177 protein-coding genes and 4 tRNA genes are annotated in these 205235 nt (G+C 64.4%); 132 read left to right on the plus strand and 49 right to left on the minus strand.

What is annotated here, in order from left to right; translation table 11 throughout:
* Positions 1–110: 110 nt before the first annotated feature.
* Entirely contained in the window at positions 111–671 is a 561-nt protein-coding gene (locus JWQ90_RS06755; protein ID WP_299691123.1) for a KUP/HAK/KT family potassium transporter, read from the plus strand.
* Positions 672–760: 89 nt separating this feature from the next.
* Here JWQ90_RS06755 and prpF read toward each other — a convergent pair whose 3' ends face one another.
* From prpF to prpB, 5 genes are all read right to left on the minus strand, one after another.
* Positions 761–1948 carry a 2-methylaconitate cis-trans isomerase PrpF gene (gene prpF, locus JWQ90_RS06760; protein ID WP_299691126.1) on the minus strand — a complete coding sequence of 396 codons (1188 nt, stop codon included), beginning with the start codon at positions 1946–1948 and terminating at the stop codon, positions 761–763.
* Positions 1949–2081: 133 nt separating this feature from the next.
* Positions 2082–2369: a GIY-YIG nuclease family protein gene (locus tag JWQ90_RS06765; protein ID WP_299691129.1), complete on the minus strand. Its 288-nt coding sequence runs from the start codon at positions 2367–2369 to the stop codon at positions 2082–2084.
* A gap of 147 nt (positions 2370–2516) precedes the next feature.
* A complete protein-coding gene (gene acnD / locus JWQ90_RS06770; RefSeq protein WP_299691132.1) occupies positions 2517–5126 on the minus strand; it encodes a Fe/S-dependent 2-methylisocitrate dehydratase AcnD in 2610 nt (869 codons plus the stop codon).
* 112 nt (positions 5127–5238) lie between these two features.
* Entirely contained in the window at positions 5239–6402 is a 1164-nt protein-coding gene (gene prpC / locus JWQ90_RS06775; RefSeq protein WP_299691135.1) for a 2-methylcitrate synthase, read from the minus strand.
* A 148-nt stretch (positions 6403–6550) separates the two neighbouring features.
* Complete coding sequence (prpB, locus tag JWQ90_RS06780; protein WP_299691138.1) at positions 6551–7432, minus strand: methylisocitrate lyase; 882 nt, start codon at positions 7430–7432, stop codon at positions 6551–6553.
* Between the two features lie 260 nt (positions 7433–7692).
* Between prpB and prpR the strand changes: the two genes are divergently transcribed.
* On the plus strand, positions 7693–9297 hold the full coding sequence (prpR, locus tag JWQ90_RS06785) for a propionate catabolism operon regulatory protein PrpR (RefSeq protein ID WP_299691141.1): 1605 nt from the start codon (positions 7693–7695) through the stop codon (positions 9295–9297).
* A gap of 76 nt (positions 9298–9373) precedes the next feature.
* Here the strand turns inward: prpR and JWQ90_RS06790 are convergent, their stop codons facing one another.
* Complete coding sequence (locus JWQ90_RS06790; protein WP_299691144.1) at positions 9374–9865, minus strand: methylated-DNA--[protein]-cysteine S-methyltransferase; 492 nt, start codon at positions 9863–9865, stop codon at positions 9374–9376.
* 204 nt (positions 9866–10069) lie between these two features.
* Here JWQ90_RS06790 and JWQ90_RS06795 point away from each other — a divergent pair, with 204 nt between their 5' ends.
* The 5 genes from JWQ90_RS06795 to JWQ90_RS06815 all read left to right on the plus strand — a co-directional run bounded on the left by JWQ90_RS06795 (position 10070) and on the right by JWQ90_RS06815 (position 24570).
* Positions 10070–14521 carry a DEAD/DEAH box helicase gene (locus tag JWQ90_RS06795; protein WP_299691147.1) on the plus strand — a complete coding sequence of 1484 codons (4452 nt, stop codon included), beginning with the start codon at positions 10070–10072 and terminating at the stop codon, positions 14519–14521.
* A 160-nt stretch (positions 14522–14681) separates the two neighbouring features.
* Entirely contained in the window at positions 14682–17897 is a 3216-nt protein-coding gene (gene recC / locus JWQ90_RS06800; RefSeq protein WP_299691150.1) for an exodeoxyribonuclease V subunit gamma, read from the plus strand.
* A 259-nt stretch (positions 17898–18156) separates the two neighbouring features.
* Positions 18157–21729 (plus strand): exodeoxyribonuclease V subunit beta, encoded by a 3573-nt coding sequence (recB, locus tag JWQ90_RS06805; RefSeq protein WP_299691153.1) that lies wholly within the window; start codon positions 18157–18159, stop codon positions 21727–21729.
* Between the two features lie 2 nt (positions 21730–21731).
* Positions 21732–23519: an exodeoxyribonuclease V subunit alpha gene (gene recD, locus JWQ90_RS06810; protein ID WP_299691156.1), complete on the plus strand. Its 1788-nt coding sequence runs from the start codon at positions 21732–21734 to the stop codon at positions 23517–23519.
* Positions 23520–23637: 118 nt separating this feature from the next.
* Positions 23638–24570 (plus strand): hypothetical protein, encoded by a 933-nt coding sequence (locus JWQ90_RS06815; protein WP_299691158.1) that lies wholly within the window; start codon positions 23638–23640, stop codon positions 24568–24570.
* A 16-nt stretch (positions 24571–24586) separates the two neighbouring features.
* Here the strand turns inward: JWQ90_RS06815 and JWQ90_RS06820 are convergent, their stop codons facing one another.
* The gene (locus JWQ90_RS06820) at positions 24587–24844 is read right to left on the minus strand and encodes a type II toxin-antitoxin system Phd/YefM family antitoxin (protein WP_299691160.1); all 258 of its coding nucleotides are present in this window, start codon (positions 24842–24844) and stop codon (positions 24587–24589) included.
* 102 nt (positions 24845–24946) lie between these two features.
* On the opposite strand from JWQ90_RS06820, the gene JWQ90_RS06825 reads away from it, so the two are divergent.
* From JWQ90_RS06825 to JWQ90_RS06845, 5 genes are all read left to right on the plus strand, one after another.
* The gene (locus JWQ90_RS06825; RefSeq protein ID WP_299691163.1) at positions 24947–25504 is read left to right on the plus strand and encodes a hypothetical protein; all 558 of its coding nucleotides are present in this window, start codon (positions 24947–24949) and stop codon (positions 25502–25504) included.
* 27 nt (positions 25505–25531) lie between these two features.
* Entirely contained in the window at positions 25532–25975 is a 444-nt protein-coding gene (locus JWQ90_RS06830; RefSeq protein WP_299691166.1) for a hypothetical protein, read from the plus strand.
* A 78-nt stretch (positions 25976–26053) separates the two neighbouring features.
* Entirely contained in the window at positions 26054–27349 is a 1296-nt protein-coding gene (locus JWQ90_RS06835; protein ID WP_299691169.1) for a TolC family protein, read from the plus strand.
* Between the two features lie 8 nt (positions 27350–27357).
* Positions 27358–28587, plus strand: coding sequence for an efflux RND transporter periplasmic adaptor subunit (locus tag JWQ90_RS06840; RefSeq protein WP_299691172.1), 1230 nt, complete (start codon positions 27358–27360; stop codon positions 28585–28587).
* Entirely contained in the window at positions 28580–31729 is a 3150-nt protein-coding gene (locus JWQ90_RS06845) for a CusA/CzcA family heavy metal efflux RND transporter (protein WP_299691622.1), read from the plus strand. Before JWQ90_RS06840 ends, JWQ90_RS06845 begins: the two co-directional genes overlap by 8 nt.
* A gap of 77 nt (positions 31730–31806) precedes the next feature.
* Here JWQ90_RS06845 and cadR read toward each other — a convergent pair whose 3' ends face one another.
* Positions 31807–32232, minus strand: coding sequence for a Cd(II)/Pb(II)-responsive transcriptional regulator (gene cadR, locus JWQ90_RS06850; RefSeq protein ID WP_299691175.1), 426 nt, complete (start codon positions 32230–32232; stop codon positions 31807–31809).
* A gap of 77 nt (positions 32233–32309) precedes the next feature.
* On the opposite strand from cadR, the gene JWQ90_RS06855 reads away from it, so the two are divergent.
* From JWQ90_RS06855 to JWQ90_RS06865, 3 genes are all read left to right on the plus strand, one after another.
* The gene (locus JWQ90_RS06855) at positions 32310–32963 is read left to right on the plus strand and encodes a cation transporter (RefSeq protein WP_299691178.1); all 654 of its coding nucleotides are present in this window, start codon (positions 32310–32312) and stop codon (positions 32961–32963) included.
* Between the two features lie 163 nt (positions 32964–33126).
* Positions 33127–33693: a hypothetical protein gene (locus tag JWQ90_RS06860; protein ID WP_299691181.1), complete on the plus strand. Its 567-nt coding sequence runs from the start codon at positions 33127–33129 to the stop codon at positions 33691–33693.
* Between the two features lie 198 nt (positions 33694–33891).
* Entirely contained in the window at positions 33892–36318 is a 2427-nt protein-coding gene (locus JWQ90_RS06865) for a type I restriction enzyme HsdR N-terminal domain-containing protein (protein WP_299691183.1), read from the plus strand.
* Positions 36319–36614: 296 nt separating this feature from the next.
* Here the strand turns inward: JWQ90_RS06865 and JWQ90_RS06870 are convergent.
* Positions 36615–36690 (minus strand) — tRNA-Glu (locus tag JWQ90_RS06870).
* A 111-nt stretch (positions 36691–36801) separates the two neighbouring features.
* Between JWQ90_RS06870 and pcnB the strand changes: the two genes are divergently transcribed.
* The 10 genes from pcnB to JWQ90_RS06920 all read left to right on the plus strand — a co-directional run bounded on the left by pcnB (position 36802) and on the right by JWQ90_RS06920 (position 45617).
* A complete protein-coding gene (pcnB, locus tag JWQ90_RS06875) occupies positions 36802–38166 on the plus strand; it encodes a polynucleotide adenylyltransferase PcnB (protein ID WP_299691186.1) in 1365 nt (454 codons plus the stop codon).
* A gap of 37 nt (positions 38167–38203) precedes the next feature.
* A complete protein-coding gene (folK, locus tag JWQ90_RS06880) occupies positions 38204–38707 on the plus strand; it encodes a 2-amino-4-hydroxy-6-hydroxymethyldihydropteridine diphosphokinase (RefSeq protein WP_299691189.1) in 504 nt (167 codons plus the stop codon).
* A gap of 17 nt (positions 38708–38724) precedes the next feature.
* Complete coding sequence (locus tag JWQ90_RS06885) at positions 38725–39351, plus strand: deoxynucleoside kinase (protein ID WP_299691192.1); 627 nt, start codon at positions 38725–38727, stop codon at positions 39349–39351.
* Positions 39352–39390: 39 nt separating this feature from the next.
* A complete protein-coding gene (gene panB, locus JWQ90_RS06890) occupies positions 39391–40215 on the plus strand; it encodes a 3-methyl-2-oxobutanoate hydroxymethyltransferase (protein WP_299691195.1) in 825 nt (274 codons plus the stop codon).
* A gap of 15 nt (positions 40216–40230) precedes the next feature.
* Positions 40231–41079 carry a pantoate--beta-alanine ligase gene (gene panC, locus JWQ90_RS06895; RefSeq protein ID WP_299691198.1) on the plus strand — a complete coding sequence of 283 codons (849 nt, stop codon included), beginning with the start codon at positions 40231–40233 and terminating at the stop codon, positions 41077–41079.
* Between the two features lie 243 nt (positions 41080–41322).
* Complete coding sequence (gene panD / locus JWQ90_RS06900) at positions 41323–41703, plus strand: aspartate 1-decarboxylase (RefSeq protein ID WP_299691201.1); 381 nt, start codon at positions 41323–41325, stop codon at positions 41701–41703.
* Positions 41700–42347 carry a TIGR02466 family protein gene (locus JWQ90_RS06905; protein WP_299691204.1) on the plus strand — a complete coding sequence of 216 codons (648 nt, stop codon included), beginning with the start codon at positions 41700–41702 and terminating at the stop codon, positions 42345–42347. Before panD ends, JWQ90_RS06905 begins: the two co-directional genes overlap by 4 nt.
* Positions 42348–42519: 172 nt before the next feature.
* The gene (pgi, locus tag JWQ90_RS06910; RefSeq protein WP_299691207.1) at positions 42520–44142 is read left to right on the plus strand and encodes a glucose-6-phosphate isomerase; all 1623 of its coding nucleotides are present in this window, start codon (positions 42520–42522) and stop codon (positions 44140–44142) included.
* An 85-nt stretch (positions 44143–44227) separates the two neighbouring features.
* A complete protein-coding gene (locus JWQ90_RS06915; RefSeq protein ID WP_299691210.1) occupies positions 44228–44614 on the plus strand; it encodes a PA2779 family protein in 387 nt (128 codons plus the stop codon).
* A 34-nt stretch (positions 44615–44648) separates the two neighbouring features.
* On the plus strand, positions 44649–45617 hold the full coding sequence (locus JWQ90_RS06920; protein WP_299691212.1) for a PA2778 family cysteine peptidase: 969 nt from the start codon (positions 44649–44651) through the stop codon (positions 45615–45617).
* Between the two features lie 63 nt (positions 45618–45680).
* Here the strand turns inward: JWQ90_RS06920 and queG are convergent, their stop codons facing one another.
* Positions 45681–46754 (minus strand): tRNA epoxyqueuosine(34) reductase QueG, encoded by a 1074-nt coding sequence (gene queG, locus JWQ90_RS06925; RefSeq protein WP_299691215.1) that lies wholly within the window; start codon positions 46752–46754, stop codon positions 45681–45683.
* 37 nt (positions 46755–46791) lie between these two features.
* Here queG and JWQ90_RS06930 point away from each other — a divergent pair, with 37 nt between their 5' ends.
* The 14 genes from JWQ90_RS06930 (at position 46792) to JWQ90_RS06995 (ending at position 62175) form a co-directional block, all read left to right on the plus strand.
* Positions 46792–48270, plus strand: a complete 1479-nt coding sequence (locus tag JWQ90_RS06930) for an NAD(P)H-hydrate dehydratase (protein ID WP_299691218.1) — start codon at positions 46792–46794, stop codon at positions 48268–48270.
* Positions 48267–48743 (plus strand): tRNA (adenosine(37)-N6)-threonylcarbamoyltransferase complex ATPase subunit type 1 TsaE, encoded by a 477-nt coding sequence (gene tsaE / locus JWQ90_RS06935; protein WP_299691221.1) that lies wholly within the window; start codon positions 48267–48269, stop codon positions 48741–48743. Before JWQ90_RS06930 ends, tsaE begins: the two co-directional genes overlap by 4 nt.
* 97 nt (positions 48744–48840) lie before the next feature.
* Positions 48841–50187, plus strand: a complete 1347-nt coding sequence (locus JWQ90_RS06940) for an N-acetylmuramoyl-L-alanine amidase (protein ID WP_299691224.1) — start codon at positions 48841–48843, stop codon at positions 50185–50187.
* A 115-nt stretch (positions 50188–50302) separates the two neighbouring features.
* Complete coding sequence (gene mutL / locus JWQ90_RS06945) at positions 50303–52126, plus strand: DNA mismatch repair endonuclease MutL (RefSeq protein WP_299691227.1); 1824 nt, start codon at positions 50303–50305, stop codon at positions 52124–52126.
* A gap of 90 nt (positions 52127–52216) precedes the next feature.
* Positions 52217–53401: a YjgN family protein gene (locus JWQ90_RS06950; RefSeq protein WP_299691230.1), complete on the plus strand. Its 1185-nt coding sequence runs from the start codon at positions 52217–52219 to the stop codon at positions 53399–53401.
* A 7-nt stretch (positions 53402–53408) separates the two neighbouring features.
* A complete protein-coding gene (locus JWQ90_RS06955) occupies positions 53409–54497 on the plus strand; it encodes a M48 family metallopeptidase (RefSeq protein ID WP_299691233.1) in 1089 nt (362 codons plus the stop codon).
* On the plus strand, positions 54494–55423 hold the full coding sequence (gene miaA, locus JWQ90_RS06960) for a tRNA (adenosine(37)-N6)-dimethylallyltransferase MiaA (RefSeq protein WP_299691236.1): 930 nt from the start codon (positions 54494–54496) through the stop codon (positions 55421–55423). The genes JWQ90_RS06955 and miaA overlap by 4 nt, the downstream gene beginning before the upstream one ends.
* A gap of 85 nt (positions 55424–55508) precedes the next feature.
* Positions 55509–55775, plus strand: a complete 267-nt coding sequence (gene hfq, locus JWQ90_RS06965) for an RNA chaperone Hfq (RefSeq protein WP_299691239.1) — start codon at positions 55509–55511, stop codon at positions 55773–55775.
* Between the two features lie 88 nt (positions 55776–55863).
* Positions 55864–57162 carry a ribosome rescue GTPase HflX gene (hflX, locus tag JWQ90_RS06970; protein WP_366919456.1) on the plus strand — a complete coding sequence of 433 codons (1299 nt, stop codon included), beginning with the start codon at positions 55864–55866 and terminating at the stop codon, positions 57160–57162.
* Between the two features lie 108 nt (positions 57163–57270).
* The gene (gene hflK / locus JWQ90_RS06975) at positions 57271–58425 is read left to right on the plus strand and encodes an FtsH protease activity modulator HflK (RefSeq protein WP_299691245.1); all 1155 of its coding nucleotides are present in this window, start codon (positions 57271–57273) and stop codon (positions 58423–58425) included.
* Positions 58426–59295, plus strand: coding sequence for a protease modulator HflC (gene hflC / locus JWQ90_RS06980; protein ID WP_299691248.1), 870 nt, complete (start codon positions 58426–58428; stop codon positions 59293–59295). It begins immediately after the preceding gene.
* Between the two features lie 16 nt (positions 59296–59311).
* Entirely contained in the window at positions 59312–59506 is a 195-nt protein-coding gene (locus JWQ90_RS06985) for a DUF2065 domain-containing protein (protein ID WP_299691251.1), read from the plus strand.
* Between the two features lie 129 nt (positions 59507–59635).
* Positions 59636–60613, plus strand: a complete 978-nt coding sequence (locus JWQ90_RS06990; RefSeq protein ID WP_299691253.1) for an ATP phosphoribosyltransferase regulatory subunit — start codon at positions 59636–59638, stop codon at positions 60611–60613.
* Between the two features lie 269 nt (positions 60614–60882).
* Entirely contained in the window at positions 60883–62175 is a 1293-nt protein-coding gene (locus tag JWQ90_RS06995) for an adenylosuccinate synthase (protein ID WP_299691255.1), read from the plus strand.
* Between the two features lie 216 nt (positions 62176–62391).
* Here JWQ90_RS06995 and JWQ90_RS07000 read toward each other — a convergent pair.
* Positions 62392–62476, minus strand: a tRNA-Leu gene (locus tag JWQ90_RS07000).
* A gap of 72 nt (positions 62477–62548) precedes the next feature.
* On the opposite strand from JWQ90_RS07000, the gene rnr reads away from it, so the two are divergent.
* From rnr to JWQ90_RS07050, 10 genes are all read left to right on the plus strand, one after another.
* Positions 62549–64876 (plus strand): ribonuclease R, encoded by a 2328-nt coding sequence (gene rnr / locus JWQ90_RS07005; RefSeq protein ID WP_299691258.1) that lies wholly within the window; start codon positions 62549–62551, stop codon positions 64874–64876.
* The gene (locus JWQ90_RS07010) at positions 64873–65565 is read left to right on the plus strand and encodes an OmpA family protein (protein WP_299691261.1); all 693 of its coding nucleotides are present in this window, start codon (positions 64873–64875) and stop codon (positions 65563–65565) included. Before rnr ends, JWQ90_RS07010 begins: the two co-directional genes overlap by 4 nt.
* A 123-nt stretch (positions 65566–65688) precedes the next feature.
* The gene (gene rlmB, locus JWQ90_RS07015; protein ID WP_299691264.1) at positions 65689–66432 is read left to right on the plus strand and encodes a 23S rRNA (guanosine(2251)-2'-O)-methyltransferase RlmB; all 744 of its coding nucleotides are present in this window, start codon (positions 65689–65691) and stop codon (positions 66430–66432) included.
* Entirely contained in the window at positions 66429–67373 is a 945-nt protein-coding gene (locus JWQ90_RS07020) for a hypothetical protein (protein WP_299691267.1), read from the plus strand. The genes rlmB and JWQ90_RS07020 overlap by 4 nt, the downstream gene beginning before the upstream one ends.
* Before the next feature lie 182 nt (positions 67374–67555).
* A complete protein-coding gene (gene rpsF, locus JWQ90_RS07025) occupies positions 67556–67975 on the plus strand; it encodes a 30S ribosomal protein S6 (protein WP_299691270.1) in 420 nt (139 codons plus the stop codon).
* Positions 67975–68250 carry a 30S ribosomal protein S18 gene (rpsR, locus tag JWQ90_RS07030; RefSeq protein WP_299691273.1) on the plus strand — a complete coding sequence of 92 codons (276 nt, stop codon included), beginning with the start codon at positions 67975–67977 and terminating at the stop codon, positions 68248–68250. Before rpsF ends, rpsR begins: the two co-directional genes overlap by 1 nt.
* A gap of 18 nt (positions 68251–68268) precedes the next feature.
* Entirely contained in the window at positions 68269–68724 is a 456-nt protein-coding gene (gene rplI / locus JWQ90_RS07035) for a 50S ribosomal protein L9 (RefSeq protein ID WP_299691275.1), read from the plus strand.
* Positions 68725–68845: 121 nt separating this feature from the next.
* The gene (dnaB, locus tag JWQ90_RS07040; RefSeq protein WP_299691278.1) at positions 68846–70198 is read left to right on the plus strand and encodes a replicative DNA helicase; all 1353 of its coding nucleotides are present in this window, start codon (positions 68846–68848) and stop codon (positions 70196–70198) included.
* On the plus strand, positions 70195–71283 hold the full coding sequence (gene alr, locus JWQ90_RS07045; RefSeq protein WP_299691281.1) for an alanine racemase: 1089 nt from the start codon (positions 70195–70197) through the stop codon (positions 71281–71283). Before dnaB ends, alr begins: the two co-directional genes overlap by 4 nt.
* A 269-nt stretch (positions 71284–71552) precedes the next feature.
* Positions 71553–72278: a sugar transferase gene (locus JWQ90_RS07050; RefSeq protein WP_299691283.1), complete on the plus strand. Its 726-nt coding sequence runs from the start codon at positions 71553–71555 to the stop codon at positions 72276–72278.
* A gap of 22 nt (positions 72279–72300) precedes the next feature.
* On the opposite strand, the gene JWQ90_RS07055 is transcribed toward JWQ90_RS07050, so the two are convergent.
* Complete coding sequence (locus JWQ90_RS07055; RefSeq protein ID WP_299691286.1) at positions 72301–73104, minus strand: Stp1/IreP family PP2C-type Ser/Thr phosphatase; 804 nt, start codon at positions 73102–73104, stop codon at positions 72301–72303.
* A 119-nt stretch (positions 73105–73223) separates the two neighbouring features.
* On the opposite strand from JWQ90_RS07055, the gene radA reads away from it, so the two are divergent.
* Positions 73224–74591, plus strand: a complete 1368-nt coding sequence (gene radA / locus JWQ90_RS07060) for a DNA repair protein RadA (RefSeq protein WP_299691289.1) — start codon at positions 73224–73226, stop codon at positions 74589–74591.
* A gap of 71 nt (positions 74592–74662) precedes the next feature.
* Here the strand turns inward: radA and JWQ90_RS07065 are convergent, their stop codons facing one another.
* The 4 genes from JWQ90_RS07065 to JWQ90_RS07080 all read right to left on the minus strand — a co-directional run bounded on the left by JWQ90_RS07065 (position 74663) and on the right by JWQ90_RS07080 (position 77538).
* The gene (locus JWQ90_RS07065; RefSeq protein ID WP_299691293.1) at positions 74663–74992 is read right to left on the minus strand and encodes a hypothetical protein; all 330 of its coding nucleotides are present in this window, start codon (positions 74990–74992) and stop codon (positions 74663–74665) included.
* A gap of 12 nt (positions 74993–75004) precedes the next feature.
* Positions 75005–76390, minus strand: coding sequence for a PhoH family protein (locus tag JWQ90_RS07070; protein WP_366919457.1), 1386 nt, complete (start codon positions 76388–76390; stop codon positions 75005–75007).
* A 107-nt stretch (positions 76391–76497) separates the two neighbouring features.
* The gene (locus JWQ90_RS07075; RefSeq protein WP_299691299.1) at positions 76498–76965 is read right to left on the minus strand and encodes a peroxiredoxin; all 468 of its coding nucleotides are present in this window, start codon (positions 76963–76965) and stop codon (positions 76498–76500) included.
* A gap of 33 nt (positions 76966–76998) precedes the next feature.
* The gene (locus JWQ90_RS07080) at positions 76999–77538 is read right to left on the minus strand and encodes an ACT domain-containing protein (RefSeq protein ID WP_299691302.1); all 540 of its coding nucleotides are present in this window, start codon (positions 77536–77538) and stop codon (positions 76999–77001) included.
* A gap of 222 nt (positions 77539–77760) precedes the next feature.
* On the opposite strand from JWQ90_RS07080, the gene dapA reads away from it, so the two are divergent.
* From dapA to JWQ90_RS07095, 3 genes are all read left to right on the plus strand, one after another.
* Positions 77761–78642 (plus strand): 4-hydroxy-tetrahydrodipicolinate synthase, encoded by an 882-nt coding sequence (gene dapA / locus JWQ90_RS07085; protein WP_299691305.1) that lies wholly within the window; start codon positions 77761–77763, stop codon positions 78640–78642.
* On the plus strand, positions 78639–78938 hold the full coding sequence (locus JWQ90_RS07090) for a hypothetical protein (RefSeq protein WP_299691308.1): 300 nt from the start codon (positions 78639–78641) through the stop codon (positions 78936–78938). The genes dapA and JWQ90_RS07090 overlap by 4 nt, the downstream gene beginning before the upstream one ends.
* An 86-nt stretch (positions 78939–79024) precedes the next feature.
* A tRNA-Ser gene (locus tag JWQ90_RS07095) sits at positions 79025–79116 on the plus strand.
* Between the two features lie 96 nt (positions 79117–79212).
* On the opposite strand, the gene JWQ90_RS07100 is transcribed toward JWQ90_RS07095, so the two are convergent.
* Positions 79213–79289, minus strand: a tRNA-Arg gene (locus JWQ90_RS07100).
* A 281-nt stretch (positions 79290–79570) separates the two neighbouring features.
* Between JWQ90_RS07100 and JWQ90_RS07105 the strand changes: the two genes are divergently transcribed.
* From JWQ90_RS07105 to JWQ90_RS07115, 3 genes are all read left to right on the plus strand, one after another.
* Positions 79571–79840, plus strand: coding sequence for a hypothetical protein (locus tag JWQ90_RS07105; RefSeq protein ID WP_299691311.1), 270 nt, complete (start codon positions 79571–79573; stop codon positions 79838–79840).
* 275 nt (positions 79841–80115) lie between these two features.
* Positions 80116–82863 (plus strand): SLBB domain-containing protein, encoded by a 2748-nt coding sequence (locus JWQ90_RS07110; RefSeq protein WP_299691314.1) that lies wholly within the window; start codon positions 80116–80118, stop codon positions 82861–82863.
* Positions 82864–82866: 3 nt separating this feature from the next.
* Entirely contained in the window at positions 82867–85005 is a 2139-nt protein-coding gene (locus JWQ90_RS07115; RefSeq protein WP_299691316.1) for a YjbH domain-containing protein, read from the plus strand.
* 56 nt (positions 85006–85061) lie between these two features.
* Here JWQ90_RS07115 and JWQ90_RS07120 read toward each other — a convergent pair whose 3' ends face one another.
* On the minus strand, positions 85062–85742 hold the full coding sequence (locus JWQ90_RS07120; protein ID WP_299691319.1) for a YjbF family lipoprotein: 681 nt from the start codon (positions 85740–85742) through the stop codon (positions 85062–85064).
* A gap of 190 nt (positions 85743–85932) precedes the next feature.
* Between JWQ90_RS07120 and JWQ90_RS07125 the strand changes: the two genes are divergently transcribed.
* The 3 genes from JWQ90_RS07125 to JWQ90_RS07135 all read left to right on the plus strand — a co-directional run bounded on the left by JWQ90_RS07125 (position 85933) and on the right by JWQ90_RS07135 (position 88761).
* The gene (locus JWQ90_RS07125; RefSeq protein ID WP_299691322.1) at positions 85933–86949 is read left to right on the plus strand and encodes a class I fructose-bisphosphate aldolase; all 1017 of its coding nucleotides are present in this window, start codon (positions 85933–85935) and stop codon (positions 86947–86949) included.
* A gap of 104 nt (positions 86950–87053) precedes the next feature.
* On the plus strand, positions 87054–87842 hold the full coding sequence (locus tag JWQ90_RS07130; RefSeq protein WP_299691325.1) for an SDR family oxidoreductase: 789 nt from the start codon (positions 87054–87056) through the stop codon (positions 87840–87842).
* Positions 87843–87846: 4 nt separating this feature from the next.
* Positions 87847–88761 carry a 5'-nucleotidase gene (locus JWQ90_RS07135; RefSeq protein ID WP_299691328.1) on the plus strand — a complete coding sequence of 305 codons (915 nt, stop codon included), beginning with the start codon at positions 87847–87849 and terminating at the stop codon, positions 88759–88761.
* Here JWQ90_RS07135 and JWQ90_RS07140 read toward each other — a convergent pair.
* The 6 genes from JWQ90_RS07140 to map form a co-directional block, all read right to left on the minus strand.
* Positions 88758–89756: an alpha/beta fold hydrolase gene (locus tag JWQ90_RS07140; protein ID WP_299691331.1), complete on the minus strand. Its 999-nt coding sequence runs from the start codon at positions 89754–89756 to the stop codon at positions 88758–88760. The genes JWQ90_RS07135 and JWQ90_RS07140 overlap by 4 nt on opposite strands.
* A gap of 115 nt (positions 89757–89871) precedes the next feature.
* On the minus strand, positions 89872–91128 hold the full coding sequence (locus tag JWQ90_RS07145; RefSeq protein WP_299691334.1) for an esterase-like activity of phytase family protein: 1257 nt from the start codon (positions 91126–91128) through the stop codon (positions 89872–89874).
* Positions 91129–91194: 66 nt separating this feature from the next.
* Positions 91195–92340 carry a succinyl-diaminopimelate desuccinylase gene (dapE, locus tag JWQ90_RS07150; RefSeq protein ID WP_299691337.1) on the minus strand — a complete coding sequence of 382 codons (1146 nt, stop codon included), beginning with the start codon at positions 92338–92340 and terminating at the stop codon, positions 91195–91197.
* Between the two features lie 3 nt (positions 92341–92343).
* Positions 92344–93159 carry a 2,3,4,5-tetrahydropyridine-2,6-dicarboxylate N-succinyltransferase gene (gene dapD, locus JWQ90_RS07155; protein WP_366919458.1) on the minus strand — a complete coding sequence of 272 codons (816 nt, stop codon included), beginning with the start codon at positions 93157–93159 and terminating at the stop codon, positions 92344–92346.
* A gap of 29 nt (positions 93160–93188) precedes the next feature.
* Positions 93189–95882, minus strand: coding sequence for a [protein-PII] uridylyltransferase (glnD, locus tag JWQ90_RS07160; RefSeq protein WP_299691343.1), 2694 nt, complete (start codon positions 95880–95882; stop codon positions 93189–93191).
* An 89-nt stretch (positions 95883–95971) separates the two neighbouring features.
* A complete protein-coding gene (map, locus tag JWQ90_RS07165) occupies positions 95972–96784 on the minus strand; it encodes a type I methionyl aminopeptidase (RefSeq protein ID WP_299691346.1) in 813 nt (270 codons plus the stop codon).
* Between the two features lie 201 nt (positions 96785–96985).
* Here map and rpsB point away from each other — a divergent pair, with 201 nt between their 5' ends.
* The 23 genes from rpsB to JWQ90_RS07280 all read left to right on the plus strand — a co-directional run bounded on the left by rpsB (position 96986) and on the right by JWQ90_RS07280 (position 124201).
* A complete protein-coding gene (gene rpsB / locus JWQ90_RS07170; protein ID WP_299691349.1) occupies positions 96986–97789 on the plus strand; it encodes a 30S ribosomal protein S2 in 804 nt (267 codons plus the stop codon).
* Between the two features lie 108 nt (positions 97790–97897).
* The gene (gene tsf / locus JWQ90_RS07175) at positions 97898–98812 is read left to right on the plus strand and encodes a translation elongation factor Ts (RefSeq protein WP_299691352.1); all 915 of its coding nucleotides are present in this window, start codon (positions 97898–97900) and stop codon (positions 98810–98812) included.
* A gap of 114 nt (positions 98813–98926) precedes the next feature.
* Positions 98927–99649: a UMP kinase gene (pyrH, locus tag JWQ90_RS07180; protein ID WP_299691355.1), complete on the plus strand. Its 723-nt coding sequence runs from the start codon at positions 98927–98929 to the stop codon at positions 99647–99649.
* 39 nt (positions 99650–99688) lie between these two features.
* Positions 99689–100246: a ribosome recycling factor gene (frr, locus tag JWQ90_RS07185; protein WP_299691358.1), complete on the plus strand. Its 558-nt coding sequence runs from the start codon at positions 99689–99691 to the stop codon at positions 100244–100246.
* Positions 100247–100555: 309 nt separating this feature from the next.
* A complete protein-coding gene (uppS, locus tag JWQ90_RS07190) occupies positions 100556–101275 on the plus strand; it encodes a polyprenyl diphosphate synthase (protein ID WP_299691360.1) in 720 nt (239 codons plus the stop codon).
* A 49-nt stretch (positions 101276–101324) separates the two neighbouring features.
* Complete coding sequence (locus tag JWQ90_RS07195; RefSeq protein WP_299691363.1) at positions 101325–102164, plus strand: phosphatidate cytidylyltransferase; 840 nt, start codon at positions 101325–101327, stop codon at positions 102162–102164.
* Positions 102164–103393, plus strand: a complete 1230-nt coding sequence (locus JWQ90_RS07200) for a 1-deoxy-D-xylulose-5-phosphate reductoisomerase (RefSeq protein WP_299691366.1) — start codon at positions 102164–102166, stop codon at positions 103391–103393. The genes JWQ90_RS07195 and JWQ90_RS07200 overlap by 1 nt, the downstream gene beginning before the upstream one ends.
* Complete coding sequence (gene rseP / locus JWQ90_RS07205; protein ID WP_299691369.1) at positions 103386–104738, plus strand: RIP metalloprotease RseP; 1353 nt, start codon at positions 103386–103388, stop codon at positions 104736–104738. Before JWQ90_RS07200 ends, rseP begins: the two co-directional genes overlap by 8 nt.
* Before the next feature lie 40 nt (positions 104739–104778).
* A complete protein-coding gene (gene bamA, locus JWQ90_RS07210; protein WP_299691372.1) occupies positions 104779–107091 on the plus strand; it encodes an outer membrane protein assembly factor BamA in 2313 nt (770 codons plus the stop codon).
* A 75-nt stretch (positions 107092–107166) separates the two neighbouring features.
* The gene (locus JWQ90_RS07215; RefSeq protein ID WP_299691375.1) at positions 107167–107688 is read left to right on the plus strand and encodes an OmpH family outer membrane protein; all 522 of its coding nucleotides are present in this window, start codon (positions 107167–107169) and stop codon (positions 107686–107688) included.
* A gap of 25 nt (positions 107689–107713) precedes the next feature.
* A complete protein-coding gene (gene lpxD / locus JWQ90_RS07220; RefSeq protein ID WP_299691378.1) occupies positions 107714–108769 on the plus strand; it encodes a UDP-3-O-(3-hydroxymyristoyl)glucosamine N-acyltransferase in 1056 nt (351 codons plus the stop codon).
* On the plus strand, positions 108750–109226 hold the full coding sequence (fabZ, locus tag JWQ90_RS07225) for a 3-hydroxyacyl-ACP dehydratase FabZ (protein ID WP_366919459.1): 477 nt from the start codon (positions 108750–108752) through the stop codon (positions 109224–109226). The genes lpxD and fabZ overlap by 20 nt, the downstream gene beginning before the upstream one ends.
* A complete protein-coding gene (gene lpxA, locus JWQ90_RS07230; RefSeq protein ID WP_299691384.1) occupies positions 109223–110023 on the plus strand; it encodes an acyl-ACP--UDP-N-acetylglucosamine O-acyltransferase in 801 nt (266 codons plus the stop codon). Before fabZ ends, lpxA begins: the two co-directional genes overlap by 4 nt.
* A gap of 7 nt (positions 110024–110030) precedes the next feature.
* Positions 110031–111269, plus strand: coding sequence for a lipid-A-disaccharide synthase (lpxB, locus tag JWQ90_RS07235; protein ID WP_299691387.1), 1239 nt, complete (start codon positions 110031–110033; stop codon positions 111267–111269).
* Positions 111270–111450: 181 nt separating this feature from the next.
* Positions 111451–112065, plus strand: coding sequence for a ribonuclease HII (locus JWQ90_RS07240; protein ID WP_299691390.1), 615 nt, complete (start codon positions 111451–111453; stop codon positions 112063–112065).
* Positions 112062–115655, plus strand: a complete 3594-nt coding sequence (gene dnaE, locus JWQ90_RS07245; RefSeq protein ID WP_299691393.1) for a DNA polymerase III subunit alpha — start codon at positions 112062–112064, stop codon at positions 115653–115655. The genes JWQ90_RS07240 and dnaE overlap by 4 nt, the downstream gene beginning before the upstream one ends.
* 94 nt (positions 115656–115749) lie before the next feature.
* The gene (locus tag JWQ90_RS07250; RefSeq protein WP_299691396.1) at positions 115750–116676 is read left to right on the plus strand and encodes a LysR substrate-binding domain-containing protein; all 927 of its coding nucleotides are present in this window, start codon (positions 115750–115752) and stop codon (positions 116674–116676) included.
* Positions 116677–116821: 145 nt separating this feature from the next.
* A complete protein-coding gene (locus tag JWQ90_RS07255) occupies positions 116822–119143 on the plus strand; it encodes a TonB-dependent receptor (RefSeq protein ID WP_299691399.1) in 2322 nt (773 codons plus the stop codon).
* 3 nt (positions 119144–119146) lie between these two features.
* Entirely contained in the window at positions 119147–119962 is an 816-nt protein-coding gene (locus JWQ90_RS07260) for a metallophosphoesterase (RefSeq protein WP_299691402.1), read from the plus strand.
* 50 nt (positions 119963–120012) lie between these two features.
* Positions 120013–121368: an MFS transporter gene (locus JWQ90_RS07265; protein WP_299691405.1), complete on the plus strand. Its 1356-nt coding sequence runs from the start codon at positions 120013–120015 to the stop codon at positions 121366–121368.
* A complete protein-coding gene (locus JWQ90_RS07270) occupies positions 121368–121955 on the plus strand; it encodes a histidine phosphatase family protein (protein ID WP_299691408.1) in 588 nt (195 codons plus the stop codon). Before JWQ90_RS07265 ends, JWQ90_RS07270 begins: the two co-directional genes overlap by 1 nt.
* A 67-nt stretch (positions 121956–122022) precedes the next feature.
* Positions 122023–122985, plus strand: coding sequence for an acetyl-CoA carboxylase carboxyltransferase subunit alpha (locus JWQ90_RS07275; RefSeq protein WP_299691411.1), 963 nt, complete (start codon positions 122023–122025; stop codon positions 122983–122985).
* A 136-nt stretch (positions 122986–123121) separates the two neighbouring features.
* Positions 123122–124201, plus strand: coding sequence for a polysaccharide lyase family 7 protein (locus JWQ90_RS07280; RefSeq protein WP_299691414.1), 1080 nt, complete (start codon positions 123122–123124; stop codon positions 124199–124201).
* 17 nt (positions 124202–124218) lie between these two features.
* Here JWQ90_RS07280 and JWQ90_RS07285 read toward each other — a convergent pair whose 3' ends face one another.
* A complete protein-coding gene (locus tag JWQ90_RS07285) occupies positions 124219–124638 on the minus strand; it encodes a thioredoxin domain-containing protein (protein ID WP_299691418.1) in 420 nt (139 codons plus the stop codon).
* Positions 124639–124738: 100 nt separating this feature from the next.
* Between JWQ90_RS07285 and tilS the strand changes: the two genes are divergently transcribed.
* The 5 genes from tilS (at position 124739) to kdsA (ending at position 131168) form a co-directional block, all read left to right on the plus strand.
* Positions 124739–126025 carry a tRNA lysidine(34) synthetase TilS gene (tilS, locus tag JWQ90_RS07290; protein WP_299691421.1) on the plus strand — a complete coding sequence of 429 codons (1287 nt, stop codon included), beginning with the start codon at positions 124739–124741 and terminating at the stop codon, positions 126023–126025.
* A gap of 51 nt (positions 126026–126076) precedes the next feature.
* Positions 126077–127708, plus strand: a complete 1632-nt coding sequence (locus tag JWQ90_RS07295; protein WP_299691424.1) for a 3-(methylthio)propionyl-CoA ligase — start codon at positions 126077–126079, stop codon at positions 127706–127708.
* 161 nt (positions 127709–127869) lie between these two features.
* Complete coding sequence (locus JWQ90_RS07300) at positions 127870–129528, plus strand: CTP synthase (protein WP_299691427.1); 1659 nt, start codon at positions 127870–127872, stop codon at positions 129526–129528.
* 31 nt (positions 129529–129559) lie between these two features.
* Positions 129560–130225: a TetR/AcrR family transcriptional regulator gene (locus JWQ90_RS07305; protein ID WP_299691430.1), complete on the plus strand. Its 666-nt coding sequence runs from the start codon at positions 129560–129562 to the stop codon at positions 130223–130225.
* 106 nt (positions 130226–130331) lie between these two features.
* Complete coding sequence (gene kdsA, locus JWQ90_RS07310; protein ID WP_299691433.1) at positions 130332–131168, plus strand: 3-deoxy-8-phosphooctulonate synthase; 837 nt, start codon at positions 130332–130334, stop codon at positions 131166–131168.
* A 78-nt stretch (positions 131169–131246) separates the two neighbouring features.
* On the opposite strand, the gene JWQ90_RS07315 is transcribed toward kdsA, so the two are convergent.
* Positions 131247–134060 carry a M4 family metallopeptidase gene (locus JWQ90_RS07315; RefSeq protein WP_299691436.1) on the minus strand — a complete coding sequence of 938 codons (2814 nt, stop codon included), beginning with the start codon at positions 134058–134060 and terminating at the stop codon, positions 131247–131249.
* A 233-nt stretch (positions 134061–134293) separates the two neighbouring features.
* On the opposite strand from JWQ90_RS07315, the gene eno reads away from it, so the two are divergent.
* From eno to JWQ90_RS07340, 5 genes are all read left to right on the plus strand, one after another.
* Positions 134294–135580: a phosphopyruvate hydratase gene (gene eno / locus JWQ90_RS07320; protein WP_299691439.1), complete on the plus strand. Its 1287-nt coding sequence runs from the start codon at positions 134294–134296 to the stop codon at positions 135578–135580.
* A 2-nt stretch (positions 135581–135582) separates the two neighbouring features.
* On the plus strand, positions 135583–135861 hold the full coding sequence (locus JWQ90_RS07325) for a septum formation initiator family protein (RefSeq protein ID WP_299691442.1): 279 nt from the start codon (positions 135583–135585) through the stop codon (positions 135859–135861).
* A 51-nt stretch (positions 135862–135912) separates the two neighbouring features.
* Entirely contained in the window at positions 135913–136647 is a 735-nt protein-coding gene (gene ispD, locus JWQ90_RS07330) for a 2-C-methyl-D-erythritol 4-phosphate cytidylyltransferase (RefSeq protein WP_299691445.1), read from the plus strand.
* A 5-nt stretch (positions 136648–136652) separates the two neighbouring features.
* Positions 136653–137150 carry a 2-C-methyl-D-erythritol 2,4-cyclodiphosphate synthase gene (gene ispF, locus JWQ90_RS07335; protein WP_366919460.1) on the plus strand — a complete coding sequence of 166 codons (498 nt, stop codon included), beginning with the start codon at positions 136653–136655 and terminating at the stop codon, positions 137148–137150.
* Positions 137151–137212: 62 nt separating this feature from the next.
* Positions 137213–137854 (plus strand): TetR/AcrR family transcriptional regulator, encoded by a 642-nt coding sequence (locus JWQ90_RS07340; RefSeq protein WP_299691451.1) that lies wholly within the window; start codon positions 137213–137215, stop codon positions 137852–137854.
* A gap of 325 nt (positions 137855–138179) precedes the next feature.
* On the opposite strand, the gene JWQ90_RS07345 is transcribed toward JWQ90_RS07340, so the two are convergent.
* Positions 138180–138761, minus strand: a complete 582-nt coding sequence (locus tag JWQ90_RS07345; RefSeq protein ID WP_299691453.1) for a Smr/MutS family protein — start codon at positions 138759–138761, stop codon at positions 138180–138182.
* A gap of 56 nt (positions 138762–138817) precedes the next feature.
* On the opposite strand from JWQ90_RS07345, the gene surE reads away from it, so the two are divergent.
* The 10 genes from surE (at position 138818) to murI (ending at position 151907) form a co-directional block, all read left to right on the plus strand.
* Positions 138818–139564 (plus strand): 5'/3'-nucleotidase SurE, encoded by a 747-nt coding sequence (surE, locus tag JWQ90_RS07350; RefSeq protein WP_299691456.1) that lies wholly within the window; start codon positions 138818–138820, stop codon positions 139562–139564.
* Positions 139565–139582: 18 nt separating this feature from the next.
* Positions 139583–140257, plus strand: coding sequence for a protein-L-isoaspartate(D-aspartate) O-methyltransferase (locus JWQ90_RS07355; protein WP_299691458.1), 675 nt, complete (start codon positions 139583–139585; stop codon positions 140255–140257).
* The gene (locus tag JWQ90_RS07360) at positions 140257–140859 is read left to right on the plus strand and encodes a DedA family protein (RefSeq protein WP_299691461.1); all 603 of its coding nucleotides are present in this window, start codon (positions 140257–140259) and stop codon (positions 140857–140859) included. The genes JWQ90_RS07355 and JWQ90_RS07360 overlap by 1 nt, the downstream gene beginning before the upstream one ends.
* Complete coding sequence (locus JWQ90_RS07365; protein WP_299691464.1) at positions 140856–141752, plus strand: peptidoglycan DD-metalloendopeptidase family protein; 897 nt, start codon at positions 140856–140858, stop codon at positions 141750–141752. The genes JWQ90_RS07360 and JWQ90_RS07365 overlap by 4 nt, the downstream gene beginning before the upstream one ends.
* Positions 141753–142473: 721 nt before the next feature.
* Positions 142474–143082 carry a hypothetical protein gene (locus JWQ90_RS07370; protein ID WP_299691467.1) on the plus strand — a complete coding sequence of 203 codons (609 nt, stop codon included), beginning with the start codon at positions 142474–142476 and terminating at the stop codon, positions 143080–143082.
* Positions 143083–143272: 190 nt separating this feature from the next.
* Positions 143273–147523, plus strand: coding sequence for an RHS repeat-associated core domain-containing protein (locus tag JWQ90_RS07375; protein ID WP_299691470.1), 4251 nt, complete (start codon positions 143273–143275; stop codon positions 147521–147523).
* Complete coding sequence (locus JWQ90_RS07380) at positions 147520–147825, plus strand: hypothetical protein (protein ID WP_299691473.1); 306 nt, start codon at positions 147520–147522, stop codon at positions 147823–147825. The genes JWQ90_RS07375 and JWQ90_RS07380 overlap by 4 nt, the downstream gene beginning before the upstream one ends.
* A 485-nt stretch (positions 147826–148310) precedes the next feature.
* Positions 148311–148676, plus strand: coding sequence for a hypothetical protein (locus tag JWQ90_RS07385; protein ID WP_299691475.1), 366 nt, complete (start codon positions 148311–148313; stop codon positions 148674–148676).
* 548 nt (positions 148677–149224) lie between these two features.
* On the plus strand, positions 149225–151114 hold the full coding sequence (gene sppA / locus JWQ90_RS07390; RefSeq protein WP_299691477.1) for a signal peptide peptidase SppA: 1890 nt from the start codon (positions 149225–149227) through the stop codon (positions 151112–151114).
* 25 nt (positions 151115–151139) lie between these two features.
* The gene (murI, locus tag JWQ90_RS07395; protein ID WP_299691480.1) at positions 151140–151907 is read left to right on the plus strand and encodes a glutamate racemase; all 768 of its coding nucleotides are present in this window, start codon (positions 151140–151142) and stop codon (positions 151905–151907) included.
* Between the two features lie 84 nt (positions 151908–151991).
* Here murI and nadC read toward each other — a convergent pair whose 3' ends face one another.
* From nadC to JWQ90_RS07410, 3 genes are all read right to left on the minus strand, one after another.
* Entirely contained in the window at positions 151992–152852 is an 861-nt protein-coding gene (gene nadC, locus JWQ90_RS07400; RefSeq protein ID WP_299691481.1) for a carboxylating nicotinate-nucleotide diphosphorylase, read from the minus strand.
* A gap of 11 nt (positions 152853–152863) precedes the next feature.
* Positions 152864–153760, minus strand: coding sequence for an ornithine carbamoyltransferase (argF, locus tag JWQ90_RS07405; protein ID WP_299691483.1), 897 nt, complete (start codon positions 153758–153760; stop codon positions 152864–152866).
* A gap of 106 nt (positions 153761–153866) precedes the next feature.
* The gene (locus JWQ90_RS07410; protein WP_299691485.1) at positions 153867–154442 is read right to left on the minus strand and encodes a Fe-Mn family superoxide dismutase; all 576 of its coding nucleotides are present in this window, start codon (positions 154440–154442) and stop codon (positions 153867–153869) included.
* Positions 154443–154736: 294 nt separating this feature from the next.
* Between JWQ90_RS07410 and grxD the strand changes: the two genes are divergently transcribed.
* The 3 genes from grxD to JWQ90_RS07430 all read left to right on the plus strand — a co-directional run bounded on the left by grxD (position 154737) and on the right by JWQ90_RS07430 (position 157807).
* Positions 154737–155063: a Grx4 family monothiol glutaredoxin gene (gene grxD / locus JWQ90_RS07415; protein WP_299691488.1), complete on the plus strand. Its 327-nt coding sequence runs from the start codon at positions 154737–154739 to the stop codon at positions 155061–155063.
* A gap of 210 nt (positions 155064–155273) precedes the next feature.
* Positions 155274–157043, plus strand: a complete 1770-nt coding sequence (gene icd, locus JWQ90_RS07420) for an isocitrate dehydrogenase (NADP(+)) (protein WP_366919455.1) — start codon at positions 155274–155276, stop codon at positions 157041–157043.
* Entirely contained in the window at positions 157040–157807 is a 768-nt protein-coding gene (locus JWQ90_RS07430; protein ID WP_299691490.1) for a molybdopterin-binding protein, read from the plus strand. Before icd ends, JWQ90_RS07430 begins: the two co-directional genes overlap by 4 nt.
* A gap of 83 nt (positions 157808–157890) precedes the next feature.
* On the opposite strand, the gene JWQ90_RS07435 is transcribed toward JWQ90_RS07430, so the two are convergent.
* Positions 157891–158757, minus strand: coding sequence for a DMT family transporter (locus tag JWQ90_RS07435; RefSeq protein WP_299691493.1), 867 nt, complete (start codon positions 158755–158757; stop codon positions 157891–157893).
* 156 nt (positions 158758–158913) lie between these two features.
* Between JWQ90_RS07435 and JWQ90_RS07440 the strand changes: the two genes are divergently transcribed.
* The 4 genes from JWQ90_RS07440 to yjgA all read left to right on the plus strand — a co-directional run bounded on the left by JWQ90_RS07440 (position 158914) and on the right by yjgA (position 163319).
* Complete coding sequence (locus JWQ90_RS07440; RefSeq protein WP_299691496.1) at positions 158914–159372, plus strand: response regulator; 459 nt, start codon at positions 158914–158916, stop codon at positions 159370–159372.
* Positions 159369–161153 (plus strand): diguanylate cyclase, encoded by a 1785-nt coding sequence (locus JWQ90_RS07445; RefSeq protein WP_299691499.1) that lies wholly within the window; start codon positions 159369–159371, stop codon positions 161151–161153. Before JWQ90_RS07440 ends, JWQ90_RS07445 begins: the two co-directional genes overlap by 4 nt.
* A 43-nt stretch (positions 161154–161196) precedes the next feature.
* On the plus strand, positions 161197–162387 hold the full coding sequence (locus JWQ90_RS07450; protein WP_299691502.1) for an ATP-binding protein: 1191 nt from the start codon (positions 161197–161199) through the stop codon (positions 162385–162387).
* Positions 162388–162734: 347 nt separating this feature from the next.
* A complete protein-coding gene (gene yjgA / locus JWQ90_RS07455; RefSeq protein ID WP_299691504.1) occupies positions 162735–163319 on the plus strand; it encodes a ribosome biogenesis factor YjgA in 585 nt (194 codons plus the stop codon).
* 235 nt (positions 163320–163554) lie between these two features.
* Here the strand turns inward: yjgA and JWQ90_RS07460 are convergent, their stop codons facing one another.
* The gene (locus JWQ90_RS07460) at positions 163555–164367 is read right to left on the minus strand and encodes a crotonase/enoyl-CoA hydratase family protein (RefSeq protein WP_299691507.1); all 813 of its coding nucleotides are present in this window, start codon (positions 164365–164367) and stop codon (positions 163555–163557) included.
* 208 nt (positions 164368–164575) lie between these two features.
* The gene (ppsA, locus tag JWQ90_RS07465; RefSeq protein WP_366919461.1) at positions 164576–166966 is read right to left on the minus strand and encodes a phosphoenolpyruvate synthase; all 2391 of its coding nucleotides are present in this window, start codon (positions 166964–166966) and stop codon (positions 164576–164578) included.
* Positions 166967–167109: 143 nt separating this feature from the next.
* Between ppsA and JWQ90_RS07470 the strand changes: the two genes are divergently transcribed.
* On the plus strand, positions 167110–167931 hold the full coding sequence (locus JWQ90_RS07470; protein WP_299691512.1) for a pyruvate, water dikinase regulatory protein: 822 nt from the start codon (positions 167110–167112) through the stop codon (positions 167929–167931).
* A 101-nt stretch (positions 167932–168032) separates the two neighbouring features.
* Here the strand turns inward: JWQ90_RS07470 and JWQ90_RS07475 are convergent, their stop codons facing one another.
* From JWQ90_RS07475 to ispZ, 3 genes are read right to left on the minus strand one after another with little or no spacing between them, the layout of a single operon-like run.
* Positions 168033–168311 (minus strand): BolA family protein, encoded by a 279-nt coding sequence (locus JWQ90_RS07475; RefSeq protein ID WP_299691515.1) that lies wholly within the window; start codon positions 168309–168311, stop codon positions 168033–168035.
* The gene (locus JWQ90_RS07480) at positions 168308–168607 is read right to left on the minus strand and encodes a YciI family protein (RefSeq protein ID WP_299691517.1); all 300 of its coding nucleotides are present in this window, start codon (positions 168605–168607) and stop codon (positions 168308–168310) included. The genes JWQ90_RS07475 and JWQ90_RS07480 overlap by 4 nt, the downstream gene beginning before the upstream one ends.
* 9 nt (positions 168608–168616) lie before the next feature.
* Positions 168617–169159 (minus strand): septation protein IspZ, encoded by a 543-nt coding sequence (gene ispZ / locus JWQ90_RS07485; protein ID WP_299691520.1) that lies wholly within the window; start codon positions 169157–169159, stop codon positions 168617–168619.
* 112 nt (positions 169160–169271) lie between these two features.
* Between ispZ and JWQ90_RS07490 the strand changes: the two genes are divergently transcribed.
* From JWQ90_RS07490 to JWQ90_RS07515, 6 genes are all read left to right on the plus strand, one after another.
* Positions 169272–169898 carry an L-threonylcarbamoyladenylate synthase gene (locus JWQ90_RS07490; RefSeq protein ID WP_299691522.1) on the plus strand — a complete coding sequence of 209 codons (627 nt, stop codon included), beginning with the start codon at positions 169272–169274 and terminating at the stop codon, positions 169896–169898.
* A 15-nt stretch (positions 169899–169913) separates the two neighbouring features.
* Positions 169914–170585 carry a site-2 protease family protein gene (locus JWQ90_RS07495; protein WP_299691526.1) on the plus strand — a complete coding sequence of 224 codons (672 nt, stop codon included), beginning with the start codon at positions 169914–169916 and terminating at the stop codon, positions 170583–170585.
* A gap of 14 nt (positions 170586–170599) precedes the next feature.
* Positions 170600–171604, plus strand: coding sequence for a tryptophan--tRNA ligase (gene trpS / locus JWQ90_RS07500; RefSeq protein WP_299691529.1), 1005 nt, complete (start codon positions 170600–170602; stop codon positions 171602–171604).
* Between the two features lie 89 nt (positions 171605–171693).
* Complete coding sequence (locus JWQ90_RS07505; RefSeq protein ID WP_366919462.1) at positions 171694–172458, plus strand: segregation/condensation protein A; 765 nt, start codon at positions 171694–171696, stop codon at positions 172456–172458.
* Positions 172451–173203, plus strand: a complete 753-nt coding sequence (scpB, locus tag JWQ90_RS07510; RefSeq protein ID WP_299691535.1) for an SMC-Scp complex subunit ScpB — start codon at positions 172451–172453, stop codon at positions 173201–173203. Before JWQ90_RS07505 ends, scpB begins: the two co-directional genes overlap by 8 nt.
* Positions 173204–173351: 148 nt before the next feature.
* The gene (locus tag JWQ90_RS07515) at positions 173352–174677 is read left to right on the plus strand and encodes a pseudouridine synthase (RefSeq protein ID WP_299691538.1); all 1326 of its coding nucleotides are present in this window, start codon (positions 173352–173354) and stop codon (positions 174675–174677) included.
* Between the two features lie 34 nt (positions 174678–174711).
* Here JWQ90_RS07515 and JWQ90_RS07520 read toward each other — a convergent pair whose 3' ends face one another.
* The gene (locus JWQ90_RS07520) at positions 174712–174942 is read right to left on the minus strand and encodes an energy transducer TonB (protein ID WP_299691541.1); all 231 of its coding nucleotides are present in this window, start codon (positions 174940–174942) and stop codon (positions 174712–174714) included.
* Here JWQ90_RS07520 and JWQ90_RS07525 point away from each other — a divergent pair.
* On the plus strand, positions 174935–175513 hold the full coding sequence (locus JWQ90_RS07525) for a hypothetical protein (protein WP_299691543.1): 579 nt from the start codon (positions 174935–174937) through the stop codon (positions 175511–175513). The two genes, JWQ90_RS07520 and JWQ90_RS07525, sit on opposite strands and share 8 nt — an antisense overlap.
* A 184-nt stretch (positions 175514–175697) precedes the next feature.
* Here the strand turns inward: JWQ90_RS07525 and JWQ90_RS07530 are convergent, their stop codons facing one another.
* The 4 genes from JWQ90_RS07530 to JWQ90_RS07545 form a co-directional block, all read right to left on the minus strand.
* Positions 175698–176474, minus strand: coding sequence for an SDR family NAD(P)-dependent oxidoreductase (locus JWQ90_RS07530; RefSeq protein WP_299691547.1), 777 nt, complete (start codon positions 176472–176474; stop codon positions 175698–175700).
* A gap of 139 nt (positions 176475–176613) precedes the next feature.
* Entirely contained in the window at positions 176614–177276 is a 663-nt protein-coding gene (locus JWQ90_RS07535) for an HAD-IA family hydrolase (RefSeq protein ID WP_299691550.1), read from the minus strand.
* Positions 177273–177977 carry a bifunctional 2-polyprenyl-6-hydroxyphenol methylase/3-demethylubiquinol 3-O-methyltransferase UbiG gene (gene ubiG, locus JWQ90_RS07540; RefSeq protein ID WP_299691553.1) on the minus strand — a complete coding sequence of 235 codons (705 nt, stop codon included), beginning with the start codon at positions 177975–177977 and terminating at the stop codon, positions 177273–177275. The genes JWQ90_RS07535 and ubiG overlap by 4 nt, the downstream gene beginning before the upstream one ends.
* On the minus strand, positions 177977–179314 hold the full coding sequence (locus JWQ90_RS07545) for a TRZ/ATZ family hydrolase (protein WP_299691556.1): 1338 nt from the start codon (positions 179312–179314) through the stop codon (positions 177977–177979). The genes ubiG and JWQ90_RS07545 overlap by 1 nt, the downstream gene beginning before the upstream one ends.
* Positions 179315–179402: 88 nt before the next feature.
* Here JWQ90_RS07545 and mtnA point away from each other — a divergent pair, with 88 nt between their 5' ends.
* Positions 179403–180401, plus strand: coding sequence for an S-methyl-5-thioribose-1-phosphate isomerase (gene mtnA, locus JWQ90_RS07550; protein WP_299691559.1), 999 nt, complete (start codon positions 179403–179405; stop codon positions 180399–180401).
* Between the two features lie 393 nt (positions 180402–180794).
* Here mtnA and JWQ90_RS07555 read toward each other — a convergent pair whose 3' ends face one another.
* From JWQ90_RS07555 to JWQ90_RS07575, 5 genes are all read right to left on the minus strand, one after another.
* Positions 180795–182345, minus strand: coding sequence for a M48 family metalloprotease (locus JWQ90_RS07555; protein ID WP_299691561.1), 1551 nt, complete (start codon positions 182343–182345; stop codon positions 180795–180797).
* Positions 182346–182481: 136 nt separating this feature from the next.
* On the minus strand, positions 182482–182970 hold the full coding sequence (locus JWQ90_RS07560; protein ID WP_299691563.1) for a GNAT family N-acetyltransferase: 489 nt from the start codon (positions 182968–182970) through the stop codon (positions 182482–182484).
* The gene (gene asd, locus JWQ90_RS07565; RefSeq protein WP_299691565.1) at positions 182967–183875 is read right to left on the minus strand and encodes an archaetidylserine decarboxylase; all 909 of its coding nucleotides are present in this window, start codon (positions 183873–183875) and stop codon (positions 182967–182969) included. The genes JWQ90_RS07560 and asd overlap by 4 nt, the downstream gene beginning before the upstream one ends.
* Before the next feature lie 4 nt (positions 183876–183879).
* Positions 183880–184308: a copper chaperone PCu(A)C gene (locus tag JWQ90_RS07570; protein ID WP_299691568.1), complete on the minus strand. Its 429-nt coding sequence runs from the start codon at positions 184306–184308 to the stop codon at positions 183880–183882.
* Complete coding sequence (locus JWQ90_RS07575) at positions 184308–184928, minus strand: SCO family protein (protein WP_299691570.1); 621 nt, start codon at positions 184926–184928, stop codon at positions 184308–184310. The genes JWQ90_RS07570 and JWQ90_RS07575 overlap by 1 nt, the downstream gene beginning before the upstream one ends.
* A 97-nt stretch (positions 184929–185025) precedes the next feature.
* Here JWQ90_RS07575 and prmB point away from each other — a divergent pair, with 97 nt between their 5' ends.
* From prmB to JWQ90_RS07590, 3 genes are all read left to right on the plus strand, one after another.
* Entirely contained in the window at positions 185026–185934 is a 909-nt protein-coding gene (gene prmB, locus JWQ90_RS07580; RefSeq protein WP_299691573.1) for a 50S ribosomal protein L3 N(5)-glutamine methyltransferase, read from the plus strand.
* A 151-nt stretch (positions 185935–186085) separates the two neighbouring features.
* Positions 186086–187174, plus strand: coding sequence for a chorismate synthase (gene aroC, locus JWQ90_RS07585; RefSeq protein ID WP_299691576.1), 1089 nt, complete (start codon positions 186086–186088; stop codon positions 187172–187174).
* Between the two features lie 215 nt (positions 187175–187389).
* Complete coding sequence (locus JWQ90_RS07590; RefSeq protein WP_299691579.1) at positions 187390–189363, plus strand: LTA synthase family protein; 1974 nt, start codon at positions 187390–187392, stop codon at positions 189361–189363.
* Here JWQ90_RS07590 and JWQ90_RS07595 read toward each other — a convergent pair.
* Both JWQ90_RS07595 and JWQ90_RS07600 read right to left on the minus strand, forming a co-directional pair.
* Positions 189354–190736, minus strand: coding sequence for a HAMP domain-containing sensor histidine kinase (locus tag JWQ90_RS07595; protein WP_299691582.1), 1383 nt, complete (start codon positions 190734–190736; stop codon positions 189354–189356). The two genes, JWQ90_RS07590 and JWQ90_RS07595, sit on opposite strands and share 10 nt — an antisense overlap.
* 2 nt (positions 190737–190738) lie before the next feature.
* Positions 190739–191434, minus strand: coding sequence for a response regulator transcription factor (locus JWQ90_RS07600; protein ID WP_299691585.1), 696 nt, complete (start codon positions 191432–191434; stop codon positions 190739–190741).
* A gap of 202 nt (positions 191435–191636) precedes the next feature.
* On the opposite strand from JWQ90_RS07600, the gene hutU reads away from it, so the two are divergent.
* From hutU to hutG, 6 genes are all read left to right on the plus strand, one after another.
* Positions 191637–193322, plus strand: coding sequence for a urocanate hydratase (gene hutU, locus JWQ90_RS07605; protein ID WP_299691588.1), 1686 nt, complete (start codon positions 191637–191639; stop codon positions 193320–193322).
* A gap of 130 nt (positions 193323–193452) precedes the next feature.
* Positions 193453–194985, plus strand: coding sequence for a histidine ammonia-lyase (hutH, locus tag JWQ90_RS07610; RefSeq protein WP_299691591.1), 1533 nt, complete (start codon positions 193453–193455; stop codon positions 194983–194985).
* A gap of 10 nt (positions 194986–194995) precedes the next feature.
* A complete protein-coding gene (locus tag JWQ90_RS07615) occupies positions 194996–195466 on the plus strand; it encodes a thioesterase family protein (RefSeq protein WP_299691594.1) in 471 nt (156 codons plus the stop codon).
* Positions 195463–196836: a formimidoylglutamate deiminase gene (locus JWQ90_RS07620; RefSeq protein WP_299691597.1), complete on the plus strand. Its 1374-nt coding sequence runs from the start codon at positions 195463–195465 to the stop codon at positions 196834–196836. The genes JWQ90_RS07615 and JWQ90_RS07620 overlap by 4 nt, the downstream gene beginning before the upstream one ends.
* Positions 196837–197116: 280 nt before the next feature.
* The gene (gene hutI / locus JWQ90_RS07625) at positions 197117–198328 is read left to right on the plus strand and encodes an imidazolonepropionase (RefSeq protein ID WP_299691600.1); all 1212 of its coding nucleotides are present in this window, start codon (positions 197117–197119) and stop codon (positions 198326–198328) included.
* 85 nt (positions 198329–198413) lie between these two features.
* Positions 198414–199292 (plus strand): N-formylglutamate deformylase, encoded by an 879-nt coding sequence (gene hutG, locus JWQ90_RS07630; RefSeq protein WP_299691603.1) that lies wholly within the window; start codon positions 198414–198416, stop codon positions 199290–199292.
* Here the strand turns inward: hutG and JWQ90_RS07635 are convergent.
* Complete coding sequence (locus JWQ90_RS07635) at positions 199230–201689, minus strand: DUF349 domain-containing protein (protein ID WP_299691605.1); 2460 nt, start codon at positions 201687–201689, stop codon at positions 199230–199232. The two genes, hutG and JWQ90_RS07635, sit on opposite strands and share 63 nt — an antisense overlap.
* A 160-nt stretch (positions 201690–201849) precedes the next feature.
* On the opposite strand from JWQ90_RS07635, the gene JWQ90_RS07640 reads away from it, so the two are divergent.
* The 5 genes from JWQ90_RS07640 (at position 201850) to JWQ90_RS07660 (ending at position 205065) form a co-directional block, all read left to right on the plus strand.
* Positions 201850–202269, plus strand: coding sequence for a VOC family protein (locus JWQ90_RS07640; RefSeq protein ID WP_299691608.1), 420 nt, complete (start codon positions 201850–201852; stop codon positions 202267–202269).
* Positions 202270–202598: 329 nt separating this feature from the next.
* Entirely contained in the window at positions 202599–203486 is an 888-nt protein-coding gene (locus tag JWQ90_RS07645; protein ID WP_299691610.1) for a hypothetical protein, read from the plus strand.
* Positions 203483–203755: a hypothetical protein gene (locus JWQ90_RS07650; protein WP_299691613.1), complete on the plus strand. Its 273-nt coding sequence runs from the start codon at positions 203483–203485 to the stop codon at positions 203753–203755. The genes JWQ90_RS07645 and JWQ90_RS07650 overlap by 4 nt, the downstream gene beginning before the upstream one ends.
* A gap of 147 nt (positions 203756–203902) precedes the next feature.
* Positions 203903–204709 (plus strand): hypothetical protein, encoded by an 807-nt coding sequence (locus JWQ90_RS07655; protein WP_299691616.1) that lies wholly within the window; start codon positions 203903–203905, stop codon positions 204707–204709.
* The gene (locus tag JWQ90_RS07660) at positions 204706–205065 is read left to right on the plus strand and encodes a hypothetical protein (RefSeq protein ID WP_299691619.1); all 360 of its coding nucleotides are present in this window, start codon (positions 204706–204708) and stop codon (positions 205063–205065) included. The genes JWQ90_RS07655 and JWQ90_RS07660 overlap by 4 nt, the downstream gene beginning before the upstream one ends.
* Positions 205066–205235: the final 170 nt, after the last annotated feature.

Raw genomic sequence — 205235 nt, forward strand, 5'->3', positions numbered from 1 at the left:
GCCCAGGCCCGTGTCGGCACTGGGCATCGCTCACGCGACCGCCAACCATCCCCCGTTCTGTCCAGCCTGGATTGGACTCGCTGACTTCTCGCCGCCAGATTTACGCGGATTTGAACCGCCGTTCACAGCTGGTCCTTGCGAACTCCGCCGAGCCCGGTACCGGGCTGCAGGCCTATATCGACGGCCTGCCATCGCAGCGGATCACGCGAGTGCAGGGCACCGCCGTGTTCCTGGTGGCGACGCCCGATCGCGTGCCGCAATCACTGATCAGCAACCTGCGCCACAACCGGGTGCTGCACGAGCGCAACATCATCCTGCACCTGGCCTTCCATCAGACACCGTGGGTCGGCATGTCCGGACGCACGCATATTGAACAGCTCGGCAACGGCTTCTGGCGCGTGACGCTGAACTTCGGTTTCATGAACGTGCCCGACGTCCCCAAGGCGCTCAGGCTGTGCAGCAACCGTCAGGGGCTGCAGTTCGGTGACGAGGCCGGCGAGCTGACCTATTTCCTGAGCCGCCTGACCGCGGTGCCGACACCGGGTCGTGGCATGGCACTGTGGCGCGAGCGCCTGTTCGCGGCGATGAGCAACCGCTCCAGCAACGCCGCGGAATTCTTCTGCCTGCCGGATGATGCGGTGGTGCTGCTGAGTACGCGGGTGCCGATCTGAAGTAGGTTGGGGTGAGCGCAGCGAACCCCAACATTCGTCCGCGCTGAAGTTGGGGTTCGCTGCGCTCACCCCAACCTACGGCTATTCCCTCAGAATGCGTCGCCCGGCACGCGTACCCAGCCTTCCATCAGCACTCGCGCGCTGCGGCTCATGATCGCCTTCTTCACGACCCACTGGCCGTTTTCCTGCACGGCCTTGGCACCGACGCGCAGCGTGCCGGACGGGTGGCCGAAGCGCACCGCCTCGCGCTCGACGCCGCCGGCCGCGAGGTTCACCAGCGTGCCCGGAATCGCCGCGGCGGTGCCGATGGCGACGGCCGCTGTGCCCATCATCGCGTGGTGCAGCTTGCCCATCGACAGCGCGCGCACGTTCAGATCTATGTCGGAGGCGGACACCTCCTTGCCGCTCGACGAGACGTAGTCGGCCGGCTTGGCGACGAACGCGACTTTCGGCGTGTGCTGGCGCCTGGCGGCTTCGCTGACATCCTTGATCAGGCCCATGCGCAGCGCGCCGTAGGCGCGGATGGTCTCGAACTTCGCCAGCGCTGCGGGATTGGTGTTGATCGCTTCGCGCAGCTCGGTGCCGGTGTAGCCGATCTCGTCGGCGTTGATGAAAATGGTCGGGATGCCGGCGTTGATCATCGTCGCCTTGAGCGTGCCGATGCCGGGCACTTCGAGATCGTCGACGAGATTGCCCGTCGGGAACATCGAACCGCCCTCGTCGCCATCTTCGGCCGGATCGAGGAATTCGATCTGGACTTCGGCCGCCGGGAAGGTAACACCGTCGAGCTCGAAGTCGCCGGTTTCCTGCACCTGGCCGTTGGTGATCGGCACGTGGGCGATGATGGTCTTGTTGATCTGCGTCTGCCAGATGCGCACGATGCAGACGCCGTTCTGCGGAACGCGCGAGGCATCGACGAGGCCGTTGCTGATCGCGAACGAGCCCACGGCGGCGGTGAGGTTGCCGCAGTTCCCAGACCAGTCTACGAAGGCTTTGTCGATCGATACCTGCCCGAACATGTAATCAACGTCGTGATCGGCCTTGCTGCTCTTGGCCAGGATCACGGTCTTGGACGTGGACGAGGTCGCGCCGCCCATGCCGTCGATCTGCGCGCCATACGGATCGGGGCTGCCGATCACGCGCAGCAGCAGCTTGTCACGGGCTTCGCCCGGCACCTGGCAGCGCTCGGGGAGATCGCTGAGCTTGAAGAAGACGCCTTTGCTGGTGCCGCCGCGGATGTAGGTGGCGGGGATTTTGATTTGGGGGGTGTGGGCCATGTGCGACTCCCGATTGAAAGATGTCGATGTCATTCCCGCGAAGGCGGGAATCCAGTCCTTGAATGTCGAGTGTCCGTTGGGACTTCCCTGGATGCCCGCCTACGCGGGCATGACGTGCGTTTGAGGAGTTTTGTCATCGAATCAGCTCGTCATACAAATCAGCCCAGTCGGGATTCGATGCTTCGATCAGCTTCAGTTTCCATGCCCGGTTCCACTTCTTGATCTGCTTCTCTCGCGTGATCGCTGCGGTGACATCGTCGGCCTGTTCAAACCAGACGAGGTGATGGACGCGGTACTTCTTGGTGAAGCCTTCAACAACATCGTTCCTGTGTTCCCACACTCGTCTGATTAGATCGTTGGTGACGCCGACATACAGCGTTCCATTGCGATCACTGGCGAGCAGGTAGACGTAGTAGCTCACGCATCACCGCCAATGCCACCGACGTCATTCCCGCGCAGGCGGGAATCCAGTGCTTCGGAACCGAGCCGCAGTTCCAATCGGCACTGGATTCCCGCCTTCGCGGGAATGACAGCTTGTGGCGGGAATGACAAGCCTGTGCGTGTCGTTTTACGCCGCCTTCGTCTGCGCCAAAAAGTCCACCGCAAACCGCTGCAGCACACCACCTGCCTCGTACACCGACACTTCCTCGTCCGAATCCAGGCGGCAGGTCACCGGAATCTCCACTTTCTCGCCGTTCTTGCGCGTGAACACCACGGTCAGATCGGCGCGCGGTGTGAGCCTGCCGACCACGTCGTAGGTCTCGGTGCCGTCGATGCCGAAGGTCATGCGGTTCTGGCCGGGTTTGAACTCCAGCGGCAGCACGCCCATGCCGATCAGGTTGGTGCGATGGATGCGCTCGAAGCCTTCGGCGACGATCGCTTCCACGCCCGCCAGACGCACACCCTTGGCGGCCCAGTCACGCGAGCTGCCCTGGCCGTAGTCGGCGCCGGCGATGATGATCAGCGGCTGGGCGCGATCCATGTAGGTTTCGATCGCTTCCCACATGCGCATGAGCTTGCCTTCCGGCTCCACGCGCGCCAGCGAACCCTTCTTCACCTTGCCGTCGACCACGGCCATCTCGTTGACCAACTGCGGGTTGGCGAAGGTCGCGCGCTGCGCGGTGAGGTGGTCGCCGCGATGCGTGGCGTAAGAGTTGAAGTCCTCTTCCGGCACACCCATTTTGTGCAGGTAGGCGCCGGCGGCGCTGTCCATCATGATCGCGTTCGACGGCGACAGGTGGTCGGTGGTGATGTTGTCCGGCAGCACGGCCAGCGGGCGCATGCCCTTGAGCGTGCGCGGACGCGCGGCGAGCGCGCCCTGGCCCTCTTTGTCCCAGTACGGCGGACGGCGGATGTAGGTGCTCATCGGGCGCCAGGCATACAGCGGGCTGACCTTGTCGGTCAGCACCTTGAACGTGAACATCGGATCGTAGATCTGGCGGAAGAACTCGGGCTTCACGCTCTTGGCGATGACCGCATCGATTTCTTCGTCCTTCGGCCAGATGTCGATCAGGCGGACTTCCTTGCCATCCTTGTCGATGCCGAGTACGTCCTTCTCGATGTCGAAGCGCACGGTGCCGGCGATGGCATAAGCCACGACCAGTGGCGGGCTGGCGAGGAAGGCCTGTTTCGCATACGGATGGATGCGGCCGTCGAAGTTGCGGTTGCCGGAGAGCACGGCCGTCGCGTACAGATCGCGGTCGATGATTTCCTGCTGGATCACCGGATCGAGTGCGCCGCTCATGCCGTTGCAGGTGGTGCAGGCGAAGGCGACGATGCCGAAGCCGAGCTGTTCGAGTTCCGGCAGCAGCTTTGCTTCTTCCAGGTACAGCTGCACGGCTTTGGAGCCAGGCGCGAGTGAAGATTTGACCCAGGGCTTGCGCGTGAGGCCGCGCGCATTCGCGTTGCGCGCGATCAGGCCGGCCGCGATAACGTTGCGCGGATTGCTCGTGTTCGTGCAGCTGGTGATGGCGGCGATGATCACCGCGCCGTCCGGCATCTTGCCGTCGGCCGGCAATTCCCAGGGCGCCGCAATCCCGCGCTCGGCGAGCGCCGACGTCGGCAGACGCTTGTGCGGGTTGCTCGGGCCGGCCATGTTGCGCACGACGCTCGACAGATCGAACTTCAGCACGCGCTCGTATTCGGCGGTCTTCAGTGCATCCGCCCACAGTCCGGTGTGCTTGGCGTAGGTTTCGACCAGCTTGATCTGCGACTCTTCACGGCCGGTGAGGCGCAGGTAGTCCAGCGTGTTCTGATCGATGAAGAACATCGCCGCGGTGGCGCCGTATTCCGGTGCCATATTGGAGATGGTGGCGCGGTCGCCCAGCGTCAGCGCGGCAGCACCTTCACCGTAGAACTCAAGATAGGCGCCGACGACTTTTTCCTTGCGCAGGAACTCGGTCAGTGCCAGCACCACGTCGGTGGCGGTGATGCCCGGCTGCGGCTTGCCGCTGAGTTCGACGCCGGTGATTTCCGGCAGACGCATCCACGACGCGCGGCCCAGCATCACGTTCTCGGCTTCCAGGCCGCCGACGCCGATCGCGATCACGCCCAGCGCATCCACGTGCGGCGTATGCGAGTCCGTGCCAACGCAAGTGTCGGGGAACGCGACGCCGTCCTTGGTGTAGATGACCGGAGACATCCGCTCCAGATTGATCTGATGCATGATCCCGTTGCCCGAGGGGATCACTTCCATGTTCTTGAACGCGGCCTTGGTCCAGTCGATGAAGTGGAAGCGGTCTTCGTTGCGGCGATCTTCCACCGCGCGGTTCTTCGCGAACGCATCCTTGTCGAAGCCGCCGAACTCAACAGCGAGCGAGTGGTCGACGATCAGCTGCACCGGCACCACCGGATTCACCTGCGCCGGATCGCCGCCCATGTCGGCGATGGCGTCGCGCAGGCCGGCGAGATCCACTAGCGCGGTCTGGCCGAGAATGTCGTGGCAGACCACGCGCACCGGGAACCAGGGGAAATCGAGATCGCGCTTGCGCTCGATCAGCTGGCCGAGATAGGCGTTGAGCATTTTGGGCTCGGCCTTGCGGACGAGGTTTTCGGCTTTCACGCGCGAGGTATAGGGCAGCTTGTCGTAGGCGCCGGGCTTGATGGCGTCGACGGCGGCGCGGGCGTCGAAGTAGTCGAGCGTCGTGCCGGGGAGGGGTTTGCGGTAGGCGGTGTTCATATGGCTCACGGCGGTGAAGTGATGACGACACCTGTAGGAGCGGCCCATGGCCGCGATTGTGCCGGCGGGGCCTCAATCGCGGCCATGGGCCGCTCCTACAGTCGGATGCGTATTATTTGCGATCCTTGAGCGGTACAAATTTGAGGTCTTCCGGCCCGACGTAGTTTGCGCTCGGGCGGATGATCTTGCCGTCGATGCGCTGCTCGATCACGTGCGCGCTCCAGCCGCTGGTGCGCGCGATCACGAATAGCGGCGTGAACATGTCGGTCGGCACGCCCATGACGTTGTAGCTGACGGCGCTGAACCAATCCAGGTTCGGGAACATTTTCTTGATGTCCCACATCACCGTTTCCAGGCGCTCGGCGATGTCGAACATCTTGGTGCTGCCGGCCTCCTTGGACAGATCCTTCGCAACTTCCTTGATCACCTTGTTGCGCGGATCGGCGATCGTGTACACCGGGTGGCCGAAGCCGATGACGACTTCCTTCTTCTCGACGCGGGCCTTGATGTCGGCTTCGGCTTCATCGGGCGTGTCGTAGCGCTTCTGGATTTCGAAAGCGACTTCGTTGGCGCCGCCGTGCTTCGGGCCGCGCAGCGCGCCGATGCCGCCGGCGATGCAGCTGTACATATCCGAGCCGGTGCCGGCGATCACGCGCGAGGTGAAGGTCGAGGCATTGAACTCGTGTTCGGCATACAGCACCAGCGAAGTGTGCATCGCCTTGACCCAGGATTCTTTCGGTTTTTCCTGGTGCAGAAGGTGCAGGAAGTGGCCGCCGATCGAATCCTCGTCGGACTCGACTTCGATCATGTTGCCGTTGTAGGCGAAGTGGTACCAGTACAACAGCATCGAGCCGAGACAGGCCATCAGCTTGTCGGCGATGTCGCGCGCGCCGGCGTGATTGTGGTCGTCCTTCTCCGGCTTGACGCAGCCGAGCACCGAGACGCCGGTGCGCATCACGTCCATCGGGTGCGAGGACGGCGGCAGCTGTTCGAGCGCGGTCTTCACCGCGGCCGGGATGCCGCGCAGGCTTTTCAGCTTGGTCTTGTACGCTTTCAGTTCGGCGGCGGTCGGCAGCTTGCCGTGAACCAGCAGATGCGCGATCTCTTCGAACTCGCACTGCGCGGCGACATCCAGGATGTCGTAGCCGCGATAGTGCAGGTCGTTGCCGCTACGGCCGACCGTACACAGCGCGGTGTTGCCCGCGGTGGTGCCGGACAGCGCGACGGATTTCTTCGGTTTGAATGCGCCGGCGGCGGGTGCTGGGGTCTCGCTCATCTTGATCTCCGTTGGATTGTGTCGTTACGGCGAAAGCGGAAAATTGTTTCGTTGCTGTCATTCCCGCGTAGGCGGGAATCCAGCCCCGAAGTTCAACGCTACTCTTCAAGAACTGGATCCCCGCCTACGCGGGGATGACGCTATTGCCTCACTTCTTCGTGGTGGCGAACAAGGCGTCGAGCTTGTTCTCGTAAGCGTGGTATCCGAGGTATTTGTACAGATCAGCACGCGACTGCATGATCTCCACAACATTCTTCTGTGTGCCTTCGCGACGAGTCGTCTCGTAAAATTTCAGTGCTGCGGCGTTCATGGCGCGATACGCGCCGCAGCAGTACAGCGCAATGTCGACATTCGCGCTGCGTAGTTCATCCACAGTGAAAAACGGAGTTGAGCCGAACTCGGTTAGGTTGGCGAGAATCGGCACTTTCACGGCCGCCTTGAAGCGGCGATAGTCGTCGAGCGTTTGCATCGCCTCGGGGAAAATCATATCGGCGCCGGCTTCTACATAGGCGATGGCCCGTTCAATCGCAGAGTCGATGCCTTCGACAGCCGCAGCGTCAGTGCGCGCCATGACGACGAACTCCGAATCGGTCTTTGCGTCAACGGCTGCCTTAACGCGGTCAACCATTTCCTCTTTCGACACCACTTCTTTGCCCGGACGATGCCCGCAGCGCTTCTGGCCCACCTGGTCCTCGATATGCACCGCCGCGACACCGGCGTTGATGCAAGACTTGATCGTGCGCGCGATGCTGAAGGCTCCGCCCCAACCTGTATCGATGTCAATCAACAACGGCAACGAGCAGGCGTTCGTAATACGACTGGCATCGGTGAGCACATCTTCCATTGTGCTGATGCCGAGATCGGGAACGCCGAGCGAGTTGGCTGCGACACCGCCACCGGATAGATACACAGCCTCGAAGCCAGTGGCTTGGGCCATCATCGCGGCGTAGGCGGTAATCGCACCAGCGACCTGCAAGGGTTTTTCGGCAGCGAGAGCGGCGCGGAAACGGGCGCCGGCGGAAGCGATCATGGTCTGCTCCTGTTGTGAGGCGAAACGGCCGGCGGGACGGTGCCGCGGCATGCTCTGGCGGCGCGGTCCGGTCGGTAGACCTTGGCCTAGTCTCAAGCTCCGTGCCACGGCTGCGGGCCGATGTTCGAGGCTCGCAAGCTATTAAATAAGTTGGGGAAAGTAAGGGTTCCCAGTGTTGGCGTCGGCGTCGCGTTGCAGTGGCGACGTTTCATATTCGTTCAATGAAACACCAGATTTAAAACTGCGACATAATCTGAAACGTGAGCACTCAAGACACCGTCATCCCGACCATCTGGACCGTCAGCGTCACGCGCCTGTCCAGCCTGCTGCGCGACATGACGCCGGAGTTCGACGGCCGCGCGGTCATCGACACCATCAACCTGGGCTTCGAGGAGGCCGTGACGCTGATCCGCGAGCGTCTGCGCAGCGAGGACTGCGACGTGCTGCTGTCGGCGGGCTCCAACGGCGAATACCTGCGCAACCGCGTCGACAAGCCGGTGGTGCTGATCCAGCCGGACGGCTTCGACCTGATGCAGGCGCTGGCGCGCGCGCGCCGGCAATCGGGCCGCATCGGCGTGGTCAGCTACGCGGTCGAAATGCCCGAGTTCGTCGAGTTCAAGCAGCAGTTCGGATTGCAGATCGAGCAGCGCTCCTATCGCAACGCGGAAGAGGCGCGCGATCGTGTCGCCGAGCTGATCGCGCTCGGCTGTGGCGCCATCGTCGGCCCCGGGCTGATTGCCGAACTGGCGGATCGCGCCGGGGTCTCCGGCATCCTGATGTACTCGGCCGAATCGATCCGCCAGGCCTTCGAGCAGGCGATCGACCTGGCGCGCATGCTGTCGGTGGCGCGCAGCGGCTCCAGCGGCCTGGTCAAGCCGGCCGACTCCAAGTTCAGCCTGCGCCGGCTGATAGGCAACAGCGAATCGGTGATGGCGCTGCGCGAACAGGTGCGGCTCTACGGCGCCAGTGATCGCACCGTGCTGATCACCGGCGCCACCGGCACCGGCAAAGAGCTGGTGGCCCAGGCCCTGCACGGCGCCAGCCCGCGGCGCTCGGCGCCGTTCGTCGCTGTCAATTGCGGCGCTATCGCCGAGTCGCTGCTCGAATCCGAGTTGTTTGGCTACGAAGATGGCGCGTTCACCGGTTCGCGCCGAGGCGGCCGCGTCGGCCTGATCGAGGCGGCCAACAAGGGCACGCTGTTTCTCGACGAGATCGGTGAGATGCCTCTGGCGCTGCAGACGCGGTTGCTGCGGGTGCTCGAAGAACGCGAGGTTCTGCGGGTCGGCAGTCATCGGCCGACGCCGGTCGATATCCGCGTGATCGCTGCAACGCATAGTGAGCTCGACGCTCTGGCCGCCAATGGCGGTTTTCGCCGCGATCTCTACTACCGGCTCAACGTATTGCGCATCACGCTCGCGCCGCTGCGCGAACGCAGTGATGACATTCCGCTGCTGCTGATGACCTTCCTACGCGCGGCCGGTGGCGGCGCGATGGTGCTCGACGGCCCGGCGCAGGCCCTGCTGCAGCAGCACTCCTGGCCCGGTAACGTCCGCGAGCTGCGCAACCTGGCCGAGCGCCTGGCGGTGCTGGCGCACGCAGAGTCGCCGCTGTCGGCGATCACCCGGCCGCTGCTACTGCGCTGCGCGCCGGAGCTGTTCGGCGACGCGGTGACCGAAAATCAGCACGCGCCGACGCTGCCGGCACCGGCGCGCGAAATGGCGCGCATCGCGCGCCCCGACGACGCCAGCCTGCAGCGCGGCCTGCGCGAAGCCGGTGGCCAGCGCGAACGCCTGGCCCAGCGCCTGGGCGTATCCCGCACCACGCTGTGGCGCTGGCTGCGCGAGATGGAAAACCCGCCGCCGTAGGTTGGGGTGAGCCTGCGAACCCCAACATCGATCCGCGCCAATGTTGGGGTTCGCAAAGCTCACCCCAACCTACAAGCTAGAGCAAGCGGAACGGCCCGGCCTCGTGATCCAGCAGCCAGCGCTTGCGTTCCAGGCCGCCGCCGTAGCCGGTCAGATCGCCGCTGGCGCCGATCACGCGGTGGCAGGGCACGATGATCGCGATCGGATTCTTGCCATTGGCCAGCCCGACCGCGCGTGAGGCCTTCACGTCGCCGAGGCGTCGCGCCAGCTCGCCGTAGCTGATCGTTTCGCCGTAAGGAATTTGCATCAGCGCGTCCCAGACCTTGCGCTGGAACGGCGTGCCGACCGGCGCAAGCGGCAGATCGAACTCGCGCAGTTCGCCGGTGAAATAGGCCGCGAGCTGGTCCTTCGCAACACGAAAGCGCAGCTCGTCCGAGCGCCACGCCTGCTCGGCCGGCGGATGCCGGCGGTATTCCATATGCACACCGGTCAGTCCGGTCTCGTCGGCCAGCAGTGTCAGCTCGCCGATCGGGCTCTCCATAGTCGAATGGAACCAGGCTGCGGCCATCGTCTGCGCTTCCAATTAACGTGCATCTCGCGCAGCGAGTCCAATGTCCCTCGCCCACGAAGTGAGAGAGGGGAGGACCGCCCGCGTAGCGGGTGGTGGGGTGAGGGCGGCCATGCCTAGCGCAAGATTCATGGTTCGGGCTTACCTTGGATGGCATGGCCGTTGGGGCCAGTACCGCGGCCCGGGGAATGCGATAATAAACCCATGCAATTCCGTCTCGATCTCGCCGGCCGCTCGACGGCTGAGAGCAGGGAAGGGCCGTTCCACCCGGCGGTGTCCGGCTGGCTGAAAGCCCGCTTCGGCCAGGCTACCGAAGTCCAGCAGCGCGCCTGGACGGTGACCTCGCAGCACCGGCATGCGCTGATCGCCGCGCCGACCGGTTCGGGTAAAACACTCGCCGCGTTCCTGGCCGCGATCAACGACCTGGTCGAAGAGGGCCTGGAAGCGCCGTTGGCGGACCGCGTCTACGTGCTCTACGTGTCGCCGCTGAAGGCGCTTAGCAACGACATCCAGAAAAATCTGCAGGAGCCGCTGGCCGGCATCCGCGAACAGCTCGCCGCGATGGGCCTGCCCGAGGTCGGTATCCGCGACGCGGTGCGTACCGGCGACACGCCGGTGTTCGAACGCGAGCGGATGAAGAAAAACCCGCCGCATATCCTGGTGACGACGCCGGAGTCGCTGTTCATCCTGATGACCTCGAACGCTGGCCGCAGCATGCTCGGCGGTGTGAAGACGGTGATCGTCGACGAACTGCATGCGGTCGCCGGCGGCAAGCGCGGCGCGCATCTGATGCTGACGCTGGAACGTCTCGATGCACTGTGCGCGGCGCCTCCGGTGCGCATCGGTCTGTCGGCGACGGTGAAGCCGCTGGACGCAATGGCTCGGTATCTAATCGGTGTGCGCGACGAGCCGGTGCACGTCGTCGACACCGGCCACATTCGCGAGCGCGACATCGCGCTAGAAGTGCCGCGTTCGTCGTTGACGCCGGTGATGGCCGGCGAAGTCTGGGACGAGACTTACGATCGGCTCGCCGAACTGATCGAGCAGCACAAGACCACGCTGATCTTCGTCAACCAGCGCCGCATCGCCGAGCGCACCGCGCGCCATCTGGCCGAGCGCATCGGCGAGGAGCATGTGACCTCGCATCACGGCAGCCTGTCGCGCGAGCATCGGCTGAACGCCGAGCAGCGGCTCAAGAGCGGCACGCTGAAAGTGCTGGTGGCAACCAGTTCGCTGGAACTCGGCATCGACATCGGTGACATCGACCTGGTCTGCCAGCTGGGCTCGCCGCGCGCGATCAACGCCTTCCTGCAGAGGGTCGGCCGCGCCGGCCACGCGATCGGTGCGATCCCGAAAGGCCGGCTGTTTCCGCTGACCACCGACGACCTGCTCGAATGCACTGCGCTGCTGCATGCGGTGCAGCGCGGCGAACTCGACAGGATTCGTCTGCCGCGGCGTCCGCTGGACGTGCTGGCGCAGCAGATCGTCGCCGAGATCGGCTGCGGCGAATGGGGCATCGATGATTTATATGCGCGCTTCCGCCGCGCCGATCCGTATCGCGAGCTGACGCTGCCGGAATTCGAGCAGGTCGTGCAAATGTTGAGTGACGGCTACACCACGCGGCGCGGACGTCGCGGCGCCTACTTGCACTTAGACGCGGTCAATCGCCGCTTGCGCGCGCGGCCCGGCGCCAAGCTGACCGCGGTGATGAACGCCGGCACGATTCCGGACCAGTTCGATTATGAAGTCGTGCTGCAGCCCGAAGGCCATCGCGTCGGCACGCTCAACGAGGACTTCGCGTTCGAGAGCATGGTGGGCGACATCTTCCAGCTCGGCAACACCTCGTACCGGATGCTGAAGATCGAGACTTCGCGCGTGCTGGTTGAAGACGCCAAGGGCCAGCCGCCGACGATTCCGTTCTGGTTCGGCGAAGTGCCGGGGCGTACCGACGAACTCAGCGCTGCGGTCTCCGATCTGAGCGAACACGCTCAGCAGAAACTCGCTGAGGGCCTTGATGCCTGCACGCGCTGGCTGGTCGACGAACTTGGGCTGCCCGAATCGGCCGCGCAGCAGCTGAGCCAATACTGGGGCGCCGCGCTGGCGATGATCGGCGTGCTGCCGAGCGCGAAGACCGTGGTGTTCGAGCGCTTCTTCGACGAGGTCGGCGACACCCATCTGGTGATCCATTCGCCGTTCGGTTCGCGGGTGAACCGCGCCTGGGGATTGGCGCTGCGCAAGCGCTTCTGCCGCGCTTTCAATTTCGAGCTGCAGGCCAGCGCGCTGGAAGACAGCATCGTGCTGTCGCTGGGCCCGACGCACAGTTTTCCGCTGGACACGGTCCAGCATTATCTGAAGTCGGCAAGCGCGCGCCAGGTCTTGATTCAAGCGCTGCTGGACGCGCCGATGTTCGGCACGCGCTGGCGCTGGAACGCGAGCGTCGCGCTGGCGATTCGCCGCATGAACGCCGGCAAGCGCGTGCCGCCGCAGTTCCAGCGTTCGGACTCCGAAGACCTGCTAACCCTGGTGTTCCCGGACCAGGTCGCTTGCGCCGAGAACCTGGTCGGCGAGCGCGAGATTCCGAATCACCCGCTGGTGCAGCAGACGCTGAGCGATTGCCTGCACGAGACCATGGATGTGGAAGGTTTCGAACGCGTGTTGGCGCGCATGGAGTCCGGCGAGATCAAGGTGGTCTGCTGCGATCTGGCGGCGCCTTCGCCGCTGTCGCAGGCGGTGCTGAACGCGCGGCCGTATGCCTTTCTCGACGATGGTGCTGCCGAGGAACGCCGCACGCGTGCGCTGGCGATGCAGCCGATGCTGGACGTGCAGACGGCGGCGAATCTGGGCCGCCTCGATCTGGCCGCGATCGAGCGTGTGCGCGCCGAGGCGTGGCCGGAATTTCGCAGTGCTGATGAACTGCACGATGCGTTGTGCGTGCATGCGTTTCTGACAGAGAACGAGTTGGCGGCGGCGATGCAATGGCTGGACGAACTCGTCGTTCAACGACGCGTAACCCGCTTGCAGTTGACCCCTGTAGGAGCGGACCTTGTCCGCGATGAAGTTCGCGCGGCACTGGAAGATTCGCGGACAAGGTCCGCTCCTACCGTTGGGAAATCGGACGGCGATGGTTTATGGGTCGCTGCAGAGCGTCTGCATGAATTCCGTGCCGCGCTTCCGCGCAGCGAAGCGCAGCCACCGATCCGTGCGGTCAGCGTCATCGAGCCCGTAGCCGAAGACGCCTTGCGCGAAATCCTGCGCAGCCGGCTCGAACTGCTGGGCCCTGTGACGGCCGAAGCACTGGCCGCGCCGCTGCAAGACCTGCCTGGTACGCGAGCCGCACTGCTGCAGCTCGAAGCCGAAGGCGCCGTAATCAGCGGCAGCTTTACCGCGCCCGGCGCTCACGAGTGGTGCGATCGCCGGCTGCTGGCGCGCATCCATCGCTACACCCGCGATCGCCAGCGCGCCGAGGCGCAGCCGGTCGCGCCCGCGCAGTTCATGCGCTTCCTGTTCGGCTGGCACCGCATCGCCGGCAGCAACGCCGAGGCGCGCCATCAGGGAGACGGCGGCCTGGTCGCGGCGCTGCAGCAGCTCGAAGGTTTTGCGGCACCTGCCGGATCGTGGGAAGACGATCTGCTGCCGTCGCGCGTCGACGCCTATGCGCCGGCGATGCTCGACCGAGTCTGCAGCAGCGGCCGCGTAGTCTGGCAGCGGCCTGTCGTCGAGACGCCGGAAGGCACGCGCCGCCGCGGCGGGCCGGTGCGGACCACGCCGATCGTGCTGTGCGAGCGCGAATTTCTGGCGCACTGGTCGCAGCGCCGCGACGCCGAACCCAGCAGCGATGAAGAGCGGCCGCTGTCCTCGCGCGCCGATCGTCTGCTCGATGCGCTGAAAGCCAACGGCGCCAGTTTCTACGACGAACTCGCGCAGGACAGCGGCCTGCTCAGCGCCGAACTCGGCGACGCGCTAGGTGAACTGGTCAGCGCCGGCTTGGTGACTTGCGATTCCTTCGCCGGCCTGCGCGCGCTGACGATGAGTTCGGACAAGCGCGACCGTCTGCGCCGCCGTTTCGGCCGCGGCGACATCGCCTTCGACGACGCCGGCCGCTGGTCGCTGACGCGGCCGCGCCGCGTGATTGAGGAATCCACGAGCGCTCTGGCCGATCCGCGCGTCGAGCATATCGCGCGCGTGCTGCTGCGCCGCTATGGCGTGGTGTTCCGCAAGCTGCTGGAACGCGAGGCCGATCTGCCGCCGTGGCGCGAGCTGCATTACGTCTATCGGCGTCTGGAAGCGCGCGGCGAAATCCGCGGCGGCCGATTCGTCAGCGGATTTTCAGGCGAGCAGTTCGCGCTGATCGAAGCCGCCGGCGCGCTGAAGCGCTACGCCGATACTCAGCAGAAAAAAGGCGTGATCGAGCGCGTCTGCATCGGCGCCGGCGACCCGCTGAACCTGGTCGGCATCCTGGTACCGGGCGACAAGCTCGCGCGGCTGCCGGGCAATCGCGTCGTGTTCGAGGACGGCGTGCCGGTGGCGGTGCAGAGCAGCGGCGAGACCCGCTATCTGCGCGAGACCGATCTCGCCGAGCAATGGGAAATCCGCAATTTGATGATCCGCAAGCAAAGCGCGATCAGCTACCTGCAGCCGCCGAGCCGGCCGCAGTGAGGCCGCGGCGTTTCCGTGAATTCGCCGAACCCGTAGGGCGGGTCGTGACCCGCCGGCTTGTTCTCGCCGCTACAACCGTGGATCGCTACGCGATCGGCGGGTCACGACCCGCCCTACGCCTCTCCCACACGTGGGAGAGTGGAAAAATACTCGACTTTCAATGCTGAAAATCATCCACGGCAACCGCCTGGAGCCGCTCGCCGGCGAGCTGATGCGCAGCCTGCTGCAGGCGCCGGCGTCGCCGTTCGAGCGCGAGATCATCGTCGTGCCCAGCCTCGGCGTTGCGCGCTGGCTGCAGTACCGCATCGCCGACGTGCTGTCGGTGTGCGCGCGCGTGGAGTTCCCGTATCCGGCGCAGTTCATCTGGCAGAGCTTCGCGCGGGTGCTGGCCGATGCGCCGGAGCGCTCGCCGTTCGACGCCGACGTGATGACGCTGCGGCTGTTCGCGCTGCTGGGCCGCTTGCCGCAGAGCGAGGACTACGCGCCGCTCGCAAGCTATCTGGTGCGCACCGGCGAACGCGGGCGGCTCGATCTGGCGCAGGCGCTGGCACGGACCTTCGATCAATACCTGGTCTATCGCCCGGACTGGCTCGCGGCCTGGACCGCGAACCGGACTTGCGCCTTGCAGCCGCTGATCACCGAGCGCTGGCAGCAGCGCCTGTGGCGGCGGCTGATCGGTGAGGCTGGCCTGGCCGAGCTGCAGCACCCGGCCGACGCGGCATTCGCGCGGCTGGACGCCGAGCCGGCGCTGGCGGCGCAGCTGCTGCCGCAGCGCCTGCGCGTGTTCGGCGTGACCAGCCTGCCGCCGCAGTACGCGGCGGTGCTGGCACGGCTCGGCCGCCATGTCGAGGTCGAATGGTATGTGCCCAATCCCTGCCGGCTGTACTGGGCCGACATCGTCTCGGAGCGCGCGCAGGCGCAACTGGCGCTGAACTTCGACGACACCGAACAGCGCGACGTCGGCCATCCGCTGCTCGCGTCCTGGGGCGGGCAGGCGCGCGATCATCTGGCGACGGTGATGGATCAGCTGGACCGCCATCCGGCCGTCGAAGAGACTCCGTACTTCGTCGAACCGGAGGGCGAACATCTGCTGGCGCGGCTGCAGCGCAGCCTGCTGAATCTGGCGCCGCTCGCGGAAGCCGCGCTGCCACTCGACTTGGCCGACAACTCGATCCAGCTGCTCGCCTGCCACAGCCTGACGCGCCAGCTGGAGGTGCTGCACGACCGCCTGCTGGGGCGCTTCGACGCCGACGCGACGCTGCGCCCGGCCGACATCGTGGTGATGCTGCCGGACCCGGAGAGCGCCGCGGCGACGGTCGACGCGGTGTTCGGCGCGGCGCCGTTCGAGCGCTTGATCGCCTACACCATCACCGGCAGCGCGGCGCCGGATGCCGCGCCGCTGCTGCGCGCATTCGCGGCCTTGATCGATCTGCCGCGTTCGCGCTTCGTTGCCGCCGAGGTGTTCGATTTTCTGCAGCTGCCGGCGGTCGCCGCGCGCTACGAACTCGACGAGCCCGAACTCGAACAGCTGCATCTGTGGCTGGCCGAGACCGGCGTGCGCTGGGCGCTCGACGGCGCGCATCGCGGCGAACTCGGCCTGCCGGCCGAGCCGCGCAACACCTGGCTCGACGGCCTGCTGCGGCTGCTGCTCGGTTATGCAATGCCGACTTCGGGCGAAGCGCTGTTCGCCGGCGTGCTGCCTTACGAGGACATCGAGGGCTCGCAGTCGATCACGCTCGGCAAGCTCGCGCGCGTGCTTGCCGATCTGGTGGCGCTGCGCGACGAACTCTCGCGGCCGCGCACGCTGAGCGCCTGGTGCGACCGTCTGCTGCAGGCGATCGGCCGCTGCCTGTCACCGACATCCGAGGACGAGTCCGACGAACGCCGTCTGCGGCTGGCGATCGGCAGCCTGCGCGAAGACGCGCGCAGCGCCGCGCTGGACGAGGCCGTGGAACTCGACGTCGCGCGCCGTCTGATCGATGCGCGCCTGTCGGCCAGCAGCCCCGGCGGCGTGCCGGGCGGCGGCGTCACCTTCACCGGCATCGGCCCGCTGCGCGGCCTGCCGTATCGCATCGTCGTGCTGCTGGGCCTCGACGGCGGCGCGTTCCCGCGCAATCCGGCCGCGACGGAATTCGACCTGATGGCCGCACATCCGCGGCGCGGCGACCGCGCGCGCCGCGTCGATGATCGCGGCGCCTTTCTCGACGCGCTGCTGGCGGCTCGCGACGCGCTGTGGATCGGCTTTCAAGGCCGCAGCCTGCGCGACAACGCGCTGCTGCCGCCGTCGGTGCTGGTGTCCGAGCTGATCGACTATGTCGGCCGCTTCGTAATTGGTGGTCGTGACGCGGTGGCCAAGGCGCTGATTGCCGAGCATGCGCTGCAGCCTTTTGACGCGCGCTATTTCCGCCGCGGGCCGCAGCAAAGCTATGCGCGCGAATACCTGGCCGCGGCCGACGCGATGCAGCGCGGCCCGGCACTGCCGGACGAATCCGCAGAAGCGCTGTTCGACGGCAGCGCGCTGCCGGCGCTGCCGGACGCGGAATGGAAGCAGCTGACGCTGGACCGGCTGGCGATGTTTCTGCGCAATCCACTGCGCTTCCTGCTGCGCGAGCGTGTCGGCGTGCGCATCGACGAGGCCGATGAAGAACTGCCTGGCGAGGAGCCGCTGGATCTGCCGGAAGCCAAATGGACGCTGCGCGATCGCCTGCTGCGTCATGCGCTGGCCGGCGACAGCGAATCCGCGATCGTCGATCTGCTAGGTGCCTCGCCGGAGATTCCGCATGGCCGCTGGGGCCGGCGCCTGCTGGAGCGCGAAGTGCGGCCGGCGATGGGCTTCGCGCGCCAGGCGCTGACGCTGCGCGGCGAGTTGCTGCCGCCGCTGAATTTCGAACTGGCGATCGGCGAGTACCGCTTGAGCGGCGTGCTCGACGGACTCACCGCGCAGGGCCTGTTCGCGGCCAGCTACCGCGACATCGGCGCACTCGACTGGCTGGACGCCTGGCCGCGACATCTGCTGCTGCAACTGCTGGCGCCGGCCGGCGTCGCGCGCACCACGCGCATCCTGGCGAAGAACGGCGTCCACGCGCTGCAGCCGGTGGAGGATGCCGAAGCGCATCTGGCCGATCTGCTGGCGCTGTATTGGCAGGGCCTGCATCTGCCACTGTCCTTTCTGCCGAAGACCGCGTACGAATTATTGGAAAAAGATCAGCGCCGCGCCACCGACGTCTGGCTCGGCAACGCGCACAGCCGCGGCGAAAGCCGCGAGCCGTATTCGCAGCTGCGCTACCGCGACAGCCGCCGCGTTTTGCCGGAGGGTTTCGACGCCGAAGCGCGGCGCATGCTGGCACCGCTGCTCGCGGCCAGGGGCGCGCAATGAATAACGATGAACCGTTCCGGCTGCGATCGGGTCGGGCCGTGACCCGCGCGAGCTTGAACCCCTTGTGGGTCGGGCTTCAGCCCGACGCTGTTGGATGTCGGGCTGAAGCCCGACCCACAACAGAAGCTCGATTATGGCGGCAAGCCCGCGTAGGGCGGGTCGTGACCCGCCGTTTGTTCGTCACCAAAAGCGGCGGGTCAAGACCCGCCCTACGCGGGTTCACTGCCCACGAACGCGGTACCAAGGCCGGCGTATGACGATGCCGGTCGCTTTAACGGCGCCGCTGGACGGGCTGCGGCTGATCGAGGCCAGTGCCGGCACCGGCAAGACCTGGACGCTGTCCGGCCTGTATCTGCGGCTGGTGGTCGAGCGCGGCATCGGCGTCGACAAGATCCTCGCGGTCACTTTCACCAAGGCCGCGACCGCGGAGCTGCGCGACCGTATCCGCGCGCGGCTGCGGCAGATGCTCGATCACCTCGAAGGCAGCATCGAAGGCCGTGACAGCAGCGACGAATTCTGCGAGCAGCTGCTGGCGCGCCTGGACGATCGTGCGCTGGCAGCGCGGCGGCTGCAGGCGGCGCTGCGCAGCGTCGACGAGGCGGCGATCTATACGATTCACGGCTTCTGCCAGCGCGTGCTCGGCGACCGCGCATTCTCCACCGGCGTCGCCTTCGACAACGAGATCGCGCCGGATCAGAGCGAGCTGCGCCGCGAGGTGGTGCTGGATTTCTGGCGCCGTCGCATCGCCCACGACGACCCCGCGGAGAGCGACTCCCGCGATCTGTTCGTCGCCTGGCTGCAGAACGAAAAAGTCTCGGCCGGCGAGCTGACGCGCTGGGTTTCCGGGCTGATCGGCAAGCCTGATCTGCAGATCGTCGCCGCCGAACCGCCGCCGCCGGTCGAGGATCGCTGCCGCAGTTACCGCGTGTTGCGCGAACAGGCGGCAGCATTGTGGCAGCAACAGCGCGAGGCGCTGTGTCGCCAGTTGAACGAGCACAAGGGTCTCAACCGACAGAGCTACAACCTCAAGCATCTGCCGAAGCGCTTCGTCGAACTCGAAGCCTGGCTGGCCGCGACCGACGAGATCGCGATGCCGTCGGCGGTCGAGTGCTTCCGCGCCAGCGTGCTCGCCGGCAAGAACAAGGGTGAGGCGCTACGCGAGGAGTTCTATCAGTTGCTCGATCAGCTGCACGACGCCGCTGCGACGCTGGCCGCCGCGTTCGAGCAGCGCTGGCGTGCATTGCGGCTGGAACTGCTGGATTACGCACGCACGCAGCTGCCGGCACGTCTGCGCGCGCAGCGTCTGCTGTCCTACGACGACCTGCTGCTGGAGCTGCACACGGGCCTGCAGGGCGAGGGCGGCGAGACTCTGGCGGCCGATCTGCGGCGTCGCTACCCGGCCGCGCTGATCGACGAGTTCCAGGACACCGATCCTCTGCAATGGGGCATCGTCAAGCGCATCTACGCCGACGGGCTGCAGGCCGGCGAGATGCTGACTGCGTTTCTGGTCGGCGATCCCAAGCAGTCGATCTACAGCTTCCGCGGCGCGGACATCTATTCCTACCTGGCGGCGAAATCGCTGTGCAGCGAGCATCACGAACTGAGCGAGAACCAGCGCTCGGTGCCGGGCTATGTGCAGGCGCTGAACACGCTGTACGCGCGCGTCGCCTCGCCGTTCCAGAACGACGAGATCCGCTATCAGACTGTGGTCGCATCGCCGCGCGACAAGCCCGCGCTGATCGAGCACGGCGAGATCGACCCGGCACCGCTGCGGCTGCTGTTCATGCCGGAGAGCGATGGCGCCGCCAAGACTCATGGCGAAGCCTGGGCGGCGCAGGCCTGCGCGATCGAGATCGCCGGCCTGCTGGCGGACGCACAGGCCGGCGGCATCGAATACAAGAACCGCTCGCTCGCCTCGGGTGACATCGCGGTGCTGGTCAACAATCACTACCAGGCCAGCGCGCTGCGCGCCGAACTCGGGCGTCGAGGCATCGCCTGCGCGGTGCAGTCCACCGAGAGCGTGTTCGATACCGCCGAGGCCGAGCAGCTGGAACGCTTGCTGCTAGCGGTCGCGGCACCGCATCGCGCGGCGACGCTGAAGGCCGCGTTGCTGTCCGAGCTGATCGGCTTCAGCGTTCAGCAGTTGCAGGCACTCGAGAGCGACGAGCGCGAATGGGAGCAGCTGCTGTCGGCTTTCGAGCGTTACCACGAGCTGTGGCGCACGCGCGGCTTCATGCGCATGTTCCGCGAGCTGGCGCGCGAGCAGCGGATCGTGCAGCGCCTGGCCGGCGAGCCCAACGGCGAACGCCGGCTGACCAATCTGTTCCACCTGGCCGAGCTGGCGCACGCCGAGCAGCGCCGCCTGCAGGGCATGGAATCGCTGCTCGCCTGGCTGCGCGGCCAGCGCGGCGAGAAAGCGGCGGACGAGTCCCAGCTGCGGCTGGAGAGCGACGCGGCGCTGGTGCAGATCGTCACGATTCATGCGAGCAAGGGCCTGGAATATCCGGTGGTGTTCCTGCCGTTTCTGTGGAACGCGAAGAGCTTTATCGGCGACGACGCCGACCTGATCGTGCATCACGACGAGCAGCCGCCGCATGCGCTGCGGCTGGACGGCCGCGCGCAGGATCTGCCACAGGCTTTGCGGCTGGCGCGCGAAGAGGAATTGTCCGAGCGGCTGCGCCTGGCCTACGTCGCGCTGACGCGCGCGAAGAATCGCTGCTATCTGTTCAGCGGTCCGTTCAAGGAGCTGGCGATGTCGCCGCTGGGCGTGCTGCTGCACGGCCTGCGCGGCGCCGATGCGCAGACCGAGGTGCCGGTCGCCGCGCGCTTGCTGGAACAGCTGCGGCTGTTGGCGGCAGCATCCGGAGGCAGCATTCGCGTGATTCAGACCGACGACAGCGCGGCTGAGATCGTGCTGCGCCGCGTGGCTGAATCGGCCGAGCCGCTGTCGGCGCGGCTGCCGCAGCGGACGCCGCCGCCAGGCTTCAGCGTTAGCAGCTATACACGGCTGCTGCAGGACGCCGAGGGACTCGCGTCCGAGCACGCGGTCGAAGTGCTGCCCGACCACGACCAGCGCGCAGAACCTGCAGCGGTGCCGGCATTGGCGCCCGGCGGCGGGCGCTTCGCGTTTCCACGCGGCGCGGCGGCCGGCACCTGCCTGCATGCGATCTTCGAGCACATCGATGCAAGTACAGCGCCGGCGAGTTGGCGACGCGCGGTGGCGGCGCAGCTGCGCATCGCCGGCTTTCCGGTGGACTGGGCGCCGGCGCTGATCGACTGGCTCGCGGAGATCGTCGCGACGCCGATGATCTGCCCGGCGAGCGCGGCGCCGGTGCAGCTGGCGCAGTTGCCGCCGACGCGAGTGATCGCGGAGCTGGCCTTTCATCTGCCGCTGCCCGGCGTGCTGCCGGCGCAGATCGCGGAACTCGCGAATGCGCATGGCCTGCCGATATCGCCGCTGTCGCCGCGGCGTTTGCAGGGCTATCTGCGCGGCTTCATCGATCTGTGCTTCGAGCACCGCGGACGCTGGTACATCGCCGACTACAAGTCGAACTGGCTGGGCACGCGCTTCGACGACTACGCCGTGGATTCGCTGAACCAGGCGATGGCCGAGGGCGACTATCACCTGCAATACCTGCTGTACACGCTGGCACTGCACCGCTGGCTGACCTGGCGCGTGCCGGGCTACGACTACGAGCAGCACTTCGGCGGCGTGTTCTATCTGTTTCTGCGCGGCATGGATGCCGAGGGGCGCGGCGTTTACACAAGCCGTCCGCCGCTGGCGCTGATCGAGGCGCTGGACGCGCTGTGCCGCAGCGAGGTGGCGGCGTGAGCTTGGCTGATCTTCGTTTGCCGTTGGCGGCGGCCGGCATCGACGAGCCCGACGCGGCGTTCGCGTCGCTGTTCGCGGCCGCGCTCGGTGATTTGCATCGCGAACAGGGCGGGGACGCCGCCGATACTGCGGCTGTAATCGCCGCAGCAAACCTCGCCAGCATGGCGGTGCAGCAGGGCCACGCCTGTGCGGATCTGGCGATCGATGAGAGCCTCGATGTCGATATTGACATCGACGCGCTGCGCCGCAGCCCCATGGTCGGCAACGGCACCGCGCCGACGCCGCTGGTGCTGGCCGGCACGCGGCTGTACCTGTATCGCTACTGGCGCTATGAGCGCCAGCTGGCGGCGAGGCTGATCGAACTGAACCGGCCGGTTCAAGATCTCGATATCGAGGCGGCCGCGGCCATCATCACGCAGCTGTTCCCGGCCAGCGGCGATGCGCAGCCGGACTGGCAGAAGATCGCCGCGGCGACCGCGATGTCCCGCCATCTGTGCATCGTCTCCGGCGGCCCGGGCACCGGCAAGACCACAACCGTGGTGCGCATCCTCGCCGCGCTGCTGCGGCTGCAGCCGAACCTGCGCATCGCCATCGCCGCACCGACCGGCAAGGCCGCGGCGCGGCTGAAATCCTCGATCACCTCGCAGCTCGACGCGCTGGATCTGCCCGATGCGCTGCGCGCACAGCTGCCGGCCGAGGCGCATACGCTGCATCGCCTGCTCGGCTACCGGCCCAACCGCGCCGGCTTTCGCCACGACGCCAGCCAGCCGCTGCCGTATCAGCTGGTGGTGGTCGACGAAGCCTCGATGCTCGACCTTGCGCTGGCGGCGAAGCTGGTCGCGGCGCTGCCGGCGGATGCGCGGCTGATTCTGCTCGGCGACAAGGATCAGCTGGCCTCGGTGGAAGCCGGCGCGGTCTATGCGGAGCTGTCATCGCGCTCGCTGCTCGACGCCGCCGGCCGCGCCACGCTGCAGCGCATCGCCGGCGATCTGCCTGCAGTGCCCATCGACGCAAGCGGCTACGCGATGGCCAACGCCGTGGTCTGGCTCAACCGCGCCTGGCGCTTCGCCGACGACGGCGGCATCTCGCGCCTGGCGACCGCGATCAACGCCGGCCAGCCGCAGGCGGTGCGCGAAGTGCTGGCCGCCGGGTCGGCGAGCCTGGCCTGGCGCTCGGCGCTACCGTCGCCGCCGCTGCTCGCCGCCACGCTGGCGCAAGGATATGAGCCCTTCATCCACGCAGTGCGCAGCGCTGCCTCGCCGGCTGAAGTGCTGAGCAGTTTCGAGCGCTACCGCGTGCTGTGTTCGACGCGCGCCGGCGCCTACGGCAGCGAATCGCTGAACCGGCATCTGACCGCGCAGTTGCAGCGCCGTCTCGGCGGCATGGCCGGCGGCGCGCGCTGGTATGCCGGCCGCGCGGTGATGGTCGCCGGCAACGACTACGCGCTGCGCCTGTTCAACGGCGACATCGGCGTCGCGCTGCCGGACACCGAGGGCCGGCTACTGGTGTATTTCGCCGGCGACGACGGCCTGCGCGCGTTCGCGCCCGGGCGCCTGGCGAACGTCGCGACCGCGTTCGCGCTGACCGTGCACAAGGCCCAGGGCTCGGAGTTCGCGCGCATCGACCTGGTGATCGAGCCGACACTGGCGCGCGGCCTGACGCGCGAACTGCTGTACACCGCCGTCACCCGCGCCCGCGAGCACATCGGCCTGTGGTGCGGCGAGGAGCTGTTCGACACGATGGTCGCGACACGCCTGCGGCGGCGCTCATCGATCATCGGTGCAACGTAGCCCCGATACCGTTCAGTCAACGCCGAATTGTAGGGCCGGAGCATCCATCCCGCCTTTCGCGCCAAAACGGCGGGATACGCTGCGCTTCTCCCGCCCTACGCGACCAAAGGCGCCGTGCGTGGCATTCTTCGTTCGAACGCGACCCGCTGATGTCATCGGAAACTTCATCATGTCTTTGTTTCGAGCAATGGCTGCCGCGGTCTGTCTGATGCTGGCCTGGACATGTGGGGCGCATGCCTCCGATTCTGCGCGCGACGGCTGGTCAACGGAGGAGGTTTCCTTTCGGTCTGCCGACGGCGTTGGGCTGTCGGGTTCGCTTATCGTCCCAAGGGATGGACCTGCGCTTGCGGTCGTCGTTCTCGGACAGGGATCCGGACCAGTGGAGCGATACACCGCGTTGGCATCCCTGATGGCGCTTCATGCGATCGCTGTCCTGACATACGACAAGCGCGGTGTAGGGCAGTCGGGCGGCAGCTACCAACGCACCGATGACATCAGTGCCGCCAATCTGGCGCTGTTGGCATCCGACGCGGCTGCAGCGATGCAGTGGGTTTCCAACAGTTCACGGGTGCGCTCACTCCCAGGCGGGTTCGTCGCCATCAGCCAGTCCGGCTGGGTCGTCCCGATGGCGCTGGCGAAGTCACCCGCGGTCGACTTCATCGGATTCTGGAGCGGGCCGACCTGCACGACGAGCGAACAGTTGCAATTCCAGCACTTTTCGGCAGAGCACGAGTCCGACCGATCCCGCATGACGGACAGTGAGATCAGCGTGGCGATGCGCCACGTCGACTATCGGCCTGACGATATCGACCCTCTGAGCCAACTAACGGCGGTGTCGATTCCGGGACTCTGGTTGTTTGGAGGGCAGGACCCCTACCTACCCATCGAGTTGTCCACCCGGCGACTGCAGAAGCTGATTGACAACGGCCGTAGCAATTTCGAGTACCGGGTATTCACCGAGGAAGGGCATAACCTCGCGGATTCGCCGAAGCAGGCATCGTTCATCGCCATGATCGACTGGATCGAACGAATCGCGGCTTCCCGGCGCTGATGTTTGGCTTGACGGTTCAGCCAGCCGCTGCAGGTGTGCGGCGACGCTGGCCGCCGCGCGCCGGAATCTCAAGATTCCCCCGGCCTTGTTTTGCCAGTAACAGCGCCTTGAAGTTGGGTGTTGCCTGCTGCCGCAGATGGCGCCATTCCTGGACGGGAACCAGCACGGCAGTCTCGACTCCGCGCAAGGTGACCACCTGTGGCCCCTCGGTGAGACTCGCTTTCAGGAGTTCGCTGAACCGTGCCCGCGCATCCTGTACCGGCCAGTGTTTCATCGCATTCCCTCTAAGATTGAATCTAGTCAGACACCGCGCTGTTTCCAATCGAAGCCATGGCAGCCAGCTGTTAGAGTAAACCGAGTCAAGGGGAGTTTCTCGATGCGAAACCGGCAGCGTCTATCCGCAATGGCGGCAATCCTGTTGCTGTCCGCTTCGGCACAGGCCGAAGTGGTCGAATCGCAAGCTGGCGGCCTGAACCTGCAGTACGCCGTCACTGTCGCCGCGGCTCCCGAGAAGGTCTATGCGGCCTTTGTGGATATCGGTAAATGGTGGGACCCGGCGCACACTTATTCCGGCGATGCGGCGAACCTGAGCCTGGTCGACAAGCCCGGCGGCTGCTTCTGCGAGAAGCTGCCGCAAGGCGGCGGTGTCGTGCATCTGACGGTGCTGTATGCCGCGCTCGGCCGGCAGCTGACGCTCGGCGGCGCGCTCGGCCCGCTGCAGACGGCCGGCGTCTCCGGCGCGATGGCCGTGCAGATGTCGGCCAAGGACGCGGGCACACAGCTCGCGCTGGTCTACCGGGTCGGCGGCTACTATCCGGGTGGCTTGAACACGATCGCTGCCGGCGTCGATGGAGTGCTCGGCTCGCAGCTGGCGCGTCTGAAGCGCTTTGTCGAAACCGGATCACCGGCGGAGTCGGGCGCGGCCAAGCGCTGATCGGCGCTTGCCGGTTACACTCGGGCCATGCGCTTTTCGCGACTCATCGTGTTGTGGCTGATCGTCTCGCTCGCCGTGATCCGGGTGATGGGCGTGCATGTCCATGCGCATACGCATGCGCTCGGCGATGACCGCGTGGCGGTGACCGCCGATGTGCATGCCACATTCGACGCCGGCATTCATGGCGAGCATCACGCGGCGGGCCACGACGTCTACGACAGCACTTCGGTGCATGCGGCTGATCATCAGGAAGCGCATCTCGATCACGGCGACCGTGATGTCAGCGGCCCCGGCGAAGTCGCCAAGTGGCCGAAGTTCGGCTGGAACCTCGCGCTGCTGCTGGTTTCGCTGGCGCTGCTGTGGCGGGTCCCGCCGCAGATCGTCCGCATCGTGGTCGCGCCGATCGTGCGTCGGCCGCAGCGGCCGGCGTATTTCATCCCACCGGCTCAAGCACCGCCTCTCCCGGCCTGAAATCGCTTTTTAAAGCCATTTCGCGGCGCCCGTTCTTGCTTTTTTTGTTCTGGGCCCGCATGCCGATGAGAGGTCTCCATGTTTTCCCCCTTGGCGCGCGCCGTGCTTGCGGCCGCCCTGCTATGCCCGGGCTCGCTGTGCGCGAGTCCCGATGAGCCCGCGTCTGCGGGCGCTGCGCCACCGCCGCTGACGCTCGAACAGGCACTGGCCCGCACTGAGCGCCAGCACCCGATCTTCGCCTCGCAGCAGGCGGCGCTGCGCAGGGCCGGCGCGCGGATCACGCAGGCCGGCGTCGGCCCCGCTCCGGAACTCGGCCTGGAGGTCGAGAATGTGCTGGGCAGCGGCGAGCTGCACGCTGCGCGCGCAGCCGAAACCACGCTGTCCTTCAGCCAGCTGATCGAACGCGGCGGCCTGCGCGATCGCCGCGTCGAAACCGCCGAGGCCGAATACGCGAGTCACGAAGTCGAGGCCCAGGCCGCCCGCATGGACGTGCGCGCCGAAGTCGCGCGGCGCTTCGTGCATGTGCTCTCGGACCAGGTGCAGCTCGGCATCACCCGCGAGGCCAGCGTGCTGGCCGCGGCGACCGCGGCGGATGTCGAACGTCGCGTGCGCGCCGCGCGCAGTCCGCTGGCGGAGCGCTTTCGCGCCGAGGTCACGCTGGAACGCGCGCGGCTCGAAGAAGAGCACGCCGAGCATGAGTTGCGCAGCTCGCGTCGTCATCTGGCCGCGGCCACCGGAGCGGCCGATGCGAACTTCGGCGAGGCGGCCGGCGATCTGGGCTCGCTGCCTGCAGTCTCTGACTTCGACTCGCTGCTGGCGCGCGTGCGATCGACACCGGAGTTCCTGCGCTTTGCCAGCCTGGCGCGCGTACGCGATTCCGAACTGCGCCTGGCGCAGGCGCGTGCGATCACCGGTGTCACGCTCGGCGCTGGTCTGCGCCGTCAGGAGCGGACCGATGATATTGGCCTGGTGTTCTCGGCCTCGATTCCGCTGTTCGCGCCCTCGCGCGAGCGCGGCCGTATCGCCGAGGCCGAGGCGCAGCGGGACCAGGTCGCCGCCGACGAAGCAGTGGCTTACCTGAAGGCGCAGGCCCAGCTGTTCGAGCTGTATCAGGAGCTGAATCACGCGCGCGTCGAGTTCGAGTCGCAGCGTGATCGGATCATCCCGGCGACAGAGCGTGCGCTGGAGCAGACGCGCTACGCCTATGAGCGCGGCCGCTATTCGCTGATGGAGCTGCGCGACGCGCAAGCGGAATGGGCCGCGCAGCGCCGACGAATGATCGAAGCCGCGGCCAGTTACCACGTCACGCTGATCGAAATGCAGAGGCTGAGCGGACAGGCTGCGAGCAACGCGCCGTCGGCAGGTCATCAATGAGAACCCCAATGAACCCGACGATACGAATCCTGGCTGCGTTGTTTTTCTGCGCGCTTGCTGTCGCCTGCACGAAACCCGCGAGCGAGCCGGCCGGCGAGCACGACGCTGCCGAAGCGGAAGTCGCCAAGGGTCCGCACGGCGGCCGCCTGCTGGTCGACGGCCCGTTCGCGGTCGAGTTGCTGATCTTCGAGCAGGGCATGGAGCCGCAGTACCGCGCCTGGGCGACGTCGGCGCAGAAGCTGGTGCCGGCGAATCTGAGTGTCGAGCTGACGCGGCTGGATGGCGAGAAGAACCGGTTCCTCTTTGCACCCGAGGGTGACTATCTGAAAGGCGACGGCATCGTTCACGAGCCGCATTCGTTCTCGGTGGTGGTCGCCGCCGAGCATCAAGGCCAGGCGTATCGCTGGAGCTACGACAGTTTCGAGGGCCGCACCCGTATCGATGCCGAGATCGCCAAAGCCTCCGGCATTGTCGTGGACATGGCGGGCCCGGCGACGATCGTCGATGCGATCGAACTCAGCGGCCGCATCGTTCCGGATGCCGAGAGCGTGCGCAGCGTCGCGGCGCGTTTTCCGGGTACGATCCGCTCGCTCGCAAAATCCCTCGGCGACGAGGTTCGCGCCGGCGAGGTGCTGGCGCGCGTCGAGAGCAACGACAGCCTGCAGGTCTACGCGGTGACGTCGCCGATCGCCGGCGTGATCACCGAGCGCCACGCCAATGCCGGCGAGCAGGCTGGCAGCGATCCGCTATTCGTCGTCAGCCGTTTCGACAAGGTCTGGGCCGAGTTGGCTGTGTTCCCGCGCGATCTTTCGCGCATCCGCCCCGGCCAGCGCGTGCGTGTGCGCGCGGCCGATGGCGAGCTGGCGGGCGAGGGCGAGGTGACGCGCGTGGCGCCGGTCGGCGACAGCGCCAATCAGGCGCATACGGTCCGCGTGTCGCTGGACAATGCTCAGCGTGCCTGGACGCCGGGCCTGTTCGTCAATGCGCAGCTGCAGGTCGGCGCTGCCGATGTGCCGCTGGCGGTCAAGGAAGCCGGTCTGCAGCGCTTCCGCGATTTCACCGTGGTGTTCGAGCAGGTCGGCGATCAGTACGAAGTGCGGATGTTGCAGCTGGGCCGTCGCGACGGCGAAGTCGTTGAAGTGTTGTCGGGCTTGAAGACTGGCGCGCGCTACGTGTCCGGCAACAGCTATCTGATCAAGGCCGACATCGAGAAATCCGGAGCCAGCCATGATCATTGAGGCGATGCTGCGCTTCGCGATCCGGCGGCGCGTGTTGATGTTGTTGCTGGTACTGGCCTGCTCGGCGATCGGTGTCTGGAGTTATCAGCGCCTGCCGATCGACGCCGTGCCCGACATCACCAACGTGCAGGTGCAGATCAATACCGCGGTGCCGGGCTACACGCCGCTGGAGGCCGAGCAGCGCGTCAGCTACGCGGTCGAAACCGCGATGGCCGGGCTGCCGCGGCTGGCCTATACGCGCTCGCTGTCGCGTTACGGCCTGTCGCAGGTCACGGTGGTGTTTGCCGATGGCACCGACATTTACTTCGCGCGGCAGCAGGTCACTGAGCGCCTGCAGGCGGTCCGCTCCGAACTGCCCGCCGGCCTGGAGCCGCAACTCGGGCCGATCGCGACCGGCCTGGGTGAGATCTTCATGTACACGGTCGATGCCCGGCCGAACGCGAAGAATCCCGACGGCTCGCCGGTCACCGCGATGGATCTGGAAAGCGCGCAGGACTGGATCGTGCGGCCGCAGCTGTTGCGCGTGCCCGGCGTGGTCGAGGTCAATTCAATCGGCGGCTACGAGCGCGCGTTCGTGATTCAGCCGGAACCGGCGAAGCTGCTGGCTTACGGCCTGAGCCTGCAGCAGCTGGTCGATGCGGTGCTGGCGAACAACGGCAACCGCGGCGCCGGCTATGTCGAGAAGAACGGCCAGCAGCAGCTGATCCGCGTGCCGGGGCAGGCTGGCGGCATCTCCGATCTGCAGCGCATCGTGGTCGGTGTGCATCACGGCGTAGCAGTGCGCGTTGCCGATGTCGCGCAGGTCGAGCTGGGCTCGGATCTGCGCACCGGCGCGGCGACGATGAACGGCCACGAAGTCGTGCTCGGCACGGTGTTCATGCTGATGGGCGAGAACAGCCGCACGGTCGCCAGGGCCGCGGCGCAGAAGCTGGTGGATATCAACGCCTCGCTGCCGGCGGGAATCGAGGCCAGCGCGGTCTACGACCGCACGCGACTGGTCGACCGGACGCTGGAGACCGTGACCAAGAATCTGGCGGAAGGCGCGCTGCTGGTCGTCGTCGTGCTGTTTCTGCTGCTCGGCAATATTCGTGCGGCGCTGCTGACCGCGGCGGTCATTCCGCTGGCGATGCTGCTGACGCTGAGCGGCATGGTGCAGCAGGGCGTGTCGGCGAACCTGATGTCGCTGGGTGCGCTGGACTTCGGCCTGATCGTCGACGGCGCGGTGATCATCGTCGAGAACTGCCTGCGCCATCTGGCGCTGGCCGCGCACGGCGGCCGCAGGCTGAGCCGGGACGAGCGCCTGAACCTGGTGTTCGCCGCGACCAACGAGGTGATACGCCCGAGCCTGTTCGGCGTCGGCATCATCGCCGCGGTTTACTTGCCGATTTTTGCGCTGACCGGTGTCGAAGGGAAGATGTTCCACCCGATGGCGATCACCGTGGTGATGGCGTTGAGCGCGGCGCTGTTGCTGTCGCTGACGTTCGTGCCGGCGAGTATTGCGCTGCTGTTCCGCGGCCCGGTCGCCGAGCGCGAAGTCTGGCTGATGCGTGCGGCGCGGCGCGTCTACGAGCCGCTGCTGACGCAGGCGCTGCGCTGGCGTGTGGCGGTGTTCGCGATCGCGGCCGGGCTGCTCGTGTTCTGCGGCGTGCTGGCGACGCGCATGGGCTCGGAGTTCATCCCCAACCTCGATGAAGGTGACATCGCGATGCATGCGCTGCGCATTCCCGGCACCAGCCTGACGCAGGCGATCACGATGCAACGCCAGCTCGAGAACGCGGTGATGCAGCAGCCCGAGGTCGAGCGCATCTTCGCCAAGCTCGGCACCGCCGAAGTCGCCAACGACCCAATGCCGCCTTCGGTGGCCGACAACTTCGTGATGCTGAAACCGCGCGCGCAGTGGCCGGACCCGCGCAAGCCCAAGAGCGTGCTCGTCGACGAACTTCAGCAGCGTGTTGCGCGGATTCCGGGCAACAACTACGAGTTCACGCAGCCGATCCAGATGCGCTTCAACGAGCTGATCTCCGGCGTGCGCACCGACGTCGCGGTCAAGGTCTATGGCGACGATCTGCATGTATTGAATCAAGTCGCCGGCGAGATCCGGCAAACCCTGGGAGCCATCACCGGTGCGCACGATGTGGAGGTCGAGCAGACCACCGGTCTGCCGATCTTCACGGTCGAGCCGAAGCGAGAGCTGCTCGCGCGCTACGGCCTGAACATCGCCGACCTGCAGCAGCTGGTGGCCACCGCCTACGGCGGCGACGAGGCCGGCACTATTTTCGAAGGCGACCGGCGCAGCCCGATTCTGGTCCGTCTGCCGGAGAGCTTGCGCACCGATCTCGCCGCGATGGGCGCGCTGCCGGTGCCGCTGGCAAACGGCAGCTTCGTACCGCTGGCCGAAGTCGCGACGCTGTCGCTGGGCGAGGGACCCAACCAGATCAATCGCGAGCAGGGCAAGCGCCGCGTCGTCGTCACCGCCAACGTCCGCGAACGCGACCTGGGCTCCTTCGTCGCCGAGGCGCGCTCCAAAGTCGCGTCGGAGGTCACGGTGCCGGCCGGCTACTGGCTGGAATACGGCGGCACGTTTCAACAGCTGGAATCGGCCAGCCGCCGGCTCGCGATCGTCGTGCCGCTGACGCTGGCGCTCATCGTCGGCCTGCTGTGGCTGGCCTTCGGCTCGCTGCGCGAGGCGCTGGTGATTTTCTCCGGCGTGCCGCTGGCGCTGACCGGCGGCGTGCTGGCGCTGTGGCTGCGCGACATCCCCTTGTCGATCTCGGCCGGCGTCGGCTTCATCGCGCTGTCCGGCGTCGCCGTGCTCAATGGCCTGGTCATGGTCAGCTTCATCCGGCAACTGCGGCAGAACGAACGCATGGCGATCGACGATGCGGTCGTGCAGGGCGCGCTGACGCGCCTGCGGCCGGTGCTGATGACGGCCCTGGTCGCCGGCCTGGGCTTCGTGCCGATGGCCTTCAACACCGGCATCGGCGCCGAGGTCCAGCGCCCGCTGGCGACGGTGGTGATCGGCGGCATCGTTTCGTCGACGCTGCTGACCTTGCTGGTGCTGCCGGGGCTTTACCGGATGGCGCTGGGCCGGCGCCGACGTGCAAGGATTGGAACTGTAGGAGCGGCCCTTGGCCGCGATTGAGGCTTCACCGGCACAATCGCGGCCAAGGGCCGCTCCTACAGTTCATCGATCAGGCGACACCCGCAACAGCGCCGCCTTCATGCCGCGGACAGAATCAGCCCTCTGCGCCCGACGGTCACCAGCGCGTTCCTGGCGCCGGCAACTGGGTTGGCGGCGGTGCCGCGCAGCTGCCGCAGCTCATCCTTCAGTCGGTGCAGCTCGGCGAGGCGTTCGCCGACATGCCCGATATGCTCGTCCAGCAGCTGATTCACGCCGCCGCATTCCTGCTCCGGCGCGTCGCGCAGCTGCAACAGCTTGCGGACCTCGTCCAGCGTCATGTCGAACGCGCGGCAGTTGCGGATGAAGGCCAGCCGTTCCACCTGCGCCGGATCGTACAGGCGGTAGTTGCCCTCGGTGCGCCGCGCTTGCGGCAGCAGATGCTCGCGCTCGTAATAGCGGATCGTTTCGACCGGAATCTTCAGGCGTGTGGCCAGCTCGCCGATCTTCAGGCCTGCCGAGGTCATGATCTTTGCCGTAAATAAGTCTTGACCCTGAAGTTACTACAGGGCGCTCAATGCGCGCAGCCCCACAGGAGTCGACCATGTCCGCCCACTGCCACGATTGTGGTTCCGCTCGGCAAGCCCAGCCCGTTTCCCCGCGTTACCGGCGCGTCCTGTGGCTGGCCCTGGTGATCAACCTGACGATGTTCGGAGTCGAACTGGTCGCCGGTTGGGGCGCAGGATCGGTGTCGCTGCTGGCCGACGCGGTCGATTTCTTCGGCGACGCCGCCAACTACGGCCTGTCGCTGCTGGCCTTGTCGCTGCTGCCGGTGTGGCGGTCGCGGACCGCGCTGATCAAGGCTGTGTCCATGGGGCTTTATGGCGGGTTCGTCCTGGCGCAGGCGCTGCGGGCGGGCATGGCCGGCGTGGTGCCGTCCGCGGCGACCATGGGGATCGTCGCCGCTGTCGCATTGCTGGCGAACTTCAGCGTGGCCGCGATGCTCTATGCGTTCCGCGACGGCGACGCCAACATGCGCGCGGTGTGGTTGTGCTCGCGCAACGATGCGCTCGGCAATGTGGCGGTGTTGGTCGCGGCGTTCGGCGTATTCGGTACGTCGACCGGCTATCCGGATACTGCAGTTGCCGTCGTGATGGCCGTGCTGGGGCTGAGCGCGGCTGTCAGCGTGAGCCGCCAGGCGCTTGCGGAATTGCGCATGCAGAAGCCGCAAGCCCGGCCCCGTCTGCGTGTGGATTGATGCTGGCGCATGGCTTTCATCCTGCAGGGCCGTAGTGCTGATGTGTGCTCGGTCCGGGCCGGGTTCGTGCTATGCGCGACGCCGCGACGCCATGCATAGTTGGCGGCTACGGAAATCCTTGGGGGTTCAAATGGCGGTAAAGAGTTCGAGACTCGGTACGAGCTTGGCGGCGGCGATGCTCGGTTGCTGCCTTGCGGGTGCGCTGTCGCTGGCGATGAGTGTCGCGGCCGTTGCCGCGACGGCTCCGTCTCAGCAGAAGAAGCCGGCCGCTGCGAAAGCGGCTCCCAAGCCTGCCGCCGCGAAAGCGCCGACCCCGCCGCAGGCCACGGCTGCGGCGATTCAGAACGTCAGGCTGATCGCAGACCCGGCGGAGACCGAGCGCTTGAGAGACCGGGAGTTTGCGTTGGACAGGCAACACGCCCAGATGCTGATGGCGGTGTCGATGGCGAATGACGCGGCCCAGCGTGCGGCCGCTTCCACCGAGCGGCTGCTGCTGCCGCTGTGGATTTTTGCGGTGGGTTCGATCGCTGCATGCCTGTTGCTGCTCTGGAATCTGATCGAGAGCAGAAAAACCACGAGATCGGCACGGGAAAGCGTGAAGGAGCTGACGCGGCTGGACAAGGAGGCCAGGTTCTCGTTCCAGAAATCCCCGGCAGCGGCCAAGGCGCAAAAACTGGCACCGACGCTCGACCGGCCCGAGGCTGGTGACGCACCGGTCGCGGTTGAATAGATCAGTTACTTGGGGCGCGCGGAGGCTGGGCAGTGAAGACATGAAGCAGGTGCAACAGCCTGTAACGTATTCCTCCTAGCGGTACTTGCACGCCGATCTGACTCTAAATAGTGGCCAGCGCGCTCGCGATTCAATACTGTTTGACCTAGGGCGCAGCTTTTGCACGCGCGGGCATAGAAGCTTTTCCGGTGAGTACCCATGTTCGCTATTGACAAAAGCTTATATATAACAGAAAGCGATGTTGAACAGAAGTTTATATATCCGCTTCTTACCGATCTCCTCGACTTCACCGACGGCGAGATACTGACCAAATCTTATCTATCTCCCAGCGAAATCGATAAGGGCGCCGGTAAGCGGTTGGGTTACTACCCAGACTACCTCCTATATCTGGGCGGGCAGCCGGTGCTTGTGGTCGAGGCGAAAGAACCCGGCACGATCGCCACGATTGGATACCGAGAAGCTCGACTTTACGCAGCGGAGATAAATAAAGGGTATCCAACAGGCATCAACCCCGTCAGCGTCGTCCTGTCAACGAACGGTCGTACACTTATTTGTGGCCCATCCGACTCAGAGTTGGATTTGTTAAAGTTTGATCTCGACGAATTGCGTCCAGGAACAGCTGCACTTGAATCCCTGAGAAATATGCTTAAGCGGGATGTGCTTCTAACTGGAGTTCAAAAAGTCAAACGGCTTCTCGCGCCTATAAATCGATTTAGACCAATAGCTTTGTTAGGCGGATCAACTAGGCAAAATGAAGAAATTGTCGGAAACACATTTTCTGCACAACTTTATCCTCTCCTGCGTCGTTACTTTGATCCCGACGTAACGCAATACTCGGACGAAGTACTGCATAAGGGCTACGTTTCTTCAGATGAAATAACAAAATACGAGGCAGACTTAGAAGCATTGCTCAAAGACCGTGTGCCTTCCCAAGTGAATGTATCCGCAATCGAAACTACAAAGACGCGTGCCCCAGCCGTAGACAGTGCTTTACAGAAAGTGTGGGAAGACAGAAAAGGCGTACCAGATCCATTGATTATCCTGCTCGGCGGTGTTGGCGCCGGAAAATCAATGTTCATTCAAAGATACTTTTCATTTCTGATGAATGATCAGCTGAAGCAGAGATTGCGGACAGTAACGCTGAACTTCAATACTGCGTCTGATTCACTCGATGATGTGGAGAACTGGATATCCGCTGAGTTAGTAAATGAACTTGAAAAACAGGAAGGTGAGACATTTCTTCACTATCCAAATCTTCTAAAATTTTTTGGTCCCGATATCGCAAAAGTTTCGGCACAAAGCCTTTCGGTTGTTAAGAAGCAAAATAAGAAAGAATATGATCTAAAAATTGCCGAGCTTGTTGGACAGTGGACGGACGATCCGCAAAAGCTCTGCGCTGGAATAGTTCGTTTTTTTGTGAAGGACAAGAGCCTTCCACTTATTGTGGTCTTCGATAATGTTGATCGACGGAGCCGTGACCAGCAGCTGAAAATCTTTCAATCGGCTCAATGGTTTCGGCATCGAAATCCTTGCATAGTGATTCTCACTCTGAGAGATGAGACATATGACGCATACAGAAATCAGCCACCTCTCGATGCTTTTTTAAAGCAATTTACCTTCCGCATTTCGCCGCCGCGCTTTGTCAATGTTGTGAAAAAGCGTCTCGAACTGGCAATAGCTCACTTGAGTAGGGAGGCTCAGTCCAAACAGAAGTATGTTTTGGACAACGGAATGCATATTGAATACCCAACAACATTAGTTGGTGAATACCTTTTCTCAATTTACCTTTCGCTTTTTCATCCCGATCGCCAAAGTCGGCTTGTGCTTGAAGCCTTATCCGGTAAGAACATTCGAAATGCCTTGGAGATGTTCTCTAGCTTTCTCATGTCAGGTTATTTATCTGATAGTCGAATATTTAACATGACGGTTGGCAAAGATACATATATTCCAGAATGGCTAGTCTTCCGTGTATTGATGCGCACAAAATATAAATTCTACCTTCCAAGTCATGGTTACGTATTCAATATTTTCGCAATCCCAGAGAACTCAGTAACTTGCAATATTTTTCTCATTCCTGAACTACTGAAATTCTTATCGGGCTTACGCAAAACAAAAGGTTCGTTGCGCTTGGAAGGATATGTGCACGTTCCGGAAGTTGTGCGGCACCTCAATCTTCTAGGATACACAACCGAAGATGTCATGTGGGCTGCTGAAACTCTGCAAAGAGATGCGTTAATCGTTGCCGATCATCAGAAAAACAAAGGGCTATCATCTGATGATTACGTGAAAGTAACGGCATCTGGACTATTCCATTTGCGGGTGCTACCGACGAACTCGGAGTATCTGGGAAATGTAATTTTTGATGTCCCAATTAATGATAGGAAGCTTGCTGAGGAGGTTTGCCTTTCAATACAGGATAGCGCAGCGGAAAGCCGGCACAGGATCCAGTTGCTTCGACTTGCAATTCGCAAGGAACTATACGATTGCGAGCAGTTAATCTCAGATTTTTCTCAACGTGTTCAGACACCACGTTTTTTTGAGCAGTGCATAAGCCGAACTCTTGCGGTGCATGCTCGGGATCGTGACGCCCCCATTAGAGTTCCGTTGGATTTGGAAGATGACTAGAGGGTTGCCGCCTTTACGATTCTGATTCGCGGCTGAGCTTTGGCGCGCCGAGCGCGAGTACGTGCAGCGTCCGACCGAGCTTTTCCGACATTTGCAGGGAGATGATTGCGGCGGTGCCGAAGCGCTTCAGCAACTGCCTGAACTGCTTCGAGCCGGAAGGCGCGAAGGCAGCCCCCGCAGACTCTTGTGGCGAAAGTTGTCCTCGATCCGAAGGCGGCGAGTTGCCAGATTCGCTACGAAGATCCCGATCGGCCCGGTGGCCGAAACCGGTCGGCCGGACAAATACAGGACATGTTTGGCGCTCCTACCGGGATTCGAACCCGGGTTTAGGCCTTGAGAGGGCCCCGTCCTAGGCCTCTAGACGATAGGAGCACAGCTGCGAGTCGCGTATTATACGGAAGCGTCGCCGCCAGACAATGCGGTCCGCGCCAAAAAATCAAAGTAAGCAAAGTCAACCCGCGCGGCACCAGACGGAAGTTTTTTTTGACCTCACTCAGACGCATTCCCCGCGCCGAGCACCATGTTTCCCGTTCGATGATCTCGAGCGGCACGCTCAAGACGCTCTACACCCTGAAAGACGCCGGCTACGAGGCCTACATGGTTGGCGGCGGCGTGCGCGATCTGCTGGCGGGGCTCGAGCCCAAGGATTTCGACGTCGCGACCAACGCGCACCCGGAGCAGGTCAAGCCGCTGTTCCGCTCCTGCCGCCTGGTCGGGCGGCGGTTCGTGATCTGCCACGTGCGGTTTGGCGACGAGATCGTCGAGACTACGACCTTCCGCGGCGCGATCACCGATCTGCACAAGCGTGATGAGACCGGGCGCATCCTGTCCGACAACGTCTACGGCACGCTGGAGGAGGACGCGATCCGGCGCGACTTCACCGTCAACGCGCTGTATTACGACATCCGCGACTATTCGATCGTCGATTTCACCACCGGCATCGAGGACATGAAGTCCGGCGTGATCCGGCTGATCGGCGACCCGGAGCTGCGCTACCGCGAAGACCCGGTGCGCATGCTGCGGGCGATCCGTATCGCCAACAAGCTGCACTTTCGCATCGACGAAGCCACCGCCGCGCCGATCGCGCGGCTGGCACCGCTGCTGCGCGAGATCCCGGCGGCGAGGCTGTTCGACGAAGTGCTGAAGCTGCTGTTGTCGAAGGAAGCCGAAGACAATTTGTACGGCATGCGCGTCTACGGCCTGTTCCGCCAGCTGTTCCCGGTGCTCGATCCGCACCTGGCCAGGCCGGAGAACCTGGCGTTCGTGAATGCCGCCTTGCGCAGCACCGCGCAACGTATGCAGAGCGGTCTGCCGGTCAGCCCGGCCTTCTTATATGCGTCCCTGCTGTGGCCGGCGGTGGAGGCGCGCGCCGCGCAGTTGCGCGTCGAGCAGGGCTGCGAGCCCTTGCCGGCGATGCAGCAGGCCGGCGAAGAAGTGATCGCGCGGACCATCGCCTGCGTCGCGATCCCGAAGCGGTTCTCGTTGCCGATGCGCGACATCTGGGATTTGCAGCCGCGCTTCGAGCAGACCGCCGCGACGCGCGCGCGCCGCCTGATGACGCACCCGAAATTCCGCGCCGCCTACGACTTTCTTCTGGTGCGCGGCGAGAGTTCCGGCAACCCGGCGCTGGCCGAACTGGCCGCCTGGTGGACCGAGGCGCAGAAGGGCGGCGACCTGCCGGAGCCGCCGGATCTCTCCCCGGACGATCTGCTGGTTGAGGCGGGCACGTCCGAGGCGGCTCCGCCGCGCAAGCGTCGCCGCCGTCGCGGCGGCCGCAACCGCCGGGGCCCGGATGCGGCGGGCGACTCCGAAGCCGACGGCCCCGAGACCGCGACCGATCCGTCATAAGCTATTGCCCGACGTGGTTTCAGGTGGTGTGACGACGATGCCCCAGCCGGCTGTGGTGCCGACGGCCTATGTCGGGCTCGGCAGCAATCTCGACGATCCCGCGCAGCAGATCCGCGATGCGCTGCAGGCGATCGGCCGGATTGCGGGCCTGCGCCTGCTCGCGGTGTCGAGCCTGTATCGTTCGCCGCCGATGGGGCCGCCGGAACAGCCCGAATACTGCAACGCCGTGTGCGCGGTCGAGTGTGGCATCGAGCCGGCGAGCCTGATGAGCCAGCTGCTGGAGATCGAGCGCCAGGCCGGCCGCGTGCGCGGCGGCGAACACTGGGGCCCGCGGCGCATCGATCTGGATCTGCTGCATATCGAGGGCGTGCGTTCGGCCACCGCGGGTTTGCGCCTGCCGCATCCGGGCATCGCCAGGCGTAATTTCGTGGTGGCGCCGCTGGCCGAGATCGCACCGCTGCTCGAGATTCCTGGCGTCGGCCGGGTTGCCGAACTCGCGGCGCGCATCCCGCGCGACGACCTGTCGATGTGGCTTACCTGAGGTCCGCGGGTATCGCGATGTATGTAGCGATCGAAGGGCCGATCGGTGCCGGCAAGACTTCGCTGGCGCAACGGCTTTCGCGGAGTCTCGATGCGCGCCTGCTGCTGGAAAAGCCTGAGGCGAACCCGTTTCTGCCGCGCTTTTATCGCGATCCCGCGCGCGTTGCGCTGCCGACCCAGCTGACGTTCCTGATGCAGCGGGCAGGGCAGGCCGAGGAGCTGCAACAGGGCGATCTGTTCTCGCACAATTGGGTTGCCGATTTCACCTTCGACAAGGACCGGCTGTTTGCCGAGCTGACTTTGTCGCGCGTCGATTTCGAGCTGTATTCGAGAGTCTTCGAGCGCCTGGCGATGGACGTGCCGGCGCCGGACTGCATCATCCACCTGCAGGCACCGCTGAGCACGCTGCTGCAGCGGATCGAGAAGCGCGGCCGCGGCTACGAGGCCGGTATCGACCCGGAATATCTGGCCCGGCTTGCCGATGCCTATGGCCGCTGGTTCATCACAGCGCGCGCCGCGCGGCTGATCGAGGTCGATACCGGGAGTCTTGATCTGCTCGGCGACGATGCGCACTATCAATTGCTGCTCGACGCGCTGGCCGGCGATGCGCCGCGCCAGCGGTTGCCGGCGATGTCTTTGGTATAGTCGCGCCGCCTTCATCCCCCCGGCCTCGAGTGCGATCCCATGGAGCCTGAAAAAAACCTCAAGCCGGTGAACATCGTCGAGCTGCGCGCGATGCGCAGCCGCGGCGAAAAGATCGCCAGCCTGACCTGCTACGACGCGAGCTTCGCGCTGGTGCAGGACCGCGCCGGTGTCGACTTCATCCTGATCGGCGATTCACTGGGCATGGTGCTCCACGGCGGCAATACGACGACGCCGGTCACGGTCTCGGACATCGTCTATCACGCGCGCTGTGTCGCGCCGCATCTGAAGCGGGCGTTCCTGGTTGCCGACCTGCCTTTCCTGTCGTACGCGACCCTGGATCGGGCGCTGGATTCGTCGCAGCGGCTGATGCAGGAAGGCGGCGCCAAGATGGTCAAGCTCGAGGGTGGACGCGAGCAGGCGAGCATCGTGGAATACCTGGCGGTGCGCGGCGTCCCGGTCTGCGCGCACCTCGGCCTGCAGCCGCAGTTCGTGCACAAGATGGGGGCCTTCAAAGTGCAGGGCCGCGACGAGGCCGCCGCCGAGGCGATGCTGCACGACGCGCACGTGCTGGTCGAGGCCGGTGCCGACCTGCTGCTGCTGGAATGCATCCCGTCCGAACTCGGCAGGCGCATCACCGAAGCCAGCCCGGTGCCGGTGATCGGCATCGGCGCGGGGCCTGCGGTCGACGGCCAGATTCTGGTGATGCACGACATCCTGCATATCTCGCCGATGGTCACGCTCGGCCGTACGCCGCGCTTCGTCAAGAACTTCATGGCGGGCGCGCTGGACATCGAATCTGCGTTCCGCGCCTACGTTGCCGAGGTGAAGTCGGGCGCCTATCCGGCTCCGGCTCACTGTTTCTGAGCGAGTAGTAGCCGCATGCGTCTGGTGCACACGGTGGCCGAAGTGCGGCGCGAAATCGCCGCCTGGCGTGCGAACGGCGAATCGGTCGGTTTTGTCGCGACCATGGGCAACCTGCATGCGGGGCATCTGGACCTGGTCGCTGAAGCCAAGGCCAAGACCGACCGGGTCGTCGCCAGCATCTTCGTCAATCCGCTGCAGTTCGGGCCGAACGAGGATTTCGACCGGTATCCGCGCACCTTGCCGGACGACTGCGCGCGGCTCGATCCGGCCGGCTGCGACCTGGTGTTCGCGCCCAGTGTCGACGAGATGTACCCCCGCGGCCGCTCGAACATCGCCCAGGTTTCGGTGCCGGGGATATCAGGGCTGCTGGAAGGCGAGTTCCGCCCCGGTTTCTTCGAAGGTGTCGCCACGGTTGTCAGTATTCTGTTCCACATCGTGCAGCCGGATTTCGCGATGTTCGGCCGCAAGGACTATCAGCAGTTCATGGTGATCCGGAGGATGGTCGCCGAGTTGCATATGCCGCTGCAGGTCGTCGGCGTGGCGACGCGCCGCGAGCCGGACGGCCTGGCGATGTCGTCGCGCAACCAGTATCTGAACCAGAGCGAGCGCCCGGTGGCGCCGGGCCTGTTCCGTGCGCTGTCGGCGGTGGCGCAGCGTCTGCGCACCGGTTCGCGGGATTTCCAGGCCCTGGAAGACGAGGCCAAAAAGCTGCTCGAGCACCAGGGCTTCAAGCCGCAATACCTGGCAATCCGGGATCCCGACGACCTCGGCGCTCCCCGGGCCGGCGGCCGCGGTTGGGTGCTGCTGGTGGCCGCTCATCTGGGCCGCACGCGGCTGATCGACAACCTCGAAGTGGCGGCCTGAACCGGAGGTCGGTTGCCGCCGTTCCGGGGGCTGTCTTTACTTATTACAAAATGGTTGCCGCTCACCATACGTGCGGATACACTCGCGGCCGGTTCCGGCACCTACACGATTCTGACCGATCATGTTGTGACCGTCGCCCGGGTGCATGTCTTTTTGGGCCGCCCGCTTCCGCCGCAAACTTGATCTCCGGGTGCATGTCTTGGTGGGCCACCCAGGAATCGCAAGCCAGTTGGACTAAAACCCATGCAACTGACGATGCTCAAGTGCAAGCTCCATCGTGCGCGCGTCACGCACGCCGAGCTCGACTACGACGGATCCTGCGCGATTGATTCCCGCCTGCTGGACCTGGCGGGACTGCTCGAATTCGAGCAGATCCAGATCTATAACATCAACAATGGCGAGCGCTTTACGACCTATGCGATCCGAGCCGAGGCGGGCTCCGGCATCATCTCGGTGAACGGCGCCGCGGCCCACAAGGCCCGCGTCGGTGATCGCGTGATCATCTGCGCTTACGGCGAGATGGAAGAGGGCGCGGCTCGCGTCTTCAAGCCGCGCCTGGTCTATTGCGACGAGACCAACCGCGTCGTGCGCACAACGAACACGATCCCGGTCCAGGCGGCTTGAGTCGCCGCTCCGGGCGTGGCGATAGCCGCGTCCAGGCCTGGTTTCCGACGCTGATCTACCAGGCGCCGCTTTCCTCTGGAAGCGCCGCCCTGGCCTTGAACCGTGAGCTGCTGCGGGAAGCGGTGCAGCTGCGCGACTTCGACCGCGCCGGCCGCAACTGGTCGCAGGCCAACTATCACGGCGGCTATACCAGTTATGGCTCGATGGACCGCCTGCACCAGTTCTCGTCGACCTTCGATCAACTGCGCCGCAAGCTCGACACGCATGTGCGCCGCTACGCGAAATCCCTGCACTGGGAACTCGGCGGCCGCAGCCTGGAGATGACCGACTGCTGGCTCAACATCATGCCGCAGGGGAGCGCGCATTCCTTCCATCTGCATCCGCAGTCGGCGGTCAGCGGCACTTACTACGTGAAGACGCCGCGCGGCTGCCCGGGTTTGAAGTTCGAAGATCCGCGCCTGTCGCAGATGATGGCGGCACCGCCGCGCAGCGCCGATACGGTGCCCGAGCAGCGCCCGCACATCGTTTATCCGGCCAAGGCCGGTGAGCTGATCCTGTTCGAAAGCTGGCTGCGCCACGAAGTGCCGCCGAACCCGGTCGCGGCCGAGCGCATCAGCATCAGCTTCAATTATCACTGGATGTAAGTCGAGCGCCACGAGCCCGTAGGTCGGCAATCCTTTGCCGACGTGAGACGGTGATTGCGCATCGGAGCGCGCACGTCGGCAAAGGATTGCCGACCTACATTTTTTTGAGCGTGGCGGTCGGTATTCAAGAAAACCCGGCTAAGCTTGGGGCGACGAACCTAAAGTCCCTCCCATGTCGCTGACTCAGACTTCCGCCTGGCAGAACCTGGCCGCACTGGCCGTAGCCTTTCGCAAAAAAACCCTGGTCGAGTTGTTCGACGCCGATCCGGGGCGGGCGACGAGGTTCGCGGCCGAGGCCTGCGGGGTCTACCTGGACTATTCCAAGCAGCGTATCGACGCCGAGGTGCTGGCGGCGCTGCAGCGGCTGGCGCAGCAGCAGGATCTGAGCGGCCGCGTCGCGGCGATGATGTCGGGCGAGCGCATCAACCCGACCGAACACCGCGCGGTGCTGCACACCGCTCTGCGCGCGCCCAAGGGCTACGGCAAGGTCGTCGTCGATGGCCAGGACGTCAACGTCAACGTGCACCGCGTGCTCGACCGGATGGCGGAGTTCGCGAGCCGCGTTCGCGACGGGCGGCATCGCAGTGCCACCGGCGAGCTGTTTAGCCATGTCGTCAACATCGGCATCGGTGGATCGGACCTCGGCCCGCGCATGGTCAACGAGGCCCTGATCGATTTCTGCGACGGCCCGCGCACGCATTACGTGGCCAATGTCGACGGCGCGCAGCTGGCCGCCGTGCTGGCCGATCTCGAGCCGGCCAGCACGCTGTTCATCGTCACCTCCAAGACTTTCACCACGTTGGAGACGATGGCCAACGCCGGCGCCGCGCGGCGCTGGCTGGTGCGCGCGCTTGGCGAGAGCGCGGTGTCGCAGCACTTCATCGCGGTATCGACCAACGCCGCCGAGGTCCGGCGTTTCGGCATCGATCCCGCCAGGATGTTCGAATTCTGGGACTGGGTCGGCGGCCGCTATTCGGTCTGGTCGGCGGTCGGCCTGTCGCTGATGCTGGCGCTGGGTCCGCAGCGCTTTCGCGAGTGGCTGGACGGCGCGCATGCAATGGACCGGCATTTCTGCGAGACCGTTCCGGCGTCCAATCTGCCGGTGCTGATGGCATTGCTGGCGGTGTGGAACCGCAACTTTCTCGACTCGCCGACCCAGGTCGTCGCGCCGTATGCGCAGAACCTCGAGCACTTCGTGCACTGGCTGCAGCAGCTGGAGATGGAATCCAACGGCAAGCGCGTGCATCGAGATGGATCTCCGCTTGCGGTATCGACGACGCCGGCGCTCTGGGGCGATGTCGGCACCAACGGCCAGCACGCGTTCTTCCAGATGCTGCACCAGGGCAGTGACGTACACCCGGTCGACTTCATCCTGCCGGTGCGCGCAACCCATCCCTGGCCCGAGCAGCAGCAGATGCTGATCGCGAATTGCCTGGCGCAGAGCGCCGCGCTGATGCGGGGCAAGTCCGCCGACGAGGTGCGTGCCGAGTTATCCGTCAAGCTGTCGGGCAGCGAACTGGAGCAGGCGATTCCGCACCGGGTTTTCCCTGGCAACCGGCCCAGCAGCACGCTGCTGGTACAGCGGCTCGATCCCTATCACCTTGGCGCCTTGATGGCCTTGTACGAGCACCGCACGTTCGTACTGTCGCTGCTGTGGGACATCAACGCCTTCGACCAATGGGGCGTCGAGCTCGGCAAGAGCCTGGCGCAAACCGTGCTCAAGGCCATGAACGGAGAAGAAGTTTTGCTGGACGCCTCCACGCGCGAGTTGCTGAACAAGAGCTTAACCTACTGATATAAAACAAATAGTTGTACTTCATGAAAAATAGAGGCTAGGATTTCCTTGACATTTACAGCCACGATTTTGAAGGGAGTGTTCTATGGGCAATAAACGGAGTTTGATCAGCGGCGTCGTCATTGCGGCGATGCTCGCAGTGTCCTCGTGGGTGCCGGCGAATGCGGCAATGGTCTCCACCGAGCAACTGGTCAACGCGGATGCAGGTCACGTTCGCGAAGCGCGTGTTGCGCAGATCCAGGGTTTCCTGGCCCGGGCCGACGTCAAGCAGCAGCTGGTTGCCTGGGGCGTTGCTCCCGATGTGGCCGACGCCCGCGTCGCCAAGCTCAGTGACTCCGAACTCGAGCAGCTGGCGATGAACATCGATCAGCAGCCGGCCGGCGCCGGTTTGATCTGGGTCGTAGGCCTGGTGTTCATCATCCTGATCGTGCTCGAACTGGTGGGCGTGACTCACATCTTCTCGCGCTTCTGAAAAGGAGTTTTTGAAGATCGGATCAAAGCGGTCGATGAACCAACGGCGAGCCTTCGGGCTCGCCGTTTTGTTTGCCTGCGTGCTGGGTGCGACGGGTTGTGCACTGAGCCCGCAACTTGGCAAGCTTCCCTTGGGTCCGGTGACCGCTCAGCCGAAGCTCGAGCTGACGGAAACCCCATTTTTCCCGCAGGAAATCCATCAATGCGGTCCTGCCGCATTGGCGACCGTACTGAATGCCGATCATGTTCCGGTGACGCCTGATGCGCTCGCCAGCGAGATTTATATTCCCGGCCGCGAAGGTGCGCTGCAGGCGGAACTGCTGGCTGCGGTGCGCACGCACCAGCGCGTCGCGGTGCGGCTTGCGCCGCGGTTGGAGGCGCTGCTGTCGCCGCTAAGCGAACAGCGTCCGGTGCTGTTGCTGCAGAATCTCGGTTTGAAAAGCCTGCCGGCTTGGCATTACGCGGTCATCGTCGGCTGGGACGCCAGTGCCAACGAAATCATTCTGCGTTCTGGCTCGAAGAAACGTGAACGCCTGTCGCTCGCGCGCTTTCTGCAGACCTGGGATCTCGGCGAGCGCTGGGCCGTCGTGATCGCCGACCCGACGGCACCGCCGCCGATCGCCGTGACCGCACACGACTGGATCGCGGCGGTCGCGCCGCTGGAAGCCCTGAAGCAGAACGATCGTGCGCTGACGGCCTACGAATCGGCGGCGCAGCGCTGGCCGGGCGACGCGCTGGTCTGGCAGGCGCTCGCGAATGCGCGATATGCACAGCGTGATTTATCCGGCGCCGAAAAAGCGCTCGATGCAGCGGTGGCGATCGACGCCGATCCAGCGGCCTTGAACAATCTGGCTCAGGTGAGGATCGAGCGCGGCTGTCGTGCGGATGCGCTGGCGGCGCTGGACCAGATTGCCGAAGTGCCGCCGACGTTGGCGGCAACAATTGCCGACACACGTACGGCGGCGGTGGCATTGCCGGCGGGTAGCGACGCGGTTTGCCGGTAGGTAGGTTGGGGTGAGCATCGCGAACCCCAACATCGGCGCGGAACCCGTTGGGGTTCGCTGCGCTCACCCCAACCTACATGTCTGCCGCTCCAAAGCCCAGGCCACATGCTCGCGCACGAACTCGTCATCGAAGTCCGCGCGTGACTGTAGGGCTGAAACTGTCGCCGCGCTATGCGGTGCATTGCCCAGCGCGACTGCGATGTTCCTGAGCCAGCGCGGATAGCCCGCGCGGCGTAGCGCCATGCCTTCAGTTTTGGCGAGCCATTGGTCTTCGGTCCACGAAAATAGTCCGATCAGCGTCGCTGAATCCAGGCTGTGGCGCGGCGCGAAGTCCGGCTCTTCGCTGAGCCGCGCGTAACGATTCCATGGGCATACCAGCTGGCAGTCATCGCAGCCGAAAATGCGATTGCCGATCAGCGGGCGCAGTTCTTCTGGAATTGCACCGTGATGCTCGATGGTCAGGTAGGAAATGCAGCGGCGCGCATCGAGCCGGTACGGCGCGGTGAAAGCCTGGGTCGGGCAGATGTCCAGGCAGGCGCTGCAGCTGCCGCAGAGATCGGCGACCGCTTCGCTGGCCGACGGCGGCAACATCAGGTCGGTATAGATTTCGCCTAGGAAAAACAGCGAGCCGGCCTGACGGTTCAGCAGCAGTGTGTTTTTGCCGATCCAGCCGAGCCGGGCGTTGCGCGCCAGCGCTTTTTCCAGCGCCGGCGCGCTGTCGGTGAGCACGCGATAGCCGTGCTCTCCAATGGCGGCATCGAGCCGCTTGCCGAGCTTGAGCAGGCGGCCTCGCATCGTGCGGTGATAGTCGCGGCCCAGCGCATAGCGCGCGATGTAGGCCGCGTTACCATCGGCCAGCTGATCTCGCGCCGCTTCGAGCGAGCCGGCGCGATAGTCCATGCGCAGGCTGATCACGCTCAGCGTGCCCGGACGCAGTAGCCGTGGGTCGGCGCGCTGCGCCGGATCGCGCGCCATGTAGTCCATGCCGCCGTGATCGCCGCGTTCCAGCCAGTGGTGCAGATGCGCCAGATCCTCGCCCAGATCCAGATGCGCCACGCCGGCGTCGGCAAAGCCCAGTTCGCGTGCCCACAGTCGAATGTCTTCGACCAGGGAGGGCAGGGAATCCGCGGCTATCATGTTGGGCGAGAATCGGGCATCACAGAGGATGGCTGCCGTGAGCGAGGGTCGAGAACAGAACCGGAACCAGCGCCGATTGTATTCGGCGGCGCAGGTGCGCGAGATCGATCGTGTCGCGATCGATGGCCGCACCGATGCCGGTTACGCGCTGATGCAGCGCGCAGCGGCCGCGGCCTGGCGGGCGCTGTGCGAGCGCAAGCCGGATGCGTCGCGGATCGACATCGTCTGCGGGCCAGGCAACAACGGCGGAGACGGGTACGAGATCGCGACGCTGGCGAAGCACGCCGGCTGCGAGGTGCGCGTATGGGCGATCGGCGAACCTGCCCCGGGCACCGAGGCCGCACTGGCCCGCGCCGCCTGGCGCCTGCTCGGCACGGTGCATCCGTATGCGCCGGGCGCGCTCGTTGGTGCGAGCCTGATCGTCGACGCGCTCTACGGCACCGGCCTGTCGCGGCCGCCGGTGCATGCGGCGGCTGCGGCGATCGCCGAGATCCGCGCCAGTGGCGCCTGGGTGCTCGCGGTCGATGTGCCCAGCGGGCTCGCCGCCGACACCGGCCAGCCCTTGGGGCAGGCGGTCCGGGCGGATCTGACGGTCAGCTTCATCGGCCGCAAGTTCGGGCTGTATACCGGGCAGGGGCCGGAGCACGCGGGCGAACGCGGGTTCGACGATCTGGGTGTCGTTCCCGACCCAGGCATTGCGTCGCTGGCGCAGCTGCTTGACGCCGGCGATCTGCACGCGGCGCTGCCGAGGCGCCCCCGCGGCGCGCACAAGGGCAGCAATGGTTTCGCGCTGCTGATCGGCGGCGATACCGGTTTTGCCGGTGCGATCCTGCTCGCGGCGCGCGCCGCCCTGCGCACCGGCGCGGGCCTGGTCGCAGTCGCGACTCGCACCGAACAGGCCGGCACGCTCGCAGCTGCGCAGCCCGAAGCGATGTTCCGCGGTGTCGCCGATGCCGGCGAATTGAAGCCTCTGCTGGAAAAAGCCGGCGTCATCGCGATCGGCCCCGGCCTCGGCCAAAATCAATGGGGCCGCGATCTGTGGCAGGCGGTGCTGCAGACCGATCTGCCGCTGGTGGTGGACGCGGACGCGCTGAACCTGCTGGCGGAGGCGCCGAGCCGGCGCGGCAACTGGGTGTTGACGCCGCATCCTGGGGAAGCAGCGCGCCTGCTCGGCTGCGACGTGAAGACAATCGAGGCCGACCGCCTCGCCGCGACCCGCGCGCTGGTCGCGCGCTACGGCGGCTGCGTCATTCTGAAGGGTGCCGGCAGCCTCATCGGTGGTCGCGAAATGGCGGTCTGCCCCTACGGCAATCCAGGTATGGCCAGCGGCGGCATGGGCGATACCCTGACCGGGATCGTTGCCGCCCTGCTCGCGCAGGGGCTGCCGCTGGAAGACGCGGCGCGTATTGGTGTGCTGGTGCACGCACGCGCCGGCGACCTGGCGGCCCGTGGCGGAGAACGCGGGCTTTTGCCGAGCGATCTGATCGAAGCCCTGCGTGATGTGGTCAATCCATGAGCCTGGCCTCGATCCGATCCGGAGAGCGTTTTCTGGCCGATGCCGAGGCCACCGCCGCATTCGGCCGCGAGTTGGCGGTAGCGCTGCGCGAACAGCGCGGCGCGGTGATTCATCTGCGCGGCACGCTCGGCGCCGGCAAGACCACGCTGGCCCGCGAACTGCTGCGCGCGCTTGGTGTGACCGGCACGATCCGCAGTCCGACCTACACGCTGATGGAGCCTTACGAGCTGCCGGACCGGCGTGTGCTGCACATGGATCTTTACCGAATCGAGGCCTCCGACCTGGACCAGCTCGGCCTGGACGACTATCCGCCGGAAGAGACGCTGTGGCTGGTGGAATGGCCGGAAAAAGGCGGTGCCGGCGTGCCACGGGCGGACCTCGACCTGCTGCTGGAGCCGGCGGGCGAGGGGCGTAAATTGCAGATTTCGACCCGCTCGCCACCGGCTTCTGGCAATTCACCAGACTTCACATGAGGTATTGACGCTATCTCACTGTGAATAAAGAAAGATAGTTCTTGCTTCAGGTAAATTATCAAGCTATCTTGGCCGCGTTCCGACTGTGGGAGCGGTCATGCGCTCGATTGTTTTTTTGCTGCTGGTCCTGGTGCTGCCGTTGGCGACGGCGGCAGAACTGCGCGACCTGCGCGTTTGGGACGGCCCCGAGAGCACCCGCGTGGTGTTCGACCTGAGCGCCGCGGCCGAGCACAAGCTGTTCACGCTCTCCAATCCCGATCGCATCGTCATCGACATCTCGGGCCTGAGTAAGGCCAGCGCCGCGATCGTGGCGCGCGCCGACGCCAAGGGCCTGGTGCGCAAGCTGCGCGCCGGGCCGCGCGACGACGGCTCGCTGCGCGTGGTGCTCGATGTCAGCGGTTCGGTCATGCCCAAGAGCTTCGAGATGCCGGCGAGCGCGCAGTACGGCAGCCGGCTGATCGTCGAGCTGTACGGGCCGACGCCGACACTCGACCAAATCAGCGCGAAATCCGATGCCGCAAGCAGCGTGGCGACGCCGACGCTCAAGTCCGACCTGTCGCAGCTGCCGGCCGTTGTCGCGGACAATACCCCTGTATTGCCGGCGCGCTCCAAGCTGCCGCCGGCCGAAGACATCCGGCTCGCACCCAGCATTTCGTTCGCCGAGAAGCCGATCGTGATCGCGGTCGACGCCGGCCACGGCGGCGAAGATCCGGGCGCGATCGGCCGCGGCGGCCTGCAGGAAAAGAACGCGTCGCTGGCGATGGCGCGCCGTCTGGCCAATTTGATCAACCAGCAGCCCGGCATGAAGGCCGTGCTGACGCGTGACGGCGACTATTTCATCGATCTGCGCGAGCGCACCGTCCGCGCGCGCAAGGCGCAGGCCGACATGTTCGTTTCGATCCACTGCAATGCGTACAAGGACCGCAGCCTGCGCGGCAGCGCGGTTTACGTGCTGTCCGATCGCGGCGCGACCAACGAGCAGGCGCGCTGGCTGGCGCACAAGGAAAATTCCGCCGACCTGGTCGGCGGCCTCGACCTCGGCGCCAAGGACAACGAACTCGCCGCGGTGCTGATCGATCTGTCGCAGGCCTCGTCGATGGAGGCGAGCTTCGACGTCGGCAGCCGCGTGCTGCAGTCCTTGAGCCGGGTCAATCCTCTGCAGAAGCCGATCGTGCAGCAGGCCGGCTTCATGGTGCTGAAGTCGCCGGACATCCCCTCGCTGCTGGTCGAGACCGCGTTCATCACCAACGACCAGGATGAGAAACTGCTGGGCGATGCGAGCTACCACGACAAGATCGCGCGCTCGGTGCTGGATGGCATCCAGGGCTATTTCAAGAGCTATCGTCCGCACCAGCAACAGCAGTTGGCCGAAGACCGGCCACGGCTGCAGAAGGTGTCTTCGACGAGCAAGACCGCGAGCCGGTCCCGCGGGCTCACCGACTGAGTCCTGCCGGCTGTTAACGGCAATCCAGCATTTTACAGGTCAAAACGCCCCGCCAGCCGGGGCGTTTTGACCTGTGCTGTATCCTTGCGGCGCACCTTTTTTCGAGCCGTAATCCGTGCCGATCCGCCTGCTCCCCGATACGCTGGTCAACCAGATCAAGGCTGGTGAAGTTGTCGAACGTCCGGCGGCCGTGATCAAGGAGCTGGTCGAGAACGCGCTCGACGCCGGTGCCACGCGCATCGAGGTCGAGGCAGAGCAGGGCGGCCTGGGCCTGATCCGGGTCCGCGACGACGGCCATGGCATCGCGCGCGACGAGCTCGCTCTGGCGCTGGAGCGCCACGCCACCAGCAAGATCCAGAGCCTCGACGATCTCGAAGGTGTCGCCAGCCTGGGTTTTCGTGGCGAGGCGCTGCCGAGCATCCTGTCGGTGTCGCGGCTGAGCTTGAGTTCGCGCCGCGCCGAGGATGCGCACGGCTGGCTGGTGAAGGGCGAGGGCGTCCTGCGTGATCGCGAACCGCAGCCCGCGCCGCTGGCCGGCGGCACCGTCGTCGAAGTGCAGGATCTGTTCTTCAACACGCCGGCGCGGCGCAAGTTCCTGAAGAGCGAGAGCACCGAGTTCCGGCATATCGATGTGGCGCTGAGGCGCCTGGCGCTGGCGCGTCGCGATGTCGCTTTCAGCTGGAAGAACAATGGTAAACGCGTGCACGACCTGCGAGCGCTGGGCGTGCAGACCAGCGGTGAAGAGCGCGTGCGCGAAGTCTGCGGCGCCGATTTCATCACCAACGCGCTGTACATCGACGAAGAACGCGGCGGCATGCGGCTGCATGGCTGGGTCGGGCTGCCGAGCTTTTCGCGCTCGCAGGCCGATTTGCAGTACCTGTACGTCAACGGCCGCGCGGTACGCGATCGTCTGCTTGGCGCTGCGCTGCGCCGTGCGTTTGCCGACGTGCTGCATTCGACGCGATATCCGGCTTTCGTGCTGTATCTGGAAATCGACCCGCGCGGTGTCGACGTCAACGTGCATCCACAGAAAACCGAGGTGCGCTTCCGCGATTCCGCGCGAGTGCACGAGCTGCTGTTCGGCGCCGTGCATCGCGCGCTGCGCGAAGTGCGGCCCGATCCGGATCAGCATCACCGCATCGGCAGCGCCGATTTCGGCGGCTCATCGCCGAGCGGGCTGACGACACAGTCGCGCCTGGACTACACGATGGCGCCGTCGTCGCGACCCTGGCATGTCGCCGAACCCGGCGGCGCGCGGAGTATCGCCGACACCGGCTGGCCCTTGCTGACGACTCCAGCTGCGGCGACATCGGAGTTGCCTCAGCCGCACCACGGCGTCGCCGACTTCGTACGCGGCGAAGGCCCGCTCGGCCAGGCGATTGCGCAGCTTCACGGCATCTTCATCGTCGCGCAGAACGAGCGCGGCATGATCCTGGTCGATGCGCATGCGGCGCACGAGCGCGTGCTCTACGAGCGTCTGAAGCGCCAGCTCGCCGAAGGCAGTATTCCGTCGCAGCAACTGCTGGTGCCAACGATGCTGAAGCTGGCCGATGACCAGGTGGAGGCACTGGAGTCGCGGCGCGAAGCGCTGCGCCAGTTCGGTCTTGAGTTCGATCGCATCGGCCCGAACTCGGTCGCGCTGCGCGCCGTGCCGCCGCTGCTGGCCGGAGGCGATCTGGAGGCCCTGTTGCGCAGCCTGCTCGACGACGAGAGCGAGGCCCATGTCGACGAGGTGCTGAACGCTCAGGAGCGCGTGCTCGCGGAGATGGCGTGCAAGGCCGCGATCAAGGCGCACCGCGTGCTCAACCTGCATGAAATGAATGCGCTGCTGCGCGACATGGAGCGCACCGAATTCGCCAACCAGTGCAACCACGGCCGCCCGACCTGGGTGCAGCTCGAGATGCACGAGCTGGATCGGCTGTTCCTTCGCGGGCGTTAGCCCGCCCAGAGGAATTGAGACCCAGCGCATAGCGCCCGTTTTTTTCCTCGTTAGACTCGTGAAACATTGAAAGCCGGGGGGCTTGCTCTAATGGAATCCGAAACGCTGCCGACATCACTGTCCGAACCCGTCATCGCGCTGGCGCCGCCGCCCGCGCCGGAGCGGTTCCGCTTTACCGGCGACGGTGGTGAGTACTTTCGAATCTGGATCGTCAACATCGCGCTGACGATCCTGACACTCGGCATCTATTCCGCCTGGGCCAAGGTCCGTCGCCTGCAGTATTTCTATCGGCACACCGAAGTCGCGGGCTCGAGCTTCGACTATCACGGCAAGCCCTTGGCTATCCTTTACGGGCGGATCGTCGCGCTGGCGATGCTGCTGATCTACCAGGCCTGCAACCACATATCGATGGTCACCGCCTTCATCGGCTTGATCGTGCTGTGCGCGGTGCTGCCGTGGCTGCTGCGTAACTCGTTCCGCTTCCGCATGCGCTATTCGAGCTATCGTGGGCTGCGTTTTTCGTTCCGCGCCTCGAACGCCGATGCCTATGCGACGTTTCTGCCGTTCGGGCTGTTCGCGCTGATATTCCTGGGTCTCGGCGCCTGGGCTTTCAACGGCGAAATAGCACGCGACCCTGATGCGATGGACAAGAGCAAGGCCATCGCTTTCGCGGCCGGTGCGGGCTTCATCAGCCTGATCTATGCCTTGCTGATACCGCTGCTGTATCAGCGGCTTAAGCAGTTCCAGCACGGCAAGGCCTGGTTCGGGCAGACGCCGTTCTCGTTCTCGGCGACGCCGCGACCGTTCTACGCGATCTACGGTCGCGCGGCACTGGCGATGGTGGGCATCGTCGTGCTGATTTTCGCGCTGATGATAGGCGGATCGATGCTGGGCAAGGCGATGGGGCAGAGTGTCGGGGTATTCGTGTTGATCGTACCGGTCTACCTGCTGGCGTTCGCGGCCCTGGCCGCGTATGTCGCGGCGCGGCTGGGCAACCTGGTATGGAACTCGACCATGCTCGGCGAGCATCGCTTGGAGAGTACGCTGGCCGTCAAACCCCTGATGTGGATCCAGATCAGCAACTTGCTGCTGGTGCTGGTGACGGTGGGTTTCTACCTGCCCTGGGCGATGGTCAGGCTCGCGCGCTATCGCGCGGAAAATCTGTCGCTGGTTCCCGCAGCGCCGCTGGAAGATTTTCTCGCGAGCAGTGAAGGCGATGTCGGAGCCGTCGGCGAAGAAACCATGGACATGTTCGACTTCGACATCGGACTGTGAGCGCCGCATGAGCCTGCAGGCCGACTACTACGACGGCAAGAGTGCGCGCCGGATTCCAGTGGTGCTGGCGCCGCTGGCCGATACGGTCGTGCTGTCGGGCGAGGGTTTCGAGCGCTCCGTGCCCTTGTCGCAAGTGCGGATTTCCGAGCGCCTCGGCAGCGCGCCAAGACTGATCTCTTTTGCCGACGGCGCGCATGCCGAAGTGCGCGACCATGCCGGCTTCGAGCTGTGGCTCGCGGCCGTCGGACATCGCGAACGGCCCGTCGACCTGCTGCAGCGCAGCTGGATCGCCGCAGGCCTCAGCATGTTGCTGGTCGCGATCGCGGTATTCGTCGGCTATCTATGGGGCCTGCCGCTGATGGCGGAGAAAATCTCCGCGCACATGCCGGACATCGTCGTCCAGCGTATGTCCGATCACGTGCTCGATTTGCTGGACGGGCATGTTTTCAAGGACAGCGAACTGCCCGCGGACCGGCAGCAGAAGATCAGCGAAGCGTTTGCTGCGCTGGCCGGTGAGCAGTACGGTGAGCAATACGTGGATAGGCCGGTCGAGCTGTTGTTCCGCGCGTCGCCGAGACTGGGTGCCAATGCGCTGGCCTTGCCCGATGGTCGCATCGTGCTGCTCGACGAGTTGGTCAATCTCGCCGACAACGACGAGCAGATTCTGGCGGTGCTCGGTCATGAACTTGGCCATGTGCGTTACCGGCACAACCTGCACGCGCTGGTGCAGGGCGCGGCGATCAGCGCGGTGCTCGCCTGGTGGATCGGCGATTTCAGTTCGGTGATCGCCGCCGCGCCCGCCGCCGTGATGCAGGCGCGCTATTCGCAGGCCCTGGAATCCGAGGCCGACGCCTTCGCCGCGTCGTTGCTGAAGTCGCATGGCCTGTCGCCGGAATTGCTGGCGCAGATGCTCGAAAAATTGCAGGCGAGCGCCAACGAGCGGAAGGTCGAGCATGCAGAGGTGTCGGTGCCCGCGCCAAAAGTGGACGACAAAGACCAGCGACAAAAACCCGACGACAACGATTACTGGACGCCGTACCTGTCGACGCATCCGGCGACCCAGGAGCGCATTCGCGCCTTGCGCGAGGCCGGATGAGTCCATCGCTGCCGCCGGTATTGATCATGGGCGCGACCGCGTCCGGCAAGACCGGGCTGTCGCTGGCGCTGGCCGAGCGCTATGACTGCGAGATCATCAGCGTCGACTCGGCGCAGGTGTATCGCGGCATGGACATCGGCTCTGCCAAGCCGGATCTCGAAACGCGTGCGCGCGTGCCGCATCACCTGATCGATATTCTCGATCCGCTGCAAGCCTATTCCGCGGCGCGTTTCGCCAGGGATGCTCTGCGCCTGATCGCCGAGATCCGGGCGCGCGGACGGATGCCGCTGCTGGTCGGCGGCACGATGCTGTACTTCCGGGCACTGACGCGCGGCCTGTCCGATCTGCCGACGGCCGATCCGGCGATGCGCGCGCAACTCGAAGCCGAAGCTTTGGGCGTCGGCTGGCCGGCGATGCACGCGCGCTTGCGCGAACTCGATCCGGATACCGCGGCGCGCCTGCATCCGAACGATCAGCAGCGTGTCCAGCGCGCACTCGAAGTCGTCGCGCTCAGCGGCCGCACCATGGGCGAGCATTTTGCGACACGCTCCGAAGTGCTCGCGCCGCCGTACCTGAGCGTGCTGCTCGAATCGCCGGATCGCGCGCGGCTGCATCAGCGCATCGAACAGCGCTTTGGCCAAATGATGGACGCGGGTTTTCTCGACGAAGTGCGCAGGCTGCGTGATCGCGGCGATCTGCACCTTGAACTCCCGTCGCTGCGCGCGGTCGGATACCGCCAGCTGTGGTTGCATCTCGAAGGGCAGTCCACATATTCCGAGGCTGTGGCGCAGGGCATTGCCGCCACCCGGCAATTTGCAAAGCGTCAGCTCACCTGGCTGCGAAATGAAACGGCCGATCGCTACGATCCGGACGATCCACGGCTGTTGGATAAAGTCTTGCATCAAATGCTTGCTTGCCGCTGTTGAACGCGTGTTAGACTTTTGTCAAGTCCCGCTGCTGGGCCTGGTATTCGGGCGCTGTCGGGATGGATAACTATTAAAGGAAGCAACGATGTCCAAAGGTCATACCTTACAAGAACCGTTTCTCAACGCTCTCCGCAAGGAGCGCATTCCGGTTTCGATCTACCTGGTCAACGGCATCAAGCTGCAGGGCCAGATCGAATCCTTCGACTCATTTGTCGTGCTGTTGAAGAACAGCGTCAGCCAGATGGTCTACAAGCACGCGATCTCGACGATCGTGCCGGCGCGTCCGGTGCGGGTGTACGACCCCAGCGAGGGCGAACCTGTCGAAGAAATGCCGGGCAACACCAACAAATAAGCAAGCGAGCACATTGGCTTCAACCACAACGTTCGACAGGTCGCCGCAGAAGCAGAAGGCCATCCTGGTTCATCTCGACATCCACAGCATGGGTGGCAGTTCGGGTAGTCAGTCGGCCACCGGCCATGCCGGTGCGTCCGATTACGACAGTGATCAACGCGAGTTCGAGGATCTGGCGCGTTCGGCCGGAGCCGACGTGTGCGCGATCATCGGCGGATCGCGTCAGCGGCCCGACGCCGGCCTGTTCGTCGGCAGCGGCAAGGCCATTGAGGTCGCCGCGGCGGTCGTGGCCGACGAGGCCGACCTGGCGATCTTCAATCACGATCTGTCGCCGAGCCAGGAACGCAATCTCGAAAAGATCCTGAAATGCCGGGTGCTGGATCGCGCCGGGCTGATTCTGGACATCTTCGCGTCGCGCGCGCGGTCTCATGAAGGCAAGCTGCAGGTCGAGCTGGCGCAGCTGCATCACCTGCGCACCCGGCTGGTGCGCGGCTGGACTCACCTTGAGCGGCAGAAAGGCGGCATCGGCATGCGCGGCCCGGGTGAATCCCAGCTCGAGACCGATCGCCGGCTGGTCAGCGAGCGCATCGACACGCTGAAGCGACGGCTGGAAGAAGTGCGGGGTCGCCGCGCGCAGAACCGCGCCGGGCGCCGCCGCAGCGAGATCCCGACGGTGTCGCTGGTCGGCTATACCAACGCTGGAAAGTCGAGCCTGTTCAATGCACTGACCGGCGACGACTCGTTCGCGTCGAATCAGTTGTTTGCGACGCTGGATACCACGGTGCGGCGGATTGATCTGCCCGAAGGCGAGCCGGCGGTGCTGGCCGACACGGTCGGCTTCATCCGCGATCTCCCGCACGACCTGATTGCCGCGTTCCGCGCGACGCTGGAGGAATCACGCGAAGCGGCGCTGCTGCTACACGTGATCGACGCCGGCGACGGCGAGCGCATGGCGCGCATCGAGCAGGTCAACCGGGTACTGGCGGAAATCGAAGCCGACGGCGTGCCGCTGCTGCAGGTGTTCAACAAGATCGACCTGCGCACCGAGGAAACCCCGCGCATCGAGCGCGACGACGCCGGCGTCGCGGTGCGCGTCTACGTGTCGGCGCGCGATCGCCTCGGCCTCGATCTGCTGAAAACCGCGATCGGCGAGCGCCTGCGTCCCGGCGTCCCCGATTTCGAGATCGTGGTGCCGGCGCGTGCTGCCCGTCTGCGTGCTCAATTGTTCGAGCTGCGCGCGGTGCGCGGCGAGACGGTCGACGACGAAGGCGCGGCGCATCTGAGAATCAGCCTGCCGTATGAAAGGCTGCGTGGGCTGTGTGTGGCGGCGGGTATTGCGCCGCCTGCGGAGCCGCGCGTGTTTGAGGAATGGGAAACCGCAACCTAGAATCGCGGTCCCCGAACGGTGCGGCCAATCGAGCCGGCCGGGCCTTGCGGCCTGCATAGACAACCCCATCTATCTGATTCATCAAGCATCACACCGACTGGAGCATCAATGGCTTGGAATGAGCCTGGGCCGAATCGCGACCCGTGGAATCAAGGGCCTGGAGGCGGCAAGCGCGGAGGCGACGGCCCGCCCGATCTGGACGAGCTTCTGCGCCGCCTGAAGGCGCGTCTCGGCGGCAAGGGGCCGCGCCCACCTTCCGGCGGCGCCAGTTCCGGCTTGCCCAAGGGCCTGATCGGCCTGGGGATCGTGGTGATTGCGGTGCTATGGCTGCTCACCGGTTTTTACGTGGTGGACGAGCAGGAACGCGGCGTGGTGATGCGCTTCGGTGCCTATAGCCGCACGACGCCCCCGGGCTGGGGTTGGCATGCGCCATGGCCGATCGAGACCAAGGAACTGGTCAACGTGACCCAGGTTCGCCAGGTCAACGACCGCGCGACGATGCTGACCAAGGACGAGAACATCGTCGATGTCGAACTGACCGTGCAGTACCGCGTCTCTTCCGCCGAGCAGTATCTGTTCTCGGTGGACGATCCCGACATGACCCTGCGCCAGGCGACCAAGTCGGCGGTGCGCGAAACCGTCGGCCGCAGCGAGATGGACTTCATCCTGACCGAAGGCCGCCAGGCCGTCGCCGACCGCACCAAACAGCTGCTGCAGGACCGGCTCGACGCCTACAAGTGCGGGCTGATCGTGACCGAGGTGAACTTGCAGCAGGCGCAGCCGCCGGAAGCGGTGCAGTCCGCATTCGCCGATGCGATCAAGGCGCGCGAGGATCAGCAGCGCGTCAAGAACGAGGCCGAGGCTTACGCAAACGACCGGCTGCCGCGCGCACGCGGCGCCGCGGCCCGCCAGCTCGAAGAAGCCCAGGCGTATCGCGACCAGGTCGTCGCGCGTGCCGAAGGCGACGCCTCGCGCTTCAGCCAGCTGGTGACCGAGTACCGCAAGGCGCCGAAGGTGACGCGTGATCGCATGTATCTGGACACGATGACCACGGTGTTGTCGGGTACCAGTAAAGTGCTGATCGATACCAAGCCGGGTAGTAACCAGATGCTGTATCTGCCGCTGGAACAATTGATGAAAGCGGTGCCGAAAACCGACGAGGCGCCGGATTATTCGATGCCGCAAGGTATGGCCGGACGCAATGGCACATCTCAGCAGCTGCTGCCGCCCGATCCGGCGCGCACACGCGACCGGGGGCGCTAAATGAAGAACTCACAGATGTTGGGTGTCGCGGTCGCGGCGGCGGTTCTGCTCGGACTGTTCAGCTCGTTCTTCGTCGTCGATCAGCGTGAGCGAGTCGTGCTGTTCCAGTTCGGTGAGATCCAGGGCACCGATTATCCGGCCGGTCTGCATTTCAAAGTCCCTTTCATCCAGAACGTGTTGCGCTTCGACGGCCGCGTGCTGACGCTCGACAACCAGACCGAGAATTTCCTGACGGTCGAGAAGAAGAACGTCGAGGTCGATTACTACGTCAAGTGGCGCATCGCCGACACCACCGCGTACTACCGTTCGACCGGCGGCCAGGACATCGTCGCCACCGATCGCTTGTCGGCGATCATCAACCGCGGGCTGCGCGACCAGTTCGGCTCGCGCACCGTGCAACAGGTGGTGTCCGGCGAGCGTGACGAGATTCTGCAGTCACTGCAGAAGAACGCCGCCGACGCGGTGGGCGATCTCGGTATCCAGCTGGTCGACGTGCGCGTCAAGCGTGTCGATCTGCCCAAGGACGTCAGCGACTCGGTTTACGAGCGCATGCGCGCCGAACGTACCCGAGTTGCCTCGGATCTGCGCGCCCGCGGGGCGGAAGAGGCCGAGAAGATCCGCGCCGAAGCCGATCGCGAAGCACAGACCTCGCTGGCCAATGCCTATCGCGACGCCGAAAAGCTGCGCGGTGAAGGCGATGCCAAGGCCTCGGAGATCTATGCGGCCGCCTATGGCCAGGACCAGGAGTTCTACAACTTCTACCGTTCGCTGGGTGTATACCGCGATGCGTTCGGCAAGAACAAGGACATCATGGTGCTGCAGCCCGAAGGCGAGCTGTTCAAGTACTTCAAGAAAGACGCAGCTCCATAAAAGCGGACGGACAGCCGTGTGGCAAGAGATCGTTCGGGCGGTGGCGCTGCTGCTGGTGATCGAGGGCGCGATGCCTTTTCTGTCACCACGGCGGTTCCGCAAGTCCCTGCTCAATTTCGCCAGTCTCGAGGACCGCTGGATGCGGCTGCTGGGCCTGATCAGCATGGTCGCCGGGCTGGCGTTCCTGCAGCTGATCCTGCCGTCGCCCTGAGCGGTGGCGCGCGGCGCCGGTGTGTCGTCGCCCGGTAACTGGCAATGGCCGGCGCGGGCGACGACAATAGCGCCCGCCGCCGGGCCGCTACCGTGCCCGCACTCCACTATTCTCAGCAACGAACCGATCATGGCCATCAAACGCTGGATGCTGCCCGATGGCATGGAAGAGGCACTGCCGCCGGTGTCCTGGCAACTCGAGGACCTGCGCCGCAAGCTACTCGACCACTATCGCGCGGCCCGCTACGAGCTGATCTTCCCGCCGATGATCGAGCATCTGGATGCCTTGCTGACCGGCGCCGGCAGCGACCTCGAGCAGCAGATATTCAAATTCACTGATCCCAGCAGCGGCCGGCTGCTCGGCCTGCGCGCCGACATGACGCCGCAGGCCGCGCGCATCGCCGCGCGCCGCTACGCAGACGAGGCCTCGGTGCGCCTGTGCTACATGGGCACGGTGCTGCGCGTGTCACCCGAGAGCCAGGGCGGCGCGCGTTCGCCGCGCCAGGTCGGCTGCGAGCTGTTCGGCGAGCCCGGCATCGAGGCGGATTTCGAAATTCTGGGCCTGATGCTGGACACGATCCAGCTTGCCGGCGTGCCCGACGTGCACCTGGATCTGGGCCACGTCGGCATCTACCGCTCGCTGGCCTCGAAGCTGGCTCTCGACGAGGACGAGGAAGCCGCGCTGTTCGACATCCTGCAGCGCAAATCGCACCCGGATCTGGCCGAGTTCGCCGCCAGCAGCACGCGTCTCGACGGCCTGGCCGAAACCTTTTCGGCGCTGATCGACCTGAATGGCGACATCGGCGTGCTGGAGCGCGCGCGTCAGACTCTGGCGGGCGAGGGCATGGCCGAAGCCCTGGCGACGCTTGAGCAGACCGCTGCCGAGTTGCAGCGCCGCTTCCCGGATGTGCCGGTGCATGTGGATCTGGCCGAGCTGCGCGGGCTGCAATATCACACCGGCCTGGTGTTCGCGGCTTTCGTGCCCGGCCACGGTCGCGAAATCGCCCGTGGCGGGCGCTACGATGGCGTCGGCCACGAGTTCGGCCGGCCGCGTCCGGCGACCGGTTTTTCGGCGGACATGAACGAGTTGATCCGACTCGGTGCCTGAAGGCGCCGATTCCTGCGCCGCCGTGGCGCCGTAACAAAACGATGGTAGACAGACAGCATGGGCGAATCAGTAGGTGATGCAGTCGTAGTACGCGGTGCGCAGAGGCCGCGTCTTGACGCGGCCGTAAAACAACGCGAGCTTCGCCCCATTGAGCGCCAGGAGCTGAACCATGGATAAGTCAGTGGTGGTGATTGGCGCTCCAAGGCCGCGTCTTGATGCGGCCGCCAGACAACGCGGGGCTTGCCCCATTGAGCGCCAGGAGCTGAACCATGGGTAAGTCAGTGGTGGTGATTGGCGCTCAATGGGGTGACGAAGGCAAGGGCAAGGTCGTCGACCTGCTGACCGATCGCGCCCAGGCCGTCGTGCGTTTCCAGGGCGGCCACAACGCTGGCCATACGCTGGTCATCAACGGCGTCAAGACTGCGCTGAACCTGATTCCCAGCGGCATCATGCGGCCCGACGTCGAATGCCTGATCGGCAACGGCGTGGTGCTGTCGCTGCCCGACCTGATCAAGGAGATCGAGAAGGTCGAGGCCACGGGTGCCTCAGTGCGCGGCCGCCTGAAAATCTCCGAGGCGACGCCGCTGGTGCTGCCGGTGCACGCCAAGCTCGACAAGGCGCGCGAGATCGCGCGCGGCGAGAACAAGATCGGTACCACCGGCAAGGGCATCGGTCCGGCTTACGAAGACAAGGTCGCGCGCCGCGCCGTGCGCGTCGGCGACCTGTTCCATCGCGACCAGCTTGCGGCCAAGCTCGGCGAGCTGCTGGCGTATCACAACTTCGTGCTGGTGAATTACTACAAGGACGAGCCGGTCGATTTCCAGTCCACGCTCGACGATCTGCTGCGCTATGCCGAAGTCATCCGGCCGATGGTCGCAGACGTCACTGAACTGCTACGCCTGCATATAAAGCGCGGCGACAACGTGCTGTTCGAAGGCGCGCAGGGCGCGCTGCTCGACGTCGATCACGGCACCTATCCGTATGTGACTTCGAGCAACACCACCGCCGGTGGCGCTGCCACCGGCTCCGGCGTCGGCCCGCGCAACCTCGACTACGTGCTCGGCATCGTCAAGGCCTATGCGACGCGCGTCGGCAGCGGCCCGTTCCCGACCGAGCAGGAAAACGACATCGGCCAGCACATCCGCGACAAGGGCCAGGAATACGGCACCGTCACCAAGCGCCCGCGACGCTGCGGCTGGTTCGACGCGGTTGCCGCGCGCCGTTCGATCTTCAACAACAGCGTCACCGGCCTGTGCGTCACCAAGCTCGACGTGCTCGACGAGCTCGACGTGATCCGCATCTGCATCGGCTACCAGGCCGACGGCAAGCCGGTGGAAGTGCCGCCGATCGGTGCCGAGGGTTTCTCGAACATCGAGCCGATTTACGAGGAACTGCCCGGCTGGAAGACCAGCACGTACGGAATCACCCGTTACCAGGATTTGCCGGAAACCGCGCGCAAATACTTGGAGCGCGTCCGCGAAGTCACCGAAACCGAAATCGCGATCATCTCCACCGGCCCCGACCGCGAGCACACCATCGTGCTGCACAACCCCTTCGATTGAGCCGCTGCAAAAGCCCTTCTGCCGTCGCAGTACGACACACTCTCCGTCGGGCGGGAGAGGGAAAATGCAGCGGCAATTCAGTCGTGATGGAGGCCCCCTTGAGTCAAGGGGGCCGGCTCGCGACAGCGAGCGGGGGTTCTGGAAGCAATGCGTGCCGCAGCGCGCAGCGCTGCAAGAGGCACCAACAAAAAAACCGGCATAAGCCGGTTGTTTTGTTGGTGCCGAGAAGAGGACTCGAACCTCCACGGTTTTACCCGCTAGTACCTGAAACTAGTGCGTCTACCAATTCCGCCATCTCGGCACTATTGCCCCGCTGCAGGCATTTGCCGAGCAGCGAGGGCGCGAATTGTGGCGATGAGCGTATGCTTTGTCAATGAAACGAAAGAACGACTCTCAAAACTCACGTAACAACTCTTCCGCGACTCCCGACTGGCAGGCTCGCGATCCGAACTACCACGCCGAACAGGGGCGCTACGAGGACCCGGTTCCGTCGCGCGCCTTGATCCTGCAAACCCTGGTCGATCACGAAGGGCCGTTGAATGTCGACGACCTGATCGGCCACTTCAAGCTGACCAAGCTCAACCAGCAATCGGCGCTGGAGAAGCGCCTCGGCGCGATGATCCGCGATGGCCAGGTGGTGCAGAACCGCCGGGGTGCCTTCGGGCCGGTCGCGCAGATGAACGCGATCGCCGGTGTCGTGCAGGCGCATCGCGATGGCTTCGGCTTCCTGTGCCGCGATGAGGGTGGCCCGGATATTTTCCTGCCGCCGCGGCAGATGCGCTCGCTGATGAATGGCGACCGCGTGCTGGTGCGCATTACCGGAACCGATTTCAAGGGTCGCCCCGAAGGCTCGCTGGTCGAGGTGCTGGAGCGCGGCTCGCGCGAAGTCGTCGGCCGTATGCATGTCGATCAGGGCATCGCCTACGTGATTCCGGATAACCCGCGCGTGCAGCAGGATCTGCTGATTCCGCAAGACGCCAGCATGGGCGCCAAGCACGGCCAGATGGTGGTCGCCGAAATCGTCGCGCCGCCGGGCAACCGCACCTTGCCGGTCGGCAAGGTGCTGGAGATTCTCGGCGACCATCTGGCGCCGGGCATGGAGATTGAGGCGGCGGTGCGCGCGCACAGCCTGCCCAACGAATTCCCCGACAACGTGCTGCGAGAAGCCGAAAGAATTCCCGACACCGTTCAACCGCAGCAGATCAAGGGCCGGGTCGATCTGCGCGATCTGCCGCTGATGACCATCGATGGTGCCGATTCGCGCGACTTCGACGACGCGGTCTACGCCAAGACCATGCGCAAGGGCCCGTTCGGCACCGGCGGAGGCTGGACGCTGTGGGTCGCGATCGCCGACGTCGCCGCCTATGTCACGCCGGATTCCGAGCTCGATCACGAAGCGGCGGCACGCGGCAACTCGGTGTACTTCCCGCAGCGCGCGATCCCGATGTTGCCGGAGAAGCTGTCGAACGGCCTGTGCTCGCTGAACCCGAACGTCGACCGTTTGTGCATGGTCTGCGAGATGCGCGTGAAGCCCGATGGCGAAGTCGCCAAGTCGACCTTCTTTGAGGCCGTGATGAATTCGAAGGCGCGCCTGGTCTACGAAGACGTCGCGGCGATTCTGGAGAACCCGAACGGGCCCGAAGCAGCCAAGGTGCCGCATGCGGTGCCGCATCTGCAGGTGCTGAAGGATCTGTTCGAGGCGTTTTACAAGGCGCGCGAAAAGCGCGGCGCGATCGACTTCGAAACCACCGAGACCAAGATCGTGTTCGGCGACGAGCGCAAGATCGATCGCATCGTGCCGGTGAAGCGCAACATCGCCCACCGGCTGATCGAGGAATGCATGGTCGCGGCCAACGTCGAGTCGGCCAAGCGTGTCGCCAAGATGAAGATCGCAGCGCCGTATCGCGTGCATGAAAAGCCCGACGCGATGAAGGTGCAGGCGCTGCGCGAATTCCTGACCGAGCGCGGCCTCAAACTCGGCGGCAGCGATCGCCCCGAGACCCAGGACTACGCGGCGATGCTGGCGCGGACCAAGGGCCGGCCGGATCAGCCGCTGATTCAGACGGTGATGCTGCGATCCCTGATGCAGGCGCGTTACAGCGCCGAGAATCTCGGCCACTTCGGCCTCGCGCTGACCCACTACTCGCACTTCACGTCGCCGATCCGCCGCTATCCCGACCTGCTGCTGCATCGCGCGCTGAAGCACCTGATCCACAAGAAGACGCCGAAGGACTTTGCCTACTCGGTCGATGCGATCGAGAAGAACGGCGCGCATTGCTCGATGACCGAGCGCCGCGCCGACGAGGCGACGCGCGACGTCACCACCTGGCTCAAGTGCGAGTACATGAGCCATCACGTCGGCGAAGAGCACGACGGCCTGGTGTCCGGCATCGCGCCGTTCGGCCTGTTCATCGAACTGGCCGGCTTGTACGTCGAAGGCCTGGTCCACGTCAGCCAGCTGAAGAACGACTATTACAAGTTCGAGGCACGGCATCACCGGCTGATCGGCGAGCGTAGCGGTACGGCCTACAATCTCGGTGATACGGTCAAGGTCAAGGTCGTGCGTGTGAACCTCGACGAACGTAAAATCGATCTCGAGTTGATCCAGTCCAAGGCGCCCGGGCAGCGTTCATCCGTAGTTAAGGACGCGTCCACAGAATCGCGCCCATTTCCCAGCAAGAAGAAGCGGAGATCACGATGAAATTCGTCAAAACGGCCTTGGTTGCGGCGGTGGTGCTCAGTCTCGCGGCCTGTGCCGACGATCCCAATCGCGATGCCAAGCGCGGCGGCGGTATCGGCGCCGTGCTCGGCGGCGTGATCGGCAACAATGTCAGCCATGCCAAGGGCGCGCCGATCGTCGGCGCCGTGGTCGGTGCGCTGGCTGGTGCCGCGGTCGGCAACTACATGGACAAGCAGCGCAAGGAAGTCGAGCAGCAGATGGCGCCGGAAATCCAGCGCGGCGAGCTCAGCACCACCACGCTGTCCGACGGCTCTCTGAAAGTCGCGATCGCCAGCGATGTCAGTTTCGATCTGGGCAGCGCAACGCTGCGCCCGGATGCGATGGATGCCTACGGCCGTATCGCCGCGATCCTGAAGAATTACGACAAGACCGTGATCCACGTCGTCGGCCATACCGACACCAGCGGCACTTCCGACTACAACCAGGGCCTGTCTGAGCGCCGCGCCGCTGCGGTCGGCAGCTTCCTGGCGTCGCAGGGCGTGCCCGGCGCGCGTCTGCGCGAAGAAGGCCGCGGTGAGCGTGAGCCGATCGTGCGCACCGGCGACAACGTCAAGGAAGCCCGCAATCGCCGCGTCGATATCGTGATCAAGCCGGTGGTCGAAGGCAACGAGCAGTCGGCGTGGACCCCACCCCCGTACCTCGGCGGCTAAGCACCAAAGCGTAGGTCGGCAATCCCTTGCCGACGTGTACGCGCGATGCGCAATCGCCGCGTCATGTCGTCAAAGGATTGCCGACCTACGACTTTTGCAGGGCCGGTCCTTTAAACTCCGGCGATGAGTGAACACTACATTGGCGGCTTCCACGCGGTGATGGCCGCGCTCGAAGATGGCGCCGTCAAGCCTTTTGAAATCCTGCTCTCCGATTCCCGCCAGGACGAGCGCGCGCGCCGTATGCTCGCGCTCGCTCACGCCGTCTCGGTGCCGGTGCGCCAGGTCAGCAAGAGCGAGCTGGATATGCGCGCACCCGGCCTGCGTCACCAGGGCGTGCTGGCGCAGATTCCGGAGCGCGAGTTGCTCGGCGAGGACGCGCTGGAAGCGCCGGCAACACCGGACCGCCTGTTTCTGGCGCTGGACGGCGTGCAGGACCCGCATAACCTCGGCGCCTGCCTGCGCACTGCCGAAGCAGTCGGCGCGACGGCGGTGATCATTCCCAAGGATCGCGCGGCGAGCCTGACGGCGGTCGCGATGAAGGCCGCTGCCGGTTCGGCCGAGCGCGTGCCGGTGATCTCGGTCACCAACCTGACGCGCACCCTGGAGTTGATGAAGGAGCGCGGCTACTGGCTGACCGGCCTCGCCGGCGAAGCCGAGCAGACGCTGTACGAAGTGGACCTGACCGGCCCGCTGGTGCTGGTGATGGGCGCAGAAGGGGCCGGCATGCGCCGGCTGACCCGCGAGACCTGCGACCGTCTGGTCAAGATCCCGATGCTGGGCAAGACCGAGAGCCTCAACGTGTCGGTCGCTGCGGCGGTGTGTCTGTACGAAGCGTTCCGGCAGAGGCAGCCGGGCAAGCGGCGGTGAGTCGCGGCCGCATCGCGTTGCTGCTGGGCGCGCTGCTGTCGGTTATGGCGGCGAGTTGGTGGCTGACTCGGAGCCCGCCGAATTCGGATGCGCCAACGGTGGCGGTCGAGGAGCCGAGTCTGCTCCCGCCGGCGGCCGAGCCCGCCGGCGAGCCGGAGAAGCGCGGGACGATCGTGATCGACGCAGTAACCAAGGACGGCATCGCGCTGCACATCGTCAAACCGCTGCCCTTGCCGCGGCCGAGCGCGCCCTATGGGCCGGCCTACGAGGCGCTGCTGCCCCCGGCTGAATCCGGCGATCTGCCGGCGCAATACCAACTCGGCCTGCTGCTGTACGAATGCCGCGATGCCCCGGCCGACGAGGCCAGTCTCGAGCGAGAAGTCGAGAAGATCCATCAGACCCGTCGCCGCGGCGCCTGGGATGTCAGCGACCCTGAAGTCGAGGCCAAGGAACTGCGCCAGCAGGTAGCGGATTGCGCAGGCGTACCGCTGGAAGCGCGCGGCAAGTATCGCGACTGGCTGCGATCGGCGGCCGACGCCGGGCTGCTCGAGGCGCAGCTGGACATGATGTACCACCTGCCGCAGCGCGAATTCTGCCAATACCTGTATCAGTGCACGCCGCAGCAGCGCGTCGAGCAGGCGGCGCTGCAGGCCGAGTCCCTGCATTACGTGACGCTGGCGCGCGACGCCGGATCGGTGTCGGCGCTGTGGACCTTCGGCGCCTGGTACCAGAGCGACGAGGTACTGCCGGTCAACGACATCGAGGCCTACGCGCACTATGACGCGCTGGATCAAATCCAGGCCGCGGCCGGTGTCGAGCGGCGCTTCGGGCCGATGATCGCGTCGATCCGGCTCAAGTTGCGGCCGGTGGACCTGGCACAGGCCGAGGCGCGCTCGGCCGAGCTGCTGTCGAATCCGCGCTGCTGCGTGCTGTCGCCCTGATCGGCGCCGCCCGCTCCGGCGTTGATCCGGCAGCGGCAATCCCTTAAGATGCGCGCCCCTTGCGGCCGGCTTCGGTCGCCAGGCGCTGTCCCACCGCCCCAGAGTTGGTTTTTCGAGCGGGGGACTGTCCCGGCCAGGCTCATATATGTGAACCGGCCGACATCCACAGACAGGAGTTATCCATGCGTCACTACGAAATCGTAGTCATGGTGCACCCGGACCAGAGCGATCAGGTCCCGGCCATGACGGACCGTTACAAGGCAATGGTGGAAGGCGACGGTGGCAAGATCCATCGGTTAGAGGACTGGGGCCGCCGCCAGCTCGCTTACCCGATTGCCAAGCTGCACAAGGCGCACTACGTGCTGCTGAACGTCGAATGCACCGACAAGGCCCTGGCCGAACTCGAGGGCGCGTTCAAGTTCAACGACGCCGTGATCCGCAAGCTGGTGATCCGCAAGGACGCCCCGGAGAGCGTGCAGTCGCCGCTGTTCAAGGCGCCGGAAGAAGACAAGAAGCCGGAATACAAGTCGCGCCGTGACGACGCCGCCGCAGTCGACGCCGATGCGGATTCCGAAGAAGAGACCGCCGAGGAGAACGTCTGATGGCTTTCGAACGCAAAGAGGGTGGCGGCGGCGGTGGCGGTGGTTCCGGCGGCCGGTTCTTCCGTCGCAAGAAGTCGTGCAAGTTCAGCGCCGACAATGCGGCGCCGATCGACTACAAGGATCTGGCGATGCTGAAGGGCTACATCGGCGAGAACGGCAAGATCGTTCCGGCGCGCATCACCGGTACGCGCACGCGTTACCAGCGCCAGCTGGCGGTTGCGATCAAGCAGGCCCGTTTCCTGGCCCTGCTGCCGTACACCGACAAGCACGAATAAGCCCAGGAGATCGCAAACATGAACGTGATTCTGCTGGAACGAGTCAAAAACCTCGGCGACCTCGGCGACACCGTTAGAGTTGCTCCGGGCTACGGCCGCAACTATCTGCTGCCGAAGGGCATTGCACTGCCGGCGACCGATAGCAACCGCAAAGTTTTCGAAACCCGCAAGGCCGAGCTGATCAAGAAGTCGTCGGCGAGCTTCAACGCCGCCAAGCTGCGCGCCGAGAAGATCGGCGGCAAGTCGGTGACGGTGAAGGCGCTGGCTGCCGAAGAAGGCAAGCTGTATGGCTCGGTCGGCCCGGCCGAGATCGTGCGCGCTGCCGAAGCCGCCGGTATCGACGTCGCCAAGGCCGAGCTGGACATGGTCGACGGTCCGATCCGCGCGATCGGCACCTACGACGTCATCGTGCGCCTGCACGGTGAAGTCGAGACCAGCCTGAGCGTCATCGTTGTCGAAGAGAAGGCCGCCTGAGGGCAGCCTTCGGATAGTCTTTATCGAGAGGTCCTCCAGCCTTCTCGGCTAGACTTGACGGCCCGCAGCGATGCGGGCCGTTTTTCGTTTTGGCGCTCTTTTGCGCCGCTCTGTGAGTGCCATGCCGGACCCGAAACAACCGCCGTATTCGATCGAGGCCGAGCAGTCCGTGCTCGGCGGTCTGCTGCTCGACAACCGCGCCTGGAACGAGTTGGCCGACCGCCTCGCCGAGACCGATTTCTACCGCGCCGATCACGGCCTGATCTACCGCGCGATCTGCGATCTGATCGGCGTCAATCGGCCCTGCGATTTCGTCACGCTGTCCGAGCATCTGCGTTCTCAGAACAAGCTGGAAGAGGCGGGCGGACTGGCCTATCTGGGCACGCTGGCCGCGGATACGCCCAGCGCCGCGAACATCGTCGCCTACGCCGATATCGTTCGCGAGCGCTCGATCCTGCGCAGCCTGATTGCGGCCGGGCAGGACATCAGCGATCTGGGCTTTCGGGCCGATGGCCGCGAACCTCAGGTATTGATCGATCTCGCCGAACAGAAGGTGTTCGGCATCCGCGAGCGCGGCATGCGCAGCCAAAGCGGCTATGCGGGAATGCAGCAGATCATGGCGGCGGTATTCGAGCGGATTTCGGAAGTGCGCGACAACCCGGGCGGCTCAGCGGGCCTGGCAACCGGATTCACCGAGTTCGACAACAAGACCAGCGGGCTGGGCGAGGGCGATCTGATGATCCTCGCGGCGCGTCCGTCTATGGGCAAGACCACGCTCGCGGTCAACATCGCCGAGTACGTCGCCTTCGAACGCAAAGAGGCGGTCGCGGTCTTCAGCATGGAAATGTCGGCCGAACAGATCGGCTATCGCGTGATCTCCTCGCGTGGCGGCATCCCGATGCAGAAGCTGCGCAGCGGCGACCTGTCCGACCAGGAAATGGACCAGCTGACGTGGACCATCAACCGTCTGCGCGAGGCGCCGCTGTTCATCGACGAAACCGGTGCCTTGTCGCCGAACGATCTGCGCGCGCGCGCGCGGCGTCTGGCGCAGAAAGAAAAGATCAAGCTGATCGTCGTCGACTACATCCAGCTGATGCAGGTGCCCGGCACCAAGGACAACCGCACCAGCGAAATCAGCGAGATATCGCGTAGTCTGAAAGCCTTGGCCAAGGAACTGAAGCTGCCGATCATCGCGCTGTCGCAGCTGAACCGCGGCGTCGAGCAGCGCGACAATAAGCGTCCGCGCATGTCGGACCTGCGCGAATCCGGCGGCATCGAGCAGGACGCCGATCTGGTGGTCTTCATCTATCGCGACTGGGTCTACAACAAGGCCAGCGACGAGACCCAGGCCGAGATCATCATCGCCAAGCAGCGTAACGGCCCGCTGGGTTCGGTGAACCTGGAATTCCACGGCCAGTACACCCGCTTCGAGAATGCGCGCTCGCCCTACAGCGGTGGCGAGTACCAGGAATGAGTGACCGCGTCATTGCGACCGTCGATCTGGCGGCGATCCGCCACAACCTGCAGCAGGTACGGCGCTTCGCTCCCGGGTCCAGGGTCATGGCGGCCGTCAAGGCGGATGCCTACGGTCATGGTGCGGTGCCGGTCGCGCGTACGCTCGAGGCCGCCGGCGTTGACGCGTTGGCGGTCGCCTGCATCGAAGAGGCGCTGGAGTTGCGCGAAGCGCATGTGCGTGCGCCGATCGCGCTGCTGGAAGGTGTGCTCAGCGCCGAAGAAGCGACGCTGGCTGCTTATGAGCGCCTGCAGATCGTGCTGAACGATTTCTGGCAGATTGATCTGCTCGAGTCGATGCCGCCAAGCGCCAGCCTGCAGATCTGGTTCAAGCTCGACAGCGGCATGCACCGGCTGGGCTTTCCGTTGTCCGCGGTGCCGCGGCTGCAGGCGGTGCTGGAGCGCAACCGTGGCTGGCGCTTCTGCGGCTGGATGACCCATCTGGCCTGCGCCGATGAGCCCGACAGCCCGATGACGCTGAACCAGATCGGGGCCTTTGACGCGGCGCTGGTTGATCGGTCTGGCGCGCGGTCCATCGGCAATTCGGCCGGTATTCTGGGGTGGCCGCAGGCGCGTCGCGAATGGGTGCGGCCCGGCTTGGTCCTGTACGGAGCCAGCCCCTTGCCCGGCCGTGTAGGACCTCAACTCGGCCTGAAGCCCGCGCTGACATTGACCAGCCGGCTGATCGCGCGTCGCGACTATCCGGAGGGAAGCAGCATCGGCTATGGCGGCGGCTATGCGTGCCCGGAGGCAATGCCGATCGGCGTCGCGGCGGTGGGCTATGCAGACGGAATCCATCGCAGCCTGGCGTGCGGCGCGCCGGTCCTGATCGGAGGCCGTCGCGCGCCGTTGGCAGGCCGGGTTTCGATGGACATGATCACGCTGGATCTGCGGCCGGCGCCGGAAGCCCGGGTCGGAGACGAGGTCTTGCTTTGGGGGGAGGGCTTGCCGGCCGAAGAGGTCGCTGCGCACGCCGGTACTCTTGCCTACGAGCTTTTCTGTGGTCTGACCAACCGGGTCAGATTCCGGTACATAAACGTTACATAAACGGTTTTGTCAGGGCTTAGACATTTCGATGAATTTGATCGTTAAGGTGACGCACAGCTCATTTCTGCTGATGTATCGCCTCTTCACAAGTTCCATTACCTACTGAAAACGTTTATAAAGACCTTGTCACATTCTTTTGCTGCAATGCAGTGCCGATTTGATCGACGAGCGACCCGCTAATTGGGTTCGGGCGCGATTGTTGTTGGTGGCATCGCTTAAAAATGCGTCGCGACTAGCGATGCCCTATTCCGAGCAAGGGTATTTCAAGAATGGCAGAAGCCGACTTTGACGGCGAGCTGGCCCTCCCATTGGCAGCTGCGTCTGATGAAGCCTGGATTCACGATGCCCGCGAATGGGGACGGACTGACCGTCTGCCATCACGCGGGCTGCACGACCGGTTCAAGCGCAGCTTCGATTGGCTCGGATCTCTGATCCTGGCGCTGGTTTTTGCGCCGATCATCCTATGCATCGTGCTGGCAGTGCGTCGCAGCGGTGGGCCGGTGTTTTTCCCACATGAGCGCGTCGGCCTCAATGGCCGCAGCTTTCGTTGCTACAAGTTCCGGACGATGGTCCCGAACGCCGATGAGCGGCTCGAAGAGCTTTTGAATTCGGACGACGCCCTGGCGGCGGAATGGCAAGAGATTCGCAAGCTCCGCAACGATCCGCGTGTCACCCCGATCGGGCGCTTCCTTCGGAAGACCAGTCTGGACGAGTTGCCACAGATCTGGAACGTACTGCGCGGGGATATGAGCCTGGTGGGGCCGCGCCCGATCGTGCGTGACGAATTGCGTCTCTACGGCCGCAATCTGGGTATCTATCTTGGTTCAAAACCCGGTCTGACTGGCCTGTGGCAGGTGACCGGTCGCAGCGACGCCTGCTACCGTCGCCGGGTAGCAATGGACGTCTACTACTCGCGCAACAAGAGCCTTTTGCTGGATTTTTCCATTCTGTTGAAGACGGTCAAAGTAGTGCTGACCGGCAGCGGCGCTTACTGACCGACCGCTGCGGTTTTTCGGTCTAGCCCGCCTGCCACCATTTGCGCAGGCGGCCGCTCCAACTTCCGGAACCTTCTATCTGATCGACGCGGGCCAGTGCGACCGACACGTTGTCGCGGCCGCCGGCGGTCAGAGCGGCTTCGATCAGGGCTCTTGCGATCGACTGCAACTCGACCCTGGGCGAGCCCAGAATCACGGCAATGGCCGAGTCGTCCAGCATGTCGGTCAAACCGTCGGAACACAGCAGCAGCAGGTCTCCTATTTCGAGTCGATCGTCGATCAGATCGACGCTGATGTCTTCCTCGACTCCCAGTGCCCGCGTGACGATGTTCTTGCGTACGAGCCGATTGGCGTCCTCGCGCGTGTAGTGTCCGCGGGCGATTAGTTCCTCCAGCAATGAATGGTCCTGCGTCAGCTGGTTCAGCGCCCGCTGGCGCCAGCGGTATACCCGCGAGTCGCCGACATGAGCGATCGCCAGCTGATCTCTATTCAACACGCAGGCGATCGCGGTCGTGCCCATGCCGGCGCATTCGGGATCGGCCGCTGCCCGTGCGCGAATGCGTTCGTGCGCCGTCTGCACGGCTGACTTCAGTAGATTCGCGACCTCTGCCGGATTCTCTGTGCCGTTCCAATCGCGTCTGACGATCTCGACAACGGTCGTCGTCGCGATCGCGCTGGCGACTTCGCCGGCGTTGTAACCACCCATTCCATCGGCCAGCACTAGCAGGCCCAGCTCGCGATCTTCGGCCAGGGAGTCCTCGTTGTTGGTCCTGACCCGGCCGACATTGGTGGCGAGGCAGGTGGCCACCTTATTGTGCAATCCCATGCGGGGAGTCTATTAGCAGCGCGCGCGTAGCGACAGGGGAGCGCCTGTATCAACCAGGACTCGACTCACAGTCACTGCTTCTCGAGCATCGCTGACGGCGAGCCTTCATACTGCTGCGCATGGCAAAACTAGCAAATAAACGGCTGATTCGTTACGTCTGCCAGACCTGTGGCGCAGAGGCGCCGAAATGGGCGGGCCAGTGCGCCGACTGCGGCGCCTGGAACACTTTGGTCGAGACTGTGGGCGACCATGCGACGCCGGACCGGCGCGCCGCGATTGCCGGCGAAACCCGGATCGAGCGGCTGCACGAAGTCGAGACCGAAGACGCGCCGCGCGTCGCCTCCGGGCTGCCGGAAATGGATCGCGTACTCGGCGGCGGCATCGTCCCCGGCGCCGTGATTCTGATCGGCGGCGATCCGGGTATCGGCAAATCCACGTTGCTGTTGCAGGTGCTCGCCGCGCTCGAAGGGCGGCTCGACACGCTGTATGTGACCGGCGAAGAATCCTTGTCGCAGGTGCGCCTGCGCGCCAGCCGGCTCGGCTTGCCTCGCCTGGATCTGCCGGTACTGGCCGAAACCGGCGTCGAACGCATCCTGGATCAGCTGACTCGTCACAAACCCGGGCTGGTGGTGATCGATTCGATCCAGACGCTGTATACCGATGCGCTGGATTCGGCGCCGGGTTCGGTATCCCAGCTGCGCGAATGCGCGGCGCGCCTGGTGCGGCATGCCAAGGCCAGCGGCACTGCGGTGATCCTGGTCGGCCATGTGACCAAGGAGGGCGCGATCGCGGGCCCCCGTGTGCTCGAGCACATGGTCGATACGGTGTTGTATTTCGAGCACGACGCCGGCAGCCGGTTCCGGATCGTGCGCGCGGTGAAAAATCGCTTCGGCGCGGTCAACGAGCTCGGTGTGTTCGCGATGACCGACGCAGGCCTCAAGGAGGTCAGCAATCCCTCGGCGCTGTTCCTGTCGCGGCACGATCAGCCGGTTCCCGGCAGCGTGATCACGGTGACGCGCCAGGGCAGCCGGCCGCTGCTGGTCGAAGTACAGGCGCTGGTTGATGCCAGCCTTGGCGGCAGTCCGCGGCGAGTCACCCTGGGTCTGGAGAGCAATCGGCTCAATATGCTGCTGGCGGTGCTGCATCGCCATGGCGGCATCTCGCTGGCGGATCAGGATGTTTTCGCCAACGTCGTCGGCGGCATGCGCATCCAGGAGCCGGCAGCGGATCTGCCGCTGCTGCTCGCGGCGCTGTCGAGTTTCCGCGGCAAGCCGGTCGCAAACAACACGGTGGTGTTCGGTGAAGTCGGGCTGGCGGGCGAAATCCGGCCGGTGCAGAACGGCGAGGAGCGCTTGCAGGAAGCGGCCAAGCATGGTTTCAAGCGCGCGATCATTCCGGAATCCAACCGGCCGCGCAAAGCGGCCAAGCTCGACATCGAGATCGTCGCGGTCGCGCGTATCGATCAGGCCTTGATCGAGGCACTGTAGGACCGATCGCGAACCGCGCCATTGGCATCAGCAAAAACGCGGCGACATCGCAGCCGCCGCGTTTCATCACCTCAAAGCAGGCCGGCGACCGCCGCAGGCAGCTTGAACTGCTTGTCTGCCAGCCGATGATTCAAGGCAACGCCGATCCATTCACGCGTGCACGAGAACGACTTCAAGCGAATGAAGCGCTCGTCGCCGACGCGCTCCAGTTCGTAGCGCTCCACGGCGAGATCGATCGGCTCTTTCTCGCCCTTGAGCATCACCCTGAGTTGCACCCGGCTGTTGGCGGTGTCGACCTGGCATTCCTGCACTTCGCCGAACTTCGACAGACGTTCATTGACGAAGCTCTTCAGGAATAGCGCGATCGCGCCGTCCTTCATGCCCTTGAGTTTGCTCAGCATGCCAGTGCCGGCTCAGAGCACTTCGGATGCATACGCCGCCAGGCGCGAACGCTCGCCGCGAGCCAGCGTGACATGGCCGCCGTGCGCCCAGCCGCGGAAGCGGTCGACGACATAGGTCAGGCCCGATGTGGTTTCGGACAGGTAGGGCGTATCGATCTGGCCAAGGTTCCCCAGGCAGATCATTTTCGACCCCGGGCCGCAGCGCGTGATCAGTGTCTTCATCTGCTTGCTGGTCAGGTTCTGCGCCTCGTCGATGATGATCAGGCGATTCAGGAAGGTGCGGCCGCGCATGAAGTTGATCGAGCGCACCTTGATGCGCTTCGACAACAGGTCATTGGTCGCCGCGCGCTCCCAGTCGCCGGCGCTGCTGGTCTGGGTCAGCACTTCGAGATTGTCCATCAGCGCGCCCATCCAGGGCGTCATCTTTTCTTCCTCGGTGCCGGGCAGGAAGCCGATGTCGTCGCCCAGCGGTACGGTCACCCGGGTCATGATGATCTCGCGGTAGCGCGACTCGTCCAGTACCTGTGCCAGGCCGGCTGCGAGCGTCAGCAGAGTCTTGCCGGTGCCGGCAGTGCCGAGCAGCGTGACGAAATCGATCTCCGGGTCGAGCAGCAGATTGAGCGCGAAATTCTGCTCGCGATTCTTCGCGTGGATGCCCCATACCGGCGTTTTGCCACTGCGGTAATCACGTATCACGCGCAGCTTGGCGGTATCGCCCTCGATGGCTTGCACCATCAGCTCGAGGCCGCGCTCGTTCTCGTCGGGCATGAACAGGAACTGGTTGATGTGCCAGTCCTTGACCCCAGGCCCCCGCAGCTTGTAGCAGGCGCGGCCACGCTCGTCCTGCCAGCTCTCCATCTTGTCGCCATGCGTCTGCCAGAAATCATCCGACAACTGCGTGTAGCCGCTCGGTAACAGATCCAGATCGTCGAGGACCTGGTCGTTGTGATAATCCTCGGTGTGGACGCCGACGATCGCGGCTTTCAGCCGCAGATTGATGTCCTTGCTGACCAGCGTGACCTTGCGGCCGGGTTGCTGACCCTGAAGCGACAGTGCCGTCAGCAGGATGCTGTTGTCGGGTTTGTTGCCGGGAAGAATGCCGGGCAGCGAGGTCGCCGTCGGCTGCGTCTGGAAAAACAATTTGCCGCTGGCGGGTTCGCCGTGGCGGCCGCCGTTGGGGCCGTTGTGCCTTTGGATGCCGGTCGGGATCGACAGGCCTCTCTCGATTTGCGCGTGGTCCTTGTCGGCGACCAGGGTGTCCAGCAGGCGGCTGACCTGGCGAGCGGTGCGGGCCGTATCGGTCGTGCCTTTTTTCAAGCCATCCAGTTCTTCCAGTACCACCATCGGTATGAACAGGTCGTGTTCCTCGAAGCGGAACAGGCTGCTCGGGTCGTGCATCAGCACGTTGGTATCGAGAACGAAGATTTTTTTCTTCACGGGGTCCTATAGGAGGATGGAGAACTGCGGCGGCGGACCGCCGGAAGTACCGCGCGACACGGGTTGCCTCAGACTGCTTTCACCGCTTCAAGCACCATTTCCGCATGGCCCTTGACCTTGACGCTACGCCACTGGTTCACCAGCTTGCCCTTGGCATCGAACAGCCAGGTGCTGCGATCGATGCCCATATACTTGCGGCCGTAGAGTGTCTTCTCGACGATGGTGCCGAACGCCGTGCACAGCGCCTCGTCGGTATCCGCGATCAGCGCGAACGGGAAGCCGAATTTGGCGCAGAAATTATCGTGCGAACGCACGCTGTCTTTGGAAACGCCGACGATGTCGGCGCCCGCTTTCGTGAACTCGGGATAGAGCCGCGCAAAGTCCTGGCCCTCGAGCGTACAGCCTGGCGTGTTGTCCTTGGGATAGAAGTACACGACGAGCTTTTTGCCCTTGAACTCCTTTTTGATGCTGATGGTGCGGCCGCCGTTGGCGGGCAGATTCAGGTCGGGAAGGGAGTCGCCGGGGCTGATGCTCATTGGCTGTTTGTTTTTAACTCTTCAGATCTAGGATCAGGTTTTGATCGGGTCCAGCATGCCGTCGGCGTTGAGGTCGTCGCACAGGTCCATGAACGACTCGCGCAGCGCCTGCGGGTGCTGATTCACCGGCACGTGTAGCACCATCTGGACGCTGCACATCTCGGCGCCGGTGTAGTTGGAGGCGTATTTCTGCGTCGAGATCTCGGCGACCTCGACGTCCTGGCTGTTGAAGAACTCCAGCAGATGCACCAGCAGATCGGGCTGCTGAGGCGCGATCACGTCGGCGGCATAGGGCCGGAATTCCGGATTCTGTTCGCGCGGCCCGCAGCGCTCGAAGCGCACCTGGAGGTCGAGTTTCTGGGCAATGCCGGGGAGCGCGGTTTCCAGTCGTCCGAGTGCGCTCCAGTTGCCGGAAACCACCAGGTTGGCGGCCAGCCGGTCGCCGATCGGCGCGATGCGGCAATCTTCGACCTCACAGCCCCGTTCACGGATGGCGCGGAACAGCTCGAGCGGGATATTGGCGCGGGCCCGGGCGAGAACGGAAATGGAAAGCAGGCTGTCTTGGGCGGACATCGTGTCGCTATCAGAATGGATGAACGAGTTTAGGCAGCGGACCCATAAAAGTCGAACCGGTAGTCGAACCTGTTTTAGTGGCCGTGGTCACAGTTGCCATACGGGTCCGGGAGGGCGCGGCTGCTGGTTCGCCAGGACGCGTCTACGGGTATACTCGCGCGCTTTTCCGGGCCCGTTCCGGCCCGCTGTTTCCTCCCACCTAACCGACATCCGCGCTTTCCCATGATCAAGGGCAGTCTTGTTGCATTGGTGACGCCGATGGATGCGTCCGGCGCTGTCGACTTCGTGAGTCTGGACGCGCTAGTCGACTGGCATATTGCCGAAGGCACCGACGCGATCGTGGCCGTCGGCACCACCGGGGAGTCGGCGACGCTGGACGTCGACGAACATATAGGCGTGATCCGCCGGGTCGTCGCGCGCGCCGCTGGCCGCGTCCCGGTCATCGCCGGCACCGGCGCCAACTCCACGACCGAGGCGATCGAGCTGACTACGGCCGCCAAGGCCGGCGGCGCCGATGGCGCGCTACTGGTCACGCCGTACTACAACAAGCCGCCCCAGGAGGGCCTGTACCGCCATTACCGCAAGATCGCGGAGACCGTCGACCTGCCGCTGATCCTGTACAACGTGCCCGGCCGTACCGGCTGCGACATGCTGCCGGCGACCGTTGCCCGCTTGTCCGGAGTTCCCGGCATCGTCGGCCTGAAGGAAGCCAAGGGCGACATGGCGCGGACGCGTGATCTGCTCGCGCTGAAGCTGCCGGCAGGCTTTGCACTGTATTCGGGTGACGACGCCACGGCTTGCGAATCGATCCTGCTCGGCTTTCACGGCGACATCTCGGTCACCGCGAACGTCGCACCCGGCCTGATGCACGAACTGTGTATCGCGGCACTGGCCGGCGATGCCGCCCGCGCGACCGAGATCGATGCGCGGCTGGCGCCACTGCATCGCGATCTGTTCGTCGAACCCAACCCCATTCCCGTCAAGTGGGCGCTGCAGCAGATGGGCCGCATTCCGGCCGGTATCCGTCTGCCGCTGGTGCCGCTCGATGCATCCTTCCACGATATTGTCGGAGCCGCCTTGACTGCGGCTGGAGTCCATACATGAGGTCCTTTCCCGCCCTGCTGATCCTTGCAGCGGCCTCGATGCTGGGCGGCTGCGCCGCGAATCATTACTGCCTGGCCGATCAGAAGTACGAGCACGCCGAAAATCGCCCGCCGCTGACGCCGGTCGAAGGGCTCAGCCTGCCGGACTCGGCCACCGCGCTGCGAATTCCGCCGCCGCCGGTTGCAACCGTCCCGTTTGGTGTCCGCAACGAAGCTGGTGAAGGGGTTTGCCTGGACAAGCCGCCACCGATGCCGGCACCGGCAGCGGCGCCTGCGGCCGCGCCTTCGAAGACCTGAGCAGAAGCTGAAAATAACAAGCCAGATGACTCAAGGGGCCGGTATAATCCCGGCCCTCGCGGTAATGCCTGTCTCGTTTTGCCTGCGGAGAGATGTCCGAGTGGTTTAAGGAGCACGCCTGGAAAGCGTGTATACGGGTCAAACCGTATCGAGGGTTCGAATCCCTCTCTCTCCGCCAATTTCCAGTGTGCCTGCCAGCCTGATGGCCTCGCACAGCCTGATTTCCCCCGGGTCGATCGCGCTCGTACCGGTCGTTCTCACGGCGATTTTACTCTGGCGCGCCCGGCAGGATTCGAACCTGCGACCACTCGCTTAGAAGGCGAGTGCTCTATCCAACTGAGCTACGGGCGCGTGGCGCAATGTTAAGGCAAACGGCGTCGATCAGCCCCCTGCTGGAAGTGCCAGCGTAGAAAAAGCTCGGATTGTCGATGGCGCAACGATTATAGAGTGCCGGACCGCGAATTTTTCCTGCGGGCACACTCTGCAAGCCGATTGTGTTCAGCCTGGCCTAAGCATAGGAAGTCGTTACTTCTGTTCAGGAAACAAGGGTTGGCAATTGGTCCTGCTTTGAGTAGAGTGCTTCAAGGATCAACCTGATTTGCGCGCGACCGTTCGAAATATTGGAGATTGGCATGAAGAAGTTTTTGGCTATTGCGGTACTGGGAATGCTCGCCAATGGAACGGCGTTCGCGGCTGAGCAGGGCACCACCGGTTCTCCCGGCGGCGGCGCTGAAGACGGCACCAATGTTGGCCTGACCGTCGGTATCGCGGCCGCTACGGCGGCGGTGATTGGGGTTGTGGTCAACGCGGCAGCTGGCGACGACGCGTCGGATTCGTCGACCTCTACTTCCACCAGCACCTCTACCAGTACGTCTACCAGCACCGCAACCGCTACCCACTAAGAGCGGACACGGGGCTTATAGCTCCGAGCTGATTAAAAAAGGCCAGCGTTATGCTGGCCTTTTTTCTGTTTTAGAATCGCGCGGATCTCGTTCGGGCACCTGTACAAGCTTGCCGGATACTGACGACCCGCCGAAATCTACGTTCGTTGTTGCTTAGCTCCGGGGATTACCGCATGAGAGCTGTTGTTCGCTCGCTCTGTCGCCTGCACTGCGTCTTGCTGTTCGTGACTGTCAGCAACGCATGGGCACAAAGTTCACTGATCGATCCTTCTGTTTTGTCGCAACTCAGCCCGGAAGATAAACAGCAGCTGCTCAATGGCCTCGGCAATGGCGCTTCCAGCAGCACCAACAACCAGGACCAGACGCTGCAGAATCCGCAGATCCTGCGCTCGAATTCGAGCCGAGACGAGGCCTATCCGTCTGGCGATCAAAACGGCTACGACGTCTACGACTATCCCTTGAGCGGTAACGACAGGCGTCGTGGATCGCAGTATCAGAGCCGCGATACCAACGATCAGGACCAGGACGGTACCTTCGCCAATCCGCGAAAGCAGTCAGACTTGGACGGTCGCTCAACAAACTCCCGGAATCAGAGGCAGCAGGATTCGCGGGCGGATCGTCTGGATGGGTCCGGGAAGGGTGAGCCGGAGCGATCGTTCAATCAGCGCCAGACCGGAGCGCCGTACAAGAAGGCGCGCCCGTTCGGCTACGAGTTGTTCTCCGGTGTGCCGAATACTTTCGCTCCGGCTACGGACATCCCGGTACCCGGCGACTACGTGATCGGCCCGGGAGACAACATCCGGATCCAGCTGTTCGGGAACCAGAACGAGACCTTTACACTGCTGGTTTCACGCGACGGTACCGTCAATTTCCCGAAACTCGGGCCGATCAGCACCAACGGGCTGCGCTTCGACGAACTGCAGGCTTTGCTCGAAGGTCGGGTCAGCAAGGAAATGATAGGTACTACGGCGAGCGTCACGCTGGGTCGCCTTCGCTCGATGCGTGTTTTCGTGCTCGGCGACGTGAAGCGTCCCGGTTCTTACACAGTGTCTTCGCTGTCGACGATGACTCACGCCTTGTTTGTCAGTGGCGGCGTCAGCCCGGTGGGTTCGCTGCGTCGGGTTCAGCTCAAGCGGGCGGGGCAGGTCGTACAGACGCTCGATCTCTATCGCTTTTTGCTGGGCGGTGATTCCAGCAATGATGTTCGTCTTCAACCAGGCGACGTGGTTTTCGTGCCGCCGGTTGCAGCCAGGGTCACCGTGGAAGGTGAAGTAAAACGCCCCGCGATCTATGAATTGAGTGGCGAGCGCTCGCTGGCCGATGTCGTGGCGCTGGCGGGCGGGCGGCTGGCTTCCAGCGATCAGACTTCGGTCGAGGTCGAGCGCGTAACGCCGTCCGCCGAACGCCAGATGCTGAACTTTGACATTGCCAAGGCCTCGGATCTGGCGGCTCCGATTCACGACGGCGACGTCGTGCGGGTACGCAAGATCGCCAGGCAGATTTCCAACGAGATTCGGGTTACCGGCTACGTCAAGTATCCTGGCAGCTATCCGTGGACCGAGAGCCGTAACCTCGGTTCGGTGCTCGAACTCGCTGGAGTGCGGGAATCGGATATCCAGGCCGAGGTTTATCTCCCGCTGGGCGCCATCGAGCGCACCAACAAGCAAACCGGTATCCGCGAGTTCGTTTCGTTCAATGTGTCGAATGTAATGAATTCGACCGGTACGCCGGTGGTTCTCGAGCCGAACGACGTCGTCATCGTGTTCGGGCGCGAGGACATCGCGTATCTGAGTTCGCGTGACGTCGAATCCACGCTGGAGGGCAAACCGGTCGCTGCCGCAAAAACCTGTGCAGGCCTGGTGGAGTTGCAGCGGATCGTCAACAGCCAGAGGGCGGTGCGCTTCCTTCGCGCGCTGTCATCCGAAAGTCTGCGTCTGCGAAAAATGGCACGCGCTCGTGTCGAGTGCCCGGAAATTTTCGAGGAAGTGCCTCGGGCGCTGCCGTATCTGCTGGACAAGAGCGTCGGTGTCTATGGCGAAGTGACACGCCCCGGCGTCTATCCGGTTGCAGATGGAACCAACTTCGAATTGCTGATGCAGGCGGTTGCCGGCCCGACCAGCGAGAGCGATCCGCGGAACGTGGAATACGTTTCGTACACGGATGCACTGTCCAATGGCAAGGCCAGATACGAAACACTCGATTTGGCGCAGGCATCGACAGCGCAGCATGTAATCGCAGCGGGCGACGTTTTCAACTTTCGCGCGGTCTATCTCGACCAGGAAATCGGCTCCGTGCGCCTGATCGGCGAAGTACGCTTCCCTGGGACTTACAGCGTCATGCGCGGCGAAACCATGTCGCAGATCGTCGCGCGGGCGGGCGGCTTGACCGACAACGCCTATCCTTACGGCGCGGTTTTCACGCGCGAAAGCGCGCGCAACGCCGAAGAGGCTTCCTACAAGCGAGCGGCAAACGAGTTGCAGGAAGCGGTGGTCACCGTGGTCACCAGTGGCACCTTGAACGGTGATGTCTCATCGACCGCCGCTTTTCTCGACGGCGTCATCAAGCGGTTGCAGAGCGCCAAGGCGGCAGGACGTGTGGTCGTACAGGCCGACCCGGCCGTGCTCCGTCTGCGGCCGGAGCAGGATGTGCTGATGGAGGCGGGTGACGCGCTGTTGATTCCGAAGCGACCGTCTTCGGTCAGTGTTGCCGGGCAGGTTTTGAATCCGGGTTCGCAGATCTTCGTGCCCGGCAACGCGGCCCAGGATTACATCGAGCACGCTGGCGGTATCGGCCAGGCCGCGGACAGGAAGCGCGCCTTCATCGTGTTCCCGAACGGCGAGGCCAAACCGCTCAAGCTCAGTGCCTGGAACTTTGAAAAGCAGGACGTACCACCGGGCAGCCTGATCATCGTTCCGCGTAATGCGGCGCCCTTGAACCGGCTGTTGCTGTCCGAGCGCCTGCTCAGCATCTTCTCCAGCCTTGCGATTTCAGCGGCCGCCCTGGTCACGATCGGAAACAACTAGCCCTTGAAGATTTCCAAATGGGCTGGGTTGCTGATGGTCGGCACTTTGGTGGTCTGGGCGGTCAGCTCGGACGCCACTGAAGACTATTCGTCGAGTGATTTCGGCACGGTCGGTCTGTTGCAGACGCCGACCGCGCGGATGTCGGACGATGGGGAGTTCAAGGCAGGAATATCGCTGGTTTCGCCGTACAACCAGCTTTTGCTCGGTGTGCAGCTATTGCCATGGCTCGAAACGCAGCTGCGTTACGTAGAGATCAGCAATCGGCTATATGGACCGGAAGACTTCAGCGGCGATCAGACCTACAAAGATCGCGGCGTGGATTTCAAGCTCCGGCTGATAGAGGAGGGTGAGTATCTACCCGCCATTTCGCTCGGCATAGTTGATATTGGCGGCACCGGGCTTTTCTCGAGTGAATATCTGGTCGCAAGCCGCCGATACCACAACCTCGATTTCAGTTTTGGACTTGGCTGGGGCCGTCTGGGCTCACGTGGGGGCTTGCACAATCCGTTTCGATTGCTATCCGGTAGGTTCGAAGATCGTCCGAACGACGGAGCCGGTGGTATCTCCGTCAACCGTTTTTTCAGCGGTGCCGAGATATCACCGTTTGGAGGAATCCAATGGCAGACGCCGATCGACGGTGTCAGCTTGAAGCTGGAATATGATGGTAACGATTATCAGTCTGAAGTCTTCAACAACCGCCAGGATGTGCACTTTCCTCTGAACGCGGCCGTCAACTGGCGAGTCTGGGACTCGGTTGATTTATCCGCCGGCGTCGAGCGTGGCGATACGGCCATGCTGCGCCTGTCGGCCTTCACCAACTTTGTCCGCAATCGCGGCCCCGCGAAGGTATTCGATCCTCCTCCAACCCCGGCGTATCTGGGGGAAGCGAAAGCCAAGGGCGAGCCGATCCAGAAGGCGGCGGTGATCGATACCGCAACGGTCGAGAGCATCCGCTCGGAGTTGAAGCGCCAGCAGATCAACTTGGTCGCGCTCGATGCCGATCCGGCGAAAGCGGATATCACGGTGTGGATGACGCAGTCCTTCGCGCGCGATCCGCATCGGGTCATCGGCCGGGTCGGGCAGACTCTGGCGACGATGGCGCCAGACGAATATCAATCCTTTACCGTCGTCAACGTCTCCGGCAAGGATGAGACCTACCGGGTGACGCTGCTGCGCAAGCAGTTGCAGGACTTCGTCGATTTCAAAGGCAGTGCGGAAGAGGTGCGCGCCAGCGCGCTGCTCGACCTGCCACGCGAGGACGCCTATCAAGACGCACAGTACAAGGACTTGGTGCCGTACCCGAACTTTTCCTGGGGCATGGGTCCTGCGCTCAGGCAGCACGTCGGCGGTCCGGACGACTTCTACTTCGGCCAGCTGTGGTGGCGTACCAATGCATCGCTCGCGCTGTCGGAGCAGTGGTCGTTTGCAAGTTCGGTCGGCGTCAATATCTACAACAACTTCGATGGACTGAAGGTTCGCGACACCAGTTCGCTGCCGCATGTCCGCAGCGACATCGTCCAGTACCTGAAACAAGGCGAGAACAATTTGGTGAAGCTGGAGACCAACTATATCTGGTCGCCGGCGACCGATTGGAAGGCGCGGTTTTCGGCTGGCATTTTTGAAGAAATGTACGGTGGCGTCGCGGGTGAAATTCTGTACAGCAAGCCGTATTCGCCGTGGGCGATCGGCCTGGACGCGAACTGGGTGCGCAAGCGCGATTTCGATCAGCGCTTCGGCTTCCAGGATTACAGCGTGGTCACCGGCCATTTGACGGGTTACTTCGATTTGCCGTTCTACGATCTGCATCTGAATGTCAGCGTCGGCCGTTATCTGGCGCGTGATGTCGGCAGCACCGTCGAATTGTCCAGGCAGTTTGCCAGCGGTGTCGTGGTCGGTGCGTTTGCGACCAGGACCGACGTTTCGGCAGCAGATTTTGGAGAAGGCAAGTTCGATAAGGGTTTCTTCCTCTACCTGCCGCTGGATATCTTCTTCCCACGTTCGACCCGGCGCGGGGCCAGCCTGGCTTTCCGTCCGCTGACGCGCGACGGTGGCCAGAAAGTCCGGGATGGTGTCAGTCTCTACGGGCTCAACGAAGCCGGGCGTTTCGACCCCGATTCGGAATGGTTCGACGTATTGAAGTGAGCTTTGCTCGTCTCGGCCGGCATCAGGTTTTCGCAATCAAGGCCGGTTCGTTGTGTTCAAGCCGGCCGCTTCAATACTTCGAGCTCGATCGGGGCCATGTCCGGCGAGATGTGTTGCAGGCTGCGCCACGCCATCGGGCTGCGTTTGCTCAGCCAGTAGCGATTCGGATGCCGCCATTTGCGGTCGCTCGATTCCATGTCTTCGCGGATGCGCAGCGTGTCGAAAGACTGATCGAGAATGCTGATGCTCTCGTCGCCCTCGACGGTGAATTTCGATTGCACCGGAATACCGAACGCCGCACCGATGTCGATGCTGCGACGGAGCATCCCGCTGGGCGCTGCCGGCGCCGCGAAATTGTATTGTTCGAGCAGATCCGGTCCGAACAGTACGCAGCCCGAAAGATCGGTCGGCAGGCCGACGGTCTTGACGATGCGCCCGTGACGGGTCACGAGCATGATCCGGTTGGCGGAGAGCCACTGCAGGTCATCGCCGCTCTTTTCTGCCAGGACCATGATGCCCCGCGAGCCATTCCCGATGCGGACTCCCAGTTGGGCATAGGGCGCCGCTTCGACTTGCGCCCGGCTGCGTGGGTACGCCGAGCCTGATGGGCCGACCAGCGAGAAACTGTCCTTGACCAGTTGCAGGCTCGGCGTCTGACTGCATCCGGCCACGGCGGCGGTGCCCGCCGCGACAAGAAAACTCCGCCGCGTCAACGGGGACGATCGGGTGATCTCCATGAAGGGATGTGATCCTCAATTTTATGCGCAATGCGATTGCGGGCTCAGCAAGTGTGTGCGGCGGCCCCCACAGCATCGCTTGTTTACGTTCTAGACGAATAGTAGCCGGGTCTGGCCAAGCCTCCATCGCCCTCGCTACAATCCGCAAGCAGATATTGGGTCTAATCCGCTGCTTTCCACGGAGTTTTGAGTGAACGAGAAGATTTTGAACGAAACCGCGCTCGGCATGGTGGCGCCGGGCCGTGGCATCCTGGCCGCCGACGAGTCGACCGGTACCATCAAAAAGCGCTTCGACAAGATCGGTATCGAAAACGTCGAGGCCAATCGCCAGGCGTATCGCGACATGTTGTTCACCACCCCGGATTTCGAGAAGCACACCTCGGGCGTGATCCTGTTCGAGGAAACCCTGTTTCAGAAGAGCATGGCCGGCGTTCCGTTCCCGGAACTGCTCGCGTCCAAGGGCGTGATCCCGGGCATCAAGGTCGATCAGGGAGCCAAGCCGCTGTTCGGGGCCGGCCTCGATGAAACCATCACCGAAGGCCTCGACGGCCTGCGCCAGCGGCTGCAGAAGTACAAGGCTGCCGGCGCCCGCTTTGCCAAATGGCGCGGGGTGATCGTGATCGGCGACGGTACGCCGAGCGACTACGCGATCCACACCAACGCGCATGCGCTCGCCCGTTACGCGGTGCTGTGCCAGGAAGCGGACATTGTGCCGATTGTCGAGCCGGAAGTGCTGATGGACGCCGACAACAGCGTCGAGGTCTGCGAGTCGGTCACCGATCGCGTGCTCGAAGCCGTGTTCCATGAGCTGTACCTGCAGAGGGTGCTGCTGGAGGGCATGATCCTGAAACCGAACATGGTCGTGTCCGGCATCAAGTGCCCGGTTCAGGCCGGCGTGCAGGAAGTGGCCGAGCGCACCCTCAAGCTGCTGAAGCGCCGCGTGCCGATCGCCGTCCCGGGCGTCGCGTTCCTGTCCGGTGGCCAGAGCGACGAACTCGCCACGGCGCATCTGGACGCAATGAACAAGATCGGCGGCTTTACCTGGGGCCTGACCTTCAGTTACGGCCGCGCGCTGCAGGCCGCAGCGCTGAAAGCCTGGGGCGGCAAGAATGCCGACGCTGGCAAGGCGGCGCACCTGCACCGGGCCAAGATGAATGGCCTGGCGGCGCTCGGCAAGTGGGACAAGTCGCTGGAAAAGGCCGCCTGATCGCAGCACGATCGCCAGCACGAGCGTAGTAATACAATCGCCCCCGGTCGGCTGCGACGCTGTCGCGCCGACCGGGGGCGATGTTTTTTGGGAAAGGACGCAACATGACCGATATCGCGGGTAAGGTCGTATGGATTACCGGCGCCTCCAGCGGCATCGGCGAAGCGCTGGCGCTGGAGGCTGGCAAACAGAATGCGAAGCTGATTCTGTCGGCGCGGCGCGAGGCCGAACTCGAGCGCGTACGCGCGGCTTGCCCGAATCTGAAAAATGTCGCGGTGCTGCCTATCGATCTGACCGACTTCGATCCCGCCGCGGCGCTGGTGCGGGCCGAAGCGCTCTTCGGGCCGATCGACGTGCTGGTCAACAATGCCGGCATCTCGCAGCGCAGTTCGGTGCTGCAGACGTCGATGGATGTCTACCGCCGCATCTTCGAGCTGGACTTCTTCGCGCCGATCGCGCTGACCAAGTCGGTGCTTCCTGGCATGATTGCGCGCGGTGGCGGTCACGTGGTCACGATATCGAGCGTGGTCGGCTACGTCGGCACGCCGCAGCGATCCGGCTACGCGGCCGCCAAGCACGCGGTGCAGGGTTTCTTCGACGCGGCGCGGTCCGAGTTGTGGCGGGAGAACGTGCGCTTCACGACGGTCTGTCCCGGATACATCAAGACCAATGTGTCGATCAACGCGATTACCGGCAGCGGCGCTTCGCACGGTCAGATGGACGCTGGCCAGCAGCGCGGCATGGATGCGGGCTTGTGCGCGCGCAAGATCTGGAAAGCGGTCGCGTCGAATCGCGACGAGATCGCGATCGGCAAGGAGGCGCTGATCATCTGGGGCAAGCGCTTTCTACCGGGTGTGATGTCGTACGCGCTCAAGCGCGCTCGAGTCACCTGAGCCCATGGCCGTCAGCCTTCAGGGCAAGCTGGTCGTCGCGCTGTCGTCGCGCGCGCTGTTCGATTTCGAGGAGGAAAACCTGGTTTTCGAAGGTGCCGACGACCGCGAATACATGCGTCTGCAGCTGGAGCGGCTCGACAAAGTCGCCAAGCCCGGTGTCGCGTTTCCGCTGGTGCGCAAGCTGCTGTCGTTCAATACACCTGAAGTCAATCGGGTCGAAGTGGTGATCCTGTCGCGCAACGATCCGGTGTCGGGTCTGCGCGTGTTCCGTTCGGCGCGCGCGCATGAGTTGTCTATCGAGCGCGGCGTGTTTACGCGCGGGCGTTCGCCGTATCGCTACCTGAAACCGCTGGGTTCGGTGCTGTTTCTTTCGGCCAACGAAGCGGACGTGCGCGACGCGCTCGACGCCGGCGTGCCGGCGGCGCGGGTTTATCCGGATTCGGCACGCGCGGCCGAGCAATATCCGAACGAAGTGCGCATCGCCTTCGACGGCGACGCGGTGCTGTTCTCCGACGAAGCCGAACGCGTGTTCCAGAGTGATGGCCTCAATGCGTTCATCGCGCACGAGACCGAGCATGTGGCCTCGCCGCTGCCGCCAGGGCCGTTTCAGCCTCTGCTGCAGGCGCTGCATCGTCTGCAGCAGGCCAGCGAAGGCCTGGCGCCGATGCGTCTGCGCACGGCACTGGTCACCGCACGCAGCGCGCCGGCGCATGAGCGCGCGGTACGCACCTTGATGGAATGGGGCCTGGAAGTCGACGAGGCGATGTTCCTTGGCGGTCTCGACAAGGGCGAATTCCTGCGTGAATTCGAGCCTGATTTCTTCTTCGACGACCAGACGCGCCACTGCGATTCGGCGTCGATGTTCGCGCCTACCGGGCATGTTGCCTCGGGCATTTCCAATCCGCTGAAGCGCGCTTAGGCTGCCTGTCTCAACAACTGCAACACACGGGACTCGGTCCACGCATTCAGTGCCCAGTCTTCGATGAACCCGCAATGGCCGCCATGTGCGGTCAGGTCGTAGGCCAGTACTGAACCGCGAACGTACAGGCCGTCGAAATCGACGATTGGAATGACGCTATCATCCCGGGCGGTAATCACCGCAAGCGGCGCGGCCGAGTCCATCAGCATCTGGGGCGTCAGGGTGTAGCGTTCAAAGTAGTCTTCGAGCGTTTCGTACTCACTGTAATCCTCAACAAAAAACTTCGTGATTTCGATGAAGTTTTTCGAGCCGCGGTGACGCGTGAAGTCGAAGCGGCCCGGCCAGGCTTCGGATTTCAGATCCATGGTTAACCGCCATTTGTCGAGAAAATAGCCGTGGAAAATCCGCGGGCCGCTGTCGATCGCCTCCAGCGTGTGCCGCGGATGGATCGCCGGAGAAATGCCGATCGACAGTTTCGGGTACACGCCGGCGGCGGGCCCCTGCATGCCGACGCGCAGCGCGAAGTTGCCGCCCAGCGAGAAGCCGACGACGAACAGCGCCGGCGCGGCGTCGAGCACCTGCACTGCGCGGATCGCGCCGAATACTTCAGCCATCCGCGCCGAATGAAACATCTCTTCGTTCAGATCATGCGTGCCGGCGTGATCGCGCAGGTTCAGCCTGAACACACTGTAGCCGTCGCGATGCAGAGCACAGGCCATCGAATACTGATAGCTGGATTCGTGGCTGCCTTCCCAGCCGTGGATCAGCACCACCAGGCCGAGTGCGCCGGCGCGTGGCGTATGCAGGCCGGTCAGCCGTATGCCGTCGCCGCAATCCAGCACGTGATGCCTCGACAGTGGACGAAGATCGACGCCGCGTCGCCTCCACAACCAATGTGCGGGGCGCTTGGTTGCCACAATCGTCTGCGCGAAGTTGCTGCGCAGTCCGAAGGGAGGATCAAAGGAAAGGCCGCCGTCGGCGAATGGATGAATCACGCGCGCTCCGCTTAGCTGAGCGCGCAGCCTAAGGCATCAGGAGCTTTGCGGCACGCACAAAAAAGCCCGGCTGGTGCCGGGCTTTTTGGCGATCAGTAGACCCGATCGGCCACAGTCACTCGCAGGACGAGATCTGCTGCGGCGTGTAGCCCGGCAGATCGGCCGTGTCGATGCCGAATACATAGAAGTTCGACGGGTTTGCGGTGACGAAGTCGTTGTCGTTGGTGACGATCAGCGTGTGCTGCCCGCCGCTTAGATCGGGGCCGAATGCCAGGCCTTCGATCTTCTCGGGGAAGCTTGCGCCCGCCAGGCCGTAGGCCGGATCCAGCAGGTCGAGGAACAGCGTCTTGCTGACCGGCGTGACGCCGGACGGGACGCCGGTCGCCGGCAGGCTCTTGATGCCGCGGATATCGGTCGCGCCGGCGATGTCGATCAGATAGACCTTCTTGAACGCGGCCGAGGCACCGGCCTTGCCGTCACGCTCGATCACCAGAAACTGGTGATCGTTCACCGCGGTGATCTCGTTCAGGCCGTAGCCGATGTTGTCGAGCGGGTAGTAGTACTCCTTGATTTCGCCGCTGCTCTGATTCAGTTCGATCAGGCGCGAGTTCGTCGCCACGCGCTTGAGGCTGGCATCCAGCGCGCCATCCTGAATCAGCGCGTTCTGCATCAGGCCGTACAGCTTGTTGCCGTCCGGGCTGATCGCCAGGCCTTCCATGCCGCGGTTGGCCTGACGGCCGAAGGCATTGTTCGCCAGTTCGGCGTTCGGGTCAGATGAGGGCAGGTCGATGCCGAGCTTGGCCGGCAACTTGATCGGTTGGCCTTTCCGCTGGCCGTTCAAGGTGAAGCGATACAGGTAAGGGCCGTATTCATCGGACACGTAGACGCTGTTGCCGCAGCTGTCGACGCGGATGCCTTCCGGATCGAAGCGCAGGCTGCTGGTCGAGCCGGTCGCGTCGAACTCCAGGTTGTAGCCGGTGTACTGCTCGCCGTCCTTGTTCGACAGCAGCGAAGTGCCGGCCAGCGTCGGCGTGACCAGATAGCTGTTCGGGCCATAGGGGCCTTTGGATTTCAGCTTGATGTCGATCTTGTAGAGACGATCGATGTAGCTGGTGGTGCCGTCGGCGGGACCGCGATCCGGGGTTGCCAGGTAGCGACTGTTCTTGCCGCTGTAGGTGATGGCGGAGCCGAATCCGCCGACCTGATTCTTCGGTGTCACGCCGTCTTCGAGCAAGCCGGTCAGGCCGGATTGGTCGGTCGCATTGCCGGGGATGCTGCCGGTGCCGAGAAGAACGACGGCGGCTTGCGCCGGAACTGCGATTGCCGCGCCAAACAGCAAGCTGGCTGCAAGCGCGATACGAGACTTCAGCATGAACGACTCCCCCTGACCCTGATTATCGGAGCGCGTAAATTAGTGCGCTCTGATGACCGGATCGTGTCAGCCGAGCAGGCGGAGCAGCACTCCTTCATAGATCCGGCTCAGGGCCGCCAAGTCTTCGATCTTCACATGCTCGTTGAGCTTGTGGATGCTGTCGTTGATCGGCCCAATCTCGACGGTCTGAGCCCCCCAGGGCGCGATGAAACGCGCATCCGACGTGCCTCCACCGGTGAAGAATTCGGGCGTGCCCCCGGTGAGTTCGGTAATGCTGGCGACGGCGGCCCCGATCAGTTCGCCATGCGAGGTCAGGAAGGGCTCGCCGGTATGCCACCAGTCGGCTTCATAGCTCGGGCAATGACGATCCAGCACGGCATGCACGCGCGCCTTCAGACTCTCCGCGCTGGATTCGGTGCAGTAGCGGAAGTTGAACACCACATCCGCTTCACCCGGAATCACGTTGTTCGCGCCGGTGCCGCTATGGAAATTTGAAATCTGGAACGAGGTCGGCGGAAAGTGCTCGTTGCCGTTATCCCATTGTGTCGCGACCAGTTCGGCCAGCGCCGGGATCAGACGATGCACCGGGTTGTCGCCCTTGTGCGGGTACGCGACATGGCCTTGCTTGCCAAGCACGCGCAGATTGCAGCCCAGCGATCCGCGCCGGCCGACGACGATGCGATCACCCAGGATTTCGTTCGAGGACGCTTCGCCGACGATCGCGTAATCCGGCTTCACGCCGCGTTGGCGCAGCACGTCGACGACGTGGCGCGTGCCATGTCGCGCCATGCCTTCTTCGTCGCTGGTGATCAGGAAGGCGAGGGTGCCACGCAGCGGCCCGGCCGCCAGAACGCGTTCGACCGCGCAGACCATCGCGGCAATACCGGACTTCATGTCGGCGGCGCCGCGACCGTACAGCACGCCCTCCCGGACGCTCGGCACGAAGGGATCGCTGATCCATTGATCCAAAGGCCCGGTCGGCACCACGTCGGTGTGGCCGGCGAGAATCATCAGAGGCGCGCCGCTACCGAGCGTCGCCCACAGATTGGTCACGCCCTCGGCATCGATTCTCTCGAAGCTGAAACCGAGCGGCGCGAGCCGCGATTCCAGCAGATCGCAGCAGCCGGCATCGTCAGGTGTCAGCGATTTGCGCGCGATCAGCTGGCACAGCAGGTCGAAGACCGGGCCCTCGCCGGAGCTTGCTTCCGCCATCGCTCAGTCGTCGCGCAACAGCGCGTTGATGCCGACTTTCGCGCGGGTCTGCGCGTCGACGCGCTTGACGATGATCGCCGCATTGAGGTTATAGCGGCCGCCATCCTTCGGCAGCGAGCCGGCGACGACGACGGCACCGGCGGGTACGCGGCCGTAGCTGATTTCGCCGGTCGCGCGATCGTAGATCGGTGTGCTCTGGCCGATGAACACGCCCATCGAAATGACCGCGCCTTTTTCGACGATCACGCCTTCGACGATCTCGGAGCGCGCACCGATGAAGCAATCGTCTTCGATGATCGTCGGGCTGGCCTGCAGCGGCTCGAGCACGCCGCCGATGCCGACGCCGCCGGACAAGTGCACGCGCTCACCGATCTGCGCGCAGGAGCCGACCGTGGCCCAGGTATCGACCATCGTGCCCTTTCCGACATAGGCGCCGATATTCACGTAGCTCGGCATCAGGATTGCGCCGGCCGCGATATGCGCGCCTTTGCGAACCGCCGCCGGCGGTACCACGCGTACGCCGAGCTGACGGAAGTCGGCGGCGGTCCAGTTCTCGAATTTCAGCGGCACCTTGTCGTAGCCGGACAGTGCGCCCATCTCGATCGGCACATTGTCGTGCAGGCGAAAGAACAGCAGCACCGCTTTTTTCAGCCAGTCGTTGACCTGCCAGCCGCTGGCCGTCGGTTCGGCAACGCGCGCCTGGCCGCTGTCGAGCAGATCGATCGCGGCCAGCACTGCCTGGCGCACGCCGGTGTCGGTCGGGGCCAGCGCGTCGCGGCGCTCCCAGGCGTGTTCGATGGTGACGCGTAATTCGAGCAGATTCATTCTGGCTGGTTCTTGCCTTAGGTTCAGTGTGGGATCGCGTGGTCGAGTGTGCGGATCAGCACTTCGCGCAGCTCTTCCAGCATCTTGTCGGTGATCGGATTGCGGGCCTGATCGGTGATGAAAAACACGTCTTCGGCGCGCTCGCCGATGGTGCCGATCTTGGCGGCGTCGAGCAGGATCGCGCGCTTGTGGAAGACGCGGCCGATCAATGACAGCAGGCCGGGGCGGTCGGCGGTGACGATCTCGAGTATCGTGCGGTTGCGGACCACGTCGCGGCTGAAGCTGATGTTGGTCGGCGTGCTGAAATGCTTGAGCCTCTGCGGCATGCGGCGGTTGACGTCGACAATCGAAATCGCCGAATCCGCCAACACTTTATGCAGTGAGTCGCGGATCTCGTCGAAGCGGTGCGGCTGGGTGATTGGCGAGCCGTCGCCCTCCATGACCACGTAGGAGTCGAGCGTGTAGCCGTCAGCCGTGGTATTGATCCGTGCATCCAGAATGTTGAGCCCCAAGCGTGCCAGCACGCCGGTGGACAGGCCGAACAGATGGTCGCGATCGCGGGTATAGACGAACACCGTGGTGCCGCGACCATCGATCGGGCGCACCAGGATCAGCGGCAGGGCTTCCGGCGTAGCATTGACGATTTCCGGCAGATGCCAGGCCAGTTCTTCCGGTGAGTGGCGCAGAAAGTAATCGTCTTCGAAACGCGCCCAGACTTCCTGGCTCTTGGCGGCCGCAATACCGCTGCCGGTCAATAGTTCGAGCGCATGCGATTTGGCCTCGGCGGCCATGTCGTCGCTGCGCAGCGGATTGTCCAGCCCGCGCTCCAGCGCGCGTGCGGTCGTCCGGTATAGCTCGGTCAGCAAGGACTCGCGCCAGCTGTTCCACAGCGCCGGATTGGTCGCGCGAATGTCGGCGACGGTCATCAGGAACAGATAGTCGAGCCGGTCGCGATGGGCGACTTTCCTGGCGAATTCGCCGACGATCTGCGGGTCGCTGATATCCGCGCGCTGCGCGGTCAGCGACATCATCAGATGGTGCTGCACCAGCCATGCAACCAGGTCCGCATCGGCGTGCGACAGGCCGTGTTCCAGGCAGAACCGGGCCGCCTCGACCGCGCCGAGTTCGGAATGGTCACCGCCGCTGCCCTTGCTCATGTCATGGAAGAAGCCGGCGACGTACAGCAACTCGGGCTTCGCCAGCTTCTTGAACAATTCGCTGCAAAACGGCAGTTCGTGCTGGAAGCGCGGCAGCGCCATGCGCCGCAGGTTGCGCAGCACATACAGCAGATGTTCGTCGACGGTCAGCGTATGGAACAGGTCGTACTGCATCAGGCCGACGACCTTGCCGAACGCCGGCAGGTAGCGGCCGAGCACGCCGTAGCGATTCATGCGGCGCAGGTTGCGCGTCAGGCCGGCGCCTTCGCGGAACATCTCGATGAAGAAGCCGCGGGCGCGCACGTCGTTGCGCACCTCGGCGTTGATCAGGCGGTTGTCGCGCAGCAGCAGTCGCACCGTTTGCGCGGAAACGCCGCCGATCTTCGGGTTCTGCTGCAGCAGCAGGAAAATCTCGATCATCGATGCGGGCTGCTTGCGGAACAGCTCGTCGTCGCGCGCCTCGATGTACTGGCCGCGAATCTGGAAGCGCGAGTTCAGCGGGTGAACCGCCTGCTGCCGGTCGCCGTGAATGATCGCGTCGTCGAATAGCTGCAGCAGCATGTCGTTCAGGCAGGACAGCGACTTGATCGTGCGGTAATACAGCTGCATGAACTGCTCGACGGCCCAGTTCGGATGGTGCTGTCCGTCGACGTCGACATAGCCGAACAGCGCGGCGACCTTGATCTGGTGGTCGAACAGCAGCCGGTCTTCGCGGCGGCCGGTGATCATGTGCAGCGCAAAGCGCACGCGCCACAAAAAATCCTGGCCGGCGAACAGCTCGTCGCACTCGGTCTTGGTCAGAAAGCCGCGATCGCGCAGCTCATGCAGCGTCTGCGCGCCGAAGTGGCGCTTGGCGACCCAGCCAACGGTGTGGATGTCGCGCAAGCCGCCGGGGCTTTCCTTGACGTTGGGCTCGAGCTTGTAGCCGGTGTCGTCGTACTTGCGATAGCGCGCGGCCTGCTCGTCGCGCTTGGCGCGGAAGAAATCGGCGACCGGCCAGACCTTGTCCGGGGTCAGCGCGTCCTGCATCTGCGAGTACAGACTGGCGTCGCCGATCAGCAGCCGCGACTCGATCAGGTTGGTGATGACCGTGATGTCTTTACCCGCCTCATCGACGCATTCGTCGACGCTGCGCACACTCTGGCCGACTTCCAGGCCGATGTCCCACAGGAACGCGGTGAAGCGCTCGAGCGCGCCGCGGTATTGCTCGAGCGCGCCCGGCACGTGCAGCAGCAGGATGTCGATGTCCGAATGCGGCAGCAATTCGCCGCGGCCGTAGCCGCCGACCGCCACCAGAGTGACGCCGGCCGGCGCTTCGGGCAGCACGCGTAGCCAGGCCTCGCGCAGCACCTCGTCGACGATGTGGGCGCGCGCGTGCACCAGCGAGTCGGCCGGTGCGCCGTCGTCAAAAAGGCTGTAAAGGCGGTCGCGCCCCCAGGACAGGGTTTCGCGGAACGCGCTCACCGGCTTGACGCCGTCGGCGCGCAGCCGGGTACGGATTTTCCGTGCCGAAAAAACGGCGGCGGCTTCGTCTTCTGCTAGATCGAGTTCGACGCCCATCGGGAGGCTGATTTGGAACCACGGGAATGACGGGCGATTGTCTCACGACCGGGCGGTCGTGGGGCGCGCTCGTGCCGAGGAACTTCTGTTTAGACCGGCTCGCCGCTGCGCAGGGTCAGGATTTCGACGCCGTCGTCGGTGACCAGCACCGTGTGTTCCCACTGCGCGGACAGCGAGTGATCCTTGGTCACCGCGGTCCAGGCGTCCGGCAGCAGCTTGGTTTCCGGGCGGCCGGCGTTGAGCATCGGCTCGACCGTGAAGCACATGCCGGCTGTGAGCACGGCGCCGCTGCCGGCGCGGCCGTAATGCAACACCTGCGGCTCTTCATGGAAGACCTTGCCGATGCCGTGACCACAGTACTCGCGCACCACCGAGAAGCCGCGCGCTTCGGCATACTTCTGGATCGCCTGGCCAATATCGCCGAGCGTGGCGCCGGGGCGCACCTTGCGGATGCCTTCCAGCATCGCCTCGCGCGTGGTCTCGACCAGGCGCCGGGCCAGGATGCCGGGCTCGCCGACATAGAAGGTCTGGCTGGTGTCGCCGTGCCAGCCCTGCTTGATGACGGTAATGTCGACGTTGACGATATCGCCGCGCTTCAGAACCTTGGGGCCTGGGATGCCGTGGCAGACGACGTGGTTGATCGAGGTGCAGATCGATTTTGGGAACGGCGGCCGTCCCGGCGCGGCGCCATAGCCGAGCGGGGCGGGGATGCACTGCAGCTCGTTGACGATGAAATCGTGACAGCGCTGGTCCAGCTCCTCGGTCGTGACGCCCGGTTTGACGTACGGCGCGATCATCTCCAGCACGCTGGCCGCGGCACGGCCGGCTGCGCGCATGCCCTGGATATCGCTGGGCGAACTCTTGATCGAGATGCCGGAGTGCTGCTTGCCTGTAGAATCCATCGCCTGACGTCCGTCCGGATTGTCTCCGTGAGCCGGGCATGATATAAAGCCGCGCTTTTTTAAGCAATGAATCAGCCTGAAAGCACCGGTAAATCCACGGATTTGCCAGCGCAATCAAGCCGATAATCCCATCCGCTGCCGATCTTGGGTGAGCTATCACTACGGCGCGGTTTGATTAACCCAAGTCCTTTGGAGCCTCACATGTCCAGCATCACCATGCGCCAGCTTCTCGAAGCCGGCGTGCATTTCGGTCACCGCACCCGCTACTGGAACCCGAAGATGGAGTCCTACATCTTCGGCAGCCGCAACAAGATCCACATCATCAACCTCGAGCACACGCTGCCGATGTTGAAGGACGCCTGCAACTACGTCGGCAAGCTGGCCGCCAACGGTGGCCGCGTTCTGTTCGTCGGCACCAAGCGCGCTGCCCGTGAAGCCATTGAAGCCGAGGCCGCGCGTTGCGGCATGCCCTTCGTTTCCCAGCGCTGGCTGGGCGGCACGCTGACCAACTTCAAGACCGTGAAGGGCTCGATCAAGCGCCTGCACGAGATGGAAAAGCAGCTCGAGGACGGCACCACCGGCCGCCTGTCCAAGAAAGAACAGCTGCTCGCCACCCGTGAGCTCGACAAGCTGCGCAAGAGCCTCGGCGGCATCAAGAACCTGCCGACGCTGCCGGACTGCCTGTTCGTCGTCGACACCGGCTACGAGAAGATCGCCGTCGCCGAAGCCCGCAAGCTCGGCATCCCGGTCGTCGCCATCGTCGACAGCAACAACGATCCGCAGGGCATCGACGTGGTGATCCCGGGCAACGATGACGCGACCCGCGCGATCAAGGTCTACACCCAGTGCATCGCCGACGCGATCATCGAGGCGCGCACCGCCAACCCGGTGCCGTTCCGCGAAGCGCCGCCGGAAGTCACCCGCGAGGAGCGTCCGCGTCCGCCGCGCCGTGCCCCGCGTGGTGGCAAGCCGGGTGATCGCCGTGGCGAGAAGGCCGAAGCCTGATCCGGTGGCCGGAGCTTGCTCCGGCCCCAGATCCAGCTATTTTGAACCCCATATTGGAGCCCCTGTGCGCACTTGCGCGCGGGGTTCCGAATCGTTGAGGACGACATCATGAGCACCCCCACCATTCCCGTCACTGCCGCACTCGTCAAGGAACTGCGCGACCGCACCGGCGCCGGCATGGGCGATTGCAAGAAGGCCCTCGACGCGGTCGGCGGCGATGTCGAAAAAGCGGCCGAAAAGCTGCGCATCGACGGCATGGCCAAGGCCGACAAGAAGGGCGGCCGCACCGCTGCCGAAGGCATCATCGCCACCGCCAGCAACGACCAGGCGATCGCGCTGGTCGAAGTGAACTGCGAAACCGACTTCGTTTCCAAGGGCGAGGACTTCAAGGCGCTCGGCGAAACCGCGGCCAGGCTTGCGCTGAAGCATCGCCCGGCGACGCTGGAAGCGCTGCTGACGCTCAAAGAAGGCGAACAGACGTTAGAGGAGATGCGCCGCGTGTTCGTCGCCAAGGCCGGCGAGAACACCACGATCCGCCGCTTTGAAGTCGTCGAGAAGTCCGGCGGCGCGCTCGCCCAGTACCTGCACGGCTCGCGAATCGGCGTGGTCGTCGCGATGTCGGCCGGCGATATCGAGCTGGCCAAGGACATCGCGATGCACGTCGCCGCCTCTAGCCCGCGCTACCTGGACGCCTCCGCTGTTCCGGCCGAGGTGATCGATGCCGAGCGCAAGATCATCGAAGCAAAGGTGGCCAAGGAAGACGAAGAAGCGGTGGCCAACGGCAAGGCGGCGACCAAGCCGGAGTTCCTGCCCAAGAAGATCGACGGCAACCTGCGCAAGTTCCTGGAAGAGGTCACGCTTCTGGGGCAGAAATTTGTCAAGGACGACAGCCAAACCGTGGAAAAGCTGCTCAAGTCCAAGAATGCCGGCGTGGCGCGCTTCGTGCGTCTGGCGGTAGGCGAAGGTATTGAAAAGAAGCAGGTTGATTTCGCGGCTGAGGTCGCTGCGGCCAGTCAGGTCTGAACCCTTGCTGAGCTAAACTGTCAGCAGATCAGACGGATACAGAAGGCCCCGGAAACGGGGCCTTCTGCCGAATAAGGTCGATAATAAGAAACCCACGCCTTGAAGAACACGCCTATGCCCGCTACGCCAGCTTACCGTCGCATCCTGCTCAAGCTCTCCGGCGAAGCGCTGATGGGCCGCATGGACTTTGGCATCGCGCCGGACGTGATGGGTTTTCTGGCGCAGGAGCTCAAGGCGGTGATGGATCTGGGCGTTCAGGTCGCGCTGGTGGTCGGCGGCGGCAACATCTTCCGTGGCGAAGGCCTGGCTCGCGCCGGCATGGACCGGGTCACCGGCGACCACATGGGCATGCTGGCCACGGTCATCAACGCGCTGGCGATCCAGGACGCGGTCGAGCGGGTCGGTCTGCAGGCGCGCGTACAGTCGGCAATCCGGATCAATGAAGTCTGCGAGGACTACATCCGCCGCCGCGCGGTGCGCCACCTCGAGAAGGGCCGTGTGGTGGTGTTTGCGGCTGGTACCGGTAACCCGTTTTTCACCACCGATTCCGCGGCGGCACTGCGCGCGGTGGAGATGAACGTCGACCTGATTCTGAAAGCGACCAAGGTCGACGGCATCTACACCGCCGATCCGAAGAAAGACCGGAACGCGACGCGCTATAGCGAGCTGACCTACGACGAGGCGCTGGACCAGCGGCTCGGCGTGATGGACCAGACTGCGATGGTGCTGTGCCGCGACAACAGGATGAAACTGCGCGTGTACGACATGGATCGTCCGGGCGCGCTGATGAGTATCGTCTGCGGTGACGAGACCATCGGCACCCGCGTGCACGTTTAAGTCCGGGCGTCCAGACTCAAGCCTCAGGAGCAAGCAGACATGCTGAACGAAATCAAGAAAGAAGCCGGCGATCGCATGCAGAAAAGCATCGACTCGCTGAAGAGTGCCCTTACCAAGATCCGCACCGGCCGCGCCAGCACCGCACTGCTGGATCATCTAACGGTCGAGTACTACGGCTCCGAGGTGCCGCTGTCGCAGGCCGCGCAGATTACCGTCGAAGATGCGCGCACGATCTCGATCACCGCCTGGGACAAGAATATGATCGGGCCGATCGAGAAGGCGATCCTGAAGTCGGATCTGGGCCTGAACCCGAACACCGCCGGCACGATTATCCGCATCATCATGCCGCCGCTGACCGAACAGCGCCGCAAGGACCTGGTCAAGGTCGTCAAGGGTGAGGCCGAGCAGGCCAAGGTCGGCATTCGCGCGGTGCGCCGCGACGCCAACCAGGACATCAAGGATCTGATCAAGGACAAGCTGATCAGCGCCGACGAGGAAAAGCGCGGCGAAGCCGACATCCAGAAGCTCACCGACCAGTTCGTCGCCAAGATCGACGAAGCCGCGGCGCTCAAAGAAAAGGAACTGATGTCGATGTAGGGCCTGTTGACATTGAATCGATCGCTGTGTTGCCGCCAAAGAGACGGCCAGGCAAGGCGCGAGGAGGAGGCATAGTGTGACTATGGTGACGACGAGCAACGCGGCATGGCCGTCTTTTTGGCGGCAACCCTTCGGGCTGGCCCCAAAGCGGGCGCATTGCGGCGTCTCTCCCTCCTTGTGTACGTCAAGTACACCGCGTCGGTCGATCCTTGCACTGCGCCCGCTTTGGGGCCAGCGCAGCGATCGATTCAATGTCAACAGGCCCTAATGCGCGCCGCGCATTGCAGGTCCGCACCAACAGACCCCTAAGTGACCCAGCTTCCTCCGAAAATCCCGGCCGAGAAAGTGCCCGCCCATGTTGCGGTGATCATGGACGGCAACGGCCGCTGGGCGAAACAGCGTATGCAGCCGCGCGCGTTCGGCCATCGCGCCGGCGTCAAGTCGGCGCGCAAGATCCTTCGCGCCGCGCACAAGGCCGGCGTCCGGTATCTGACCGTGTTCGCCTTCAGCCAGGAGAACTGGAAGCGCCCCGAACTCGAAGTCCGGCTGCTGATGAAACTGTTCGTCAGCACCCTGGTGCGCGAGGCTCAGTCGCTGCACAAGAACAGCGTGCGTTTGCGCTTCATCGGCGACCACGGCGATTTCTCCGCCGAGTTGCGCGAGCAGATGGACAAGGCTGTCGAATTGACCGCGACCAACACCGGATTGCAGTTGCAGGTCGCAGTCGGCTACGGCGGGCAGTGGGACATCGTGCAGGCGGCCCGGCGCGTGGCCGCCGCCGGGCGCGAGATCACCGCCGAGGCGCTTGAAGCCCAATTGGACACGTCCGGCATCCCGTCGCCGGATCTGCTGATCCGCACTGGCGGCGAATCGCGGATCAGCAACTTCCTGCTGTGGCAGCTGGCTTACACCGAGCTGTATTTCTGCGACACGCTGTGGCCGGAATTCGGCGACACGGAATTCTCGGCTGCACTAAGCTGGTTTGCTGATCGCGAGCGCCGCTTCGGCCGCGTCGCGGAACAGGCATGAGCGCGCCGACACGGTGCTTGCGCGAAGCGCAGCTGAACGAGGATCGTCGATGCTGATGCAGCGCGTGATCACCGCCCTTGTTCTGCTGCCCTTGCTGCTCGCGGCGGTGTGGTTTCTGCCGACCGCCTGGCTGTACCTGGTATTCGCCGGCGCCGGCCTGCTGATCGCCTGGGAGTGGTCGGCACTGATGCAGCTGCCCAGCGCTGCGCGCTGCGGCTACGTGCTGCTGACCGCGGTCCTGCTGACGATGGCCTGGGTGTTTCGCATTCACTGGTTCTGGCTTTGCGTGGCGTCGATGATGTGGTGGTGTTACGCCGCAGCGCTGGTGCGCACTTATCCGGCCAGCTTCGCATCGCGCGCGCCGGGCACGGCAGCCATGGCGCTGATCGGTCAGCTGCTGATCGCGCCGACGATCCTGGCGCTGGCGGTGCTGCATTCGGGCGGCGCCATCACCGACGTTCACAGCGGCCCGCTGCGCCTGCTGTACATGTTTTTCCTGATCTTTGCGGCAGACACCGGCGCCTATTTCGCGGGCCGCAAATTCGGCCGGCGCAAGCTGGCGCCATCGGTATCGCCCGGCAAGTCGGTGGAGGGCGCGATCGGCGGTTTGCTGTTGTGCGCGGTCTGGGCCTTGACCTGCGGGGTTGCGGTGTTCTTCGGCGGCGTCTATGCACCGCTGGGTCGCTTGGCCGCGTTCGTGGCGCTGTCGCTGCTGGTCGCCGCGATCTCGATCCTCGGCGACCTCAGCGAAAGCATGTTCAAGCGAGCCGCCGGCGTGAAGGACAGCGGCACAATATTGCCGGGCCACGGCGGCATCCTGGACCGCACCGACAGCCTGCTCGCCGCCGCGCCGTTGATGGCGCTCGGCCTGTTTCTGCTGAAGCTCTGATGCGCAAGCTCGTCGTGCTCGGCGCCACCGGCAGTGTCGGACGCAGTACGCTCGACGTGGCCGCGCGGCATCCGCAACGGCTGCAGATCCACGCGCTGACTGCGGCGCGCGACGCCGATGGCTTGCTCGAGCTGTGCCGGCTGCACCGGCCGAGCATCGCGGCGCTGGTCGATGAAGCGGCCGCAAAGCGGCTGCGCGCGGCGCTCGCCGCCGAAAATATTCCCTGCGAAGTTCTGGCCGGCGCCAGCGCGCTGAGCGAGGTCGCCGGCGCCAGCGAGGCCGACATCGTGATGTCGGCGATCGTCGGCGCGGCTGGCCTGCTGCCGACACTCGCCGCGGTGCGGGCCGGCAAGCAGACGCTGATCGCGAACAAGGAGCCGCTGGTGATGGCCGGCCGCCTGCTGATGCGCGAGGCCCTGCGCAGCGGCGCCTGCATCCTGCCGATCGACAGCGAACACAACGCGATCTTCCAATGCCTGCCGCCGCAATATCGCTGCGGCCAGCCGCCAGTCGGCGTGCGCAAGCTGCTGCTGACCGCCTCCGGTGGGCCGTTCCGCGAATGGAGCGCCGAGCGCATCGCCACGGCGACGCCAGCCGAGGCGGTGCGCCATCCGAACTGGAGCATGGGCCCGAAGATCTCGGTGGACTCGGCAACCCTGATGAACAAGGGCCTGGAGCTGATGGAGGCCTCGGTGCTGTATGGCGTAACCGACGCGCAGCTCGACGTCGTGATCCATCCGGAGAGCGTGATCCACTCGCTGGTCGAGTATGTCGACGGCTCGCTGCTCGCTCAGCTCGGCCAGCCCGACATGCGCGTGCCGATCGCTCATGCGCTGGCCTGGCCGGAGCGCTGGGAGTCGGGCGTCGGTGGCCTGGATCTGGCCGCGCTGGGCCAGTTCCGCTTCGCCTCGCCCGACCTGGAACGCTTCCCGTGCCTGGGTCTGGCCCGGGCCGCGCTGCGGGCCGGCGGCCATGCTCCAAATTTATTGAACGCTGCGAACGAGATCGCGGTCGAACGGTTCCTGAACGGCCAGATCGGCCTCAACCAGATACCGCAAATGATCGCAGCCTGTGTCGACGCCGGCCTCGGCGTGCACGCCAACGCAGCAGACGACCTGGAAGCCGTGCTGGCTGTCGATGCCTGGGCGCGCGACTGGTGCCGGCGCGAGTTGCAGCGGTTCTCCGTCACCACCATTACCGCCGTCGAGGGTGCCCGCGTACATGCCTGACATCGTGTGGTCGGTTGCCGGCTTCATCGTCGCGATTTCCGTGCTGGTTTGTTTCCATGAGTTCGGCCACTACTGGGTCGCGCGGCGCATGGGCGTCAAAGTGCTGCGCTTTTCGCTCGGCTGGGGTACTCCATTCAAGACTTTTGTAACCCGCGACGGCGTCGAGTGGTCGATCGCGCCACTGCCGATCGGCGGCTACGTCAAGATGCTCGACGAGCGCGAGGGCCCGGTCGCGCCGCACGAGCGCCATCTCGCGTTCAACAATCAAAGCGTCGCCAAGCGCATGGCGATCGTGGCCGCCGGGCCGATCTTCAATTTCATGCTGGCGATCGCGCTGTACTGGCTGGTGTTCGTGATCGGCACCGAGGGCCTGAAGCCGCTGATTGCGGCGCCGCCGCCGGGCAGCGCCGCTGCGGTGGCCGGCTTGCAGGCGGGCGACGAGATCGTCGCGATCGAAGGCGAGGCCGTGCAGACCTGGGCGGTGCTCGGCACTGATCTGATCGAGCACGTACTCGACGGCGGGAATCTGCAGATGACGGTGCTGCCCAAGGGCGGAGTGCCGCGCGAAGTGTCACTGGATGTATCCAAGGTGCGTGTCGATCCCGAAGTGTTGTTCGACGATCTGGGCCTGTCGCCCTACGAGCCGATGGCGCCCCCGGTACTGACCCAGGTGCAGAAGGGTAGCCCGGCAGAATCGGCCGGCCTGCTTGAAGGCGACCGTGTTCTGGCGATGAATGGCGACGCGATCCGCAGCCCGAGCGAGCTGGTGAGCTGGGTAAAAGCGCATCCGGGCGCGATCGTCGAAATGGAAATCGAACGCGCTGGCGAGCGCAGCAAGCGCAGCGTGGTGCTGGAGAGCTCGCAAACCGAAGGTAAAGCTTACGGGCGTCTGGGCTCCGGCGTGGCGACGCCCCCCGACTTGTGGCAGGATTTGCGCGCCGAACGCCGGCTCGACGGCTTGGCAGCGATTCCAGCCGCGGCCGAACAGACGTGGCGCATGAGTTGGCTGACCTTGCGCATGCTGGGGCGAATGGTGATCGGCGACGTGTCGGTGAAGAACGTCAGCGGTCCGATACAGATTGCACAGGTGGCCGGAGATTCCGCCCGGATCGGGTTGGTATCTTTCCTGAGCTTCATGGCGATCGTCAGTGTGAGCCTCGGCGTTTTGAATCTGTTGCCGGTGCCGGTTCTGGACGGCGGGCATCTGCTGTTGTTTGCAATCGAAGGGGTCCAGGGCCGTCCGTTGTCTGAGCGGGCCATGGCGGCGAGTCAGTACCTGGGTTTTGCCTTCATCGGCACGCTGATGGTGCTGGCGTTCTATAACGACATCATGCGTCTGATCTGACGCGTTGATTGATTCTTGATTTAGGGTAAAGACCCAAAAAATGGGCGCTAAGAAACCGCGTTTCAAGCTCAAGCTGATTGCCGGCGCTGCCGCCGCGATGTGGCTGCCCGCAGCTTTTGCCTTCACGCCGTTCACGATCAAGGAGATCCGCGCCGAAGGCCTGCAGCGCCTCGAGATCGGCACGGTGCTGACGTATCTGCCGCTGTCGGTCGGAGATCAGGTCAACGACCAGACCTCGCGCCAGGCGATGCGCGCCTTGTATGGCTCCGGACTGTTCGAGGACGTCAGTCTGGAGCGCGACGGCGAGACGCTGGTGATCCGGGTCAAGGAGCGCCCGGCGATTTCGGGCTTCAAGATCGACGGCAACGACAAGATCGGCGGTGACGATCTGAAGAAATCGCTGACCGATGCCGGGCTTGCCGAAGGCGAGCTGTTCAAGCGCGACCTGCTCGAACAGGTCGGCCAGGAGCTACAGCGCCAGTACTTCGCGAACGGCTACTACGACGTGCAGATCGATACCCAGGTCAAGCAGGAGCCGAACAACCGCGTCAACCTCGAGATCAAGGTCATCGAGGGCAAGGTCACCAAGATCAAGGACATCAACCTGATCGGCAACCATGCGTTCACGAAAGAGGAACTGCTCGAGGCGTTCAAGCTCAAGCGCACCACCTGGATGCCGTTCCAGAAGACCGATCGCTACTCCAAGCAGCAGCTGGTCGGCGATCTCGAATCGCTGACGTCCTACTACCAGGACCGCGGCTATCTGAAGGCCAATATCGATTCGGTGCAGGTGCAGCTGTCGCCGGACAAGAAAGACATCTACATCACGGCCAACGTCGAAGAAGGCCAGATCTACAAGGTCAGCAGCGCGCGTTTTTCGGGTGACACGATCCTGCAGGTCGATTTCCTCGCCAAGCTGCTGTCGACCAAGGCGGGCGATACGTTCTCGCGCAAGCAGGCCACCGAAAGTTCGGACCGCATCGAAGCCGCGCTGTCCGATATCGGCTACGCCTTCGCCAAGGTCACGCCGCTGCCGGAAGTCGACGAGGACAAGCGCGAAGTCGCGCTGAATTACGTGGTCCAGCCGGGCAAGCGTACCTACGTGCGCCGCGTGAATTTCACCGGCCACGGCGACACCCACGACGAGACGCTGCGTCGCGAAATGCGCCAGCTCGAAGCCGCGCCGTTCTCCAAAAGCTCGGTCGAGCGCTCGCGTGTGCGCCTGGCGCGCCTGCCGTTCGTCGAGGAAGCCGAAGTCGACACGCAGCCGGTGCCGGGTACCGACGATCTGGTGGATGTCAACTTCAAGATCAAGGAGCGTGCGCCGGGTTCGGTGCAGTTCGGCATCGGTTATTCCGGCTCGGCCGGCTTCCTGGTCACCGGCAGCCTGACGCACACCAATTTCCTGGGTACCGGTAACCGTGTCAGCCTGGAAGCCAACCGCAGCCAGATTTCGAAAGTCCTTAACCTGAGTTGGACCGACCCCTACTTCACGGCCGACGGCATCAGCCAGACCGCGTCGATTTTCTACCGCAAGTCCGAGTCGGTGATCCGTTTCAGCTCGGGCTTCAACTCGAACATCATCGGTTTCAACCTGACTTACGGCATCCCGCTGTCGGAATACACCAGCCTGCGCGCCGGCTTCGGTATCGAGGAAACCGCGCTGGAGGCGTTCCCGAACCAGACGTCGGACGAAGTGCTGCAGTTCATGCTCGACAACGGTTCGCGCTTCGACACCTACCAGTTGCGTACCGGTATCGCCCGTGACACGCGCAACAAGACCTTCTTCGCCACGCGCGGCTCGCTGCACCAGTTCTTCGTCGACGCCAGCGTGCCCGGCAGCGATCTGAACTACTACAGCGCGACCTACCACGGTGAACAGTACGTCGGCCTGCCCTACAAGTTCGTGTTCACGTCTACCGCCAATGTCGGCGTGGTCGACGATTACGGCAGCGGCAAGAAGAGCGAAGTTCCGCCGTACGAGTACCTGTTTGCCGGCGGCGCACGCACCGTGCGCGGCTACGACGACGGTACGCTGGGCCCACGCGACCATCCGTTCAATAACCCGCTGGGCGGCAAGGTTCGCGCTACGGTGCAGAACGAGCTGATCATTCCGCTGCCGGTCGAGACTGACCAGAAATCGACGCGAATGAGCCTTTTCTACGACATCGGTCAGGTCTATGCTGCGCCGCGCGACGTGGATCTGGGCGAGTTGAGAACCTCGACCGGTGTTGCGTTCCAATGGTTCACGCCGTTCCTCGGCCTGCTGGAGTTGAGTTATGCGTGGCCGCTGAACGATGTCCCGACTGACGAGACCAAGCGCTTCCAGATCACCTTCGGCACCGGCTTCTAAGTCGCTCTTCGCCCGTCGCCGCCTTACACTGCTCCCCAACAAGCACAACTAACCACTAGAGTATTCCTGACCGCTATGCATACTGTTTCCAAGCTGATCGCCTCTGTGCTCGCCGCCGGCTTGATGCTCGCCGCGGGTTCCGCCACTGCTCAGGCCCAGGGCAAGATCGCCACGATCCGCGCCGCCGAGCTGGTCCAGAACTCGCCACAGTTCAAGGCTGGCCAGACGCAGATGAAGTCGGAGTTCGACAAGCGCAAGAGCGACCTCGAGGCCGAAGCCAAGAAGCTCGGCGAAGACCTGCAGAAGTTCAAGCGCGAGCAGGACGTGATGAGCGCCGATGCGCGTTCCAAGACCGAGAAGGATCTGAACACGCGCAAGATCGACTTCGACTACAAGCAGCGCCAGTTCGGTGAAGACTTCCAGAAGCGCGACAAGGAACTTACCGAAAGCATGATGGGCAAGATCAAGGCCGTGATCGAAGCCGTCGCCAAGGAAAAGGGCGTCGACGTCGTCGTGCAGGACCCGGTCTATGCAACGCCGGCGATCGACATCACCGACGATGTGCTGAAGCGCCTGTCCGCCGGTACCGGCAAGTAAGCTGGGCGCTGTTGCCGACAGCACCATGAGTTACTCGCTGGGCGAGCTCGCGCAGCGTTTCGGCCTCGAAGTCGCCGGTGATCCCGCCGCTCTGATCACCGGCGTCTGCACACTCGCTCCCGGCGAGCCTGGCCGCATCGGTTTTCTCGCCAATCCCCGTTATCGTTCCGCGCTGGCGCAGACCCGCGCCGGCGCGGTCGTGGTCGGCCGCCGCGACGTGGCGGATTTGGCTGGCAACGGGCTGGTCGCAAAGGACCCTTATCGCGCGTTCGCACAGATTGCGCGGCTGTTCGATGTCAATCGCGATTTTGTGCCGGGCGTGCATCCGACTGCGGTTGTCGCTGCCGATGCGGTGATCGGGCAGGGTGTGCATATCGCCGCCCAGGCGGTGATCGAATCCGGCGCGCAGATCGGCGACGGCAGCTATATCGGCCCGGCCTGCATCGTCGGAGTCGGCGCCGTGCTCGGTGCGGGCGCGCGGCTGGAAGCGCGGGTGTATATCCATCGCGGCGTGCATCTGGGCCTGCGCTGCCAGATTCAGCCTGGAGCCGTGATCGGCTCGCGCGGCTTCGGCAACGTGATGGGGCCAGCCGGCTGGGAAGAAGTGCCGCAGCTCGGCAGTGTGCTGATCGGCGACGACGTCGAGATCGGCGCCAACACGACCATCGATCGTGGCGCGATCGACGACACCTTGATCGCCAACGGCGTGCGGCTGGACAATCTGATCATGATCGCGCACAACTGCCGTATCGGCGAGCACACCGCGATCGCCGCCTGCACGGGAATTGCGGGCAGTACCACGGTGGGCGCCCGCTGTATGATCGGCGGGGCTGTCGGCATCAACGGGCATATCGAGATTGCCGACGACGTGGTTATCCTGGGTCGGGCGATGGTGACGACTTCGCTGCTCGAAAAGGGCGTTTACGGATCGGGCCTGCCGATCGCGCCCGCCAGGGAATGGCGTAAATCAGTTGCGCGCGTGCGCCGGCTGGGGAAGCTCGAAGAGCGCGTGCGCAGCGTCGAACAGAAAATAGGGATAAAGGGGCAAGATGACGGCGACGATGGACAAGATCAACTTTGACATCCGCGACATCATGGGGCTGTTGCCCCATCGGTATCCTTTTCTGTTGGTCGATCGCATCATCAGTCACGAGCCTGGTGTCAGTATCGTCGGCATCAAGAACGTCACCTACAACGAGCCGTTCTTCGTCGGTCACTTTCCGACCTTGCCGACGATGCCTGGCGTGCTGATGCTGGAGGCGCTGGCTCAGGTCAGCGGCATCCTCGCGGCCTTGAAATCGGGGCTGCGGCCGGACAACGGTATGATCATTTACTTCGCCGGCATCGACAACGCGCGCTTCAAGCGCCCGGTGATCCCTGGCGACCAGGTGCTGCTGCACGCGAGGCTGGACAAGCACAAGCGCGATCTGTGGAAGTTCACCACCAAGGCAATGGTCGGTGACGAGCTTGCCTGCGAAGCCGAGATGCTGTGCATGCTCAAGGGCACCAACCGCGCTCCGACTCCCGGTATCGAATGAGCGAGCCGCTGATCCACCCGACGGCGATCGTCAGCGCCAGGGCGCAGCTGCACCCATCGGTGCGGGTCGGGCCGTACAGCGTCATCGGCGAGCACGTCAGCGTCGGCGAAAACACCGTGATTGGCCCGCACGCGGTGCTGGCCGGGCCGATGAAGATCGGCCGCGACAACCAGATCTTCCAATTCACCAGCCTGGGTGAAGTGTCGCAGGACAAGACCGCCAGGCAAGACGAGCCGACCAGCGTCGTCATCGGCGACGGCAACGTGATCCGCGAGTTCGTCACGATCCAGCGCGGCACGATGAAGGAGTACGACACCAAGCACGGCGAAACCCGCCTCGGCGATCGCAACCTGATCATGAATTACTGCCATATCGCGCACGACTGTGTGGTCGGCAGCGACACCATCTTTTCGAACAATGCCAGCCTCGCCGGCCATGTCGAGATTCAGGATTGGGTGATACTCGGCGGCTATACGCTGGTCTACCAGTTCTGCCGTATCGGCGCGCATGCGTTCACGGCCTTTTCGGCTGGCGTATCGGGCGACATCCCGCCGTTTGTGATGGTGCAGGGCAATCCGGCCTCGCCACGCAGCATCAACAAGGAAGGCCTGCGCCGCCGCGGTTTCGCGGCTGCCGAAATCGACGCGATCGAAGATGCCTACAAGCTGATCTATCGCTCCGGCAAAGTCATGTCCGAGGTCAAGGCCGAGTTGCCGGTGCTGGCGCAAAACTCGGCCAGCGTCGCTCTGATGAACCGCTTCATCGCCGCCGGCGGCAAACGTCCCCTGCAGCGGTGATCCAGCTTTGATCGGGCCGTCGTCGTCGGTACTGCGCCCCCCGGTTTTTGCGCTGATCGCCGGTGAACTCTCCGGCGATCTTCTGGGCGCCGCACTGATCAGATCCCTGCGCAAGCTGCATCCCGGCGCGCGTTTCTATGGCGTCGCCGGGCCGCGCATGATCGAAGCCGGATGCGAGGCGATCGCGTCGATCGAAATCCTGTCGGTGATGGGCCTCGCCGAAGTGTTGCCCGCCTTGCCGCGGTTGTTCCAGCTGCGTGCCGAGCTGGTCAGGCATATCGCGAATCAGGGCCGGCCCGACCTGGTGATCGGCATCGATGCGCCGGATTTCAATCTGGGCCTGGAGCGCCGCCTGCGCGAACGCGGTTTGCGCACCGTGCACCTGGTCAGCCCGACGGTCTGGGCCTGGCGCCGCGGCCGGGTGCGAGGGATCGTCCGCGCAGTCGATCTGCTGCTTTGTCTGTTCCCATTCGAACCGCCGTTCTATGCTCAGGAAATCGAGCGCCAGGCGCTGCAGAAAACCGAGGCCGACGCCGCGCCGCGCCGTGCTTTTCAGGCGCGCTACATCGGCCATCCGCTAGCCAATGAACTCGACGCATCGGTGACGTCCGCGCAGGCGCGGATCGCGCTGGCGATGAGAGCCGAGGGTCCGGTGCTCGCGGTGTTGCCCGGCAGCCGCGGCAGCGAAATCGACTATCTGTCCGAGCCTTTCGTCAAGGCCGCGGCCTGGCTGCGCGTACGGGTGCCGGGGCTGCGCTTCGTTACGCCGATCGCAAAACCGGCGCTGCGCGAGCGCTTCGCCCGCGCTATCGCCCGCCATGCGCCGCAACTGGACTGGACCCTGCTCGACGGCCAGTCCCGCGACGCGATGCGCGCCGCGGATGTGGTGCTGGTCGCCTCCGGCACGGCGACGCTGGAATGCCTGCTGCTGGGCCGCGCGATGGTCGTTGCCTACAAGGGTTCGCCGGTGACGGCCTGGCTGATGCTGAAAGCCGGCTTGCTGAAGACGCAATACGTCAGCCTGCCCAACCTGCTCAGCGCAAAGCCCGCGGTCACCGAGTTGCTGCAGAGTGCCGCGACGCCCGAGCGCATCGGCGAAGCCCTGCTGCCGCTGCTGCGCGACCACGCGTGCCGGCAGCGGCAGCTGGACCAGTTCGACGCGGTACGCGCCGAACTGCGCCGCGACGCCGGTGCCGCGGCGGCCGAGGCAATCACTGATCTTTTGCGCAACCGGCGCGGGGCTTGAACGCAGCTGGGCTTCGCAACTCCGTCACGCGTAGGTCGGCAATCCCTTGCCGACGTGTACTCTGGGATGCGCAATCGAGGCCTCATGTCGGCAAGGGATTGCCGACCTACGGCAGTGAATCTGAAAAAACCGGCTGTCAAGGCTGTCATGCACGGCGCCAGCGCCTAAAATCGGCGGGCCGATGAAACGCCGAATTCCCCTGTCCTCCTACACTGTCTCGCTGACCGTCCCGCTGGTCGCCGGCGTCGACGAGGCTGGCCGCGGCTGCCTGGCAGGGCCGGTTTACGCGGCGGCGGTGATTCTGGAACCGGGCCACGGCATCAATGGCCTGGACGATTCCAAAAAACTTAAGCCGATCGAGCGCGAGCGTCTGTTCGACAGGATTCAGAACCGCGCTCGCGCATTCGCTATCGCCCGCGCCGAACTTGGCGAGATCGAGAGCCTGAATATCCTGCATGCCTCGATGCTGGCGATGCAGCGCGCGGTCGAAGCGTTGCAGCCGGCGCCGCTGCTATGCCTGATCGACGGCAACTGCCTGCCGCGGCGTCTGCCTTGCGCAGCCGAAGCGGTGATCGGTGGTGACGGTATTCACGAGGCGATCATGGCCGCGTCGATACTCGCCAAAGTCGCGCGCGACCGGGAGATGCTCAGGCTGGACGCCGAATATCCGGGCTACGGCTTCGCCCGGCACAAGGGCTATGGCACACCGCAGCATCTGGCGGCGCTGAGTGCACTCGGCGCCAGCCCCGTGCACCGCATGGGTTTCGGTCCCTGCCGCAAGCTGGTCGAGCCATGAGCGGCTTCGTTCACCTGCGTCTGCACACCGAATACTCGCTGACCGATTCCATCGTCCGGGTCGAGCCGCCCAAGCGCAAAGGCGGCGGCAGCGGCGGCACGCTGACCCAGGCGGTCGCCGCGCATCGCCAGCCGGCGGTGGCGCTGACCGACCGGATGAATCTGTTCGCGATGGTCAAGGTCTACAAGGCCGCCGAATCGGCTGGCATCAAGGCGATTGTCGGCGCCGACGTCTGGCTGGCCGAGCGCTCCAAGGGCGACGGCCACGAGCGCCTGACCCTGCTGGTGCAGAACGACATCGGCTATCGAAACCTCACCCGGCTGCTGTCGCGCGGCTATACCGAGGGGCAGAGCCGCGGAACGCCGCTGCTGGAACGTGCGTGGCTGGCCGAGACCAGCGAAGGCCTGATCGCGCTGACCGGGCGCGACGGCGGTGCGTTCCGCGCCGCCGCGGCCGACAACGTCGATGCCGCGCTGGCCTCGCTCAACGAGCTGAAGCTGCTGTATCCGGGCCGGCTGTACCTGGAGATTTCGCGCTGCCAGCGGCCCGGCGACGAGTCCTGGGTCACCGCCGCGGTGGCGCTGTCGCGGCACCGCGAGCTGCCGCTGGTGGCGACCAACGACGTGCGCTTCATCGAGCGCAAGGATTTCGCCGCGCACGAGGCGCGCGTCTGCATCGCCCAGGGCCGCGTCATCAACGACGACAAGCGGCCGCGCGACTACACCGAAGAGCAGTACATCAAAAGCTCCGAGGAAATGTGCGAGCTGTTCGCGGATCTGCCCGAGGCGGTCGAGAACACGCTGCAGATCGCGCGGCGCTGCACGCTGTCGCTGCAATTCGGCACCTACTACCTGCCGGATTACCCGGTGCCGGAAGGCCACGACACCAATTCCTGGCTCAAGCTGCAGGCGCATGAAGGCCTGACGCGACGGTTTTCCGAGATCACGCCGTATGCAGCCGAGGAGGTATATCGCGCGCGGCTCGACTACGAACTCGGCGTCATCGAGACGATGCAGTTCCCGGGTTACTTCCTGGTAGTGGCGGATTTCATCCAGTGGGCCAAGGCCAATGGCTGCCCGGTCGGCCCCGGGCGCGGCTCCGGCGCCGGATCGCTGGTCGCGTATTCGATCGGCGTCACCGATCTCGATCCGCTGCCGTATAACCTGCTGTTCGAGCGCTTCCTGAATCCGGAACGCGTGTCGATGCCGGACTTCGATATCGATTTCTGCATGGACAATCGCGATCGGGTGATCGAGTACGTCGGCCAGAAATACGGCCGCGAGCGCGTCGGCCAGATCGTCACCTACGCGACGATGGCCGCGCGCGGCGTGGTTCGCGACGTCACCCGCGTGCTCGGCCACGGCTATGGTTTCGGCGACCGGCTGGCCAAGCTGATCCCGGGCACGCCCGGCGCGACGCTGGCCGACGCGGTCGAAGAGATTCCGGAGCTCAAGGCCGCCTACGAGGGCGAAGAGGACGTGCACGCGGTGCTCGATCTGGCGCTGGAGCTGGAAGGCATCACCCGCGGCGTCGGCGTGCACGCCGGCGGCGTGGTGATCGCGCCGCGGCCGCTGACCGACTTCGCGCCGCTGCTGTGCGAAGCCGGCGGCACCGGCATGCGCACCCAGTTCGACATGAAGGACCTGGAGGCGATCGGCCTGGTCAAGTTCGACTTCCTTGGTCTGAAGACGCTGACCGTGATTCAGGAAGCGGTCGAGAACATCGAGAAATCGCGCAACGAGAAACTCGAGATCCTGAAGCTGCCGATCGACGACGCGAAGACCTACAGCCTGTACGCCAGTGGCGACACCACCGCCGTGTTCCAGATGGAATCGCCGGGCATGCAGAAGGCGTCGCGCGATCTGAAGCCGGATACTTTCGAGGACATCATCGCGCTGGTGTCGCTGTATCGGCCCGGACCGATGGAGCTGATTCCCGAATACTGCGCGCGCAAGCGCGGCGATTCACCAGTGGAATATTTGCACCCGGCGATGGAGACGGTGCTGTCGCCAACCTACGGCATCTTCGTCTACCAGGAACAGGTGATGCAGATGTCGCAGCGCCTGGCCGGCTACACGCTCGGCGGCGCCGATCTGCTGCGCCGCGCAATGGGCAAGAAGAAAGCCGACGAGATGGCGCAGCAGCGCGCGATCTTCACCGAAGGCTCGGAGAAAAACGGCGTATCGGGCGAAACCGCATCCGCGGTATTCGACCTGATGGAGAAGTTCGCCAACTACGGCTTCAACAAGTCGCACGCGGCCGCCTACGCGCTGGTCAGCTACCAGACCGCCTGGCTGAAGACGCATTACCCGGCGGAATTCATGGCCGCGGTGCTGTCCTGCGAAATGGCGCATACCGATTCGGTCGTGACCATGCTCGACGAATGCCGGCGCATGAAACTCATCGTGCATCCACCGCATATCAACCGCAGCTACCTGCGTTTCACGGTGCCGGCGCCGGGCGAGATCGCCTATGGCCTGAGCGCGATCAAGGGGGTGGGCGAGGGCGCGGTCGAGGGCATCGTCGCCGAGCGCGAAGCGCGCGGGCCGTATATCGACCTGTTCGACTTCTGCAGCCGCATCGATGTCAAGCGCGCCAACAAGCGCGTGCTCGAGGCGCTGATCTGCTCGGGTGCGCTCGACGCCTTCGGCATGAACCGCCCCTCGCTGATGGCGACGCTGCCCAAGGCGCTGCAGCTGGCCGAAAAGGCCGCGCAGAGCGCCAGCTCCGGCATCTTCGACATGTTCGGGCTCGGCGACGCCGGCAACGCGGTGCAGGACCAGGTCCAGGCTTCCAGCCTGCCCGACTGGTCGCCGCACGAGCTGCTCGACAAGGAGCGCGAGACGCTGGGCTTCTATCTGAGCGGCCATCCGATCGAAGCCTGGCAGGACGTCATCAGCCCGGTCTGCTCGGGCACGCTGCGCGAGCTGATCCACCTGCATGCGCAGCCGGCGCCGGTCAACGCCGAGGGCAAGGCGCAGTGGCAGCCGCGGATCAAATGCCTGTTCGGTGCCTGGGTCACCGACCTGCGCTTCTTCAAGGGCGACGGCAAGTTCAGCCGTGCCAGCTACAAGATCACGCTGGACGACCGCAGCGCGCAGATCTCGACCTGGATCGACGCCGACAAATGGGCGCGCTTCCAGACCTTCGTCAAGCTCGACAGCCTGATCTTCGTCAACGCCGAGATCAGTCTGTCGCCGGGCAAGGAGGGCCGCGAGGCCGAGCCGCGGCTGTACAACCCGGAGTTCTATTCGCCGGCACAGCTGATGAACGACTATGCGACGCGGCTGACTCTGAGCTTCCGCCGCAGTGCGCGCGAAGTCACCGAGCTGCGCAAACTGCTGACCCCGTACAAGAGCGACCGCGGCGCTGCCGTGACCGTGGAATATGCGAACCCGCGTGCACGAACCACGCTGGATTTCGCCGCCGACTGGCGGGTCCGCGTCGAGCCGGCGGTGCTGGAGGCGCTGCACAAACTGCTGGGCGTGGATTGCGTCAAGGTCGCGTACAAGCGCTATCAGGCGCCCGTGCCTGAACGGCGTTTCGACAGCAATCGCAGCTTTGCTGGAGCCGCCGCGGACGACGAGTGATCCGCGCCCAGCGCCGCGTTGTCGCGGCGCTGTCATGCATGGACTCTAAGCTGATCGCGGACTCCGTCCGGTCCGATGCATCGGGTCTTTTGTTATGAAACGCCGCGCGCCGCCCTGGGGAGCCATCGAGGCTTTCATCGTCGCCAGCCGTGCCAGCAGCTTCAAGGATGCGGCGGCGCAACTCGCGTTGAGCCCGGCGGCGTTCTCGCGCCGCATCCAGACGCTCGAAGACCATGTGCGTGTCAGGCTGTTCGATCGCGCCGGATCGTCGCCGACGCTGACCGTCGCCGGTGAACGCTACCTGCAGCGTCTGCAGCCGAGCTTCGAGGCGATGCGCGCGGCCACCGAGTGGATGGCGCCGGACCCGGACCGGCGTTCGCTGCGGGTCGGCCTGTCGCAGTCGTTCGCGCTGAGCTGGCTGGTGCCGCGGCTGCCGCGCTTCTACCAGCAGACCAAGGGCATCGAACTGCTGCTGCAGACCTGCGCCGACGGCGTCGATCTGATCGGCGGCGCGGTCGACGTGCGCATCCTGTTCGGCTGTGGTGACTGGGCCAGTTTCGAATCGCGCAAGCTGTTCGATCTGAGCGCCTTCGTGGTCTCCGCGCCAAAGCTGCTCGACGGCCGCGCCGCGCCGCAACAGATCGAATCGGTGCCGCAGTATCCGCTGCTGGAACTGACTCATCCGGCCGATCAATGGAGTGGCTGGCTGGCGCGCCAGAACCTGTCGCCGGCACGTCGCGAGCCGGTGTTGTTCGATAGCGCAATGGTGATGTACGAGGCCGCGGCGCAAGGTCTGGGCCTGGCGCTCGGAGTATCGCCACTGGTCGACGGTTTTCTGGCAAGCGGGCGACTGCGCCGGCCTTTTGAGAACGAGCTGGCGATGCCGGGCGCGTACTACGTGGCGGCGCTGCCCGAGTTTCGCCGCCACGAGGCGGTGCAGATTTTCTGGCGCTGGCTGCTGGCCGAAGCGGCGCGCGAGAAATCGAATCGCGAGGGTTTGAAGCTGGTCGTCTCGCAATAGCGCGCGCCTTGCGCGCGCGGCTCACTGCGCGCTGTTGCCCGCACTTCCCGCATTGTCTTTTTTGCAATCGGCCTTGCCTTTTCCGTGATTGCCGCTCACCTGCCGCGCAACCAGCATGCCTGTGCATTCATCAAGGGGAGCGGGTATGCAGGCAGGATTGAAGCGCGGTGTGATGTTATTGACCACGGCGATGTGCAGTGCGGCCGCGGGTGCGCAGGAGGCGCCGGCCACCGGGGACGGCGTGCAGCTGGAAACGGTGGTGGTCACCGGCACGCGTGCGCCGGGGCGTACCGCACTGGCATCGGCCTCGCCCGTGGAGGTCATCTCCAGCGAGCGACTGATTGCCAGCGGCTATGCGGATCTGGGCCGCGCGCTGGAGTTTGCCGATCCCTCGATCAATTATCCCAGGCCGCAGACCACGGCCTCGGCCGCGAACACGCGCGCGGTGACGTTGCGTGGCCTGTCGCCCGACGAGGTGCTGGTGCTGGTCAACGGCAAGCGCTGGCACAGCAGCGCGGTGATCAACGTCAACTTCGCGGTCGGCCGCGGCACCGCGCCTTTCGATCTGAGCACGATTCCCGTTGCTGCGATCGAGCGTGTGGAGGTGCTGCGTGACGGTGCCGCCGCGCAATACGGATCGGATGCGATCGCCGGCGTGGTCAACATCATCCTTAAATCCGAGGACTCCGGCGGCATCGCGCAGTTGCAGGGCGGGGCGACCGAACAGGGCGACGGCGGCAACGCCGACGCGAGCTTCAGCCGCGGTTTCGCGCTGGGCGAGGGCGGACGCATCAGCGTTTCCGGCGAAGCCGCCTACCAGGACCCGACCGACCGTTCCGACGTCGATCAACGCTATGGCCGCCACACCTACCGCATCGGCGATCCGCGAGCGATCAACTTGAACGGCGCGGCATCGCTGCGGCTGCCGCTGGGTGAGGCCGAGTTTTACGACGACCTGCTGCTGTCGCGCAAGGACAGCCGCAACGCGCCCAATTTCCGTCCGCCCGGCACCTCGCCGCTGTATCCGGACGGCTTTCTGCCGGAAGTGAATCCGGTGATCGTGGACGTGGGCAGCAACACCGGTCTGCGCTTCGACCTGCCGGCGGGCCTGCGCGCCGATGTCGGCAACGTCTTCGGCTATTCCGGCGCTGACTTCGAGGTGCACCACAGCGCCAACGCGGCGCTGGGGCTGGATAGTCCCGTCGACTTCGATGCCGGCAGCGCGAAATATCTGCAGGACGTGATCGATCTGTCGCTGACGCGCCCGCTGCCCGAGCTGCCGGCCGGCGGCAATCTCGCCTTCGGCGCGCAGTTCCGCTACGAGAACTACGAACTGGTGCCTGGCGAAGCGGCTTCGATTTTAGCCAAAGGCGCTGAAGGTTTTCCGGGTTTCAATCCCCATGTGCCGGTGGCCGATTCGCGGCGCTCGCACGCGGCTTATGCGGACGTCGAACTGCGTCCGCTGCAGGTGCTCGATGTCGGTGGCGCACTGCGCTACGACCACTACAGCGACTTCGGCGGCAAGGCCACCTGGAAGACCAGCCTGCGGCTGCATCCGGTGGAATGGGTGGCGCTGCGCGGCAGCCTCGGCACCGGCTTTCGCGCGCCCTCGCTGCAGCAGGAGCACTACAACTCGATCAGCACGATCGCCAATGGCGCCAACAAGAGTTTCGTCAATGTCGGCACCTTCCAGGCCAGCGATCCGATTGCACAGGCGCTGGGCGCGAGTCCGCTGAAGCCGGAGACGTCGAAGGATCGTTCGGTGGGCCTGGTGCTGACGCCGCTGCCGCGGCTGTCGCTGACCGCCGACTGGTTCCGCACCGACATCGACCGGCGCATCGCACTCAGCGACGCGCTCAGCGGCGCCGCGGTCAACGCCGCGCTGGCGCAGGCCGGCATCAGCAACGTGCAGCAGGCGGCGTTCTTCACCAATGCGCTGGACACTCGCACCCAGGGCTATGAGATCAGCGGCAAGTACAGCGCCGAACTCGGCGCGGCCACGCGTGGATCGCTGCGCCTGGCCTACCAGCGCTCGCCGACGAGCATCCGCAGCGTCGCCGGCAATCCGCTGATTCCGTCGCTGACGCTGGTGGGCCAGCACGCGCAGCTGCTGCTGGCCGAGGCGCAGCCCGAGAGCAAGGCCTCGCTGTTCGCCGAGCTGGTCCACGATCGCTGGACCTTGCAACTGCAGGCGACGCGCTTCGGCGAGTACACCGATGCGCCGATCAAGGACCCGCAGACTTTCGGCGCCAAGACCGTGGTCGATCTGTCGGTCGCCGCGCAGCTGGCATCCGGGCTGGATCTGACGCTGGGCGTGCTCAATGTCGGCGATGTTTATCCCGATGCGCTGGAAGATCCGAACAAGGTCTCCTTCGCGACTTTCGGCGGCGCTTACGTCTACGGTGAGGAAGCACCGTTCGGCGTCGCCGGACGCAGCGGCTACGCGCGCCTGCGTTATGTCTGGTGAGGCATGAATATCGTCTTGTTATCGGACACGCATCTAAGTCCGCGCGGGCCGTCGCTAAACGCCAATTTCGTCTGCGCGTGGCGCTGGATAGCAGCGCAGCAGCCTGACCTGGTCGTGCATCTGGGCGATGTCAGTGCCGACGGCGAGCATGACGCGAGCGAACTTGCGCATGCGGCCGCTATGCTCGACGGCTTGACGATGCCGCTGCGCCTGCTGCCTGGCAATCACGACGTCGGCGATGCACCGACTCCGGCAGCGATGCAGGCTTGGCAAACCGCTTTCGGCGAGGATTGCTGGCTCATCGACGCCGGCCGCTGGCGGCTGCTGGGGCTCAATGCGCAGCTGCTGGGCCTGGGCGACGTGCAGGAGCATCGTCAATGGCGCTGGCTCGATGCTGCGCTCGGCGATCATCAAGGCCCGCTGGGCTTGCTGCTGCACAAGCCGCTGCTGCGCATCGGTGCGCCATCAGGAGGCCGCTACGTTGATGCGTCCGCGGCCGAACGCCTGCAGGCGAGGTTGCGGCGGCACGATCTGCGCTTCGTCGCCAGTGGCCACACGCACCAGAGCTTGTCTTGCGTCGATGCCGGCATCGAGCATCGCTGGGTACCGTCGACCGCTTTCGTGATTCCGGACGCGATGCAGGAACACATCGGCGACAAGCGCGTCGGCGTGACCAGCCTGCAGCTGAGCGATTCCGCGCATCGCTTTGGAATCATCGAGCCGCCGGGCTTGATCGCGCACAGCCTGCTGGATCTGGAGTCGGTGTATCCCGAAGTCGCAGCCGTCAAACGCAGACTGGCCGACGATGGCCTGTTGTGAGCAGCACATGAACAGTCCAAGGGCGGGTAGTGAGCAACAGGAGTTTCCATATGAACAGCCAGACCATCACCCGCGCATCGATCGAGAGCGACCAGCCGCTGCCGAAAACGCAGACTGGCAGCGGACATGCGGTCCATCTGCTGCTGGCGCTGATCGTCGCCTATACCTTCTCGTTCCTGGACCGGCAGATCCTCAGCCTGCTGGTGGAGCCGATCAAGCGTGACCTCGCGATCAGCGACACGGCGGTGAGCCTGCTGCAGGGTTTCGCTTTTGCGCTGCTGCTGGCCCTGGGCGGCATTCCGGTGGGGCGCTATGTCGATTCCGGCCACCGCCTGCGCCTGGTTTCGGCCGGTATCGCGCTGTGGAGCCTGATGACCGCGGGCTGCGCGTTGGCGCGCAGTTACCCGGCCCTGCTGCTGTGCCGCATGGGCGTGGGCTTGGGCGAGGCGACGCTGACGCCGGCCGCCTATTCGCTGATCGGCGATGCGTTCCGTCCGCGCCGGCTCGGGCTCGCGCTTGGGCTTTACAGCATGGGCGTCTATATCGGCGGCGGGCTGGCGCTGCTGCTCGGCGCTTTGGTCATCGCGCAGGTCAAGGACCGCGACTTCGTGCTGCCGTTGCTGGGCAGGCTGCATGGCTGGCAGATGGTGTTCCTGGCGGTTGGGGTGCCCGGCCTTCTGGTATCGGCCTGGATCGCGAGCCTGCGCGAGCCCGCGCGGCGCGGCGCCGGCGCGCGGGTACGGCCGCCGCTGGCCGAGGTCTTGCGTTATTTCCGGCAACACGCGCGCAGCCTGGTTTGCCTGTATCTGGCAATGTCGTTCGCCGCGATGATGAATTACTCCACCAATGCCTGGGTGCCCAGCATGCTGATCCGCAGCTACGGCTGGACGGCGGTCCAGGCCGGCCGCAGTTACGGCCTGGTGGTGCTGATCTTCGGCGTGCTCGGCGTGATCGCGGGCGGGCTGGGCGGCGATGCGCTGGTGGCGCGAGGCTACAAGGCCGGCCGCCTGACGCTGATGGGCTGTGCCGCCTTGGCCGCGGCGCCCTTCATCGCAATGGCGCCGCTGATGTCCACACCGCAGGCCGCGCTCGCGCTGCTGGCGCCGGCGACGCTGTTCGTGACCATGGTGATCGGCTGCGGCCCGGCGACGCTGCAGGAGCTGATGCCGAACCGGATGCGCGGCACGGCGTCGGCGCTCGGCGTGCTGGTGGTGAATCTGATCGGCCTGGGCCTGGGCCCGACCTGCATCGCGCTGATCGGCGACTACCTGCTGCACGACCCGCGGCGCATCGGCCAGGCGCTGGCCATTGCCGCGCCGCCGATGCTGCTGCTGTCCGCGGCCTTGTCGTTCGGCGGCCGGCGTGCCTACGCGGCCGGCCGTGACCGCCTGCTGGCGGCCGGCTGATGCCGCGCTTTTACCTAGTCCGTCATGGCAGTGTCAGCGCGCCTGCCGATAGCGATACCGATCCGGACCTGGACCCGGCCGGCCGTGCCCAGGCGCTCGCGGTCGCGGATCAGCTCGCGCTGCGCCTGCCGGCCATGTTGCCGCTGTTATGCAGTCCGCTGAGGCGCTGCCGCCAGACCGTGGCGCCGCTGGCGGCGCTATGGAACACAGCGCCGCGGATCGAAGCCGCGGCGATCGAATTTCCGTCACCGGTTTCCGATCGGTTGTCGCGAACGCAATGGCTGCAGCGGGTATTGCCCGGTACCTGGGCGCAAGCCGCGCTCAACGGTGAGAGCTGGGAGCCGGGCTACGCGGCAAGGCTGGATCGCTGGAGGCAGGGCCTGCGCGAGTTGTTGACGAGCCTGGATAGTGATTGCGTGGTGTTCACGCATTTTGTCGCGATCAATTCGCTGCACGGTCTGGCGGGAGGAGGAGAGTGCTTGTCGGGATATCGCCCGGACAACGCTTCGGTGACGGTTTTCGATTGCCGCGATGGGCTGCTGCGGCTGCTCGAACCGGGACGACAGAAACCGACGGTCGTCGGCTGAAGGCTTTCACGGTTCGATTCCGCCCCGGTCGATGTTAGGATGCCAGGGTCATCGACCGGACCTGCGCATGAACCTGAACTATCTCGATTTCGAACAGCCGATTGCCGATCTCCAGCAGAAGATCGAAGAACTGCGCTTCGCCACCGCCGGCAGCGAAGTCAACCTGACCGAAGAAATCTCCCGCCTGCAGGTCAAGAGCGAGGAGCTGACGCGGCGCATCTTCAGCCAGCTCAATCCCTGGCAGGTCGCGCAGCTCGCACGCCACCCGCAGCGGCCCTACGCACTGGACTACGTCAAGGCGCTGTTCACCGACTGGGAAGAGCTGCACGGCGACCGCCACTACATGGACGACCCGGCGATCGTCGGCGGCATGGCGCGCCTAGATGGCCGCGCGGTGATGGTGATCGGCCAGCAGAAAGGCCGCGACGCCAAGGAGCGCGTCTATCGCAACTTCGGCATGCCGATGCCCGAGGGCTACCGCAAGGCACTGCGTCTGATGCAGATGGCCGAGCGCTTCAATCTGCCGGTGATCACCTTCATCGATACGCCCGGCGCGTTCCCCGGCATCAGCGCCGAAGAGCGCAACCAGTCCGAGGCCATTGCCCGCAACCTGTTCGAGCTGTCCAAGCTGCGCACGCCGATCCTGGCGACGGTGACCGGCGAAGGCGGCTCCGGCGGTGCGCTGGCGATCGGCGTGGCCGACCACGTGATGATGCTGCAGCACAGCATCTACTCGGTGATCTCTCCCGAAGGTTGTGCGTCGATCCTGTTCAAGAGCGCCTCGCGTGCCAGCGAGGCTGCAGACGCGATGAAGATGACGGCCAAGGATCTGTACGAGTTCAAGCTGATCGACGAGATCATCGCCGAGCCGCTGGGCGGCGCGCATCGCGACTACTCGGCGACGATGATGGCGGTGAAGAACCGCCTGGTCGCGAATCTGGAGCGCCTGCGCGCCCAGCCGATGACCAAGCTGCTGGCGGATCGGTATCAGCGCCTGATGTCCTATGGCGCCTACGAGACCAAGCACTAGGGCCTGTCGAGCGTTTCCGATAGCGAGTCCGACGAGCGGTTCTGCGGTACGGACCGGTGCCGCCGAGATTTCACGGATTTTGCTGAAACTTCCTTGACGGAGCGGATTCTCCGCGTCGCGACAGGGAGGTTATCCGATGATGCTGTCGTTTCCGGGCCGCCGAGGTAAGCGCGGCCAGTTGGTTGTTCGATGCCTGATTCTTTTCTCCACGGCGCTCGCATTCGTTCTGCCGGCCCGTGCCGATCTTGATTCGAGTCTGCCGCCTTCGGGCAATTTCGATCTGTCGCACTGGAAGCTGACCCTGCCGGTCGATGACGCGGGCGGCATTACTGGCACGGCGGCGGAAGTAAAGGATCTGCAAGGCTATAGCTCGCCAATGTTCTACACCGCGGCCGACGGCGGCATGGTGTTCTGGGCGCCGGTCAACGGCGCCACCACCGACGGCTCGCACTATCCGCGCTCCGAGTTGCGCGAGACGCTCGATCCGGCCAGTGCCGCGACCAACTGGAGCGACGCGACGAACTCGGTGCTCGAAGCCAATCTGAAGGTCAGCCAAGTGCCGAGCACGAGCGGCAAAGTGATCGTCGGCCAGATCCATGGCTACGACGTTGCGCCGCTGGTGAAGCTGCAGTTCGAGGGCAGCGGCGGCAAGCTCACCGCGCTGATCAATCCGACACCGACTTCGAGCAGCCCGATCAAGTACACGCTGGCCACCGGTCTGGCGCTCGACAAGGCTTTCTATTACCGCATCACCGTATCGAGCGGCGTACTGTCGCTCAGCGCGAATGGCAGCACGCCGCTGCAGTACACGATCGATCCGTCCTGGCGGAACATCGGCTTGTACTTCAAGGCTGGCGCCTATGTGCAGGCCAGCGGCAGCAGCGGCACCGACGGTGGGCAGGCGACGTTCTATCGCCTGAGTGCGACGCACCCGGACAACAGAATCGCGATCTCGACCAGCAGCCTGTCCGCCGCCAGTGCCAGCGGCTATTACCAGCAGACTCTCTTATTGACGGGAGGGCTCGGCGAGCCCGCCTGGTCGATGGCCAGCGGCCGGCTGCCGACGGGGCTTTCCATCGATAGCACCAGCGGCGTGATCGCCGGAACTCCCGAACCACAGACGGCGGACGGCAGCACGCATTCCTTTACCGTGCAGGCCCGCGATACGGCGGGCGACAGCGTCGCCCGCTCTTACACGATGACGATCACGCCCTGAAGCGTCGTCTGCCGACTTTAAGGCGTCGCTTGCGGGGTCGGGGTCGCCGGCGCCGCGAGCTGGGTCAAGGCGGCGCGCATCTCGTCGACGCTCATGAAATGCCGCAGTTCACCGACCTGTTTGCCCTGCGTGTCGATCAGTGCAAGCCAGCCGGTGCCCTGGTTGGACATGTAGAGCGGCAGGATGCCCAGCTTCCGGGCCTGGACTCGTGTCGCCGCCTTGCGTTCCTCGTTGGTCACGTCGAGTTTGACGAAGTCGATGCGCTGCTCGAACTCCGGCTGCACTTGCGCGATCTTCGGCGCGATCATCTTGCAGTTCATGCACCAGTCTGCGTAGAACCAGACGGCCATCGGCTTGTCGGCGGCGGACGCGGCGCTGCCGGGCAGCGATACGAGCAGCGATATCAGCAATACCAACGCGATTCCAAAGCGATTCACCCGCTACTCCTGCGTTGAAGCCAATGTTGAAAGTGGCACCAGCCTAGCGCGGGCATCCTGACTGCGCGCTGGTCGGACGCCGCCTCGGCGGCGTCATATTATGCCGCCCATGCCGTTCGACCCCGCCCGGATGCTTGTCGATGCGCCGCTGCCAGCCGGCGCGCGTCGTCTGTGGGTCGCCTATAGCGGTGGCCTCGATTCGCTCGTGCTGCTCGATTCGCTGAGCCGGCTGCATCGTCAGGGCCTAGTGGCGGAGCCGCGCGCGCTGCACGTGCATCACGGCCTGCAGTCGGTCGCCGATGACTGGGTGGCGCACTGCGCCGCGCAATGCGAACGCCTGGATGTCGAACTGCAGGTACTGCGGGTGCGGATCGATGCAGACGATCCCTCCGGCCCGGAGGCCGCCGCGCGCCGCGCCCGGTATGAGGCTTTGCGCGGGCCGATGTCGAGCGACGACGTGCTGGCGACCGCGCATCAGCTCGACGACCAGGCCGAAACCTTTCTGATGCGCGCGCTGCGCGGTTCCGGGCCGCGCGGGCTGGCGGCGATGCGCGGCCTGCAGCGTTTTGAGCCGGGCTGGCTGTGGCGGCCGCTGCTGAGCCGCTCCCGCGCCGAGCTGGAAGCCCATGCGCGCGCCTGGCAGCTGAGCTGGATTGAGGACCCTCACAATGCCGACCCGCGCTACGAGCGCTCGTGGCTGCGAGGGCAAATCAGCCCGCTGCTGCGCGACCGCTGGCCGGCCGCCGCGCAGAACCTGGCGCGCAGCGCCGATCTGAGCGCCGAGGCCGATGATCTGCTCGACGAACTCGCCGATATCGACGCCGCCGTGTGCGCGACCGGTGCCGGCCTGTCCTGCGGCGCGCTGCTCGCGCTGAGTCCGGCGCGGCGGCGCAACCTGCTGCGCCGGTGCATCCAGGCGCGAGGCCTGTCCACGCCGCCATACGCGGTGCTGCTGCGCCTGGACGATGTGCTGATGGCCAAGGCCGACGCGACACCGCTGCTGGCCTGGCCCGGCGGTGAATTGCGCCGCTATCGCGACGTGTTATGGATGCTGCCGTCGTTGGGCGGGGAGCCCGGCGACTGGGCGGCCGACTGGGACGGCCGCGAGGTTTTGCAGCTGCCGGCGGCTTGCGGAGCGCTGGCAAGCGAGTGTGGCGAAGGCCTGGTTCGCGTCTGTTTTGCGCGCGGTGGCGAGAGCATCGTGATGCATCCGGGCGGACCTCATCGCGCCTTGAAGAACCTGTTTCAGGAGCATGGCGTGCCGCCGTGGAAGCGGCGGCGCACGCCCCTGGTGTACGAGCAGGATGAACTGCGCTGGGTCGGCGGCCTGCCGCTGGCGGGTGCTGCGGACAGCTTCCTCGCCGGGCTACGCTGGCGTCAGGAATAGACGGCAAAACAAAACCTAGAAAAAAACCTGGAAACCGGAGCGAGGAGCGCGATGAAAGGACAGATGATGGAGCAGGCCCTGCTGATCAGCCGCCTGCTGGTACATGCCGAAGGCTGCCATGCCGACACCGAGATCGTGTCGCGGCGGGTCGAGCCGGCGGAAGGCGCGGCGCGTTTTCACCGCAGCAATTGGCGCGAGATCGGCATCCGTGCGCGCAAGCTGGCCCAGGCCCTGGCCGGTCTCGGCGTGCAGCAGGACGATCGGGTCGGCACCCTCGCCTGGAACGGTTATCGCCACCTGGAGCTGTACTACGCGATCTCCGGCAGCGGCGCGGTGATTCATACGGTCAATCCGCGGCTGTTCCCGGAACAGATCGCCTGGATCATCAACCACGCCGAAGACCGCGTGCTGTGCTTCGACATCAACCTGGCGCCGCTGGTCGAGAAGCTTGCGCCGCTGTGCCCGACGGTGCAGACCTGGGTGGCGATGACCGACGCCGCGCACCGGCCGGCGCAGAAGATCGCGAATCTGGTCTGCTACGAGGATCTGCTCGCGGCCGAGACCGGCGACTATGAATGGCCGCAGTTCGACGAGCGCCAGGCCGCGTGCCTGTGCTACACCTCGGGCACCACCGGCAATCCCAAGGGCGCGCTGTACTCGCATCGCTCGACGCTGCTGCACACTTATGCCTCTGCGCTGCCGGATGGGCTGAACCTGTCGGCGCGCGATGTGGCGCTGCCGATCGTGCCGATGTTCCACGTCAACGCCTGGGGCATTCCGTACGCGGCGCCGCTGGTGGGGTTCAAGCTGGTGCTGCCGGGCGCCGCGCTGGACGGTGCCAGCCTCTGCGAGCTGTTTTCCAACGAGGGCGTGACGTTCTCCGCCGGCGTGCCGACGGTCTGGCTCGGCATGCTGCAATACGTGCGCGAGCACGGCAGCCAGCTGCCGACGCTGAAGCGCTGCCTGGTCGGCGGCTCGGCCTGTCCGCCGGCGTTGTTCGATTCGTTCCAGAAGGAGCTTGGCGTCACGCTGCAGTCGGGCTGGGGCATGACCGAAATGTCGCCGCTGGGCGCGGTCAATGCGCTGAAGAAAAAACATCTGGACCTGCCGGCCGAGCAGCGCCGGACGCTGGAGCTGAAAGCCGGGCGCCTGGTGTTCGGCGTCGAGGCCAAGATCGTCGACGGCGAGGGCAAGATCCTGCCGCGCGACGGGGTCGCCTTCGGCGACCTGATGGTGCGCGGCCCCTGGGTGATCGACCGCTACTACAAGGGCGAGACCAGCCCGCTGGTCGACGGCTGGTTCCCGACCGGCGACGTGGCGACACTCGACGCGGACGGTTTCATCGGCATCACCGATCGCTCCAAAGACGTGATCAAGTCCGGCGGCGAGTGGATCAGCTCGATCGACCTGGAGAACATCGCGATGAGCCACCCGGCGGTCGCCGAGGCCGCGGTAATCGCCGTCGCCCATCCGAAGTGGGACGAGCGGCCGCTGCTGGTCGCGGTGCGGCGCCCGGGTGCCAGCGTCACCGCCGCGGAGCTGATCGCGCACTACGAAGGCCGCATCGCCAAATGGTGGACGCCGGACGACGTCGCCTTCGTCGACGAGTTGCCGCATACCGCGACTGGCAAGGTGCAGAAGCTCAAGCTGCGCGAGCAGTTCAAGGCACACCAACTGCCGTAGCTGCCGTAGGTTGGGGTGAGCGCAGCGAACCCCAACATCGGCGCGGATCGAACGTTGGGGTTCGCTGCGCTCACCCCAACCTACGGTGAAGCCGGCGGTTCGTGGCAGTGGTAGCGCCCATGCCGTAAAATCCTCCAAACCCCCAGCCTGTCCCCCATCTCATGCCGAGCGTGAGTTCTACGCGTTTTATTTTCGTGACCGGCGGCGTCGTGTCCTCGCTGGGCAAGGGCATCGCCGCCGCGTCTTTGGCCGCCATCCTCGAGTCGCGCGGGCTCAAGGTGCGGATGATCAAGCTCGACCCTTACATCAACGTCGACGCGGGCACGATGAGCCCGTTCCAGCACGGCGAGGTCTTCGTCACCGAGGACGGCGCCGAGACCGATCTCGATCTGGGCCATTACGAGCGCTTCCTGCGCGGCAAGACCAACCGCCATTCCAACGTCACCACCGGCCAGATCTATCGCAACGTGCTCGAGAAGGAGCGCCGCGGCGAGTACCTGGGCCGCACGGTGCAGGTGATCCCGCACATCACCGACGAGATCATGGCGCACATCCGCAAGGGCTCGGAGGGCGCCGACATCTGCATGGTCGAGATCGGCGGCACCGTCGGCGACATCGAGTCGCTGCCGTTCCTCGAGGCGATCCGCCAGATGGGTTTCGAGCTGGGCCGCGAGCATGCGATGTACATGCATCTGACGCTGGTGCCGTTCGTCAAGGCCAGCGGCGAGCTGAAGACCAAGCCGACCCAGCACTCGGTGAAAGAGCTGCGCGGCATCGGTATCCAGCCGGATCTTTTGGTGTGCCGCTCCGAGAAGGCGCTGCCGGATTCCGAGAAGCGCAAGATCGCGCTGTTCACCAACGTGCCGTATAACGCGGTGATTTCGGCGATCGACCTCGACGACATCTACAAGATCCCGTCCTGGCTGCATCAGCAGGGCATGGACGACCTGGTGGTCAAGCACTTCGGCCTGGAGACGCGCCGCGCCGACCTGTCGAGCTGGGAGCGCGTGGTCGAGGCGCGCGATCAGCAGGACGCGGAGGTGAGCATCGCGATGGTCGGCAAGTACGTCGATCTGGCCGACGCCTACAAGAGTCTCAACGAGGCGCTGTACCACGCCGGCCTGCACACGCATACGCGCGTCAAGATCCGCTACATCGAATCCGAAACCCTGGAGCACCAGGGCACGCGCGTGATCCAGGGCGCCGACGCGATCCTGGTGCCGGGCGGTTTCGGCGAGCGCGGCATCGAGGGCAAGATCCTGGCCGCGCGTTACGCGCGCGAGAACAAGATCCCGTATCTGGGCATCTGCCTCGGTATGCAGGTCGCGGTGATCGAATACGCGCGCAATGTCTGCGGCCTGGCCGGCGCGCATTCCACCGAGTTCAACCCGGGAAGCAGCCATCCGGTGATCGGCCTGGTCACCGAATGGATCGACAAGACCGGCAAGGTCGAGCGCCGCGACGAGCGCTCAGACATGGGCGGCACGATGCGCCTCGGCATCCAGAACTGCCGGCTGCGCAGCGGATCGAAGTCGCGTGCGCTGTACAACGCCGAGGTGATCGCCGAGCGGCATCGCCACCGCTACGAGTTCAACAACAACTACCGCGACGTGCTCAGCGAAAAAGGCCTGGCGATCGTCGGTGTGTCGGAGAACGAGGAGTTGGTCGAGATGATCGAGCTGCCGGACCATCCCTGGTTCGTCGCCTGCCAGTTCCACCCGGAATTCACCTCCACGCCGCGCGACGGTCATCCGCTGTTCGAGGGCTTCGTCAAGGCCGCGCGCGAACAGCACCAGGCGCATCGCGTCAACGTTGTATAGCGGTTCTCAGACTGCCGGCGACGCTGAGGATATGAGCCCGGCTTCCGAAGCAGACCGGGACCTGGTTGCGCCTGATTCCGGTGCCGAGCCGACCCTTGAGCGTAGCCGGCGGATCGTCGAGGCCGCCTACGAGCTGTTGGGCGAAGCGGGGCTGGAAGGGCTCACGATCCGCGCGGTGCTGAAGAAAACCGGATTGTCGCGGCGGGCTTTCTACGAGCGCTTCGCCGGCAAGGACGAGTTGATGCTCGCGGTGTTCGAGCGGACCATTGGCATGGCGGCCGAGCATTTCGGCGAGCAGATCAAGGTCTTGCCCGATCCGCTGCGGCGGCTGGAGCTGATCGTCACGCATATCAGCCTCGGCACGCGTGTTTCCGGTTCGGACAACGAGACCAGCGATCGCCGCGGCGCGGCGATGAGCCGCGAACACTTGCGTCTGGCCGAATCGCACCCGGCCGCGCTGCAGGCGGCGCTGCGTCCCCTGCTTGATCTGATCGCGCAGCAGCTGTCGGCCGGCATGGCGGCCGGCCTGGTCAGGCACGGCGCTGCGCCGCGGCTGGCGACACTGGTCTACAACCTGGTTTCTACCACCGTGCACACCGAGCTGCTGTCCCGTGAGACCGCTCTGCCCGATCCGCCGGGCCGTCTGCGCCAGGCTGCTGATCTTTGGGAGTTCTGCCGGCGGGCGATCGCGGCTTGAGGCAGCGCACCGTATAGCGCGCCGCAAGCCGCCAGGCGAGCTCCGGGCAGCGAAAGTGCATGGCAGGTAAAATCTGCGCTCTTTCGCTGTAGACAAGGACAAGCACATGAAACTCTGCGGCCGCGACATCGGCATCGATCAACCGCTGTTCATCATCGCGGGCCCGGACACGCTGGAGTCGCAGGAGATGGCGATCGAGGTCGCCGGCCACATTGCCGAGATCGCGAAAAAGCTCGACATCCTGTACATCTTCAAGGGCAGCTTCGACAAGGCCAACCGCAGCTCGCACGAGAGCTATCGCGGCCCGGGCCTGAACGAAGGCCTGAAGATGATGGAGGCGATCAAGAAACAGATCGGCGTGCCGGTGCTGACCGACGTGCACGAAGACACGCCGCTCGATGAACTGAAGACCGTGATCGACGTCATCCAGACGCCGGCCTTCCTGTGCCGCCAGACCAATTTCATGCAGAAGGTCGCGATGACCGGCCGGCCGATCAACGTCAAGAAGGGCCAGTTCATGTCGCCCTGGGAAATGGGCAACGTGATCGCCAAGATGAAGGCGGTGGCGGCCGACCAGTTCCTGCTGTGCGAGCGCGGTTTCAGTTTTGGCTATAACAATCTGGTCGCCGACATGCGTGGCCTGGCGATCATGCGCAAGTTCTCGCCGGTGGTGTTCGATGCCACGCACACGGTGCAGTTGCCGGGCGGGCAGGGCACGGCTTCCGGCGGCATGCGCGAGATGATCCCGGTGCTGGCGCGCGCCGCGGTCGGTGCCGGTGTGTCGGGCGTGTTCATGGAAACCCATCCGCGCCCGGACGAGGCGCTGTGCGACGGCCCGAACTCGCTGCCGCTGGCCAAGATCCAGGGCCTGCTGGAGACACTGGTGGCGCTGGACAAGCTGGTGAAATCCAAGCCGTTGCTGGAGTCCGAACTCGGTGCCTGATGGTCCAGTTGAAATAAGAGGGCGAAACAAAAAAGGGGGCGGCTCAAGCCGCCCCCTTTTGTCAGCCGCCGCTGATGCTCAGGGTTTGACGACGACCTTGTAACCGGTCTTGTAGGTGCCGACCTTGACCTGCATCTCAACCGGAGCGCTCGCGGAAACGGTCAAACGCAGCTGCAGCGTGTCGCCGTTGTTGATCTTTCCGTCCGCAGCGGTAAACGCACCGTCGTTCTTCGAGTAGGCCGCCGACGGATCGCCGCTGATCGACAGGCTCACCGCCTGCGATACACCGGTGATCGTGACCACGTTCGACACCAGCTTGGTGCCGGCCTTGGCTTTCTTCGTGGCGAACTTGAAGGCATCGGGCGTCTTGTCGACCGCCGCGCAGTAGCCGAGCTTCACGTCATCAACGAACCAGCCCACGTTGCCGCCGCAGCCGTCGTTGCCGAATTCCCAGCGGAACTTGACTTTGGACCCGGTCACCGCGCCCAGCTTGGCCAGATCGACGATCGTCGTGCCCCAGCTGCCGGTGGCCTCACCCTGATCGGAACCGGTCCACGCTGCCTGGCCGGCGAGCGGGTTGGTGTTGTTGCCGGTCAATCCAAGCGGGTCGGGCACGCCTTCGATCAAGGGAGCATCGCTGAACGCGCCGCTATGCTGGTTGTAGAAGAACGCAGCCGGCGGAACCACCGCGAACGCCGCACCGTCGATGCTGTACTTCAGGTTGCCACCGTCATAGCCGGCCTCGGCCTGCATGAAGTGGTCGAACTTGAAGTAGCCGGCGTCGTCGGGAACGCTGATCTCCGGAGTATCCATCGAGTAGGAGCCCGAGATGTCGCCGCCACTGGCACAGGTACCGCCGGTGTTGTCGACCGCGAACGCCGCCTTGCCGGTATGCGGTGCCGGCAGCGCGCTGCTGATCACCCAATTGAACTGGCTGGGCGTCGAGTCGCCGGTGGTAGTGCTGCTCAAAGTCCAGTCCGACGGGATCTCGCTGACTTTCTCCCAGGTCTGCTTGAAGGTCGGGGTCTCGGTCAGGCCGGCGGCGCAGAATGCCGGCGTCGAAGCTTCCGGCTGCAGCACCGGCATGTAGTCGCATTTCTGCGCGACCGTCATCGCGTCGGTGTTGCGGAACTCCACTGCCAGCGTCACCTCGTGCACCGCCGAGCAATCGGCCGTGGTGATGACTTCGGCTGACACATTGCCGAACACATCGTTCAAGGGCTGGCCGATCAACTCGGCGCAGGACTGTTCCAGTGCATCGGCGTGCTGCGGATAGTTGGTGGTCGGCGTCTGGTGATGCGTTTCGGCCTGGAAGTAGATATGTGCGGCCTTGACCAGGCCGATGCCCGGGATCGTGTGGCCGTTGAAAGTCTTGCCGTCGACCAGCATCGCGTAGGCGTGGTTGGAGACGCCCGAGTTGGTATGCACGCCGCCGTTGTCGCCGGTGTCGCAATAGTAGTTCGGGGACGTGATCACGCTGCCCGGTGACGGCGTCGCCAAAACCGAGATGCCGAGGATGGGAATGTTGACGCCGAAGTTGTCCGGGTCCCACATGTCGCGCAGCAGGATGCCCGCGGCGACCTCGCTCATGTCTTCGCCCATCACCCAGCGGCTGCCGCCCTGGTCGTAAGTCGTGCCTTCGGTCAGCGTCACGCCGAGTGGCCCTTCGATGCCGTTCACCAGGTCGTAGGTTTCGCCGAAGATGTCTGAATAACTCTCGTTGAGCGCACCGGACTGGTACTGGTAGACCAGGCCATGCGTGTACTCGGTGTAGGCGTGGCTCCACTCGTGGCTGACCACGTCGTCGGCGTCGAAGCCCGGGCAGTAGTTGGTCGAGGTGCCGTCCCAGTAGGCGTTCGGGCACTGATCGTTGACCAGGTAGACGCTGCGCTGGATCTGGTCGGCGGCGGCGATGGCGCCGTCGTCGTAGCCCTCGCGACCAAACAGGTTTTTATAGAGCTTGTAGGTGCCGCCGGCGAAGACATACAGGTTATTGACCGGCAAATCGGCCGTGCGCGTGGACGCCGGGTTGCCCTTGGTGTCGCCCTGAAACGGCGGATCGGCGGGAGCCAGCGGGCTGCCCTCGGTCAGAACCGGCGGCAGGTCCATCGTCGGCGTGTAGATCGCGCGATTCAGCAGCGAGTGGATTTCGTCGATGTGGTTGAGCACCGCGCCGGTGTTGGCATTCAGGATCACGCGCTCGCGCACTGCGTCGCTGCCCTTGACCATGACTTCGTAGGCCAGGAAGTTCTGGCCTTCGATGCCCTTGAGCAGGCCGGTGCGGTAGATCATCAGGCGTGAGGATTCCACCGTCAGCGCCGATTTCGGATGCAGTTTGCGGGTGGCCGCGAGGCCGCGCGCGCGCAGCGTGCCGACTGACAGCTGCGGGCTGATCGACAGGCCGTCGAGGCCCTCGATGAACACGCCATTGGTGCCGGTAATGCCCTTGGCATTCATGTGCACGACGACGCGCGCGCCGAACACCGGCAGGCCCTGGTAGTACTGGTCCAGATGCACATGGGTGCCGCCGTTGCCGTCGGTCGAGACGCGCTTCTGGCGCAGTTCGGCCAGAGGGTTCTTGACGCCGAGCACCGAGCCGTAAATCGACAGGAAGTTCTGCGCGCGCGCCAGCGGCGCGTCGGCCGCATTGTCGACCATCAGCACGCGTTTGGCGGAAGCGTGGACCGTGGCATAGGCGCTGCCGGCGATGCGGTTTTCGGTGACCGCGCCCGAGGCGTTCTGTGACAAGCGCTGCAGGGCTTCGGCCGCCGTCGTCGCCGGACGATCCATCGCGGCGAGACTGATAGAAGGAACTGCAGCCAAACCGGCGGCAGTGGCGGCGAGCAGCAACGAACTTGGGCGCAGATCGCGCCAGAACGAACGGGTATGCATGGGTAGGGAAGGCCGTGTAGTGGAAAGGCGAGCCGAGTATCAGATTGTTCCCGTGCGTCACAGAAGGGGTAAAACCACCAGTGCCGGTTTGGTAAATCCGGCTCTGTCAAGCCCCTGAAACAAATTCGCACGAATCGGCCAGACTGCGCTCTGCATGCGGCTTTTTTGTTTGTCGCCGTGCTCGTCCTCTACAATCGCGCCCTCGTTCCTTAATCCGGCTAACGCTCAGACTCATGTCGAAAATCACGCAAGTCTCCGCTCTGGAAATCATCGACTCCCGCGGCAACCCGACTGTGGAGGCCGAAGTGGTGCTCGCATCCGGTGCCGTCGGCCGTGCCGCTTCCCCATCCGGCGCATCGACCGGCAGCCGCGAGGCAGTCGAGCTGCGTGACGGCGACAAAAAACGTTACATGGGCAAGGGCGTGCTCGAGGCCGTCAACAATGCCAACACCGAGCTGGCCAGGGCGGTGATCGGCCTGGACGCGCAGGACCAGGCGGTGCTCGACCAGGTGTTGATCGACACCGACGGCACTGCCAACAAGGATCGTCTCGGTGCCAACGCGCTGCTGGCGGTTTCGCTGGCCGCCGCCCATGCGGCGGCGGCCGAGAACGGCATGCCGCTGTATCGTCACCTGGGCGGCCTGCAGGCCGAGACGCTGCCGGTGCCGATGATGAACGTCATCAACGGCGGCGCGCATGCCGACAACAACATCGACATCCAGGAGTTCATGATCCTGCCGGTCGGTGCGCCGAGTTTTTCCGAAGCGCTGCGCTGCGGCTCCGAGATCTTCCACACCTTGAAGAAGGTGCTGAAGGACAGCGGGCACAACACCGCGGTCGGCGACGAGGGCGGCTTCGCGCCGAACCTGCCGTCCACCGAAGCGGCGCTGAAATGCCTGGTCGAAGCGATCGGCAAGGCCGGCTACAAGTGCGGCAAGGACGTGTTCCTGGGCCTGGACGTCGCCTCCAGCGAGTTCTACCGCGACGGCATGTACGACCTCGAAGGCGAGCACAAGAAGCTCACCTCGGCCCAGTTCACCGACTATCTGGCCGACCTGGTCAACCGTTTTCCGATCATCTCGATCGAAGACGGCTGCGCCGAGAACGACTGGGAAGGCTGGGCGCTGCTGACCAAGAAACTCGGCCACCGCATCCAGCTGGTCGGTGACGATCTGTTCGTCACCAACACCCGCATTCTGTCCAGCGGCATCGAGCAGGGCATCGCCAACTCGATCCTGATCAAGCCCAACCAGATCGGTACGCTGTCCGAGACGCTGGCTGCGATCCGCATGGCGGTCGATGCGGGTTATTCGGCGGTGGTTTCGCATCGCTCGGGCGAGACCGAAGACTCCACGATCGCCGATATCGCGGTCGGTACTGTCGCCACCCAGATCAAGACCGGCTCGCTGTGCCGCTCGGATCGCATGGCCAAGTACAACCAGCTGTTGCGCATCGAACGTGATCTTGGCAGCCGCGCGCGCTATCCTGGCGCATCCGCGTTCCCGGTCAAGATCGGCTGACTATGCCCAAGTCCGTATTCGCCAGCGCTTTCTTCGCCGTCATGGCCTTGGGCCTGGTGTGGCGGCTGGTCGTTGCGGACGGCGGCATGAACAGCACGCGCAAGCTTCAGGACCAGGTTGCGGACGCGAAAGCCGAGCTCGACGTACTGCGGATACGCAACGCCGCGCTCGACGCCGAAGTGCAGGATCTGAACTCCGGCAAGGCGGCGATCGAATCACGCGCACGTATCACGCTGGGCATGATCAAGCCGGAAGAGACCTTCTATCTGGTCGTCGAATAGGCCGGCGCGGATCGCGTATCCGGCGCCTTCAGCAGGCAGGCCAGACCCACAATGAGTGTTGCCGGACGCAGCAAAAGCGCGTCGAAAAGCCGTTACTGGGCCGTGATACCGGCGGCCGGCGGCGGCTCGCGCATGGGCCTGGCCAAGCCCAAGCAGTATCTGCCGCTGCGCGAACGCACGCTGCTCGAATGGAGCCTGGCGCCGTTCCTCGATTGCGGCTGGATCGACGGCGTGGTGCTGGTGCTCGCCAAATCGGACAGCGACTATGCCAGGTTGCCGGTCGCGCGCCATCCGAAGATGGTCGTCACCCAGGGCGGCGCGGCGCGCGCCGAATCGGTGATGGCCGGGCTCGAGGCCGTCGCCACTTCCACCGCCGGATTCAGCGACATCAGCGTGCTGGTGCACGACGCTGCGCGGCCCTGCCTGGATTGGGCGGACCTGGATCGGCTGCGCGACGAAGCCGACGACGAGCACGGCGGCCTGCTCGCAATCCCGATGGCGGACACGCTGAAGCTGGCCAAGCAGAACCGCGTCGCCGCGACGGTGGACCGCGCCACCTACTGGCGTGCACAGACGCCGCAGCTGTTCCGGCTCGATCTGCTGATGCGGGCGCTGCGCGACGCCGGTGCGCGCAAGCTGGAAATCACCGACGAGGCCAGCGCGATGGAAATCGCCGGCTATAGCCCGCGGCTGGTGCGCGGCCGCGAGAGCAATCTGAAAGTCACGTATCCGGAAGACATGGTGCTGGCGGACTTCTGGCTGCAGCAGCAGGAGCTGCAGCCGTGAGCACGCTGCCGCTGCGCATCGGCCACGGCTTCGATTCGCATCGCCTGGAAGCCGGCGAGGGGCTGCGCCTGGGCGGCGTCTGGATCGCCTGCGACTGGCGCCTGGTCGCGCATTCCGACGGCGACGCGCTGATCCATGCCTTGTGCGATGCCTTGCTCGGCGCGATCGGCGGTGGCGACATCGGCCGGCTTTTCCCGGATACCGACGAACGCAATAAAGGCCTGGATTCCAGCGTTTTTCTGCGCGAAGTGATGCGGCGTGTGGCAGCGGCCGGCTACGCCGTCGGCAATGCCGACCTGACGTTGATCGCACAGGTGCCGCGGATGGCGCCGCATGCGGCGGCGATCGTCGCCACGCTGGCGCGTGAACTCGGCGTCGACCCGTCGGCGGTCAACCTGAAAGCCAAGACCAACGAGGGCATGGGCCATCTCGGCCGCAAGGAAGGCGTCGCCGCGCATGCGGTGGTCTTGCTGCAGCGCGTCAGCCATGCACCTTCCGTCTGATCGCGGCGCGATACCCGCGAACCTGGTATCCGCAGCCGCGCCGCCCTGACTATAATCGGGGAATGTCGAGCGCCATTCTCAAATCAGGCCGTCGCCGCCCCATCCGTGGCGGACGTGATACACGCGAGGAAATCCTCGTCGCGGCCGAAGAGCTTTTGCTGAGGCGCAGTTTCAACGGTTTCAGCTATCAGCACATCGCGGTGCGTCTCGGCATTCGCAACGCGGCGATCCACTATCACTTTCCGACCAAGGAAGATCTCGGTGTCGCGCTGGTGCGCCGCTACCGTCTGCGCTTCCTGGCATGGACCGAAGAAGCCGCGCGCTGCTGCGCAGCGCTGGATCGCCTGGCGGCTTATTTCCAGACCTACGTCGACCACCTCGACGGCCGTCTGCAGATCTGCCCGGTCGGCATTTTCGGCGCCGAATTCGAGGCGATCCCCGACCTGATGCAGCGCGAAGCGCAGATGATGATGCGCGACGTCTACGAGTGGATGGTCAGCACGCTGCAGGACGGCCGTCGCGATGCGTCGGTCTCGTTCAACGGCGACCCGCGCGACAAGGCGATGGAGCTGGCAGCCGCGATGCAGGGTGCGCTGCAGTTCGCCAGCATCGCCGGCCGCGAGCGCTTCGAGCAGGTGCTCAGGCAGATCACGCTCGAGATGCAGCCGGTACCGCGCGCCGTCGCGGCGGTTCGCGCCGCGTAGGGCGGGTCGCGACCCGCCGCTTTTCGCGGCGACGAACGTCAAAACGGCGGGTCATGACCCGCCCTACGTGAGCTAGTGGTCCGTTGCACGTTTGACGGCACATAAAACCGCGTCTTTCGACCTGCGGCGGCGTTGCAAATCCTCGCAATAGCGGTGCTATTGCTGCGGTTTGCGCCTTGCCACAGGCCGAAATCCATCGGTTTTATTTGTGTCGCCAAGCATGCAACGGACCACTAGGTGGCGTAGGTTGGGGTGAGCGAAAGCGAACCCCAACATCGTCGCGGAACCTATGTTGGGGTTCGCTGCGCTCACCCCAACCTACCGCTCAATCCGCGCGCCGCAGCAACACATACACCGCTCCGGTTCCGCCGTCTTCCGGCCGCGCGCTTGCGAAGGCGAGCACGTCGCGGCGCTTGCGCAGCCAGCCATCCAGCAGACGCTTCAGCACCGGCCCCGAGTTCGGCGAGCCATTGCCCTTGCCGTGGATGATGCGTACGCAGCGATGATCGCGATCCGCGCAGCGCGCGAGGAAGCCGACGATCGCGAGCTTCGCCTGGTCGCGGTTCAGACCGTGCAGGTCGAGCTCGGCCTGGCGCAGATAGCCGCCGCGGCGCAGGCGCTTCCAGACGCTGTCCTGGATGCCGGGCGCGCGATAGGTGAGGGTGTCGCCGCTTTCGAAGGTTTCGGGGTCGGGGCCGTCGAGCATCTCGGCGAGCACCGCGAGATCGTCGAGCTGGCCCTGAGTCGGCTGCGTCGAAGGAAGCCTCCGTTGCACCGCTACATGCTGCGGCGGCCGCTGCAGACGCACCCCGGACATCGCGCTGCGGAACACGTCTGGCTGGTCAGCTTTGTCAGGCTCGTCGGGGTGGCTCATCGGATCGTTCTCGATCAGGTTGCGGATCGGCATGAGGGCAGGCTGCACGGGTACACTAGCGGCTGTTACAAGCTCTTCTTTCGAGGCTCATGCGGATTCTCCTTTCGAACGACGACGGCTGTACGGCGCCGGGCCTGCTGTGCCTGCGTGACGTGGTCGGCGCCCGGCATCAGGTTACCGTGGTCGCGCCCGATCGCAACCGCAGCGGTGCCAGCAATTCGCTGACGATCCTGAACCCGCTGCGCGTGCAGCGTCACGGCGACGGCGTGTACTGCGTCGACGGCACGCCAGCCGACTCGGTGCACCTGGCGCTGAACGGCCTGATTGACGAGCAGCCCGAGATGGTCGTGTCCGGCATCAACGCCGGCGACAATCTCGGCGACGACACCTTGTATTCCGGTACTGTCGCCGCGGCGATGGAGGGCCGCTGGCTGGGCTTCCCGGCGATCGCGATCTCCTGCGCGGCTGGCGCACCGAAGCACTACGAGACGGCGGCAAAGATCGCGCTGATGCTGATCGAGCGCCTGCGCAGCCATCCGCTGCCCAAGGACACCATCCTCAACGTCAACGTGCCCGATCTGCCGTATGCGGAACTCGCCGGCTTTGAAGTCACACGGCTCGGCTATCGGCATCGCGCCGAATCGGTGACGCGCGCGGCCGATCCGCGCGGCCGCACGATCTACTGGATCAACGCGGCCGGCCGCGGCGCCGACGCCGGCCCGGGTACCGACTTCAACGCGATCGAAAACCGGCGCGTGTCGATCACGCCGCTACTGGTCGATCTGACACGCCACAGCGCCCTGGAGTCGCTCACCGGCTGGGCAAAAGACCTGTGAGCTTATTGTGAGCCTACAGTGAGCGTATTGCGGCATCACCATTCCCGCGGCCTCGGCCTGACTTCTTCTTCGGTGCGCGGACGCCTCGTCGACGAGCTGCGTGGCCAGGGCATCGTCGACGAGCGCGTGCTGGCGACGATAGGCCGCATCGCGCGCCATGAGTTCGTCGAAGAGGCGCTGTCGTCCGAGGCGTACAAGAATCGCTCGCTGCCGATCGGCCACGCGCAGACGATCTCGCAGCCCTACATCGTCGCGCTGATGACGCAGGCCGCGCTGGCCGGTGCCGCGCGCCTGCCCAAAGTGCTCGAAGTCGGCACCGGCAGCGGCTACCAGACCGCGGTACTGGCGGAACACGCGGAGACGGTTTTCACGGTCGAGCGCCTGCGCCCGCTGACCGAAGCCGCGCGCACGCGCCTGCAGCGCCTGGGCTATCGCAACGTGCATTTCGGTTACGCCGATGGCTGCCAGGGTTGGGCGCCGTACGCGCCTTACGACGCGATTCTGGTCACCGCCGCGGCGACTGTGATCCCGCCGGGTCTGACCAAGCAGCTCGCGATCGGCGGGCGCCTGGTGATTCCGGTCGGGCCGAACGGTGCCCAGCAGCTGATGCTGATCGAGCGCAGCAGCAGCGGGCTGCGCGAAACCGTGCTCGCCTCGGTGGTGTTCGTACCGCTGCTCGCGGGCCGCGCCTGATGGACGGCTTCGGCCACTGGCTGCAGGAGCTGGTCAGCCGCCTGGGCTACGTCGAGATCGTGCTGCTGATGGCGCTGGAATCGAGCTTGTTTCCGGTGCCGTCCGAGCTGGTGATGATCCCGGCCGGATACCTTGCGGCGCGCGGCGAGCTGAATCCCTGGCTGGCGACGCTGGCCGGCGCGGGCGGGTCGGTGCTCGGAGCGAGCATCAATTATCTGCTCGGCCGTTATGTCGGCCGCGCCTTCCTGCTGCGCTGGGGCCGCTATCTGCTGATCGACAAGGCCAAGTACGAAGACGCGGAGGCGCTGTTCATGCGCAATGCGCCGCTCGCGACGTTCATCGGCCGCTTCATTCCGGTGGTGCGCCATCTGATTTCGCTGCCGGCCGGCGTGTTCGGCATGAGCCCGGTGGCCTTCGTGCTGCTGACCGGTCTCGGCGCCGGACTGTGGTGCGGCGTGCTGGTCGCGCTCGGCTATTGCTTCGGCGAACCGGTGGTCGCGATCGTCGCGAACTACACCCACGAAGCGAGCCTGGTCGCGCTCGCCGGCCTGGTGATTTTCGGCGGCTGGTTCATGCTGCGCCGGCGTAAGGGCCCCTTATGAGAACACTGCTGCGTCATTTGCCGCTGTTGCTGCTGCCCCTACTGCTGAGCGCCTGCGCCAGCATGGTGAGCTGGGATCCCTCGGCTTCGAAAGCGCCGCAGCAGACCAGCTACAACCCGCCACCGGCCGCGCCGGCGCGCGAGCCCGATCCGCTGCCGCAGCGGCCCTACGGCCCGAACGACTACCTGGTCAGGAAAGGCGACACGATGTACTCCATCGCGTTCCGCAACCAGGTGGATTACCGCGACCTCGCGCGCTGGAACAACATCGGCTCGGACAACCTGATCTACCCCGGGCAGGTGCTGCGCCTGAGCGCGACTTCGCCGATGGCGCCGCGCAATGGCCAGATCACGGCTCAGGGCGTCGACCTGAACGATACCGACCGGCCGCAGGCACTTTCGACCAAGCCGACGCCGGTGATCATGGGCGAGCCTTCGCCACTGTCCAGCGCACCGGTGGCGGTGGCGACGGTCAGCCCCACCGCCACCACACCGTTCATCGCCACGCCCAGCGGCAGCGGCGGTCAGCCCGGCTGGCGCTGGCCGGTGGACGGCACCGTGGTGCGCGGCTTCAATATCGACAACGGCGCTCGCGGCCTGGATTTCACCGGTAACCTGGGCCAACCGGTGGTGGCCGCCAGTGGTGGAAAGGTGGTCTACAGCGGCAGCGCGCTGAAAGGTTACGGCGAGCTGGTGATCATCAAGCACGACGACCTGCGCCTGTCGGCCTACGGCTACAACCAGCGCCGCCTGGTCAAGGAAGGCGACGTGGTCAGCGCCGGCCAGCAGATCGCCGAGCTTGGCATCGGGCCGGAGAACAAGCCGCTGCTGCATTTCGAGATCCGCGAGCGCGGCAAACCGGTCAACCCGGTGCCCTACCTGCCGGCACGTTAGGACCGCGATTCGCCAGCGTAGGTTGGGGTGAGCGCAGCGAACCCCAACGTGTGCCCGCGCCGATGTTGGGGTTCGCTGTGCTCACCCCAACCTACACGCTACGCCCGCGAGCGGGGTAGGGCCTCGTTGGTGCGGCGTTTCAGCCGTGAAAAAGTCGGTGCACGGCAGACACAAGCTGCATTCATTCGGCCTTGGGACGTGATCAGGAGGGCATAGGCTCACTGGAATCGGTTTATGCGTCGCTTCCGTGCCACAGTTGTTTGCGTCAGCTCCGTCCTGGGTAGCTTCAGATCCCACTGGGGTCGCGTCAGTTGAGGCGTTGATAGGTTCAGCAAGGTTCCTGGCCGCTTGAAATCTACCTTGGATCGGTTCAGACCATCATGAAGTAGCGTCGAGTCCATGCCGGGGTCGCTTCAGGCGACGGCGGGGCTGCGTCAGTCGCGGCCGGTGTTGTTGAAGCGCTATCCGCCATCGCCTGATGCGGTGACGGATATCAACTCGTCTCCGCTTCACAACACGTCACCAACTGTGACGAAGGTCTGCGACGAAAGCAGACACCTTCGGGCATCGTCATGGCGCACCCGTTGGGGGTGCGACCACAGACAGCCGGGGGCTTGTTATGAACAATCGCGATCAGCGTCGGTACCAGCGTCTCACCCGAGTACAAACCTTCGGCCGGGAACGCGCCGCGGATTTTCCACCCGGCTCCAAAGCCGCCGAATTGCTGGCTCAGGCCGATCAGCACCTGGTCGAGTTGGAAGCCGCCAAGGCCGGCCAGGTTCCCGATCTCATCGACAAGCGCCCCCTGTTCAAAGCGCTCGCCGAGCACAGCAAAACCATCGCCCGCACCGCCCGCGCCATCGCGCTGAGCGACCCCGGCTTCGCCACACCGTATCGCATGCCCGACAAACCCGGCGAACCGCCGCTGCTGACTCATACCGACGCCCTGCTGAAACGGCTCGAAGACCAGCCCGACGACAGCGCCGACGAAACAAGCGCCAAGGCCGCGCTGCGTGCCCGCTTCTATCCTTACGAAATCGCCGCCGACTTCGTGCAAACCCTGCGCAAATACCGAGAAGACCTGCGCGCCGCCAACCAAACCAACCAGGGCGAAACCCAGGACGGCGTCGAAAACACCCAACTCATCGAACAAATCCTCGACACCGCCGGCAACGCCGTGCTGGAACTCAACGCCATCGTCAACAACAAGTTCGCAGCCGAGCCGGAGAAGCTACGAGCCTGGCGCACGGCGAGCCGGGTGGAGAGTGCGCCGCGGCGAGCGAAGAAGGCGGTGGGTGATGCTGGAGAACTGCCGGCGACGGCGCCGTAAGCAATAATTTGAAAGAGTCGTCTTTGGTTTTGTGCTTTGCCTCGTATCGTTGACGAGCCTGTCCAGCAGCTTCATTTCGAGCGTACATCCCTAGGAGATACATAGCGATACGATTTGTAATGTGCTGTTCGCTTACCCTGTTTCAGGAACGGCGCGAGGGGCGCCGCTGGGACTATTGGGGAAAAAAATAATGAAATCCACGTTCGTGGGTTGGTTCAACGTGGCTTTGGCCGCCTTAAGCGCGAGTACGGCTTTCGCTCTCGCGATATCGGCCACAATGGCGATCACTTTTACAGCCCCTGCTGCAGAGGCAAGAGATAGCGGTCCCCCTCCGCCGGGCTACTGCGATGATTTCTATTCCAACGGCAACTACGACTTCAGCGTTTGCACGCCTGGGGGAGGGGGTGTGGTTTCTGGAGGAGGTGAAGGAGGGGGTGGCGGCGGCGGCGGTGGCGGCCATAGTAATAAGGGAATCGCTCCGACGCCCCCGGATGCGGATACGGTTGCAAAGGATCCCGGCTGTAACGCCGCTTCCGGCGCTGCGGATACGACGCCCATTGCCGGAGACCCCGTTGACATCCTTACGAGAACGGAGGTCCTGCCTCAGCACGACTTGGCGAGCAATGGAGAAACACCGCTACAACTCAATCGCGTTTACAACGGACTCAATACAAATATCGGTGCATTCGGTCCGAATTGGATCAGCGAGATCGATCAGAAGCTAATTCTGACTCAGGGCTGCCCCGCTTGTACGCCGCATGACGGCTACAACAACATCAAGTGGGTTCGGTCAGATGGCGCGATGTTTACCTACAAGTGGAACAGTTCGGTCAATCGCTGGGTCGATGTGAAGCCCCAAACCATTGACTATTTGGTCGACACCTCCGATGGCTGGATTCTCCATGACGACGCTAACGGCGAACGACATTTCTTGGCCGATGGAAGGATCCAATCGATCAAGAGGTACGGAGTAGGCTGGACTTTTCTGCGGGACTCAAGCGGCACCATTTACGAAATCGATCATTCATCGGGACGCTCGTTCTTGGTTTCCTGGACCAACGGACGAATCACCGCGATCACCGATCCCGCAAGCAAGATCGTCACGTATGGTTACTCCGCCCCGCAAGGAACGACGGTGCTGACCAGCGTTAGATATCCGAATGGCGACTACACCACTTACTACTACGAAAATGCATCGCTGCCCACCGCCCTGACGGGCTACGCGCTAAACGGAACCCGCTACAGCACGATCACCTACTCCGGCTCGTTGGTATCGCAGACCACGCTGGCAGGTAATGTCGAAACAACCGGTTTTGCGTCGGGTACCAATACGACCACGGTGACCAATGCTTTGGGTTCAACCTCGGTTTACACGTACACCACTGCCAGCAATTCCTCTCGAACGCTGTTGTCCGTGACCGCCGGGCACGTCACGAACTGTCCGAACGGAGTGCAATCAATAACCTACGATTCCAACGGATTCATCAAAACGACAACCGACTGGAACAATGCGATAACGAACTACAGCTACGACGGTTACGGGCACAAGCTGTCTGAATATATCGACGCCAACAACCGGAAATACACGTATTCCTGGGATACAGCCAATAATCGGCTCACCCAAGAATTACTGTGGAAAGGCACGACAGTCCTGCGTGAAACCGACTATACGTATTACCCTCAGAGTTCCGCAGCGGCTGGACGGCCATACACCGTAACGACCATCAATGAAGACCCTTATCACGGGGTCTATAGTCAAACACGTATTCTGACTTACTCATACACCTTTAACAGTAATGCCACGTTGGCTTCGATGACCATTGACGGCCCTAGAACCGGACAAACCGAAACCTACACTTATTCAACTTCGGGCGATTTGGCTTCATTTACCAATGCCTTGTCCCAAACGACAACCTATTCGGCCTACAACGGGCGAGGACAAGTCGGCCAGATTGTCGACCCGAATGGCCACATTACCAATTTTGACTACGATGAGCGGGGCAGGCTCATTGGCAGATCGCGCGTCATCGATGGCGTTGCCCGGACGACTGGATATTCGTACGAAAAGCACGGACTCATCAATTCAATTCTATATCCTGATGGAAGCCGGATATGGATGACTTACGACGATGCGGGCCGAATGAGAACACGTTATTTCGGTAGCGCCCCGACTGATCTGGAGAACTGGGATTACAACGCTTTGAGTCAGCCGACCTTGCACTATATCGCGACGTCGTCGGGCACAGTGTTCCGGGAGGGTTGGTATTATGACGAAGCGGGGCGGGTGCATAGTCATTACGGGGACCATGGGCAGGTCCTTGTCTACGCATATTTTGATGCGGGAAATCCGAACATTAAATCCATCACGGATGCCAAAAACCACACGTACACCTATCACTACGATGCCTATAATGAATTGGATCAAATAACGGATCCCAATTTAAAGACAGTTTATCGGACGTACGACCCGCACGGGCTGATTGCGAGCGTGACCGACCCACGAGGAAGTACAGCAGCGACGACTAGTTATGGCTATGACGGCTTTGGTCAGCAAGTGTCGATCAGCAGCCCCGACTCCGGGAACTCGGAGTACATTCACGATATGTCTGGCAACGTTATCAGCATGCTTCGCGCCGATAACATTTCTACCAATTATGGCTATGATTTGCTGGATCGTTTGACAGATGTGACGATCGGGGAGGCCAAAAAAGCGCTTACCTACGACAATTGCGATGATGGCGTAGGCCATCTCTGCAAAATTATCGAGAACCCCTGCCCATCGGGTAACGCGCTGACTTGTTCGCTGAGCGGAAATGTCACAACGACGTTCGATTACGGGGATAACGATCTGCCGGTGAAGCAGGCCCTGTCCGGTATCGGCAGCACCTACACGACGAAGTGGGCTTACGATTCGATGGACCGCGTCGCCGAAATCACCTACCCCGGTGGAAATGTCGTCGATTACTCATACGATTCCAAGCAGCACATCTCGGGTATTACGGCCAGTCTCGGCTTGCTGAGTGGTACTCACACCGTCGCTTCCAATATTCAGTATCTGCCGTTCGGTCCAATGACGCAGCTCCCGTTCGGTAGTGGCTCGACACATGGGTTTGCGGTTGATACCGACTACCGGGTTTCGGGGATGTCCACGACGAGTGTGCAGAGCCTGACCTACGGATTCGACGTAGCGAATAATCTCCAGACCAGCACGAACTATATTAATTCCAGCTATTCGCAGACCTTCGGCTATGACGCTTTAAATCAGCTAACTTCGGTCACGGCATCGTTTGGCAATCAAAGCTGGCTGTTCGACGCCAACGGAAATTCCAGTACCCATACCTATGCAGGGGCGACTGATACGGATGTTGTTGCCGTCACGGATAACAAACTGACTTCTATTACCGGAACGCGGCCGAGCAGCTTCATCTATAACGATGTAGGCGATTTGTACACCCGCTCTGGCTACCCATTTGGTCTGACTTTGGCTTACGACGCTTTCTATCAAGTCGCTTCCAGTACCGTTGCCAGCAACACCGTTACTTACGCCTACAACGGCTTGGGGATGCGTGTCATGAAGTCCGGTGGTGGAGGTGGCACTTTTCGGTATAGCTATTCGCCCGACGGCGCGCTGCTTGCCGAGACCAATAAAAACGGACTTTCGATGGTCCGGAATTACGTATGGGCTAACGGCCAGATTGTTGCCTTCATCGACTCGAACAAGCTTTATTACGTGAGCAACGATGCTTCCGGCCGACCAGAGGTCGTGACCGACGATAACAACGGCGTTGTGTGGCGTGCACGCAATGAGGCCTACGATCGAACGGTGGTATCCAATACGATCGGCGATCTCAATGTCGGTTTCCCGGGACAGTATTACGATACTGAATCAGGTCTTTGGTACAACTGGCATCGATACTACGATTCAAACACCGGTCGGTATGTTCAGGCAGATCCACTGGGGTTGCTTGGTGGTAGGAATGTTTATGCCTATGCAAGTGGCAACCCTATTTCGAGAACGGATGCGAGCGGGCTGAAGGACTACACTGCGTGCGAGACGCAGCAATACTTCGGGCGCGTGAGAGACGATATGTCTGGGTCGCTCCTTAGTCGAGCTATCAATGGGGTGGCCAACCATGCGATTCCGGGAAACCTAGACTTCAAGGTGCTACAAGCTGGCGACACATTTGTCGCCGGAGGCCAGACGATGAATGCTGGACAATTTGGGAACTACCTCGCTGGCTACGCAGGAGCTTATTTCGGTACTGGCGGCTATGCTGGGGTAAGGGCGGGCGGTATAGGATTTGAGCTTTTTGACAATAGCCGCCCAGCTACGGTGCCAAGTGATGCGGTCAGCAAGCCATTCATTGATGCAGGATACGACAGAGGATCGGCCGAAATAAACGGTGGCGGTCCCACAGCAACATGCGGATGTGGGCAATGACTTCGTATCTTTTTGCCGCTTTTGCTTTGCTTCTTCTGTCGTTCGGCTTGTTAACTAAAAGCAATTTAGTCAGGGCAATATGTAGCTTTGCACTCTTTGCACTTCTTTTATGCTGCGTCACATTTTCTCTGCAGGCTGCTGCACGCCGTACCATTGAGATTGCGATGAGTAGTAGCGGCAACTCACAGAATTTCGCCGACGGTACAGCCGCCTTGATTCATCACATTACTCCCGAACGATCGTTGATTAGCCTGTACGGCTTGGCTCTTTTCGCAATGGCAGTAATGCCTCGTCGGAAGTAGAGGTTCGAAGGCAATATGTGCATATGTCGGTGGGAATCCCGTTTCGTTCGTCGATCCAAAGGGTTTGGCTTTCCTTGGAGACTGCAAGGCTCAAGATTTTCTTGATCAAGCAGGGGGTGACGCTGGCAAGGCGTGGAACCAAACGGCTCAGGCGCGCAATTCGATTTATACCCGACCGGTAGTTCCGGGAACAGACGGAGAGGCATTACGCAACGCCGAGCATTATCTGTTTGCTCGTAGCGAAACCGAATCGGCGCTTTTGGGAAGATATGCAGTGGGTCCGCTTATGGCGCCCGCGGCTGCTGGGTATTACGCATTGAAATCGAGTGCAAACGCGATTGAAAGAGTGACGCCCTTGAATTCCCCGTGGACGAATTCTCCATCCACATGGAATGAACTTAAGGCTGGCGCTCAAGGTGGTTGGGATGGAATGATAGGAGGCGCTTGTGGCTGCAGCAAGTAGTGTTACGACGAGCTTCTTAACGATGGCCAACCGCGTGTTCGGTGTTTTGCTTCTTCTCGGTGTAGTCGTAATTGCATGGACAATGGCAAGCCGGTCCTCGCCCGAAGTCTTTGGGTTATTTTGTGTGGCAGGTCTGCTTGGACTTTCCATTGGCCATATACAGCTTAAGAATTGGGCCGCCTTTATTTCGGCGTTTCTCTCGTGGTTTGCGTTCCTAATGGCAGCTATTTATCTATATGGGGGCTATGAGCACAACTTGCTCGCACCATTTACGACGCGCCTATTTCGTTTTACAGCCGTCGCCGGGGTTGCTGTTCTGCTGACGATCAACTACCGGACGCTCCGAGGGGTCCGGGCCATTGGCGCGCATCGAGTCGGCACTGCTTGAGCCTATGCAGGCTTGTCAGTATCGCTATGATGCGCGGAAAAATCCGGTTATCTGCAATCCGATCCGATTGGACTGTAAGCGTCTGCTTGCCTCATCTACCGATTGGTTGATCTGATGGGATTCTTGGTTGCCTCTATTACCTTTTTCGGATTGTTACTTGTGCTTATAAAGAGCGGAGCGATATATGTCGCTGGTCATGAGATAAAATATTCAACCCAGCCCATACTGTTTTTTAGCTTCTGCTCCGCTTATTTTATTATAGCTTCCGTTCTCCTCGTGCTGGCCTTCGTTTGAAAGTGAACTTCCCTCACTGGTCTGGACGGTTTCAAGCCCGAAGCGCAACGGAGCCGACCCGGCTCAGATGCTGTCGATCAAATCGGCCTCGTCCCAGTCCGGTGGTCTGCCCGGCGGTCCCCCGTAGCCGATCCTGGCCCGCTGCGAGCATCCTGTTCGCGGCCGCAGCGGATTGAACAGCCGGTTGAACCGCGCATGCCATACTCCGGTCCTAGGCCCGGCCTCCCGGCCCTGAACCCAAAGACAACGGACGCATGAGCGATAAACCCCCGCAGCAAAAATCCCTGATCCGCCGCATCTTCGGCGGCCTGTGGTCCCTGATCGTCAACCTGTATCGGGCGGTCGTCATCGTCGGCTTCTGCGTGTTTCTGTACGCGCTGTACATGGCGTTTACCGGCGGGCCGGCCAAGCACGTCGATTCCAACATTGCACTGGTGCTGTGGCCGAGCGGGGCGCTGGTCGACCAGCTTGACAGCGATCCGGGCCAGCGCCTGATCGAGCAGTTCAACGGCGAGCCGCCGTCGCAGACCCGCCTGACGGATCTGACCGATGCGCTCGAGGCCGCTGCCACCGACGAGCGCATTTCGGTTGCGGTGCTCAAGCTCGACAACCTGACTTCGGCGAGCATGCCGCAGCTCGAGGAGCTGGGCGCGGCGATGAAGAAATTCCGCGCGTCGAACAAGCCGATCTACGCCTACGGCCCGTCCTACGACCAGATCGGCTACTTCGCCGCGGCGCAGGCGGACGACGTGTCGATGGACCCGTTCGGCAGCATCCTGCTCGAAGGCCTGGGCTCCTATCAGAACTATTTCAAGGAAGGCCTCGACAAGCTCGGCGTGACGATCAACGTGTTCCGCGTCGGCGAATACAAGTCGGCGGTCGAGCCGTTCCTGCGCAACGACATGTCGGAAGAAGCCAAGTCCGCGAGCATGGAATGGCTGTCGGACCTGTGGAAGAGCTACGACGACACCGTCTCGGCCAACCGCAAGCTCGACCCGGGCTTCGCCAATCGTTACGTCGCCAGCTTCAGCAAGGAACTCGCCGCACATCAGGGCGACGCCGCCAAGCTGGCGCTCGACGCCGGCCTGGTCAATCACCTGGAAACCCTGGCGGAGTTCCGCAAGCGTGTCGCCGAGAAAGTCGGCGACGACGACGACAACGGCAGCTTCCGCCAGATCCATTTCCACGACTACCTGAGCGCGGTGCATCGCGAGAAGCGTCAGCACGAAGTGCATGGCGACAACAGCGAAGTCGCGATGATCGCGGTGCAGGGCGAGATCGTCGACGGCATCGGCCAGGCCGGCCAGGCCGGTGGCGATGCGATCTTCGATCTGCTCGACCAGGCGCGTCGCGACGACCACGTCGCCGCGGTCGTGCTGCGCGTCGACTCGCCCGGCGGCAGCGTCTGGGCGTCCGAGCAGATCCGGCGCGGCGTGCAGGAGCTGCGCGCCGACGGCAAGCCGGTGGTGGTGTCGATGTCCGGCGTCGCCGCGTCCGGCGGCTACTGGGTCAGCATGGCCTCGGACCGCATTTTTGCGCACGAATCGACGATCACCGGCTCGATCGGCATCTTCGGCCTGATCCCGACGCTGGACAAACCGCTGGAGAAACTCGGTATCCATACCGACGGCGTCGGCACCACGCCGCTGGCCGGCGCGTTCCGCATGGATCGCCCGCTCAGCGACGACGTGAAGGCGATCGTGCAGTCGCAGATCGACCACGGCTATCGCCAGTTCGTCGAAGGCGTCGCCGCAGGCCGCAAGCTCGACGTCAAGCGCGTCGACGAGATTGCGCGCGGCCGCGTCTGGAGCGGCCACGATGCCAAGGATCTGGGCCTGATCGACGAGTTCGGCGGCCTGGAGCAGGCGGCCGATTCCGCGGCGAAGCTGGCCGGGCTCAGCGACGGCCAGTGGCGGCTCGAGCCTTTCGAGAACGCGCCCAGCGGCCCGCTGTCGATCCTGACGCAGTTTTTCGGCTCCGCGCAGATCAACCTCAACTGGCTGCCGAACGGCGTCAACAGCCGGATGCAGCAGTGGCTCAAGCAGGGCGACGTGAATCGTGCGCTGTCGCTGATGACGGATCGCCGCGCGATGTATGCGCTGTGCTTCTGCGAGCCGACGCTGAGCAGCAGCGCGCTGCACTGACGTAGGGCCGATTCCCGGAACTCGCATGAACGCGGCGCCGATCGGTGTTTTCGACTCCGGCGTCGGCGGTCTGTCGGTGCTGCGCGAAATCCGCCGAACCATACCGGCCGAGCGCCTGATCTATTTCGCCGACAGCGGCCATTGCCCTTACGGCGGCAAGCCTCAGGCCGAGATCCAGGCGCGCAGCATGGTGATCACCGAGAACCTGCTCGCCTCCGGCGCCAAGCTGATCGTCGTCGCCTGCAACACCGCGACGATCGCGGCGGTCGAACATCTGCGTGCAACTTATCCGGTGCCCTTCATCGGCATGGAGCCGGCAGTCAAGCCGGCGGTCGCGGCAACACGCAGCGGCGTGATCGGCGTGCTCGCGACCGGCGCCGCGCTGGGCGGGCAGAAATTCCACCACCTGATGCGACAGCATGCGCGTGAAGTGCGCATGATCACGCAGCCCTGCCCGGGGCTGGTCGAACACGTCGAGCGTGGCGATATCGACAGCGCGGAGTTGCGTGCGCTATTGCGTGGTTATGTGCAGCCGCTGCTGGATGCCGGCGCCGACGTGCTGGTACTCGGCTGCACGCATTATCCGTTTCTGCGCGCGGTGATCGCGGACATTGCCGGGCCACAGGTGCAATTGCTCGACACCGGCGCAGCCGTCGCGCGCCAGACGCAGCGCGTGCTGGAGCGCGAGGGTTTGCTGGCCGAAGTGGGCGGGGGCGGCGTGGAGTGGCGCAGCAGTGGTGATCTGACCGCGGTGCAAGCGGTGATCGACCTGCTCTGGACGATCGGACTGTAGGAGCGGTCCTTGACCGCGATTGAGACTGCGCCGGCGCAATCGCGGTCAAGGACCGCTCCTACAGTTGCGGATCGAAGTGTGTTTTCAATCTTCGAAGCGCATCGACAGATCCACCGCGCGCAGATGCTTGGTCAGCGCGCCGATCGCGATGCGGTCGATGCCGGTTTCGGCGTAAGCATGCGCGGTATCCAAAGTGGCGCCGCCGGAATATTCGAGCAAGGTCACACCGCCGCGAGCGCGATGCTCGCGCGTCAGCCGCACCGCCTCGCGCAGCATGTCGAGATCGAAATCGTCGACCAGCAGCAGGTCGACGTTCCCGTTGATCGCGATCTGCGCTTCTTCAAGGGTTTCGGCTTCGGTCATCAAAGGCACGCCGGCGTTCAGTGCACGTGCCTGTGCGATGGCGGCCGCAATGCCGCCCGCCGCGGCGATGTGGTTTTCCTTGATCAGGATGCCGTCGTAGAGCCCGATGCGATGGTTGTAGCCGCCGCCGCAGAGCACCGCGTATTTCTGCGCGCGGCGCAGGCCGGGCAGCGTCTTGCGCGTATCGACGATCTTGCAAGCTGTACCGGCCACAGCATCGACGTAGGTCCGTACCGTGCTTGCGGTTCCCGACAAGGTCTGCAGAAAATTCAGCGCGCTACGCTCTCCGGTCAGCAATGCGCGTGCCGGGCCCTGCAGCGTGAACAGGCGCTGATCGGGCACGACCTGTTCGCCTTCGCTTACTTGCCATTCGATGCGGATGCCGGTGTCGACCTGGCGGAACACTTCGTCGACCCAGGCACGGCCGCAGATCACCGCGTTCTCGCGCGAGATCACGCGGGCGCGCGCTGCGATGTTCGCATCGACCAGCCGGGCGGTGACATCGCCGCTGCCGATATCCTCGGCAAGTGCATGGGCAACGCTGTCAGCGATGCCTTCTGGCAGGGGATGACTCGCGGGCATGGTGTCGAGTTTCAGGCAGCGAGCAGGAATTCGAGCAGCGCCATCTGCGCCCAAAGCCGGTTCTCGGCCTCGTCCCAGACCACCGACTGCGCGCCGTCGATCACACTGGCGCTGACTTCTTCGCCGCGGTGTGCCGGCAGGCAGTGCATGAACAGCGCGTCCGGCCTGGCCAGCTTCATCAGCGCGTCGTCGACCTGGTAGCCGCAGAAGGCGGCCAGTCGCCGCTGGGTTTCGGCCTCCTGGCCCATGCTGGTCCAGGTGTCGGTGACGATCAGGTCGGCATCGCGCGCGGCCTCGGCTGCCCCGCTGCAAAGGCTGACCGCGTCGCCGGCGCTGGCGACGATGCCGGCATCGGGCTCATAGCCCTTCGGCGCGGCGATGCGCAGCCTGAAGCCGAACAGCTCCGCAGCCTGGATCATCGAATGGCAGACATTGTTGCCGTCGCCGATCCAGGCGGCGGTCTTGCCGGCGCAGTCGCCGCGATGCTCGGCCCAGGTTTGCATGTCGGCCAGCAGCTGACAGGGATGATGCAGATCGGAAAGGCCGTTGATCACCGGCACGCGCGAATACGCGGCCATCTCGGTCTGGTCGGCCTGTGAATCGTTGCGGATCATGATCGCGTCGCACATGCGCGACAGCACGCGCGCGGTGTCGGCAATCGGCTCGTCGCGGCCGAGCTGGGTGACGCCGGAATGCAGGAACAGCGCATGGCCGCCGAAACGGGCCATGCCGGACTCGAAGCTGACGCGGGTGCGCGTCGAGTTCTTGGAAAAGATCATCGCCAGCGTCTTGCCGACGAAAGGACGATGCATGATGTCGCGGCTCGATTTGAGCTGTTGCGCGCGCGCGATGACGCGGGCGGCCTCGGCCGGTGACAGATCGCTGAGCTGCAGAAAATGGCGTGTCATGACGTTCGAACGGTGGTCCAGCTGAACGGAAAAGTGAAACGAAAAGAACAAACGAAAATGAAACGGGCCGCGCTGTCAGCGCGGCCCGTAGGTGCAGCTGGCTTGATCAGCCGAGGTTCTTCTCGACGAATTCCCAGTTCACCAGCGCCCAGAAGTGCTCGACATAGCTCGGGCGCGCATTGCGGTAATCGACGTAGTAGGCGTGCTCCCAGACATCGCAGGTCAGCAGCGGCGTCTTGCCCTCGGTCAGCGGCGTTTGCGCGTTGGGCGTGCTGGTGATCGCCAGGCTGCCGTCGGCATTCTTGACCAGCCAGGCCCAGCCGGAGCCGAAGGTGCCGATCGCGGTTTCGGTGAACTGCTTCTTGAAGTCGTCGATGCCGCCGAAGGCCTTGACCAGCGCGTCGGTCAGCTTCTTGCTCGGCGCAGCCTGGGTCGGTGTCAGGCAGTTCCAGAAGAAGCTGTGGTTCCAGACCTGCGCGGCGTTGTTGAAGATCTTGCCCGAAGACTTCTTGACAATGTCTTCCAGCGCCATGTTTTCGAATTCGGTACCGGCGATCAGCTTGTTGCCGTTGTCGACGTAGGCCTTGTGATGCTTTCCGTAGTGAAACTCGAGCGTCTCGGCCGACATGTGCGGGGCGAGAGCGTCTTTGGCGTAGGGCAGTTCGGGGAGTGTGAGTGCCATGGTTGTTCCTTAGGTCTTGCTGGGGCCGGGGGGCGGCTGGCTCGATGACGCGGCCGGTTTTGATCGCGTTGGACGGCCAAGATAAGCCGCGCTGGGTGCAGATTCAATATCGACAGCCCGGTAATCACCTTGTGATCGCCTCGATCAGCCGCGCTGATGACGCACGGGATGGGCCGCGCCGCCAGTTTGCGGAACGAATCTTGCTCCGCCCTGAAGGGCTTCAAGGCTACAGACACGCTGCGCATCGGTATAATCCGCGACTGCCAAACCGCCCACTCATCACCGGAGGGTGCCATGGATGCTCTGGAACGCATCAAGAAGCAAGTAACCGATAACCCCATCATTCTGTACATGAAGGGCACTCCCGATTTCCCGCAATGCGGATTTTCGGCGCGTACCGTTCAGGCGCTGAATTCCTGCGATGTCGAATATGCCTACGTCAATATCTACGAGGACGAAGAGATCTATCGAGCGCTGCCCAAGTTCGCGAACTGGCCGACTTTTCCGCAGCTGTACGTGAAGGGCGAGCTGGTCGGTGGCTGCGACATCGCGCTCGACCTGCATCAGTCCGGTGAGCTGGCGAAGATGCTGCAGGAAGCGGCGACCAAGAAAGCCGCCTGATCGGTACGCAGTATCCGTCGACGATGCCCGCGCAAGCGGGCATCGTCGTTTCATACGCCGAAATTTTCGTCGGTCGTGCGGAAGCACGGCACGCCGGCTTATCGCGGTTCGTAGCCGCGGGCGAACCGGCGGCGAAAATCGAGGTGTTAGAATTGACAGATTGATTTGCGCGCCGATTCAGCGCGAAGCCGGAACGGAGCGAGGTGGGCCATGAGCACGTCTTACCGCAACATCAAAGTCCCCGTCGGCGGTCAGAAAATCACGATCCGCGACGGCAAGCTGCAGATGCCGGATCAGCCGATCGTCGGCTATGTCGAGGGCGACGGCATCGGCCCGGATATCACCAGGGCCTGTCTGCGCATCTGGGACGCCGCAGTCGAGAAGGCCTACGGCGGCGAGCGCAAAATCCACTGGTGCGAAGTCTATCTCGGTGAAAAAGCGGCCGGCCTGTACGAGGGCAACTACTGCCCGGACGAGACCATCACCGCGCTGCGCGACCTGGTCGTGTCGATCAAGGGCCCGCTGACGACACCGGTCGGCGGCGGCTTCCGCAGCCTCAACGTCGCGCTGCGCCAGGATCTGGATCTGTACGCCTGCGTGCGCCCGGTGCGCCACTACGCCGGCGTGCCGAGCCCGCTGAAAAATCCGGGCAAAGTCGACGTGGTGATCTTCCGCGAGAACACCGAGGACGTTTACACCGGTATCGAATACAAGTCCGGCTCGCCGGAGAACGAGAAGCTCGCGCGGTTCCTGCGCGATGAACTCGGCGCGAAGTTCTTCGAAGGCGCCGGACTCGGCGTCAAGCCGATCTCCGCGTTCGGCACCAAGCGCCTGGTGCGCAAGGCGATCCAGTACGCGATCGACAAGGGCCGCGAATCGGTGACCCTGGTGCATAAGGGCAACATCATGAAGTACACGGAAGGCGCGTTCCGGAACTGGGGCTACGAAGTCGCCCGCGACGAGTTCGGCGACGTCACGATCACCGAAGAGCAGCTCTACGGCGAGTACAAGGGCAAGCAGCCGCAGGGCAAGATCGTCGTCAAGGACCGCATCGCCGACATCATGTTCCAGATGATGCTGCTGCGCCCGGAAGAGTTCGACGTGCTCGCCACGATGAACCTCAACGGCGATTACCTGTCCGACGCGATCGCGGCGGAAGTCGGTGGCGTCGGCATCGCTCCGGGCGCCAACATCGGCGACGCTGTGGCGGTGTTCGAAGCGACCCACGGCACCGCGCCGAAGTATGCCGGCCTGAACAAGGTCAACCCCGGTTCGCTGCTGTTCTCGGGCGTGATGATGCTCGAGTACATGGGCTGGGCCGAGGCTGCCGACCTGATCACGCTGGTGTATCCGGAAGTCATAAGTGACGGCATCGTCACCTATGATTTCGCCCGCCAGATCGACGGCGCCAGGGAGGTCAGCACCAGCGCCTTCGCCGATGCGCTGATCGAGCGCATGCAGGGCGGTGTCGACCTTGGCGCCAAGCGCAAGGCGCAGCAGGATCAGCTGATCAAGGAACGCAAGCAGCGCGAAATCCGCCGCCTGCTGCAGCCGACCGAAGAGATGATCGCGACCGGCCGCGTGCCGCATACGGTCGGCGACCTGATGACGCGCTCGCTGATCACGGTGTCCGACAACGAGACCATCGAAACGGTGATGGGCGTGATGGCCGACAACGGCATCAGCTCGGTCGTCGTCGATCCGAACGCCGCCGGCGACTGGGGCATCCTGACGCGTCGCGACATCGTCACCAAGGTGGTTCAGGGCAACCGCAATCCGGCCACCGCCAAGGTCGGGGATCTGGCCTCGCGTCCGCTGCAGTCGGTGCCGGCCGAAACCACGATCCGCGATGCCGCCGTGCTGCTGTCGGCGAAGAACTTCAGCCGTCTGCCTATCGAGCAGAATGGCAGGATCATCGGCATCGTCACCGAGACCGACCTGTTCAACTCGATCAAGAAGTTCGGCTGGGCGTTCGAGTGACGAGCCTTGCCTTGCTGATCGTCGGCGACGAGATCCTGTCCGGCAAGCGCCAGGACCGGCATCTGTCGAAAGTGCGCGAGCTGTTGCATGCGCGCGGCATCGAGCTGGCCGAAGTGCGCATCGTCGGCGACGACGAGGAGCGCATCGCGCAAGCCGTCGCACAGCTGCATGCTCGCGGCGATGTCGTGCTGAGCTGCGGCGGCATTGGTGCGACGCCGGACGATCGCACGCGTCAGGCGGTTGCGCGCGCGTTCAATGTGCCGCTCGTGCGCCACGCCGAAGGCGAGGCGCTGATCGTCAACGAATATGCCGAGAAAGCTTTCCCGAATCGCGTGCTGATGGCGGATTTCCCGGCCGGCGCCGCGCTGATTCCGAATCCGGTCAACCGTGTCGCCGGGTTTTCGTTGAACGAGGTCTACTGCGTGCCCGGATTCCCGGAGATGGCCTGGCCGATGCTGGAATGGGTGCTGGATACGCGGCTGCGGCACCTGCACCGCGCCGCGCCGCCGGTCGAATACAGCCTGCGCGCGACCGGCACCTCATCCGAGGGCGATCTGCTCGATCTGATGGAGCAGGTGCTGCGCGATTTCCCTGGCGTGTCGCTGTCGAGCCTGCCGTCGCGCGGCGATGCCAGCCGGGCGCGGCATATCGAGTTCGGCATCAAGGGATCGGCCGAAATCGCGGCGCCGGCGTTCACCTGGTTTCGCCAGCATCTGCAAAACGACTACGGCGTTCAGATCGAGGATCTGCGCATTCCGCCGTAGGTCGGCAATCCCTTGCCGACGTGAGGCCACGATTGCGCATCCGAGGGTGCACGTCGGCAAGGGATTGCCGACCTACGTGTGATTCATTCGTCAAGCCGAGGCTCGCGCCGCCGCAGGCTGACCAGGATGCAGCTGCCGATCACGACCAGGCCGCCGGCGATCGACAGCCTGTCCAGCGATTCTCCCCAGACGATCCAGGCGAGCAGCGCCGAAAACAGCACGCAGGTGTAGGTGAAGGGGCCGACCAGCGCCGCGGCCGCGAGGCTGTACGCGCGAGTCAGCGCCAGCTGTCCCGCCGTCGCCGCAAGACCGGCCCCCAGCAGCGGTAGCCAGGCGGCGCGCGGCAGCGGAGTCCAGAACCACAGCATGGGCATCAGCGACAGCGCACTCGAGCATGCCGCGAAATAAAACACGATCCGCAGCGTCGGCTCAGTGTCGGAAATGCGCCGGATGCTGACCATGGCGGTGGCCGCGAGCAAGCCGGACAACCATCCGACAAGGGCGGCGGTCGACGCCAGGCCGCCGGCCCCCGGTTTGACGATCAGCGCGATGCCGGCAAGACCCAGCAGCGAGGCCAGCAGCGCGCTCGATGAGGGCTTTTCGCGTATCCACAGCCAGGCCGCGAACGGAAGGTAGAGCGGCGACGAATAATTCAGCAGCATCGCCTCCGCCAGCGGCAGCCGCGGGATCGCGTAGAAGAAGCAGTACATCGCCGCCAGCCCGAGGCCGCTGCGCCATAGATGGCCGCCGAGACGCTGTGTCGCCAGCCCGCTGCGGCCGGTGTTCAGCGCCCACGGAAGCAACACCAGAAAATTGATCAGGCTGCGAAAGAAAACGATCTGCTCGTTGTTCGCCCAGACCGCGGCGGCCTTGATGCAGGCGCCGGTGACCGAGAACGCGGCGGCGCCGAGAATGGCATGCAGGGCAGCGCTGTTCCGATCGGTTTTCATGCTTCAGGACTAACGGCACAGCGAGCCCTGTCGGGCGGTATCCGCCCGACATTTTATCTAGCGATCATGTCCGCGCGTAACCCTAAGATTGGCACTCCTAACGGCCTACCGCTAGGCTGGTGTCACCGTAGGGTGGCGGAAGGAGCAGATGGTGCTATGTCGAATAATACAACTGGAAAATCGCCGGTCATTCTGCTCGTCGAAGACAATCCGGCCGACGTCCGGCTGGCCTGCGAGGTGTTGGAGGAAGCCGGTGTCAGTGGATCGCTGCTGATCGCCAGGGATGGCGAGCAGGCCCTGAAGATGGCCTGCAGCCAGGACGAGTACGCGGGCAGCCCGACGCCGGACCTGATCCTGCTGGATCTGAATCTGCCGCGTAAGTCCGGCCTGGAAGTCCTCACCCAGTTGAAGCAAAGCCCCGAGCTGCGCCGCATCCCGGTGCTGATCCTGACCACGTCGCGCGCCGAGAGCGATGTGAATGCCTGCTACGACTCGCACGCGAACGCGTTCCTGACCAAGCCCGTCGACATGAGCCAGTTCGCCGACCTGGCCAAGCTGATCCGCGACTTCTGGTTCGGTGTCGTGCAGTTGCCGGGGCGTACGAGCCAGGGATGAACGCCGTCGCCAGCCGACGCCAGCCGATCGGAATCCTGCTGGTCGAGGACAGTGCGGCGGATGCGCGCCTGCTGTCGGAGAGCCTGCGCGATGTCGCGGCGACCGAACCGGTGGTTATCCGTGTGGTGCGCACACTGACCGAAGCGCTGGCCGAAATGAAGCGCTACAGCTTCACCTGCGTACTGCTCGACCTGAATCTTCCGGATGGCCACGGCGTCGCCAACGTCGAGGCGCTGCGCAGCATCGACCGGCGCGTCGCGATCGTCGTGCTGACCGGCAACGACGACGAACATGTCGCGGTGGAGGCGATTCGTCTCGGTGCCCAGGAATATCTGATCAAGGGCCATTTCGACGGCACCAAGATCTTGCGTCTGCTGCGTCACGCGATCGAGCGCAACAAGCATGTCTACGATCTCGAGGATCAGCGCTATCGCGAGTTCCATCGCGCCAGTCACGACAGCCTCACCGGCCTTGCCAATCGCGAGCTGCTCTACGACCGGCTGGAACAGTCGATCGGGCAGGCTCATCTGAGCGGCGAGACCTTCGCGCTGTGCTATCTCGATCTGGACGGGTTCAAGGCGGTCAACGATCGCTACGGCCACCGCGTCGGGGACGATCTGTTGGTACGCGTTGCCCAGATCCTGCGCGAAACTGTGCGCCCGGCCGACAGTGTCGCGCGCGTCGGCGGCGATGAATTCCTGGTGCTGATGCGCCAGTTCGACAACAAGCTCGATGCAGGGCCGCGCGCGCGCCGTATGCGCGAGCGGGTGATGGCGGTCCGCCAGATCGGCGAACACCAGATCGATCTCGATGCCAGCGTCGGCATCGTGCTGTTCCCGCAGCATGGCGAGACGGTCGAGGTGCTGATGGAGCGGGCCGATCGCGCGATGTACGAGGCCAAGCGCGCCGGCGGCGGCGTCGCGTTCTACGAAGATGCGCTGGCAATGCGCGCCGCGGATCGCGCGGCGGATTTCCGCGCGGAGCTCGAGCTGGCGCTCGAACAGGACCGTTTTTCGCTGCTGTATCACCCCTGGATCGACGTCACCTCGCAGAATTTTGTCGGCACCGAGGTGTTGCTGCGCTGGGATCGTGAAGGCGGGATGCAAGGGCCCGATGATTTCCTGCGCGCGGCGGCTGCCAGCGGCCGCGGCTGCGAGATCGGCCTGCATGTCGCAATGAAAGCGCTGATGCAATGGCGCAGCTGGGTCGACCAGGGCCTGAGGCTCGGCAGCCTGTCGCTGAACGTCGGCGAAGCCGAGCTCGGCGACGAGCGTTATCTGCCGGCTTTGGCGAAGATCGCGGTTTCGGCCGGTATTGATCCGGCCGACCTGCACCTCGAGGTTCCGGTTTCCCTGCTGGCGGGCGAGCTGTCGCACGACATCGCCTCGCAATTGCGCCAGGCGCGGGAGCTTGGTTTCGGCGTACTGCTCGACCAGTTCGGCCCCGACGGCGAGGCGATGAAGTGGATCACGACCCTGCCGCTGTCCGGTGTGAAGCTCGGCCGGCACGTGATGCGCGCCTTGCAGGAAGAAGGCCAGCAGGGCTCGATGCACCGGTCGGTGCTGGCGATGCGCGGTGCTGCCGACGCGCTGTGCCTGCCGGTAGTCGTCACCGGCGTCGAGACGGTGGAGGAATCTCGAATCCTGCAAGCGATGGGCTGTAAGCTGATGCAGGGGCAGTTGTTCAGTTCGGCCGAAACCGCGGACCGGCTGCCGGAACGGCTGCGGTTGGGTCCGGAAGGCCTGGATACCGCTCGTTGGCCTGCACAGAGCCACGGATAGTAAGGACGGATCGTAAGCACAGTTAGCAAAAGGGGAGAACCCGATGAGTGACCTGATAGAGGTTGGGGGATTTCTGCCGCATGGCGTGTGCTACCTGCAGCAGACCAATCTGATTCTGCTGCACGTAGTCTCCGATGCGCTGGTGGCTTTGGCCTATTTCATGATTCCGCTCACGCTGGTCTATGTCAGCCGCAGAATCGGCCGGCGCCTTTCTTTCAACTGGGCGATCGGGCTGTTTGCCGCTTTCATCATTCTGTGCGGTGCCGGCCACGTCCTCGACATCGTCGTGGTCTGGAAGCCGCTCTACTGGCTGCAGGGCTGGCAGCGCGCCTTGACCGCGGCCGTGTCGCTGGCCACCGCGTTCGCGATCATTCCGCTGATTCCGCGGCTGTTGTCGATGCGCACGCCCGAGGAGCTGGAGACCGCGAACCTGCGCCTGCGTGAAGAGATCAAGCTGCGCGAAGGCGCGGAAGCCGATCTGCGCCGTTCGCTGACCGAGTACAAGCGCGCGGTGCAGGAGCTCGAGCAGTTTGCCTACATCACCTCGCACGACCTGCAGGCGCCGCTGCGCAACGTCTCCGGCTTCTCGCAGCTGCTGATGCGCCGGCATCGCGACAAGCTCGGTGGTGACGCGGTCGAGTTCCTCGACTTTATCGACAAGGGCGTGCGCCAGATGCAGACGCTGATCACCGATCTGCTGGCGCTGTCCCGTGTCGGCCGCGGTGATTCCTCGTTCACGCGAGCGCCGCTCGAAGCCACGCTCAAAAAGACGCTGGTGTCGCTGAAACCGACGCTGGAGAGTCGCGGTGCCAGCGTGCAGATCGACGACTCGCTGCCCGAGATCAAGGCCGACCACGGCCTGCTGACCCAGCTGTTCCAGAACCTGATCGACAACGCCAGCAAGTTCCACCGGCCCGGAGTCGCGCCGCTGATTCGCGTCAGCGCCTGGCCCGATGGCAGCCACTGGCATCTGGTGATCAAGGACAATGGCATCGGCGTGCCGGCGGACCAGCTCGAAACGATTTTCGCGGTGTTCCGGCGCCTGCATCACGCCGACGATTACGAGGGAACCGGGATCGGTTTGGCGATCTGCCGTAAAATCGCCAACCACCATGGCGGCGAAATCTGGGCCGAGTCGAAAGTGGGCGAGGGCACCGAGTTCCATATCCGCCTGCCGCGCGAGCCGGCCACGCCGATTTCCGGCGGCACACCGAAGCTGGAAGTGGTGCTCTAGTGCAGTGTTTCACGCTAAGCGACCCTTATCGCGAGTCGCCAAGGGGGCAGGCGCAAGGCGCGGCGGCGCCGGCATATTGGACATATGGCAAGCCGTCGCAACGCGGCGCCTGCCCCCTTGGCGGCTCGCCCGCAGGGAGCCCCCCAGTTGCCGCCGGGCGGCGTTGCCGGGCTTGCCCATAGCTCTCGCTATGGCCCGCGCCCGGCGCCTTGCCCGACAGCAACTGGGGGGCTCGATAAGGGTCGCTTAGCGTGAAACACTGCACTAGCAGGGCCGCGGGTTCGACCGAACGCTTGCGGGATCAGAGGTTCCCTCAGCAAGCGGTGGAAGCAGGCATGGCATCAGGTATGAAAAAGGGCAGTGACTGGCGGCCGGATCTTCGCGATTCCCACGAGGATGCCGACGAGGATCTGGGCCCGAGCAAGACCCAGGTCAAGCAGGCGATGCACGAGCTGCAGGATCTGGGCGTTGCACTGCTCGAGCTGCCGCCGTCGCAGCTCGCCGCGCTGCAGATGGAGGATCGTCTGCGCAACGCGCTGGTCGAGCTGCAACGCCTGACGTCCCGCGAGGCGATCCGCCGCCAGTCGCAGTTCATCGGCAAGATGCTGCGCGACGCCGATTCCGAATCTTTCCGGGCCGCGATCCATGCTTACCGTCACGGCCAGAACAAGCTTCTGCAGGAGGCGGAGCTGTGGCGCACCCGGCTGCTCGCCGACGATGCCGCGGTGACCGAGTGGGTCGAGATCGTGCCGGAAGCCAATCTACAGCAACTGCGCTCGCTGATCCGCAACGTGCGCCGCGAGCAGACCCGGCTCCAGCAGAGCAATCCTGACGCCGAAGCCGCGCCGCCCAAAGGACGGCTGTATCGCGAGCTGTTCCAGAAACTGCGCATCGCACTACAGCAGAAGTTCGATCAGCAGGCCGCCGGCTAGCCGTCGTCATCCGGCAGATCGAACACCGAGTAGGCTGGGTTGCAGCGCAGCGGAAACCCAGCACCGGGATCGACGGAAAGCGCTGGGTTTCGTTCCTCAACCCAGCCTACCTCTGCTGGCATATTCATCATGGAACTTCTGACTCACGACTAAGCTGAGCCGTAGGTCGGCATTCCCTTGCCGACGTGAATGCCCGATGCGGATTGACCGGGCATGTCGGCAAGGGATTGCCGACCTACGAGCCGCCGAAGCTGCGCGCCTGGAATGCCGGCGAGCGTTTTTCGACGTTCGCCTTGACCGCTTCGCGATGATTGCGTCCGGTGAGCATGCGCAACTGGATCTTGCGCTCCAGCGCCAACGCGCGCGCTACGCTCGCGTTCCAGTTGGCGTCGAACAGCTGCTTGATTCCGCCCAGCGCATCAGGCGACTTGCCGATCAGCGTCGCGGCCAGTTCCTGCGCCGCAGCGAGCGGATCGGATGCGACTTCCGTGACCAGGTGCAGCGCCAGTGCCTCCATGCCACTGACGATCTGGCCGGTCATCGCGAGCTTCTTGGCGACGTCCAGCGGCATCAGGTCGCGCAAGGTGGCGGTGCCCGACATGTCCGGCACCAGGCCCCACTTGATTTCCATGACCGACAGCTTGGCGTCCGCTGCGGCGATCCGGAAGTCGGCGCCGAGCGCGATCTGCAGGCCACCGCCGTAGCAGCTGCCATGAATCGCGGCGATGACCGGCACCGGCAGATCCCGCCAGCACAGCCCGGCCTGCTGAAACACGTTGCTGTGCTTGATGCCGTAAGTGGCGAAACTGCGCGCCATCTTCAAAGGTTTCTTCAGCACGCTGCCGACGTCGAGGCCGGAGCAGAACGACGGACCTTCGCCGCGCAGGATCACCACGCGCAGATCCTTGAGCTTGCGCAGATCCGATGCGGCCCCGACCAGCGCGTCGAACATCGGCAGATCGAGGGCGTTGTGCTTGTCGGCGCGGTTCAGGCTGACGGTGGCGATGCCGTCGCGGACATCGACGAGAACGCGCTGGGGTTCGGACATGGTGGCGACTCTGTGAAATCTGCGGGTCGGAAATCCTATGTCAGCCGCCGTCTTTCTGCAGGCCGATCGGTGTAGTCGGTGTCTTCGGCGGTTTCCAAAATCTTGATTCACTTGCACCAGGTTTCGCCGCCAAGGCAAAGCTAGTCCATGCACGACGAAACCGTAAGGACGCTCGCCGCCGCACTGCGGCTCCCTGGCGCGCGCCGGCTCAGGCCGCGGGGCTCTGGCCGGCCAGGAACAGCCAGGTTTCGACCACCGTATCCGGGTTCAGCGACATTGATTCGATGCCCTGATCCAGCAGCCATTTGGCCAGGTCCGGATGGTCCGACGGCCCCTGGCCGCAGATGCCGACGTACTTGTTGGCTTTTTTGCAGGCGGTGATCGCCATCGCCAGCATCGCCTTGACCGCGTCGTTGCGCTCGTCGAACAGGTGCGCGATCAGCCCGGAGTCGCGATCCAGGCCCAGCGTCAGCTGGGTCATGTCGTTGGAGCCGATCGAGAAGCCGTCGAAGTGCTCGAGGAACTGGTCGGCCAGCACCGCGTTGCTCGGCAGCTCGCACATCATGATGACCTGCAGGCCGCCCTTACCACTGCCTTCGCCGCGCTTCAGGCCGTTCTCGGCCAGGATCTCGTTGACGCGCCTGGCTTCGCCGACGGTGCGCACGAACGGGATCATGATCTTGACGTTGCTCAGGCCCATTTCCTCGCGCACGAACTTCAGTGCCTCGCATTCCATGTCGAAACACGGACGGAAGCCCTCGGAGATGTAGCGCGAGGCACCGCGGAAGCCGATCATCGGATTCTCTTCGTGCGGCTCGTAGCGCTTGCCGCCGACCAGGTTCGCGTACTCGTTGGACTTGAAGTCCGACATGCGCACGATCACCGGCTCGGGCGCGAAGGCCGCGGCGATGGTCGAGATGCCTTCGGCCAGGCGCTTGACGAAGTAGTCGCGCGGCGAGTCGTAGGCGGCGATCATCGAATCGATCGTGCGGCGGATTTCGGGCGGCTGCTTGTCGAGCTCGAGCAGGGCTTGCGGATGGATGCCGATCTGGCGGTTGACGATGAACTCGGTGCGCGCCAGGCCGACGCCGCGGTGCGGCAGCGCGGCGAAGTCGAAAGCCTGCTCCGGCGTGCCGACGTTCATCATGATCTTGAGCGGGATCTCCGGCATTTTGTCGAGCGCGATCTCGTCGACCTGGAAGTCGATGTTGCCGTCGTAGATCTGGCCGGTATCGCCTTCGGCGCAGGACACGGTGACCGCCCGGCCGTCCTTCAGCACCTGGGTCGCGTCGCCGCAGCCGACGACCGCCGGAATGCCGAGTTCACGCGCGATGATCGCGGCATGGCAGGTGCGGCCGCCGCGGTTGGTGACGATGGCGCTGGCGCGCTTCATCACCGGCTCCCAATCGGGGTCGGTCATGTCGGTGACCAGCACGTCGCCGATCTGCACGCGCGACATCTCGTCGACCGACTTCAGCAGGCGTACCTTGCCGGCGCCGATCTTCTGGCCGATCGCGCGGCCGCTGGCCAGCACCGTGCTTTTGCCCTTGAGCTTGTAGCGGCGCAGCGTGTTCGCGCTACTGCGCGACTGCACGGTCTCCGGGCGCGCCTGCAGGATGTAGATGCCGCCGTCGACGCCGTCCTTGCCCCACTCGATATCCATCGGCCGGCCGTAATGGTCTTCGATGATCAGCGCCTGGCGGGCGAGGTTCTCGACGTCCGCGTCGTTGATGCAGAACTTCTGGCGCTCTTCGGTCGACACCGGCACGAACTCGACCGTGCGGCCGAGCATGCGGTCCTTGGTATAGACCATTTTCTTGGCTTTTTCGCCCAGGCCGCGCTTCAGGATCGAGGGCTTGCCGGCGCGCAGCGACAGCTTGTAGCTGTAGAACTCGTCGGGGTTGACCGCGCCCTGGACCACGGCTTCGCCGAGCCCGTAGCTGGCGGTGATGAACACCGCGTCGCGGAAGCCGGATTCGGTGTCCATGGTGAACATCACGCCGGAAGCGCCGCGGTCCGAGCGCACCATGCGCTGGATGCCGGCCGACAGCGCGACCTGGCTGTGCGCGAAGTTCTGATGCACGCGGTAGCTGATCGCGCGGTCGTTGAACAGCGAGGCGAACACTTCCTTGATCGCGGCGAGCACATGATCGATGCCCTGCACGTTCAGGAAGGTTTCCTGCTGGCCGGCAAACGAGGCGTCGGGCAGATCCTCGGCGGTGGCCGACGAGCGCACCGCGACTGAGATTTCGGCCGTGCTTTCGGCGAGCAGGATGTCGTAGGCGGAGCGGATTTCCTTCTCGAGATCGGTCGGGAAGGGTGCCTTCATGACCGCTTCGCGGATGCTTTTACCGCAGATGGCGAGGGCCTGCACGTCGTCCACGTCGAGCGCGTCGAGCATGCCGTTGATCTTGTCGGCCAGGCCTTCGAACGCGAGGAACTCGCGGTAGGCCGAGGCGGTGGTCGCAAAGCCGTTCGGCACGTGCACGCCGGAGGCGGCGAGGTTGCCGATCATCTCGCCGAGCGAGGCGTTCTTGCCGCCGACGATCTCGACGTCCTTCATTCCCAGCTGCGAATACCACAGCACGTTCTGGCTCATGGCGCCGAGGTTGTGATCGCTTCCCATGTCGTCTAAATGCTCCGCTTGAAAGTGCTAATGGACCTGGGCTTGTGGTGCCCCAGGGGTGATTCTGTTATCTAGTGAGACGAGCGATCCCGATCCGGGCACGAAGCCTTCAGACCATGACCAACCAGCGTTACGTATTTTTTCTGTCCGATGGCACGGGCATCACCGCCGAGACCCTGGGCGGGACGATCCTGACCCAGTTCGAACAGATCGACTTCAAGAAAACGACCCTGCCGTTCATCAACAGCCCGGACAAGGCGCGCAACACGGTGGACTATATCAACCACCTTGCCTCCCAGGGTAGCCGGCCGATCGTGTTCTCGACCACGGTCAGCGACGAAATCCGCGGCATCCTGCGTGACTGCAAAGCCCTGTTCCTGGATCTGTTCGACACCTATCTTCCGTCGATTGAGACTGAACTTGGGCTGAAGTCGGTGCATATGGCCGGGCGCGCCCATGGTCTGGCCGATGCGCGCCGCTACAACGCGCGCATCGACGCGATGAATTACGCGATGGAGCACGACGACGGCCAGAGCACGCGCGACCTGGCCAAGGCCGACGTGATCCTGATCGCACCGTCACGCTGCGGCAAGACGCCGACGACACTGTACCTGGCGCTGCAGCACGGCATTTTCGCCACCAACTTCCCGCTGACCGAGGAGGATCTGGAGGCGCAGAAGATGCCGGGCTCGCTCAGTGGTCTGACCGCCAAGTGCTTCGGCCTCACGTCCGAGGCCGAGCGCCTGCACCAGGTGCGCACCGAACGTCGGCCCGGCTCCAAGTACGCCTCGCTGCCGCAGTGTGCCTACGAGCTGCGCCAGGCCGAGAGCCTGTACCGCAAGCAGAACGTGCCGTTCATCAATTCCGCGAACATGTCGATCGAAGAGATCTCGGCGCTGATCATGCAGGAGAAGGCGCTGCGCCGGACCTCGGGCTGATACCGGGCCCGCCACGCGCCGTAGGTCGGCAATCCCTTGCCGACGTGCACTCTCGGATGCGCAATCGAGGCCTCATGTCGGCAAGGGATTGCCGACCTACGTCAAGCTTCGCCCGGCGCCCGCGCGTCGATCGCCAGCGCATGGATGTCGGTCGCCATCAGGCCGCCGAGCGCGTCGTAGATCGCGCGGTGACGGTGGATCAGCAGCATGTCCTTGAACGCTGCGGACACCAGGCGCACGTGGTAGTGACCGCGGCCGGTGCGGGCCCCGGCGTGGGTGGCATGCAGGTGGCTGTCGTCGGTGACCACCAGCTCCAGCGGCGCAAAACGCAGCTGCAGTGCGATGCGGATCATTTCGATGCGCTCGCTGCCGAGGCTCATTCCGGCAGCACTTTCAGGAACGGCTGCACGCTGACCTCGGCATACACGCCGGCGGCCACATACGGGTCCGCATCGGCCCAGTTTTTAGCGGCTTCGAGGCTTTCGAATTCGAGCACCAGCAGGCTGCCGGTGACGCCGCCGCTGGTGTCGGGCGCATCCACGGCGGGGAACGGGCCGGCTAGGACCAGGCGGCCCTCGGCCTGCAGCCGGCGCAGCCGCTCCAGGTGCGCGGGGCGCGCTGCCTTGCGCGCCGGCAGGCTGTTCTCGACGTCGCGGCCGATGATCGCGTAGAGCATGGCTCCGCCTTACTCCTTCGCCGACTCGGGTTGCAGATAGCGCATCAGGAACGGCGCGTGCGCGATCATGAAAACGAACATCAGCGCGGTGAAGCCGAAGGCCTTGAACTTGACCCAGGTGGCTTCGTCGTAGGTATGCGCCACGTAATAGTTCAGCACCGCGCACAGCGCGAAGAAGATCGCCCAGGCGAAATTGACCTTGCGCCAGACCAGGTCCGGCAGCTGCACCGCCTGCTGCGGAATCCGCGCCAGCAATACGCGTTTGCCGATCAGGTGGCTGCCGAGCAGCGCCACAGAGAACGCGGCGTAGACCACGGTCGGTTTGAGCTTGATGAAGGCCGGGTCGTGCACATACAGCGTCAGCCCGCCGAGCGCCGCGGCGATGGCTGCGGTGGCCAGATGCGCCTTGTGCCAATGGCCATAGCCGAAGCGGTAGATCAGCACCACCAGGAACAGGGCGATGACCAGCACGACGGTCGCGGCATAGATATCGGAGACCAGGTAGGCGGCAAAGAAGGCGATGGCCGGCAGCATGTCGACGAGCATTTTCATGCGCTTAGTATATCGATCTTGTGTTGCCGTCTTGTATTGCGGCCTCGGACCGGGGCGCCTGTTACGACGCGGTTACAGACTTCGTTTTGACGAAGGCACGTTACAATGGAGGATGGCGCATTGGTTCGACATCCACCCGGTCAACCCGCAGGCGAGGCTTCTCGCCCAGGCGGCGGTGCATCTGCGCCAGGGTGCGGTGATCGCATACCCGACCGACTCCTGTTACGCACTCGGCTGCCATCTGGATGACAAGGCCGCCGCCGAGCGCCTGCGCAAGATCCGCAAGTTCGACAAGGAGCATCAGTTCACGCTGGTGTGCCGTGATCTGTCGGAGATCGCGACCTACGCGCGCGTCGACAACTGGCAGTTCCGGCTGCTGCGCCAGCTGACGCCGGGGCCGTACACCTTCGTGCTGGAGGCGACCAAGGAGCTGCCGCGCCGGGTTGCTCACGAAAAGCGCAAGACCATCGGCATCCGCGTGCCGCAGAACGCGGTTGCCCAGGCGCTGCTGGACACGCTCGGCGAGCCGCTGATCAGTTGCACCTTGCAGTTCCCCGACGAGTCGCTGCCGGTCAGCGATCCGGCCGACTTCGAAGAGCGCCTCGAGCGCGAGGTCGATGTGGTGCTCAACGGCGGCAACTGCGGCCTGGAGCCGACCACGGTGATCGACCTGACCGACGGCCGGGTCAAGATCCTGCGCCAGGGCAAGGGCCCGGTTCACGGCATCCTGAGCGAATAGCCGCCCGCATCCCGCATGGAATTCGACCTGACTCTGGTCCAGAAGCTGGCGATCTGGGCGCTACCGGTGCTGTTCGCGATTACCTTCCGCGAAATCGCCCATGGCTACGCGGCACGCGCGCTCGGCGACGACACGGCGAGCCGGCTCGGCCGGCTTTCGCCGAACCCGCTACGGCACATCGACCCGATCGGCACCGTCGTCGTTCCCGGCCTGCTGATCCTGCTCGGCGGCTTTCTGATGGGCTGGCCGCGGCCGATCCCGATCGACTACAGCCGGCTCAAGCGCCCCAAGCGCGATCTGGCGCCGGTCGCCGCCGCGGGCCTGGCGTCGAACGCGGCGATGGCGGTCGCCTGGGCGATCCTGCTGAAGATTTCCGCCGGCGCCGATGGCGAACCCGGCATCTGGATGGGCCTGCGCTACATGAGCATCGCCGGCATCACCATCAACCTCGCACTGCTGGTGCTGAACCTGCTGCCGATTCCGCCGCTGGACGGCGGCCGTATCCTGATCGGCCTGCTGCCGCTGCGCCAGGCGCAGGCTCTGGCGCGCATCGAGCCCTACAGCCTGTTTATCCTGATCGCGCTGATGATGACGCCGCTGCTGAAGGCGCTGCTGATCTGGCCGATGATGATCCTGCAGTCGCTGCTGTTCATGGCGCTCGACATCGACGCCTCCTCTCTGCTCTAGAACTTATTCCTCGCATGTCCGACACTCCGCGACCCATCGTCCTCTCCGGCATCCAGCCGTCCGGCCGGCTCACGCTCGGCAATTACCTGGGCGCGATCAAGAACTGGGTGCCGTTGAGCGCCAGTTACGACTGCTACTACATGCTGGTCGACCTGCACGCGATCACCGTGCGCCAGGACCCGGCCGTGCTGCGCGAGCGCGCTTTCGAGTTCCTGGCGCTGTACATCGCCTGCGGCCTCGATCCGGCCCGCAACGTGCTGTTCGTGCAGAGCCATGTGCCGGCGCATGCGCGGCTGGCCTGGGTGCTGAACTGCTATACGCAGATGGGCGAACTCAACCGGATGACGCAGTTCAAGGACAAGAGCGCCAAGCATGTCGACAACATCAACGCCGGCCTCTACAGCTACCCGGTGCTGATGGCGGCCGACATCCTGCTGTACCAGGCCAAGGCGGTGCCGGTCGGCGACGACCAGAAGCAGCACCTGGAGCTGACGCGCGATATCGCGCAGCGCTTCAACAATCTGTACGGCCCGGTGTTCACGGTGCCCGAGCCGATGATCCCGCCGGTCGGCGCGCGCATCATGGGCCTGCAGGAGCCGACCAAGAAGATGAGCAAGTCGGACGATGCTGAAACCAATGCGCTGTACCTGCTCGACAGCCCCGACGTGATCGTGCGCAAGCTCAAGCGCGCGGTCACCGACACCGGCAACGAAGTGCGCTACGACATCAATGAGAAGCCCGGCGTCGCCAACCTGATGTCGATTCTTTCGGCGACCAGCGGCGAGAGTTTCGACAGTATCGTCGACCGCTACAACGGCCAGGGCTATGGCAAATTCAAGCAGGCGGTGGCCGACGCAGTCGTTGCCTGTCTGGAGCCGGTGCAGGCGAAATATAACGAGCTGCGTTCCAACGATGACTATCTGCGCGGCGTGCTGCGCGACGGCGCCGCCCGCGCCTCGGCCAAGGCCGACGCGACGCTGAAGCGCGTTCATGACGCACTGGGCTTCATCCCGGAATGAGCGAGGACGTCGTCGCCGACGAAGTCGTGGAGCTGCGCGAAAGCGAGATCGACAAGCGCCCGAAGATCCATGGGCACGCGCTGGAAAAAATGCCGGAGGATCTGTACATCCCGCCGGATGCGCTGCAGGTTTTTCTCGAGGCTTTCGAAGGCCCGCTCGATTTGCTGCTGTACCTGATCCGACGCCAGAACCTGAACATTCTCGACATCCCGGTTCTGAAGATCACGCAGCAGTATCTGCAGTACATCGCGCTGATGCAGGAGCTGCGGCTGGAACTCGCGGCGGAATACCTGCTGATGGCGGCGCTGCTGGCCGAGATCAAGTCGCGCCTGCTGTTGCCGCGGCCGATCGAGGTCGAGGAAGAGCAGGGCGATCCGCGCATGGAGCTGGTGCGCCGCCTGCAGGAATACGAGCGTTTCAAGACCGCCGCCGAGCAGCTCGACAAGCTGCCGCGGATGGGCCGCGAACTGCACGGCGCGTCGGCAAAACCCGATGTGATTCCCGTCGTCATGCCGATGGTGATGCCGGATCTGCGCGAGCTGATGCTGGCGTTCCGCGACGTGATGATGCGCGCCGCGCTGTTCACGCGGCACCAGATTTCGCGCGAGCCGCTGTCGGTGCGCGAGCGCATGACGCATCTGCTGACCCTGGTCGCGACCGGCCCGAAACGTTTCATCGAGCTGATCGATCCCGCCGAAGGCCGTGCCGGCGTCGTCGTCTGCCTGCTGGCGATTCTGGAGCTGGTCAAACTCTCCGCGATCGACCTGGTGCAGGACGGTCCCTTTACCGAAATCATGATCGACACCGGCCGCCCGGTATCGAACGCCGCCATCGAGGACGCTGTCGATGACTGAGCCGCAGCAAGAACAGGAAGCCGCAATCGCCGAGGTCGCGGTGCCGGTCGCTATCGACTCGCCACTGGAAAAAATTCTGGAAGCCTTGCTGCTCGCATCCGATCAGCCGCTGTCGCTGGATCAGCTCGGCAGATTGCTCGGCGAAGAACTCGGTGTCGGTCGCAAGGAAATTCGTGTAGCGCTGGAACGCCTCGATCTGCGCCTGCAGGCCGGCGCATCCGAGCTGACCGAGGTCGCCAGCGGCTTCCGCATCCAGGTGCGCGCCGCCTATGCCGAATGGGTCGCGCGGCTGTGGCAGGAGAAGCCGCAGAAGTTTTCACGTGCGCTGCTCGAGACCCTGGCGCTGGTCTGCTATCGCCAGCCGGTCACGCGCGGCGAGATCGAGGAGATCCGCGGCGTGCAGGTGTCGAGCAACATCCTGCGTACCCTGCTCGAGCGCGGCTGGGTACGCGAACTCGGCGTCAAGGAAGTGCCCGGCCGGCCGGCGCTGTTCGGCACCACGCCGCAGTTTCTCGACGACTTCAATCTGAGATCGCTGGATCAGCTGCCGAGCCTGCCCGAGATCAAGGACCTGGCCCAGCTCGACGCCGCGCTGGCGCAGCTGACCGGCGAGCTGCCGCATGCCGGCGACGAGGACGAAGCCGCCGAGCCGACCGAAGAAACCGAACTGGAAGTACCCGTCAGCGAAAGCGAAGTGACGGTGCAATCCCCAGGCGATCCGGACGAATCCGCATCGCCGGCTTGATGGATGGCAATCTGTTTGTCTCCTTCCCCCGCTTGCGGGGGAAGGCCGGGATGGGGGCGTGCGGACGGAGCAGCAGCGCGACGTCGCGCCCCCACCCTAACCCTCCCCCGCAGGCGGGGGAGGGAATCGTTTACCAGGCGTATTGACCATGTCGGAAAGAATCCAGAAGCTGCTCGCCACCGCCGGCATCGCCTCGCGTCGCGCAATCGAAACCATGATCGCCGACGGCCGCGTCACCGTTAACGGGCGGCCCGCCGAAGCCGGCCAGCGTATCGACCACAATGATCATGTGCGCATCGACACGCGGCTGGTCGCGCTTAACCGCAAACCCGAGCCGGTGCGCGTGCTGCTGTACCGCAAGAAGACCGGCGAGCTGGTCACGCGCGACGATCCCGAAGGCCGCCGCACCGTGTTCCGCAAACTGCCGGAGCTGACGACGGGCCGCTGGATCGCGATCGGCCGTCTGGATATCAACACCTCCGGCCTGTTGCTGATGACCAACGACGGCGAACTCGCGCGCCGGCTGATGCATCCGAGCTTTGAAATACAGCGCGAATACGCGGTGCGCGTGCTCGGCAGCGTCGACGCAGCGGCGCTCGCGCGTCTGCGCGCCGGCGTCGAACTCGACGACGGCTTCGCCAGGTTCGAGACGATCAAGCCGGGCGAGCATTACCAGGATGGGCACGGCGGCGACGAGGGCGAGGCGGATGATGCATCGTCGGCCAATAGCTGGTGGACGGTTACCGTGAAGCAGGGACGCAACCGCGTCGTGCGCCGCCTGTTCGAGTCGCAGAACACCCAGGTCAGCCGTCTGATGCGCGTGTCCTACGGCCCGATCACGCTGGGCCGCGGCATCAAGGCCGGCACGGCACGCGAAGCCACCGCCGAAGAACTGCAGGCGCTGCTGCAAGCGGTGGATCTCGCCGAGAAGAAGCCCGCACGCGCTGCGGTGAAGAAAGCGCCGGCGGCGCGTCGCAAGCCGATGCCCGACGCCAGCGAGCGTCCGCAGCAGACCAAGCCGCGGCGCTCGCCGCGTGCCGCTGCCGAGGCCGAGCGCAAGCGCGAGTTCTTCGATCGCGGAGACGGCTCGTCCAAAGCCGGCAAGGGCGATGCACGGCCCGGGGCCAAGGGCGGGCCGAAGCGCGAGTTCAAACCCGGCGGCGCCAAACCCGAAGCCAGGCGCGACATCCGCAAGGACGATGCAAGCCCGCCCAAGCGCGAGTTCAAGTCCGCCGGAAAGCCCGGCGGCGATGCGAAGCGCGAGCCGCGGCGCGATGACCGGCCGAAGCCGGCGGGCCGTGGCGACAAGCCGGCAAGCGCTCGCGCGGATTCCCGGAAATCATCCGCGGATTCGGCGAGAAAGCGATCGTCCACATCGGCATCCGCAGAGCGCGCCAAACCGGCACCGCGCCGCGGCGAATCCAAGCCCTACGTCAAGCCCAGCGACAGCCGCCCGAAGCCGCGCCGGAAGTAGATCGCGCCGAAAGAACGGCGGGTTACAACCTGCCCTACGCCGGGCCGAAACGCATCGGCTGATCCAGCAGCAGGAACTCCTCGTTCGGCCTGAGCCGAGCCGGCACCGGCATGAAGCGGCCGATTCGCAGCACCACGGCACGGGCCTCCTCATCCAGCCGCGCATAGCCGGTCGGGCGGATCAGCGTCGCGTCCACCACCCGCCCATCGCGTGCGATCTTCAGGCGCACCATCGCGATGCCGGTTTCGTTCATTTGCTTGGACATCAAGGGCCATTTCTGGCTCGAGCTGATCATGCGGCTGACCACGCCCGCGTACTGGCGCGCCAGCCGATCGGTGTCCTCCGGGCTGAGCATCGGCCGCGGGCTCGCTATCCCTTGCATCGCGGTCGGTGCGGCAGTGACCGAGGCGGTCGATGATGGTGAGGTCAAAGTCGAAGGAGGTGGTGGAGCCGCGACAGCGACGGCTGGTTCGGCCGGAGCGGGTGCCGATATCTGCGGCGCGGTTGGTGCCGGCGTTGGCGCGGCGATCAGCGGCTTTTCGACCGCCTTGGGTTTCGGCTTCGGCCTGGGTTTTACGAGGGGCTTTACGAGCGATTCTTCGGGCTGCAGCGTCGGCGTGACCGGTGAGGCTGCAACGCTGATTTGTGCGGCGACCCTTTCTGCGGGAATCGTGAACACCGTCAGCATTGCCGGAGGTTCGGGCAGTTTCAGCGGCGGCGGCGTGACTGGCCGCAGCGCGATCAGCAGCACGGCGACATGCAACAGCACCGCAATCACGATGCCGAGCCGGCTCGCGAGCGGGTTGCCGTTGGCCTTTTTCCGGAAAGGGTTCTGAGCCCGGACGAGGTTCGGCGTGTCGAAAAGTGCGGCGGTCTGGCTTGACATGATCCTGGCTGGGCCGGGGGATGACCCGCCGAAACGCGGCGTTTCAGGCGAGGCATCGACCTTCAACTGACGCAGTCGTCAGCACGATCCGCGCCATTCCGGTCCTGTCGCGAACCGGTCGAGCCCTCGTCGAGCTACAAGGCCTGGGCGGTGACGCCGCGGCTGGCCGGGCCGAGCAGCCACAGCAGTTGCGGGATTACCCGCTCGGGCGGATTGACCTGGGCCCGCGCGTCGCTGGCGTAGCCCTTGCCGCGGATCTCGGTGCCCATCGGGCCGGGATGCCAGGTGTTGAAGCGCAGTCCGCTGCCTACACGCGACTCGGCCTCCAGCTCCATCGCCCAGCTGCGGAACAGGGTTTCGCCGGCCGCCTTGGTCACGCCATAGGCGGCCTGGAACGGTTTGGGCACGCGGCCGCCGTCATCAGTGACGAACACCACCGACGCGTCTTGGGATTCGCGCAGCATCGGCAGGCACAGCCGCGTCAGCGTGTAGGGCGCGGTCAGGTTGACCTGCAGGCTGTCCATCCAGTCGCGCGGCTCCAGGTCCTCGAGCCGGGTGAAACTCTTGAAATGCGCGGCCGCGTGCAGCAGGCCATCGAGCTTGCCGAACTCTTTTTCGATGGTTTGCGCCAGATCGTCGTAGGCGGCCCAGGTCGCCGTCATCAGGTTGATCGGCACGATCGCCGGTTGCGCGCCGCCGGCGGCTTCGATCGCGTCGTAGAGCTTCTCGAGCTTGGGCACGCTGCGGCCGAGCAGGATCACGTGCGCGCCGAGTCGGGCCAGCGCCTGCGAGGCGGCGGAGCCGAGGCCGCCGGTGGCGCCGGTAACCAGAATCACGCGGCCTTTGAAGTCGGCGGCATCCGCCTGGTAGTCGGCGGGCGGCTGCTTGATATGCATATGGGTATCGGTCACGAATGGCACTTCCTTAAGCGGCCGTAGGCTGGGATGGAGCGTAGCGAATCCCAGCTTGGCGCTCGCATGTCAGCTATGCCGCTGGGTTTCGCTACGCTTCAACCCAGCTTACGGCCGCAGGTTTTTTCCACGGAGTTGGTCAGGACAGCAGTTGGGCAAGGTCGGCCGTGGTCGCGGTCAGATGGTCCGCGTCCCAGCTCGCCGGCGCATCGGCGCCGAGATAACCCCAGCCGGCCGCGATGCTGCGGATGCCGGCGGCGCGCGCGGCGTCGATGTCGCGGCGATCGTCGCCGACATAGACGGTGCGCGCGGCGCTGATGCCGGTGCGCTCCAATGCCAGCAGCAGCGAATCCGGTGCAGGCTTGGGCTTGGGCACCTGGTCGCCGCTGATGATGCAGGCGGCGCGCTGGTCGAGCTTCAGCTCGATCATCAGCGGGTCGGTCAGGAAGGCCGGCTTGTTGGTGACCACGCCCCAGGGACGCTTCGCCAGCTCCAGTGCCACCAGGAGCTGGTTCATGCCCGGGAACAGCCGCGAACGACGCGTGAGATTCGCTCGGTAATGCGCCAGCAGCGCGTCGCGGCGCACCGGATATTCTTGATGGTCCGGTGTCATATTCAGCGCGACTTTCAGCAAGCCGCGGGCGCCGGCCGATGCGACTGGCCGGTAGTCCGCGTCCGGCAGCGGCGGCAGGCCGAGATCCCTGCGCACCGAGTTGGTGGCATCGCCGAGATCCGGCGCGGTGTCGACCAGCGTGCCGTCGAGATCGAACAGCACGCAGTCGACATCATTCAAACGGCTCATGCCGCGTCGCGTCGGCAGTGCATCAGGTAGTTCACGTCGATATCGCGGCCGAGCGTCGCCGATTTCAGCAGCGGGTTGTAGCGCATGCCCTTGATCTCGACCGCGCTCAGGCCGGCCGCGCGGCACCAGGCTTCGAGCTCGGAGGGGCGGATGAACTTGGCGTATTCGTGGGTGCCGCGGGGCACCAGCCCGGTCAGCATTTCGGCACCGACGATCATCAGCGCATAGGCCTTGGGATTGCGGTTGATGGTGCTGAAAATGACATCGCCGCCCGGCTTGACCAGCGCCGCGCAGGCCGCGATCACCGACGCCGGATCGGGCACATGCTCGAGCATTTCCAGGCAGCACACGGCATCGAAAGCGCCAGGCATTTCCGCGGCCAGATCTTCGCTGGCGACGCAGCGGTATTCGCACTTGATGCCGGATTCCAGGCCGTGCAGCCTGGCCACTTCCAGCGAGGCTTCGGCCAGATCGATGCCCAGCGTTTTGGCGCCGCGGGCAGCCAGGGCTTCAGTGAGAATGCCGGCGCCGCAGCCGACGTCGACGATGTGCTTGTCGCGCAGCCCGCCGACCGCGTTCTCGATGTAGCGCAGGCGCGCCGGATTGATGTGATGCAGCGCGGCCATCTCGCCGTGCGGGTCCCACCAACGCGAGGCCATGGAAGAGAAGTGGCGGATTTCCGCGGCATCGACGTTGCTCATCACACCTTCCCGGTAATTTTGTGGCGCCACTCGCCGGCCTTGGCGCGCAGCTCATCCTCGACCAGGGTCTGCAGCTGGCCGTCGGCCAGCAGCGCCTGGCCGGCGACCCAGACGTGATCGACCTGGCGCGAGTTGATCGCATAAACCAGATGCGAAATCACGTTGTAGACCGGCTGGGTATTCAGGGCGCTCATGTCGATGGCGATGAAATCCGCCGCTTTTCCAGGCAGCAGCGAACCGATCTGATCATCCCAGCCGAGCGCCCGCGCGCCGGCCAGTGTCGCCATCTCCAGCGCTTTTGCGGCCGGCAGCGCACGGGCATCGCCGGATACGCCCTTGGCCAGCAGGCTGGCGGTGCGCAACTCGCTGAACAGGTCCAGATCGTTGTTGCTGGCCGCGCCGTCGGTGCCGATGCAGACATTGGCGCCGGCCTGCAGCAGCTTGTGCACTTGGCAGAAGCCGCTGACGAGCTTCAGATTCGACTCCGGGCAGTGCGCGACGTGCACGCCGTAGTGCGCGACCTCCTCGACCTCTTGTTCGGTCAGCTGGGTCATATGCACGGCGATCAGGTCGGGTCCGAGCATGTCGAGCTCGCGCAGCCGCTGCCAGGGCCGCTTGCCGGTCTGAGCAACCGCCTGTTCGACCTCGAAGGCGGTCTCGTGAATGTGCATGTTGATCGGGATGCCGAGTTCGGTCGCGTACTGGCGCACCTGGCGCATCAGGTCGTCCGATACGGTGTACGGCGCATGCGGCGCGAACGTGGTCTTGATCAGCGGCTTGCCGCGCAGCGAGTCGCGCAGCGCCAGGCCCTTGTGGATGTACTCGCCTGCTTTCGCCCAGGCGCTCGGGAAGTCGATCACGATCAGGCCGACCGCGGCGCGCATGCCGGCTTCCTGCGCGGCTGCGGCGCTTGCATCGGGGAAGAAATACATGTCGTTGAAGCAGGTCTGGCCGCCACGGATCATCTCGGCCATCGCCAGGCGCACGCCGTCCCTGCAGAACTCGTAGTTCATGTTGGCGGCTTCGGCCGGCCAGATGTGCCCCTGCAGCCAGTCCATCATCGGCAGATCGTCGGCGATGCCGCGCAACAGCGTCATCGCCGAGTGCGTGTGCATGTTGACCAGGCCCGGCATCAGTGCGTGGCCGGGCAGGTCGATGAGCTTGCGCGGCTGATAGCGCTTGCGCGCCTCGGCGATCGGCAGCACCGCCAGGATGCGGCCCTGGTCGACGGCCAGCGCATGGTGTTCCAGCACCACACCCGCCGGCTCGATCGGCACGATGCTGCCGGCGGTGACCAGCAGGTCGATGGCGAGCGGTGGAAACGGCATTACGGTCATGGGCAGGATGAGTAGAATGCGGCCAGGCGCCTCTGCCGAGGCGCGGGCCGCCAGTTTACCTGTGCGCGCGGGCAACCAAGGGAACGATATGAGTGGCAACGTGCAGCCCATCGTCTGGGTCGGGGATCATCTACGCCTGATCGACCAGCGCCTGCTGCCGTTTGAGGAGCGCTGGGTCGATTGCCGCAACGCTTTCCAGGTCGCCGAGGCGATCCACGGCATGGCGGTGCGCGGTGCGCCGGCGATCGGCATCGCCGCGGCTTACGGTCTGGTACTGGATGCCTTGCAGCACCGCGATTACGAGGCCGCCGAACTGGTGCTGGCCGAATCGCGGCCCACCGCGGTGAACCTGCGCTGGGCGCTGGCGCGGATGCGCGGCGTCTGGCGCGGCGGTGCGGACGCGGCACGCCTGCTGGCCGAGGCCGAGCTGATCCACGCCGAAGATCTGGCGCAGAACCTGACGATGGGCAGGCTCGGCGCCGCGCTGCTGCCACCGAGCGCCGTCGTCATCACGCACTGCAATACCGGCGCGCTGGCCACCGGCGGCCACGGTACGGCGCTCGGCGTGATCCGCAGCGCGTTCGCGATCGGCCATCTGTCGCAGGTCTACAACACCGAAACCCGGCCCTGGCTGCAGGGCGCGCGGCTGACCGCCTGGGAGCTGATGCGGGAAAAGATCCCGGCCAAGCTGATCGCCGACGGCGCCGCCGCGCATCTGATGGCGACGCACAAGATCGACTGGGTGATCGTCGGTGCCGACCGCATCGCCGGCAACGGCGACACCGCGAACAAGATCGGCACCTATTCGCTGGCGGTCGCGGCCCGGCGCCACGGCGTCAAGTTCATGGTGGTGGCGCCGACCGGCACCTTCGACCTGCAGATCCGCAGCGGCCGCCTCATTCCGATCGAAGAGCGCGCGCCGCGCGAGCTGACGGAATTTCGCGGTGCGCCGATCGCGCCGATCGACATGGACGCCTGGAACCCGGTGTTCGACGTGACCCCGGCGGAGCTGATCGACGCGATCGTCTGCGAGAAGGGCGTGATCGAGAACCCGACCGAGAGGAAAGTGCGCGAGCTGGTCGGCTAAGGACGGACGCTCGCGTAGGTCGGCAATCCTTTGCCGACGTGAAACCTCGATTGCGTGTCCGAAGCTACTCTCTCCCGCACAAGGCGGTAGAGCTGCCATGCGAGCGCCAAGCTGGGTTTCGCTACGCTTCAACCCAGCCTACGGCAGCTTGGATTTGCGGGTGCATGGTTCCTGCAGATCAAACCGCCGTTGCTGGCTGGAACTGTAGGAGCGGTCCTTGACCGCGATTGCACCGGTGGAGCCTCAATCGCGGACAAGGTCCGCTCCTACAGTGCCGCGAATCGGGCGGCTGTGCTGTTCGATCACGGGTTGCCGGGTTCTTGTAAGCGCCATGGGTTACGCGGCGCCCCTCGACGGCGCTCGGGACAGGCGTATCGAAGGACACAGCGGCCCTCAACGCCGCTGCGGTTTCGCGTACGGATTGAAATTGCGCGGCAGCGCCTCGCGCACTTCGGCGCGGCGTGCCGCCATGCGCGCACGCTGCGGCTGCGGCAGCGACTCGATGCGCAGGCCGGCGTCGAGCTGGGCCAGCGCTCCGCCGTAGTCGCCGCGGTAGTACAGGTAGTTGGCCATCTCATAGCTGGCTTCGCCGTTGTTGCCGGCGTCGCGGGCGGCCTGCGACAGCAGACGATAAGTCTCCAGCCGCGTGCCGTAGGCCTGCTCGGAAGCCAGCAGGATCTGCCGCGCTTCGTCGGGCTTGCCGGTTTCGATCAGCGCCTGCGAATAGCGCAGGATCGCCGGCGCATAGCTCGGATACATGCGGTAGGTTTTCTCGAACAGCGATATCGCGTCGGCATTCTGGCCGGCACCGAGCTTGAGCTGGGCCATCAGCAGCATCACCGTCGCCTGGCGCGGGTAGGCTTCGAGCGTCGGCTTCAATGCGCTGATCGCGTCCTTGTAGTTGCCGGCGCCGCTCAGCGCGAAGGCCAGGCCGTAGCGATTGTCGGGCGTGTCGTGGCCGGCCTTCATTTCGGCCGAAAAAATCTCGATGGCCTCGCTCTGCGAATCCGTTGCCAGCACGCGGGTGCGCGCCTTCATCAGCGAATAGTCCAGCGAGTCGACGACCTTGCGCGGCTTGCCCGCCTCGATCACCGCAGCGCGCTCGCGCGCTTCGGCGATACGCGTGGTGTTGACCGGATGGGTCTGCAGGATTTCCGGCAGGCCGGTTCCGTAGAGCCGCGACTGCTGCTCCAGGCGCTGAAAGAAATCGGCCATGCCCTCGGGATCAAAGCCGGCGTCTGCCATGATCTGGATGCCGATGCGGTCGGCCTCGAGCTCGTTGGCGCGGGTGAAGTTGACCTGCTTCTGGTACAGCGAGCCCTGGCCGATCGCCAGCGCCGCCAGCACCACGTTCGGGTCGGCCGAGCCGGCGATGATCGCGGCGAGCACCGCGGCCCAGGTGGCGAAGGTGCCGACGCCGCCCTGGTCGTCCTGCGAGCGCGCGACATGGCGCTGGATCACATGGGTGAGCTCGTGGCCCATCACGCCGGCAAGTTCGCTCTCGTTGCGGCTGGCGATCAGCAGGCCGGCATTGAAGCCCATGTGGCCACCCGGCAGCGCGAAGGCATTGATGCGCGGGTCGGCGACCATGAACACGTCGACCTTGGGCGGCTTCTGCGGCGCCGCGGCGACCAGCCGGTAACCGAGATTGGACAGATACTCGCTGATTTCCAGATCGTCGACGACGTAGTCGTACTGGTACAGCTCGGCCATCACGCTGGCGCCGATCGCGGCTTCCTGCGACGGCGACATCGCCGCGTCGGCAGGCTCACCCATCTGCGGCAGGTTCAGCTCGCTGGGCGCGCCGCGGCCGACGCTGTTGATCGGCTCGCGCTCCAGCGCATCGGCGGCCAGCGCGCTGGTGACCATCAGCAAGGCCGTGGCAGCAGCGAGCCCGCCGCGTAGCGACAGCGCAGAACAGCCGGAAAGGCGGAAGGAGGTCATGCGCGGCGTTTTTGGGTACGGTTCGAGTTTACGCGGGATCGCGCGCGACGGATTTCGTTGGGGCTAAGGGCTCGTAAATGGATAACTTGGACGAACGTTATCCATTTACGAGCCCTTAGAGCGGATCAGGCGCGGCTTAGTTCGGGGACGCCAGCGCTTTTAATGCATCGCCGCTCAGCCGGAAGATCGTCCATTCATCCTGCGGCGCCGCACCCAGGCGGCGGTAGAAGCCGATCGCCGGAGCGTTCCAGTCCAGCACCGACCACTCGAAGCGGCCGCAGCCGCGAGCCACCGCGAGCCTGGCGATATGCGCCAGCAGCGCGCGGCCGATGCCGTGGCCGCGCTGATCCGGGCGCACATACAGGTCTTCCAGGTAGATGCCGGGCTTGGCCAGGAAGGTTGAGTAGTTCTGGAAGTACAGCGCAAATCCCGCCGCCACGCCGTCGTGGTGCGCGATCAGCACCTCGGCCGCGGGGCGCTCGCCGAACAGCGTCGCACGCAGCGCGTCTTCGGTGGCTGTGACCTGGTCGGAGAGGTGCTCGTATTCGGCGAGTTCGCGGATGAAGCCGAGTATCAGCGGCACGTCGGCCGGCGTCGCCGGCGCGATGTCCAGAGCCGCGCTCAAGCCACCGCTCCGATCGCGGCGCGCTGCTTGATGCCGATCGCCTGGCCCATGCGCAGCGGCGTCGCCGCGCCCAGCGCCGGGTTCCATTGCAAGGCGCCCGGCGGCGCCAGCAGGATCACCGTCGAGCCCATGTTGAAGCGGCCCATCTCCGCGCCGCGTTCAAGCGTCGGCGGATGCACCGGCTGGTAGCGCGCCAGCGGCGAGCGCCGGTGCGGCGGCGAGATCATGCCGGCCCAGACGGTCTCGATCGAGCCGACGAAGAACGCGCCGACCAGCACCATCGCGAACGGCCCGATCTCGGTGTCGAAGATCGCCGCAACGCGCTCGTTGCGCGCAAACACTTTCGGCATCGCGCGCGCGGTCGCCGGGTTGACGCTGAACAGCCGGCCGGGCACGTAGACCCATTCGCGTAAGGTGCCGGTCAGCGGCATGTGCAGGCGGTGATAGTTGTTCGGCGCAAGGTAAATGGTGCAGAACTCGCCGCCGATGAAGGGCTGCGCCAGGTCCTCGCCGCCGAGCAGTTCGGCCGCGGTGTAGTGATGGCCCTTGGCCTGGAAGATGCGATCACCGTCGACCTGGCCGAGCTGGCTGACCGCGCCGTCGACCGGCGAAATCAGCACCCCGGCGCCGCTGGCCTGCGGCCGCGCATCCGGCTTCAGGGCGCGGGTGAAGAACTCGTTGAAGCTCTTGTAGGACGCCGGCTTTTCAAATTCCGCTTCAGCCAGGCTGATGTTGAAGCGGCTCATGAATACGCGGATGAAGGCGTTCTTGAAGCCGGGGCTCTCGATCCGGGTCAGCTTGAAGATGCACCAGGACAACAAGCGCGTCGGCAGGCACAGTTGCAGCAGCGAGAACAGCCGGTCGCCGGTGCTCGCATCGCTTGCCGCGGTAGGGGAGTCGTTCATGGCCTCATTCTGACGCAGGCGCACGGACCGGGAAATCCGCGGCCAGATCACCGTCCGCGCAGTGCAGCAACAGATGGCTGCGGCCGGCGAGCAGCGGCTGCTTCGTCTGCATCAGCATCAGGTGATAGCCGCCAGGTGTCAGCTCGACGCTCTGGCCCGGTGCGAGGGTCAGCGGATCGGCGCGGCGCATGCGCATCCTGCCGTCGGCCATGCTGCTTTGATGGATCTCGACGCTGCCGAAATCAGGGCTGCTGATGCTGGCGATCGTCACCGGCTTGCTGCCGTTGTTGACCAGCTTGCCGTAGCCGGCCATCACCGCCGCGCCCGGTGGAGCTTCGCGGATCCAGGGCTGTACCAGCGCCAGGCCGTCGCAGGCCAGCAGCGGAAGCGGCAGCATCGATGCGGCCGCGATCAGCCAGTGCAGGCATCGCATCAGCCTTGTTCCCTGACCACGCGCTGCAGATCGGCCGACAGCTCGTCGACGCGATGCGGCGGCAGGAAATAACCGGCGACCTGGCCCTGGGGATTGACCAGAACCAGCGCCGCCGAATGATCCACCGTATAGCTCTCCGGCGTCTCGCCGGGCACCTTGGCGTAGACCAGGCTCAGCGAGCGCGCCAGCTTTTCGAGCTCGGCGTCGCTGCCGGTCGCGCCGATGAAATCGGGGCTGAAGTAATGCACGTAGCGCTCGAGCTTTTCGGGCGTGTCGCGCTGCGGATCGACCGACAGGAACACCACCTGCACCGGCGTCTGCGCGCTGTCGAGCCGGGTTTTGAGCCCCTTGAGCATCGCCAGCGTCGTCGGGCAGACGTCGGGGCAGTAGGTGAAGCCGGCGAATAGCAGCGACCAGTGGCCCTGGAGGCGCGCATTGTCGAAAACCGCACCGGCGGTGTCGCTGAGCTGGAATGCCTCGATCGCGCGTGGCTGCTTGAGCAGCGTGCCAGTCTGGATTTCGATGTTCTTCGAGCCGCTCATCGAGGTCGCGACGAGCAGGCCGGCGAGCGCGGCGAGCGCGGCGATTACGCCGACGATGGTGGCTTTTGCGATCGACATGGGGATGCTGGGCTCGGGCGGTTCAATTGCTGGCGTGGGTTGCGCGCCGCATAATTCAAATCTGTGTTGCCATTATTTCACGATCCGAACCCGCTCGATGACCGATACCCGCGACACCCAGGCTCTGATGACGGTACGCGACCTGGTTCGCTGGGGCGCAAGCGAGTTCGGCCGCCGCGGTCTCAGCTTCGGCCATGGCACTGACAATGCGCTGGACGAGGCGTTCCACCTGGTGCTGCACCAGCTGCACCTGAGCGCCGACCTGCCCACGCTGTACCTGGAATCCGCGGTCACCGCGTCCGAGCGCGAGGCGGTGCTGAATCTGCTGCAGCAGCGCATCGACACGCGCAAGCCGGCGGCGTACTTGATTGGCGAGATCCAGTTCTGCGGCATGAGCTTTTATGTCGACGAGCGCGTGCTGGTGCCGCGTTCGCCGATCGCCGAGATGATCGAGGCTCGCTTCGAGCCCTGGATCACAGGCGAGCCGCTGCAGATTCTCGATCTGTGCACCGGCAGCGGCTGCATCGGCATCGCCTGCGCCGACGTGTTCGAGGACGCCGAAGTCGATCTGGCCGAGATCGACGGCGGTGCGCTCGAAGTCTGCCGCCGCAACATCGCGCGTCATGACCTCGCGACCCGCGTGACCGCGATCCAGTCCGACCTGTTCGACGCGCTCGGCGGTCGCCGCTACGACCTGATCGTCAGCAACCCGCCGTATGTGCCGAGCGCCGAGTGGGAGGCGCTGTCGACCGAATTCAAGCGCGAGCCGAAGCTGGCGCTGGAGGCGGGCGAGGACGGCATGGACATCGTCGAGCGCATCCTGACGGAGGCGCCGGACTTTCTGGCCGAAGATGGCCTGCTGGTCTGCGAGATCGGCGGTTCGATCGACGAGTTCGAAGCGCGCTATCCGACCATTCCGGTCAGCTGGCCGGAGTTCACGCGCGGCGGCGACGGTGTGTTCGTGATCGCGCGCGCCGAGCTGGTGAGCTGGCTGGAGACACGATGACCCCTGGCCTTCTTGAAAAGAATTCCCCTCTCCCTCCGGGAGAGGGGCAGGGGTGAGGGTCTCGACGATCGCGCGGATTCCGAGTCCCTCATCCGCCCCTTCGGGGCACCTTCTCCCGGAGGGAGAAGGGACTACTCACGAGTTCTAAAACATGTCCGGTAACACCTTTGGCAAATCATTCACCGTCACCAGCTTCGGCGAGAGCCATGGCCCCGCGATCGGCTGCGTGATCGACGGCTGTCCGCCCGGTATGGAGCTGAGCGAAGCCGACATCCAGCCCGATCTGGACCGGCGCAAGCCCGGCACCAGCAAGTACGTCACGCAGCGCAAGGAAGAGGACAAGGTCCGGATTCTTTCGGGTGTGTTCGACGGCAAAACCACCGGCACGCCGATCGCGCTGCTGATCGAGAACACCGATCAGCGTTCCTACGACTACGCCAAGATCGCGCAGGTGTTCCGGCCGAACCATGCGGATTACGCGTATATCCAGAAATACGGCATTCGCGATCATCGCGGCGGCGGCCGCAGTTCGGCACGCGAGACCGCGGTACGGGTCGCGGCCGGTGCGGTGGCGAAGAAATACCTGAGCGAGAAACTCGGCGTGAAAGTGCGCGGCTATCTGGCGCAGATGGGGCCGATCGTGCTCGACCTGGTGGACTGGGACGCGGTCGAGAACAATTCGTTCTTCTCGCCGGATGCGTCGCGGGTGCCCGAAATGGAAGCGCTGATCGACCAGTTGCGCCGCGAAGGCGATTCGGTCGGCGCGCTGATCCGGGTTGTCGCCAGCGGCCTGCCGCCGGGGCTGGGCGAGCCGGTGTTCGATCGGCTCGACGCCGACCTCGCGCACGCGCTGATGGGTATCAACGCGGTCAAGGGCGTGGAGATCGGCGACGGCATGCGAGTCGCCGGCATGCGTGGCACCGAACATCGCGACGAGATGACGCCCGAGGCGTTTCTGTCGAACCATTCCGGCGGCATCGCCGGCGGCATCAGCACCGGCCAGGATCTGGTCTGCGCGCTTGCGATCAAGCCGACCTCGAGCATCACCACGCCGGGCCGGTCGATCGACAGCGAAGGCAAGGCGGTGGAGATGCGTACCACCGGCCGCCACGATCCCTGCGTCGGCATCCGCGCGACGCCGATCGCCGAGGCGATGGTCGCGCTGGTGCTGATCGACCACCTGCTGCGCCATCGTGCGCAGAACGCCGACGTGGTGCCGTCGACGCCGAGGATTCCGTAGATCCCGTAGCTTGGGGTGAGCGCAGCGAACCCCAACGGGGGTGCCGCGCCGATGTTGGGATTCGCTGCGCTCACCCCAACCTACGAGCCGCGAGCGGGTTAAAGTTCGTTAATCCTGTCGCCATCTTTGCGTTAAGCCGCTGGCGCCATCGTATGTGCCGCCCATAATGGGATTCCCATTGTCGGGAGGCGTCACGAAATTCCCAAAAAATAAAAATGCCTACGATCGACAACTCCCGTCCGTACTCTGTTCTTCCGCCGTCGAAGCTGTCCGCCTTCAAGCCGCTGTGGATGATGTTCGCGGTGCTGGTCACGCTGTCGGCAGTGCTGCGCAGCTACCTGTGGCTCCGCTTCGGTATCGCCGCGAACGTGCCGGCGATCCGCCTGCCGTCGATCCTGTTGCTCGGTGCGATCAACGATGCGATCGAGTTCCTGTATCTGCTGTTGCCGTTCGCGCTGTACCTGGCACTGACGAGCATGCGGTGGAACCGGCGCAGGGCCGGCCGCGTGCTGCTTTACGGCGGCGTCTGGCTGATGATCTTCGGCATGCTGTTCGTCTGCGCGATGGAGTATTTCTTCTTCGAGGAGTTCGATTCGCGCTTCAATCTGGTCGCGGTCGACTACCTGATCTATCCGACCGAAGTGATCGGCGACATCCGTGCCGAGTATCCGGTGGGATCGCTGAGCCTGATCCTGGGCGTGGTCGCGGCCTTCATCACCTGGGCGCTGCGCCGCCGCTTGGCCGCCTGGCCGGGCACCGAGCCGGTTTCCAAGTCGGCGCGCGCCGGCCTGGTCGGCGGTCTGGCGCTGCTGATCGTCGCTGCGATCGTCGCCTGGCCGGCGGATCGTCTGTCGCTATATCGCAACCGGGTCGCCAATGAGCTGGCCGCCAATGGCCCGGCCAATTTCTTCGCCGCGTTCCGCACCAATCACATCGACTACGACGCGTTCTACCGCACCGGTGATCCGCAGAAGATGCAGGATCTGCTGGTGCGCGACCTGCAGCGTGGCGGCGGCGAATTTGTCAATCTGCCGGCTGGTGATCTGACGCGCCGCTTTCCGGCACGACCCGAGGGCCTGGGCAAGCTCAATATCGTGCTGCTGTCCGAAGAATCGCTGGGTGCCGAGTTCGTCGGTACCTACGGTGACAAGCGCAATCTGACGCCGGAATTCGATGCGCTGGCCAAGCAGGGCCTGCTGTTCACACATGCCTATGCCACCGGCACGCGCACGGTCCGCGGGCTGGAGGCGTTCAGCGCCTCGTTCCCGCCGATCCCCAGCGAATCGATCATGAAACGCCAGGGCTTTGATGACATCGCGACCTGGGGCAAGACCATGCGCGGCCTCGGCTATCACACCAGCTTCCTGTACGGCGGCTTCGGTGCGTTCGACAACATGAACGCGTATTTCGCCGGCAATGGCTTCGCGCTATCGGACCGCTCCGATATCCAGCATCCCAAGTTCGCGAATATCTGGGGCGTGTCGGACGAGGATCTGTTCCATCATGCGATCGACTACTTCGACGCCCGTGCCAAGGACGGCAAGCCGTTCTTCTCGATCGTGATGTCGACCTCCAACCACAAGCCGTTCACGTTCCCCGACGGTATTCCCGGGATCAAGCCCAAGGGCGGCGGACGCAACGCCGGCACCCAGTACGCCGACTACGCGATCGGCGAATTCTTCCGCGAGGCGCGCAAGCATCCCTGGTTCGACAACACCCTCTTCATCGTCGCCGCGGATCACGGCGCGCGTGCCTACGGCAAGGCCGACATCCCGCTGTACAGCTACGAGATCCCGATGCTGATCCTGGCGCCGGCGCATCTGCAGCCGCGCCTGGTCGACACGCTGACCAGCCAGATCGACGTCGCACCGACCGTGCTGGGCATCCTCGGCCTGCCGTATCAGGCGCCGTTCTTCGGCCAGGACGTGCTGCGCTGGCCTGCGGGCGAACCGCGCACGCTGCTGTTCAATCACAACCACGACGTGGCGCTGATGCGTGACGGCAAGCTGTGCATTCTCGGCCTGCACCAGAGTGCCGAATGCCAGGGCTATGTGCGTACGCCGGGTGCGCCGGGGCCGGCGACCACGCATTTCTCGCATCTGGATCAGGCTGACCCGGAGCTGGTGGATCTGGCGACCGCGTACTACCAGACCGCGTACGACCAGTTCCAGTCGCATCGCTACCGCTGATTCGCCGGCCCTTGCCGCGGCCCGAGTGGCAATCGCAGCACGACTCTCGCGCCAGGACGGTTGTCTTCGATCTCGCAGCTGCCTTCGTGCAGCAGGGCCACCGCGCGCACCAGCGATAGACCGAGGCCGTTGCCGGCGGTGCTGCGGCTGGGATCGACGCGGTAAAGGCGCTGGAACACTTTGTCGCGCTGATCGGCGGCGACGCCGGGGCCGTTGTCGGCGACGACGAGTTGCACGATGTCATGCTCGACGGCCAGTTCGATGTCGATCTCTCCGCCCGCGGACGTGTATTTCAGGGCATTGTCGACGAGGTTGGCCAGCGCCTGGAACAGCAGATCGCGGCTGCCGTCGATGTGAACATCGTGCTGTACGCGCAGCAGCAGGGTCTTGCCCTCGGAGTTGGCGATCGGTTCGAACAACTGCTCGGCATCGATGGCGATGGCCGACAGGTCGACGTCGGTGAAGCTCTCGCGCAGGCGCCCCGATTCGACGTTGGCGATACGCAGCAAGGAGCCGAACGTGACCAGGATCGAGTCGACCTCCTCGATCGAATGGCCAATCGATCGCTGCAGCTCGGCGGCGCTGCTGCCTTGCGTGAGCGCGGCTTCGAGCCGCGCCCGCAGCCGCGCCAGCGGCAGGCGCAGATCGTGGGCGATGTTGTCGGTAACGCCGCGGATCGCGTCCATCAGCATGCCGATGCGATCCAGCATCGCGTTGATGTTGCGCCCCAGCGCATCGAACTCGTCGTTGCTGCCGCCGATCGGCACGCGCTGGCTCAGATCGCCCGCCATGATGTCGTGAGTGACCCGGTTGATCGACTCGATCTGGCGCAGCGTCGCCATCGTCACCAGCACACCGCCGCCGATCGCCAGCAGCAGCATCGCGCCCAGGCCGAAGCCCATCGAACGCGCCAGCGCCGAGCGCATTTCGCTGGCCTCGTAGTCGTTGAGCCCGACCAGGATGCGGCTGCCGTCGGGGAAGTGCGCCTCGCGCGCGCGGATCGTGCCGATCCCGTCACGCACAGGCAGCGTCAGAAAACCGTCCGGCTCGGGCGAGGCCCTGGGCCAGGGGTCGTGATCGCCGGCCAGGCGCCGACCATCCGCGGCCACGTACAGATACAACCAGTGATTGCTGTGGTCGGAGGTGTCGCGCGAATTGATCAGGCCGATGACGCCGTCGATGCCGTCGAGCTGGTAGTCGGCTTCGAGCATATCGAGTTCCGACGACACAAACTCGTCGACGTGGCTGCGCACGTAGTTGCCGGCGATCAGGTAGATGAAGCCGAGCAGCACGGTGATCGACACGCCGAACAGCGCCGCGTACAGCAGCGCCAAGCGCAGTGCGCGGGAGCGCAGCAGCTCCAGCGCGCGCATTTTCAGGCGCGCGGCGAGGCCGGCGGCAGGCGCAGGCAGTAGCCGGCGCCACGCACGGTCTGGATCAGCGGCGCATCACCGTCCTCGTCGATCTTGCCGCGCAGCCGCGAGATATGGACGTCGATGACATTGGTCTGCGGGTCGAAGTGATAATCCCAGACGTTCTCGAACAGCATCGTGCGCGTGACCACCTGGCCGGCGTTACGCATCAGGTATTCGAGCAGCCGGAATTCCTGCGGCTTGAGATCGACGCTGCGGCTGCCGCGGCGCACGCTGCGCGCCAGCAGATCCATCTCCAGGTTGGCGACGCGCAGCACGGTTTCGGCGGAGTTGCTGCCGCGGCCGCGGCGCAGCACCGCTTCCAGGCGCGCCAGCAGTTCAGCGAACGAGTACGGCTTGACCAGATAGTCGTCGCCGCCGGCGCGCAGGCCGCGTACCCGATCGTCGACTTCGCCCAGCGCCGACAGGATGATCGTCGGCGTGGTGTTGCCGGCGGCGCGCAAGGTCGAGATGATCGTCAGCCCGTCGACCTGTGGCAGCAGGCGGTCGACGATCATGCCGTCGTATCGTTCCGATGCGGCCATGAACAGGCCGTCCTTGCCGCTGGCGGCATGATCGACGGTGTGGCCGACTTCGCGCAGGCCCTTGCTCAGGTAAGCCGCGGTGTCGGTGTCGTCTTCGATGATCAGGAGTCGCATGCTGTGTATTGTGCGCTACGCCAATGCGGGCCGGCAGCGCGTAGCGTGTAGGTTGGGGTGAGCGCAGCGAACCCCAACATTCGTCCGCGCTGATGTTGGGGTTCGCTGCGCTCACCCCAACCTACACGGCTGAGTACTTTCTCAGCTTGCATCACCCGCCCGTGGATGTTTGAGTAGCCGCCTGCCGCTATCGAGACCCGCCATGCAACCCACGATGCCCGCCGCCCGCGTCGTCCGCGCCGCCCGCGGCAGCCAGCTCAGCGCCCGCTCCTGGCTGACCGAAGCGCCGCTGCGCATGCTGATGAACAATCTCGATCCCGAGGTCGCCGAACGGCCCGAGGATCTGATCGTCTACGGCGGCATCGGCCGCGCCGCGCGCGACTGGGCCAGCTATGACGCGATTGTCGCGACCTTGAGGCGGCTCGGCGACGACGAGACCCTGCTGGTGCAATCCGGCAAGCCGGTCGGCGTGTTCCGCACCCATGCCGACGCGCCGCGCGTGCTGATCGCCAACTCCAACCTGGTGCCGCACTGGGCGACCTGGGAGCACTTTCACGAGCTCGATGCCAAGGGCCTGATGATGTATGGCCAGATGACGGCCGGCTCGTGGATCTATATCGGCAGCCAGGGCATCGTGCAGGGCACTTACGAGACTTTCGTCGAAGCCGGGCGCCAGCATTTCGGCGGCGAACTGGGCGGCAAATGGATACTGACCGGCGGGCTCGGCGGCATGGGCGGTGCGCAGCCGCTGGCGGCGACGATGGCCGGCGCGGCGATGCTCGCGGTGGAGTGCGACAGCACGCGTATCGACATGCGGCTGCGCACGCGCTACCTCGACAAGCGCGCCGATACGCTAGACGAAGCGCTGGCGATGATCACTGAGGCGGTCGCGCGCAGGCAGGCGATCTCGGTGGGCCTGCTCGGCAATGCCGCCGACGTGTTCCCGGAGCTGCTGAAACGCAGCCAGGCCGGCGATGCGCGCGCGCGTCCGGACCTGGTCACCGACCAGACCAGTGCGCACGATCCGCTGAACGGCTATCTGCCGCAGGGCTGGAGCCTGGACCAGGCCATCGCCGCGCGTCGTGACGAGCCGCAGCGCGTGATCAACGAGGCCAAGCAGTCGATGGCGGTGCAGGTTCGCGCGATGCTCGGTTTCCACGCGCTTGGCATCCCGACCGTCGACTACGGCAACAACATCCGCCAGATGGCGCTGGAAGCCGGTGTCGAACGCGCCTTCGATTTCCCGGGTTTCGTGCCGGCCTACATCCGCCCGCTGTTTTGCCGCGGTGTCGGCCCGTTCCGCTGGGCCGCGCTGTCCGGCGATCCCGAGGACATCTGGCGCACCGATGCAAAAGTCAAAGAGCTGCTGCCGGACAACGCACAGCTGCATCGCTGGCTGGACATGGCGAAGGAGCGCATCGCATTCCAGGGCCTGCCGGCGCGGATCTGCTGGATCGGCCTGGGCGATCGCGCCAAGGTCGGCCTGGCGTTCAACCAGATGGTCGCCAGCGGCGAGCTGAAAGCGCCGGTAGTGATCGGCCGCGATCACCTGGATTCGGGTTCGGTGGCCAGCCCGAACCGTGAGACCGAGAGCATGCGCGACGGCTCCGACGCGGTTTCCGACTGGCCCCTGCTCAATGCGCTGCTGAACTGCGCCAGCGGCGCTACCTGGGTGTCGCTGCATCATGGCGGCGGCGTCGGCATGGGCTACTCGCAGCACGCCGGCATGGTCATCGTCTGTGATGGGACCGATGCCGCCGCGCAGCGCATCGCGCGCGTGCTGACCAACGATCCGGGCACCGGCGTGATGCGTCACGCCGACGCCGGCTACGATATCGCGATCCAATGCGCGAAAGAGCAGGGGCTGGACCTGCCGATGATCAAATGAATGAAGTTCCTCCCCCGCTCGCGGGGGAGGGTCAGGGTGGGGGCGTTCGTCGCGGCGCTGCTCCCTCATCATCGCCCCCATCCCGGCCTTCCCCCGCAAGCGGGGGAAGGAGACAAGAAGGAGCAAGCTCATGTCCGAATGGCACCTCAAACCGGGCCGATTGAAGCTGCGCGAACTGCGCCATCTGCTCGACGGGCGCCCGCGGCTGTCGATCGATCCCTCGGCCTGGGCGGCGGTCGACGCCTCTGCCTTGGCGGTACAGACCGCGGTCGAACGCGGCACGCCGCTGTATGGCATCAACACCGGCTTCGGCAAGCTGGCCAAGACCCATATCCCGCAGGATCAGCTCACCCAGTTGCAGCGCAATCTGGTGCGCTCGCATGCGGTCGGCACCGGGCATCTGCTCGACGACGAAACCGTGCGGCTGATTCTGGTATTGAAGGCGGCGAGCCTGGCGCGCGGTTTTTCCGGCGTGCGGCGCTACGTGATCGAAACGCTGCTGGCCTTGTACAACGCCGGCGTGCTGCCCTGCATTCCGTCCAAGGGCTCGGTCGGCGCGTCCGGCGATCTGGCGCCGCTGGCGCATATGACGATGGCGCTGATGGGCGAGGGCGAGGTGCGCGTCGACGGCCTGGTGATACCGGCCAGGCTCGGGCTGTCGAGAGCCGGCATCGCGCCGATCGAACTCGCCGCCAAGGAAGGCCTGGCCCTGCTGAACGGCACCCAGGTATCCACCGCGCTGGCGCTGCGCGCGCTGATGGAAACCGAGGACGTGTTTGCCGCCGCGGTCGTCACCGGTGCGCTGTCGGTCGACGCCGCCCGAGGCTCCGATGCGCCGTTCGACGAGCGCATTCACGAGGTGCGCGGCCAGATCGGGCAGATCGCGGTCGCGGGCGCGTACCGGCGGCTGCTCGAAGGCAGTGCGATCCGCCGTTCGCACCTGGTCAACGACGACCGCGTGCAGGACCCGTACAGCCTGCGCTGCCAGCCACAGGTGATGGGTGCCTGTCTGGACCTGATCAACCAGGCCGCGCGCACCTTGGTGATCGAGGCCAATGCGGTCAGCGACAACCCGCTGGTGTTCGGCGATGAAGTCATTTCGGGTGGCAACTTCCACGCCGAGCCGGTGGCGCTCGCCGCCGACACGCTGGCGCTGGCGATTGCCGAAATCGGCGCTCTGTCCGAGCGCCGCACTGCGCTGCTGATCGACGCCACGCTGTCGGGCCTGCCGGGCTTTCTGGTGCGTGAACCCGGCATCAATTCCGGGTTCATGATGGCGCACGTCACCGCTGCGGCGCTCGCCTCGGAGAACAAGTCGCTGGCGCATCCGGCCAGCGTCGACAGCCTGCCGACCTCGGCCAACCAGGAGGACCACGTCAGCATGGCGACCTTCGCCGCGCGGCGTCTGCTGGAGATGACCGCGAACACCCGCACCATCGTCGCGATCGAGCTGCTCGCGGCGGCGCAGGGGATCGACTTCCACGCGCCGCTGCAGACCTCCGAGCCGCTGCGCTTCGTCCATGAGGCGCTGCGCGAGAAGGTGGGTTTTTACGCAGAGGATCGCTATTTCGCGCCGGATATCGCCGCCGCCGACGAACTGCTCGCCGACGAGGCGCTGACGCCGATGGTGTCCGACCTGTTGCCGTCGTGGAGCAGCAACTGAGGAGTCCTCGATGACGCCGCCATTCCGCTATTACCTGCGCGTCCGTTACGGCGAATGCGATGCGCAGAAAGTGGTGTTCAACGCCCGCTACGGAGACTACGTCGATCTCGCCAGCTCCGAGTTCATCAACGCCCTCGGCTACGCCAGCCAGACCGTCAGCGGCGCGATGGACTGGCAGCTGGTGCGCCAGACCATCGAATGGGAGGCGCCGGCGCGTTTCGGCGACGTGCTGGAAATCAGCGTCTCGACGGCGCGGCTGGGCACCACCTCGTTCACGCTGGGCTTCGACTTTCGCGTGGTCGGCCGCGAGGAGGTGACGGCGCGTTGCGAAACGGTCTATGTGCTGGTGAACAGCAGCAGTTTGAGCAAGCGCGAGCTGCCGGCGAAATTTCGCGAGCGCCTGCAACTCGGGGCGCCTGGCGTCATCTGCGACCACGCCGGATTGTTCACTGCCGTTGCGGTCAACCAGGATCGAGTGTGAGGGCTTTTTCCCTCGAACATGCCTTGCTGCCGCAGGGCTGGGCCAGCAAGGTGCTCATCGAGGTCGATGCCGCTGGCATGATCGCCAGCGTCACCACCGATTCCGAAGCCGGCAACGCCGAGCGCATCGCCGGCTGTGTACTGCCGGGCATGCCCAATCTGCATTCGCATGCCTTCCAGCGCGCGCTCGCCGGGCTCACCGAAAAGGGCGGCCCGGCGCACGATAGTTTCTGGTCCTGGCGCGAGCAGATGTATCGCTTTCTCGAGCGGCTGACGCCGGATGACGTCGAGGCAATCGCGACGCGGCTGTATATCGAAATGCTGGAGGCAGGTTATACGACGGTCGCCGAGTTCCAGTACCTGCATCACGACCCCAAAGGCGAAGTGTATTCACAGGCGGACGAGATGTCACAGCGGCTGATCGCGGCGGCAAAAACCGCCGGCATAGCGCTGACGCTGCTGCCAGTGTTCTATGCGCACAGCCAGTTCGGCGGCGAGCCGCCGACTGAGGGGCAACGCCGCTTCATCCACAGCGTCAATGGTTTCAATCGTCTGGTTTCCGATCTGCATGCGCAGCTGATCCACGAGCCGCAGATGCGCCTCGGCATCGCGCCGCATTCGCTGCGCGCAGTGACACCGCATGAACTGGCTGCCGTAGTCGCTCATTTCGAAATCCTGGATCCGCGCGGGCCGATCCACATCCACGCGGCCGAGCAGCGCAAGGAGGTGGAGGACAGCCTCGCCTGGAGCGGTTGCCGCCCGGTCGCCTGGCTGCTGGAGCACGCCGGGCTCGACCCGCGCTGGTGCCTGATTCATGCGACGCACATGGGGCCGGATGAAGTCGCCGGCCTGGCGGCGACCGGCGCCGTGGCCGGCTTGTGCCCGAGCACCGAGGCCGACCTCGGTGATGGTTTTTTTGCGGCGCCCGAGTACCTCGCGGCCAGGGGGCAGTTCGGCATCGGCGGCGACAGCCATGTCGGGGTCGATCCGTTCTTTGAACTGCGCTTGTTCGAGTACGGCCAACGCCTGCGTGCGCAGCGACGCAACGTGCTGGCCGGCGAGACCGGCGCATCGCTGGGCGAGGCTCTGTATCGGCGCGCCGCGATCGGCGGCGCGCGCGCGGTCGGCCAGTATGTGGGCTCGCTGGAAGTCGGCCGTCGCGCTGACTGGGTCGTACTAAATGGCGACGATGCTGCGCTGGCCGAGCACGCGCCGCAGCAGATACTCGACGCGGCGATCTTCGGCCCCGCACGCCAGCCGGTGCGCGACGTGATGGTCGCCGGGCAATGGCGCGTGCGCGACGGCCGCCATGCTGCGGCCGAGACCAGCAAGGCCGCGTACCGCGCGTCGCTGCGCCGGCTGCTGCAATGACCGATACCAGCAATGCCGTAGGGCGGGTCGAGACCCGCCGCTTTCCGCGATCTGCTGCGCAGATGGCGGGTCACGCCCCCAATGGCACTACCTTAAGCGTTGCAGTCCCTTCTCCCGCTTGCGTTCGATGCTGCCCCGAAGGGGCGGATGAGGGGCTGTTCGGTGGGAAGAAGCCCCTCACCCGGCGCTCCGCGCCACCCTCTCCCGCAAGCGGGAGAGGGGATTTTCTTCCTAAGGTAGTGCCATTGGGGTATGACCCGCGCTACGCGAGGTCGGGCTCATGAGCGGCGATGCCGTCTGGATCAATGCCCGGATCGCCACGCTGGCGGCGGACGCCGCCGACGGCTACGGCCTGATCGACGATGGCGCCATCGCGATCAGTGGCGACCGCATCGCCTGGATCGGCACACGGCGCGATCTGCCGGCAGACTACCGCGGAGTAGTCGAGCACGACTGCGGCGGCGCCTGGATCACGCCCGGCCTGATCGACTGTCATACGCATCTGGTCTACGCCGGCGATCGCGCGGCCGAGTTCGAGCAGCGCCTGCTCGGTGCGAGCTACGAGGACATCGCGCGCGCCGGCGGCGGCATTCAGTCCACCGTCAAGGCGACGCGCGCGGCCAGCGAAGACGAGCTGCTGCGGCAGTCGGCCGGGCGCCTGGCCGCACTGATCGCCGAAGGCCTGACGACGATCGAGATCAAGTCCGGCTACGGTCTGGATCTGGCCAGTGAAATGAAGATCCTGAATACCGCGCGCCGGCTGGCTCGGCAGCACGGCATCGAGCTCAGGACCACGTTCCTGGGCGCGCATGCGCTGCCGCCGGAATTCGCCGGCCGCGCCGACGACTACATCGCGGAAGTCTGCGAACACATGCTGCCGGCGATCGCGACCGCAGGCCTGGCTGACGCGGTCGATGCGTTCTGCGAGACCATTGCGTTCACGCGCGAGCAGACCGCGCGCGTATTCGAGGCCGCGCAGCGTTTTGGCCTGCCGGTCAAGCTGCACGCCGATCAGCTCAGCGACTCCGGCGGCGCTGCGCTGGCCGCGCAGTACGGCGCACTGTCGGCTGATCACCTGGAATGCGCGTCGGAGGACTCGGTGCGCGCGATGGCGCAAGCCGGCACCGTCGCGGTGCTGTTGCCCGGCGCGTATTACTTTCTGCGCGACACGCATCTGCCGCCGATCGCGCTGCTGCGCGAGCATCGGGTGCCGATCGCGATTTCCACCGACTGCAATCCCGGCACCTCGCCGTGCACTTCGCTGCTGCTGATGCTCAACATGGCCTGCACGCTGTTCCGGCTGACGCCGGCCGAGGCTCTGGCCGGCGTGACGCGGAATGCAGCGCTGGCGCTGGGCCTGCGTGATCGTGGCCAACTCGCCGTGGGCATGCGCGCCGATTTCGCGTTATGGGATATCGGGCATCCGGCCGAACTGGCTTACGCCTTCGGCGCGAATCCCTGCGTGGGCCGAATTTTCGGCGGTAAACGGTAGGTTGGGGTGAGCGCAGCGAACCCCAACATCGGCGCCGACCCTGTTGGGGTTCGCTGCGCTCACCCCAACCTACCTGGGACGAGCAATGTCTAGCCTCTATACCCTCAACGAAGGCACAGCGCCTTTGATCATCAACGTACCGCACGCCGGTACCTACGTGCCGCCCGATATCCTCGCCGATCTGACGCCGATCGCGCAGACGCTGGCCGATACCGACTGGCACGTACCGCTGCTCTACGAGTTCGCGCTGGCCGCCGGCGCGACGCTGATGGCGGCGACGCATTCGCGCTACGTGATCGATCTGAACCGCGACCCCGGCAATGCCGCGCTGTATCCGGGTGCCGACAACACCGAGCTTTGCCCGACACGCAGCTTTCACAACGAAGACTTGTACCTCACCAAGCGCGCGCCATCGGAGGACGCAATCAAGCAGCGGCGCGAGCAATATTGGACGCCATACCACGCCGAGCTTGCACGACAGATCGCGCGCGTCAAACAGCAGCATGGCTACGCACTGCTACTGGACGCACACTCGATCGCTTCGGTATTGCCGCGCTTCTTCGACGGCCGGCTGCCCGATCTGAATCTCGGCACCGCCGACGGCGCCAGCTGCGATGCCGGACTGCAGAACACCGCCTGGCAAGTGCTGAACGGCAGCGAGCACTTCAGCTCGATCGTCAACGGCCGCTTCAAGGGCGGCTACATCACCCGTCATTACGGCAGGCCCGGCGAGCAGCTGTATGCGCTGCAGCTGGAAATAACCCAGCGCGCCTACATGGACGAGGGCGCGCCCTATGCGTGGAATCCGACGCAGGCCGTACTCTTGATTGAAGTGTTGAAGCGCCTGGTCGAGACGCTGCTGACCTGTGTGAGCCGGCGCAGCGACAACGACCTGCATCGGTCAGAGACGAGCATCGACGGGAGGCTTGCCCCGCTCGCGACAGCACCGGAATCTGCGCAATAGGGGCTCGTATGCCACATCCTCAACAGGGCCGACACGCACCCAGTCAATCGCCATGGTGTCCAATTGTGTCTCATCAGCCTTGAGACCCTGGCCCATGCCCTGCACCAGGCGTTGTAGCTGATAGTCGCGGCGCAAGGCTTGATCCTCCGGCGGAGTCGGCATGTCGGTCAGTATTTCGGCACGGATGCACAGCATCTTCACAGCCGCCTCATTCGCCGCAAGATCTGTGGAGCGCTCACCGGCGAGCGCCTGCTTGAGCGCGTCGAAACCGCCTTTGGGCCATCGCTGGACGGAGGCAATGTAGGTTTCGGCAGCCTCTTTCAACGTGTCGATCAGCGTAGTGTCCAAACGGCGTGCCACGGCGAGCCTGTAGGCGCGGATATGATCGGCGGCTTCGAACAGATCGTCCCAGGCACGCTCGGCGCCGCGTGCATGTTGGCGGGCGATTGACTCTCCGCAACGCTCCAGCCCCTGATCAAGCCGGTTGCGAAGCTCACGCGTATCGGCACGCGGAAACTCGCCGAGCGCCTCGAAGGCACTACGTGTGTCGCCCAGCGCTGCGGCGCGCGCCAGCAACTCAGCCCCCTCGAGAGCGGCGATCTTCTCGAGCTGTTCGCACAAGGCAATGGCCTGCGCCTTGTTGTTCTCGAGTCCGGCCGTGTAGGCGGCAAAGTCCTGCTCGCGCTTCTGGAACACCGCATCGCTGTGCTGGCGGAATTGCCCCCAGAGGTCTTGATCCACCTCGCGCGGCACAGGGCCCACTGTTCGCCACTGCTGTTGCAGCTCCTTGATCGCGTCGATTGCCTTGTGATCATCGTCGCTGGTGAGCAAAGCCTGAGCCCGCTCGATCAGCGCCTCCTTCTGCTTCAGGTTGCGGGCGTACTCGGCATCCAGTCGGCCCTGCAGGCTCGCGGTGAGGGCCGCGAACTTCTGCTGCTGCGGCTTGCCGGCACCGCGGTCCACAGGTGAGCAGCGGCGCCACTCCTGCTTCAGCTCGTGCAGCGCCCTGATGACGGCCCGCCAGTCCGCTTGCTCCCAGTTGTGTCCCGCCTCGAACGCGCTAAACCTGGCGATCAAGGCATCGCGACGCCGCAGATTCTCCTCCCGGACGAGGGCCTGGGCAGCAAAATATTCGCTGCACGGCTGATACGCCTTCTTAGCCGCTTGCTGAAAGCGCTGCCAATCCGCCTCAAAATTCTCGCCGGCGCCTTTGCTAAGGGTGCGCCACTGATCCTGCAGACTCTTGATCCTCTCGGCGAGCGCCAGAGGATCCAGCGTTGCGTCAACGAGCGACTCCATTTTCTCGATCAGCTCGGCGCGCTTCGGCGTCACCGAGAAACTCTTCCAATCCTTCAACTCGTCGAGCTGCTGGTCGAGCTGTTGTAACTGGCTGGCCAGGTTGGCCGGCAGAGGCGGGGCTCCCGCCAGCTTCTCCTCGATGGCCCGTCGCACCCCAGCCGCGCGGGAGGTGCTGCCGCCGCTCAGCGCAGCACGTGCCTTCCGGATCAGTTCGCCGATTTCGCGAACCGCCTGCTGATCAGCCTGCCGTTCTTCGGCCAGCGCACGCTTCTGTTCCTCTAGAACTCGAGCTTGCTCCGCTGCCGCTGCGGCGGATGCCTGCTGCTGCTGTTCGCGCAGGCGCCGTGCCTCTGCAGCCGCGTTGGCGGCAGCCTGCTCACGTGATGCCTGGGCCGCCGCCTGGCGCAGATGTTCGGCAATGGTCTCCTGCGAGCGGGCTATCCATTGCTGGACTCTGCCGCGCAGCTCTGGATCGGCCTGCGCGGCCACCGCAGTCCAGCGGTTCTCGAACTGATCCAGTCTCGCGCTGTACAAGGCGTCGTACGGGCGTTGGCTGTGGCGCTCGAGGGCTGCCGAAGCCGCATTGATCTCGGCTTGCAGCTGATCGAGCTTGCGGGCCTGCTCGAGCAGGACATCGCGCTTGGCTGTCAGGACCTTGTAGACACTCTTGTCATTGCCACCGCGTACCTCGCGGATGAGTTGCCGCAGCACATCAGGATCTTCGATTGCGCGGGCCGCTGCCTGGCGAACCTGGGTCGATGCTCCCGCAACGACCAGCCGGGCCACCGCCTGGATGTCCCGGGCATCGATGGCCGACTGCAAAGCTTTCTCCTCGGCAAGAGCGGCCAGCGCGCGATCGACTGCGCGCGGCTTCGGATGCGCCTTGTCGGCTTTTTCGTAAGGGCCCGGTTGAGGAGCTGAGGGCGGAACTGGCGAGAGCGATGGCGCTTTGCGAAACAAGCGCGAGAACAACGACATTATTGACCTGCGCAGCAGATGGGCCGGCGAGCATTCTACCCGGCTTGGAATTCCTGCTTCATCCAGGTAGTTCCTGCTAACGAGCGCAATGGGCTGGAAGCCGCCGTAGGCGACAGGCATGTTCGTGCCAGCAGCGGATGTCCATCAGGGGCATTTTGCCGGGAACGATTCGTCGCCGTAGCGAAAATAATCTCCGTGCATGTCGAAATGGCGGCGGGCCATTCGTCAAACAAGTGACAACGTCACATTGTCGCCCTCGAACCTAATGGAGAAGCCACCCATGTCCAAGATGATTTTCATCAGCCTGCCCGTCACCGACCTCGATGTGTCGGTGGCCTTCTATAAGGCGATCGGTTTTGTGAACAACCCTCAATTTACGGACGATACGGCGGCCTGCATGGTCTGGAGCGAGGCCATCAACGTGATGCTGCTCACCCACGCGAAGTGGCGCACGTTCACGAGCCGCCCGATCCCGCCATCAACCTCGAGCGAAGTGTCGCTTGCCCTGACTTGCGACAGCCGCGAATCGGTCGACGCCATGAACGAGGCGGCAGCTGCAAACGGCGGAACGGCCGACATCAATCCGGTTCAGGACCACGGCTCCATGTATGGCCGGGACATGGCCGACCCCGATGGCCACATCTGGGGGGCGATGTGGATGGACCTGGCAGCAATCTCCTCTGGCGACCAGAAGGAATGAGGGCAGCTGCAGCTTGCCAGATGTACGCTTCGGGTTGATTGGAGTTGACTGTCATCGTCGCGTTCGTGCCAGAACCAGTCACTCGCCTATGTCGCTCTGTGCAACTCATGCTCTCAGAAGCTGCCTTTGAGGGAGTGGCGGAATGTTTCTACCTCAGCCTGCTGATCAATTACTTGCGGCCTTTGACTGTCATTCAGAAAGGCTAAAGACAGCACCCGTACCGTCTGAAAATGTAATTTTCGTGGAAATAGTCAATTTTCATTGACACCTGAGCCTGAGAGAGGCACAGTGCAGGACGTTAACTGCAGTTTTCCAAGAAAATATCATTTATGGCCAAGCCCAAAAATACCTCCAAGCAATCGCCGTCCGACAAGAAGTTTCCATCGCATCCCGACGATGCCCTCTTCGACAGCTTCTACAACGCAGTCAAAGAAACCATGGGCGCCCTCGAAGCCTCTTATGGAGTGACCGGCGTCGTTCAGCAGATTTTTGGTGACGAAGAGGATGAAAGTGTCATGCGTAATCGCCTCCGTGAGCACCAGTCATGGAAGTTGCTTTGTCAGCTCTACGACTACGCCATCCATGGCCAGCCGCAGAGTGGATTGGCAGAAATGGACCTTGTGCTTTCCGCCTCGGACGTTCTTAAGTTGGCGACCTCGGAAATGCAGGAGCCGCCGCATGAATGGTCCGAGATTGTTGCAATGGCAGACGGACGCTTCTGTTTGGATGAGGGCAGCCCAATGATACCCATGAGTGTCTCGCTTCTTGCCGGAGTGGATATCCGCACCATACGCAACGCAATGAGCGCGGGCGATCTGGTCAAGCTGGACGCCAAAGACGGCAGCTCGCTCATCGAGAATTCTTCTGCACGTCACTGGTTGCTCGGTCGACGCAACTTCAAGCCGACAGTGGTTGGTGCACAGAGTCATGGGCTACGACTCGAGGATCTCAGGACACCTTCTCAGTTTGGTCAGTTCCTGCGCGAACAACGCGCGCGGATCGGTGCTGATCGTCCTCAGGGCAAGCTGGTCGTGATGCACCAGTCGGTCGGAGCCGAAGCCATTTTGGCCGTCGAAAATGGCGTCTTCAACTTGCCGCTGGATTGTGTCCTCCCTCTGGCAGATTTTTACCAGGTCGATCGGCGAGCGCTGATCGATTGTGTGATGAAAGTTTTTTTCCCCAAAGAGTTGCGATTGCTGAAGGGAGAAGAGGCATGAATAGCATGACGACGACGAGTCACGCCAAGGCGAGGCAGAGGCAGCGCGGAATCAATGACCTTCAGATCGCTTTGCTGCATGCGTTCGGCGAACCGACGTATCAGAAGGGTGGTGGCTGCACGGTTCGAATTCGTGAACAGCTACGGCTGGAGTTGCGCGGTGCCCTGGACAAGATGCAAGACGTCGCTTTGGTCGAGGGGAGCTTTGGGAAGGTCGTGACAGTCCTACATGAGGACCGCAGGTCCAAACGGATGTATCGCGTCAAGTGACACGACACCTCTCCTGCAACGCATAGCGATCCACATCGCGACCCGCTTAGACAATCAAGCTCATCGTTTCCGATATGCCCTGTAGATCTACTGCGGGTTACCGGCGTCGCAACTTACCCGCTGTCCACATGGAATTTTCAAGCCGCTATGGACTACTCATCTTTCCATCGATTCGCCCCCATCATCCAAAACCTCTCGTCGTCAGAGCTGAAAGGTGCTGACTCACTATTCGAAAAGCTGCTGATGAAACGGGAAGGGGATCTCAGCATCAGCTATGTCCCTTTTGAGTTCATCAACAAAGAAGCACGCGTGGTAATCGTCGGCATCACCCCCGGCAAGACCCAAATGGTCAATGCGGTTGCCGAAGTGAGGCGACAACTCGATAGCGGCTGTAGCGCTGAAGGTGCGCTTCAAGCGGCAAAATTGACCGGGGCCTTCAGTGGAGCAATGCGCCCCAATCTGATCGCCCTTCTGGACAAGATTGGCATGAATCAGCACCTTGGACTCAGGACGTGCGAACAGCTCTTCGGAACACGTAGTCTGCTGGCCCAGACGACATCGGCGTTAAGGAACGCCGTCTTTCTGCGAAATGGCAACTACAACGGGACGCCGAACATGGTAAAGACGCCTGTCCTGAAACGCGAATTGATGTCTGGCTTCGCAGTCGAAGCACGGCTATTGCCTGAAGCTGTGTTCGTGCCTCTCGGTGGGACCGTGGCAGATGCCCTGGCTTATCTGGTGTCCGAAGGCGTGATCAAGCGTCATCAAGTGCTCGATGGTCTTCCGCACCCTGCGGGTGCTAATGCCGAGCGAATCGCTTACTTCCTGGGTCGGAAGCGCCGCGAACTTTTGTCAGTCAAGACCAATCCCGACAAGATCGACCGCGAAAAAGCGTTGGTGATTGCACAGGTGAGTTCTTTGGGTTCTCTTGTGCACGGAGGCGTAATCCAATGAGCACCACCTCAAATTGCACTGAAGTCGAGTCTGCCATCCAATTCCTCCTTGGTTTGGGTGCCCGGCCGATCAATGCGACGCAATACATTGCAAGTTTTAGCATCGGGGCCGCGCGCCAGCTAGCCATCGAGAAAGAGAAGAAGTCGATTTATCTTTGGACGCAAGCTTGCCGCGAGTCTGCGCCACCTGAGTTGGCTTGTTTTCTTCGACGACACTACTCAGCGTCGAAAAGCCGCAACTCGAACCTCAACGAGAAGAATGCCCCGCTTCTTAAAGCGGGCAACGCTGCGGATTATTGGATGTTTCCCACTATTGGCGAGCTAGTCCGGTTCGTTCACTGGTACAGAAAGCCCTGATCTTTGACCCCGAGGTTGGCTGCTTCAATGTCCGCTTAGGGCTAATTCTGTTGAAAAACTCGGGGCTGCAATTTGGATACCGATGAAACTCGGAAAAGTGCTCGCGTAGGATTGATTCTGTGACTTTGATTCAGTGGAGTTGGTCAGAACCGCACTGACGCGAACACCGG

Origin of the sequence: Hydrocarboniphaga sp., assembly GCF_028291725.1 — a bacterium.
In the GTDB taxonomy this organism is placed as follows: Bacteria; Pseudomonadota; Gammaproteobacteria; order Nevskiales; family Nevskiaceae; genus Hydrocarboniphaga.

Bases quoted from the DNA above. Each gene is read 5' to 3' on its own strand.
- prpF (WP_299691126.1), bottom strand. From the start codon at position 1,948: ATGGCCCACACCCCCCAAATCAAAATCCCCGCCACCTACATCCGCGGC.
- acnD (WP_299691132.1), bottom strand. From the start codon at position 5,126: ATGAACACCGCCTACCGCAAACCCCTCCCCGGCACGACGCTCGACTAC.
- prpC (WP_299691135.1), bottom strand. From the start codon at position 6,402: ATGAGCGAGACCCCAGCACCCGCCGCCGGCGCATTCAAACCGAAGAAA.
- prpB (WP_299691138.1), bottom strand. From the start codon at position 7,432: ATGATCGCTTCCGCCGGCGCCCGTTTCCGCGCCGCTCTCGCTGCCGAA.
- JWQ90_RS06790 (WP_299691144.1), bottom strand. From the start codon at position 9,865: ATGGCCGCAGCCTGGTTCCATTCGACTATGGAGAGCCCGATCGGCGAG.
- JWQ90_RS06795 (WP_299691147.1), top strand. From the start codon at position 10,070: ATGCAATTCCGTCTCGATCTCGCCGGCCGCTCGACGGCTGAGAGCAGG.
- recC (WP_299691150.1), top strand. From the start codon at position 14,682: ATGCTGAAAATCATCCACGGCAACCGCCTGGAGCCGCTCGCCGGCGAG.
- recB (WP_299691153.1), top strand. From the start codon at position 18,157: ATGCCGGTCGCTTTAACGGCGCCGCTGGACGGGCTGCGGCTGATCGAG.
- JWQ90_RS06820 (WP_299691160.1), bottom strand. From the start codon at position 24,844: ATGAAACACTGGCCGGTACAGGATGCGCGGGCACGGTTCAGCGAACTC.
- JWQ90_RS06825 (WP_299691163.1), top strand. From the start codon at position 24,947: ATGCGAAACCGGCAGCGTCTATCCGCAATGGCGGCAATCCTGTTGCTG.
- JWQ90_RS06830 (WP_299691166.1), top strand. From the start codon at position 25,532: ATGCGCTTTTCGCGACTCATCGTGTTGTGGCTGATCGTCTCGCTCGCC.
- JWQ90_RS06835 (WP_299691169.1), top strand. From the start codon at position 26,054: ATGTTTTCCCCCTTGGCGCGCGCCGTGCTTGCGGCCGCCCTGCTATGC.
- JWQ90_RS06840 (WP_299691172.1), top strand. From the start codon at position 27,358: ATGAACCCGACGATACGAATCCTGGCTGCGTTGTTTTTCTGCGCGCTT.
- cadR (WP_299691175.1), bottom strand. From the start codon at position 32,232: ATGACCTCGGCAGGCCTGAAGATCGGCGAGCTGGCCACACGCCTGAAG.
- JWQ90_RS06855 (WP_299691178.1), top strand. From the start codon at position 32,310: ATGTCCGCCCACTGCCACGATTGTGGTTCCGCTCGGCAAGCCCAGCCC.
- JWQ90_RS06865 (WP_299691183.1), top strand. From the start codon at position 33,892: ATGTTCGCTATTGACAAAAGCTTATATATAACAGAAAGCGATGTTGAA.
- folK (WP_299691189.1), top strand. From the start codon at position 38,204: ATGCCCCAGCCGGCTGTGGTGCCGACGGCCTATGTCGGGCTCGGCAGC.
- JWQ90_RS06885 (WP_299691192.1), top strand. From the start codon at position 38,725: ATGTATGTAGCGATCGAAGGGCCGATCGGTGCCGGCAAGACTTCGCTG.
- panB (WP_299691195.1), top strand. From the start codon at position 39,391: ATGGAGCCTGAAAAAAACCTCAAGCCGGTGAACATCGTCGAGCTGCGC.
- panC (WP_299691198.1), top strand. From the start codon at position 40,231: ATGCGTCTGGTGCACACGGTGGCCGAAGTGCGGCGCGAAATCGCCGCC.
- panD (WP_299691201.1), top strand. From the start codon at position 41,323: ATGCAACTGACGATGCTCAAGTGCAAGCTCCATCGTGCGCGCGTCACG.
- pgi (WP_299691207.1), top strand. From the start codon at position 42,520: ATGTCGCTGACTCAGACTTCCGCCTGGCAGAACCTGGCCGCACTGGCC.
- JWQ90_RS06915 (WP_299691210.1), top strand. From the start codon at position 44,228: ATGGGCAATAAACGGAGTTTGATCAGCGGCGTCGTCATTGCGGCGATG.
- JWQ90_RS06920 (WP_299691212.1), top strand. From the start codon at position 44,649: ATGAACCAACGGCGAGCCTTCGGGCTCGCCGTTTTGTTTGCCTGCGTG.
- queG (WP_299691215.1), bottom strand. From the start codon at position 46,754: ATGATAGCCGCGGATTCCCTGCCCTCCCTGGTCGAAGACATTCGACTG.
- tsaE (WP_299691221.1), top strand. From the start codon at position 48,267: ATGAGCCTGGCCTCGATCCGATCCGGAGAGCGTTTTCTGGCCGATGCC.
- JWQ90_RS06940 (WP_299691224.1), top strand. From the start codon at position 48,841: ATGCGCTCGATTGTTTTTTTGCTGCTGGTCCTGGTGCTGCCGTTGGCG.
- JWQ90_RS06950 (WP_299691230.1), top strand. From the start codon at position 52,217: ATGGAATCCGAAACGCTGCCGACATCACTGTCCGAACCCGTCATCGCG.
- JWQ90_RS06955 (WP_299691233.1), top strand. From the start codon at position 53,409: ATGAGCCTGCAGGCCGACTACTACGACGGCAAGAGTGCGCGCCGGATT.
- miaA (WP_299691236.1), top strand. From the start codon at position 54,494: ATGAGTCCATCGCTGCCGCCGGTATTGATCATGGGCGCGACCGCGTCC.
- hfq (WP_299691239.1), top strand. From the start codon at position 55,509: ATGTCCAAAGGTCATACCTTACAAGAACCGTTTCTCAACGCTCTCCGC.
- hflX (WP_366919456.1), top strand. From the start codon at position 55,864: ATGGGTGGCAGTTCGGGTAGTCAGTCGGCCACCGGCCATGCCGGTGCG.
- hflK (WP_299691245.1), top strand. From the start codon at position 57,271: ATGGCTTGGAATGAGCCTGGGCCGAATCGCGACCCGTGGAATCAAGGG.
- hflC (WP_299691248.1), top strand. From the start codon at position 58,426: ATGAAGAACTCACAGATGTTGGGTGTCGCGGTCGCGGCGGCGGTTCTG.
- JWQ90_RS06990 (WP_299691253.1), top strand. From the start codon at position 59,636: ATGGCCATCAAACGCTGGATGCTGCCCGATGGCATGGAAGAGGCACTG.
- JWQ90_RS06995 (WP_299691255.1), top strand. From the start codon at position 60,883: ATGGGTAAGTCAGTGGTGGTGATTGGCGCTCAATGGGGTGACGAAGGC.
- rnr (WP_299691258.1), top strand. From the start codon at position 62,549: ATGAAACGAAAGAACGACTCTCAAAACTCACGTAACAACTCTTCCGCG.
- JWQ90_RS07010 (WP_299691261.1), top strand. From the start codon at position 64,873: ATGAAATTCGTCAAAACGGCCTTGGTTGCGGCGGTGGTGCTCAGTCTC.
- rlmB (WP_299691264.1), top strand. From the start codon at position 65,689: ATGAGTGAACACTACATTGGCGGCTTCCACGCGGTGATGGCCGCGCTC.
- rpsF (WP_299691270.1), top strand. From the start codon at position 67,556: ATGCGTCACTACGAAATCGTAGTCATGGTGCACCCGGACCAGAGCGAT.
- rpsR (WP_299691273.1), top strand. From the start codon at position 67,975: ATGGCTTTCGAACGCAAAGAGGGTGGCGGCGGCGGTGGCGGTGGTTCC.
- rplI (WP_299691275.1), top strand. From the start codon at position 68,269: ATGAACGTGATTCTGCTGGAACGAGTCAAAAACCTCGGCGACCTCGGC.
- dnaB (WP_299691278.1), top strand. From the start codon at position 68,846: ATGCCGGACCCGAAACAACCGCCGTATTCGATCGAGGCCGAGCAGTCC.
- alr (WP_299691281.1), top strand. From the start codon at position 70,195: ATGAGTGACCGCGTCATTGCGACCGTCGATCTGGCGGCGATCCGCCAC.
- JWQ90_RS07050 (WP_299691283.1), top strand. From the start codon at position 71,553: ATGGCAGAAGCCGACTTTGACGGCGAGCTGGCCCTCCCATTGGCAGCT.
- JWQ90_RS07055 (WP_299691286.1), bottom strand. From the start codon at position 73,104: ATGGGATTGCACAATAAGGTGGCCACCTGCCTCGCCACCAATGTCGGC.
- radA (WP_299691289.1), top strand. From the start codon at position 73,224: ATGGCAAAACTAGCAAATAAACGGCTGATTCGTTACGTCTGCCAGACC.
- JWQ90_RS07065 (WP_299691293.1), bottom strand. From the start codon at position 74,992: ATGCTGAGCAAACTCAAGGGCATGAAGGACGGCGCGATCGCGCTATTC.
- JWQ90_RS07070 (WP_366919457.1), bottom strand. From the start codon at position 76,390: ATGCACGACCCGAGCAGCCTGTTCCGCTTCGAGGAACACGACCTGTTC.
- JWQ90_RS07075 (WP_299691299.1), bottom strand. From the start codon at position 76,965: ATGAGCATCAGCCCCGGCGACTCCCTTCCCGACCTGAATCTGCCCGCC.
- JWQ90_RS07080 (WP_299691302.1), bottom strand. From the start codon at position 77,538: ATGTCCGCCCAAGACAGCCTGCTTTCCATTTCCGTTCTCGCCCGGGCC.
- dapA (WP_299691305.1), top strand. From the start codon at position 77,761: ATGATCAAGGGCAGTCTTGTTGCATTGGTGACGCCGATGGATGCGTCC.
- JWQ90_RS07090 (WP_299691308.1), top strand. From the start codon at position 78,639: ATGAGGTCCTTTCCCGCCCTGCTGATCCTTGCAGCGGCCTCGATGCTG.
- JWQ90_RS07105 (WP_299691311.1), top strand. From the start codon at position 79,571: ATGAAGAAGTTTTTGGCTATTGCGGTACTGGGAATGCTCGCCAATGGA.
- JWQ90_RS07120 (WP_299691319.1), bottom strand. From the start codon at position 85,742: ATGGAGATCACCCGATCGTCCCCGTTGACGCGGCGGAGTTTTCTTGTC.
- JWQ90_RS07130 (WP_299691325.1), top strand. From the start codon at position 87,054: ATGACCGATATCGCGGGTAAGGTCGTATGGATTACCGGCGCCTCCAGC.
- JWQ90_RS07135 (WP_299691328.1), top strand. From the start codon at position 87,847: ATGGCCGTCAGCCTTCAGGGCAAGCTGGTCGTCGCGCTGTCGTCGCGC.
- JWQ90_RS07145 (WP_299691334.1), bottom strand. From the start codon at position 91,128: ATGCTGAAGTCTCGTATCGCGCTTGCAGCCAGCTTGCTGTTTGGCGCG.
- dapE (WP_299691337.1), bottom strand. From the start codon at position 92,340: ATGGCGGAAGCAAGCTCCGGCGAGGGCCCGGTCTTCGACCTGCTGTGC.
- glnD (WP_299691343.1), bottom strand. From the start codon at position 95,882: ATGGGCGTCGAACTCGATCTAGCAGAAGACGAAGCCGCCGCCGTTTTT.
- map (WP_299691346.1), bottom strand. From the start codon at position 96,784: ATGGATTCTACAGGCAAGCAGCACTCCGGCATCTCGATCAAGAGTTCG.
- rpsB (WP_299691349.1), top strand. From the start codon at position 96,986: ATGTCCAGCATCACCATGCGCCAGCTTCTCGAAGCCGGCGTGCATTTC.
- tsf (WP_299691352.1), top strand. From the start codon at position 97,898: ATGAGCACCCCCACCATTCCCGTCACTGCCGCACTCGTCAAGGAACTG.
- pyrH (WP_299691355.1), top strand. From the start codon at position 98,927: ATGCCCGCTACGCCAGCTTACCGTCGCATCCTGCTCAAGCTCTCCGGC.
- frr (WP_299691358.1), top strand. From the start codon at position 99,689: ATGCTGAACGAAATCAAGAAAGAAGCCGGCGATCGCATGCAGAAAAGC.
- JWQ90_RS07195 (WP_299691363.1), top strand. From the start codon at position 101,325: ATGCTGATGCAGCGCGTGATCACCGCCCTTGTTCTGCTGCCCTTGCTG.
- JWQ90_RS07200 (WP_299691366.1), top strand. From the start codon at position 102,164: ATGCGCAAGCTCGTCGTGCTCGGCGCCACCGGCAGTGTCGGACGCAGT.
- rseP (WP_299691369.1), top strand. From the start codon at position 103,386: ATGCCTGACATCGTGTGGTCGGTTGCCGGCTTCATCGTCGCGATTTCC.
- bamA (WP_299691372.1), top strand. From the start codon at position 104,779: ATGGGCGCTAAGAAACCGCGTTTCAAGCTCAAGCTGATTGCCGGCGCT.
- JWQ90_RS07215 (WP_299691375.1), top strand. From the start codon at position 107,167: ATGCATACTGTTTCCAAGCTGATCGCCTCTGTGCTCGCCGCCGGCTTG.
- lpxD (WP_299691378.1), top strand. From the start codon at position 107,714: ATGAGTTACTCGCTGGGCGAGCTCGCGCAGCGTTTCGGCCTCGAAGTC.
- fabZ (WP_366919459.1), top strand. From the start codon at position 108,750: ATGGACAAGATCAACTTTGACATCCGCGACATCATGGGGCTGTTGCCC.
- lpxA (WP_299691384.1), top strand. From the start codon at position 109,223: ATGAGCGAGCCGCTGATCCACCCGACGGCGATCGTCAGCGCCAGGGCG.
- JWQ90_RS07240 (WP_299691390.1), top strand. From the start codon at position 111,451: ATGAAACGCCGAATTCCCCTGTCCTCCTACACTGTCTCGCTGACCGTC.
- dnaE (WP_299691393.1), top strand. From the start codon at position 112,062: ATGAGCGGCTTCGTTCACCTGCGTCTGCACACCGAATACTCGCTGACC.
- JWQ90_RS07250 (WP_299691396.1), top strand. From the start codon at position 115,750: ATGAAACGCCGCGCGCCGCCCTGGGGAGCCATCGAGGCTTTCATCGTC.
- JWQ90_RS07255 (WP_299691399.1), top strand. From the start codon at position 116,822: ATGCAGGCAGGATTGAAGCGCGGTGTGATGTTATTGACCACGGCGATG.
- JWQ90_RS07260 (WP_299691402.1), top strand. From the start codon at position 119,147: ATGAATATCGTCTTGTTATCGGACACGCATCTAAGTCCGCGCGGGCCG.
- JWQ90_RS07265 (WP_299691405.1), top strand. From the start codon at position 120,013: ATGAACAGCCAGACCATCACCCGCGCATCGATCGAGAGCGACCAGCCG.
- JWQ90_RS07270 (WP_299691408.1), top strand. From the start codon at position 121,368: ATGCCGCGCTTTTACCTAGTCCGTCATGGCAGTGTCAGCGCGCCTGCC.
- JWQ90_RS07275 (WP_299691411.1), top strand. From the start codon at position 122,023: ATGAACCTGAACTATCTCGATTTCGAACAGCCGATTGCCGATCTCCAG.
- JWQ90_RS07280 (WP_299691414.1), top strand. From the start codon at position 123,122: ATGATGCTGTCGTTTCCGGGCCGCCGAGGTAAGCGCGGCCAGTTGGTT.
- tilS (WP_299691421.1), top strand. From the start codon at position 124,739: ATGCCGCCCATGCCGTTCGACCCCGCCCGGATGCTTGTCGATGCGCCG.
- JWQ90_RS07295 (WP_299691424.1), top strand. From the start codon at position 126,077: ATGAAAGGACAGATGATGGAGCAGGCCCTGCTGATCAGCCGCCTGCTG.
- JWQ90_RS07300 (WP_299691427.1), top strand. From the start codon at position 127,870: ATGCCGAGCGTGAGTTCTACGCGTTTTATTTTCGTGACCGGCGGCGTC.
- JWQ90_RS07305 (WP_299691430.1), top strand. From the start codon at position 129,560: ATGAGCCCGGCTTCCGAAGCAGACCGGGACCTGGTTGCGCCTGATTCC.
- kdsA (WP_299691433.1), top strand. From the start codon at position 130,332: ATGAAACTCTGCGGCCGCGACATCGGCATCGATCAACCGCTGTTCATC.
- JWQ90_RS07315 (WP_299691436.1), bottom strand. From the start codon at position 134,060: ATGCATACCCGTTCGTTCTGGCGCGATCTGCGCCCAAGTTCGTTGCTG.
- eno (WP_299691439.1), top strand. From the start codon at position 134,294: ATGTCGAAAATCACGCAAGTCTCCGCTCTGGAAATCATCGACTCCCGC.
- JWQ90_RS07325 (WP_299691442.1), top strand. From the start codon at position 135,583: ATGCCCAAGTCCGTATTCGCCAGCGCTTTCTTCGCCGTCATGGCCTTG.
- ispD (WP_299691445.1), top strand. From the start codon at position 135,913: ATGAGTGTTGCCGGACGCAGCAAAAGCGCGTCGAAAAGCCGTTACTGG.
- JWQ90_RS07340 (WP_299691451.1), top strand. From the start codon at position 137,213: ATGTCGAGCGCCATTCTCAAATCAGGCCGTCGCCGCCCCATCCGTGGC.
- JWQ90_RS07345 (WP_299691453.1), bottom strand. From the start codon at position 138,761: ATGCCGATCCGCAACCTGATCGAGAACGATCCGATGAGCCACCCCGAC.
- surE (WP_299691456.1), top strand. From the start codon at position 138,818: ATGCGGATTCTCCTTTCGAACGACGACGGCTGTACGGCGCCGGGCCTG.
- JWQ90_RS07360 (WP_299691461.1), top strand. From the start codon at position 140,257: ATGGACGGCTTCGGCCACTGGCTGCAGGAGCTGGTCAGCCGCCTGGGC.
- JWQ90_RS07365 (WP_299691464.1), top strand. From the start codon at position 140,856: ATGAGAACACTGCTGCGTCATTTGCCGCTGTTGCTGCTGCCCCTACTG.
- JWQ90_RS07375 (WP_299691470.1), top strand. From the start codon at position 143,273: ATGAAATCCACGTTCGTGGGTTGGTTCAACGTGGCTTTGGCCGCCTTA.
- JWQ90_RS07380 (WP_299691473.1), top strand. From the start codon at position 147,520: ATGACTTCGTATCTTTTTGCCGCTTTTGCTTTGCTTCTTCTGTCGTTC.
- JWQ90_RS07385 (WP_299691475.1), top strand. From the start codon at position 148,311: ATGGCCAACCGCGTGTTCGGTGTTTTGCTTCTTCTCGGTGTAGTCGTA.
- sppA (WP_299691477.1), top strand. From the start codon at position 149,225: ATGAGCGATAAACCCCCGCAGCAAAAATCCCTGATCCGCCGCATCTTC.
- murI (WP_299691480.1), top strand. From the start codon at position 151,140: ATGAACGCGGCGCCGATCGGTGTTTTCGACTCCGGCGTCGGCGGTCTG.
- nadC (WP_299691481.1), bottom strand. From the start codon at position 152,852: ATGCCCGCGAGTCATCCCCTGCCAGAAGGCATCGCTGACAGCGTTGCC.
- argF (WP_299691483.1), bottom strand. From the start codon at position 153,760: ATGACACGCCATTTTCTGCAGCTCAGCGATCTGTCACCGGCCGAGGCC.
- JWQ90_RS07410 (WP_299691485.1), bottom strand. From the start codon at position 154,442: ATGGCACTCACACTCCCCGAACTGCCCTACGCCAAAGACGCTCTCGCC.
- grxD (WP_299691488.1), top strand. From the start codon at position 154,737: ATGGATGCTCTGGAACGCATCAAGAAGCAAGTAACCGATAACCCCATC.
- icd (WP_366919455.1), top strand. From the start codon at position 155,274: ATGAGCACGTCTTACCGCAACATCAAAGTCCCCGTCGGCGGTCAGAAA.
- JWQ90_RS07435 (WP_299691493.1), bottom strand. From the start codon at position 158,757: ATGAAAACCGATCGGAACAGCGCTGCCCTGCATGCCATTCTCGGCGCC.
- JWQ90_RS07440 (WP_299691496.1), top strand. From the start codon at position 158,914: ATGTCGAATAATACAACTGGAAAATCGCCGGTCATTCTGCTCGTCGAA.
- JWQ90_RS07445 (WP_299691499.1), top strand. From the start codon at position 159,369: ATGAACGCCGTCGCCAGCCGACGCCAGCCGATCGGAATCCTGCTGGTC.
- JWQ90_RS07450 (WP_299691502.1), top strand. From the start codon at position 161,197: ATGAGTGACCTGATAGAGGTTGGGGGATTTCTGCCGCATGGCGTGTGC.
- yjgA (WP_299691504.1), top strand. From the start codon at position 162,735: ATGAAAAAGGGCAGTGACTGGCGGCCGGATCTTCGCGATTCCCACGAG.
- JWQ90_RS07460 (WP_299691507.1), bottom strand. From the start codon at position 164,367: ATGTCCGAACCCCAGCGCGTTCTCGTCGATGTCCGCGACGGCATCGCC.
- ppsA (WP_366919461.1), bottom strand. From the start codon at position 166,966: ATGAGCCAGAACGTGCTGTGGTATTCGCAGCTGGGAATGAAGGACGTC.
- JWQ90_RS07470 (WP_299691512.1), top strand. From the start codon at position 167,110: ATGACCAACCAGCGTTACGTATTTTTTCTGTCCGATGGCACGGGCATC.
- JWQ90_RS07475 (WP_299691515.1), bottom strand. From the start codon at position 168,311: ATGAGCCTCGGCAGCGAGCGCATCGAAATGATCCGCATCGCACTGCAG.
- JWQ90_RS07480 (WP_299691517.1), bottom strand. From the start codon at position 168,607: ATGCTCTACGCGATCATCGGCCGCGACGTCGAGAACAGCCTGCCGGCG.
- ispZ (WP_299691520.1), bottom strand. From the start codon at position 169,159: ATGAAAATGCTCGTCGACATGCTGCCGGCCATCGCCTTCTTTGCCGCC.
- JWQ90_RS07490 (WP_299691522.1), top strand. From the start codon at position 169,272: ATGGCGCATTGGTTCGACATCCACCCGGTCAACCCGCAGGCGAGGCTT.
- JWQ90_RS07495 (WP_299691526.1), top strand. From the start codon at position 169,914: ATGGAATTCGACCTGACTCTGGTCCAGAAGCTGGCGATCTGGGCGCTA.
- trpS (WP_299691529.1), top strand. From the start codon at position 170,600: ATGTCCGACACTCCGCGACCCATCGTCCTCTCCGGCATCCAGCCGTCC.
- JWQ90_RS07505 (WP_366919462.1), top strand. From the start codon at position 171,694: ATGCCGGAGGATCTGTACATCCCGCCGGATGCGCTGCAGGTTTTTCTC.
- scpB (WP_299691535.1), top strand. From the start codon at position 172,451: ATGACTGAGCCGCAGCAAGAACAGGAAGCCGCAATCGCCGAGGTCGCG.
- JWQ90_RS07515 (WP_299691538.1), top strand. From the start codon at position 173,352: ATGTCGGAAAGAATCCAGAAGCTGCTCGCCACCGCCGGCATCGCCTCG.
- JWQ90_RS07520 (WP_299691541.1), bottom strand. From the start codon at position 174,942: ATGTCCAAGCAAATGAACGAAACCGGCATCGCGATGGTGCGCCTGAAG.
- JWQ90_RS07535 (WP_299691550.1), bottom strand. From the start codon at position 177,276: ATGAGCCGTTTGAATGATGTCGACTGCGTGCTGTTCGATCTCGACGGC.
- ubiG (WP_299691553.1), bottom strand. From the start codon at position 177,977: ATGAGCAACGTCGATGCCGCGGAAATCCGCCACTTCTCTTCCATGGCC.
- JWQ90_RS07545 (WP_299691556.1), bottom strand. From the start codon at position 179,314: ATGACCGTAATGCCGTTTCCACCGCTCGCCATCGACCTGCTGGTCACC.
- mtnA (WP_299691559.1), top strand. From the start codon at position 179,403: ATGAGTGGCAACGTGCAGCCCATCGTCTGGGTCGGGGATCATCTACGC.
- JWQ90_RS07555 (WP_299691561.1), bottom strand. From the start codon at position 182,345: ATGACCTCCTTCCGCCTTTCCGGCTGTTCTGCGCTGTCGCTACGCGGC.
- asd (WP_299691565.1), bottom strand. From the start codon at position 183,875: ATGAACGACTCCCCTACCGCGGCAAGCGATGCGAGCACCGGCGACCGG.
- JWQ90_RS07570 (WP_299691568.1), bottom strand. From the start codon at position 184,308: ATGCGATGCCTGCACTGGCTGATCGCGGCCGCATCGATGCTGCCGCTT.
- JWQ90_RS07575 (WP_299691570.1), bottom strand. From the start codon at position 184,928: ATGTCGATCGCAAAAGCCACCATCGTCGGCGTAATCGCCGCGCTCGCC.
- prmB (WP_299691573.1), top strand. From the start codon at position 185,026: ATGACCGATACCCGCGACACCCAGGCTCTGATGACGGTACGCGACCTG.
- aroC (WP_299691576.1), top strand. From the start codon at position 186,086: ATGTCCGGTAACACCTTTGGCAAATCATTCACCGTCACCAGCTTCGGC.
- JWQ90_RS07590 (WP_299691579.1), top strand. From the start codon at position 187,390: ATGCCTACGATCGACAACTCCCGTCCGTACTCTGTTCTTCCGCCGTCG.
- JWQ90_RS07595 (WP_299691582.1), bottom strand. From the start codon at position 190,736: ATGCGCGCGCTGGAGCTGCTGCGCTCCCGCGCACTGCGCTTGGCGCTG.
- JWQ90_RS07600 (WP_299691585.1), bottom strand. From the start codon at position 191,434: ATGCGACTCCTGATCATCGAAGACGACACCGACACCGCGGCTTACCTG.
- hutU (WP_299691588.1), top strand. From the start codon at position 191,637: ATGCAACCCACGATGCCCGCCGCCCGCGTCGTCCGCGCCGCCCGCGGC.
- hutH (WP_299691591.1), top strand. From the start codon at position 193,453: ATGTCCGAATGGCACCTCAAACCGGGCCGATTGAAGCTGCGCGAACTG.
- JWQ90_RS07615 (WP_299691594.1), top strand. From the start codon at position 194,996: ATGACGCCGCCATTCCGCTATTACCTGCGCGTCCGTTACGGCGAATGC.
- hutI (WP_299691600.1), top strand. From the start codon at position 197,117: ATGAGCGGCGATGCCGTCTGGATCAATGCCCGGATCGCCACGCTGGCG.
- hutG (WP_299691603.1), top strand. From the start codon at position 198,414: ATGTCTAGCCTCTATACCCTCAACGAAGGCACAGCGCCTTTGATCATC.
- JWQ90_RS07635 (WP_299691605.1), bottom strand. From the start codon at position 201,689: ATGCCTGTCGCCTACGGCGGCTTCCAGCCCATTGCGCTCGTTAGCAGG.
- JWQ90_RS07640 (WP_299691608.1), top strand. From the start codon at position 201,850: ATGTCCAAGATGATTTTCATCAGCCTGCCCGTCACCGACCTCGATGTG.
- JWQ90_RS07645 (WP_299691610.1), top strand. From the start codon at position 202,599: ATGGCCAAGCCCAAAAATACCTCCAAGCAATCGCCGTCCGACAAGAAG.
- JWQ90_RS07650 (WP_299691613.1), top strand. From the start codon at position 203,483: ATGAATAGCATGACGACGACGAGTCACGCCAAGGCGAGGCAGAGGCAG.
- JWQ90_RS07655 (WP_299691616.1), top strand. From the start codon at position 203,903: ATGGACTACTCATCTTTCCATCGATTCGCCCCCATCATCCAAAACCTC.
- JWQ90_RS07660 (WP_299691619.1), top strand. From the start codon at position 204,706: ATGAGCACCACCTCAAATTGCACTGAAGTCGAGTCTGCCATCCAATTC.